The 226,732-nt window shown below is 29.2% G+C and carries 210 protein-coding genes, 1 other RNA gene and 2 pseudogenes; 116 read left to right on the top strand and 97 right to left on the bottom strand.

What is annotated here, in order from left to right:
- The first annotated feature begins 197 nt into the window (after window positions 1-197).
- Window positions 198-2,651: a primosomal protein N' gene (gene priA / locus SY27_RS15125; protein ID WP_045971804.1), complete on the top strand. Its 2,454-nt coding sequence runs from the start codon at window positions 198-200 to the stop codon at window positions 2,649-2,651.
- Here priA and SY27_RS15120 read toward each other — a convergent pair.
- A complete protein-coding gene (locus tag SY27_RS15120; protein WP_045971802.1) occupies window positions 2,648-3,343 on the bottom strand; it encodes a LytTR family DNA-binding domain-containing protein in 696 nt (231 codons plus the stop codon). The two genes, priA and SY27_RS15120, sit on opposite strands and share 4 nt — an antisense overlap.
- A 150-nt stretch (window positions 3,344-3,493) precedes the next feature.
- Between SY27_RS15120 and rpsF the strand changes: the two genes are divergently transcribed.
- The 6 genes from rpsF to SY27_RS15090 all read left to right on the top strand — a co-directional run bounded on the left by rpsF (window position 3,494) and on the right by SY27_RS15090 (window position 7,891).
- Window positions 3,494-3,835 (top strand): 30S ribosomal protein S6, encoded by a 342-nt coding sequence (gene rpsF / locus SY27_RS15115; protein ID WP_045971800.1) that lies wholly within the window; start codon window positions 3,494-3,496, stop codon window positions 3,833-3,835.
- A gap of 2 nt (window positions 3,836-3,837) precedes the next feature.
- Window positions 3,838-4,134 (top strand): 30S ribosomal protein S18, encoded by a 297-nt coding sequence (rpsR, locus tag SY27_RS15110; protein WP_045971798.1) that lies wholly within the window; start codon window positions 3,838-3,840, stop codon window positions 4,132-4,134.
- Between the two features lie 68 nt (window positions 4,135-4,202).
- Window positions 4,203-4,646, top strand: a complete 444-nt coding sequence (gene rplI, locus SY27_RS15105; RefSeq protein WP_045971796.1) for a 50S ribosomal protein L9 — start codon at window positions 4,203-4,205, stop codon at window positions 4,644-4,646.
- A gap of 63 nt (window positions 4,647-4,709) precedes the next feature.
- Complete coding sequence (locus SY27_RS15100; protein ID WP_045971794.1) at window positions 4,710-5,183, top strand: DUF6495 family protein; 474 nt, start codon at window positions 4,710-4,712, stop codon at window positions 5,181-5,183.
- A 7-nt stretch (window positions 5,184-5,190) separates the two neighbouring features.
- Window positions 5,191-7,191 carry an NAD-dependent DNA ligase LigA gene (ligA, locus tag SY27_RS15095; protein ID WP_045971792.1) on the top strand — a complete coding sequence of 667 codons (2,001 nt, stop codon included), beginning with the start codon at window positions 5,191-5,193 and terminating at the stop codon, window positions 7,189-7,191.
- The gene (locus tag SY27_RS15090) at window positions 7,184-7,891 is read left to right on the top strand and encodes a hypothetical protein (protein WP_045971790.1); all 708 of its coding nucleotides are present in this window, start codon (window positions 7,184-7,186) and stop codon (window positions 7,889-7,891) included. The genes ligA and SY27_RS15090 overlap by 8 nt, the downstream gene beginning before the upstream one ends.
- Before the next feature lie 75 nt (window positions 7,892-7,966).
- Here SY27_RS15090 and SY27_RS15085 read toward each other — a convergent pair whose 3' ends face one another.
- Together SY27_RS15085 and SY27_RS15080 are read right to left on the bottom strand one after the other, a co-directional pair.
- Window positions 7,967-8,881: a bifunctional UDP-sugar hydrolase/5'-nucleotidase gene (locus tag SY27_RS15085; protein WP_045971788.1), complete on the bottom strand. Its 915-nt coding sequence runs from the start codon at window positions 8,879-8,881 to the stop codon at window positions 7,967-7,969.
- A 12-nt stretch (window positions 8,882-8,893) separates the two neighbouring features.
- Window positions 8,894-9,676 (bottom strand): 5'-nucleotidase C-terminal domain-containing protein, encoded by a 783-nt coding sequence (locus SY27_RS15080; protein ID WP_045971786.1) that lies wholly within the window; start codon window positions 9,674-9,676, stop codon window positions 8,894-8,896.
- 49 nt (window positions 9,677-9,725) lie between these two features.
- On the opposite strand from SY27_RS15080, the gene SY27_RS15075 reads away from it, so the two are divergent.
- From SY27_RS15075 to SY27_RS15035, 9 genes are all read left to right on the top strand, one after another.
- Window positions 9,726-10,244 (top strand): hypothetical protein, encoded by a 519-nt coding sequence (locus tag SY27_RS15075; protein ID WP_045971784.1) that lies wholly within the window; start codon window positions 9,726-9,728, stop codon window positions 10,242-10,244.
- Between the two features lies 1 nt (window position 10,245).
- Window positions 10,246-11,124, top strand: coding sequence for a 4-hydroxy-tetrahydrodipicolinate synthase (dapA, locus tag SY27_RS15070; protein WP_045971782.1), 879 nt, complete (start codon window positions 10,246-10,248; stop codon window positions 11,122-11,124).
- Between the two features lie 96 nt (window positions 11,125-11,220).
- Entirely contained in the window at window positions 11,221-12,027 is an 807-nt protein-coding gene (locus tag SY27_RS15065) for an outer membrane protein assembly factor BamD (RefSeq protein WP_045971780.1), read from the top strand.
- An 8-nt stretch (window positions 12,028-12,035) separates the two neighbouring features.
- On the top strand, window positions 12,036-12,350 hold the full coding sequence (locus tag SY27_RS15060) for a DNA-directed RNA polymerase subunit omega (RefSeq protein WP_045971778.1): 315 nt from the start codon (window positions 12,036-12,038) through the stop codon (window positions 12,348-12,350).
- A 9-nt stretch (window positions 12,351-12,359) separates the two neighbouring features.
- Complete coding sequence (coaBC, locus tag SY27_RS15055; protein WP_045971776.1) at window positions 12,360-13,571, top strand: bifunctional phosphopantothenoylcysteine decarboxylase/phosphopantothenate--cysteine ligase CoaBC; 1,212 nt, start codon at window positions 12,360-12,362, stop codon at window positions 13,569-13,571.
- Window positions 13,561-14,454, top strand: coding sequence for a DUF4835 family protein (locus SY27_RS15050; protein WP_082084374.1), 894 nt, complete (start codon window positions 13,561-13,563; stop codon window positions 14,452-14,454). The genes coaBC and SY27_RS15050 overlap by 11 nt, the downstream gene beginning before the upstream one ends.
- 23 nt (window positions 14,455-14,477) lie before the next feature.
- Window positions 14,478-16,130 carry a DNA repair protein RecN gene (gene recN / locus SY27_RS15045; RefSeq protein WP_045971774.1) on the top strand — a complete coding sequence of 551 codons (1,653 nt, stop codon included), beginning with the start codon at window positions 14,478-14,480 and terminating at the stop codon, window positions 16,128-16,130.
- A gap of 86 nt (window positions 16,131-16,216) precedes the next feature.
- A complete protein-coding gene (fabV, locus tag SY27_RS15040; RefSeq protein WP_045971772.1) occupies window positions 16,217-17,407 on the top strand; it encodes an enoyl-ACP reductase FabV in 1,191 nt (396 codons plus the stop codon).
- A gap of 52 nt (window positions 17,408-17,459) precedes the next feature.
- A complete protein-coding gene (locus SY27_RS15035; RefSeq protein WP_045971769.1) occupies window positions 17,460-18,272 on the top strand; it encodes an enoyl-ACP reductase in 813 nt (270 codons plus the stop codon).
- Window positions 18,273-18,357: 85 nt separating this feature from the next.
- Here the strand turns inward: SY27_RS15035 and SY27_RS15030 are convergent, their stop codons facing one another.
- The 6 genes from SY27_RS15030 to SY27_RS15005 form a co-directional block, all read right to left on the bottom strand.
- The gene (locus SY27_RS15030) at window positions 18,358-18,768 is read right to left on the bottom strand and encodes a nuclear transport factor 2 family protein (RefSeq protein WP_045971767.1); all 411 of its coding nucleotides are present in this window, start codon (window positions 18,766-18,768) and stop codon (window positions 18,358-18,360) included.
- Between the two features lie 2 nt (window positions 18,769-18,770).
- A complete protein-coding gene (locus SY27_RS15025; RefSeq protein ID WP_045971765.1) occupies window positions 18,771-19,298 on the bottom strand; it encodes a TetR/AcrR family transcriptional regulator in 528 nt (175 codons plus the stop codon).
- A gap of 118 nt (window positions 19,299-19,416) precedes the next feature.
- Window positions 19,417-20,640, bottom strand: coding sequence for a DUF4272 domain-containing protein (locus tag SY27_RS15020; protein WP_045971763.1), 1,224 nt, complete (start codon window positions 20,638-20,640; stop codon window positions 19,417-19,419).
- A 75-nt stretch (window positions 20,641-20,715) separates the two neighbouring features.
- Window positions 20,716-21,342, bottom strand: a complete 627-nt coding sequence (locus SY27_RS15015; protein WP_045971761.1) for an SGNH/GDSL hydrolase family protein — start codon at window positions 21,340-21,342, stop codon at window positions 20,716-20,718.
- Window positions 21,343-21,431: 89 nt separating this feature from the next.
- Window positions 21,432-22,004 carry a pentapeptide repeat-containing protein gene (locus SY27_RS15010; RefSeq protein WP_045971758.1) on the bottom strand — a complete coding sequence of 191 codons (573 nt, stop codon included), beginning with the start codon at window positions 22,002-22,004 and terminating at the stop codon, window positions 21,432-21,434.
- 63 nt (window positions 22,005-22,067) lie between these two features.
- Window positions 22,068-23,417 carry a DEAD/DEAH box helicase gene (locus SY27_RS15005; protein ID WP_045971756.1) on the bottom strand — a complete coding sequence of 450 codons (1,350 nt, stop codon included), beginning with the start codon at window positions 23,415-23,417 and terminating at the stop codon, window positions 22,068-22,070.
- A 122-nt stretch (window positions 23,418-23,539) separates the two neighbouring features.
- Between SY27_RS15005 and trxA the strand changes: the two genes are divergently transcribed.
- The 3 genes from trxA (at window position 23,540) to SY27_RS14990 (ending at window position 24,574) form a co-directional block, all read left to right on the top strand.
- Window positions 23,540-23,842: a thioredoxin gene (gene trxA, locus SY27_RS15000; protein WP_045971754.1), complete on the top strand. Its 303-nt coding sequence runs from the start codon at window positions 23,540-23,542 to the stop codon at window positions 23,840-23,842.
- Window positions 23,843-23,944: 102 nt separating this feature from the next.
- Complete coding sequence (locus SY27_RS14995) at window positions 23,945-24,331, top strand: rhodanese-like domain-containing protein (RefSeq protein WP_045971752.1); 387 nt, start codon at window positions 23,945-23,947, stop codon at window positions 24,329-24,331.
- Window positions 24,332-24,349: 18 nt separating this feature from the next.
- Window positions 24,350-24,574, top strand: a complete 225-nt coding sequence (locus tag SY27_RS14990; protein ID WP_045971750.1) for a DUF2892 domain-containing protein — start codon at window positions 24,350-24,352, stop codon at window positions 24,572-24,574.
- Window positions 24,575-24,603: 29 nt separating this feature from the next.
- Here SY27_RS14990 and SY27_RS14985 read toward each other — a convergent pair whose 3' ends face one another.
- The 7 genes from SY27_RS14985 to SY27_RS14955 form a co-directional block, all read right to left on the bottom strand.
- Window positions 24,604-25,329, bottom strand: coding sequence for a TIGR00730 family Rossman fold protein (locus SY27_RS14985; RefSeq protein WP_045971747.1), 726 nt, complete (start codon window positions 25,327-25,329; stop codon window positions 24,604-24,606).
- A 34-nt stretch (window positions 25,330-25,363) separates the two neighbouring features.
- Window positions 25,364-28,195 carry an excinuclease ABC subunit UvrA gene (uvrA, locus tag SY27_RS14980; protein WP_045971745.1) on the bottom strand — a complete coding sequence of 944 codons (2,832 nt, stop codon included), beginning with the start codon at window positions 28,193-28,195 and terminating at the stop codon, window positions 25,364-25,366.
- Between the two features lie 290 nt (window positions 28,196-28,485).
- On the bottom strand, window positions 28,486-29,559 hold the full coding sequence (locus SY27_RS14975; protein WP_045971744.1) for an alanine/ornithine racemase family PLP-dependent enzyme: 1,074 nt from the start codon (window positions 29,557-29,559) through the stop codon (window positions 28,486-28,488).
- The gene (gene alr, locus SY27_RS14970) at window positions 29,559-30,710 is read right to left on the bottom strand and encodes an alanine racemase (RefSeq protein WP_045971743.1); all 1,152 of its coding nucleotides are present in this window, start codon (window positions 30,708-30,710) and stop codon (window positions 29,559-29,561) included. Before alr ends, SY27_RS14975 begins: the two co-directional genes overlap by 1 nt.
- Window positions 30,703-31,833, bottom strand: a complete 1,131-nt coding sequence (locus tag SY27_RS14965) for an amidohydrolase (RefSeq protein WP_045971742.1) — start codon at window positions 31,831-31,833, stop codon at window positions 30,703-30,705. The genes alr and SY27_RS14965 overlap by 8 nt, the downstream gene beginning before the upstream one ends.
- Before the next feature lie 6 nt (window positions 31,834-31,839).
- Window positions 31,840-32,274 (bottom strand): GNAT family N-acetyltransferase, encoded by a 435-nt coding sequence (locus tag SY27_RS14960; protein ID WP_045971740.1) that lies wholly within the window; start codon window positions 32,272-32,274, stop codon window positions 31,840-31,842.
- The gene (locus SY27_RS14955; protein WP_045971739.1) at window positions 32,264-33,721 is read right to left on the bottom strand and encodes a sodium:solute symporter; all 1,458 of its coding nucleotides are present in this window, start codon (window positions 33,719-33,721) and stop codon (window positions 32,264-32,266) included. The genes SY27_RS14960 and SY27_RS14955 overlap by 11 nt, the downstream gene beginning before the upstream one ends.
- A 680-nt stretch (window positions 33,722-34,401) precedes the next feature.
- Between SY27_RS14955 and SY27_RS14950 the strand changes: the two genes are divergently transcribed.
- Complete coding sequence (locus SY27_RS14950) at window positions 34,402-35,076, top strand: hypothetical protein (RefSeq protein WP_045971737.1); 675 nt, start codon at window positions 34,402-34,404, stop codon at window positions 35,074-35,076.
- Window positions 35,077-35,165: 89 nt separating this feature from the next.
- Entirely contained in the window at window positions 35,166-36,701 is a 1,536-nt protein-coding gene (locus SY27_RS14945; protein WP_045971735.1) for a YifB family Mg chelatase-like AAA ATPase, read from the top strand.
- Between the two features lie 10 nt (window positions 36,702-36,711).
- Here SY27_RS14945 and SY27_RS14940 read toward each other — a convergent pair whose 3' ends face one another.
- The 7 genes from SY27_RS14940 to thrA all read right to left on the bottom strand — a co-directional run bounded on the left by SY27_RS14940 (window position 36,712) and on the right by thrA (window position 44,718).
- Window positions 36,712-37,137 (bottom strand): SET domain-containing protein-lysine N-methyltransferase, encoded by a 426-nt coding sequence (locus SY27_RS14940; protein ID WP_045971733.1) that lies wholly within the window; start codon window positions 37,135-37,137, stop codon window positions 36,712-36,714.
- Window positions 37,138-37,146: 9 nt separating this feature from the next.
- The gene (locus tag SY27_RS14935; RefSeq protein WP_045971731.1) at window positions 37,147-37,854 is read right to left on the bottom strand and encodes a DUF6882 domain-containing protein; all 708 of its coding nucleotides are present in this window, start codon (window positions 37,852-37,854) and stop codon (window positions 37,147-37,149) included.
- A gap of 122 nt (window positions 37,855-37,976) precedes the next feature.
- Complete coding sequence (locus SY27_RS14930) at window positions 37,977-38,696, bottom strand: YebC/PmpR family DNA-binding transcriptional regulator (protein ID WP_045971730.1); 720 nt, start codon at window positions 38,694-38,696, stop codon at window positions 37,977-37,979.
- Between the two features lie 67 nt (window positions 38,697-38,763).
- Window positions 38,764-39,846: a glycine cleavage system aminomethyltransferase GcvT gene (gene gcvT, locus SY27_RS14925; RefSeq protein WP_045971729.1), complete on the bottom strand. Its 1,083-nt coding sequence runs from the start codon at window positions 39,844-39,846 to the stop codon at window positions 38,764-38,766.
- A gap of 117 nt (window positions 39,847-39,963) precedes the next feature.
- Window positions 39,964-41,256 carry a threonine synthase gene (thrC, locus tag SY27_RS14920; RefSeq protein ID WP_045971728.1) on the bottom strand — a complete coding sequence of 431 codons (1,293 nt, stop codon included), beginning with the start codon at window positions 41,254-41,256 and terminating at the stop codon, window positions 39,964-39,966.
- Window positions 41,257-41,271: 15 nt separating this feature from the next.
- Window positions 41,272-42,207, bottom strand: coding sequence for a homoserine kinase (locus SY27_RS14915; RefSeq protein WP_045971724.1), 936 nt, complete (start codon window positions 42,205-42,207; stop codon window positions 41,272-41,274).
- Between the two features lie 63 nt (window positions 42,208-42,270).
- A complete protein-coding gene (gene thrA, locus SY27_RS14910; protein ID WP_045971722.1) occupies window positions 42,271-44,718 on the bottom strand; it encodes a bifunctional aspartate kinase/homoserine dehydrogenase I in 2,448 nt (815 codons plus the stop codon).
- A 398-nt stretch (window positions 44,719-45,116) separates the two neighbouring features.
- Between thrA and hutH the strand changes: the two genes are divergently transcribed.
- Window positions 45,117-46,625, top strand: a complete 1,509-nt coding sequence (gene hutH, locus SY27_RS14900; protein ID WP_045971718.1) for a histidine ammonia-lyase — start codon at window positions 45,117-45,119, stop codon at window positions 46,623-46,625.
- Here the strand turns inward: hutH and SY27_RS14895 are convergent.
- The 3 genes from SY27_RS14895 to SY27_RS14885 all read right to left on the bottom strand — a co-directional run bounded on the left by SY27_RS14895 (window position 46,617) and on the right by SY27_RS14885 (window position 51,059).
- A complete protein-coding gene (locus SY27_RS14895; RefSeq protein WP_045971717.1) occupies window positions 46,617-46,991 on the bottom strand; it encodes a DUF1304 domain-containing protein in 375 nt (124 codons plus the stop codon). The two genes, hutH and SY27_RS14895, sit on opposite strands and share 9 nt — an antisense overlap.
- Window positions 46,992-47,074: 83 nt before the next feature.
- Window positions 47,075-48,442, bottom strand: a complete 1,368-nt coding sequence (rimK, locus tag SY27_RS14890) for a 30S ribosomal protein S6--L-glutamate ligase (protein ID WP_045971715.1) — start codon at window positions 48,440-48,442, stop codon at window positions 47,075-47,077.
- 70 nt (window positions 48,443-48,512) lie between these two features.
- Window positions 48,513-51,059, bottom strand: coding sequence for an ATP-dependent Clp protease ATP-binding subunit (locus SY27_RS14885; RefSeq protein ID WP_045971713.1), 2,547 nt, complete (start codon window positions 51,057-51,059; stop codon window positions 48,513-48,515).
- A 256-nt stretch (window positions 51,060-51,315) separates the two neighbouring features.
- Between SY27_RS14885 and gyrA the strand changes: the two genes are divergently transcribed.
- Window positions 51,316-53,856, top strand: coding sequence for a DNA gyrase subunit A (gyrA, locus tag SY27_RS14880; RefSeq protein WP_045971711.1), 2,541 nt, complete (start codon window positions 51,316-51,318; stop codon window positions 53,854-53,856).
- A gap of 58 nt (window positions 53,857-53,914) precedes the next feature.
- Window positions 53,915-55,021 carry a lipopolysaccharide assembly protein LapB gene (locus tag SY27_RS14875; protein ID WP_152640773.1) on the top strand — a complete coding sequence of 369 codons (1,107 nt, stop codon included), beginning with the start codon at window positions 53,915-53,917 and terminating at the stop codon, window positions 55,019-55,021.
- Window positions 55,022-55,210: 189 nt separating this feature from the next.
- Here SY27_RS14875 and SY27_RS14870 read toward each other — a convergent pair whose 3' ends face one another.
- The 5 genes from SY27_RS14870 to tsaD form a co-directional block, all read right to left on the bottom strand.
- Window positions 55,211-56,161 carry a zinc metalloprotease gene (locus SY27_RS14870; protein WP_045971707.1) on the bottom strand — a complete coding sequence of 317 codons (951 nt, stop codon included), beginning with the start codon at window positions 56,159-56,161 and terminating at the stop codon, window positions 55,211-55,213.
- 291 nt (window positions 56,162-56,452) lie between these two features.
- Window positions 56,453-57,403, bottom strand: coding sequence for a zinc metalloprotease (locus SY27_RS14865; protein ID WP_045971705.1), 951 nt, complete (start codon window positions 57,401-57,403; stop codon window positions 56,453-56,455).
- 232 nt (window positions 57,404-57,635) lie between these two features.
- On the bottom strand, window positions 57,636-58,277 hold the full coding sequence (locus tag SY27_RS14860) for a DUF4159 domain-containing protein (RefSeq protein WP_045971703.1): 642 nt from the start codon (window positions 58,275-58,277) through the stop codon (window positions 57,636-57,638).
- Window positions 58,278-58,281: 4 nt separating this feature from the next.
- Complete coding sequence (locus SY27_RS14855) at window positions 58,282-58,986, bottom strand: 16S rRNA (uracil(1498)-N(3))-methyltransferase (protein WP_045971701.1); 705 nt, start codon at window positions 58,984-58,986, stop codon at window positions 58,282-58,284.
- Window position 58,987: 1 nt separating this feature from the next.
- On the bottom strand, window positions 58,988-60,007 hold the full coding sequence (tsaD, locus tag SY27_RS14850) for a tRNA (adenosine(37)-N6)-threonylcarbamoyltransferase complex transferase subunit TsaD (protein ID WP_045971871.1): 1,020 nt from the start codon (window positions 60,005-60,007) through the stop codon (window positions 58,988-58,990).
- Window positions 60,008-60,186: 179 nt separating this feature from the next.
- On the opposite strand from tsaD, the gene SY27_RS14845 reads away from it, so the two are divergent.
- The 5 genes from SY27_RS14845 to SY27_RS14825 all read left to right on the top strand — a co-directional run bounded on the left by SY27_RS14845 (window position 60,187) and on the right by SY27_RS14825 (window position 68,227).
- Window positions 60,187-64,608, top strand: coding sequence for a translocation/assembly module TamB domain-containing protein (locus tag SY27_RS14845; protein ID WP_082084373.1), 4,422 nt, complete (start codon window positions 60,187-60,189; stop codon window positions 64,606-64,608).
- A gap of 134 nt (window positions 64,609-64,742) precedes the next feature.
- Complete coding sequence (pfkA, locus tag SY27_RS14840; RefSeq protein WP_045971698.1) at window positions 64,743-65,729, top strand: 6-phosphofructokinase; 987 nt, start codon at window positions 64,743-64,745, stop codon at window positions 65,727-65,729.
- Between the two features lie 36 nt (window positions 65,730-65,765).
- Window positions 65,766-66,776, top strand: coding sequence for a type I glyceraldehyde-3-phosphate dehydrogenase (gene gap, locus SY27_RS14835; RefSeq protein WP_045971696.1), 1,011 nt, complete (start codon window positions 65,766-65,768; stop codon window positions 66,774-66,776).
- Window positions 66,777-66,942: 166 nt separating this feature from the next.
- Window positions 66,943-67,794, top strand: coding sequence for an N-acetylglucosamine kinase (locus tag SY27_RS14830; protein ID WP_045971694.1), 852 nt, complete (start codon window positions 66,943-66,945; stop codon window positions 67,792-67,794).
- A 40-nt stretch (window positions 67,795-67,834) separates the two neighbouring features.
- Entirely contained in the window at window positions 67,835-68,227 is a 393-nt protein-coding gene (locus SY27_RS14825; RefSeq protein ID WP_045971691.1) for a methylglyoxal synthase, read from the top strand.
- A 258-nt stretch (window positions 68,228-68,485) separates the two neighbouring features.
- Here SY27_RS14825 and SY27_RS14820 read toward each other — a convergent pair whose 3' ends face one another.
- Complete coding sequence (locus SY27_RS14820; RefSeq protein ID WP_045971689.1) at window positions 68,486-69,007, bottom strand: GNAT family N-acetyltransferase; 522 nt, start codon at window positions 69,005-69,007, stop codon at window positions 68,486-68,488.
- Between the two features lie 115 nt (window positions 69,008-69,122).
- Here SY27_RS14820 and SY27_RS14815 point away from each other — a divergent pair, with 115 nt between their 5' ends.
- Window positions 69,123-69,584, top strand: coding sequence for an Lrp/AsnC family transcriptional regulator (locus SY27_RS14815; protein WP_045971687.1), 462 nt, complete (start codon window positions 69,123-69,125; stop codon window positions 69,582-69,584).
- Window positions 69,585-69,609: 25 nt separating this feature from the next.
- Here SY27_RS14815 and SY27_RS14810 read toward each other — a convergent pair whose 3' ends face one another.
- The 3 genes from SY27_RS14810 to SY27_RS14800 all read right to left on the bottom strand — a co-directional run bounded on the left by SY27_RS14810 (window position 69,610) and on the right by SY27_RS14800 (window position 73,309).
- Entirely contained in the window at window positions 69,610-70,056 is a 447-nt protein-coding gene (locus SY27_RS14810) for a cytochrome c oxidase assembly factor Coa1 family protein (protein ID WP_045971685.1), read from the bottom strand.
- An 82-nt stretch (window positions 70,057-70,138) separates the two neighbouring features.
- Complete coding sequence (locus SY27_RS14805; protein ID WP_045971684.1) at window positions 70,139-70,519, bottom strand: RidA family protein; 381 nt, start codon at window positions 70,517-70,519, stop codon at window positions 70,139-70,141.
- Between the two features lie 48 nt (window positions 70,520-70,567).
- The gene (locus tag SY27_RS14800; protein ID WP_235270996.1) at window positions 70,568-73,309 is read right to left on the bottom strand and encodes a putative LPS assembly protein LptD; all 2,742 of its coding nucleotides are present in this window, start codon (window positions 73,307-73,309) and stop codon (window positions 70,568-70,570) included.
- Window positions 73,310-73,373: 64 nt separating this feature from the next.
- Here SY27_RS14800 and SY27_RS14795 point away from each other — a divergent pair, with 64 nt between their 5' ends.
- The 11 genes from SY27_RS14795 to SY27_RS14745 all read left to right on the top strand — a co-directional run bounded on the left by SY27_RS14795 (window position 73,374) and on the right by SY27_RS14745 (window position 84,421).
- On the top strand, window positions 73,374-74,519 hold the full coding sequence (locus SY27_RS14795; protein ID WP_082084372.1) for an N-acetylmuramoyl-L-alanine amidase: 1,146 nt from the start codon (window positions 73,374-73,376) through the stop codon (window positions 74,517-74,519).
- Between the two features lie 34 nt (window positions 74,520-74,553).
- Window positions 74,554-75,519: an MlaD family protein gene (locus SY27_RS14790; RefSeq protein WP_045971682.1), complete on the top strand. Its 966-nt coding sequence runs from the start codon at window positions 74,554-74,556 to the stop codon at window positions 75,517-75,519.
- Window positions 75,520-75,525: 6 nt separating this feature from the next.
- The gene (locus tag SY27_RS14785; RefSeq protein WP_045971680.1) at window positions 75,526-76,857 is read left to right on the top strand and encodes a (Fe-S)-binding protein; all 1,332 of its coding nucleotides are present in this window, start codon (window positions 75,526-75,528) and stop codon (window positions 76,855-76,857) included.
- A gap of 3 nt (window positions 76,858-76,860) precedes the next feature.
- A complete protein-coding gene (locus SY27_RS14780; RefSeq protein WP_045971678.1) occupies window positions 76,861-77,307 on the top strand; it encodes a phosphoheptose isomerase in 447 nt (148 codons plus the stop codon).
- A 77-nt stretch (window positions 77,308-77,384) separates the two neighbouring features.
- On the top strand, window positions 77,385-78,176 hold the full coding sequence (locus tag SY27_RS14775) for a (Fe-S)-binding protein (RefSeq protein WP_045971675.1): 792 nt from the start codon (window positions 77,385-77,387) through the stop codon (window positions 78,174-78,176).
- A 1-nt stretch (window position 78,177) separates the two neighbouring features.
- Window positions 78,178-78,780, top strand: a complete 603-nt coding sequence (locus SY27_RS14770) for a hypothetical protein (protein ID WP_045971673.1) — start codon at window positions 78,178-78,180, stop codon at window positions 78,778-78,780.
- A gap of 1 nt (window position 78,781) precedes the next feature.
- The gene (locus tag SY27_RS14765; RefSeq protein WP_045971671.1) at window positions 78,782-79,264 is read left to right on the top strand and encodes a hypothetical protein; all 483 of its coding nucleotides are present in this window, start codon (window positions 78,782-78,784) and stop codon (window positions 79,262-79,264) included.
- A gap of 72 nt (window positions 79,265-79,336) precedes the next feature.
- Window positions 79,337-82,270, top strand: a complete 2,934-nt coding sequence (locus tag SY27_RS14760; RefSeq protein WP_045971669.1) for a glycoside hydrolase family 3 N-terminal domain-containing protein — start codon at window positions 79,337-79,339, stop codon at window positions 82,268-82,270.
- Between the two features lie 3 nt (window positions 82,271-82,273).
- Window positions 82,274-82,729 (top strand): DUF1801 domain-containing protein, encoded by a 456-nt coding sequence (locus SY27_RS14755; protein ID WP_045971667.1) that lies wholly within the window; start codon window positions 82,274-82,276, stop codon window positions 82,727-82,729.
- A 132-nt stretch (window positions 82,730-82,861) separates the two neighbouring features.
- Window positions 82,862-83,995: an N-acetyl-alpha-D-glucosaminyl L-malate synthase BshA gene (gene bshA / locus SY27_RS14750; RefSeq protein ID WP_045971666.1), complete on the top strand. Its 1,134-nt coding sequence runs from the start codon at window positions 82,862-82,864 to the stop codon at window positions 83,993-83,995.
- A complete protein-coding gene (locus SY27_RS14745; RefSeq protein ID WP_045971665.1) occupies window positions 83,996-84,421 on the top strand; it encodes a protease complex subunit PrcB family protein in 426 nt (141 codons plus the stop codon).
- Between the two features lie 38 nt (window positions 84,422-84,459).
- Here the strand turns inward: SY27_RS14745 and SY27_RS14740 are convergent, their stop codons facing one another.
- Complete coding sequence (locus SY27_RS14740) at window positions 84,460-84,960, bottom strand: hypothetical protein (protein WP_045971664.1); 501 nt, start codon at window positions 84,958-84,960, stop codon at window positions 84,460-84,462.
- A 317-nt stretch (window positions 84,961-85,277) separates the two neighbouring features.
- On the opposite strand from SY27_RS14740, the gene aroC reads away from it, so the two are divergent.
- On the top strand, window positions 85,278-86,339 hold the full coding sequence (aroC, locus tag SY27_RS14735) for a chorismate synthase (RefSeq protein WP_045971662.1): 1,062 nt from the start codon (window positions 85,278-85,280) through the stop codon (window positions 86,337-86,339).
- Window positions 86,340-86,529: 190 nt separating this feature from the next.
- Window positions 86,530-87,651: a cysteine desulfurase family protein gene (locus SY27_RS14730; protein WP_045971658.1), complete on the top strand. Its 1,122-nt coding sequence runs from the start codon at window positions 86,530-86,532 to the stop codon at window positions 87,649-87,651.
- An 81-nt stretch (window positions 87,652-87,732) separates the two neighbouring features.
- Here the strand turns inward: SY27_RS14730 and SY27_RS14725 are convergent, their stop codons facing one another.
- A complete protein-coding gene (locus SY27_RS14725; RefSeq protein ID WP_045971656.1) occupies window positions 87,733-90,138 on the bottom strand; it encodes a thiamine pyrophosphate-dependent enzyme in 2,406 nt (801 codons plus the stop codon).
- 178 nt (window positions 90,139-90,316) lie between these two features.
- Window positions 90,317-93,139, bottom strand: a complete 2,823-nt coding sequence (locus SY27_RS14720; protein WP_235270994.1) for an aminopeptidase — start codon at window positions 93,137-93,139, stop codon at window positions 90,317-90,319.
- A gap of 194 nt (window positions 93,140-93,333) precedes the next feature.
- Here SY27_RS14720 and SY27_RS14715 point away from each other — a divergent pair, with 194 nt between their 5' ends.
- The 33 genes from SY27_RS14715 (at window position 93,334) to SY27_RS18575 (ending at window position 126,950) form a co-directional block, all read left to right on the top strand.
- Entirely contained in the window at window positions 93,334-95,289 is a 1,956-nt protein-coding gene (locus SY27_RS14715; RefSeq protein ID WP_045971653.1) for an endonuclease, read from the top strand.
- A 786-nt stretch (window positions 95,290-96,075) separates the two neighbouring features.
- Complete coding sequence (locus SY27_RS14710; protein WP_045971651.1) at window positions 96,076-96,669, top strand: Crp/Fnr family transcriptional regulator; 594 nt, start codon at window positions 96,076-96,078, stop codon at window positions 96,667-96,669.
- A 1-nt stretch (window position 96,670) separates the two neighbouring features.
- Window positions 96,671-97,882, top strand: a complete 1,212-nt coding sequence (locus SY27_RS14705; protein WP_045971649.1) for a hypothetical protein — start codon at window positions 96,671-96,673, stop codon at window positions 97,880-97,882.
- A gap of 86 nt (window positions 97,883-97,968) precedes the next feature.
- A complete protein-coding gene (locus SY27_RS14700) occupies window positions 97,969-98,526 on the top strand; it encodes a fasciclin domain-containing protein (protein WP_045971647.1) in 558 nt (185 codons plus the stop codon).
- A 246-nt stretch (window positions 98,527-98,772) separates the two neighbouring features.
- Window positions 98,773-99,228 carry a cytochrome c gene (locus tag SY27_RS14695; RefSeq protein ID WP_045971645.1) on the top strand — a complete coding sequence of 152 codons (456 nt, stop codon included), beginning with the start codon at window positions 98,773-98,775 and terminating at the stop codon, window positions 99,226-99,228.
- 4 nt (window positions 99,229-99,232) lie between these two features.
- A complete protein-coding gene (locus tag SY27_RS14690) occupies window positions 99,233-100,567 on the top strand; it encodes a cbb3-type cytochrome c oxidase subunit I (protein WP_045971643.1) in 1,335 nt (444 codons plus the stop codon).
- 9 nt (window positions 100,568-100,576) lie between these two features.
- A complete protein-coding gene (gene nirK, locus SY27_RS14685) occupies window positions 100,577-102,022 on the top strand; it encodes a copper-containing nitrite reductase (RefSeq protein WP_045971641.1) in 1,446 nt (481 codons plus the stop codon).
- Window positions 102,023-102,082: 60 nt separating this feature from the next.
- Window positions 102,083-102,943: a formylglycine-generating enzyme family protein gene (locus tag SY27_RS14680; protein WP_235270993.1), complete on the top strand. Its 861-nt coding sequence runs from the start codon at window positions 102,083-102,085 to the stop codon at window positions 102,941-102,943.
- Window positions 102,940-103,524 carry an SCO family protein gene (locus SY27_RS14675; protein ID WP_045971639.1) on the top strand — a complete coding sequence of 195 codons (585 nt, stop codon included), beginning with the start codon at window positions 102,940-102,942 and terminating at the stop codon, window positions 103,522-103,524. Before SY27_RS14680 ends, SY27_RS14675 begins: the two co-directional genes overlap by 4 nt.
- 30 nt (window positions 103,525-103,554) lie before the next feature.
- On the top strand, window positions 103,555-104,334 hold the full coding sequence (locus tag SY27_RS14670; protein WP_045971637.1) for a CbbQ/NirQ/NorQ/GpvN family protein: 780 nt from the start codon (window positions 103,555-103,557) through the stop codon (window positions 104,332-104,334).
- A complete protein-coding gene (locus SY27_RS14665; RefSeq protein WP_045971635.1) occupies window positions 104,334-106,082 on the top strand; it encodes a nitric oxide reductase activation protein NorD in 1,749 nt (582 codons plus the stop codon). Before SY27_RS14670 ends, SY27_RS14665 begins: the two co-directional genes overlap by 1 nt.
- 3 nt (window positions 106,083-106,085) lie before the next feature.
- On the top strand, window positions 106,086-106,661 hold the full coding sequence (locus tag SY27_RS14660; protein ID WP_045971633.1) for a cytochrome c oxidase subunit 3: 576 nt from the start codon (window positions 106,086-106,088) through the stop codon (window positions 106,659-106,661).
- An 89-nt stretch (window positions 106,662-106,750) separates the two neighbouring features.
- Window positions 106,751-106,990: a cytochrome C oxidase subunit IV family protein gene (locus tag SY27_RS14655; RefSeq protein WP_045971631.1), complete on the top strand. Its 240-nt coding sequence runs from the start codon at window positions 106,751-106,753 to the stop codon at window positions 106,988-106,990.
- A gap of 77 nt (window positions 106,991-107,067) precedes the next feature.
- The gene (locus SY27_RS14650; RefSeq protein ID WP_045971630.1) at window positions 107,068-107,502 is read left to right on the top strand and encodes an OsmC family protein; all 435 of its coding nucleotides are present in this window, start codon (window positions 107,068-107,070) and stop codon (window positions 107,500-107,502) included.
- A 111-nt stretch (window positions 107,503-107,613) separates the two neighbouring features.
- The gene (locus SY27_RS14645) at window positions 107,614-109,407 is read left to right on the top strand and encodes a hypothetical protein (RefSeq protein ID WP_045971861.1); all 1,794 of its coding nucleotides are present in this window, start codon (window positions 107,614-107,616) and stop codon (window positions 109,405-109,407) included.
- A 1-nt stretch (window position 109,408) separates the two neighbouring features.
- The gene (locus SY27_RS14640; RefSeq protein WP_045971629.1) at window positions 109,409-110,638 is read left to right on the top strand and encodes a pyridoxal-dependent decarboxylase; all 1,230 of its coding nucleotides are present in this window, start codon (window positions 109,409-109,411) and stop codon (window positions 110,636-110,638) included.
- A gap of 168 nt (window positions 110,639-110,806) precedes the next feature.
- A complete protein-coding gene (locus SY27_RS14635; RefSeq protein WP_235270991.1) occupies window positions 110,807-112,090 on the top strand; it encodes an alginate export family protein in 1,284 nt (427 codons plus the stop codon).
- Between the two features lie 119 nt (window positions 112,091-112,209).
- Window positions 112,210-113,382, top strand: coding sequence for a gephyrin-like molybdotransferase Glp (gene glp / locus SY27_RS14630; RefSeq protein ID WP_045971628.1), 1,173 nt, complete (start codon window positions 112,210-112,212; stop codon window positions 113,380-113,382).
- Window positions 113,383-113,430: 48 nt separating this feature from the next.
- Window positions 113,431-113,763 (top strand): winged helix-turn-helix domain-containing protein, encoded by a 333-nt coding sequence (locus SY27_RS14625; protein ID WP_235270990.1) that lies wholly within the window; start codon window positions 113,431-113,433, stop codon window positions 113,761-113,763.
- Entirely contained in the window at window positions 113,757-114,503 is a 747-nt protein-coding gene (locus tag SY27_RS14620; protein WP_045971626.1) for a sulfite exporter TauE/SafE family protein, read from the top strand. Before SY27_RS14625 ends, SY27_RS14620 begins: the two co-directional genes overlap by 7 nt.
- Complete coding sequence (locus tag SY27_RS14615; protein ID WP_045971625.1) at window positions 114,503-115,069, top strand: molybdenum cofactor guanylyltransferase; 567 nt, start codon at window positions 114,503-114,505, stop codon at window positions 115,067-115,069. Before SY27_RS14620 ends, SY27_RS14615 begins: the two co-directional genes overlap by 1 nt.
- Window positions 115,066-115,308: a MoaD/ThiS family protein gene (locus SY27_RS14610; protein ID WP_045971624.1), complete on the top strand. Its 243-nt coding sequence runs from the start codon at window positions 115,066-115,068 to the stop codon at window positions 115,306-115,308. The genes SY27_RS14615 and SY27_RS14610 overlap by 4 nt, the downstream gene beginning before the upstream one ends.
- Window positions 115,309-115,314: 6 nt before the next feature.
- Entirely contained in the window at window positions 115,315-116,382 is a 1,068-nt protein-coding gene (locus SY27_RS14605) for a HesA/MoeB/ThiF family protein (protein WP_082084371.1), read from the top strand.
- A gap of 10 nt (window positions 116,383-116,392) precedes the next feature.
- Complete coding sequence (locus SY27_RS14600) at window positions 116,393-116,839, top strand: molybdenum cofactor biosynthesis protein MoaE (RefSeq protein ID WP_045971621.1); 447 nt, start codon at window positions 116,393-116,395, stop codon at window positions 116,837-116,839.
- Window positions 116,840-116,841: 2 nt separating this feature from the next.
- A complete protein-coding gene (moaCB, locus tag SY27_RS14595) occupies window positions 116,842-117,756 on the top strand; it encodes a bifunctional molybdenum cofactor biosynthesis protein MoaC/MoaB (protein ID WP_045971619.1) in 915 nt (304 codons plus the stop codon).
- Between the two features lie 81 nt (window positions 117,757-117,837).
- The gene (moaA, locus tag SY27_RS14590; RefSeq protein ID WP_045971618.1) at window positions 117,838-118,830 is read left to right on the top strand and encodes a GTP 3',8-cyclase MoaA; all 993 of its coding nucleotides are present in this window, start codon (window positions 117,838-117,840) and stop codon (window positions 118,828-118,830) included.
- A 90-nt stretch (window positions 118,831-118,920) separates the two neighbouring features.
- Window positions 118,921-120,393, top strand: coding sequence for a nitrate/nitrite transporter (locus tag SY27_RS14585; protein ID WP_045971616.1), 1,473 nt, complete (start codon window positions 118,921-118,923; stop codon window positions 120,391-120,393).
- A 48-nt stretch (window positions 120,394-120,441) separates the two neighbouring features.
- Window positions 120,442-122,070: an MFS transporter gene (locus SY27_RS14580; protein WP_045971614.1), complete on the top strand. Its 1,629-nt coding sequence runs from the start codon at window positions 120,442-120,444 to the stop codon at window positions 122,068-122,070.
- A 135-nt stretch (window positions 122,071-122,205) separates the two neighbouring features.
- The gene (locus SY27_RS14575; protein ID WP_045971856.1) at window positions 122,206-123,255 is read left to right on the top strand and encodes a hypothetical protein; all 1,050 of its coding nucleotides are present in this window, start codon (window positions 122,206-122,208) and stop codon (window positions 123,253-123,255) included.
- A gap of 112 nt (window positions 123,256-123,367) precedes the next feature.
- On the top strand, window positions 123,368-125,584 hold the full coding sequence (locus tag SY27_RS14570; protein ID WP_045971612.1) for a molybdopterin oxidoreductase family protein: 2,217 nt from the start codon (window positions 123,368-123,370) through the stop codon (window positions 125,582-125,584).
- A gap of 18 nt (window positions 125,585-125,602) precedes the next feature.
- Window positions 125,603-126,172, top strand: coding sequence for a 4Fe-4S dicluster domain-containing protein (locus SY27_RS14565; protein ID WP_045971610.1), 570 nt, complete (start codon window positions 125,603-125,605; stop codon window positions 126,170-126,172).
- Window positions 126,173-126,181: 9 nt separating this feature from the next.
- A complete protein-coding gene (locus SY27_RS14560; RefSeq protein WP_045971608.1) occupies window positions 126,182-126,688 on the top strand; it encodes a Rieske (2Fe-2S) protein in 507 nt (168 codons plus the stop codon).
- Between the two features lie 16 nt (window positions 126,689-126,704).
- Window positions 126,705-126,950, top strand: coding sequence for a DUF6755 family protein (locus SY27_RS18575; RefSeq protein WP_082084370.1), 246 nt, complete (start codon window positions 126,705-126,707; stop codon window positions 126,948-126,950).
- A 32-nt stretch (window positions 126,951-126,982) separates the two neighbouring features.
- Here the strand turns inward: SY27_RS18575 and SY27_RS14555 are convergent, their stop codons facing one another.
- From SY27_RS14555 to ric, 4 genes are read right to left on the bottom strand one after another with little or no spacing between them, the layout of a single operon-like run.
- Window positions 126,983-127,660: an anaerobic ribonucleoside-triphosphate reductase activating protein gene (locus tag SY27_RS14555; RefSeq protein ID WP_045971606.1), complete on the bottom strand. Its 678-nt coding sequence runs from the start codon at window positions 127,658-127,660 to the stop codon at window positions 126,983-126,985.
- Window positions 127,654-127,818: an anaerobic ribonucleoside-triphosphate reductase gene (gene nrdD / locus SY27_RS19215; protein ID WP_152640771.1), complete on the bottom strand. Its 165-nt coding sequence runs from the start codon at window positions 127,816-127,818 to the stop codon at window positions 127,654-127,656. Before nrdD ends, SY27_RS14555 begins: the two co-directional genes overlap by 7 nt.
- Entirely contained in the window at window positions 127,802-129,916 is a 2,115-nt protein-coding gene (locus tag SY27_RS14550) for a ribonucleoside triphosphate reductase (protein ID WP_045971603.1), read from the bottom strand. The genes nrdD and SY27_RS14550 overlap by 17 nt, the downstream gene beginning before the upstream one ends.
- A 34-nt stretch (window positions 129,917-129,950) precedes the next feature.
- Window positions 129,951-130,679, bottom strand: coding sequence for an iron-sulfur cluster repair di-iron protein (ric, locus tag SY27_RS14545; RefSeq protein ID WP_045971601.1), 729 nt, complete (start codon window positions 130,677-130,679; stop codon window positions 129,951-129,953).
- Between the two features lie 176 nt (window positions 130,680-130,855).
- Between ric and SY27_RS14540 the strand changes: the two genes are divergently transcribed.
- Genes SY27_RS14540 through nadB form a run of 3 tightly spaced genes read left to right on the top strand, consistent with a single transcriptional unit; the run spans window position 130,856 to window position 134,282 of the window.
- Complete coding sequence (locus tag SY27_RS14540; protein ID WP_045971854.1) at window positions 130,856-131,806, top strand: DUF438 domain-containing protein; 951 nt, start codon at window positions 130,856-130,858, stop codon at window positions 131,804-131,806.
- A 20-nt stretch (window positions 131,807-131,826) separates the two neighbouring features.
- Complete coding sequence (gene nadA / locus SY27_RS14535; protein WP_045971599.1) at window positions 131,827-132,759, top strand: quinolinate synthase NadA; 933 nt, start codon at window positions 131,827-131,829, stop codon at window positions 132,757-132,759.
- 2 nt (window positions 132,760-132,761) lie between these two features.
- Window positions 132,762-134,282: an L-aspartate oxidase gene (nadB, locus tag SY27_RS14530; RefSeq protein ID WP_045971597.1), complete on the top strand. Its 1,521-nt coding sequence runs from the start codon at window positions 132,762-132,764 to the stop codon at window positions 134,280-134,282.
- On the opposite strand, the gene SY27_RS14525 is transcribed toward nadB, so the two are convergent.
- From SY27_RS14525 to SY27_RS14495, 7 genes are all read right to left on the bottom strand, one after another.
- Window positions 134,279-134,650 carry a group III truncated hemoglobin gene (locus SY27_RS14525; RefSeq protein ID WP_045971595.1) on the bottom strand — a complete coding sequence of 124 codons (372 nt, stop codon included), beginning with the start codon at window positions 134,648-134,650 and terminating at the stop codon, window positions 134,279-134,281. The genes nadB and SY27_RS14525 overlap by 4 nt on opposite strands.
- Window positions 134,651-134,745: 95 nt before the next feature.
- Entirely contained in the window at window positions 134,746-135,513 is a 768-nt protein-coding gene (locus SY27_RS14520; RefSeq protein WP_045971593.1) for an ABC transporter permease, read from the bottom strand.
- Window positions 135,510-136,220 carry an ABC transporter ATP-binding protein gene (locus tag SY27_RS14515; protein ID WP_045971591.1) on the bottom strand — a complete coding sequence of 237 codons (711 nt, stop codon included), beginning with the start codon at window positions 136,218-136,220 and terminating at the stop codon, window positions 135,510-135,512. Before SY27_RS14515 ends, SY27_RS14520 begins: the two co-directional genes overlap by 4 nt.
- A gap of 149 nt (window positions 136,221-136,369) precedes the next feature.
- On the bottom strand, window positions 136,370-137,605 hold the full coding sequence (nosD, locus tag SY27_RS14510; RefSeq protein ID WP_045971589.1) for a nitrous oxide reductase family maturation protein NosD: 1,236 nt from the start codon (window positions 137,603-137,605) through the stop codon (window positions 136,370-136,372).
- 11 nt (window positions 137,606-137,616) lie between these two features.
- On the bottom strand, window positions 137,617-138,624 hold the full coding sequence (locus SY27_RS18570) for a nitrous oxide reductase accessory protein NosL (RefSeq protein WP_045971587.1): 1,008 nt from the start codon (window positions 138,622-138,624) through the stop codon (window positions 137,617-137,619).
- Window positions 138,625-138,684: 60 nt separating this feature from the next.
- Window positions 138,685-140,661: a Sec-dependent nitrous-oxide reductase gene (gene nosZ, locus SY27_RS14500; protein WP_045971585.1), complete on the bottom strand. Its 1,977-nt coding sequence runs from the start codon at window positions 140,659-140,661 to the stop codon at window positions 138,685-138,687.
- Between the two features lie 13 nt (window positions 140,662-140,674).
- The gene (locus tag SY27_RS14495) at window positions 140,675-141,160 is read right to left on the bottom strand and encodes a cytochrome c family protein (RefSeq protein WP_045971583.1); all 486 of its coding nucleotides are present in this window, start codon (window positions 141,158-141,160) and stop codon (window positions 140,675-140,677) included.
- 117 nt (window positions 141,161-141,277) lie between these two features.
- On the opposite strand from SY27_RS14495, the gene SY27_RS14490 reads away from it, so the two are divergent.
- The 3 genes from SY27_RS14490 (at window position 141,278) to SY27_RS14480 (ending at window position 144,679) form a co-directional block, all read left to right on the top strand.
- Window positions 141,278-141,646 carry a hypothetical protein gene (locus SY27_RS14490; protein ID WP_152640770.1) on the top strand — a complete coding sequence of 123 codons (369 nt, stop codon included), beginning with the start codon at window positions 141,278-141,280 and terminating at the stop codon, window positions 141,644-141,646.
- Between the two features lie 94 nt (window positions 141,647-141,740).
- Entirely contained in the window at window positions 141,741-142,586 is an 846-nt protein-coding gene (locus SY27_RS14485; RefSeq protein ID WP_045971850.1) for a hypothetical protein, read from the top strand.
- Window positions 142,587-142,690: 104 nt separating this feature from the next.
- On the top strand, window positions 142,691-144,679 hold the full coding sequence (locus tag SY27_RS14480; protein ID WP_045971581.1) for a TonB-dependent receptor domain-containing protein: 1,989 nt from the start codon (window positions 142,691-142,693) through the stop codon (window positions 144,677-144,679).
- 68 nt (window positions 144,680-144,747) lie between these two features.
- Here SY27_RS14480 and SY27_RS14475 read toward each other — a convergent pair whose 3' ends face one another.
- From SY27_RS14475 to ssrA, 12 genes are all read right to left on the bottom strand, one after another.
- Complete coding sequence (locus tag SY27_RS14475) at window positions 144,748-145,095, bottom strand: hypothetical protein (RefSeq protein ID WP_045971579.1); 348 nt, start codon at window positions 145,093-145,095, stop codon at window positions 144,748-144,750.
- A gap of 707 nt (window positions 145,096-145,802) precedes the next feature.
- Window positions 145,803-147,773: a hypothetical protein gene (locus tag SY27_RS14470; protein ID WP_045971577.1), complete on the bottom strand. Its 1,971-nt coding sequence runs from the start codon at window positions 147,771-147,773 to the stop codon at window positions 145,803-145,805.
- Window positions 147,774-147,794: 21 nt separating this feature from the next.
- Window positions 147,795-147,917, bottom strand: coding sequence for a hypothetical protein (locus SY27_RS19210; RefSeq protein ID WP_255350304.1), 123 nt, complete (start codon window positions 147,915-147,917; stop codon window positions 147,795-147,797).
- A gap of 52 nt (window positions 147,918-147,969) precedes the next feature.
- Window positions 147,970-149,133, bottom strand: coding sequence for a hypothetical protein (locus tag SY27_RS14465; protein WP_045971574.1), 1,164 nt, complete (start codon window positions 149,131-149,133; stop codon window positions 147,970-147,972).
- A 4-nt stretch (window positions 149,134-149,137) separates the two neighbouring features.
- Entirely contained in the window at window positions 149,138-150,457 is a 1,320-nt protein-coding gene (locus tag SY27_RS14460) for a hypothetical protein (RefSeq protein WP_045971572.1), read from the bottom strand.
- Window positions 150,458-150,623: 166 nt separating this feature from the next.
- Window positions 150,624-151,787, bottom strand: a complete 1,164-nt coding sequence (locus SY27_RS18315; RefSeq protein ID WP_052705361.1) for an SH3 domain-containing protein — start codon at window positions 151,785-151,787, stop codon at window positions 150,624-150,626.
- Complete coding sequence (locus tag SY27_RS18310) at window positions 151,787-156,067, bottom strand: PAAR-like protein (RefSeq protein WP_052705359.1); 4,281 nt, start codon at window positions 156,065-156,067, stop codon at window positions 151,787-151,789. Before SY27_RS18310 ends, SY27_RS18315 begins: the two co-directional genes overlap by 1 nt.
- A 2-nt stretch (window positions 156,068-156,069) precedes the next feature.
- The gene (locus SY27_RS14445; RefSeq protein ID WP_045971570.1) at window positions 156,070-156,855 is read right to left on the bottom strand and encodes a hypothetical protein; all 786 of its coding nucleotides are present in this window, start codon (window positions 156,853-156,855) and stop codon (window positions 156,070-156,072) included.
- Between the two features lie 24 nt (window positions 156,856-156,879).
- On the bottom strand, window positions 156,880-157,272 hold the full coding sequence (locus SY27_RS14440) for a hypothetical protein (protein ID WP_045971568.1): 393 nt from the start codon (window positions 157,270-157,272) through the stop codon (window positions 156,880-156,882).
- Between the two features lie 73 nt (window positions 157,273-157,345).
- Entirely contained in the window at window positions 157,346-158,245 is a 900-nt protein-coding gene (locus tag SY27_RS14435) for a DUF3289 family protein (RefSeq protein ID WP_045971566.1), read from the bottom strand.
- Between the two features lie 2 nt (window positions 158,246-158,247).
- Complete coding sequence (locus SY27_RS14430) at window positions 158,248-160,062, bottom strand: type VI secretion system Vgr family protein (RefSeq protein ID WP_045971563.1); 1,815 nt, start codon at window positions 160,060-160,062, stop codon at window positions 158,248-158,250.
- 590 nt (window positions 160,063-160,652) lie between these two features.
- Window positions 160,653-161,048, bottom strand: a transfer-messenger RNA (tmRNA) gene (ssrA, locus tag SY27_RS18420).
- A 151-nt stretch (window positions 161,049-161,199) separates the two neighbouring features.
- Here ssrA and SY27_RS14425 point away from each other — a divergent pair.
- The gene (locus SY27_RS14425; protein ID WP_045971561.1) at window positions 161,200-162,405 is read left to right on the top strand and encodes an NAD(P)-dependent oxidoreductase; all 1,206 of its coding nucleotides are present in this window, start codon (window positions 161,200-161,202) and stop codon (window positions 162,403-162,405) included.
- A gap of 56 nt (window positions 162,406-162,461) precedes the next feature.
- Here the strand turns inward: SY27_RS14425 and SY27_RS14420 are convergent, their stop codons facing one another.
- Genes SY27_RS14420 through SY27_RS14380 form a run of 9 tightly spaced genes read right to left on the bottom strand, consistent with a single transcriptional unit; the run spans window position 162,462 to window position 167,886 of the window.
- A complete protein-coding gene (locus tag SY27_RS14420) occupies window positions 162,462-162,776 on the bottom strand; it encodes a hypothetical protein (protein WP_045971559.1) in 315 nt (104 codons plus the stop codon).
- Between the two features lie 11 nt (window positions 162,777-162,787).
- The gene (creD, locus tag SY27_RS14415; RefSeq protein WP_045971557.1) at window positions 162,788-164,149 is read right to left on the bottom strand and encodes a cell envelope integrity protein CreD; all 1,362 of its coding nucleotides are present in this window, start codon (window positions 164,147-164,149) and stop codon (window positions 162,788-162,790) included.
- Between the two features lie 11 nt (window positions 164,150-164,160).
- Window positions 164,161-164,490, bottom strand: a complete 330-nt coding sequence (locus SY27_RS14410) for a hypothetical protein (protein WP_045971554.1) — start codon at window positions 164,488-164,490, stop codon at window positions 164,161-164,163.
- Window positions 164,477-165,130, bottom strand: coding sequence for a DUF1361 domain-containing protein (locus tag SY27_RS14405; RefSeq protein ID WP_045971552.1), 654 nt, complete (start codon window positions 165,128-165,130; stop codon window positions 164,477-164,479). The genes SY27_RS14410 and SY27_RS14405 overlap by 14 nt, the downstream gene beginning before the upstream one ends.
- 1 nt (window position 165,131) lies before the next feature.
- A complete protein-coding gene (locus SY27_RS14400) occupies window positions 165,132-165,587 on the bottom strand; it encodes a hypothetical protein (protein ID WP_045971550.1) in 456 nt (151 codons plus the stop codon).
- Between the two features lie 51 nt (window positions 165,588-165,638).
- Window positions 165,639-165,935 (bottom strand): transcriptional regulator, encoded by a 297-nt coding sequence (locus SY27_RS14395; RefSeq protein WP_045971548.1) that lies wholly within the window; start codon window positions 165,933-165,935, stop codon window positions 165,639-165,641.
- A 14-nt stretch (window positions 165,936-165,949) separates the two neighbouring features.
- A complete protein-coding gene (locus tag SY27_RS14390; protein ID WP_045971546.1) occupies window positions 165,950-166,600 on the bottom strand; it encodes a vancomycin high temperature exclusion protein in 651 nt (216 codons plus the stop codon).
- Between the two features lies 1 nt (window position 166,601).
- The gene (locus tag SY27_RS14385) at window positions 166,602-167,276 is read right to left on the bottom strand and encodes a YiiX family permuted papain-like enzyme (protein ID WP_045971845.1); all 675 of its coding nucleotides are present in this window, start codon (window positions 167,274-167,276) and stop codon (window positions 166,602-166,604) included.
- 1 nt (window position 167,277) lies between these two features.
- A complete protein-coding gene (locus tag SY27_RS14380; RefSeq protein ID WP_045971544.1) occupies window positions 167,278-167,886 on the bottom strand; it encodes a hypothetical protein in 609 nt (202 codons plus the stop codon).
- A gap of 150 nt (window positions 167,887-168,036) precedes the next feature.
- Between SY27_RS14380 and SY27_RS14375 the strand changes: the two genes are divergently transcribed.
- The 3 genes from SY27_RS14375 to SY27_RS14365 are packed head-to-tail and all read left to right on the top strand — an operon-like array spanning window position 168,037 to window position 170,038.
- The gene (locus tag SY27_RS14375) at window positions 168,037-169,407 is read left to right on the top strand and encodes a M28 family peptidase (protein ID WP_045971543.1); all 1,371 of its coding nucleotides are present in this window, start codon (window positions 168,037-168,039) and stop codon (window positions 169,405-169,407) included.
- A 20-nt stretch (window positions 169,408-169,427) separates the two neighbouring features.
- Window positions 169,428-169,685 (top strand): hypothetical protein, encoded by a 258-nt coding sequence (locus SY27_RS14370; RefSeq protein WP_045971541.1) that lies wholly within the window; start codon window positions 169,428-169,430, stop codon window positions 169,683-169,685.
- A gap of 2 nt (window positions 169,686-169,687) precedes the next feature.
- Entirely contained in the window at window positions 169,688-170,038 is a 351-nt protein-coding gene (locus SY27_RS14365) for a DUF1801 domain-containing protein (protein WP_045971539.1), read from the top strand.
- Between the two features lie 52 nt (window positions 170,039-170,090).
- On the opposite strand, the gene SY27_RS14360 is transcribed toward SY27_RS14365, so the two are convergent.
- From SY27_RS14360 to SY27_RS14345, 4 genes are all read right to left on the bottom strand, one after another.
- Window positions 170,091-170,939 carry a hypothetical protein gene (locus tag SY27_RS14360; RefSeq protein WP_045971537.1) on the bottom strand — a complete coding sequence of 283 codons (849 nt, stop codon included), beginning with the start codon at window positions 170,937-170,939 and terminating at the stop codon, window positions 170,091-170,093.
- A 21-nt stretch (window positions 170,940-170,960) separates the two neighbouring features.
- Entirely contained in the window at window positions 170,961-171,779 is an 819-nt protein-coding gene (kdsA, locus tag SY27_RS14355; RefSeq protein WP_045971535.1) for a 3-deoxy-8-phosphooctulonate synthase, read from the bottom strand.
- A gap of 98 nt (window positions 171,780-171,877) precedes the next feature.
- Window positions 171,878-172,327, bottom strand: coding sequence for a hypothetical protein (locus tag SY27_RS14350; RefSeq protein WP_045971533.1), 450 nt, complete (start codon window positions 172,325-172,327; stop codon window positions 171,878-171,880).
- Window positions 172,328-172,330: 3 nt separating this feature from the next.
- Complete coding sequence (locus tag SY27_RS14345; RefSeq protein ID WP_045971531.1) at window positions 172,331-172,810, bottom strand: DUF4199 domain-containing protein; 480 nt, start codon at window positions 172,808-172,810, stop codon at window positions 172,331-172,333.
- 84 nt (window positions 172,811-172,894) lie between these two features.
- Between SY27_RS14345 and SY27_RS14340 the strand changes: the two genes are divergently transcribed.
- Window positions 172,895-173,452: a YeeE/YedE family protein gene (locus SY27_RS14340; RefSeq protein ID WP_045971529.1), complete on the top strand. Its 558-nt coding sequence runs from the start codon at window positions 172,895-172,897 to the stop codon at window positions 173,450-173,452.
- A gap of 2 nt (window positions 173,453-173,454) precedes the next feature.
- On the top strand, window positions 173,455-173,868 hold the full coding sequence (locus SY27_RS14335; RefSeq protein ID WP_045971527.1) for a DUF6691 family protein: 414 nt from the start codon (window positions 173,455-173,457) through the stop codon (window positions 173,866-173,868).
- Window positions 173,869-173,914: 46 nt separating this feature from the next.
- On the opposite strand, the gene SY27_RS14330 is transcribed toward SY27_RS14335, so the two are convergent.
- Window positions 173,915-174,190 carry an ATP-dependent Clp protease adaptor ClpS gene (locus tag SY27_RS14330; RefSeq protein WP_045971525.1) on the bottom strand — a complete coding sequence of 92 codons (276 nt, stop codon included), beginning with the start codon at window positions 174,188-174,190 and terminating at the stop codon, window positions 173,915-173,917.
- Window positions 174,191-174,222: 32 nt separating this feature from the next.
- Window positions 174,223-175,059 carry a 50S ribosomal protein L11 methyltransferase gene (gene prmA / locus SY27_RS14325; RefSeq protein WP_045971523.1) on the bottom strand — a complete coding sequence of 279 codons (837 nt, stop codon included), beginning with the start codon at window positions 175,057-175,059 and terminating at the stop codon, window positions 174,223-174,225.
- A 92-nt stretch (window positions 175,060-175,151) separates the two neighbouring features.
- On the opposite strand from prmA, the gene SY27_RS14320 reads away from it, so the two are divergent.
- Both SY27_RS14320 and SY27_RS14315 read left to right on the top strand, forming a co-directional pair.
- Complete coding sequence (locus SY27_RS14320; protein WP_045971521.1) at window positions 175,152-176,369, top strand: porin; 1,218 nt, start codon at window positions 175,152-175,154, stop codon at window positions 176,367-176,369.
- A 47-nt stretch (window positions 176,370-176,416) separates the two neighbouring features.
- Complete coding sequence (locus SY27_RS14315; protein WP_045971519.1) at window positions 176,417-177,253, top strand: S1 RNA-binding domain-containing protein; 837 nt, start codon at window positions 176,417-176,419, stop codon at window positions 177,251-177,253.
- 63 nt (window positions 177,254-177,316) lie between these two features.
- Here SY27_RS14315 and SY27_RS19305 read toward each other — a convergent pair.
- From SY27_RS19305 to SY27_RS14260, 13 genes and pseudogenes are all read right to left on the bottom strand, one after another.
- Window positions 177,317-177,406 (bottom strand): annotated as a pseudogene (locus SY27_RS19305) (IS3 family transposase); the annotation flags it as partial.
- A pseudogene (locus SY27_RS19300) lies at window positions 177,384-177,554 on the bottom strand (IS3 family transposase); the annotation flags it as partial. The pseudogenes SY27_RS19305 and SY27_RS19300, both read right to left, overlap by 23 nt.
- Window positions 177,555-177,726: 172 nt before the next feature.
- Window positions 177,727-177,864: a hypothetical protein gene (locus SY27_RS19295; RefSeq protein ID WP_369793067.1), complete on the bottom strand. Its 138-nt coding sequence runs from the start codon at window positions 177,862-177,864 to the stop codon at window positions 177,727-177,729.
- A gap of 23 nt (window positions 177,865-177,887) precedes the next feature.
- Entirely contained in the window at window positions 177,888-178,064 is a 177-nt protein-coding gene (locus SY27_RS18900; protein ID WP_161794161.1) for a hypothetical protein, read from the bottom strand.
- A gap of 663 nt (window positions 178,065-178,727) precedes the next feature.
- A complete protein-coding gene (locus SY27_RS14300) occupies window positions 178,728-179,657 on the bottom strand; it encodes a hypothetical protein (protein WP_045971517.1) in 930 nt (309 codons plus the stop codon).
- 28 nt (window positions 179,658-179,685) lie between these two features.
- A complete protein-coding gene (locus SY27_RS14295; protein ID WP_045971515.1) occupies window positions 179,686-180,531 on the bottom strand; it encodes a substrate-binding domain-containing protein in 846 nt (281 codons plus the stop codon).
- 57 nt (window positions 180,532-180,588) lie between these two features.
- Window positions 180,589-181,122 (bottom strand): GNAT family N-acetyltransferase, encoded by a 534-nt coding sequence (locus SY27_RS14290; RefSeq protein ID WP_045971514.1) that lies wholly within the window; start codon window positions 181,120-181,122, stop codon window positions 180,589-180,591.
- Window positions 181,123-181,324: 202 nt separating this feature from the next.
- Complete coding sequence (locus tag SY27_RS14285) at window positions 181,325-181,858, bottom strand: GNAT family N-acetyltransferase (protein ID WP_045971512.1); 534 nt, start codon at window positions 181,856-181,858, stop codon at window positions 181,325-181,327.
- 9 nt (window positions 181,859-181,867) lie between these two features.
- The gene (locus SY27_RS14280; protein WP_045971509.1) at window positions 181,868-182,383 is read right to left on the bottom strand and encodes a GNAT family N-acetyltransferase; all 516 of its coding nucleotides are present in this window, start codon (window positions 182,381-182,383) and stop codon (window positions 181,868-181,870) included.
- A gap of 3 nt (window positions 182,384-182,386) precedes the next feature.
- Window positions 182,387-182,764 (bottom strand): VOC family protein, encoded by a 378-nt coding sequence (locus SY27_RS14275; protein ID WP_045971507.1) that lies wholly within the window; start codon window positions 182,762-182,764, stop codon window positions 182,387-182,389.
- 1 nt (window position 182,765) lies between these two features.
- The gene (locus tag SY27_RS14270) at window positions 182,766-183,632 is read right to left on the bottom strand and encodes a nucleoside phosphorylase (RefSeq protein ID WP_045971505.1); all 867 of its coding nucleotides are present in this window, start codon (window positions 183,630-183,632) and stop codon (window positions 182,766-182,768) included.
- A 53-nt stretch (window positions 183,633-183,685) separates the two neighbouring features.
- A complete protein-coding gene (locus SY27_RS14265) occupies window positions 183,686-184,018 on the bottom strand; it encodes a translation initiation factor (RefSeq protein WP_045971843.1) in 333 nt (110 codons plus the stop codon).
- A gap of 140 nt (window positions 184,019-184,158) precedes the next feature.
- A complete protein-coding gene (locus tag SY27_RS14260; RefSeq protein WP_045971503.1) occupies window positions 184,159-185,112 on the bottom strand; it encodes an isopenicillin N synthase family oxygenase in 954 nt (317 codons plus the stop codon).
- A 201-nt stretch (window positions 185,113-185,313) separates the two neighbouring features.
- Here SY27_RS14260 and SY27_RS14255 point away from each other — a divergent pair, with 201 nt between their 5' ends.
- Window positions 185,314-187,290 (top strand): thiamine pyrophosphate-dependent enzyme, encoded by a 1,977-nt coding sequence (locus tag SY27_RS14255; protein WP_045971501.1) that lies wholly within the window; start codon window positions 185,314-185,316, stop codon window positions 187,288-187,290.
- A 31-nt stretch (window positions 187,291-187,321) separates the two neighbouring features.
- On the opposite strand, the gene SY27_RS14250 is transcribed toward SY27_RS14255, so the two are convergent.
- Window positions 187,322-188,023, bottom strand: coding sequence for an RluA family pseudouridine synthase (locus SY27_RS14250; protein ID WP_045971499.1), 702 nt, complete (start codon window positions 188,021-188,023; stop codon window positions 187,322-187,324).
- A 39-nt stretch (window positions 188,024-188,062) separates the two neighbouring features.
- Window positions 188,063-188,881, bottom strand: coding sequence for a 3-methyl-2-oxobutanoate hydroxymethyltransferase (gene panB, locus SY27_RS14245; protein WP_045971497.1), 819 nt, complete (start codon window positions 188,879-188,881; stop codon window positions 188,063-188,065).
- Between the two features lie 194 nt (window positions 188,882-189,075).
- Here panB and SY27_RS14240 point away from each other — a divergent pair, with 194 nt between their 5' ends.
- From SY27_RS14240 to SY27_RS14220, 5 genes are all read left to right on the top strand, one after another.
- Entirely contained in the window at window positions 189,076-189,522 is a 447-nt protein-coding gene (locus SY27_RS14240) for a 3-methyl-2-oxobutanoate hydroxymethyltransferase (protein ID WP_045971495.1), read from the top strand.
- Window positions 189,523-189,609: 87 nt separating this feature from the next.
- Complete coding sequence (locus SY27_RS14235; protein ID WP_045971493.1) at window positions 189,610-190,680, top strand: ATP-binding protein; 1,071 nt, start codon at window positions 189,610-189,612, stop codon at window positions 190,678-190,680.
- Window positions 190,673-191,356: a response regulator transcription factor gene (locus SY27_RS14230; protein ID WP_045971841.1), complete on the top strand. Its 684-nt coding sequence runs from the start codon at window positions 190,673-190,675 to the stop codon at window positions 191,354-191,356. The genes SY27_RS14235 and SY27_RS14230 overlap by 8 nt, the downstream gene beginning before the upstream one ends.
- A gap of 14 nt (window positions 191,357-191,370) precedes the next feature.
- A complete protein-coding gene (locus SY27_RS14225) occupies window positions 191,371-191,640 on the top strand; it encodes a hypothetical protein (RefSeq protein WP_045971491.1) in 270 nt (89 codons plus the stop codon).
- On the top strand, window positions 191,633-192,982 hold the full coding sequence (locus tag SY27_RS14220) for a TrkH family potassium uptake protein (RefSeq protein ID WP_045971840.1): 1,350 nt from the start codon (window positions 191,633-191,635) through the stop codon (window positions 192,980-192,982). The genes SY27_RS14225 and SY27_RS14220 overlap by 8 nt, the downstream gene beginning before the upstream one ends.
- Before the next feature lie 78 nt (window positions 192,983-193,060).
- Here SY27_RS14220 and SY27_RS14215 read toward each other — a convergent pair whose 3' ends face one another.
- On the bottom strand, window positions 193,061-194,482 hold the full coding sequence (locus SY27_RS14215; RefSeq protein WP_045971489.1) for an L-serine ammonia-lyase: 1,422 nt from the start codon (window positions 194,480-194,482) through the stop codon (window positions 193,061-193,063).
- A 270-nt stretch (window positions 194,483-194,752) separates the two neighbouring features.
- Between SY27_RS14215 and SY27_RS14210 the strand changes: the two genes are divergently transcribed.
- A complete protein-coding gene (locus SY27_RS14210) occupies window positions 194,753-195,649 on the top strand; it encodes a metalloprotease (protein ID WP_045971487.1) in 897 nt (298 codons plus the stop codon).
- A 189-nt stretch (window positions 195,650-195,838) separates the two neighbouring features.
- On the top strand, window positions 195,839-197,731 hold the full coding sequence (dnaK, locus tag SY27_RS14205) for a molecular chaperone DnaK (RefSeq protein ID WP_045971485.1): 1,893 nt from the start codon (window positions 195,839-195,841) through the stop codon (window positions 197,729-197,731).
- A 77-nt stretch (window positions 197,732-197,808) separates the two neighbouring features.
- Here the strand turns inward: dnaK and SY27_RS14200 are convergent, their stop codons facing one another.
- Window positions 197,809-198,741 (bottom strand): hypothetical protein, encoded by a 933-nt coding sequence (locus SY27_RS14200; RefSeq protein WP_045971483.1) that lies wholly within the window; start codon window positions 198,739-198,741, stop codon window positions 197,809-197,811.
- A 182-nt stretch (window positions 198,742-198,923) separates the two neighbouring features.
- Between SY27_RS14200 and SY27_RS14195 the strand changes: the two genes are divergently transcribed.
- The 10 genes from SY27_RS14195 (at window position 198,924) to SY27_RS14150 (ending at window position 210,691) form a co-directional block, all read left to right on the top strand.
- Window positions 198,924-199,535 carry a hypothetical protein gene (locus SY27_RS14195; RefSeq protein ID WP_045971481.1) on the top strand — a complete coding sequence of 204 codons (612 nt, stop codon included), beginning with the start codon at window positions 198,924-198,926 and terminating at the stop codon, window positions 199,533-199,535.
- Window positions 199,536-199,559: 24 nt separating this feature from the next.
- Window positions 199,560-200,612 (top strand): YafY family protein, encoded by a 1,053-nt coding sequence (locus tag SY27_RS14190; protein WP_045971479.1) that lies wholly within the window; start codon window positions 199,560-199,562, stop codon window positions 200,610-200,612.
- A complete protein-coding gene (locus SY27_RS14185; RefSeq protein WP_045971477.1) occupies window positions 200,602-201,348 on the top strand; it encodes a nucleotidyltransferase domain-containing protein in 747 nt (248 codons plus the stop codon). The genes SY27_RS14190 and SY27_RS14185 overlap by 11 nt, the downstream gene beginning before the upstream one ends.
- A gap of 32 nt (window positions 201,349-201,380) precedes the next feature.
- Window positions 201,381-203,228 carry an ATP-dependent endonuclease gene (locus SY27_RS14180; protein WP_045971475.1) on the top strand — a complete coding sequence of 616 codons (1,848 nt, stop codon included), beginning with the start codon at window positions 201,381-201,383 and terminating at the stop codon, window positions 203,226-203,228.
- Window positions 203,218-205,269, top strand: coding sequence for a UvrD-helicase domain-containing protein (locus tag SY27_RS14175; protein ID WP_045971473.1), 2,052 nt, complete (start codon window positions 203,218-203,220; stop codon window positions 205,267-205,269). Before SY27_RS14180 ends, SY27_RS14175 begins: the two co-directional genes overlap by 11 nt.
- A 107-nt stretch (window positions 205,270-205,376) precedes the next feature.
- Window positions 205,377-206,087 carry a hypothetical protein gene (locus SY27_RS14170; protein WP_045971470.1) on the top strand — a complete coding sequence of 237 codons (711 nt, stop codon included), beginning with the start codon at window positions 205,377-205,379 and terminating at the stop codon, window positions 206,085-206,087.
- Window positions 206,088-206,197: 110 nt separating this feature from the next.
- Window positions 206,198-207,034, top strand: a complete 837-nt coding sequence (locus tag SY27_RS14165) for an SDR family NAD(P)-dependent oxidoreductase (protein WP_052705357.1) — start codon at window positions 206,198-206,200, stop codon at window positions 207,032-207,034.
- On the top strand, window positions 207,031-208,479 hold the full coding sequence (locus SY27_RS14160; protein WP_045971466.1) for a class I adenylate-forming enzyme family protein: 1,449 nt from the start codon (window positions 207,031-207,033) through the stop codon (window positions 208,477-208,479). Before SY27_RS14165 ends, SY27_RS14160 begins: the two co-directional genes overlap by 4 nt.
- A 190-nt stretch (window positions 208,480-208,669) precedes the next feature.
- The gene (locus SY27_RS14155; RefSeq protein WP_045971464.1) at window positions 208,670-209,602 is read left to right on the top strand and encodes a hypothetical protein; all 933 of its coding nucleotides are present in this window, start codon (window positions 208,670-208,672) and stop codon (window positions 209,600-209,602) included.
- Between the two features lie 144 nt (window positions 209,603-209,746).
- Complete coding sequence (locus SY27_RS14150; RefSeq protein ID WP_045971462.1) at window positions 209,747-210,691, top strand: peptidase; 945 nt, start codon at window positions 209,747-209,749, stop codon at window positions 210,689-210,691.
- Window positions 210,692-210,740: 49 nt separating this feature from the next.
- On the opposite strand, the gene SY27_RS14145 is transcribed toward SY27_RS14150, so the two are convergent.
- Both SY27_RS14145 and SY27_RS14140 read right to left on the bottom strand, forming a co-directional pair.
- Window positions 210,741-211,595, bottom strand: a complete 855-nt coding sequence (locus SY27_RS14145; protein ID WP_045971460.1) for a T9SS type A sorting domain-containing protein — start codon at window positions 211,593-211,595, stop codon at window positions 210,741-210,743.
- A 124-nt stretch (window positions 211,596-211,719) separates the two neighbouring features.
- The gene (locus SY27_RS14140; RefSeq protein WP_045971458.1) at window positions 211,720-212,250 is read right to left on the bottom strand and encodes a hypothetical protein; all 531 of its coding nucleotides are present in this window, start codon (window positions 212,248-212,250) and stop codon (window positions 211,720-211,722) included.
- A gap of 253 nt (window positions 212,251-212,503) precedes the next feature.
- On the opposite strand from SY27_RS14140, the gene SY27_RS14135 reads away from it, so the two are divergent.
- A complete protein-coding gene (locus SY27_RS14135; protein ID WP_045971456.1) occupies window positions 212,504-213,568 on the top strand; it encodes a DNA polymerase beta superfamily protein in 1,065 nt (354 codons plus the stop codon).
- A 212-nt stretch (window positions 213,569-213,780) separates the two neighbouring features.
- A complete protein-coding gene (locus tag SY27_RS14130) occupies window positions 213,781-213,978 on the top strand; it encodes a hypothetical protein (protein ID WP_045971454.1) in 198 nt (65 codons plus the stop codon).
- A 63-nt stretch (window positions 213,979-214,041) separates the two neighbouring features.
- Here SY27_RS14130 and SY27_RS19015 read toward each other — a convergent pair whose 3' ends face one another.
- Window positions 214,042-214,206, bottom strand: coding sequence for a hypothetical protein (locus SY27_RS19015; protein WP_200894155.1), 165 nt, complete (start codon window positions 214,204-214,206; stop codon window positions 214,042-214,044).
- 373 nt (window positions 214,207-214,579) lie between these two features.
- Between SY27_RS19015 and SY27_RS14125 the strand changes: the two genes are divergently transcribed.
- Together SY27_RS14125 and SY27_RS14120 are read left to right on the top strand one after the other, a co-directional pair.
- Window positions 214,580-215,014 (top strand): hypothetical protein, encoded by a 435-nt coding sequence (locus SY27_RS14125; protein ID WP_045971451.1) that lies wholly within the window; start codon window positions 214,580-214,582, stop codon window positions 215,012-215,014.
- A 46-nt stretch (window positions 215,015-215,060) separates the two neighbouring features.
- Window positions 215,061-220,133 (top strand): DUF4132 domain-containing protein, encoded by a 5,073-nt coding sequence (locus tag SY27_RS14120; protein ID WP_045971449.1) that lies wholly within the window; start codon window positions 215,061-215,063, stop codon window positions 220,131-220,133.
- A gap of 76 nt (window positions 220,134-220,209) precedes the next feature.
- On the opposite strand, the gene SY27_RS19010 is transcribed toward SY27_RS14120, so the two are convergent.
- Window positions 220,210-220,374: a hypothetical protein gene (locus tag SY27_RS19010; protein WP_200894154.1), complete on the bottom strand. Its 165-nt coding sequence runs from the start codon at window positions 220,372-220,374 to the stop codon at window positions 220,210-220,212.
- 552 nt (window positions 220,375-220,926) lie between these two features.
- On the opposite strand from SY27_RS19010, the gene cas12a reads away from it, so the two are divergent.
- Genes cas12a through cas2 form a run of 4 tightly spaced genes read left to right on the top strand, consistent with a single transcriptional unit; the run spans window position 220,927 to window position 226,579 of the window.
- Complete coding sequence (gene cas12a, locus SY27_RS14115; protein WP_045971446.1) at window positions 220,927-224,748, top strand: type V CRISPR-associated protein Cas12a/Cpf1; 3,822 nt, start codon at window positions 220,927-220,929, stop codon at window positions 224,746-224,748.
- A 25-nt stretch (window positions 224,749-224,773) separates the two neighbouring features.
- Complete coding sequence (cas4, locus tag SY27_RS14110; protein WP_082084366.1) at window positions 224,774-225,334, top strand: type V CRISPR-associated protein Cas4; 561 nt, start codon at window positions 224,774-224,776, stop codon at window positions 225,332-225,334.
- The gene (gene cas1 / locus SY27_RS14105; RefSeq protein WP_045971443.1) at window positions 225,328-226,302 is read left to right on the top strand and encodes a type V CRISPR-associated endonuclease Cas1; all 975 of its coding nucleotides are present in this window, start codon (window positions 225,328-225,330) and stop codon (window positions 226,300-226,302) included. Before cas4 ends, cas1 begins: the two co-directional genes overlap by 7 nt.
- A gap of 4 nt (window positions 226,303-226,306) precedes the next feature.
- Window positions 226,307-226,579, top strand: coding sequence for a CRISPR-associated endonuclease Cas2 (gene cas2, locus SY27_RS14100; protein ID WP_045971441.1), 273 nt, complete (start codon window positions 226,307-226,309; stop codon window positions 226,577-226,579).
- The last annotated feature ends 153 nt before the right edge of the window (window positions 226,580-226,732 follow it).

Here is a 226,732-nt window from a genome sequence, read left to right as displayed (position 1 = left end):
GTACTGCAATCCTGTGGGAGAGTATGTCGCCGCCTTTCTTTTAAAAACCCTAATCAGTACGATTAGGGTTTTTTTGTTTTTAAAATTTATTGGATATTCGCTATTTTTTAATTGATTACTAATATCTTAAGTAGGTAGTAGTGCTTATCCTTATTTATTGAATTGATTTATTACTATTTTAAAACTATATTTGTTTTATGCAGTATTTTATAGAAGTCATTTTACCATTAGCTCTCCCAAAGTCTTTTACTTATGAGGTTTCGGAAGCCGAATTTAAGTATATTAATATTGGAATGCGGGTTGCTATTCCTTTTGGTAAGAGTAAAATTTTTACAGGATTAGTAATTGATAGGCATCATGTTTTGCCAGAATTATATAAGCCAAAGGAGATTCATCAAATTTTAGATGATATTCCAATTGTTAATACATTTCAGATTGAACATTGGAAATGGATAGCTAATTATTATATGTGTACTATCGGTGAAGTTTTTAAATCTGCATTACCTTCTAATTATATGCTTGAGAGTGAAACTATTGTATCGATTAAGATATCAGATAATTTTATTGATAAGTTAAGTTTAGCAGATGATGAGTATTTAATTGTTGAAGCTTTACATAGTCAATCTTCAATTACTTTAAATGAAATAAGTAAGATTTTAGGAAAGAAAACGATCTTTCCTGTTATAAATAAATTATTAGATAAAGGATTTTTAATTTTACAAGAAGAAATTTCAGAAACTTATAAGCCTAAGGTTGCTAAGTATGTTAAAATTAAGGATGAATTTTTAATTGAAGATAAATTAGTTGAATTATTAAACAGTTTATCTAAAGCAAAAAAGCAACATGAACTTATCTTAAAATATTTCCAATTAAATGCGTATGAAAAGAAGCCAATTTTAATAAAAAAACTTGTCGATTTTTCAGGAGTAAGTACTTCTATAGTTAAAAGTTTGATAGATAAAGAAGTTTTTGAAGAATATTGTTTAAATGAAGATAGAGTGATATTTGAAAAGGATAATTCTTCTTCTTTTGATTTGAGTGATTTTCAGTTGAAAGCTTTTGAGTTAATTAAATTAAATGAAAAAAAACATGATGTTACACTTTTACATGGTGTTACTGCTTCTGGAAAGACAGAAATTTATATTAAGTTAATTGAAGATTATATAAAAGCAGATAAACAAGTTTTGTTTCTTCTTCCAGAGATAGCATTAACAACTCAATTAGTTCAAAGGTTAACGGCATATTTTGGTAATCAGGTTTCTGTTTTTCATTCTAAGTATACAAATAATGAGCGTGTTGAAGTTTGGAATAATGTTTTAATTAATTCAGATAAAGCTAGAGTTGTTATTGGTGTTAGGAGTGCTCTTTTTCTACCTTTTTCTAATTTAGGTCTTATTGTTATAGATGAAGAACATGAACAGACATTTAAACAACAAGATCCTGCACCACGATATCATGCTAGAGATGCAGCCATTGTTTTGGCAAAACAGCATAATGCAAAAGTATTGTTAGGAAGTGCTACGCCTAGTTTAGAATCATATTATAATGTTAAAATTGGAAAGTATGGTTTAGTAGAACTTAAAGAAAGATTTGGTAATGTAGTATTGCCAGATATTGAGTTAGTAGATATTAAGGATAAATATTTTAGAAAAAAGATGAATGGTCATTTTTCTGATGTATTATTAAATAAAATTCAAGAGACTTTGTCATTAGGAGAACAAGTTATTTTATTTCAAAATCGAAGAGGCTTTTCTCCATTTGTTGAATGTATGACCTGTGGTCATGTTCCACATTGTCCTAGTTGTGATGTAAGCTTAACATATTATAAGTATAAAAATCAGTTAAGGTGTCATTATTGTAGTTATACAATATCAAATCCAACGCATTGCCATAGTTGTCAGTCAGTAGATTTATCGACTAAAGGATTTGGAACAGAGCAGATAGAATTAGAGTTAAAATCAATTTTTCCAGATAATACTATTGGACGAATGGATCAAGATACAACAAGAGGTAAATTTGGTTACGAAAAGATTATTGATTCATTTAAGAATAGAGAGTATGATATTTTAGTAGGAACGCAAATGTTAGCTAAAGGGTTGGATTTTGATAACGTAACATTAGTTGGAATTCTAAATGCAGATAATTTATTAAATCAACCAAATTTTAGAGCCTATGAAAGAGCTTTTCAAATGATGATTCAAGTAGCAGGAAGAGCAGGACGAAAAGAGAAAAAAGGAAATGTAATTATACAAACATATAACCCATATCATAATACAATTCAGCAAGTTTTGTCTAATGATTATGCCTCTATGTATAACGAGCAAATATATGATAGACAAAATTTTAAATATCCACCATTTTTTAGATTAATTAGATTAACGTTAAAACATAAAGATTTTGAAAGATTAAAAGAAGGATCTTTATGGATGTACAATGTGTTAGTTCAACATTTACAAATTCCTGTTTTAGGACCGGAAGAACCTGCTATTAGTAGAATAAGAAATCAGTATATAAGAACGATTATAATAAAAATTCCATCAAATGCTAATCTAGGAAAAACAAAGAATACGATACAAAGTACTTTGAAGAGCTTTGAATCGATTGCTCAATATAGGTCTATTAAGGTATCAATAAATGTAGATTATTATTAGATAGCTTCAATGGCTTTACTAATTACATCTTTTTTATTTCTACTAATAGGGATTTTTTGTCCATCAATTTCTGCAAATTTGCTATTGAATTTTTCAACTCTATCTAAATTTACAATGTATGACTTATGAATTCGAATAAACTTTCCTTGAGGTAATTCATTTTCAAATGACTTCATTGTGGATAATACTAGATGGCTTTCTTCATCAGTAACAACTTTAATATAATCACCATAGGCTTCAATCCATTTTATTTTATGAGTAAAAACTTTTAATTTTTTTAAGTTACTCTTAATAATAATAGTTTCACCTAATTCTTCATGAGAATCATTTCTTAATTGATGTAATTCAATAGCCTTTTTAACAGCTCTTAAAAAACGCTCTTTTGAAATTGGTTTTTGCAAAAAGTCTGTTGCTTCATAATCGAATGCTTTTACAGCATAATCAGCTTTTGAAGTTATAAAGATTATTTGGGGTTTAACTTTTAGTCCATCTAATAGGTCAAAACCGCTTATTAGAGGCATCTCTATGTCTAAAAATATTAAATCAACAATATTATTATTTAAAGAATTTTTTGCTTCTAACGCATTAGCAAAATCACCAACTAAATTAAGATTTGGGGATTCATTAACAAGCTTTGTTATCGTCATTCTTTGTATTGCACTATCATCAACAACTATACAATTCAACTTCATATACCTATAATTTAATGATAAAAGTATAGCAAAAAAATTAATACAGCAAATAAAAGCGTAATTATTGTGTAAAAAATGAACTATAAATTGTTATTTAAAATAAATTGACTATTTTTGCACTCAATTTTAAACAAATTAATATAATTTATTATGAATCACTATGAAACTGTTTTCATCTTGAATCCCGTTTTATCTGAACAACAGATAAAGGAAACAGTAAGTAAATTTGAAAGTTTTCTTACTTCTAAAGGGGCTGAGATGGTATCGAAAGAAGATTGGGGCTTGAAAAAATTAGCTTACGAAATTCAACACAAAAAAAGCGGATTTTATCATTTATTTGAATTCAAAGCTCCAGGAGATATAATCATTGGATTTGAAACTGAATTCCGTCGTGACGAGCGTATTATGCGTTTCTTAACTGTAGCTTTAGATAAGCATGCAATTTCTTGGGCTGAAAGAAGAAGAGTAAAATTAAAATCTAAATCAAACTAATTATGTCAACTTTAGAGCAATCTGCAAAAGGGAAAAAAGAGGGAGATATTAGATATCTTACTCCTTTGAATATAGAAACTAACAAGCAAAAAAAATACTGTCGTTTCAAAAAATCAGGTATTAAATATATCGATTATAAAGATGCTGACTTCTTATTAAAGTTTGTTAACGAACAAGGTAAAATTTTACCAAGAAGATTAACAGGTACTTCATTAAAGTATCAAAGAAAAGTGTCTGTAGCTGTTAAAAGAGCTCGTCACTTAGCTTTAATGCCATATGTGGCTGATTTATTAAAATAATTAAAAATAACAGTTGTTGGTTTTCAGTTAAAATGAAACCTAACTTCTAAAAATATAAGGACAACAACATGGAACTTATTTTAAAACAAGACGTACAGAATTTAGGATTTAAAGATGATATTGTAACTGTAAAAAATGGTTATGGTCGTAATTATTTAATTCCACAAGGATTTGCAGCTTTAGCAACTCCATCAGCAAAAAAAGTTTTAGCTGAAAATTTAAAACAAAAAGCACATAAAGAGCAAAAAATTGTTGACGATGCTAAGAAAGTTGCAGAGTCATTAAGAGCTTTAGATATTAAAATTTCTGCAAAAGCAGGTGGTGATAAATTATTTGGTTCTGTTACTAATGCTAATATTGCTGAAATATTAGAGAAAAACGGTCAATCAATTGATAAAAAATTCATTACAAGTGGTGTAGTTAAGCGTGTTGGTAAATATACAGCTAGCGTTAGACTTCATAGAGATGTAATTGTAGAATTACCTTATGAAATTATTGCAGAAAAAGCATAATTTTATAAAAAAAATTATAGTTAGCCCTTCATTATTGGAGGGCTTTTTTTTTATATTTACACCATGAAGTACGCTAGACTAACAAAAGAACAATTAGAAGAACTTCACCCAGAATTTATTACTTTTTTAGCAACACAATCTATTGATAAAAAGGAATGGGATGAATTAAAAAAAAATAACTCAGAAATAGTATCGCAAGAAATTGATATTTTTTCAGATATGATATGGGATAGAGCTGTTTCTAATGTTAATTTTATAGACCACTTTTCTAAAAATTATATTTTTCTATTTAAATGTGTAGAAAATATAGTTTATTCTTATGTAATTAATACAAAAGAAGAATCTGTTGATTTCCTTTCAACAGATGGAATAAATTGGTTAAGTGAAAATATTTTTTCAGACGTAATTGAAATTCAAAAAGGAAGAAAAGACATTTCTGATGATCGAAATGGAGCTCTTTTTTCAATAATTAAACAAGGTGGAATTATTAGTAAAGGTGAACTTTTTACAAAATTAGAACATTTATTAAATCAATAATATTTTTATGGATATTTTGCAATCTATTCAGGTTTTAAGAGAAGAATTAAATCAGCATAATTATAATTATTATGTTTTAGATAAACCTACAATTTCCGATTTTGAATTTGATACGAAATTAAAAGAATTACAAGATTTAGAAGCAAAATATCCTGAATTTTATGATGAAAACTCACCAACAGTTAGAGTAGGAGGAGCTATTACAAAGAATTTTGATACTATTCAGCATGAATATAGAATGTATTCTTTAGATAATTCTTATTCGAAAGAAGATTTACTAGATTGGCAAACACGATGTCAAAAAATATTAGGTGATGTTGATTTAGAATTTACTTGTGAGTTGAAATATGATGGGGCTTCAATAAGTATTCAATATGAAAATGGTAAATTAAAGCGAGCAGTTACTCGTGGAGATGGTTTTCAAGGAGATGATGTTACAAATAATGTTAAAACAATAAAATCGGTTCCTATAAAATTAAAAAATGATTTTCCAGAGAAATTTGAAATTAGAGGAGAAATAATTCTTCCTTTTTTAGGCTTTGAGAAAATGAATCAAGAGTTAATTGAAATAGGAGAAACACCTTATTCAAACCCTAGAAATACTGCTTCAGGAAGTTTAAAATTGCAAAATAGTGCAGAAGTTGCTAAAAGACCATTAGACTGTTTGTTGTATACTTTGGTAGGGAATAATTTACCTATTAAATCTCAATTTGAAGGATTACAAAAAGCAAGAGATTGGGGTTTTAAAGTACCAAATGAATCTAAATTGGTAAAAAGTATAAATGAAGTTTTTGAATTTATTAATTATTGGGATACACACCGTCATGAATTACCTTATGAAACTGATGGAGTTGTAATTAAAATAAATCAAGTTCAATATCAGGAAGAGTTAGGTTATACAGCTAAATCACCACGATGGGCTATTGCTTATAAGTTTAAAGCAGAACAGGTTACAACAATTTTAAATTCTATATCTTATCAAGTAGGAAGAACAGGAGCAATAACACCAGTTGCTAATCTTGAACCAGTACAATTAGCAGGAACCATTGTAAAAAGAGCTTCTTTGCATAATGCGGATCAAATTGCAAAATTAGATATTAGAATAGGAGATAGTGTTTTTGTTGAAAAAGGAGGAGAAATTATTCCTAAAATTATTGGAGTTAATTTAGAGGAAAGAAAATTAGAAAATCAACCTACAACTTATATAACACATTGTCCAGAATGTAATACGGAATTAATTAGAATTGAAGGAGAAGCAAATCATTATTGTCCTAATTTTTATGGATGTCCACCTCAAATTATAGGAAGAATTCAACATTATATCTCTAGAAAAGCTATGGATATTGATGGTTTAGGAGGTGAAACGGTTGCTCTTTTATATAATGCAGGTTTAATAAAAAATTATGCAGATTTATATGAGTTAACTAAAGACCAAGTTATTCCACTTGAACGTATGGCAGAGAAGTCTGCTGAGAATTTAATTAACGGAATCGAAAAATCTAAAAACATTCCTTTTGATAGTGTTTTATATGCTTTAGGAATTAGATATGTAGGAGAAACTGTGGCTAAAAAGCTAGCGAAACATTATAAAAATATTGATGCAATAGCTTCTGCAAGTTTAATGGATTTAATTCTAGTTGATGAAATTGGAGAAAAAATTGCAAAAAGTGTAGTCTTGTTTTTTGAAAATGAAACAAACATTGAAATTATAGAAAGGCTTAAAAGTAATGGGATACAATTTGAATTAGATGAAAAATTAAATACGAATGTATCGGATAAATTATCAGGGAAAGTATTTGTTGTTTCTGGAGTTTTTGAAATTTATTCTAGAGACGATCTAAAAAAAGCAATTGAAGATAATGGAGGAAAAGTAGGAAGTTCAATATCCTCAAAAACAGATTATGTAATTGCGGGCGATAATATGGGACCAGCTAAATTAGAAAAAGCAAATAAGCTAGGAATACCAATTATTAATGAGCAAGAGTTTAATGTATTGATTAATGATTAAACTTAACGCTTCTCTTTATTTATATATTTGTTCAGCAGTTTTATATGTTTTGTCAATTATAATGCAATGTGAAATGCTTACGTTGATTACAAAACCAATATTTATACCCGCTATTATTTTTTATTATTTTACACAAGAAGAAAATGAATTCAATTATTTGTTTGTAAAATCATTAGTGTTTTTTTTTATTGGAGAAATGTTCTTTTTAATAAATTTTAAGGATTGTTTTTTTGCAGGTTTATCATTTTTATTGTTTCCAAACTTTATAATAATTTATTTTATTTATGAAGATTTTAGGATTTTAATGAAAACTAGAAATTTAAAACAATTAGATGTAACATTAATTATGTTATCTTCTATTCTGTTTTATTTGCTATTCAATATCTTTAATTTATTAGAATTTGATTCAATATATGAATTTTTGTACTTCATGATTTTTGGAACTTCACTCCTTGTTATGACGGTTTTAACAGCAATTTTATTTATTTATTCTAGCTATAGGAAAAATACATATTTAGTTTTTGCAGTATTCTCATTATTAATGGCGCATTTGTTTCTTGTGCTAGATATGCAATTTTTAAATTTATTAACTTTTAAATATTTAAATGCTTTTTCTCAAACAATTGCATATTTATTTTATACTAAATATTTTTTAGAAAGAAGTATTTTAGAAAACAGGTTGAAAACCATTGATGGTTAAAACTTAAATGCTATATAGTTCCTAAATGTAGAAACTATATAGCATTTAAAAGAGTATAGAATATTTTTATGAAACTTATAGAATAATATTTCTAGTAGTATTATCGTATTTTTTATTGTTAGACAAATAGAAGTCAATTCTACCAAGGTTAATTCCAAAACATCCAACTTGATTCACTAGTACTGCTTTTCCATCAACATTAGTTTCTATGACAGGTTTGTCTAAAAAAGTGTGACTATGACCTCCAATAATTAAATCAATATCTTTTGTTTGTTTTGCAAGTAATATATCGCAAACTTTATCAGGTTCGTTTCTGTAATTAAAACCAAGATGAGAAAGACAAATAACTAAATCACACTTTTTATCTTCTTTTAATATCCTAGTCATATCTTTTGCAACTTCAATAGGATTATTGTAGACTGTTTCTTTATATAGTTTTTTATCAACTAATCCGTCAAGCTCAACGCCTAATCCAAATATTCCAATTTTAATTCCGTCTTTTATAATTATTTTATAAGGTTTTACAATTCCATCTAATATAGTATTTGTAAAATCATAATTTGCTGAAACAAAGTCAAAGCTAGCATGTGGTAATTGTGCATGAAAACCATCAATTCCATTGTCAAAATCATGATTCCCCATTGTAGCTAAATCATATTTCATCATACTCATTAGTTTAAACTCTAATTCACCACCATAATAATTAAAATAAGGAGTTCCTTGAAAAATATCTCCAGCATCTAAAAGAAGAACATTTTTTTCTTCTTTTCTAATTTGTTCTATTACACTTGCTCTTCTTGCTGCTCCACCCATATTTGGATTTCTTGGATGATCCGCAGGAAATGGATCTATATGGCTATGAACATCATTAGTGTGTAGAATTATTATTTTTTTCTCCTCAATAGTTGAAAAACTACTTAATGATAATCCTCCAACTGTTAATAAAGCCGAACTGGCTGCTGTTTTTTGTAAAAAATCTCTTCTTTGCATAGTTTATAGGCTTTATTTTATGATAATTCTTTCTGTTGTTATATTAGGTAATGTATCTATTTTCTTAAAATAGTCAATAAATAAATTTCTTAACTTGTAATCAATATCATATTTTAATGAACTATCTCTAAAAAATGTCATGCTATCTCCACCACTAGCTAAATAATCAGAAGTTGCTACATAATATATTTTATTATCATCAATAGAGTGATTGTTTATTTTTATATCCATTACAGTATTTTCATCCTTATTTGTATAGATTGTTATACCTGCTAAAGGATGCGGTTTTTTTTCTTTTATAATATAATCAGCTAAAGCTCTTACTTCTTTACCTTTTAAACCAATAATCATAATACTATTTTCAAAAGGCATTATTTCGTAGGCAGTTCTAGACGTAACATTCCCTTTAGGAATAATAGCTCTTATTCCTCCATGGTTTAGTAAACAAAAATCAATATCTTTATTTTCTCTTTTAAGAAATATAGGCTTACTAAATGCTAAAGTTGTTTCTGCAAATAAGTTGCCAATATTAGTCTGCCATTTGCCTTTACTTTTTTCTTGATTTACAGGATTGTAAGCCAAAACACTGTCTAAATCTTTAGTAATGTGTTCTCTATAAGGTTGTATGAATTTTTCTATTTCAGTATTACTAGTATAAGATTCATTGATGTTAATTCTTTTACCTTCAACTTCATATATATTAGATTTAGAAGTTTTACAAGAGACTATAAATAGGAATGTTAATAATATAACAAAATAACTATATTTTACTCTTTTCTTTTTTACATTTACCATCCTTTAAATAGGTTTAAATATTTATTTTTGTCGAACACGTAAAATTACTATGTTTTCTAGAATAATTAAGAGGTTTTTCCTAAAAAAAATAATTAAGAAAAGGTTATCTAAGTATAACCTAGATGTAACTAATGATAAAATTAAAACAATAGGTGTTATTGTAGATACAACTTATTTTTTTGATAAAGAAAAGCTTATATCGGAAATTAAATCACACAGCAATCATTTTGAAGATATAAGAATGATAGCATATCGGGATAAAATAAAAAATAAAAGCGAAAATGAATCACTTTTTTTCTCCATGAAAGATATTACTATCACAGGAGGAATTGGTGCAAAGCATATTCAGGATTTTGTAGATTATCCTTTCGATTTGTTAATTAATTATTTTGATGAAGAAAAATTACCATTATTATTAATTGCAAAAAAATCAAAAGCAAAATTTAAAATGGGATTTTCAACAGTAGACAAAAGAATCCATCATTTTATGTTAGCCTTGGAAATGAAAAACTATAAAGAGTTTGTCTCTGAATTATTCAAATATTTAAAAATACTTAATAAAATATAACATGAAAAAGTTTGAAGGTACTGGTGTAGCACTAGTTACTCCATTTAAAGAAGATTTTTCAATAGATGTTGAAGCATTAAAAAGAATCGTAGATTTTGTAACCAAAGGCGGAGTAGAATATCTTGTTGTTTTAGGAACAACGGCAGAATCAGCAACTTTGTCTCAAGATGAAAAAGAATTAGTCATAAAGACTATTGTAGAAGCTAATGCAGGTAGATTACCATTAGTTTTAGGAGTAGGAGGAAATAATACACTGAAAGTAGTAGAAGAATTAAAATCAAGAGATTTGTCAAAATTTGATGCTATTTTATCTGTTTCACCATATTATAATAAACCAACGCAAGAAGGAATTTATCAGCATTTTAAAGCAGTTGCAGAAGCTTCATCAATTCCTGTTATTTTATACAATGTACCTGGAAGAACAGCAAGTAATGTATTGCCATCAACAATTATTCGTTTAGCAAATGATTTTAAAAATGTTATAGGTGTTAAAGAAGCAGCAGGAGACATTGTGCAAGCTATGCGATTGATTCAAAATAAACCAGAGAATTTTTTAATTATTTCTGGAGATGACATGATTACTCTTCCAATGGTTTTAGCAGGAGGTTCTGGAGTAATTTCAGTAATTGGTCAAGGTTTTCCAAAAGAATTTTCTGAAATGGTACGTCTTGGATTGCAAGAAAAAGGAAAAGAAGCTTATAAGTTGCATTATCTTTTAGCAGATTCAATCGATATGATTTTTGAACAAGGTAATCCAGCGGGAATTAAAGAAGTTTTTAAAACACTTGGTTTGTCAGAAAATACGGTTCGTTTACCATTAGTTAATGTAGATGAAAATTTAGCTAATAAACTAAAAAATTTTACGAAAAAAATAAGCTAAAAAAAGATTTCCATAGTATTTAAATTATGTCTAAATTTGCAGTTGCTTTTTTAGGTGTTAATTCATGTGTATTAAAAAAGTAAAAAAATAAAATCAATGAATAAATTTATCTGTTTCATCCTTATTATTATTTCACTTTCATCTTGTAGTGAATATCAAAAAGCTTTAAAAAGCGAAGATTTAGCACTCAAGAGTAAAACGGCAAATGATTTATATGAAAAAGGGAAATACACAAAAGCACTGCGTTTATATGAGCAGATAATACCAGCTTATAGAGGAAAGCCACAAGCAGAGCGTTTGTTTTATATGTTTTCAAAATCATATTATAATACTAAACAATATTATTTAGCAGGATATCAGTTTGAAAGTTTTGCATCAAGTTATCCTAAAAGTGAGAAAAGAGAAGAAGCTGCTTTTTTAGGAGCTGAATGTTTCTATAGATTATCACCTAGGTATAGTTTAGATCAAATTGATACAGAAAAAGCACTTTCTAAATTGCAAAAATTTATTGATACTTATCCTGATTCAGAATATTTACCAAAAGCAAATGAGTACGTTAAGGAATTAAGAGAAAAATTAGAAAAGAAAGCTTTTGAAATAGCGAAACAATATTATACTATTTCAGATCACCGATTAGAATATAATGCAGCATTGAAAGCTTTAGATAATTTTATTTCAGATTATCCAGGAACCCCTTTTAAAGAAGAAGCATTATTTTTAAAATTTAGCACGGCTTATAAATTAGCAATTAATAGTGTTGAATATAAAAAAGAAGATCGATTAAATCTTGCTAAAACAATGTACAATAGTTTTATTAAGTTTAATTCAGAATCACAATTTAAGCCAAAGGCTGACACAATGTTAGCAACAATTGACAAAGAATTACAACAATTTTCTAAATAAATTAAATCATGGATTTAAAAAAGACTACAGCTCCAGTTAACACAATCACTTATAATAAAAGTAAGATTGAAGAGCCAACAGGGAACGTTTATGAAGCTATAACAATTATGGCTAAGAGAGCAGGTCAAATTAATACCGAAATTAAAAAGGAATTAATTGAAAAATTAGAAGAATTTGCAACTTACAATGATAGTTTAGAAGAAATCTTTGAAAACAAAGAACAAATTGAAGTTTCAAAATTTTATGAAAAATTACCTAAACCTCACGCTTTAGCTGTTCAAGAATGGTTAGAAGGTAAAATTTATCATAGAGAAGCAAAATAATACATGAGTATGACTGTATTAAGTGGTAAAAAAATCTTGCTAGGAGTTTCAGGAGGAATTGCCGCTTATAAAACAGCACATCTTGTTAGACTTTTTATAAAAGCAGGTGCTCAAGTACAAGTTGTTATGACACCTGCTTCTAAAGATTTTGTTACACCTTTAACTTTATCTACACTTTCTAAAAATCCCGTTCATTCTAGTTTTTACAACGAAGATGATGAAAATGCAATATGGAATAATCATGTTGAGCTAGCTCTATGGGCAGATTATATGCTTATTGCACCAGCAACTGCAAATACAATGTCTAAAATGGCAAATGGCAATTGCGATAATCTTTTAATTGCTACGTATTTGTCTTCTAAATGTCCAGTATACTTTGCACCAGCAATGGATTTGGATATGTACAAACATCCTTCTACATTGGAAAGTTTTAATAAATTACAAAAGTTTGGTAATACTATTATTCCAGCAGAAAGCGGAGAACTAGCAAGTGGACTTTCTGGAGAAGGAAGAATGGCAGAACCAGAAAATATAATATCTTTTATAGAAAAGGATATTACTTCAAAACTACCTTTAAAAGGGAAGAGAATTTTAATTACCGCAGGACCTACTTATGAAGCCATTGATCCAGTACGTTTTATTGGAAATCATTCTTCAGGAAAAATGGGATTTGATATAGCAAGAATTGCAGCTCATAATGGAGCTGAAGTAATTTTAGTAGCTGGTCCAACTCATTTGAAAGTAGAGCATCCTTTTATACATTTAAGAAGAGTGCAATCAGCACAAGAAATGTATGACGTTTGTCATGAATATTTTGAAGAAGTAAATGTAACAATAGCAGCAGCAGCAGTTGCGGATTATAGACCAAAAAATGTTGCACTTCAGAAAATAAAAAAGAATGATCCTACGTTTATAATAGAGTTAGAGAAAACAAAAGACATCTTAGCTTCTTTAGGAGAAAAGAAAAAAAATCAGTTTTTAATTGGTTTTGCATTAGAAACAGAAAATGAAATTGAACATGCAAAGCTGAAAATTCAGAAAAAAAACTTAGATTTGATAGTTTTAAATTCTTTAAATGATAAAGGAGCTGGTTTTGGTCATGATACTAATAAAGTTACCTTTATAGATAAACAGTTTATTGTTGAACCAATGAACTTAAAAAGTAAAGAATCTGTAGCTCAGGATATTATAAATAAAATTATTCAACATTATGATGCGTAACTGGTTAACTATATTTATTGTTGTTATTTCATTCCAAATGAATTTTGCACAAGAACTGAATGCTTCAGTATCAGTAAATGCTGAGCGAATGACCGATGTTAACCCTCAAATATTTAAAAATTTAGAGAAACAAGTTTCAGAGTTTTTAAATACAACAAAATGGACAAATCGTGAATACGAGCAAAATGAAAAAATTGAATGTAATTTTTTTATAAATGTTTCAGAATTCAATTCAAATAATATTTCAGCTACATTACAAATTCAATCTTCAAGGCCAATTTTTAATTCAACATATAGTTCACCAATATTAAATTTGAATGATAAAGATTTTAGTTTCAGATTTATAGAATTTGAACAATTAATATTTGACCAGAATTCATTTAATTCAAACCTTACATCTGTTTTAGCGTTTTATGTTAATATAATACTAGGTTTAGATATGGATTCTTACAGTGAATTAGGAGGAACAAAATATTTAGGAGTTGCATCAAATATTATGAATGTTGCACAATCTAGTGGTTATAAAGGATGGTCACAATCTGAAGGCAATAATAATAATCGTTATTTTTTAATTTCAGATATGCTTTCAAACACATATTCACCTTATAGAACATCGTTGTATGAATACCATTTCAAAGGATTGGATCTTATGGCAGATGATTTGAAAAAAGGGAAAGAAGGTATTGCAAATTCAATTGAAACATTAGCTAAAATTCAAAAATCAAGACCAAATGCATTATTGACACGTACCTTTTTTGATGCAAAAACAGACGAAATTGTACAAATATTTACTGGTGGACCAATGACAAATAATGCAGCGTTACTAGAAACGCTTAATAGAATTTCTCCATTAAATTCTATTAAATGGAATAAAATTAGATAAAATCTTAAAATACACACAATACTATGCTCTTATCACTTTCGATAAAAAACTATGCATTGATAGAATCTTTAGAAATTGAATTTTCGAACCAATTTTCTATTATAACTGGTGAAACTGGAGCAGGAAAATCCATACTTTTAGGAGCATTAGGATTAGTTCTAGGAAATAGAGCCGACTTATCTGTATTGAAAGATAAAGAACAAAAATGTGTTATTGAAGCTGTTTTTTCTCTTTCAAATTATAATTTAGAACCTTTTTTTGTAGAAAAAGAATTAGATTATGAAGCGCAAACTATTATTAGAAGAGAGATTTTACCTTCTGGAAAATCGAGAGCATTTATAAACGATAGTCCAGTTAATTTAAATGAATTACAAGCTCTATCTGTTTTTTTAATTGATATTCATTCTCAACATGAAACACGTGAATTGTTAAATGAAGAATATCAATTCCAAATAGTTGATGCTGTAGCAAAAAATGAAAAGCGAATAATAAGTTATAGAAAAGGATTAAGCTTGTTAAACAAAACAAATAAAGAATTAACCAAACTTATAGCTGAAAAGGAGTCGCTTTCTAAAGAACAAGAATATAATAGCTTCCTTTTAGAAGAATTATTAGCAGCAAATCTAAAAGTAGAAGAACAAGCAGAATTAGAAGAAGAATTAGAGAAGTTAAGTAATGTTGAATTTATAAAAGAAAATATAGACAAAGCACTTAGCTTGGCTAATGAAGAGCAATTAGGAACAATTATTACCCTTAATGAAATTAAACAATCATTTCAGAAAATTGCAACATTTTCAAAAGAGTATAATGATTTTCATGAAAGAGTTACAAGTGTTTCTATAGAACTACAAGATATTATTGATGAATGTTACTCAAATTCAGAAAAAATAATTAATGATCCTGAACGTTTGGAACTTGTAAATACAAAATTACAAACGATTTATAGCTTACAAAAGAAACATCAAGTTACTACTGTTGAAGAGCTATTAAAGATTCAAAATGATTTAGATTCAAAAGTCCTTAGAGCAGATGATTTAGACACAGAAATAGAGAATAAGAAGGGTGAGTTAGAAGAAATTAAAGAAAAAGTAAATCTAGTAGCTGAACTTATTACAAAGGCAAGAAATGAAGCGGCTCCAATTTTAGCTAAAAAAATAGAAACCATTTTAGCATTATTAGGAATGCCTGATGCAAAAGTCTTTTTTGAAATAAAAGAAACAGAAAGCTTTACAAAATTCGGAAAAGATGTTATCAATTTATTATTTTCTGCAAATAAAGGACTTCAATTAGGCGCTATAAAGAAAATGGCATCAGGAGGAGAAATGTCTAGAATAATGCTTGCTGTAAAAGCTGTTTTAGCTAATTATTCTAAATTGCCAACCATTATTTTTGATGAAATAGATACAGGAGTTTCAGGAGAAATTGCAAATAAAATGGGTGAAATTATGAAAGAGATGAGTAAGAATATGCAAGTTTTTGCCATTACACATTTACCTCAAATTGCAGCCAAAGGAAATCAACATTATAAAGTGTTTAAATACAATGTAAAAGATGATACCCTTTCTGAATTAAAGTTATTAAATAATGAAGAAAGAATTGTTGAAATTGCTGAAATGTTGTCAGGAAAAGATATTTCAGATTCAGCCTTAAATCATGCAAAAGCTTTGTTGAACTAATTTATAAACTTTATATTTGTTTCTTCAAATTATAAGTAAATAGTAGCTATAAAAGATTACCTTAATAGGTATAAATACACAACGATATGATAATAGAACCAAGAATGAGAGGTTTCATTTGTTTAACATCGCACCCAAAAGGATGTGAACAAAATGTAAAAAATCAAATAGCATATATCAAATCAAAAGGAATTATTGACGGTGCTAAAAAAGTATTAGTTATTGGTGCTTCAACAGGATTTGGATTAGCATCAAGAATTACAAGTGCATTTGGTTCAAATGCTTCAACAATAGGTGTTTTCTTTGAAAAAGCACCAAGTGAAGGTAAAACAGCTTCTCCAGGATGGTATAATTCTGCTGCATTTGAAGATGAAGCAAAAAAAGCAGGTTTATATGCAAAAAGTATTAATGGAGATGCTTTTTCAAATGAAGTAAAACAGCAAACATTAGATTTAATAAAACAAGACTTAGGTCAGGTAGATTTAGTTATTTATAGTTTAGCTTCACCAGTTCGTTTACATCCAGTAACAGGTGTTTTACACCGTTCTACATTAAAGCCTATTGGAGGAACTTTTACAAATAAAACAGTTGATTTTCATACAGGAAAAGTGTCAGATGTTTCAATTGAACCAGCAAATGAAGACGATATTGAAAATACAGTGACTGTAATGGGAGGAGAAGATTGGGCAATGTGGATGAAAGCTTTGAAAGATGCTGACTTATTAGCAGATGGAGCGCAAACTATTGCATATTCTTATATAGGACCATCATTAACGGAAGCCGTTTATAGAAAAGGAACTATTGGGCGTGCTAAAGATCATTTAGAAGCAACTGCTTTTGAAATTGCAGACGAATTAAAATCGATTAACGGAAGAGCTTATGTTTCTGTAAATAAAGCTTTGGTTACACAAGCAAGTTCAGCTATTCCTGTAATACCTTTATATATATCATTATTATACAAAATAATGAAAGAAGAAGGAATTCATGAAGGTTGTATAGAACAAATTCAAAGATTATATGCCGATAGATTGTTTTCTGGGAAAGAATTGCCTTTAGATGATAAAGGAAGAATTCGTATTGATGATTGGGAAATGAGAGAAGATGTTCAGGCTAGAATTGTTAAACTTTGGGAAGAAGCAACAACAGAAAATTTAAGTGAAATAGGAGACTTAGCAGGTTATAAGCAAGATTTCTTAAATTTATTTGGATTTGGTTTTGATGGGGTTGACTATTTAGCCGAAGCAAACGAAATGGTGCAAGTGTCAAGTATTCAGTAAATAAGCACTTTATTGTTGAAATAATTTTAAGTAAAATATATAATTACAATTTATGTATAATTTATTAAAAGGAAAAAGAGGAATTATTTTTGGTGCATTAGACGAAAATTCTATTGCTTGGAAAACAGCAGAACGTGTACATGAAGAAGGTGGAACATTTGTATTGACTAATGCTCCAATTGCAATGCGCATGGGAACTATTAAAGATTTAGCAGAGAAAACAGGTTCACAAATTATTCCTGCTGATGCAACATCTGTAGAAGATATTGAAAATTTAGTAGACAAAGCTGTTGAAATTTTAGGAGGAAAGATTGATTTCGTTTTGCATTCAATAGGAATGTCAGTAAATGTTAGAAAAGGAAATCATTACACCAATCAAAATTATGATTACACTCAAAAAGGATGGGATGTATCTGCCGTTTCTTTTCATAAAGTAATGCAAGTATTGCATAAAAAAGAAGCCATGGCAGAATGGGGAAGCATTGTAGCTTTAACTTATATGGCTGCACAACGTGTTTTTCCAGATTATAATGACATGGCTGATAATAAAGCATATTTAGAGTCTATTGCTCGTAGCTTTGGATATTTCTTTGGAAGAGATAAAAAAGTACGAGTAAATACTATTTCTCAATCTCCAACACCTACAACAGCAGGACAAGGAGTAAAGGGGTTTGATGGATTTATTGCTTATGCTGATAAAATGTCTCCGTTAGGAAATGCAACAGCTTTAGATTGTGCAAACTATACAGTTTCTATGTTTTCTGATTTAACACGAATGGTTACATTGCAGAATTTATTTCATGATGGTGGTTTTTCTAATATGGGAGTAAGTCAAGCAGTAATTGATTATTTTGATAAAGAGTAATTTTTTTGAAAATAAGAATAAAAAAACTCCTAAACTTTAAAGTTTAGGAGTTTTTGCTTTTAGAACTTTAATTGATCATAATATATTATAATTTTCTATCTTTTTCTTCAATCTCTACATCATTTATACTCGCAAAACGTTTACTCATTAATCCGTTTTCGTCAAATTCCCAATTTTCGTTTCCATAAGCTCGATACCAGTTACCATCCTTTGTTTGATATTCATATTCAAACCTAACTGCTATTCTATTATCAGTATGAGCCCAATATTCTTTTTTTAGTTTATAATTTAACTCTGTCTGCCATTTTTTAGTAAGAAATGTGATAATTTCTTCTCTTCCATTAATGAATTGATTTCTATTTCTCCATTCGCTAGTTATGGTATAAGCATTTGCTATTTTTTTTGCATCTTGACTATTCCATGCATCTTCTGCCATTTGAATTTTTTCTTTCGCTGTTTCTAATGAAAAGGGCGGAAGAGGATATTTTTGTTCCATTTTTATTTGATTAATGTATTAATAATATTTTTAGATTGTTCTATTAGTTCATTTGATTTGAACATTTGACTTTCAATGATACTACTCTCGAAAAGTAAGTACACATGATCAGATACATATTTTTCTTTTAGTATTTCAAAAAAATAATGCCTTAAATCTTTTTTATGATTTTGAATGCAGGTTAATATTTTAGTGTTCTCAGGTTGTATTTCCGAAAGAATGTTAAGAAAGCTACAGCCTCTAAAGTCTTCTTTTTCATTCATGTAAATAAGAAAATTAAAGCTTGAAATTACTTTCTCTTTTGCGTTATTTTTTTTGGAAGTAAATTTTATTAATTCTTCAAACCAGAACTGATGACGAATTTTTAAAAATTCAAGACATAAATTTTCTTTAGAACTAAAATGTTGATAAAAACTAGCTTTTGCAACTTTAGCTTCTGCAATTATTTGATTTATACCTGTTGAATTATACCCTTGTTTATGGAATAACTCAAAAGTTGTATTTAATATTCTTTCTTTCGGTAAGAGCATAAATTAATTCTTTATTGCAAATATAAACATTTTTACTCTGTACAGACAAGTCTGTCTATTGTTTTTAAATAAAAAAATCTCAAAATTTAGAACTTGAGATTTTAGATGAATTTATTTATTATGTGTCACAACTAACGTTATCCCAATCTTGTCCCATATAGTTGATAAGCCAATTTAATGCATAATGACGTTCATATACAATACCTGGATGAATTGTTTCTATATTTTGTTGGTTAATTCTAGCATCAACACAAGCCCAATCATATCTATAGTATAAATCAGCCATATCCAATAAATCAGCTACAGAACGACTTTCGATTACATTGTTAATAAAATCATTAGGATCTTTATCTTGACCAACAGGATATTGCTCATAAGGAATTTGATTTAAATCACATAATTCATTTGGAAAGGCTAAAGTATCAAAGCTCTTTAAAGCCCACATTAAAGTATAAATAGCTTCACATTTCCATGTTTCATACATTTTCTTTTCTTCAGTTGGATCAGTTAAAAAGTCTTTTTCTTTAAGAGTAACAAATTCCCATAAATTGTATTCTTTTAGGTATTCTATTGCTTCTTCGCTTGAAATAGTATTAAAAGCTACCATATTTGTAACTGCCAAAACGCTAACTCTTCGTGCTATCTCTTTTATCGAACGAATAGTTGTTTCTTCTTCCGATTCAATACAAGGAAGATTTTTATTAATCTTAATATTATAATCGGTTAAAGTATTTTCATTTCTGTTTTTTCGTTCAAGTTGCTCGTCTGTAACAGTATTTTGTTCTTCATCAAAATAAATAGAGTTGATAGAAACATCTAATTTTTCAATTTCACAATTTCCTTCAGTGTCAATAATTAATTGTAAATTTTTATCTAAGAAATGCTGAGATGTTGATTTACTTATAATTGTATTTGGTTGAGTAAATATAACAGTATCAAATTTATTTGCAATTTCTTCAATTATAGACTTTAGTTGGTTAATTGTTCCTGCTATTTCTTCAACGGAAAACTCACTATTTAAGGTTAGTATTTTTTGAAGAAAAAAACCTTTTATTGCTTCGTTTCTTGTTGGTAATGAGCTTACATAACCATAAAGCCCTTTTAGGTTATCAGTTAATGAGCTATCACTAATTTGAGGAATTTGATAAGATGGTTCTTTTCTTTCTCTATAAGTAACCCTTATTTTTTTAGCTGGTTTTAAAAGATTTTCTTTTAATGTAATCTCTGCAATAGTAGATTCATTTTCTGTTTTTGTTTCTATTTTTGCTTTTGGAATTGTATTCTTTATTATTTCTAAAATAGTTTTAAAACCGATTTGATGTGAATAAAATGTGCAAATCATTTATGTAGTATTTTTTTTAAGTTTCAAAAATACTTAAAATGCTTTATTTAGATGAGGTTTAATAAAATAAAAAAATCATATTTTACTTAAATAATCTACTATTATATCCGCAGTAATTTGACTTCCTTCTAAAGAAGGGTGAAAACCATCTGAACTATAATAATTTAAATTTTTTGTTCTGTCAAAATGTTCTTTCCATATTTTCCCAACAGGAAGTAATATAGCATTATTTATTATTGCAGCATCACTATAATTTTTGATTACATTGTCAAATGAATGATAATAATTAAGAGAAGGCCAAACCATAAAATAGCATAATTTAGTATTGCTTTTTTTACATAAATCATTATATTTTTTTCCATAGTCTATTAATATTTCTCTTCCTTCTATTTGAGAAGAAGGACCTTGTTGGATAATGACATAGTCATGTTTATTCTGAGCAATATTTTCTTGAACTTTTTCATCATTCCAATGATCTGCAATCGAATAATTTGGGAAAGCAATCATTTGAGTTTTTATGATTAAATTTTTTTTCTTGCCAGTTTTCTTTATCAGTTTTGGAAGGTTATTAGTATAAGTAAGGCTATTTCCAATAAATAAAATACTAATTTCAGTTTTTGAATCAATATTGGGGTAATATGAATTTGATGAGCTAAAAATGATGCTCATAAAGAAAAATAATATAAGCTTTAATTTATTCATGTTTTAGAATATCTATAATAAAAATGTTTAGTTTTCTAACACAAAATCCTTGAAATAGATTAATTAAAAGACTTCTATGCTAAACAGTATTATTTTATAATAATATCATATTTTGACAATAAGCCTTGTAATCCTTCTAGTGAAAATTGTGCTTTTTTTATTTTATTTATTTCAGGATCAAGAGTGTAGTTGAAACTTGTTGTGAAATCAGCTTTGTTAAGTGTTGTTTCTATGAAAACGGTTCTGCGTAAGTCGCAATGATCAAAGATTGCTTCTGTTAAATCGGTTTTCATAAAATCGGCAGAAACAAGACTACAACCTGTAAATCTTATCTTTTTTAATTTTAAAGCATAAAATTTGGAATAATCTAAAAGGCAGTCTGTAAAATTAAAATCGTAAATAACTTGATCTGTCATGGCAAAATTTACATTTGTAAAGTCGCATTTAAAAAATTCTACACCACGTAAAGAAACATAATTAATTTTAGTATCATTAAAATTACATTCTGTAAATGTACAATCTATAAAATATACGCTAGTAAAATAGCAGTTTCTAAAATCACAATTGATAAATTGACAATTTTCAAATTCTTTATATTTAATATCATCTTCTTTGAAAATATTTCCTGAAAATTGTTGATCTTGAAAAAAATCGTTTGCCATTTTACGATATTTTGGATATTTGTTTTTATAATAGCATTTACAAAGTTGAATGTAGATGATGTGTTATTTCTTTTTCCGTTTAGCTGCTTTTTTTGCTTCAGCAGCTCTGTTTCTAGGCGCTGTTTTTCTAGGTTTTGTTTTTCCAGGTCCACCAAGATTTACTTTCTTATTTTTATCTTTCTTTTCATGGAAAGCAGCACCTCTTTCGTCAGTATTTATTTTTTTACCAATAGATTTAAATCTACGTTTGTCTTTTTCAAATTCAAGTTTTTTCTCTGAAATTTCAATAGAATCGGGCATTTCTAAAATATCAATTTCCATATTCATTAGCATTTCAACAGCTAATAATTTTTCGTCTTCATAAGGTGCCACAAAACTAATAGCAATACCTTCTTTGTCAGCACGACCTGTTCTACCAATTCTATGAATATATTGTTCTGGAATTTCAGAAAATTGTAAATTGAAAACATGAGTAATATTTGAAATATCTAAACCACGAGCCATTACATCGGTTGTGATGATTCCTCTTAGTTTTGCATTTTGAAAATTAGCCATTGTATTCAAACGGTAATTTTGAGATTTATTAGAGTGGATTACTCCAAACTGATCTGGGAAATCTTCATTTAATAATTCAAAAGCAACATCTACTAATTTTTTATTGTTTACGAAAATTAAAACACGCTCTGTTGTTTCATCTGTAGATAAAAGATGTTTAATTACGTTAACTTTCGTAAGGAAATTAGGTACATGATATAATTTTTGAGTAATTTGCTCTAATGGTGTTCCACTAGGAGCTAAAGATACTTCTTCTGGAAATTCAAAAAACTCATCTAAAACAGCATCTACATCTTCAGTCATAGTAGCAGAAAACAGAATATTTTGTCTTTTGCTTTTCATCATAGATAGGATAGATGTTAATTGAACGCGAAAACCAAGATTTAAGATTTCATCAAACTCATCAATAACTAATTTTTGTAAAGCATCGAAACGTAAAACTCCATCAAGAGCTAAATCCATTGTTCGTCCTGGAGTTCCTACTAAAATATCAACTCCTTCAGCTAAACTTTTACGTTGAGTATTGATATTAACGCCTCCATAAATACCAAGTGAACGAACAGACATAAATTGGGTTAGTTTCTCCACTTCTTCTACTACTTGAACTACAAGTTCGCGAGTAGGTACAAGGATAAGAACTCTAGGAGAATCTGTATTTTGAAATTTCCATTGTTTTAAAATAGGAACTAAATACGCAAATGTTTTACCCGTACCAGTTTGAGCAATTCCCATCATGTCTCTTCCTGATAAAACCACTGAAAATGATTTTTCCTGAATTGGAGTTGGATGAACAAAACCTAGTTCATCTATTGCTTTTTGAAGTGATTTAGGTAAGTCGAAATCTTGAAATGTTTTCATCAATGCTGTATTTTGGGCAAAGGTACGTAATCTTTTTGGGATTGAAGATGTTGCTTTATGTAACTTAGATTACATTTTTTGAGAATGTTTTTTTGTAATTTCGTAATATAAAAGAAATAGTTATGAATGAAAAATTTAATGCACTTATAGGACAGGAACAATTAACCTTGGTAGATTTTTATGCTGACTGGTGTGGACCGTGTAAAACAATGTCGCCTATATTACAAGAAACAAAATCGATATTGAAAGATGAGGTTAAAATTATTAAAATAAATGTTGATCAATATCAAGATTTAGCGAGTGAATTTATGGTAAGAGGTGTGCCGACTTTAATTTTATTTAAAGAAGGTAAAATGTTATGGAGACAATCAGGAGTTGTTTCATCAAGAGACTTAGTTTCAATTATTAAACAGCAATTGAATTAATTTTTTTGTATATTTAGACGTCAAAAAAGAATTGTTTTTAGATATAAATGGTTTAAAAAGATTCAAAAATTGACTTCTTAAATTATTTAAAATAAAATACGAATGAAATTTAGATTAGTAATTATTAGCTTTGTTTTCTTAGCAGCAACTGCTTGTTTAAAAGAAAAAACAGAAGGTATTACCGTTTCTGATGTTGTGTTTGAGCAGAGAATGAATGAGAAAGATGTGCAATTAGTTGATGTGAGAACTTCTGATGAGTTTTCTTCTGGGCATCTTATAAATGCTATGAATATTGATGTTAAAGCCGATGATTTTGATGTTAAAGTGACTAATCTAGATAAACAAAAACCAGTTTTAGTATATTGTAAATCAGGAGGAAGAAGTAGTAAAGCTGTTGAGAAACTTAAAAATCTAGGTTTTACTAATATTGTAGAGTTAGATGGAGGAATTACGAGTTGGAAAGCGAATGGAAAACCAATAGAAAATTAATTTAATATTATATATCTTATGAAAAAAAATATTGGGAATGGAGATCGTTTTCTTCGAATTATTATTGGTGTAATTGCATTGATATTAGGGCTTTCAGGTTCTATTGATGGTACACTAAAATGGATTGTATTAGTATTAGGTTTAGTAATGGTTGTTACATCTTCAATACAATTTTGCGGAATTTATGCACTTTTAGGTATAAATACTTGTAAAGTGAAGCATCATAAGAAAAATAAAAGATAAAAAAACCGACCATAAGGTCGGTTTGATATTTAAAAATTAGGAGACAGATTGTATTTTTTATAAAAATTATCAAGTGCTTCTAATACTTGGTCTTCATTGTCAACAATTGTAAATAAATCTAAATCGTGAGAGCTTACATTGTTGAATTTTTCTAAAAGTACTGTTTTTACCCAATCCATTAAACCGCTCCAGAACTCTGTTCCGACTAATATTATAGGGAATTTAGCAATTTTTTTAGTTTGAATTAGCGTAATTGCTTCAAATAATTCATCCAATGTTCCAAAACCACCTGGCATTACTACAAATCCTTGAGAATATTTTACAAACATTACTTTTCTTACGAAGAAATAATCAAAATTTAAGTTTTTATCTCTATCAATATAAGGGTTGAAATGTTGTTCAAAAGGTAAATCGATGTTTAAACCTACCGAAGTTCCACCACCATAATGAGCTCCTTTATTTCCAGCTTCCATAATACCAGGACCACCACCAGTAATAACACCATAACCACCTTTACTAATTTTATAGGCTATTTTTTCAGCTAATAAATAGTATTTGTCTTCTGGTTTTGTTCTTGCCGAACCAAATATAGATACACAAGGGCCAATTCTTCCCATTGCTTCATATCCATTAACAAATTCAGACATGATTTTAAAAATTGCCCAAGAATCGTTTGTTCTTATTTCGTTCCAAGTTTTTTGTTTGAATTTCTCTTGAATTCTGTAATCTTCGTTTTCGTATTGCTCTAATGCCATTTTTCTTTTCTTATTTTAAAATTAATCAAGCTTGCTAAGATAATTCTTTTTTTAAAAACTGGGCAGTATAACTTTTCTTATTTTTTATAATTTCTTCAGGTGTTCCTTTTGCTATTAATTGTCCACCACCTTTTCCGCCTTCATATCCAATATCAATAACATAATCGGCTAGTTTTACAACATCTAAGTTATGTTCAATAATTAATACAGTATTTCCTTTGTCTACTAATTTATTGATAACATCCATTAAAACACGAATATCTTCAAAATGTAGACCAGTTGTAGGTTCATCTAATATATAAAAAGTATTACCTGTATCTTTCTTTGAAAGTTCTGTTGCTAGTTTTACTCGTTGCGCTTCACCACCAGAAAGGGTTGTGCTTTGCTGTCCAAGAGTTATATAGCCTAATCCAACATCTTGGATGGTTTTTACTTTTCTATATATTTTTGGAATGTTTTCAAAGAAGTCTACTGCTTCATCAACAGTCATATTTAATATATCGGAAATAGATTTTCCTTTATATCTGATTTCTAAAGTTTCTCTATTAAAACGTTTACCTTGACATGTTTCACATTCTACATATACATCAGGTAGAAAACTCATTTCTATAGTACGAACACCAGAACCTTCGCAAGTTTCACAACGACCACCTTTTACATTAAAGCTGAAACGACCAGGTTTGTATCCTCTAATTTGAGCTTCTGGTGTTAGGGTAAATAGACTTCTTATTTCTGAGAAAACATCAGTATAAGTAGCAGGATTACTTCTTGGAGTTCTTCCTATTGGACTTTGATCTATGTCAATTACTTTGTCAATATGTTCTAGTCCTTCAATTTTTTTATATGGTTGTGGTTTTTTTACTGCATTAAAGAAGTGCGTATTTAAAATAGGGTAGAGTGTTTCGTTAATTAATGTAGATTTCCCACTTCCAGAAACACCTGTAACACAGATTAGTTTTCCTAATGGAAATTCTACAGTTACATTTTTTAAATTATTTCCTGTTGCACCAGTTAACTTTAGTGTTTTTCCATTTCCTTCTCTACGTGTTGTAGGAACTTCAATACTCATTTTTCCATTCATGTATTGAGCGGTAATAGTATTGTGCTTTAAAATTTCTTGTGGAGTTCCTTCGCTAATAATTTGACCACCGAAACGACCAGCTTTTGGTCCAATATCAATAACATGATCAGCTCTTTCAATCATGTCTTTATCATGTTCTACGACAATAACAGAATTTCCTAGATCGCGAAGGCTTTCTAAGGACTTTATTAAACGTTCATTATCTCTTTGATGTAAGCCAATACTAGGTTCGTCTAAAATATATAAAACGCCTACTAATTGTGATCCAATTTGTGTTGCTAAGCGAATACGTTGTGCTTCTCCACCAGATAATGTTTTAGAACCTCTATTTAAGGATAGATAATTTAAACCAACATCAAGTAAAAATTGAAGTCGAGCAATTATTTCTTTTAATATTTCAGTTGCAATAGTCGCTTGTTTTTCGGATAAATGCTTTGGTAAATTAGCAAACCATTCTGCTAATTCAGAAATATCCATTTGGACTAAATCTCCTATGTTTTTTTCATTTATTTTAAAATAAAGTGCTTCTTTTCTTAAACGTGTTCCATTACATTCAGGACAATCATTTTCGTCCATGAATTCTTTTGCCCAACGCTTTATGGAAGCTGAATTACTTTCTTCATATTGATTTTTGATAAAGTTTGAAATTCCTTCAAAATCAATTTTATAGTCTTTTGTAATTCCCATTACTTTAGAAACAACAGAGAATTTTTCATTTCCTCCATATAAAATCATTTCCATTGCTTCTTTTGGAAGTGTTTCAATAGGGTCTGTTATTTTGAATTCAAATTTTTGTGCAATTATTTCTAATTGTTTAAAAATCCATGAATTTTTATAATCTCCTAGAGGAATAAAACCACCGTTTTTTATAGATAGTTTTGGATTAGGTATAATTTTTCCAAGATTAATTTCGTGAACGGTTCCTAATCCGTTACAATTAGAACAAGCTCCTTTTGGAGAGTTGAAAGAAAAGTTATTAGGTTCAGGATTAGGATAAGATATTCCCGATGAAGGACACATTAATGTTCTACTATAATAGCGTGCTTCTTGACTTTCTTGTTCAATTACCATTAAAATATCATCTCCATGGTACATTGCCGTTTTAATACTTTCATTTAATCTTTTATCAGTATCTTCATCATCTTCAATGGCAAGTCTATCAATTACAATTTCGATATCATGTGTTTTATATCGATCTACTTTCATTCCAAATTCTAAATCCTTAATTTGTCCATCTACACGAACTTTTAAAAAACCTTGTTTTGAAATTTGTTCAAATAATTCTCTATAATGTCCTTTTCTAGAACGAATTACAGGCGCTAATATGTTAATTCTTTTGCCTTGAAAGTCTTCAATAATAAGTTTTTTTATTTGCTCATCTGAGTAAGAAACCATTTTCTCTCCTGTATTATAGCTATAAGCATCTGCTGCTCTGGCATATAAAAGACGGAGAAAGTCATATATTTCGGTTATTGTACCAACAGTTGAACGCGGACTTTTACTAGTTGTTTTTTGTTCAATTGCGATAACAGGTGAAAGACCATCAATTTTATCTACATCGGGTCTTTCTAATCCACCTAAAAATTGTCTGGCATAAGCTGAAAAGGTTTCAATATATCTACGCTGACCTTCTGCATAAATAGTATCAAATGCAAGGGAAGATTTTCCAGAACCCGATAATCCAGTTATAACAACTAGCTTTTCTCTGGGAATGGTAACATCTATATTTTTTAGGTTATGTGCTCTTGCACCTATGATTTCAATAGTATCGTCTGTGTTTAACATAATTTTTGGCAAAATGCAAAGATACTATTTTTAAGTAGATAAGTATTTTTGATTTTTAAATTAGATGGCTATTTTTTAATAAATTAAAATTATTTAGGAATAGGATTAAGAATAAAGCATAATGATTTTAGATTAGTTGTTATTACTAATGTTTCAACTATAAATAGGTAGAAAAAAATAATTCTATTATAGCACCAAGTACTCAAAACTTTTAAAAATAAAATAAATTGTTTAAAATAATAGTTTGAGTAAGTTAGTTGTAAATTTTAGAGTTATTACATTTTTGTTTTTTATTCCACTATTTTTTCAATATAATCAGAGTTTAAAAGATAAAGTGCACCCATATATTGCAATTTAAAAGAGATTAAATCACCTACTTTATAAATTTTTTCAGAATTTGAAATATCAACAACCATCATGTCGGAACTAGCATCTACGATAGTAATGTTTGGATTGTCGGTTTCTAAATATTGTGGTTGCATATCTAGTAATCCAATGTCTAGAATAGCACGCAATGAAGTAGTACTTAAATCAGTATCATCATTAATTTCGTATGTGTTTCCAGCTACATTTTCACCTAATTCACCAATAGGATTATCTGGTTTTTCAGTAATTTCAATAACTTCTGCATAGAGTTTGAAAACATCATTATGTAACCCTTCTATTGTTTCACCTGTAAATAAATCTTTTCCAAAAAACAATGCTTCTCCTATTCTAAAATGATTTACAGCCATAGGCCGTGCATTTTTAAGCATTAAAGGAACAGCAACAGAAGTTCCACCAGAAACCCAAGGTATTTTTACATTGAATTTAGCTTCAATCAATTGTTTGTATAAACTCAGTTGAATTAGTTTATCTTGAGTAGGCATTACACCACTTAAACAATTTAAATTAGTTCCAATTCCTCTAATTTCAATATTAGGTAAACTAAAGACTTGTTCGTAAAAATGAAGCAATTCTTCCCCTAAAACACCTTCACGCAAGTCACCCATTTCAATCATAATAATGATTCCGTGTTTTTTATTTTGTCGTTTCGCTTCTTCAGAAAGCATTTGAATAGTGTAAATTTCTGTATTAAAACTTACATCAGCATATTGAACAATTGTTGAAATATTTCGTTTTGAAGGTGGCTTTATATATGATGTTTTAATATTTGGATTTAATTTTTTAATCTTTTTTAAATTACTAATTCTTGAATCGTGCATTTCGGTTACACCTAATGAAATGATTTCTTTTAGGTATATAGTATTTCCACAAAGTAATTTTGTAACAACTCCCCATTCAATATTTCGTTCTTTAAACATGGTGTTTAAAAACGTATAATTTTCTTTTAGTTTTCTTCGATATAGTTTTATAAAAGCCATTATAGTGTAATTTTTCTTGGTATTGTTTTAGAAATACGGGTTAATAATTCATAATTTAATTGGTTGCTAAAATCACTAAATGAAGCGACTGAAACGGTAAGTTTTTCCTGTGTGCCAATTAGAACAACTTCATCACCTTTTTTTACATGTTCAATTTCAGAAACATCAATTGTTAGCATATTCATATTTACTGTACCAATTACCATGCAACGTTTTCCATTTATTAAAACACGTCCTTGATTACTTAATGAACGGCTATAACCATGTGAGTAACCCAATGGAATAGTTGCAATTTTCATCTTATTTTTTGCCATAAAACTTGTTCCATATCCAATAAATTCTCCTGATTTTACTCGTTTTACACTCATTACTTCACTTTTCCAAGTAATAACACGTTGTAAAGGATCTATTTTTTTCTTTTTAGAGTTTAAATAACTAACTAAAACTTCAGGACTAGGCCATAAACCATATTGTAATATACCAATTCGAACTAGATCCATTCTTGTTTCTGGAAACATCATAGCGGCAGCAGAACAAGCCGAATGTTTTATTTTAGGATGTAATTCAAATGTACTGAAAATTGAACTTGCTTCATTGAAAATAACAATTTGTTTTTGAACCCTATAATAATTTGCAATGCTTTCTGCTCCAGCAAAATGTGTACATAAGCCTTTGAAATAGAGGTTGTCTTTTTCTTTGATTAAGAATTGTGCTACTTTTGAAATTTCACTGATTTTAAAACCTGTTCGATTCATTCCAGTTTCAATTTCGATATGTAAAATAGCTTTTTGATTTAGCTTTTTTGCTATTTTTGATGCTTTTGCTAATCGGTAGCGTTCAAAAACAAAGAATTCAATTTGATGGCTAATTACCCAAGCCAAATCATCATCTGCAACAAATCCCATAATAAGAATGGTTACTTTATTTCCTAATGTATCAAATATTATTTTAGCTTCTTCGACATCAAAAACAGAAAAATGAGTTATGCCATTTGCAAATGCCATTGAAACAAATTCTTTCAAACCATGACCATAAGCGTTTCCTTTTACAACAGAAGAAAGAATTACTTTTTTACCAAAGGTTTTTTTTAGAAAATCAATATTGTTTTTATGAGCATTTTGATTAATTTCTATGATGGAATTCTTATGCATTTAAAATGTCTTTTGTAATTTGATGGAATAATTTTATTCCTGTTTCTATTATTTCATCAGGGAAATCATAATCTGGATTATGAAGTGAAGGCGTTTTTTCTCCTGAACCTAAACCTAGCATGGCTCCTTTAAATTTTTGTGTAAACAATCCGAAATCTTCACCAAAAGTAAAAGGTTCTTCTTTTTCAAGTATATCAAAACGATTCTTAGAAGCGGCTTCTCGAATTATATTTATAGCTTCAACATTGTTTTCATTAGCTTGAAAACTTTGTGTCCAGTCTATATTTAGTTCTAATTTATGTTTTGATGCAATTGATTGTATAATAGATTCTAAATGAGTTTCTATTGTTCTCATTTGAAGATTACTATTGCTTCTAATTGTAAAATGAATTTCACCATATCCAGCAGAAACACCATAAGCTTTTTCTCCCATGTTAATGTAAATAGGAGTAATTAAACAATAATCAGGTTGTGTTACATCATTTTTAATAATAGCATCAAAACGATTAATAATTTCTGAAATTGCTAAAGCAGGATTAATTCCGTTTTCTGGTTCGCCCGCATGAGATGTTTTTCCTCTTAATTTTATAATCATACTGTTTACAGCACAAGTAAAGGTATGCTCTTTTACAATAATTTGACGTTTTTTGAATCCAGGCAAATTATGTAATGCAAAAGCATAATCGGGTTTGATTTCTTTAAATTTTTTATCATTTGAAACTCTTCTGGCACCATTTCCGTCTTCTTCCGCAGGTTGAAAAAGTAATAGTACAGTTCCTTTTTCTATTGGATTTTGATATAATTCTTTAGCTAATCCACATAAAATTGCCATGTGACCATCATGTCCACATTTATGAGAAACATCTTCATAAACAGATTGATGACTGAATGAATTAATCTCATGAATAGGTAAAGCGTCTAGTTCACATCTGAATAATATTGTTTTTCCTTTTTCTTTTCCGTTGTAAGTTGCTAAAATTCCTTCTCCTCCAAGTTTTGTTATAATTGTATCAGGAGAATAATGGGAAAGAAATGTTAGAATACGTTTAGCTGTTTCTTTTTCGTTTCCAGATATTTCTGGGTATTGATGTAATTCTTTTCTAAGTTGAATAAGCTCTTTCAAAACTTTTTATTTAGTTAAACGCATTTCTAAGTATTTATTTGTAAATCCAAGTTTTTCATATAATTTTTTGGCAGGATTATCGGGTTCTACGTGTAATGCAATATTTCCATTTGCAGTTTCAATAGCTTTTTGCATTAATTGTTTCCCAAATCCTTTTCCTCTTTGACTATTATCAACTGCAATATAAACCAAAATATTTTCAGGAATAAAGCCTTCCATTCCAGTATTGTTTAAGATAACAGCACCTACAATCTTTTCATTGTCTAATCCTACAATTATAGTTCCTCCTTTAGAAGGATTCATAGCATAGTTAATACATTTTAAGATATCTTCCGTTTTGTCGCCATATTGTTCTAAATGTGTAAATAGAAATTCGGCAATTATTTGATGACTATATGTTTTGTGTTCTCCTGTTTCTGGAGTAATAATTTTAAATTCCATTGTTTATTTTTTTATAATGATAATTTGATAATAATATGAATGTTATTAAAGATACGCTAATTCCGAAGATATTTGCGTCTAAATGTTTTGGTAATGAGTAATTTAATGGTAATTTGTTGTTAGATAGAATTAGTCCGATAGTTGTTCCACCTCCTAAAAGCATACTCCAAAAAGCGGCTTTAGCATTGCTTTTTTTCCAAAATAATGCTCCTAGAACAGGGACAAATAAACCAGAAACCATAAAAGCGTAGGAGTAGAGCATAAGTTCTAATACGTTTTGCATTTGAGAAGCTAAAAGAATTGCAAATGCTCCAACAGAGAGTGTTACAATTTGTGAAATTTGAAGCATTTTCTTTTCTGAAAATTCTTTTTTAGAAAATTTAGAAATAATATCGGTTACAATATTTCCAGAAGCTGCCATTAAACAGCTATCAGCAGTGGAAAGAATTGCTGAAAAATAGGAAGAAAGCATTAATCCCATTAATCCAATAGGTAAAATTGTACTTAAAAGTATAGGTAATCCCATTTCACTGTCCATTGAAGCGGCATCTGTTATTCCGTCAAACATTCCTTGTGTGGCAGCAACTTTTGCAAGCATTCCTAGAATAACGCCCATAAAAGCCATTATAGGCCATTCAAATAGACCAGCAATAAACCATGCTTTTTTTGCTTCTTTTTCGTCTTTACAAGCATAAATTCTTTGGTATAGTGTCATTCCAATAAACCAAATAGGAATTATGGTTACAGACCAATTTAAGATTTGATGCCAAGAAACATTGGTTAATGATAAATATTCAGGGGCTAGAGTTGCTTTGATAACATCATAACCACCAACTGCATTATAAGCTATAGGAATACCTATAAAAACGAGCCCGACAATTAAGATGATCCATTGAATGGTATCAGTATAAATTACTGCTTTTAAGCCTCCTACAGCGGTGTAAACTACTGCTATAACCCCCATAATGATTAGAGCAGTTTGAAGGTTTAATCCTTCAATAGTTGCTGAGGCTAATTTGGCTCCAGCTAACACTTGTGAACTTGTAAAACCAATATAACCAATAGCTGATATGATTCCTGCTAATAATGCAACCTTGGCATTATAAAAATGATTGAAAATTTGTGGAAAAGTAAAAAACTTATGCAAATGACCTAGTTTACTTACTTTTGGAATTAAGAAAACAGCACTTAACCAAGCACCAATTAATCCTGTAAATAGCATCCAAGATCCTGAAATTCCCATAGTAAAGCCAAGGCCACCAAGACCAATTGAAAATCCACCACCAACATCGGTAGCTACTACGGATAGTCCAATGTGCCAGCTACTCATGTTTCTACCACTAACATAAAAATCTTCTGAAGATTTGTTTTTTTTGTAAAAATAAAAGCCTACACCAAGCATAGCTAGCATGTAAACAACAAAGATTAAATAATCTACTGCGTGCATTTTATTTGTTTTAAAATTATGTATTGCCTGTTAAGGAATTTTTCCAAAGGCTAGATGTAGCGAACTACAAATCGAATGATTAAAATGAAAGATTTTAGAATTAAAATCTTATAAATAATAGTTAGATAAACTATTGTATGAAATCAAATAACGAGGCGCAAAGGTAATAAAAATGATTTGGAATGCCTAATTGGGGTTGTTGGTTGATGGTTGCTGGTTGTTGGTTGTTGGTAGACAGGAGGCAGGTTTCTAATATAAGTTTATTGGAAAAGTACATTTATATGAAAACCAATTTAAATGTGGTCCACTTTACATAGAGATTGACATCGAAAAGCAGGTGTAGTTGGTAGTAAAATAGTGCGTTTGGAGTAGGTTGCAGGTGTAAACTGTTTGTTAGACTTTGTTTAAGAGGAGTATGGGCTTTGGTAGGTTGTTGTATTGCTTAAAGTTAGGAGACTATGCTTAGTTGGATTATAATTAATTGAATTTCAATGATTAATTGAAGTTATTTAGCATATAGTCTGAAAATGTTGGTGGATATTTAACTAATTTTCAAACACAAAAACTTAGTGCTATATTTGTATTAATACAGCTTCTATTAATATAAAAATCAAAATATTATAAGCAGTATTTATAATTTCTAAAGTTAACTTTTTCACCTTTATAAAAATTAAATAAAAATGAATAACAATTTATTAAAAGAAGCTTTCGAATGTTACAAAGAATTACATTATAATTCAAATCAAGAAGATCTTGCTAGTTATAATTATCCAAATTTCATTAGAATTGATTGCTCAAATGATGAATTTAAATCTAAAGATTTTCTATCACAATTTAAAAAATACGAATTAAAAGATTTTATAAGAGAGCCATTCCAAAATGAATATCCTATAAATTTATATTATGATGTAGAATGTGTACAAATAAAGAATGATGTTTTTAAATATAATCGCGAGTTTCGTCCGATTCTTTTCAATTTCATAATTACTTTAATTGAGAATGAAGTTAATAAAATTATTCATTATTTATACGATGATTATTTAACTATAGGTGGAGATAAAAAATTTAATATCTCAATAAAATTTTTAGATAATAAAAAAAATGATTCTGAAAATATAGTGTCAATTACTATAGCAAATGATAGTTTGACTAGATTAAATACTGAACTAGACAATAAGTTTGAAAATTATGATGTTATTTGGGAACTTTTATTTAGTAATTCATTCCAACATAATATCTATTTCGAACCCTATTGGCAACAAAAAGGTTTTTCGAGATTTAAAATTGATGAAATAAAGAGACTTATAGCGTACTGTAAAGAGAAATATAATTTCGATAATGTAATCAATAATTAAATAAGTAGCTATTCAATAAAATTTTATTCAACATTCAAAATCTTTTCTATATTTGTACTTATATAAGCCAATTTTTAAAAGTACAAGCCATGTTAGTAAAAGTATTCGGAAGTGCCGTTTTCGGTGTCGAAGCTACCACCATTACCGTAGAAGTAAATATAGATAAAGGAATAGGCTACCACTTGGTAGGATTACCAGATTCCGCGATTAAAGAGAGCAGTTATCGCATTGCTGCAGCGCTCAAAAACAATAATTATTCGTTACCTGGAAAGAAGATTACGATAAATATGGCTCCTGCCGATTTGCGTAAGGAAGGTTCTGCCTACGATTTAACGCTTGCTGTTGGAATTTTAGCAGCTTCTAATCAAATAAAAATAGATTTAGTAAATGATTATGTTATTATGGGTGAATTATCGCTTGATGGTGGTTTGCAACCCATAAAAGGAGCATTATCAATAGCTATAAAGGCCAAAGAAGAAGGTTTTAAAGGAGTGATTTTGCCTATTCAAAATGTTAAAGAAGCAGCTGTTGTAGATGGAATAGATGTTTATGGAGTAGAAAATGTATTACAAGTAATTGATTTTTTTAATGGAAAAGACGATTTGATTCCTACGGTTATTGATTGTCAAGAAGAATTTAATAAAACACTAGAATTTCCAGAATTTGATTTTTCTGATGTTAAAGGACAAGAATCTATAAAAAGATGTATGGAAATTGCTGCTGCCGGAGGTCATAATATAATTTTAATTGGACCACCTGGTTCTGGTAAAACAATGCTAGCAAAGCGTTTACCCAGTATTTTACCTCCTATGACCATGCAAGAAGCATTGGAAACAACTAAAATCCATTCTGTAGCAGGAAAAGTAAAAGAGGCTGGGTTATTGACACAAAGGCAATTTAGAAATCCTCATCATACTTCTTCGAGTGTAAGTTTAGTAGGAGGAGGAAGCTATCCACAACCAGGGGAAATTTCGTTAGCACATAATGGTGTTTTGTTTTTAGATGAATTACCTGAGTTTAAGCGAGAAGTATTGGAAGTAATGCGTCAACCATTAGAAGACAGAGAAGTTACCATTTCTAGAGCTAAATTTACAATTACATATCCTTCATCTTTCATGTTAGTGGCTAGTATGAATCCAAGCCCTGGAGGTTATTTTAATGATCCAAATGCTCCTGTATCAAGTTCGCCAATGGAAATGCAACGTTATTTGAGTAAAATTTCAGGTCCTTTATTAGATAGAATAGATATTCATATTGAAGTGACTCCTGTTCCTTTTGAAAAATTATCGGAAAAAAGAAAGGCAGAGAATAGTGCAGAAATTAGAAAACGAGTTACAAAAGCAAGAAATATTCAATCGTTGCGTTTTCAAAATATGAAGACTATTCATTATAATGCTCAGATGAGTAGTAAGTTAATTAGAGAATATTGTGCGTTAGATGATGAATCATTGCAATTATTGAAAACAGCAATGGAACGATTAAATTTATCAGCGAGAGCTTATGATAGAATTTTAAAAGTATCTCGAACAATAGCTGATTTAGAGGATTCAAGTGTTATTCAATCACATCATATTGCTGAAGCTATTCAATATCGTAGTTTGGATAGAGAAGGATGGTTAAGATGATGTATAGAAGTTAAAATTTCCTGTTTTTCCAATATTTTGCACCATAGCTACAGAAAATTTCTTCATTAGGTTTAATGTTTTTTGTAGCTATAATGCAAACATTGTTATTTTCATCTAAAGTAATTTTAGCATTATTTTTAAATTTAGAGCTAGAAGTACCTTTAGCATCATTTGCATATTTTGCAAAACAATCAACATTCATTGAATCTAATGTTTTGCCATCAATCATGTTAATGAAATATTGATCTTTTTTATTTGCAATACGTTTTTTTACTTGTTCGTCATTTAGAATTTCTCCTTTAAATATGGAGATAATTTCGTCTTGGTATATTTTAATAGCTGTAAATAATCCTTTACCAGCATTTATTAATTGAGAGGTTTCAATATATAAATAATCTGATTCTAAGGCTTCAATTGTGTTGTCAGAATATACCATAGGTTACTATTATTTTAATTCTCCATTTAATGAAGTAAGTCGATTAAGTTCATCAAAGTTAGCAATTATAATATTGTTATCTTTTTTTCCTTCGATAGAATTATTTGTTATCTTTAATGGTATTTCTCTGTCAATTAGGTAGTTTATAAAAGCATTTTTATGATTAACATCGAAACTACTTATTGCTTGTGGAAAATTGGTCATTACTTTTTCAAATTTGCTTTTATCAATTGCTGGAATTGCATCATCATCAATTGTAACTACAAGTGTTCCTTGGCCATAATTAGCACAATAATAGCTTTTTGAATTAAAGATTCCGCAAGCAATCATTCCTATTTTATGCTCAAAGTTTTCTTCTACATGAAAATGAGGATTTGTTAACTCTTCAATGTTTTTTTCTTCACCAATGGCTTTTAATTTATTTGATTGAATAAGTAAGTTTTCAGGAATTCCACTTTTGCTATTTGCCCAACCCCACATCCAAGAATTGTTATTGAAAGAAAGTGATCCTATGATTTGAATTGGTAATATAATATCTTCAAATGAAATTGTGCCTTCATTCATATCAAATTGCCAAGATTTAGAATCAATTATATCAGCAAGATTTCCTTGTTTTTCAAGAGATAAAGCAATATTTTGTTCTAACATTTCTAAAAAAGTATTACAATTTTGTTTTGTATAAGATTGAAATTCTGTTTGTTTATGATTGTCTTCCATTTTTAAATTTATTTATAATTACAAATGTAATAAAAATGATGTAAAATCTTACAAGATGTCTATTTATACAAAAAAACTCCAAGTATGTATATCTTGGAGTTTTTTGAATTTATTTTGAATAATTATTCTGCACTTTCTTGCATTGTGTGATATACATTCATGACATCATCATCTTCTTCAATTTTTTCTAATAACTTTTCTACATCAGCAACTTGCTCAGGAGTGAGTTCTTTTGTTACTTGTGGAATTCTTTCAAAACCAGAAGATAAGATTTCTAAATTTCTATTTTCTAATTCTTTTTGGATATTTCCAAAGCTTTCAAAAGGAGCATACATTAGAATACCATCTTCATCTGCAAAAATTTCTTCTACACCAAAATCAATCATTTCTAATTCTAATTCTTCTACATCTTGTCCTTCCGCTGGAATTCTAAAATTACAAGTATGATCAAACATGAATTCTACAGAACCTTGTGTTCCCATTGTTCCATTACATTTATTAAAATAACTTCTAATATTTGCAACAGTTCTATTGTTATTGTCTGTAGCTGTTTCAATAAGTATGGCTATTCCATGTGGAGCATAACCTTCAAAAAGAACTTCTTTGAAATTAGCAGTATCTTTATCGGAAGCTTTTTTAATAGCGCGTTCTACATTGTCTTTTGGCATGTTTGCTGCCTTTGCGTTTTGTATAACAGCTCTTAAACGAGAATTAGTGTCAGGGTTTGGTCCGCCTTCTTTAACGGCCATAACAATATCTTTACCTATTCTAGTGAACGTTTTTGCCATTGCTGACCAACGTTTCATTTTTCGTGCTTTTCTAAATTCAAATGCTCTTCCCATTTCTAATTGTTTTATCTCAGTATAATGTGCAAAAATAAGGTTTCTTTACAATTATTCAAATTGTTACTTATTTTTTATAAAATGGTAATTTAACCACTTTTGCTGCTACGTCTTTATTTCTAATTCGAATAAAAATTTCAGAATCAATACTTGATAATGCTGTAGGTACATATCCTAATCCAATGGCTTTTCCTAATGATGGAGATTGTGTTCCAGAAGTTACAATTCCAACTACATTTCCATTAGCATCTGCAATTTCATAATCGTGACGTGGAATTCCTCTATCAATTAATTCAAATGCAATTAATTTACGACTTACACCTTCTTCTTTTTGTTTTTTTAAATTTTCAGAGTTTGTAAATTCTTTTGTAAACTTTGTAATCCATCCTAATCCAGCTTCAAGTGGTGAAGTAGAATCGTTAATGTCATTTCCATATAAACAGAATCCCATTTCTAAACGTAGTGTATCACGTGCTGCTAAACCAATTGGTTTTATGCCATAAGAAGCACCAGCTTCAAACACTTTGTTCCAAATTTGTTCTACTTCAGAATTTTTACAGTAGATTTCAAATCCACCTGATCCTGTATATCCAGTTGCTGAAATAATTACATTCTCTATTCCTGCGAAATCTGCTACTTCAAAATGATAGTATTTGATTGTTGATAGGTCTACAGATGTTAAAGATTGCATAGCTTCAACAGCTTTAGGACCTTGAATTGCAAGTAATGAATAGTCTTCTGAAATATTTTTCATATCGACACCTAAATCATTTTGAGATGAAATCCAGTTCCAATCTTTTTCAATATTTGAAGCGTTTACAACTAATAAATATTGATCTTCTTTTATTTTGTATATAATTAAATCATCAATTATTCCTCCTTCATTATTTGGTAAACATGAATATTGTGCACGACCAATTTCTAAAACAGAAGCATCATTTGATGTTACTTTTTGTATTAAAGCTAATGCATTTTCACCTGTTAAAAGAAATTCACCCATGTGAGAGACATCAAAAACACCTACACCATTTCTTACGGTTTCATGTTCAGCATTTACACCTTCATATTGAACAGGCATATTGTAACCTGCAAAAGGAACCATTTTTGCTCCTAAGCTTTCATGAACGTGTGATAAAGTCGTATTTTTCATTATTTGTAGTTAAAAAATTAAAGTGGCTAATTTATTCAAAAAAACTCAATTAAAAGGCTTGAAAACTTATAAATTGTCGATATGTTTTTAACATTTTTCTTGTTTTTTGTAACAGCATTACTTTGTAAGTATTATTGTTTTTAAATGATCGTAATTTTTTATTTTAATGCTTTTCTTTTCTTTGCTAAGAACATTTTTTATTTGTTCAGGAATTTGAAGATTTATGTTTAATGTAGATTCAACAATATCTATAAATTTTACAGGATGTGCAGTTTCTAAGAAAAAACCTATTGCTTCGGGGTGATTTTTAAGTTCTTTTTTTAAACCTAAATAGCCAACTGCTCCATGTGGTTCTGCAATATAATTATATTGATTATAAATGTTTTTCATTACTTCTAATGTATCTTCATCTGTAAAAGTATAAGATGAAAAATCTTTTTTAAATTCAGACAAATCATTGTTATACATTTCTTGGATTCTAACAAAATTACTTGGATTTCCAACATCCATTGCGTTTGAAATTGTAGCAATTGATGGTTTTGGTTCATAAACTCCATTTGTTAAAAATCTAGGAATAGTGTCGTTTGCATTTGTTGTAGCTACAAAATGATGAATAGGTAAACCTAGTTTTTTTGCTAATATTCCAGCACAAATATTCCCGAAATTACCACTAGGACATGACGTGATTAATGATTTGTTGAATTTTTTAAGCGCTTTATATGCAAAGAAAAAGTAAAACATTTGAGGTAACCAACGTGCAATATTAATAGAATTTGCCGAGGTAAGATTTTGATGTCTTAATTCTTCGTCTAAAAAGGCCTTTTTTACCATATCTTGACAATCATCAAAATTACCTTCGACTTCTAATGCTGTGATATTTTGTCCTAAAGTAGTTAGTTGTCTTTCTTGAATATCGCTTACTTTTTTTGATGGATATAAAATAATTACTTCTACACCTTTTACTCCTAAAAAACCATTTGCAACAGCTCCTCCTGTGTCTCCTGAAGTAGCAACTAAAACGATATTTTTTTGGTCTTTGTTTTTGTTGAAATATGCTAGACAACGTGACATAAATCGAGCGCCAACATCTTTGAAAGCCATTGTTGGGCCATGAAATAGTTCTAATGAATAGATATTATTTTCTACTTTATTTAAAGGAAAATCAAAAGATATAGTTTCTTTAATAATTTGTTTTAATTCTTTTTCAGGAATTTCATTTTTTATAAAAGGTTTAATCACTTCAAAAGCAATCTCTTCATTTGATGTATTTTCAATGTTTTCAAAAAATGTTTTAGGTAATTCTGAAATTTTTGATGGGAAATATAATCCTTTATCTGGTGAAAGTCCGTTTATTACTGCTTCTTGAAAAGACACCGTATGATTTTTATTGTTTAAACTGTAATATTTCATTTTAAAATTGGTGTATTAAATTATTTTTACTCCTTCATCATTTACTTTTGAAATATGTATATCAAAAGGGATATTTGTTTTTAAATAGGTATTTTCCATTGCTTTTGCTACATTTTTAGCAATGCTACTTCCTTTGCATAATGCAAAAATTGAAGGTCCAGCTCCAGAAATTCCAGCTCCTAATGCTCCATTTTTTAAAGCACTATTTTTAACTTTATCAAAATTAGGAATTAATCCTTTTCTAAGCGGTTCTATGATTACATCTTCTAGAGATCTACTAATAATTTCATAATCTTTCATATATAAACCAGCTATTAGACCTCCTAAATTCCCCCATTGTTTAATTGCATTTTTTAAACTTATCATTGGTTCTAAAACGGCTCTAGCATCTGAAGTTTTAATTTCTATGTGAGGATGTAAAACGACTGCAAAAAGTTCATTTGGACTTTCAATTTTGATAATATCTAAAGGATCATAACCTCTTACTAAAGTGAAACCGCCAAGTAAGCAAGGTGCAACATTGTCTGCATGTTCAGATCCACTTGCAATAGCTTCTCCTTTCATAGCAAAATGTACTAATTCATTTTTTGAATATGGTTTCCCTAAAATTTCATTAACTCCAAAAACAGCTCCGGCTGCACTTGCCGCAGAACTACCAATTCCACTGCCAGTTTTAATTTTTTTATGAATTTCAATTTCGATACCAAATGATACTGGATTAAAATCTTTTTCATAGTTGTTTAATATAGCTAATGCAGCAACGCCTGCAACATTTTTATCGATTTCAAAAGGTAATTCTGCACCTGTTATTTTAGTGATTTTTATCCCTTTTGTTGGTGATTTTCTAAATATCATTTCATCACCTATAGTTTCTAAACATAGTCCCATTACATCAAATCCGCAATTAAGATTTGCAATTGTAGCAGGACAGAATATTTTTATATTACTCATTGTTTTTTATTTAGATTTTCTAGTTCGTAGATAATTAATTACTCTTAGAACTAGAAATAAGTTTTATACATTTCCAATTCTAATCATATCGGCAAAAATACCAGATGCTGTAACGGCTGCACCAGCTCCTGCACCTTTTATTAATAAAGGTTGATCTACATACCTATCAGTATAAAATTGTACAATATTATCTTTTCCTTCTAGGTTGTAAAATGGACTTTCTTTTGGAATAAATTCTAAACCAATGCTAGCTTTTCCGTTTTCAAAAGAAGTAACATATTTTAATTTACTGTTTTTTGTTTTAGCTTCTTTTAAAAGAGAATCAAAGTGTGATGCATATTTAGTTAATGAATTAAAAAAATCATCATTATTTGTTGTATTTAGACATTCTGCAGGAAGGAAGGAGTTGTTTTGAATGTCTTCTATTTCCATTTCATAACCACTTTCTCTAATTAGAATTAGAATTTTTCTAGCTACATCAATTCCGCTTAAATCTATTTTTGGGTTAGGTTCTGTGTATCCTTGAATTCCAGCTTCTTTTACAACATCATAAAAAGAAAAAGATTCACTAAAATTATTAAATATAAAGTTTAAACTTCCTGATAAAACAGCTTTGATTTTATGTATTTTATCACCAGATGCAATTAAATGTTTTAAAGTATCTATTATAGGTAATCCAGCACCAACATTAGTTTCAAATAAAAATGGTGCATTGTACTTTCTCGATAAGTTTTTTAAATGTTTATAGTTTTCAAATTTTGAAGAACAAGCAATTTTATTACATGTAACAACAGCTATGTTTTTTTCTAAAAATTTATCATAAATAGAAGCGATTTCAGCATTTGCAGTAATATCAACAAAAATACTATTACGAAGGTTTAACTTTTGTACCTGATGAATGAAATTTTTAATATTTGCTTTTTCACCATTATTCATCTTTGATTTCCAGTTGTTTAATGGTATTCCGTCTTCGTTAAAAATCATTTTTTGTGAGTTTGATAAGGCAATTACTCTCATATTGATTTTAAGATTATCTCTCAAATACTTTTTTTGTTGATGTATTTGATCAATAAATTTTTCTCCTACATTTCCAACTCCCATTACAAATAAATTAAGTTGTTTCGTATTGTCTTCAAAAAAACGTTCATGTAGTGAGTTTAATGCTTTCTTAACATCGTTTTTATCGATAACTACTGAAATATTTCGTTCTGAAGCTCCTTGAGCAATAGCACGAATGTTAACATTGTTTTTTCCCAATGTTCCAAACATTTTTCCACTTAATCCCTGATGATTCTTCATGTTTTCTCCTACTAATGCTACTATGCATAAATCTTTTTCTACAATGCAAGAATTGATTTTATTTTGATTTATTTCAATTTCAAAAGTATTATCAATAGCTAGTTTTGCTTTTTCAGCATCATTATTTGAAATTCCAATACAAATTGAATGTTCAGAAGATGCTTGTGTAATAAAAATGACATTTATATTATGAAGCGATAGTACTTCAAATAGTCGTTTTGAAGAGCCTGTTATTCCTATCATTCCAGAACCTTCTATAGTAACTAACGAAATGTCTTCAATATGTGAAATACCTTTTACAGGATTTCCGTTTGAAACAGATTCATTAAAAATTAAAGTTCCTTCTTCGTTAGGTTCAAATGTGTTTTTAATCCAAACAGGAATATTTGAATTTAAGACAGGTTGAATAGTAGGAGGATAAAGTACTTTGGCTCCAAAATGAGATAATTCCATAGCTTCTTGATATGATAAAGAAACGATAGGTTTTGCTTGCTTTACTATTTTCGGATTAGCAGTAAACATTCCATTAACATCTGTCCAAATTTCTAAAGAAGATGCGTGTAAGCAATATGCTAGAATGGAAGCTGTATAATCTGAACCTCCTCTTCCTAAAGTAGTTGTGTTTCCGTCATCGGTAGATGCTATAAATCCTGGGAATAGTGAAATTTGATTATTGTTTTTTGAAAAATAATCAGTTAATAATATTTTTGTTTTGTTAAAATCGACTATTGCTTTGCCAAAAAAAGCATTTGTTTTTATGAAATTTCTACTGTCAACAAAGGAACTATTTATATTTACTTTTTTTAAAGCGGAGGCAATAATCTGAGAAGATAATAATTCTCCAAAACTTAAAATGCGGTCTAATGTTTTAGGTGTAAGTTCTCCAAGAAGATAACAACCATCTAATAGTATTTTTAGTTGGGCTATTTCTTTATTAATGAGGTTAACTAATGTATTTTGCTCATCTGGAAGAATTAATTTTTGTATTGTTTCAATGTGTTTTGTTTCAATCTTTAAAATAATATCAAGATATGTTTTGTCTTTTTTTATAGCTGTGCTTCCTGCTAAATGAAGTAAATCAGTTACTCCACTTAGAGCAGAAACAACAACAATTAAATTATTTTGTTTAGATTTTTTAGTTACTATATCAATTACTTTTGAAATATTTTGAGCGTTGGCTACAGATGTGCCTCCAAATTTTAATACAATCATTTTGATGTTTTTTGAAAATAAAATATAATAAGAAGTATATCTTTCAAATGAAAAATATATAATACGGGATTATATGAAATGATTTACCCCTTAAGGGGTAGTAATGATTGTAGAAGTTGTTGTAATAGCAAAAGATACAATCAAATTTTTGATTGTATTTATTGAAGAATATGTTCTTTTGTTATTAAACATCAATCAAATATATGACAAATTATGCTTATTGAGAATTTTTTGTTATTTTTTTTTGATTTTATTATCTTTTAAACTTTACTTACTTGTTAAAATGCGTTTTTTGTAAAATTCTAAATATCAGATTAATAATAATGCATTAAAATAGTAGTTAAAAATGTTGTTTCTTAACAATTGTTTACGGAATTTTGGACTTTAAAATTTTTGAAATGGAAACAGTACACTATATAAGTTCAGATTTATTATCAATAGAAAAGATTAATGAAATTATTTCGTATGATTTAAAATTAGAATTATCAGAAGAAGCAAGAGCAAATATCGTTAAATGTAGATCATATTTAGATGATAAGCTTAAATTGAATGACAACCCTATTTATGGAATAAATACAGGATTTGGTTCATTATGTAATGTGAAAATTTCAAATGAGAATTTATCAAAATTACAAGAAAACTTAGTAAAATCTCATGCTTGTGGTACAGGTGAAGAAGTTCCACAAGAAATAGTAAAAATAATGTTATTGTTAAAAATACAATCATTAAGTTATGGACATTCAGGTGTTCAACTTGAAACAGTTGAGCGATTGATAGGTTTTTATAATAATGATATATTACCAGTAATTTATACGCAAGGTTCTTTAGGAGCAAGTGGAGATTTGGCACCTTTAGCACATTTATCTTTACCTTTAATTGGGGAAGGAGAAGTTTATAAAGATGGATTTAGACAACCAGCATCTAAGATTCTTGAAAATATGAATTGGAAGCCAATAGTTCTTCAGTCAAAAGAAGGATTAGCTTTATTAAATGGGACTCAATTTATGGCCGCTTATGGTGTTCATATTCTTATAAAGGCTAGTAAGTTATCTTATTTAGCAGATATTATAGGAGCTGTTTCCTTAGAAGGGTTTGATGGAAGGATAGAACCATTTAATGAATTAATTCATATGGTTAGACCTCATAAAGGTCAAATAGTTACAGCCGAAAGAATGCGAGATTTACTGGAAGATAGTGAAATTATTGCACAAGTAAAGAAACATGTGCAAGATCCATATTCTTTTAGATGTATTCCACAAGTTCATGGAGCAAGTAAAGATACAATTGATTATGTGAAAAAAGTTTTTCGTACAGAGATTAATTCGGTAACAGATAACCCAAATATTTTTGTAGGAGAAGATCAAATTATTTCAGGAGGTAATTTTCATGGGCAACCTTTAGCGTTGGCATTAGATTTTCTAGGAATTGCTTTGGCAGAGCTAGGAAGTATTTCAGAAAGAAGAACATATCAATTGATATCTGGTTTAAGAGAGTTACCAGCATTTTTAGTTAGTGATCCAGGATTAAATTCAGGATTTATGATTCCTCAATATACAGCAGCTAGTATTGTAAGTCAAAATAAGCAGTTAGCTACGCCAGCAAGTATTGATAGTATTGTTTCAAGTAATGGTCAGGAAGATCATGTTAGTATGGGGGCAAATGCAGCGACAAAAACATTAAGAATTATTGAAAACTTAGAGCGTATTTTAGCAATAGAGTTATTAAATGCATCACAAGCAATAGAGTTTAGAAGACCTTTAAAATCGAGTGAGTTTATTGAAATGTTTATAAAAGCATATCGTGATGAGGTTTCATTTGTTAGTGAAGATAGAATTTTACATTATGATATTGAAAAATCAATTGCTTTTTTGATGAGTTTTCAAATAGACAGTGAGGTTTTACAATAATCCTTTTAAAAATAAAATACTAATTAGCCCTAAAATAGCTGGAATACCTTGAACGTAGAAGATCTTTTTTGAAACTGATATGGCACCATATATTCCAGCTATTAAAACACAACTTAAAAAGAAAATTGCAATTTTCTGACTCCATATAGGGTTTTTTATTGTTAATGACCAAAGTAATCCTGCGGCAAGAAAACCATTATATAGTCCTTGATTTGCAGCCATAGTTTTTGTTTTTCCAAATAAATCTTTTGGAAAATTTCGGAATACTTTTGGAGCTTTTGTTGTCCAAGCAAACATTTCTAACCATAAAAAATAGAAATGGAGTAGTGCTACAAAAGCAATAATAATTTGTGAAATAAGATTCATAATTTTTAGTTTAAAATATATAGGTGTGTTTAAATTATTAGAACCCAAAATAATAGTTCTTATAATTGGGTTCTAGTAATTTTTTATTTCCATTTAAAATTTTTCTCAATTGCTTTAATCATTTCTCCTGCAATATCTTTTTGTGTTGCACCTTCGATTCCTTCAAGTCCAGGAGATGAATTAACTTCTAATAATAAAGGACCTTTAGATGAACGAATAATGTCGACACCAGCAACTTTTAAATCCATAGCTTTTGCAGCTTTTATCGCAATTTTCTTTTCTTCAGAAGTTACTTTTACAACAGATGCAGTTCCTCCCATGTGAATATTTGCCCTAAATTCACCTGGAGCAGCTTCTCTTTGCATTGCTGCTACAACTTTTCCATCTACAACAAATAATCGTAAATCTTTCCCGTTTGCTTCTTTAATAAATTCTTGTACTAATATATTAGCATTTAAGCTTTTAAAGGCATTTATTACAGATTCAGCTGCTTTTTTTGTTTCTGCTAATACTACTCCTTTACCTTGTGTTCCTTCAAGTAATTTTACAATTAATGGAGAACCACCAACCATTTTAATTAAGTCATCAGTATCTAATGGAGAGTTTGCAAATCCAGTTGTTGGAATATCAACACCATTATTTAATAATAATTGAAGTGAAAATAGTTTATCTCTTGATTGTGTAATTGCGGCTGCGTTATTTAATGCAAAAACTTTTAAAGCCTCAAATTGTCGAGTTAAAGCGCAACCATAATAAGTCATGCTAGGTCTAATTCTAGGAATTACAGCATCAAAATCATTTAAAACTTTTCCACCTCGATAATGAATTTCAGGTGTGTCTGCATCTAATTTCATGTAGCAGTATTTTAAATTTAAGAAGTGCATCTCATGTCCACGCATTTCACCTGCTTCAATAATTCTTTTGTTACTATATAATTCTGGATTACTTGCAAGAAGACCTATTCTAAGTCCTTGTTTGATGTTTGAATTGTCATAATAAAATTCTTTTAGTTTTTCATTTGACGGTTGTCCTAATACATATTTTTTTTCAGGATCAACTAATATCCTTCCAGACATTGCTTCTCTTCCTAAAAGCATTCGGAATCCCATTGAATCTCTATTAGTAAGAGTAAGTTCAATATCCCATTTTTTTCCACCAATTTCAAGATGGGTTTTTATTACATGTCTTTTTTCACGATATCCACTTGAGCTTTTTACAATTCTTTGATCTACTAATTTAGCTTCACAATGAATTACTGTTTTTGCATTGTTTTGAATAGGGTTTATATCGAACTTCACCCAAGCTTCACTGTCTTTTTGAAATGTTTTAATATTTGTTGCGTGTAAAGCAGATGTTTTAGCTCCTGAATCTACACGTGCTTTTATTGTTGGAATACCTAATGTAGGAAGGGAACACCATTCTTCGCTTCCAACGATTACTTTATCTTGCATTTTATATTGTAAAATTTATTTCTAATGTAATACTTTTTTTTAAATATTTAGTAAAGAAAAGAAAAACCTACTAATTAGTAGGTTTTTCAGATTTTTTTATTTCTATAGTGAGCTCGTTTGTTGTCTCATTTAAATCCATAAAAATTTCGTCGCCTTCATGAATTTTAGAAGTTATAATTTCTTCTGCTAAGGCATCTTCAACATACTTTTGAATAGCTCTTTTTAGTGGTCGAGCTCCAAATTGTTTATCAAATCCTTTATCAGCAATATAGTCTTTAGCTTTTTCAGAAAGTTTTAAATCATATCCTAAGTCTTTTACTCTTAAATACAGTTTATCCATTTCAATATCAATTATTAAATCAATATCTTCTTTTTCAAGAGCATTAAATACTATTACATCATCAATTCTATTTAAGAATTCAGGAGCGAATGCTTTTTTTAATGCATTTTCAATAATTCCTTTAGAGTTATCTCCAGCTTGAGAAATTTTTGAAGCAGTACCAAATCCTACTCCTTGACCAAAATCTTTTAATTGACGAGCACCAACATTTGATGTCATGATAATGATAGTATTTCTAAAGTCAATTTTTCGACCCAAACTGTCGGTTAAATGTCCGTCGTCTAAAACTTGAAGCATCATATTAAACACATCTGGATGTGCTTTTTCAATTTCATCAAGAAGCACTACACAATAAGGTTTTCTACGTACTTTTTCTGTTAATTGTCCTCCTTCTTCATAACCAACATATCCTGGAGGAGCACCAACTAATCGAGAAATAGCAAATTTCTCCATGTATTCACTCATATCAACACGAACAAGTGCATCTTCAGAATCGAATAATTCTTTAGCAAGAACTTTCGCTAATTGAGTTTTTCCAACACCTGTTTGTCCTAAGAAAATGAAAGAACCAATAGGTTTGTTAGGATCTTTTAATCCAGCTCTATTACGCTGAATTGCTTTTGCAATTTTTTCAACAGCATCATTTTGCCCAATTACTTTTCCTTTTATTAATTCTGGAAGTTTTGCTAATTTATTACTTTCGGTTTGAGCAATTCTGTTGACAGGAATTCCTGTCATCATTGAGACAACGTCTGCCACATTGTCTTCTGTGACAGTTACTCGATTGTTTTTTGCATCTTCTTCCCATTGTTCTTGCGCAATTGCTAATTCTTTTTCGATGCGTTTTTCATCATCTCTAAGTTTAGCGGCTTCTTCATATTTTTGCTTTTTTACAACTGTGTTTTTAAGTTCTCTAACTTCTTCTAACTGACGTTCCAATTCTAAAATTTGCTTTGGAACATCAATATTTGTAATGTGAACTCTTGAACCAGCTTCGTCTAGAGCATCAATAGCTTTGTCTGGTAAAAACCTTTCAGTCATATATCTATTTGTAAGCTTAACACATGCTTCTATAGCTTCATCTGTGTATGTTACATTGTGATGGTCTTCATATTTACTTTTAATATTGTTTAATATTGTAATTGTTTCTTCAACAGAAGTTGGTTCTATAATTACTTTTTGAAAACGTCTTTCTAATGCACCATCTTTTTCTATATATTGACGATATTCATCTAGGGTAGTAGCTCCAACACATTGTATTTCTCCTCTAGCTAAAGCAGGTTTAAACATGTTAGAAGCATCCAAAGATCCTGTCGCGCCTCCAGCTCCTACAATTGTATGAATTTCATCTATGAAAAGAATAATGTCATCATTTTTTTCTAATTCATTCATTACAGCTTTCATTCTCTCTTCAAATTGCCCACGATATTTTGTACCAGCAACTAAGCTAGCCAAATCTAATGTTACAACACGTTTATTGAAAAGAATTCTTGAAACTTTCTTCTTTATAATTCTTAAAGCTAAACCTTCTGCAATAGCTGATTTTCCTACTCCTGGTTCACCAATAAGAAGAGGATTGTTTTTCTTTCTTCGACTTAAAATTTGTGAAACACGTTCGATTTCTTTTTCACGACCAACTACAGGATCTAATTTTCCTTCTTCAGCTAATTCAGTTAAATCTCTTCCAAAATTATCTAAAACTGGTGTTTTTGATTTTTTATTTGTCTTATTTCCTGAAGGTGGATTATTAAATCCGCCTTCACGAGTACCTTCTTCCTGACCTGCATCATCATTAAATTCAGCCTTAGGAAGGTTTTCTATATAATCATTTTCGTTTGTTATCATTGCTGTATATTGGTCTTTAACAGATTCGTAATCTATTTTTAATTTGTTTAACAATTTTGTAGTAGGGTCGTTTTCATTTCTTAATATGCATAATAATAAATGTGCCGTACTTATTGTAGAGCTGTTATATAATTTGGCTTCTAAAAAAGTAGTTTTTAAAGCCCTTTCTGCTTGTCGAGTAAGGTGTAAATTCTTTTTGTCATTATTTTGAATTCCTATTGAATTTGCTGGACTTAAGACTTCAACTTTTTTTCTTAAATGATCAAAATCTACAGTTAAATTGTTTAAAATAGCCATAGCTTTACCTTGACCTTCTCTAAGAAGTCCTAGCATTAAATGTTCTGTTCCAATGAAATCATGACCTAAACGTAAAGCTTCTTCTTTACTATAGGAAATAACATCCTTTACTCTTGGTGAAAAATTATCGTCCATTTTAATCAAAATTGTAGGTGTAAATATACTAAGATATGAGAGAATAAGCAAAAAATATGCCCTTTTCAGTTTCTATTGCTAATTGACAAAAAAAAAATGACAAAAAAAAATACTGTGGAAAACTTTTAAAATCATTTTTCAAGAGAAGATTGTTAATAAATCATTCAAATTTATCTTGAAAAATTAAATAGAAAATTATAAAAAGCTGTATCTTGGCACGTTTAACAAAATGAATATAATTTTAATTTAAATACTTATGTCTGAAGGAGAAAAGTTAATCCCTATTAACATTGAAGATGAAATGAAATCAGCTTACATTGATTATTCAATGTCGGTTATTGTATCTAGAGCGCTTCCAGATGTTAGAGACGGGTTAAAACCAGTACATCGAAGAGTATTATTTGGAATGCATGAGTTAGGAATTCGTTCTAATAGTGCTTATAAAAAATCAGCAAGGATTGTTGGAGAAGTATTAGGTAAGTACCATCCACATGGAGATACATCAGTATATGATGCAATGGTTCGTATGGCTCAAGAGTGGAGTTTACGATATTTAATGGTTGATGGTCAAGGTAACTTTGGATCAGTTGATGGCGATAGTCCAGCAGCAATGCGTTATACCGAAGCAAGAATGCGAAAGATATCGGAAGATATGTTGGCGGATATAGAAAAAGAAACGGTTGATTTTCAATTGAATTTTGATGACTCTTTGGAAGAGCCAAAAGTATTACCTACAAAGGTTCCAACTTTGTTAATTAACGGTGCATCTGGTATTGCAGTAGGTATGGCAACAAATATGCCTCCTCATAATATATCAGAAGTAATAGATGGAACATTAGCTTATATTGATAACAATGATATTGAAATTGATGAGTTAATGCAACATGTAAAAGCACCCGACTTTCCTACAGGAGGTGTTATTTATGGATATGAAGGAGTAAGAGAAGCTTTTAAAACTGGTAGAGGACGTATTGTTATGCGAGCTAAAGCAGGTTTTGAAGAATCAAATAATAGAGAAGCTATTATTGTAACTGAAATTCCATATCAAGTTAATAAAGCCGACATGATTAAAAAAACGGCTGACTTGGTTAATGAGAAAAAAATTGAAGGTATTGCAACTATTCGTGATGAATCGGATAGAAATGGGATGCGAATTGTTTATGAATTAAAAAGAGATGCGGTTCCAAATGTAGTTTTAAATACATTATACAAATATACTCAATTACAATCTTCGTTTAGTGTGAATAATATTGCACTTGTAAATGGAAGACCAGAAATGTTGAATCTTAAAGATTTAATTCATCATTTCGTTGAACATCGTCATGAAGTTGTAATTCGTAGAGCACAATATGAATTAAGAAAAGCAGAAGAAAGAGCACACATATTAGAAGGTTTAATCATTGCTTCTGATAATATTGATGAAGTAATTGCATTAATTCGTTCTTCTAAAGATGGGGAAGAAGCAAGAAATAAATTAATTGAACGATTTAAATTATCGGAAATTCAAGCTCGTGCCATCGTAGAAATGCGTTTACGTCAATTAACAGGACTAGAGCAAGATAAACTTCGTGCTGAATACGATGAGATAATGAAATTAATTACAGGATTGAAAGAATTATTAGCAAGTAAAGAATTGCGAATGGAACTTATCAAAACTGAATTAGCAGAAATTAAAGAGAAGTATGGAGATGAAAGACGTTCAATAATAGAATATGCTGGAGGAGATGTAAGTATTGAAGATCTAATTGCAGATGAACAAGTTGTAGTTACTATATCACATGCAGGTTATATTAAACGTACATCATTGACAGAATATAAAACTCAAAATAGAGGTGGAGTTGGGCAAAAAAGTGCTGCAACAAGAGATCAAGATTTCTTAGAACATTTATTTGTAGCAACAAATCATCAATACTTAATGTATTTTACCCAAAAAGGAAAATGCTATTGGATGAGAGTGTTTGAAATTCCTGAAGGAACAAAAGCAAGCAAAGGAAGAGCTATCCAAAATTTGATTAATATAGAGAAAGATGATAAAGTAAAAGCATTTATCTGTACTAAAGATTTAAAAGATGAAGAATATATTAATAGTCACTATGTGATTATGGCAACTAAACAAGGTCAAGTTAAGAAAACTTCTTTAGAGCAATATTCTCGTCCACGTCAAAATGGAATTAATGCAATTACAATTAAAGAAGACGACGAATTATTAGAAGCAAAATTAACTACAGGAAATAGCCATGTTTTATTAGCAGTAAAATCAGGTAAATTAGTTCGTTTTGAAGAAAGTAAGACGCGTCCAATGGGAAGAACTGCTTCTGGAGTTCGTGGAATCACTTTAGCAGATGAAAAAGATGAAGTGATAGGAATGGTATCAATTGATGAAAAAGATATTAATGATTCTCAAATTTTAGTAGTTACCGAAAATGGTTATGGTAAACGTACAAAATTAGAAGAAGATGGAGAACCAGTTTATAGAGTTACAAATCGTGGTGGAAAAGGTGTTAAAACACTTAATTTAACCGAGAAAACAGGAGCTTTAATTGCTATTAATGCTGTAACAGATGAAGATGATTTAATGATTATTAACAAGTCTGGATTAACTATTAGAATGGAAATTTCAGATTTAAGAGTTATGGGAAGAGCAACTCAAGGAGTTCGCTTAATTAATATTAAAGGGAAAGATTCTATTGCAGCTGTAACGAAAGTTCTTAGAGAAGAAGATGCAGAAGTTGTAGATGCAGAAGAAATTACCAATATAGAGCTTGATTCAACAGAAAACACAGAAACAAATGAATAATTATTTAAAGCCCAAAATGATTAGTTTTGGGCTTTAAAATTAAAAACTATCAAACGAAATGAAATCATTATTTTTAACAGTAGTGTTGTTTGTATCAATGACTACTTTTGCTCAAAAAGATGAGTTAAAAACACTTAAGAAAATTTATTCAAAAGATAAAATCTCTGAAAAAGATTTAGAAAAATATAATGTAGCAATGATATCATTAGAATATCTTGCAAAAGAGAATGCGGATAAAGTATATGCTAAATTTTATAAAATTGCTTATCCTTCTGTAGAATTAACTTTTAAAGGAGAGAAATCAACTATACAGGATAAGATAAATGTGTTTAATCCTGAGTTTATAAAAGAATATGGACAAGCAATAAGTAAAGTTATTGATATTGAAGAAAAATCTGAGGATAAAGAGTTTTATAATAATTTGATTGAACGAAAAAAAGCATTTGCTAATTCAATTAGTGATATTGCATTTAATTATAATGAATTAAATAATTTTAAAGAAGCAAGTGAAATGTTTTATTCTTTGTATCAATTTGATAAAAAGAATAAAGGTAGAGCTCTTGAAAATTCAGCAATTACTTCGTTTCAATCTGGAGATTATAAATATGCAGAAAAAAGATATGAAGAGTTTGTAAATAGTGATTATCTTGAAAATGGAGTTGAACGTTTTGCAACTAGTGTTGCTAATGGAGAAGAGTATTTTTTTGAAACGAAAGAAGAAAGATTAAAATCGATAGCTACAAAACTATATGAAAAGCCTAGGGATGTAAATATGTCTTTGAAAAAAAGTCAAGTATATAAAACATACGCTGCTTTAGTTTTAGAAAATGGAAACACTGAAAAAGCAAAATCTGTTTATGCTAAAGCGAGGAAATTGTTTCCAAATGATGAAGATTTAAAAAGCGATGAATTGAAATTGTATTTTAACCTTGGTTATAATGCTTTAGCTAATGATAAGGATATAGTTGATGAAATTAATTCAAACTTAGATGATAAAGAAAAGTATGATGAATTAATGCAGAAAAGAAAAGAAATGTATAAAGGAGCATTACCTTTTTTTGAAAAGGCTTATGGAATTATGCCGTCTGATGGAGATACTAAAAAAATGCTTGTTTTGTGTTATGAAACATTAGAGATGAAGGATAAAGCAGCGGCTTTAAAATAATAATAATAATAGAATTTATATTTAGATTAGAACTGTGGAGCTAGATTTGGCTTCACAGTTTTTTGTAATAATATGTAGATCTTTTAGTTATGAGTTAATCGTTGATTTTTTATAAAATAAATTAAATCTAAAAAAGTCGTCTAAAAAACTGTTTTAGACGACTTTTAATATTAAGTTGTTTAAACTTTCTTATCTAAATGAAGCTCTTGGTCCTGTAGGAGAAAAAACAGCTAACATTCTGTTTTTTTGTCCATTAGAAAACATATACATTCCTCTGTCATCAGTATAATCCATATAATTCATATACATTTCTAAAGGCGTTCCAGARCATGTACTTCTATGTCCTACAGCAGGAACACCATAATTTGCAGTATTATGTACTGGAGTGTCGCTCACTAAGTCATTTCCACAAGTTGTATCACCCCAAATATGACGTAAATTCATCCAATGTCCYACTTCGTGAGTTCCTGTTCTACCTAAGTTAAAWGGRTAAGTTGCAGTTCCTGTAGTTCCAGTGTATCTAGAATCAGCTACAACACCATCAGTTGCTGATGATCCGCCGGGAAATTGTGCATATCCTAAAATTCCACCACCTATTGTACATATCCAATAGTTTAATTTTGTAGTAGGAGAAGTAGGAGCAATACCACCTGTACTTGTTTTTTTCATRGCATYATTTGTTCCCCAAGATGTTTTAGTAGTAGATTTTCTAATRACTCTATCTAAAACAAARCGRATTCCTACATTAGCTCTTACRCTRCTATATGGRTTRTTWGSAGTRTTATAATCTGAATTTTGAGCATTAAAATCTTTGTTTAATACATCAATTTGAGATTGTAATTGCGCTTGCGAAATATTTTCTGCTGAAGTTCTATAAAGAACATTAAATACAACAGGAATTTCYAATACACCATTTACTATTCTACCTTGAGTAATAGCATCATTAATTTTTGATTCAATTTCTGCCATTCTGCCTGCTAAAGAAGGATCTTCTTCTAGTTGTTTTTCAAGAACATCATGAGAAGCACAACCTCTATGAGTAATTGTATTTGCTTCTGGTGTGTCTGTAATTGCGTTCTCTTCATTGTTACATGAAATCATAAGCAATAAAGCTGCTGCTGATAATAAAACTTTTTTCATAATAACTTGTTTAAATGTTTGTAAATTGTTTGATATTTAGTTGATAACTATACAATATTACTGTTTTTGTGTTTTAAAATCAAAAAAACTGTTAATTTGTTGAAAAAAGTATATTTTTTATGTAATTATTTGAATTTAAAATGATTAAAATGCTTGTTTTATTGTTTTTAATTTATTTTTATAAAGTGAATTTTCAATAAAACTTGTGACAATGAAAGATAGTTTAAAAATTTAAAAGCCATCTAAAAAATGTTTTAGATGGCCTTTGGTTTAATTTGTTATTTTAAATATTTATCTGAATGAAGCCCTTGGTCCTGAAGGAGAAAAAACAGCTAGCATTCTGTCTTTTTGGTCATTAGAAAACATATACATTCCTCTGTCATCAGTATAATCCATATAATTCATATACATTTCTAAAGGAGTTCCAGAACACGTACTTCTATGTCCTACAGCTGGAACACCGTAATTTGCAGTATTATGAGTTGGAGTGTCATTTACTAAATCATTTCCGCAAGTTGTATCACCCCAAATATGACGTAAATTCATCCAGTGACCTACTTCGTGCGTTGCAGTTCTACCTAAGTTAAAAGGATAAGTTGCAGTTCCAGTAGTTCCAGTATATTTTGAATCTAATACAACACCATCAGTTGCTGATGAACCTCCTGGGAATTGTGCATACCCTAATATACCACCTCCAATTGTACAAACCCAAATATTCAATTTTGTAGTAGGAGATGTAGGGTCTATTCCACCTCTTTTTGATTTTTTCATTACGTCTCTAGTTCCCCAAGATGATTTGTTTGTAGATTTTCTATTTACAGCATCAAGTACAAAACGAATCCCTACATTGGCTCTTACATCACTATACGGATTATTTGCAGTGTTGAAATCTGAGTTTTGAGCATTAAAATCTTTATTTAAAACGTCAATTTGAGATTGTAATTGAGCATCTGAAATGTTTTCTGAAGAAGTTCTGTATAAAACATTGAATACAACTGGAATTTCAAGTACTCCATTCACTATTCTTCCTTGTGTTATAGCGTTTTTTGTTTTAAGTTCAATTTCAGCCATTCTACCTGATAAAGTAGGATCTTCTTTTAGTTGTCTGTCAAGAACGTCATGTGAAGCGCATCCTCTATGAGCAATCGCATTTGCTTCTGGAGAATCTGTAACTGTGTTTTCTTCATTGTTACATGAAACCATGAGTAATAAAATTGTAGTTGATAATAAAAAATTTTTCATAATGGTTAATTGTTTTTGATTACTGATGCAATTTTATAACAAAAAAACGTATTATGTTTATTTTTTATGTAAAAATATTAAATAAAAGTTAATTTTTTAATATTTAACATGTAATTTCTGTTTTTTATTAAGATTGTCGGGTAAATTAAGAACTTGTGTGCTTAATTTAAAGAGGGTGGAATGATAAATATCTTAAAAAAAAACCGTTTCAAAACGGTCTCTTTTTTTAAGGTTAATTTTTGAAAGCATAATTTAGAATATTTGCTCCCATTTTTAATGCTTTTTCTCTTACTGAAATAGGATCATTGTGAACTTCTTCATCTTCCCAACCGTCTCCTAAATCTGATTCAAAAGTATAAAGCAATACTAATCTGTTTTCTATAAAGAGACCAAAAGCTTGAGGTTTCTTATTATTGTGTTCATGAATTTTTGGAAGACCATTAGGGAAATTATATGGTGCTTTAAAAATTTCATGACTATTTGGTAATTCAACTAGATTGTTGTTTGGAAATAATTTTTGAATTTCTTTTCTAATAAATTCATCCATTCCATAGTTGTCATCAATATGTAGAAAACCACCAGAAGTTAAATAGTTTTTTAGATTTTCTAAGTCATTTGGACTAAAAACAACATTGCCATGTCCAGTCATGTGAATAAAAGGATATGAAAAAATATCACTACTTCCTGCTTCAACAGTTGCAATTTTATTGTTAATATTTGTATTGATGTTTTGATTACAAAATGTAGCTAAATTAGGTAATGAAGTAGGGTTTGAATACCAGTCTCCACCACCAGAATATTTTAAAACAGCAATTTCCTGTGAGAATCCTATGTTTAAAAAAAATAGAATACTAATAAAAAATATTTTATTCATTGTTTTATTCGTTTATTAAGGCTACTGTATGGCAAGCAACTAATGCAGCGGTTTCTGTTCTTAATCTAGTTTTTCCTAATGTTACAGGTGTAAAATTTTTATGAAGTGCAAGTTGAATTTCTTTTAAAGAAAAATCGCCTTCAGGACCAATTAAAATTACTATTTTTTCATTTGTTTTAATAATATTTTTAAAAGACTTCCTGTCTTGTTCTTCACAATGAGCAATATATTTTATACCTTCAAAATCTTTTTCTAAAAAATCATTAAAGCGGATAGGTTCATTTACTTTTGGAAGATAATATTGTAAAGATTGTTTCATAGCAGACTGTATGATTTTTTCGGCTCTGTCAATCTTGTATACTTTTCTTTCAGAATGTTCACAAATAATAGGAGTGATTTCATGAATTCCAATTTCAGTTGCTTTTTCTAAAAACCATTCAAATCGATCATTTATTTTGGTTGGAGCAACTGCAATATGTAATTGATAATTTGTAGGATTAAAAAATTGAGTTTCAATTATTTTTACTTCACATTTTTTATCAGAAGCAATCGTTATTTCTGAAATGAATAAATAACCTAATCCGTTTGAAATGTGAATAATATCACTTTCTTTTTTTCTTAATACTTTGACAATATGTTTACTCTCTTCTTTGTCGAAAATAAAGTGTTTGTCTTCTTTTTTTATATATGGGTTGTAAAATAATTGCATATTAAAATTCTATTCGAGCTTTAGAAACTGTAGTATTTTTGCTGAAATTATTTTCAAGGAAATTATAATAACCTACAATTCCTATCATGGCAGCATTATCAGTTGTATATTCAAATTTTGGAATATAGGTTTTCCAACCGTATTTTTTTTCAGTTTCTTTTAGTGTTTTTCTTATCCCAGAATTAGCAGAAACACCACCTCCAATTGTTACTTGATTTATTCCTGTTTCTTTTACTGCAATTTTTAGTTTATCCATTAAAATGTCAATTATAGTGTCTTGTATTGAAGCACAAATATCATTTCTATTTTCCTCTATAAAGTTAGGATTAATTGCAGTATTTTTTTGTATAAAATATAAAATTTGTGTTTTTAATCCGCTAAAACTAAAATTTAAACCCTCTACTTTTGGTTTAGTAAATTTAAAAGCTTTTGGGTTTCCTTCTTGTGCATATTTGTCTATTAAAGGTCCACCAGGATAGGGAAGACCTAATATTTTTGCAGACTTATCAAAAGCTTCACCAACAGCATCATCAGTAGTTTCTCCAATAATTTTTAAATCAAAAAAACTGTTTACTTGTACAATTTGAGTATGTCCTCCACTTATTGTAAGTGCTATAAAAGGAAAAGTGGGTTTATCAAATCCTTCTTCATCAATAAAATGGGCTAAAATATGTGCTTTCATGTGGTTTACTGCAATCAAAGGAATGTTTAAAGCCATGCTCATTGATTTTGCGAAAGAGCCTCCTACTAGTAATGAACCCATTAATCCAGGTCCTTGAGTAAAAGAAATACAATTTAGTTCTTCTTTTGAAATTCCTGCTTTTTTTATTGCAACATCTACAACAGGGACAATGTTTTGTTGATGAGCTCTTGAAGCTAACTCAGGAACAACACCTCCATATTCTTTGTGTATAGCTTGTTGAGCTACAATATTTGAGAGAACTTTATCATTACATAATACTGCTGCGGAAGTATCATCGCATGAGCTTTCAATAGCAAGAGTGTATATTTTTTTTTTCATTATTAAAAAAGGCATGAAATTTGAGTTAACGCTATTGTAATTGTCTTACAAAAATGCTTATTTTTGTTGTTAATCCATCAAGTAGCAGTCAACCACGCAAATTTAAACCTTTTTAGAGTATCAAAAAATTAAAAAAAATATTCTTTCGAACATTATTGTTTTTATTGCTTCTTCTTCTAGTGTCGGGCATACTCTTGTCATTACCTCCTGTTCAAACATTTATAGGTAGATATGTAACTGAAAAACTGAATGAAGATTTTGGAACCAATATTAGTATCGATAGAATTGCAATTACGCCTTTTGGTACAGTAAAATTAAGAGAAGTTCTAGTAAGAGACCATCATAAAGATACTTTGTTCTTTATTAAAAGAGTTAATACATCTATTTTAAGTGTAAAAAGTTTATATAATGATGGACATCCATATTTGGGAGATGTTATTTTAGATGGTCTTAATTGCAAAATTACTCAGTATAAGGGAGAAGATTATACCAATATAGATAAGTTTATTGAAGCTTTTGATGATGGTTCTCCTTCATCTGGAAAGTTTAGAATGAAAACTAGTTTAATGGTTGTTCATAATAGTAGATTTAGATATACAAATCAAAATTTAGAAACACCAAAAATTTTAGATTTTCAAAATCTTAATGGACAAATTAAAAAGTTTTTCATTAAAGGTCCAGATGTAACAACTTATATTAAGACACTTTCGTTTAAAGATTATAGAGGATTATCTGTAGAAAACCTTACATCAAATTTTACTTATACTAAAAAAAACATATTATTAGATAATTTAGATTTAACTACGGCAGAATCTGTAATGAAAGGGAAGGTTGAATTAAAATATAAAAGAAAAGATTTTTCAGATTTTAATAATAAAGTGATTTTTGATGTTCAGATGGATAAAGCACATATTTCATCTAATGACTTAAATTATTTTTATAACGAATTTGGAAAAGATAATGTTTTCAATATTGATACGCATCTTTTAGGAACTTTAAATAATTTTACAACACATAAATTAAAGTTAAGTGATAAAAATCATTCTGAAATAAATGGAACTATTAATTTTAAAAATTTGTTTAATAAAAACGAATCTTTTTATATAAATGGAGAGTTTACCAAAATAACATCAGATTATGAAGATTTAAAAGCGATTTTGCCTAATATATTAGGCAAAAGTTTACCTACTTCACTTTCAAAATTAGGAAAAGTTTCACTAAATGGAAATGTAGAATTGACAGATAGCTATATAAATTCAGATGTCTTTATTACGTCTGTTCTAGGAAATATTCAAAGTAATCTTTCAATTCAAGATATGGGAAATATCGATAATGCAACCTATCAAGGAAATGTTATTTTCGATAATTTTAATTTAGGTAAATTTTTAAATGAGAGTGAAATAGGAGAAGTTACGCTTAATTTAGATGTAGATGGAAAAGGATTTAATAAGCAATATTTAAATACTAAAGTAAAAGGTAAAATAGATAAATTTTATTATAATAAATATAATTATCAAAACATTACAGTTGATGGTAAGATGAAAATGCCATACTTTGAGGGTTACTTTAATAGTAATGATCCAAATTTAAAAATGGATTTTGATGGACTTGTTGATTTAGGTTCAAAAGTTAAAAATTATAATTTCAAAGCGCATATTGATTATGTGGATTTACACGCACTACACTTTTCTAAAATTGACACAATTTCTATCTTTAAAGGAAATATATTCTTTTTAGCAAAAGGAAACACATTAGACGATTTAGATGGATCACTAAGAGTTACAAATGTTTCATATCAGAATAATTTAGATAGCTACTTTTTTGATGATTTTGAATTGAATTCAAGTTTTGACTCCGAAAGAATTAGAACTATAACAATTAATTCACCTGATATTATTACAGGTAAAGTAGTAGGGAAATATAAAATTAATCAAGTAAGAAAAATAATAGAAAATGCAGTAGGAAGTTTATATGCAAATTATTCTCCAAACAAATTACAAAAAGGACAGTTTTTAGATTTTAACTTTACAATTTATAATAAAATAGTAGAAATATTCATTCCACAAATTTCGATTTCCGAAAACACGAAAATTAAAGGTAAAATTAATGCCGATTTAGGAAAATTTGACTTTGATTTTAGTTCGCCAAATGTAATAGCTTTCGAAAATAATTTTACAAATATTAAAGTTGATATAGATAATAAAAATCCGTTATATAACACTTATATAGAAATGGATAGTATTCGATCTAAATATTATAAGATATCAAATTTTAATTTGATTAACTTAACAATGAATGATACACTGTTTGTTAGAACAGAGTTTAAAGGAGGAAACAATAATAATGATGATTTCTCTTTGAACTTATATCATACAATAGATGAAAATAAAGAATCTGTAATCGGATTTAAAAAATCTGAGGTTAAGTTTAAGGACTATTTATGGTTTATAAATGAAAAAGAGAATAATGACAATAAAATAGTTTTCGATAAAAGCTTTAAGAATTTTAAATTTCAAAAATTTAGATTATCTCATGAAAATCAGAATATGGATTTCCATGGAGAAATGAGAGATTCAACATATAAAAATTTTAATTTAACATTTAACGATGTCGATTTAAATAAAATAACACCTTCATTAGATAGTATTAGTATTGATGGAAGACTAAATGGATTTGCTAAGTATGAACAAGATAATAATTTTCATAAACCATTGTCAGATATAAGAATTGATAGTCTTAAAATTAATAAATATCCTGTTGGCGATTTATATGTTCTTGTTGAAGGAAATGAAAATTTAAATAGATTTGGAGTAGATTCTTATATTGTTCAAAGAGGAGATGAAAGATTCTATTTAAACGGAAATATAGAATATAACGATAAAAAATCAGTGTTAAATATGGATGCAGGTTTTAATGCTTTTGATTTAGCACCATTTGGTTCATTGATAGGAAATGTCCTCACAGATATAAGAGGAGATGCAACAGGTAATGCCACAATTAGAGGATTGATTACAAAACCAGAGATTGATGGAAGATTGTATTTAAATAATGCAGGACTAAATGCACCTTATCTAAATGTTGATTATAATTTTGAAAAAAATGCTATTGTAGATGTAACAGAACGTGAATTTCTATTTAGAAGTATTGCTATTACAGATACAAAATTTAATACGCAAGGAATTTTAAATGGTTATGTAAAGCATAATGCTTTTTCAGATTGGGAATTAAACCTTGAATTAAAATCAGATAATATTTTAGGATTAAATACAAAAGATTCTGAAGATGCATATTATTATGGAACTGCTTTTATGAAAGGAAAAGCAAACATAAGCGGACCAGTAGAATCATTATTAGTAAAAGTTGTTGGAGAATCAGAGAAAGGAACATCTATAAAAATACCAGTGAGTAATTCAGAAGATGTAGGACAAAAAGCGTATATGACTTTTATAAGAGAAGAAGATTTAAATAAAACATCAATTGATAAATTAAGAAAAAACAAATACAATGGTATTGAATTAGATTTAGATTTTGATATTGATACAGATGCAGAAATCGAAGTAATCCTAGATAGAGAATCAGGGCATGCTATGAAAGGCAGAGGATATGGATCTATGAAAATGGAAATAAATACTCTAGGTAAGTTTTTAATGTATGGAGATTTCCAAGTTCAAGAAGGAGAATATAATTTTAAAAAAGCAGGACTATTTGATAAAAAATTCTATGTTAAAAAAGGAAGTACTATAAGATGGGAAGGAGATCCATTAGGAGCAATTTTAAATCTTGAAGCGATCTATGAAACTCAAGCAAATCCATCTGTGTTAATTGAAAGCTCATCTTTTAATACTAATAGAAAATTACCTACAGAAGTATCTATTATAATTAATGGAAGTTTAAGTAATCCTGAACCAGATTTTAATATTAATTTTCCAACAGTAAGTAGTGTTCTTAAAAGTGAAATAGATTATCGATTGCAGAATAAAGATGTACGTCAAAATCAAGCATTTGCTTTATTAGCATTTGGATCTTTTACAACTCCTGAAAATGCTGGAAATGTAGCTTATGGATCATTATTTGAAACAGCAAGTTCATTATTTAATGATATCTTCTCGGATCAAGATGCAAAATTACAAGTAGGTGTAGATTATAGCCAAGGAGACAGAATTAATCAAATATCAGATAGAGTAGGACTTACATTGAGTACACAAATTAATGATAAAATTTCTATAAATGGAAAAGTAGGAGTTCCAGTAGGTGGTGTAACAGAATCAGTACTAGTTGGAGACGTAGAAATTCAAATGCAATTAAATGAAGATGGTTCATTGAGAGCAAGAGTATTTAATAGAGAAAATGATATTAATTATATAGGAGAAGGAATTGGTTACACACAAGGAATTGGTTTAAATTATTCCGTAGATTTCGATACATTTAAAGAATTGATTAGAGAGATTTTTAAAAAAAATAAAAAGAAAAAAACAGAAAATAATTCTTCAAACGATTTTCCAGATTCTGATATAGATCCAGAATTTTTAGAATCAATTAATAACAGAAGAAATAAAATTCAAAAAGCTCCAGAAGATCAAAAAGTTCCAGAAATAGATTAATTTACTGTTTTTTATATTAAAAACTAAAAAGTTATTAACGAAAACGATTGAATTTTAGTATTAAATTCAATAACTGTTAAAAATAGTTACAAATTCCATTTTCCTTTTCTAAATTTACAATAAATAAATAATAAATGACATCAAACATTAAAAAGATAGGTGTCCTCACATCTGGAGGAGATTCACCAGGAATGAATGCAGCAATACGCTCAGTTGTAAGAACCTGTGCGTTTCACAATATAGAATGTTTAGGTATATATAGAGGCTATCAAGGTATGATTGAAGGCGATTTTAAAGAATTAGGACCTAGATCTGTTAATAATATAATTAACAAAGGAGGAACCATTTTAAAATCAGCTAGATCAAAAGAATTCATGACAGTTGAAGGAAGGAAAAAAGCCCATGAGAGCCTTATTAAAGCAGGAGTAAATGCATTAGTAGTAATTGGTGGAGATGGATCATTTACAGGAGCAGAAGTATTTAATAGTGAATATAATTTTCCTGTAATGGGAATTCCAGGAACCATTGATAATGATATTTTTGGTACAAGTCATACATTAGGATATGATACAGCATTAAACACAGTAGTAGAAGTAATAGATAAAATTAGAGATACTGCCAGTTCACATAACCGTTTATTTTTTGTTGAGGTAATGGGAAGAGATGCAGGACATATTGCTTTAAATACAGGAATTGGAGCTGGAGCAGAAGAAATTCTTATTCCTGAAGAAGATTTAGGACTAGAAAGACTATTAGAATCATTAAAAAGAAGTAAAGAATCAGGTAAATCTTCAAGTATTGTTGTCGTAGCCGAAGGAGACAAAATAGGAAAGAATGTATTCGAACTAAAAGATTATGTAGAAGAAAATTTACCAGAATATGATGTTAGAGTATCTGTTTTAGGTCACATGCAAAGAGGAGGATCACCATCATGTTTTGATAGAGTATTAGCTTCAAGATTAGGCGTAAAAGCAGTCGAATCTATATTAGATGGAAAATCTAATTTCATGGTTGGATTATTAAACGATAAAGTAGCCCTAACACCATTAGAGCAAGCTATAAAAGGCCATACGGCAATAGATACAGAATTATTAAGAGTGTCAGATATAATGACAACATAAAAAATCACATAAAAAGTACAAAATAAATATATAAATATGTCAAAAATAAAATTAGGAATAAACGGATTCGGAAGAATTGGAAGAATAGTATTTAGAGAATCAATAAATAGAGATAATATAGAAGTAGTAGCTATTAACGATTTATTAAATGTAGATCATTTAGCTTATTTATTAAAATATGATTCAGTTCATGGTCGTTTTAATGGTAAAGTAGAAGTTAAAGACGGACAATTATATGTTAATGATAAATATATTCGAGTAACAGCCGAAAAAGATCCAGCACAATTAAAATGGGATGACGCAAATATAGATGTAGACGTAGTTGCAGAATGTACAGGAATTTTCACAACACTTGAAAAAGCACAATTACATATAGATGGTGGAGCAAAAAAAGTAGTCATTTCAGCACCATCTGCCGATGCTCCTATGTTTGTAATTGGAGTTAATCATGATAAAGTAAAAGCGTCAGATAAAATAGTCTCAAATGCATCATGTACAACGAATTGTTTAGCTCCTTTAGCAAAAGTAATTAATGATAATTTTGGAATTGTAGAAGCATTAATGACAACGGTTCACGCAACAACAGCAACACAATTAACAGTAGATGGACCTTCTAAAAAAGATTTTCGTGGAGGAAGAGCAGCTTTATTAAACATTATTCCAGCTTCAACAGGAGCAGCAAAAGCAGTAGGAAAAGTAATTCCAGAATTAAACGGAAAATTAACAGGAATGTCAATGCGTGTGCCAACAGCAGATGTCTCATGTGTAGATTTAACAGTTAAAGTGGCAAAAGAAACAACTTATGATGAAATAATGGCTGTTTTCAAAAAAGCATCAGAAAATGAATTAAAAGGAATCATAGGATATACAGAAGATTTAGTAGTTTCACAAGACTTTGTTTCAGATTCACGTACATCAATTATTGATGCAAACGCAGGAATCGGATTAAATTCTACATTCTTTAAAATAGTATCATGGTATGATAATGAATATGGATATTCATCAAAATTATTAGATTTAGCAGCACATGTAATGGCTGTAAAATAAAATGAATACAACAAAAATCTTACTTAATCCTTATATTTAAGTAAGATTTTTTATTTAAAGCAATTTCCTGCTTTCGCCAGTCGCTTTTTATTTTTAACTTTCAGCCAAAATAAAAGAGCTCCAACAATGGCTCTATCAGGGCTAATTACATAATAAAACTAAAAAAATGAAACTACTTGTAGATAGTGGCTCCACAAAAGCCGATTGGATAGCTATTGACGATAATGGAAAAGTTATTTTTACCACGCAATCTTTAGGGCTAAATCCAGAAGTATTAACTAAAGAAGAAGTTATCGCTAGATTAGAGAATAAATTTGATATTTCTCATAATAAATTAAAAGCAACTCATTTATACTTTTATGGAGCAGGCTGTGGAACAGATAGAATGAAAAACTTTTTAGCAACAGTTTTTGAGGACTATTTTTCAAATGCAATAGTTTCTGTACATGAAGATACTTATGCAGCCGTTTATGCTACTACACCTAAAAACGAAAAAGCAATTGTTTGTATATTAGGAACAGGATCAAATTGTAGTTATTTTGACGGACAAGTACTGCATCAAAAAGTACAATCATTAGGTTACATTGCAATGGATGATTGTAGTGGAAATCGTTTTGGAAGACACTTAATAAGAGGTTATTATTTTAATAACATGCCATTAGAAATGGCAAAAGAATTTGAAAAAGAGTTTAATGTAGATCCAGACTTTATCAAAGCTAACTTATATAAAGAACCAAATCCAAATGCTTATTTGGCAACATTTGCAAAATTTTTAATAAAACATAAAGATACAGATTTTTGTAAAAAATTTATAAAAGAAGAATTACAAGAATTTATAGAAAATTATATCATGCAATTTGAAAATTGCAAAGAAATTCCAGTTCATTTTGTAGGCTCAATCGCTTTTTATTTAAAAGATGAACTTACTGAAATGCTGAAAAAATATGGAATTAGTATAGGTAATGTATTAAGAAGACCTATTGACGGTTTAATAGCATATCACATTTTAAATAAATAAATTTTACCACGTATAAACGTGGTTTTTTTACCTTTGAATTATGGGAAAACAATTTGAAATAGCAGTTATTGCTCACGATGGGAAAAAAGCCGACATGGTACAATTTCTAAACAAGAATAAAAATATCTTATTAGCTGAAAATATAAAACTAATAGCAACAGGAACTACAGGCGGCAGAGTAGAAAGCGTAGGAATTAAAGTAAAAAAAATGCTTTCAGGTCCATTAGGAGGAGATGCTCAAATTGCGGCTAGAGTAGCAGAAGGTAAAACTAAAATGGTTCTATTTTTTAAAGACCCAAACTCAAGTCATGCACATGAACCCGATATTTCTATGTTAATTCGTATTTGCGATGTCCACAATATTCCATTAGCAACAAATGAAGCGACAGCTCAACTTTTGTTATTAGGATTAGATGAAATAAAAAATAGATAATAAATTTAAAATAAAATCTACTCAGCATTCTTTATTTTTTGCATTTTATTCAATCTATAGCTATGTAATAATACCGCAAATAATAGAACCAATTAATAATAGGAAGTGTACCTAAAAGTATGTCATAAATAATATATGCAGTACTGGCTAATAAAAAATCTTAATCTTTTTCTCCATTAAGTGGAAACATAGATAATAGATTTATTATTAATCCAGACCTAATTAAGTCAGTAAAAAATAATGTCATATTATTGCTTACTATAAAAAGGCTGTATCTAATGTTATTTCAAATAAACAAATAGGCACATTATGATAATGAGTTGGTAATTTTTCAGAATTTCCAATTTCAGTTATATCTATAAACTTAAAACCATTTTTCACATACATTGTTATTAATCCAGGATTTATTCCAGCAGTATCTAAACGTAATTTGCTTTTTTTATTTTGAACTCCAAATTCTTTAGCCCAATTAATAACCTTAGAAATAACGTTTTGTCCTCTAAATTTTGGATTTGTAGCTATTCTATGAAGATAAACGCTAGGAGTAAGATTTTTTTCTCCCCATATTTCTGGATCAGAAAAAGTAGTTACCCAAACACAAGCAATTTCATTATCAATAACTAATTTCCATTGTCTGTTTTCTATAATTTCCATTTCAATAATTTCTTTTGCTAAAATTTGCCATGGTAAACCTTTTTTGTTTTTTTGATAAGCTATTGCTTCATCATATAATCTTCTGATATCTTCAATGTCATTTACAGTACTATTTTGTATTTTCATTATATTTCTAAATTATTTATAACGCAAAATTATAGGTTTAATATTGATTATTTTGCGCAAAATATGTACTATATCACAATAAAAAATGTAATTTTAAAAGCTAAATGATTAAATTATGCGTTTATTGGATGAGTATGATAAAAAAATATTAAGTTTTCTTCAAAAAAACAATAAAATCACAACAGAAGAACTTAGCCATAAAATCAATTTGAGCCAAAGTGCTATTCAAAGAAGAATAACAAAAATGCGTAATGAAAATGTTATTCAAGCTGATATTTCTATAATTTCTCCTGAAGCAATAGGTATTGGAATAACATGTATCATTGATGTTATATTATATGAAGGAAATTCAAAAGCAATAGATGAGTTTAAAATTGCGATGAAAAGTTGCAAAGAAGTTTCACAATGTTATTATGTAACAGGAACGTATGATTTTGTATTAATCACTCACACAAAAGATATGCGACATTTTGAAGAGTTTCAAAAAATACACCTTATGGATAACAAAAATCTAAAGCATTTTTACACTCATGTGGTAATGGATAATGTGAAAATGGATTATGGTGTAATAGTATAAAATTAAAAAATTTGGAATTATAATATTAATGTACTTCAATAGAATCTTTTAAAATTTGAATTTCTTCTTTAGGATTTTTAATTCTAATGTTAATTTTTTTATACTCCCATTTTGTTCCATTTTTATCAGCAATAATGTCTATTTTCCCTTTTCTTTTACTGCCTTCTATTCTTAGCGATAGTGCTACCGAACTATTGTTGTTGGAATAAATAGCATCTCCTTCAATAAAGGCTAGTTTATCAATTGGTTTAATATCTCCAATTATTTCTAAAACTCTTTCATTTGATCTAGCTTTTTCAATTGCTTTTTCATAAAGAGAATTATCAGAATACGCTTGAGCAATATCAGTTGCATTTCCATCAATACTCAATGCTAAGAAGAGTCCAGTTAAAATAGAGAAAAGTAGTGTTGGTAAAAACCATTTCCAATTTCTTTTCCACCAGTTTTGTTCAATAATTAATTGATTATTCATTACTACTTTTTTTAAATTATTACTATAAAAAAATCCTATCAATTTTTATGATAGGATTCAATTTTATATTCTTATTCCATGATTATTTAATTGCTAACATTGAAATTTCAACATTAACATTTTTTGGTAAGCATGCTACTTGTACTGTTTCTCTTGCTGGCGCTGTTTTCTCATCAAAATAACGACCATAAATACCATTTATTTTAGCAAAATCATTCATATCACTAATAAAAATAGTCGATTTTACTACATTTTCAAATGTCATTTCAGCAGCTTCTAAAACAGCTTTCATATTTTCCATTACTTGTTTAGTTTCAGTTTCAATATTATCTAAAACTAATTCACCATTTGCGGGATTAATAGCAATTTGCCCTGAAGTATATAGTGTGTTTCCTACTAAAACAGCTTGATTGTATGGGCCAATAGGAGCTGGAGCTTTGTCTGTAAAAATTATTTTTTTCATAAGAATACTTTTTATAAATAAATATTGTTCATTTTTAAGTATGGAAAATTACCTAAAAACTCTATCTGGTAATTGACGTTTTTCCCATTTAATGTCACTAAGAACAGAAGAACTTATTCCGATAAAGAAACCCCAATAACTATTTGTTCCATAAGGAACCCAGTTAAAACTCATTCTCCAACTTTCCAAATCTCTTTCAAAACGTAGTTGTGTAAAAGTGACTCCTTTTTGTTTAAAATCATATCCAGAAGAGAATCCAACTTTCCATCTAGGAGCCATTTCAATATTTCCAGACATCATTAAAGAATGTGATCCAATCTCATTTTCTCTATTTCGATTATTATATGTAACAGAATACGCTAAGTTTAAATCCCAAGGCAGTTTGGTATTATACCATTCATCGCTTGTGTCTTCATCTTCATCTTCGTCATCTTTGTTAAAAAGACTTTCTCTATTATCATTTAGATTTGAACCAATACCAAATAGATCGTCTTGTCTACCACCATTTTGAGCGGTCTGATTAGAAGCGTTAGTATTACCTTTATTATTAAAATCAGTACTTGAAAAAGCATAATTAACCGTCATGTTTGCACTGGTCATTCTGAATAAACTTCCACCATTATCAATATTAAAACGCTCAATTCTTGTTCCTGAGTTATCAATTGCATACGGATCTAGAGTAGTAGCAAAATTGACATTCATTTTTTGTTTGAATAATAATGTACCACCACTTACTCTTAATGGAGCTAAAGCTAAAGAATCGGCTGCTAAATTATATGTTGTTGCAATGTTTAAACTATTTAAAAGCATTACTTTTTTAGGCTTTCCGGTGGTGCTTTCATCATCTCTAACTTTTGCTTCAAAGGAATTGCTAAGAGAGAAACCAACACTACTTGCATAAACTTTCCCTGGAGCTCCAAAAAGTCCACCTTCAAAACGAGTATAATCACTCATTGTATTTCCAGTTGCATCTATAGCATAAGTGTCATAGTATTTTTCAAAACTTGGAGCATAACTATAAGATATATTTGGTCTCATGACATGTCTTATGGCTTGAATTTTTTTATCTTCCCCAAAGTCAAATGTTCCATAAATGGTAGTTCCTAAATTAGCACTGAAATTATAAGTTCTAAATGCATCAAACCCTTTAACATCTTCAGTAATTATTTTGTTTTCAGAAGAACTAAAAGACTTTTCTACAGTATTTAAAGTCCATACTTCATTGTAATTTGCACTAGTTGTAACACTAAAATGGTTGAGCAATTTAAAGTTTGTACTAATTGGAATAGAGTGTTGAAAACCTGTTTTAGCATCTCTAAACATTTGAGGTTTAAAGAAAAGAGAATCTGCGGTTGTAATTCTATTTTCTCCTCTTAAATTGTATTGGAAATTAATATTCTTAAAAAAACCTTTCTTAATTCCGTCTTTTGGAGCAAAAGGAAAAATACGATCAACACTAGCTTGTAGAGTTGGTAAAGTCATATTAATTAATTCTGTATTTGTGTTTTGATTATGTGTTGCAGATAATGAAAAGTTAATTTGTGGTATCGTTTGGAATGTTTTTGAATAAGATATAGACGAACTTAAGTTGTTATTTAAACTAGAACCAACATTAGCTAAATTAACAGATTGTCTAAAATATTGACTACTTCCAAGGTTTACAGATGCTGAAAAACGAGAATTTGCAGCAGCTTTTGCATCTTGGCTATGCGACCACTGAATGTTGTATTGAGATGATCTTAGATAATCAGGTAATCCTTTCTCGCTCTGAATATTGTTTTCAAGTCTAAAATTAACGCGTCCATTATATTTATAACGTTTAGCATAGCTACTTTCAAAACGCAAACCATAACTACCATTTGTGTAATAATCACCTAAAATTGCTAAGTCATAATAATCACTAAGTGCAAAATAATAACCACCATTTTGTAGAAAATAACCTTGTTGATTAGATTGACCAGGAGTTGGAACAATAAAACCAGAAGTACTTTCTTCTGTCATAGGAAAATAAGAAAAAGGCAAGAATAAAGGAGTTGGAACATCTGCTATATACAAATTAGTAAATCCAGCTACTACTTTTTTCTTTGGAACAAATTTTACCTTTCTAACTAAAAAATAATATTCAGGATCAAGAACATTTTTAGAAGTAGTTATTCTTGCATTCTTTAAAAAGTAAACAGAATCATTCTCTCTTTTAGACTTTTCAGCTAAAATATTCATTTCTCCTTGCTTTGTTTTAGAATTCCAAACTAAAGCTTTTTTTGTTTTAAAATTAAATCGAATAGAATCAGGTTCAATAATGTTTTCTCCTTGTTTAAAAACAGGATACTGAGTGTAATTTCCTAAACTATCTTTTATTCTACCAGCATAAACCTCATTCTTTTCATAATTTAGAATAATTATCCCAGCTTTTAATTCAATATCAGTATAGTATAACTCGGCCTCATTATAAAGTGTAAGTTCTTTTGTTTTTTGATTAGCCTTTTCATAATCTTTTGCTTTTCGCTTAACAATTCCTTCAAGTAAAGGTTTCTTTTTAATACTGTCATTTTTTATAGTAATCTCTTCAGGATTATTATTGGTCGTTTTTTTAACGGAATCATTAACAATGATTGCTCCACTTTCATTTAACTGAACAGTTTTTTTCCCAGATTCAAAAGTTTTTTTTGTCTTTATTTCTTGAGAATAGATAGTCGTTTTTCCAGTTATTAGAAAAAGGACTAAAAAAACGATATAAAATAACTTTGTATGCAACACTAATAATAGTATTTTTGTATAAATTTGGCTCACTTTTTGAAGTGTCAAACTTACATATATTTTTTTGCAAAAATAAGTTTTTAATAAAATTATAACGATGCTAAACAAAACAAGTTGTTTTCTAAAAATAAAAAATAAATTTAAAGTACTAGTAATTATTGTATTAGTACTTCAAAGTATGATGGTTTTTTCTCAATCAAAATCAAAATTTAAAGTAGTTTTAGATGCTGGTCATGGAGGAAAAGATTATGGAAATGTACATCATGGATTTGTTGAAAAAAAGATTGCTTTAGCAGTGACATTAAAAGTTGGTGAGTATTTAAGTAAAGATTCAGATTTCGACTTTGTATATTCAAGGAAAACAGATGTTTTTGTTGAATTAAAAGATAGAGCAATTAACGCCAATAAAGAAGATGCAGATTTATTTGTATCAATTCATTGTAACGCAGCAAAAAACTATTCAGCATTTGGAACAGAAACTTTCGTTATGGGATTAAGTAGAAGTACAACAAACTTAGAAGTAGCAAAAAATGAAAATTCTGTAATTCTTTTAGAAGATGATTACAAAGAAAATTATAAAGGATTTGACCCAAATAGACCAGAATCTTTAATTGGACTTAAAATTTTACAAGAAGAATATTTAAATCAAAGTATTGAATTAGCTGCTTTTGTTGAAGATAATTTTAAAAATGGATTAAGTAAGAAAAGTAGAGGAGTAAAGCAAGCACCTTTATGGGTTTTAGACGCATCTTATATGCCTGGTGTCTTAATTGAAATAGGTTTTTTGTCAAATAAAGTAGAAGGGACTTATTTAAATACAGAAACAGGTCAGAATGAAATTGCAAAAGCCATTGCAGATGCAATTCTATCTTATAAAAAAGATTACTTTAAAGTTTCATCAACAGGTAATGTTCCTAAAACCGTACAAACAGAGGTTAAAAAAGTGGAAGGGAATACATCAGCTGCTAGTGAAATAAAAGAAATAAAATCTAAAATTGAATTTAAAGTTCAAATATCAGCAAGTAATTCAAATATAAAAACAGTCCCTTCAAACTTTAAAGGATTGAAAGATATTAGTGTGGAACATGTAGGAAAACTATATAAATATTTTTACGGAAATGAATCATCTTATGATGAAGCTAAAAAAAGAGTAGAAGAAGCAAAAGCAAAAGGCTATAAATCTGCTTTTGTTGTTGCTTATAAAGATGGAGTAAAAATTAACCTATCTGATGCGATTAAATAAAATAAAGTTTTATTTTTGTTAAAAATAATTTATTTTGAAACTGACACGAGAAATTAAAACCGCAATTTTAGTTATTTCCTCAATTTTACTTTTTATATGGGGATATCAATTTTTAAAAGGTAAAAACTTATTTGATGCAAGTAAAAAGATATATGTTATTTACGACTCTGTAGAAGGATTAGAACCTTCTTCATCTGTGAAAATAAAAGGAGTTACAGTAGGAAGAGTAAATAAATATGATTTTTTAGAAAATAGAAAAGTATTGGTAGAATTATCAATTACTTCAGATTATCCTATATCAAAATCAAGTATTGCAGAATTAACAGGTTCATCGCCATTAGGAGGAAAAGAAATTATTATTATTCCAAATGATGATGATTCAAATTTGATAGCGTCTGGTGAATATCTTAAAGCAACATCGAAGTTAGGATTAACAGATGCTTTTGCAAAACAGATAGTACCTTTAAAAGATAAAGTTAATCTATTATTAGAAAATGCAAATGTGTTATTTTCAAACTTTAATGAAATACTAGATAAAAAAGCAAAAGCAGATTTAAAAAACAGTTTATCAGAGCTAAATAAAACATTAACAGAGTTTAGTAGTGTTTCTAAAAACTTGAATAATTTATTAGCTAATAATAAAAATAAATTAGATGCTTCATTTACAAATCTAGACAAAACAACAGCAAATTTTGCAGTAATGTCTGATTCCTTAGCAAAAGCAAATCTAGGTGAAACAGTTAAGAATTTAGAAAAAACATTAGCTAATGTAGATAAAATAATGACCGATATTGAAGCAGGAAAGGGAACAATGGGGAAACTAATGAAAGATGAAGCCATGTACACAAACTTTACTAATGCTTCTAAAGAATTAGAATTGTTGTTGCAAGATTTAAGACTACATCCTACTCGCTATGTAAATGTCTCGGTTTTTGGAAAGAAAAACAAACCTTATGTTGCACCAGAAATTAATGATAAAAACGAACAGATAAAAGACTAATTTACTATGAATATTTTACCAAACATTTTATTTGCCATTCTTTTAATAGCAGGAATAGGATATTTTGCTCGAAATGTAAAAAAATTAATTCGAAATATTAAATTAGGTCAAAACGTAAATAGAAAAGATAATCCTTCAGCTCGTTGGAAAAACATGGCAATGATTGCTCTTGGGCAATCCAAAATGGTGAAAAGACCTGTTGCCGGAATATTGCATATTATTGTTTATTTAGGATTTATAATTATAAACTTAGAAGTACTTGAAATTATCATTGATGGTCTTTTTGGAACACATAGAGTTTTTAGATTTTTAGGAGGATTTTATGATATACTTATAGGTTCATTCGAAATCTTAGCATTTTTAGTATTAATAGCTATTATTATTTTCTGGGTAAGAAGAAACGTTATAAAACTAAAACGATTTTGGAAACCAGAAATGAAAGGATATCCAAAAAATGATGCTAATTACATTTTGTATTTTGAATTAGTGTTGATGTCATTATTCTTATTAATGAATGCTGCTGATTTACATTTGCAATTTGTTGAAGGCGGATTTGGTCATTACCATCAAGCAGGTTCATTTCCAATTTCACAATTTATAGCTCCAATTTTTAATGGTATTGATAATAATGTTGTGGCTCTAATTGAAAGAGCAGCATGGTGGCTACATATTTCAGGAATCTTAGTGTTCTTAAACTATTTATATTTTTCTAAGCATTTGCATATCCTATTAGCTTTTCCAAATACTTATTTTGCAGATTTAAATGCAAAAGGAAAAATTGATAATTTAGAAAGTGTTACTAACGAAGTAAAATTAATGATGGACCCATCGGTTGATCCGTTTGCAGCTCCTGCAAATCCAGATGCTGTGCCTGCAAAATTTGGAGCTTCTGATGTGCAAGACTTAAATTGGGTTCAGTTGTTAAATGCTTATACTTGTACAGAGTGCGGACGTTGTACTTCTTCTTGTCCTGCAAATCAAACAGGGAAAAAGCTTTCTCCTAGAAAAATCATGATGGATACACGTGATAGACTAGAACAAGTAGGAAAAAATATTGATGCAAATAAAGGAACTTTTGTTGAAGACGGAAAGTCTTTATTAAATGATTTTATTACGCCAGAAGAGCTTTGGGCATGTACTTCTTGTAACGCTTGTGTTGAAGAATGTCCTGTAAATATTAGTCCTTTATCTATTATTATGGATATGAGACGTTATTTAGTAATGGAACAAAGTGCAGCTCCAATGGAGTTGAATAATATGATGACAAACATTGAAAACAATGGAGCGCCTTGGCAATATAATCAAATGGATAGGTTAAACTGGAAAAACGAAGATTAAAAAATGAAGAAAGAAGAAATAGAAGGGAAATTACAAACCTTAACAATTAATGGAGAACATTTAAGTCCAATTTTACCCGAAGGAATTAAAAATTACCTTATAGATATTGACGGAACAATTTGTGATGATATTCCTAATGAAGAGCCAGAACGAATGGCTACTGCGGAAGTATATCCAGATGCTTTGGCTACTTTGAATAAATGGTATGACGAAGGACATATAATTTTCTTTTTCACTTCAAGGACAGAAGCACATAGAGAAGTTACTGAAACTTGGTTGAAAAAGTATGGATTTAAATATCATGGAATGTTGATGGGGAAACCACGTGGAGGAAATTACCATTGGATAGATAATCACTTAGTAAAAGCAACTCGTTATAGAGGTAAATTTACAGATTTAGTAGATAAAGAAGTTACCATTCAAGTTTTTGATGACGAACATCACGAATAAATAATTAAAAATAAAAAATTTGAAGTTTGTATTATTTCATCTTAAAATATAAACTTTAAACTTTAAACATAAAATGTATGTCTGAAAATATTATAGTGCCTACAATGGCTGAAATGATGGCAGAAGGCAAACAACCTGAAGTTCTATTCTGGGTTGGTTGTGCTGGAAGTTTTGATGATAGAGCAAAAAAAATTACAAAAGCATTTGTGAAAATATTAAATAGAGCAAATGTCCCTTTTGCAGTTTTAGGTACTGAAGAAAGCTGTACAGGTGATCCAGCTAAACGTTCTGGAAATGAATTTTTATTCCAAATGCAAGCCATGACAAATATTGAAGTCATGAATGCTTATGAAGTAAAAAAAATCGTTACTGCTTGTCCACACTGTTTTAATACATTAAAAAATGAATATCCAGAATTAGGAGGTCAATACGAAGTGGTTCATCATACACAATTTTTAAAATCATTATTAGATGATGGTCGTTTAACAATTGAAGGTGGACAATTTAAAGGTAAGAAAATTACATTTCATGATCCATGTTATTTAGGAAGAGCAAACAATGTATACGAAGCACCTAGAGATTTGATTCAAAAATTAGATGCTGAACTAGTTGAAATGAAGCGATCTAGAGCAAATGGATTGTGTTGTGGAGCAGGTGGAGCACAAATGTTTAAAGAACCAGAAAAAGGAGATAAAGACATTAATGTTGAAAGAACAGAAGATGCAATTGAGACAAAAGCAGATATTATAGCTGCTGGTTGTCCATTTTGTAACACTATGATGACAGATGGAGTTAAATTTAAAGAAAAAGAAAGTACAGTCAAAGTACTTGATATAGCAGAATTAATTGCAAACGCACAAGATTTATAATATGAAAAAAATAATCGTCCTTTTATTGATTACGCAATCAATTTTTGCGCAAAAGCTTTCGAAAGAAGAGCTAATAAAGAAAATTTCAGATCAAACATGTCAATGTTCGCAGGAAAAAAACATTAATAAAGATAATCTAGATATAACTTTAGGGTTATGTATTATTGAATCGATTAATAAATTTGAAAAAGATGTTGAAAAACATTTCGGAAAAGATATTCTTGGAAATGAAGAAAAGATGACAGAAATTGCAGAAAGCGTAGGTATGCAATTAGCTTTTAATTGTCCAAGTTTTTTAAAACTGATAAGTGAAATGGAAGAAGAAAATATTGGTTCTGATGATTTTCAAGATGATTTATCAATTTCAGGAAAAATTATTGCAACAAAATCTGAACAGTTTTTAACATTTACACTTAAAGAAGATTCAGGTAAAACAAATTCATTTTTAATATTAGAAAATTTCGAAAATTTATTTTTATTAAAAGATGCAGTTGTGAAACCAACAGATAATGTGAAAGTGCTTTATTATGAAGCAAATTTATATGATGCAAAAAGTAACAAAGTTGTTCCTTTTAAAGTTGTATTAGATATTATAAAACAATAAAATGTATATACCATTTGACACACTACCATTGCATTCTAGAATCTGGATTTATCAATCTAATAGAAAGTTTACAGATGAAGAAATCGCTCAAATAGAGGAGGAAACTAAAACTTTTATTGAAAGCTGGTCTGCACATGGTCAAAGTTTAGAGGCTTCTTTTAAATTAGAATACAATCGATTTATAATAATCGCAGTAAATCAAGATATTCAAGCAGCTACAGGATGTTCAATTGATGCATCTGTACAATTTATTCAAAGCCTTGAACAGAAGTTTAACGTTGATTTACTTGATAAAATGAATGTTACTTTTAAACTAGGCGAACATATAGCACACAAACCACTAATTGAGTTTAAAAAAATGGCCAAAGAAAAAGCTGTTTCTGCTAACACGATAGTTTTTAATAATTTAGTAAATACAATAGAAGAGTGGCAAGATTTTTGGGAAGTTCCAGCTAGTGATAGTTGGCACAATCGATTTTTTTAAACTTTTTTTTTACTATATTTGAAAATCATCATTAGACCAACTTAATGATGATTTTTTTTAAATAAAATTCAGATGTTAAAATATTCAACTTTCATATTTCTATCAATATTTTCACTAATAATTAAACCGAAAAGATTAATTACAAATCTACATCATTCTAATGCTAAAGTAGATAGCACACTTTATTTTCAGCAAAAATGGGTAGATAGTGTATATAATAAGTTAGATTTTGAAGAAAAAGTGGGTCAGTTGTTTATGGTAGCTGCTTATTCTAATAAAAATGAAGAGCATTATAAAGATATTGATGATTTAGTAACACAACATAAAATAGGTGGAGTTATATTCTTTCAAGGAGGACCAATAAGACAAGCCCAATTAACAAATAGATATCAATCTAAATCAAAAATTCCATTATTTGTTGGAATTGATGCAGAATGGGGATTGAGTATGCGTTTAGACTCAACGTATAGATATCCATGGAATATGACTCTTGGAGCTATTCAAGATCATAATTTGATACGAAAAATGGGGAAGCAAATGGCAGAACAATCGAAAAGAATGGGAATTCATTTCAATTTTGCTCCAGTTGTTGATATAAATACAAATCCCAAAAATCCTATTATTGGAAATCGATCTTTTGGAGAAGATAAAATTAATGTAACCAATGCAGCTATTGCTTTAATGGATGGATTACAGAGTGAAGGCGTTCTTGCAACAGCAAAACATTTTCCAGGACATGGAGATACAGAAGCAGACTCACATCATACATTACCACTTGTAAAACACAGTAAACAGAGACTAGATTCTATTGAATTGTATCCATATAGAGAAATGATAAGAAAAGGATTGGCAAGTGTTATGGTTGCACATTTAGATGTTCCAAGTATAGAATCTAGAAAAGGATACCCTACATCTATTTCTTATAATGTTATTACTAATATTTTAAAGAATGAATTAAAGTTTAATGGATTGGTAATTACTGACGCTTTAAATATGAAAGGAGCTAGTAATTTTAAACAACCAGGAGACATAGATTTAGAAGCTTTTTTAGCAGGGAACGATATTTTACTTTTTCCAGAAAATGTACCTGTTGCTATTCAAAAAATAAAAGAAGCATTTGATGATAAAAAAATTACCGAAGAAAGATTAGCTGCTTCTGTAAAAAAGATTCTAAAATATAAATATCAAGTAGGTTTAAATAATTATAAACCAATAAAAATTGAAAATCTTTATGAAGATTTGAATAAATCAGAATATGATGCAATGAACTATACATTGTATGAAAATGCTATAACAACTCTTAAAAATAAAGATAAAATTATTCCAATTAAAAATTTAGAAGAAGAAAAAATTGCCTACTTAAAATTAGGGGATGATACTTCTGAAACATTTTTAAATGTACTTAATAAGTATGCGCGAGTTGACGAGATTACAACTAAAGGTTTAAATGAAACACTACTTGAATTAAAAAAGTATTCTAAAGTTATTATAGGATATCATAGAGCAGATGGAGCATGGAAAAATCATAATTTAAATCAAGAAGATGTAAATTGGCTTAATAAAATAGCAAAACAAAATAAAGTAATTGTTACTTTTTTTACAAAACCATATTCATTGTTAAGAATAGCTAATTTTGATAGTTTTGAGGGGTTAATTTTAGCTTATCAAAATAACGATTTTTCTCAAACAGTTGCAGCAGAAGCTATTTTTGGAGCCATTGGAACAAAAGGAAAAATTCCAGTTTCAATAAATAATGATTTTTATACTAATGATGGAATTAATACAAATAATATTGGAAGATTAGGATTTGAATCTCCTGAAAATGTAGGACTTAATTCTAATGTTTTATCAAAAATTGATTCTATTGCAAATTATGCAATCAATGAAAAAATGACGCCAGGAGCACAAATAATTGTTGCAAGAAGAGGGAAAGTAGTATATCAAAAATCATTTGGTTATCACACGTATGATAAAAATATAAATGTTAAAAATACAGATTTATACGATGTAGCTTCATTAACTAAAATCTTATCAACTTTACCTAATTTAATGATTCAGTTTGATAAAGAAAAAGTAAAATTAGATACTAAATTAAGTACAATGTTGCCTGTTTTTAAAGGAACAAATAAAGCAAATGCAACATTATTAGATATGTTAACACATCAAGCAAGATTTAAAGCATGGCTTCCTTTTTATAAAGAAACTTTGGATAAAACAACAGGAAAACCAAGTGAAAAGTATTACAGAAAAGCATATTCAAAAGAATTTCCTATTCAAGTTTCTGAAAATTTATATTTAAGAAAAGATTATAATGATTCTATAATAAAAGCTATTGCGGATAGTGATTTGTTACCAAAAGTAAAATATAAGTATAGCGATTTTTCATTTATTTTAATGAAAGAGTATTTAGAAAGATCTACTGGTAAAAAATTAGATGTTTTGGCGAATGAGAACTATTATTCTAAATTAGGAGCTACAAGCACAATGTATAATCCTTTGCAGAAATTCGATATGAATGATATAATTCCTACAGAAATAGATAATTATTATAGATACGAAGCAATACAAGGATATGTTCATGATATGGGAGCTGCAATGCAAGGAGGAGTTTCAGGTCATGCAGGATTATTTTCAAATGCCTTAGACGTTGCAAAAATAATGCAAATGTTTATGCAGAAAGGAAATTATGGAGGAGATCAGTTTTTCTCTGAGAAAACATTTAACGCTTTTAATACGTGTTATTATTGTAAAGATAAAAACAGAAGAGGATTAGGATTTGATAAACCTCAATTAGGAGAATCAGGACCTACATGTGGTTGTGTTTCAATGACTAGTTTTGGTCATACAGGTTTTACAGGAACAATGGCTTGGGCAGATCCAGAAAAAGAAATAGTATATGTTTTCTTATCAAATAGAACATATCCAGAAGCAACAACGAATGTATTGTCAAGGGAGAATATTAGAGAAAATATTCAGAAAGTAATTTACGAAGCAATAATGGACTAAGTTATGGTATCAACTGCAAAAACTCCTGAAGAATATATAAAAGAAGCACCTGAGGAAAGAAAAGGTACACTTTTAAAACTTCGAGAAGTAATTTTAAAAAATCTTCCAAAAGGATTTGAAGAAAGAATGAGTTATGGTATGATTGGATATATTGTCCCGCATGAAATTTATCCTTCTGGTTATCATTGCGATCCAAAATTACCTTTACCGTTTATGAGTTTTGCTTCTCAAAAAAATAGTATTAACTTTTATCATATGGGTATATATGCAAATAAAGAACTCTATAATTGGTTTGCTTCTGAATACCCAAAGTACTCTAAGAAAAAATTAGATATGGGAAAAAGTTGTATAAGATTTAAAAAAGCAGAAGATATTCCTTTTCAATTAATAGGCGAATTAACCTCAAAAATTACAGTTCAAAATTGGATTAATACTTATGAAACAACTATAAAGAAGTAAGTTTCTAATCTGGTTTTTAGTCACAATCTATATTTTTAATCTGTATTTTTATAGAATTAATGTAATAATTTAACGAATATTTAAAAATCAAGATAATAAAATTATGGTACTTTTAACGTTTAAAAAAAATCAATGAAAATAGCTATAGTTTGTTATCCTACTTTTGGCGGAAGTGGAGTAGTTGCAACAGAGTTAGGACTTGAGTTAGCAAGAAAAGGACACGAAATCCATTTTATTACATATAGTCAGCCTGTTCGATTAGCCTTATTAAGTCAAAATATTTATTATCACGAAGTACACGTTCCAGAATATCCTTTATTTCATTATCAGCCATACGAGTTAGCTTTATCAAGTAAGTTAGTTGATATGGTAAAATTGTATGGAATAGAAGTTTTACATGTGCATTATGCAATTCCACATGCGTATGCTGGTTACATGGCAAAACAAATGCTTGAGGAAGAAGGAATAAAAATTCCAATGGTAACAACATTACATGGAACAGATATTACTTTAGTAGGAAATCATCCATTTTATAAACCAGCAGTAAGTTTTAGTATTAATAAATCAGATATTGTTACAAGTGTTTCACAAAGTCTAAAAGATGATACTTACAGATTGTTTGATATTACAAATGATATCAAAGTAATTCCTAATTTTATTGAAATTAATAAAGAAAGAATGGATGAAAATACTCCATGTCATCGATCTTTAATGGCAACCGAAGAAGAAAAAGTAGTTACTCATATCTCCAATTTTAGAAAAGTAAAAAGAATAGAAGATGTTGTTAGAATCTTTTATGAAATCCAAAAGAAGATACCTGCAAAATTAATGATGGTTGGAGATGGTCCAGAGAAAGAAGGAGCAGAAAATTTATGCGTTCAGTTAGGAATTCATAACAAAGTAATTTTCTTTGGAAATAGTAATGAAATAGATAAAATTTTATGTTATACCGATTTATTCTTATTGCCATCAGAAACAGAAAGTTTTGGGTTAGCAGCTTTGGAAGCAATGGCATGTGGAGTACCTGTAATTTCTAGTAACTCTGGAGGTTTGCCAGAAGTAAACATAAACGGAGTAACAGGATATTTAAGTGATGTAGGTGATATAGAAGATATGAGTAAAAACGCAATTACAATTCTTCAAGATGATCAAAAAATAAATACATTCAAGAAAAATGCTTTAAAAAGAGCAAGTGAGTTTGATATTAAAAAAATATTACCACTTTATGAAGAAGTATATCAAAGTGCAATTAATCTATATAAGTAAATGAAAACAATTTTATTCACAACACTATTACTACTTACAATGTCTTGTAGTTCAAGTAAAAAAGATATTACCATGGATTTTAACACAATTTACAGTGCTTCTTACGGTGGAAATGAAGAAAAAGGATATCTTATAATAGATAATAAAGATGATTTTATTAAAGAGTTAGAAAGACTTGAAATTACAGAATTTGTACCAAATATCTCAGAGATTAATTTTAATAAAAATAATATTATAATATTACATTTAGGACAAAAAAGTACAGGAGGATTTTCAATAGATATTGATAAGATAGAGTTACTTGAAAATGAGTTGGTTGTTTATTCAAAGATTATTACATCAAAAGAAAAATATGTAACAATGGCACTAACAAATCCATATTGTATATCAATCATTCCAAAAGTCGAAAAATACAATGTAAAATAAAAAATAAAAAAGAGGAACTATTAGTTCCTCTTTTTTTATTAAAATCTATATCTAATACCTAAAGCGATATCTGGACCGAAGTTATCTTCTCTAAAATCATCAGAATTAAAATAAATTTCTGGTCTAAAGTCTAATGATAATTGTAAAGGAAAATCAAATAAATATTCAATTCCTATATCTCCAGCAGCAAAAAAGTAAGCACCGTTATCTTTATATTTATAACCATTTTGGTTATAATTATAACTCCAGCTACCTAATCCACCACCAACTCCAGCATACCAATTAAATCCACCGTCAATATTCCAAACCCATTGGTATAAACCAGCCAATTTAATAGCATCAACATGATTACTATTTCTCCAGCCAAGATCTAATTCTAAACGATTGTTGTCAGATAAACCTCTTTGATAAGAAATTTCACCACCAAAACCATCATTGTCTCCTAATCTTAGCCCTAATGCGTTTTTAGAAATTTCTTGAGCTTGTGTGCTTAGTGCTAATCCTATTAGCATAAAAACCGATAAAATTATTTTTCTCATTTTATTTATTTTAATTGTTTTAAGCAAAATTAAACCTTTTAACGATATTTTGATTACAATATTGCATAAAAAGGTGTAAAATACTCAAATTTTAAAACGTTACAAATGCAATCAATTGATAATCAAGTAATTGTGTTTTTTATAAATAACTATAAATCTTTAAGTAATAATTTATTAAAATAATAATTAAATTTGTTGTTTAAATTAAAGAAGCCAAACTATTGGTATTTTTTAAATGTATGTCCCGCTGTACGCTTTTACAAGGTAATCACTTCCATCGGGGCTATTAATCAAACACTTGGAGTAAAATTATAATTATGGCAGGAAATTCATTTGGAACACTATTTAGACTTTCAACATTTGGAGAATCGCATGGAGAAGCATTAGGAGGAATTATTGACGGTTGTCCGGCTGGTATTGAATTAGATGTTGAGGCTATAACAAAAGAAATGCAAAGAAGAAAGCCAGGTCAATCTAGTATAGTTACTCAAAGAAAAGAGGAAGATGAAGTTCAATTTTTATCAGGTATTTTTGAAGGAGTTACTACAGGTACACCAATAGGCTTTATAATTCCTAATACTAATCAAAAATCAAATGATTATTCTCATATTAAAGATACATATAGACCAAGTCATGCAGACTATGTTTATGAAAAAAAATATGGAATTCGCGATTACAGAGGAGGAGGAAGAAGTTCAGCAAGAGAAACAGCAAGTAGGGTTGTAGCAGGAGCAGTTGCAAAACAAATCATTCCTCAAATAAAAATTAATGCATTTGTATCTGCTGTTGGAGAAATAACATTAGATAAACCATATCAAGAAATAGATTTTTCAAAAATAGAAAGCAATGCTGTTCGTTGTCCAGATTTGGAATTGGCTATAAAAATGGAAGAACACATTAAAGAAATAAAAAAACAAGGCGATACAGTTGGAGGAGTTGTAACATGTGTAATTCAAAATGTTCCTATCGGTTTAGGAGAACCTGTTTTTGATAAACTTCATGCGGAATTAGGTAAAGCAATGTTGTCTATAAATGCAGTAAAAGGATTTGAATTTGGAAGTGGATTTAATGGAGCAAAAATGAAAGGAAGTGAGCATAATGACTCCTTTAATGAAGATGGAACAACAAAAACAAATTTATCGGGAGGAATTCAAGGAGGAATAAGCAATGGAATGGATATTTATTTTAAAGTAGCATTTAAACCTGTTGCCACACTTTTACAGAAACAAGAAGTATTAGATAATAAAGGTAATTTGATAGAGCAACAAGGAAAAGGAAGGCATGATCCATGTGTAGTTCCTAGAGCAGTTCCTATTGTAGAAGCAATGGCAGCATTAGTTTTAGCTGACTTTTATTTATTATCTAAAACATATTTATAAAAAGTTACGTTTTGTTTAATATTTTTTTAATACTCTTGATGGAAACATCATTAAGAAGTTTGTTAAGAATTAATTTTTAGATATTAATCTATATTGAAACAGTTGTGTAAATCTTTATACAACTGTTTTTTTGTTTTAAATAAATAGTTATACAAGCTCACTTTTATATCTTTGTATTAATATTGTTTTTATGAAAAAGATATATTTAGATAATGCTGCTACAACACCATTAAGGAAAGAGATTGTGCAAACGATGACAACTATTTTGTTAGAGAATTATGGAAATCCATCGTCGTCTCATAGTTTTGGAAGAGAAACAAAAACAATATTAGAATCTGCGAGAAAGAGTATTGCAAAACTAATGAATACTCAAGCTTCTGAAATTATTTTTACGTCAAGTGCAACTGAAGCTACAAATTGGATTTTGCGTAGTGCAGTGAAAAATTTAGGAGTAAAGAGAATTATTACATCAAAAATTGAACATCATGCTACTTTACATACTATTATGGTATTAGAACAGGAGTTTGGTGTTGAAATTGTATATCTTCCTGTTCTTTCTGATGGAGTTATTGATATTACTGGTTTAGAGAGTCTTTTTGAAGACGAGGTTTCTACTTTAGTTTCTTTAATTCATGTGAATAATGAATCGGGAGAAATTTTGGATATAGAAGAAGTAGGGAAATTGTGTCAATCGAATAAAGTACTTTTTCATTGTGATATGGTGCAATCAGTAGGTAAGATTAAGATAGATTTACAACAACTTCCTGTTGATTTTATAGTAGGAAGTGCGCATAAATTTCATGGTCCTAAGGGTGTTGGTTTCGCTTTTATTAGAAAAAATATTGTATTGCAACCACTAATTTATGGAGGAGAACAAGAAAAAGGTTTTCGTGCTGGAACTGAAGCAGTGCATCAAATAGCTGGTATGGCGAAAGCTTTAGAGTTGTCTTATGACTATTTAGAAAAAGAACGAAAATATATTACTGACTTGAAAGAATACTGTATCTCGCAATTACAATTAACTTTTCCAGATATTAAAATTATAGGAAAACAGGTGTTTTATAATATAGTTAATGTGATTTTGCCTTTTGAAAGTAGTAAAATAGGAATGTTATTATTTTTATTAGATATGAAAGGTGTGGCAGTTTCAAGAGGAAGTGCGTGCCAAAGTGGAAGTAGTAAGCCATCTCATGTTTTGGCTGAGTTTTTATCCTTAGAAGATCAACAAAAACCTAATATTAGAATTTCATTTAGTCATTTCAATACAAAAGAAGATATTGATGGTTTGATTGAAGCGCTAAAAACAATATAAAAGTGTTTTGAAATATTTAAATTTAATAAAAAAACAAAAAAGAGGCTCTATAAGCCTCTTTTTTAATATAGTATTGAAATCTTAATATAAACTTGGATATTTAGTTGGATTGGATTCATGCATAATTGCATATACTTTTTCAAAAATATCTTCAGCACTTGGTTTAGAGAAATAATCCCCATCTGTTCCATAAGCAGGTCTATGTGCTTGTGAAGCTAATGTTTGTGGTTCGCTATCTAAGTGTTTGTAACCTTTTTGATTTTCGATAATTTCCTGTAGGATATAAGCACTAGCTCCACCAGGAACATCTTCATCAATAACTAAAAGACGATTTGTCTTGGCAAGACTTTTTACAATATCATGATTGATATCAAAAGGTAAAAGAGATTGAACATCTATAATTTCTGCATCAATACCAATTTCTAGTAATTCTTTAGCTGCTTGTTCAATTAAACGTAAAGTAGAACCATAAGATACTAATGTAATATCATTTCCTTCCTTTATAGTCTCAACAACACCAATAGGTGTTTTAAATTCAGCTAAATTGGTAGGCATTTTTTCTTTTAATCGATATCCGTTTAAACATTCAATTACTAAAGCAGGTTCGTCAGTTTCTAATAAAGTATTGTAAAATCCTGCTGCTTTTGTCATGTTTCTAGGAACAAGTACATGAATTCCTCTAATAGCATTGATAATCATTCCCATAGGAGAACCAGAATGCCAAACACCTTCTAAACGATGACCTCGAGTTCTTATTATTAGTGGTGCTTTTTGTCTTCCTTTGGTTCTGTATTGTAAAGTTGCTAAATCATCACTCATTATTTGAATGGCATATAATAAGTAATCTAAATATTGAATTTCAGCAATAGGGCGTAATCCTCTCATTGCCATTCCAATTCCTTGCCCTAAAATAGTTGCTTCACGAATACCAGCATCTGCAACACGGAATTCACCATATTTTTCTTGCATGCCTTCTAATCCTTGATTTACATCTCCAATATTTCCTGAATCTTCTCCAAAAATTAAGGTTTCAGGATATTTTGAAAATATAGCATCAAAATTATCACGTAAAACTAAACGTGCATCTACATCTTCAGCCGTTTCATCATAAGTAGGTTTTACTTCTTTTACTGAAAATATATTTTTATCAGATTGAGAAAATAAATGTGAGCTAAATTTAGGTTGGGTTTTTTCTTGATAAGTAGTTATCCAATTTCCTAAAGTTGTTTTTCCACTTTCATTAATTAGTAAACGTAAGGCTTTACGAGCAGTAGTTAAGACATCTTTTCGAATAGGTTCTTTTAAAACAGCTAAATCATTAATATGTTTTTCTATAAAAACTTTATTTGTACTTGTTTCAGCAATTGATTTTAGCAAGGTAATAAGCTCTTCTTGTTCAGTTTTGATAGGTGAAGTAAATGCAGTCCATGCTGCTTTTTTTCCTTCTAAAACGGCTTTTTTTGCTGTTAAATTGATATCTGTTAGTTCTTCTTCAGTTGCAATATTGTTTGCAATTATCCAAAGTTTCATTTGTGCTAAACAGTCAAATTCTGTTTCCCATTCAAGGCGTTCAGTACTTTTATATCTTTCATGACTTCCAGATGTTGAATGTCCTTGAGGTTGTGTTAATTCATTTACGTGAATTAAAACAGGAATGTGTTCTTTTCTTGCTATTTGAGATGCTTTTTGATAAGTTTCCACTAAAGCTGGGTAATCCCATCCTTTTACACGTAGAATTTCATAACCATTATTATCTTCATCTCGTTGAAAACCTTTTAAAATTTCCGAAATATTCTCTTTTGTAGTTTGATATTTTGCATGTACCGAAATTCCATATTCATCATCCCAAACACTCATAACCATTGGAACTTGTAATACACCTGCTGCATTAATGGTTTCAAAAAATAATCCTTCAGATGTAGAAGCATTTCCTATTGTTCCCCAAGCAATTTCATCACCTTGATTAGAAAAATGGGTTTTATTTTCTAATCCTTTTACATTTCTATATATTTTCGATGCTTGTGCTAATCCTAAAAGACGAGGCATTTGACCTGCGGTAGGAGAAATATCAGCACTAGAATTTTTTTGAGCAGTTAAATTATTCCAATTTCCATTTTCATCTAAACTGTGTGTTGCAAAGTGTCCACCCATTTGACGACCAGCGCTCATAGGATCATGATTGATATCTGTATGACCATATAATCCAGCGAAGAATTGTTCAATATTCATTGCGCCAATTGCCATCATGAAGGTTTGGTCTCTGTAATATCCTGAACGGAAATCACCATTTTTAAATGCTTTTGCTAATGCTAATTGAGGTACTTCTTTTCCATCACCAAAAATACCAAATTTAGCTTTACCAGTAAGAACTTCTCTACGTCCTAAAAGACTACATTCTCTACTTGTTACAGCTATTTTATAATCATTGATAACTTCGGTTTTGAAATCTTGAAAAGACAAAGTTTCTTTAGCGACAGAATTACTCATAATGTAAATGTTGTTATTGCAACAAATGTAATTAAATAGGAGTTAAAATGCAATAGAGAAAGACTTATCTTTTTGAAAATTATTATTAATATCGTATTTTTTATAGAAATATAACATTAAATAGAGGATTATGTGGTTTTTTGTTGATGATAATTCAATAAAAAATCATATTCAATGATTAAAACCATTTTCTAGTAAATAATGAAATAAGTGTTTTTGGACTTAACGTTACAATAAATCGGATTTTTTGCCCATAATTTTTATCATTTAATTCAAAACCATTTGAAGAGTAAACAGGTAAGAATAATTCGAAATAATCAGGAACTAAATTTAAATGTATTCCAGAATCATATACAAATTCTGCGGGTATAAATTTGTTTTTTAGTACTCCAATATCGCCATATACTTGTACCCAATTCCATATATTAAACGAAGCGTTTACAGTTGTCATCCATTGATTTGCATAGCGAGTATCAAGGATAGATTTAAAACCACCTTCTGCATTGACAAACTGCTGGCTAAATAGGCCTGTTGATTCACTTCTACCTAATAAATTTGTTTGAAATGTATAATCAGCAGGTTTGTCTAATCCAAATGTAAATAAATCAGACTTTGTACTTCTATAGATGAAGTTTCCAGCAAAAAATCTTAAACTTAATTGTCTATTGTTTTCAAATAATTTTCTATAATTTATTTCACTTGTGATATTTCCAAAAGAATTTGAGATTTGTACTTGATTATAAAAACTAAATAGTTTAGTACTTTCAGATTGACTATTTAAATGGGAAACACTAAAAACAGAATATTTCGATTCGGCTTTGTTTATTGTTGTATTTGGCGCTGATTCTCTATCAATAAATAATTGTCTAATTTGAATAACTTCTTTCTTGTTTGATCTAAAATTAGGATCTCTAAAAACAAATTGAATAGATGGAATAACGCGTGTGTATTTGGCATTTGGTGCATAATGAGACTGATTACCGCTTATAGAGTAAATGATCCTGTATAATTTCCCATCATCTCGTATATAATCATCAACGTTAGCAGAAAAATTACCAATTATTTTTCCAGTATTTGTAGAGTAAAAAGGAGCAATGCTAAATGAGAAAGGTTTATTGAGTAATGATTTATTATTGAATCGTACTCCAAAAGCAATTCCGTCGTATAAATTAAATTCAAATTCAGGAACATAAAATAACTGATTATAATATGGGTCTTCTAAGTCTTTATAAAAATTAAGTTTTAAAGGTCTATGGTTAAATAAGAAACCTCTCAATGATTTCCAATTATTTCTTAAATTGTATTCTGGAACTTCATTATTATAATTTAGAACTAATTTATCTACATCATTTCTAGGTAAAATAAATGTTGTGTCTGTTTTTATGTTTTCAAGCCAAGTTTTTGAAATAATACTATCGTTTTTTAGTTGATAGAGTGAAATAGGTACATTTGTCTTAGTTTTATTTTTAATTTTAACCGTTACCTCATTCTCTGTTTTTTTAATTTTACCAAATTTAAAATCAATTAAATCTCTACTTTCAATTATAGTTTTGAAAAACCAATTGATATCTTTTGTTGTTTTACTTTTTAAAATTGTTTCAAAATCGGTTTTATTTGTTTGATAGGTTTCATTTAATTCTAAGAATTCTTTAATAGAACTTAGAACAATTTCATTTTCTAAATAGCTATCTAAATATTTGAAACTTAAACCAGCTCTATATTTATTAGCAATTTGTTCATTAAATTTTATTAGCCTATTTTTTGGTTCATTTAGAGGTTGATCTAAGTTTTTTCTAGCCATCAACATGTATAAATAGTTATACTGTTCGTTAAAATCGATATTAATGAAGTGATAAGATTTTAATAGTTTTAGATTGGCTAAATTTCCAGTCATTTTCACATTAGAATGATATTCATCAATATATTGCATCATTAAAAAAACTTGAATTCCGTCATAAATCCATTGGTCTTTTCTAGGTGTTAGTTGTAATGTTAACTTTAAATAATTATTTAGATATGTTTTTAAAAACATTAATTCAAACATTAACTCATCTGAAAAAGGACTTAAAAATGTGGGTAATTGATTTAATCCATAAAATGGTTGACGATTGTAATCTTCTTGAGATACTATAATTTTTTCTATTTGACTTTTGCCAATTTTGTCATTAATAAAATGTGTTATTTTATCAATTATTATTGCTTTTTGTACATTTTCTAATTTTGTATTTAAATTTGAACTTACCTCAATAATTTCATTTTTGTAGTTTATAAATTTTTCTTCTGTAGAAATAATTGCTGTGACATCAGATTTGTTTTTTCCAGTAAATTTATAAGTATTATACTCTTTGTTTGTTACTTCAATCTCATTATCCGTGTTTAAATCACAAGTAATAAAATAGTTCTTTGGAATCTCAAATATAATTTCATAGTCAGAAAGAGCATTTGAAATATCATCTAAGTTCTCATTACTTTGAATAATAAATTGTTTATCTTCAAAACGGGCAGGAGCAAGGAACCAATTTTTTAAGTATAATCTTCCATCATTATTAAACCCATATCTAGTAAATCGATCATTCGGAATTTTAACAGTATATGAAAGCGTTATTTTTTGATTTGAAAAAGGAGTGATTGGTTTTGATAATTTTACATGGACAATATCAACATGTTTTTCATTTCGATGCCAACTTAATGGTTGAAAATTAATGTCTAATATCGTATTTATTGTGGTAGCACCTCTATCATTATCTTTTGCTAAATGAAAAGCTCTGATGTATTCATCTGAAAATCGCTTAGCTAATGCCGAATTTTTTGAAGAAAAAGCATTGTTCCAATCATTTAAAGCAATACTATATATAGTATCATTCGTATTATTTACATAATTTAACTCTTGTTTTATTAGCAATGTATTTTCATTAGTGTTTGCCCTAACATTAAGAAAGGAAGTGTGCTGAGCAAAACCAAATGAACTTATTATAAATAGAATTAAACTTTTGATTTTCAAAATGATGTTTTATTTAGGATTGTAATTTTAACAAAAAGTTGCGTTAAATTATATCATAATTTCCAGATAAAAAAAGAAAATTGTAAAATTAGTTTGACAATTTTCTTTTTTTTGAAGATTTGTTGATAAAACAACTTAATTGAGCTATTCTTTGAATGATAAATGAACTACCTTTGAAGTTAAAGGTAATTATTATGACTCAAAAAGTACTTTTTTTTCTTTTTCTTTTTAATTTTTCTTTCTCACAAATTGTGATTAATGAAATAGATGCTGATACAGCAGGTTCAGATCAACTTGAATTTATAGAATTAAAATCAACAAATCCTAATTTTCCTTTGGACGGATATGTATTAGTTTTTTTTAATGAGACCAATGTTTCAAGCTATTTTACTATCGATTTAGATGGTTATACTACTGATATTAATGGAATAATACATTTTGGAAATAGTATGGTTAATCCTTCTCCAATAGGTACAATTCCTAATAATACAATTCAAAATGGTCCTGATATAGTTGCCTTATATCAAGGAAGTTCTGATGATTTTCCTTACAATGCTTCTACATCAACAGGAACCTTAGCTACAACTACAAATTTAATTGATGCTTTAGCTTATTCTAATAGTACAAGTCAACCTACAAATTTAATGTCCATTTTAAATGTAACTATTTGTACAAGAGAAAATACTACACAGTCTGTTCAAAGAAAAAATGACGGAACTTACGAAGCAAAAACGCCTACACCTGGTATTAATAATGATGGTTCAGGAGTTGTAATTAATTATCTAACTATTTCAACTAGCCAAAATAGTTATATTGAGGGAGAAAATTTCAACATTGTTTTTACAACAGATACACCTGTAACTGATCAAGATTTGGAAATCAATATTACACTTACTAATGGAAATTTTATGGTAAATGATTATATTGGATCAGGTAGTTTAACCGTTTTAATACCAGTTGGAGAAACAACAACTCAAACGAATATTAATATTTTTGACGATACTACAGATGAAGGAGATGAAGAAATGCTTATTGATGTGCAATCATTACCTTTTGGTTATGCTTCTGCAAATGATAATATCATAATAAGAATATATGATAACGATTATATTGTTCAATCTTATGGAACACCGCTTAATCCTACATACGGATTAGTTGCACCAACAATTCCTGCAGGTTATTATGATTCATTAGAAGGTTTGTCTGGTGATGCATTAAGACAAGCTTTACAAGATATTATTGCAGATCCGAATACAGTTCATGCTCATAATTATGGAGATATTGAATATATTTTAAAAGAATCTGATAAAAATCCAAAAAATTCAAATGAAGTTTGGCAAATGTATGTTGAAAGTCCAAAACCAATTTTAGATTATCAAACAGGTTCAAGTAATATTGGAGTTTGGAATAGGGAACATATTTTTCCACAATCTAGAGGTGGCTTTTCTGGAGGAACAGATTCTACTCCAGATGGAATCAATGTATGGTTGCCTACAAATGCAGATGATATCCAATCAGGTCATGGAGATGCACATCATATTAGAGCAGAAGATGGTGCAGAAAATTCAAGTAGAAGTAATAAAGATTATGGATTAGATTATAATGGTCCTTCTGGAAGTCAGGGAAGTTGGCATGGTGATGTTGCAAGAGCTTTGTTTTATATGGCAGTTCGTTATAATGGTTTGGAATTAGTAAACGGAAATCCTCCAGATAATACAGCAAATCAATTAGGAGATTTAGCTTCATTGTTAACTTGGAACACACAAGATCCAGCAGATGACTTTGAAATGAATCGTAACAATTATATTTATACTTGGCAAGTAAATCGTAATCCATTTATAGACTATCCAGAATTAGCAGATTATATTTTTGGAGCAAATTATGGAGACACATGGTCATTTACTTTATCTAATCAAAACTTTACAGAAAATAAGATTAAAGTTTATCCAAATCCTACAACTGATTATTTAATAATTTCTGGATTAGAAGATGAATCAAAAGTTCAATTATATACTCTTACAGGACAATTAGTTTTAGAAAAGGTATTTAATAAAGAAACTAATTTAGATTTAGATTTAACATCAGGAATGTACTTAGTTAAAGTCACTAATGGAAATAAAACGGATTATAGGAGAATAATAGTAAGGTAAAAAAGGATAAATTATAGAATAATAATACATTTATCTAATAAAAAACCCTGTAAAATTAATACTTTACAGGGTTTCTTGTGGAGTTGGAGAGAAACAGTCTACTCTAATTGATCCATATTTTATAATACTTTACAATGTTTTTTTAGGGTAACCAATTTTATTACCTCATTATAGTATTCAAATTGACTTAAATTATATGGGATAAATTGACGAATTATATTAGAGAATTGAAAGTAAATTGTTTAATTTTTAAACTAGCTTTTTTATATAATATACGGTTCTACATGTTTTACTTTTAAACCAATATACTTACAGAACTCTATAAATACTAATAACCTATACTTTTCAATTGGTTTTTAATGGTTATAAGTTCGTTTATTAATTATTCTTAGGGCTTATAATGACATTTATTTTATTGGGTGACATCTGAGTAGGTGCTTAATTTTTGCTTCTAATTTCATCTTAATTTTGCTTTATAATCAATCGGAAATTTTGCAATATGGATTATGATTAAGGGATTTATTTATTAAATTTTTCGATGTTATAACTAGACAAAAAGGCATAATTAAATTGAAAGGTACTATCGAGGATATTATTTTTTACAAAACCCAAGATGGTCATTTGGCTCGTAAGAAAGGAGGTATTGATACTAGTAGAATTGTTATTTACTCCTTTTATTGCTTCTATTTAACATATTTTTCTTATTTGAGACATTAGATATGATAAATATCATTTTTTATTTTAAGAAGGAAAATAATATTTGTATTGACAAAAAAATGTTTAGTAATGCAAATAGATTTAGATTTACTATTTACATGGGGAGCAGTTTCCAAAAAATATCAAAAAGATGAAGTTATCTTTTATGAGGAAGATTTAGCATTATTTTATTACCAAATTATTCAAGGTACGGTAAAGATGTTTAATACAAATGAAGATGGTAAAGAGTTTACTCAAGGTCTTTTCTATAAAGGAAATAGTTTTGGTGAACCACCACTTTTAATAAATGAAGTATATCCTTGCACAGCAATTGCTATCGAAGATTGTGTTGTTATTAAAATTTCAAAAGACAAATTTCTAACGATTATTCATGAATATCCAGCAATTAATCAGAAAATATTAGAGCTTTTAGCATTTAAAGCCTACAGAAAAGCAGTTACGAGTAGACAGATTATTAATCAAAAGCCTGAATTTAGAATAAATGCATTTTTAGACAATTATAAAAAAAGCTGTACAACTCCAACTGTTAAAGTGCAAATTCCTTTTACTCGACAAGAGATTGCAGATTTTACAGGCTTAAGAGTAGAAACAGTAATCCGAACATTAACAAAGATGAAGAAAGATAAAAAAGTAGAGATAACTAATCATAAATTATTTTATTGATATGAATTTTCGAATTTCAAATTGGATTAAATTTTCATTATTAAATTTATTGTTAGTTGCAATTTTAGGACTCTTAATGCGATATAAAATAGTTTTTGAATTGCCTTTTATACATCAAAAAAATATACAACATTCTCATTCTCATTTTGCTTTTTCAGGTTGGGTTACTCAAACATTGTTTGTATTGATGGTACATTTTCTATCAAAAATCAGTGTCGATTTTGATAGTAATAAATATAATAAAGTTTTAATATCCAATTTGGTATGTTCTTATATTATGCTTTTTAGTTTTATCTTTAATGGATATAACTTTATTTCAATTGCATTTTCTACACTATCTCTTTTCGTTTCTTTTTGGTTTGCCTATTTATTTTTAAAAGATTTAAAATTAATAAAGAAGTCAACATTAAGTAAAGATTGGTTTAAGGCTTCGTTATTTTTTAATATTATTTCTTCTTTTGGAACTTTTGCATTGGCATTCATGATGGCAACTAAAAATATTCAACAAGATTATTATTTGTCTTCCATATATTTTTATTTACACTTTCAATATAATGGATGGTTTTGGTTTGCATGTATAGGTCTTTTTGTGGGACAATTAGTTCCTGATCTTCAACTTGAAAAAGCAAATAGAACAACATTTAATTGGTTTTTCATTAGTTGTATTCCAGCTTTCTTACTGTCTATTCTTTGGATAAAACTTCCATTTTGGGTTTATTTAATTGCAATATTTGCTGCAATATTACAAATTGTAGCATTTATAAAATTTTATAAAATAATTGTTAATTCATTTAATTCGAAGTTTTCACATTCTTCTCTTTTTAAATATATATATGTAGGCATCTTATTATGTGTGTTTATTAAACTGTTTCTTCAATTGGGCTCAACTGTTCCATTAATAGGAAAGTTAGCATTCGGATTTAGACCAATAGTTATTGCCTATTTACACCTAGTTTTATTAGCAATTATCTCATCATTCTTATTAGTCTATATATATACAAACAAATTATTAGTATTAAATCGTTTCACAAGAAATGGATTAGCAATTTTTATAATTGGAATTTTTTTGAACGAATTTGTTTTAGCAATTCAAGGTATAACCTCGTTTAGTTATATAATACTTTCTTATGTAAATGAAGTATTATTATGCATTGCATTTATATTGTTTATAGGTATTTTGGCAATAGTTAGTTTTAATCGTAAAGAAAAATAAAATTCTTATTTTCTTATGATTTGACTCATAAAATATGTAGTCTTTATGTTGGTACTTTGTACAGTAAAATTTAAAGTTCTACTATTATGAAAAAAACATTTTCCTTTTTAGCACTAGCATTTATATTTCTTTCTTCTAGTTGTAAAGAAAATATTGAAACTCCACAAGAAGCTCCATCTTCAGAAAATGCAGTCGATCTAAGTATTGGTCAAGAAGGAGTGCAAGATGATGTTTCTAATCCAAATATTGTTCAAGTTGCTTCAGGAAGTAAGGATCATACAACATTGGTTGCAGCCGTAAAAGCTGCGGATTTGGTAACTTCATTAAGTAATGCTGGTCCATTTACAGTTTTTGCACCAACTAATGCAGCATTTGAAAAATTGCCTGCAGGAACAGTTGAAGGACTTTTAAAACCAGAGAAAAAAAGTGATTTGGAAAACATTTTAGGTTATCATACTTATGTAGGGAATTTAAAAACAGAATACATGCAAGACGGTCAAGAGTATGATATGGTCTATGGAGGAAAAGTAAAAATCACAAAACAAGGAGAGAAAACATTCGTAAATGGTTCAGAAGTTGTAGCAACAATTGAAACTTCAAACGGTTTAATCCATGTAATTGGAGATGTTCTATTACCTAAATAAAAAAGTTAATTATTAATTCATACAATTCTTCTTTTTTAGTTGAAAAGCATAGATTGTCGTAGTCTATGCTTTTTTTCATTTTAGCTTCACGACCATAAAAATAAATTTCATAAAATCAATTTTTGTACCTGTTTTTTCTGTTACTATGATTCTAATCATATTTTTTAATGAATAAAATAGGGAAATTTGATTATATAAAAGACAGATAAGTCCTTTATATAAAATACTAACTAAAACTATAAATCTATGCTTTCAAAATCTCAAGCAAGAGCGTTTTTTTTAGGCGGAACAGTAGTTACTTTTCTAATATTTATTGGATTGACTATTTATTCTTTTATGCCTAGAAATGACCAAACCAACTACAAAGACATTGATAAAAATGTTGTTAAGGGGAAAGAAATATGGGAATCCAATAACTGTATGGGTTGTCATAGTATAATGGGAGAAGGTGGCTATTATGCTCCTGAATTAACTAAAGTAATTGAACGGAGGGGAGAAGGTTACATAAAAGCAGTCCTAATGTCTCCAATACCTTGGGCTCCAAAAGGTAGAAAAATGGTTGCATACAAAATGAGCGCTGAAGATGCAGATGCAATGGTAGCTTATTTTAAATGGATAGGCAATATTGATTTAAATGGATTCGACAGAATTGTTTCTCCATTAGCAAAAGATAAAATGAAAGATCAACATAAAATAAAATAAGAATATGAAATATAAATCACAAAAAGTAGCCTATTGGTTTTTTGCATTATGCATGCTCTTGTTTTCGTTGCAAATTATTTATGGCTTTATAATGGGCTTTGATCGAATAGGATTACAAGGCTTACACGATATAATTCCATTCAATACAGCAAGAGCTGTTCATACAAATTTGCTTGTAGTATGGCTTTTAACTGGATTTATGGGTGCAGCATATTATATAATTCCAGAAGAAGCGCAACGCGAATTAATAAGTATAAAATGGGCGTATATTCAATTGATTTCTCTTGCAGTTGTAGGTGTAATTGCAATAGCAGGATTTCATTTTAATCATTGGGAAGGAAGGAAATTTTTAGAAATTCCAAGAGAACTAGATTTCTTAGTAGTTGTTAACGTATTAGTTTTCTTAGGATTAATTTTAGGAACTTTATTTAAAGGAAAACGAAAAACAACTACTGCTTTAGTACTAACAATGGGATTAGTATTTGCAGCTTTACTTTACATTCCAGGAATGATTTGGTTCGATAGTCAAGTAATGGATTCATTCTTTAGATGGTGGGTTGTTCATTTATGGGTTGAAGGTGTATGGGAGTTAATTATGGGAGGTATTTTATCTTACTTATTAATTAAACTTACTGGTGTAGATAGAGAGGTTATTGAAAAATGGTTATATGTAATTATCGGATTAACTTTCTTATCTGGAGTATTAGGTACGGGTCACCATTATTACTACATTGGTGTAAACAAAATTTGGTTAATTGTTGGCGGTATATTTTCTGCATTAGAACCTTTAGCTTTCTTAGCCATGGCATTATTTGCAGTAAATATGTATCGTAAAGGAGAAAAAAGTCATCCAAATAAATTAGCATTATTCTGGACAATAGGTGCAGCAATTGTATCTTTTATAGGTGCAGGTTTATTAGGTTTTGCACATACTTTACCACAAACTAATTTATACACACATGGTACTTTAGTAACAGCAATGCATGGTCATTATGCTTTCTGGGGAGCTTATGCAATGATAGTTTTAGCTATTATTAGTTATGCATTACCAAACTTAACTGGTCGTAAACGCTATAACAATACAACAGGACAAATGGCATTTTGGATTTCCAATATTGGTATACTTGGAATGACTGTAGCTTTTGGTGTAGCTGGAGTTGCACAAGTGTATATGGAAAGAAAATTAAAAATGGATTTCATGGATGTTCAAAATGAGATTGCAATTCACTTTGTAGTTTTATTAATCTGTGCAACAATGTTTACTGTAGGTATAGGAATGTATATCTACGAATTTATAAAATACGGCTTACCAACAGACGAAGCTTTAGAAACTAATTAAAATTTATATATGAAAAGCATGAAATTAATACTTGCTATTACAGTAATTACCTTATTAGCAAGTTGTAAATCAAATGAGAAGAACGAAGTAGTCATTGATCCTTCAAGTATAAAAACAGAAGGAGCACCAATTATTGCAGAATTAACTTCTCCGCCATTTGTTCCAAAACCTGTAGGGGATAGACCAGCTAAAAAATTAATTGTCAATTTAGAAATATTAGAACAAGAAGGCGAAATGGCCGATGGTGTTAAGTATATGTATTGGACATTTGGAGGTACTGTTCCAGGAAGTTTTATTAGAACTAGAGTTGGTGATGAAGTTGAATTTCATTTAAAAAATCACCCAGACAATAAATTACCTCATAATATTGATTTACATGCAGTAACAGGACCAGGTGGTGGTGCAGCATCTTCATTTGTTGCTCCAGGGCACGAAGTTACTTTTTCTTTTAAAGTTTTAAATGAAGGTCTATTTGTGTATCATTGTGCTACTGCTCCAGTAGGAATGCATATTGCTAATGGTATGTACGGTTTAATTTTGGTTGAACCAGCAGGTGGACTTCCAAAAGTAGACAAAGAGTACTACGTTATGCAAGGAGATTTCTATACAAAAGGTGCTTATGGCGAAAAAGGATTACAACCTTTCGATATGGCAAAAGCAATTAAAGAAGAACCCGATTATGTAGTTTTCAACGGAAAAACAGGATCACTAACAGGAGATAATGAAATAACAGCAAAAGTTGGAGAAACTGTACGTTTGTATGTAGGTAATGGAGGTCCAAACTTAGTGTCTTCATTCCATGTTATTGGTGAAATTTTCGACAATGTACATATAGAAGGAGGATCCATGATTAATAAAAATGTGCAAACTACTTTAGTTCCTGCAGGAGGAGCAGTAATTGTAGACTTTAAAGTAGATGTGCCTGGATCATTAGTAATTGTAGATCATTCTATTTTTAGAACATTTAACAAAGGTAGTTTAGGAATTTTAAAAGTAACTGGAGATGAAAATAAAACTATTTATTCTGGAACACAATCAGATAATGTGTATTTACCAGAAGGAGGAACAATTCAAACAATGCCAGGAAATAAATCTGCTTCTCCTACAATAGCTGTCACTTTACCTGAAAGAATTGCAGAAGGGAAATCAATTTACTCAACAACTTGTTTTGCATGTCATCAACCAAATGGAGAAGGTTTACCAAATGCTTTTCCACCTCTTGCTAAATCAGATTATTTAAATGCAGATGTAAATCGAGCAATTGAAATAGTGCTTAGAGGTAAAACTGGAGAAATGACAGTTAATGGTAAAAAATACAATAGTGTTATGACGGCACAAACATTAACAGATGAGGAAATTGCAAACGTTTTAACGTATGTATATAGTACTTGGGATAACAGTAAAAAAGAAGTTACTAAAGAAATGGTAGCTAAAATAAGACAAGAGAATAAATAGTTAGTACTATTATTAACCATGATAGTACTTGATTGTGACTATCATGGTTATTTTTTAATAATGAAAAAACATAAATTAATGTATAGAATAGTATTCATATTAATCTTCACACTTATCGTTTCTTGTCAAAAAAGTAAAGAACAAACAACTACTGAAATTAATCCTATTTCAAATGTAATTATAGAACAAGAACAATATAGCTCTTTTAAAGTTACAACTGAAATGGTTTTAGTAAAAGGTGGAAGTTATGTTCCTTTATATGGGAAAAATCAAGAGCAAGTAATTGTAAATGATTTATTTATGGATATATATCCTGTTACAAATGAAGAATTTCTTGATTTTGTAAAGAAAAATAAAAAATGGCAAAAATCAAAAGTTAAAAAAATATTTGCAGATGGAAATTATCTTGTAAAATGGAAAAATGATACTTTGTTAAGTACAGATTCAAAACCAAATAGTCCTGTTACAAACGTATCTTGGTATGCAGCAAATGCCTATTGCGATTGCCAAGGTAAACGATTAGCAACAGTAGATGAATGGGAATATGTAGCAATGGCAAACGAAACAAAGGCAGATGCAAGAGAAATTGAATCCTATAACCAAAATATTTTAGATTGGTACGAAAAACCAAAAACCTACCAAAATGAAGTTGGTCATACCTTCAAAAATTATTATGGAATTTATGATTTGCATGGTTTGGTTTGGGAATGGACTTCCGATTTCAACTCTATTTTAATTACAGGCGAATCTAGAAGTGATTCAGCAGAAAACAATAATCTATTCTGTGGAAGTGGTTCTTTAAATGCTACTGATTTAATGAACTATGCTGCTTTTATGAGATATGCTTTTAGAGGAAGTATTAAGGCAAATTATTCGATACAAAATTTAGGTTTTAGATGTGTAAAAGATATTGAAAAATGAAAAAATATAGAATAGTACTCGTAATTACAAGTTTACTTCTATTAGGTTGTAAACAAGAAGAAAAGGAAGTTAAAGAAGCACCAATTTCTGAAGAGTCAATCTTTAATTTATCTAGTAAATGGAAAACCCAAGACGACAAAACTGTTGAAATAAAAGATTTCAGAGGAAAAGTTTCGGTAATGGTTATGATTTATACTAGTTGTAAAGCTGCTTGCCCGAGATTAGTAGCTGATATGCGTGATATTGAATCTAAAATTCCTAAAGAACAATTAAAAGATTTAAACTTCATTTTAGTCAGTATAGATCCAATAACCGATACACCAAAAAGATTAAAAGTGTTTGCAAAAGATAATTTTATGGATGATAAACACTGGACATTCTTACAAGGAACACCAGCTACAGTTCAAGAATTTGCTAACGTTTTAGCTGTAAAATATAAAAAAATTACTCCTATAGATTTTTCACATTCCAATATTATAAGTGTGTTTAATAGAGAAGGAGAATTGATTCATCAACAAGAAGGTTTAGGTGTAAATAATAAAGAAACGATAGATAAAATATTAGAAACCGTTAAAAAGTAACTAAATCCATTTTATCCAAAAAAGAACAAAATGAGCGTAAATATTCCATTTTATCATCCAATAGACAAAGAAGTTGAGGTTTTTGAAAATGTATACCAAAACAAGATTCCGTTTTTATTAAAAGGTCCTACAGGAACTGGAAAGTCGCGATTTGTAGAATACATGGCACATAAATTAGATAAAAAGTTAATTACAATAAGTTGCCACGAAGAAACATCTTCAACAGATTTAATAGGACGATTTATCATTAAAGGTGCTGAAACTATTTGGATAGACGGACCATTAACAAAAGCAGTAAAAGAAGGTTCTATTTTATATTTAGATGAAATTGCAGAAGCACGCCCAGATGTTATTGTTGCCATTCACTCCTTAACCGATCATAGAAGAGAAATTTATATTGATAAACTAGGAGAAACCATAAAAGCGCACGAAGATTTTATGTTGGTTGCTTCTTTTAATCCAGGATACCAAAGAGGATTTAAAGAGCTAAAACCTTCTACAAAACAGCGATTTACTGCTTTGTCTTTTGCTTATCCAGAAGCTTCTCAGGAAATTGAAATTCTTATTCAGGAAACAAATATTGACCCAGATATTGCTAAAAAACTAGTTAAAATTGGTAATAAAATTAGAAATCTTACCGAATTAGGTTTAGCAGAAACCGTTTCTACGCGTTTATTAGTAGACGCAGCAAAATTAATACATACCGATTTGCCTAAAAGACTAGCTGTAAAAGTAGCTATCGTAGAACCTTTAACAGACGATTTGGAAATAGCAGAAGCCTTAACCGATTTGTGTAACTTGATGATTTAATGGAACTTGACGAAATAGTATATAGCAAGGTTTTGCAATTCTTTAAAAAGAATAAAAAGGTTGATGCTGATTTAGTTAATCGTACGGTTCATTTAGAAGATATAAAATCACGTTTAACCATTTTAGCAAGAGCCATTACTGCGGATGTAATTGAAATATTTCCCGCAGAACGCGAAGGCGGTTATAAAAATAATAACTTTTTTTTTCCTATTTCATTCGGAGATTTTCCTACTTACGAAGCAAACCTTTCTTTTTACTTTTTTAGACTTTTGTACTTAACGGAACAAAGAAAGTTAGGATTTAATTGGAAGGAAAACAAAGATGAAACGCTTGATAATTCGCAACTTAAAGCTTTAGAATGTTCTGAAATTGTTTTAAAAAGTTTATTTGAAGAATTCCCAATTACAAATTCTCTTCACAATGATTTTTATACTTTTTATGCTGCAAAAGAAGAAATTGATTATAGTTGGTTGTATGGAAAATGGATGCGAAATAGTACAGAAGTTGAAGTAGATAAAACATTAAATAATTTTTCTGATCTAACAAAAAAGGCAACGGGTGAAAAAGAACCAACCGTTTTAAAAGCAAATCCGGTTGAAGAAATAAAAAGTCTTACAATTGATAAAAAACAACAAGAAGATTACGTATTGCTACATAGTTTCGAAAAAGTAGAAACAGCTGAAGAATTTAATGGTAATTGGAGAGATTTTGATGGTTCAGATGAATTAGAAAAACACCAAGAAGCTTTAGAAGAACTAAATATGAAATTTACAGTTCGTGTAAATGATACTACACATTCTGTTTATCAAGCTGATTTCATTGAAAATACAACCATTTCTGAAAGTGCAGAAAGAGATGAGAAAGGTTATCATATAAAATACAATGAATGGGATTATTCTTCAAAAGCATATAAAGACTCCTTTTGTAAAGTATATCCAATTTCACAAGTAAAAACGGATGTTAACTATTATAAAAAAACAATCACAGAGAAGGCTTCTGTTTTAAATGGCTTGCGTAAAATGTTGACCAATGTTAATAATAAAATGCAACAACATCATAGGCAATCACAAGGTGATGTATTTGATATTGATGCAACTACTGATATGATTATCGATGTGTTATCAAAAAGAACACCTTCTGAAAACATCTATTTATCTAACCGAAAAAAAGAAAAAGACATTTCTATTTTATTGCTTTTAGACATTAGTCTTTCAAGTGACTCTTATGCTGCTGGAAATAAAATTATTGATGTAGAAAAACAGGTTTCTATTCTATTTGGGGAAATCTTAAATGAATTTGATATTGATTTTTCTATCAATTGCTTTTACTCTAAAACAAGGAATTATGCTTCTTATTTAACCTTAAAAGATTTTGATGAAGATTGGCAAAAAGCCAAAAATAAAATTGGTGCTGCAGAACCGCAAGGTTATACAAGAATTGGAGCTGCGCTTCGTCACTCTAGTGCTTTGTTAGAGAAAAGAGATTCTAAAAATAAATGGATTATTTTTCTTTCAGATGGTAAACCAAACGATTATGATAAATACGAAGGAAAGTATGGTATTCACGATGTAAAACAAGCGCTAAAAGAATTAAAACAAAAGCAAATAAACACGTATGCTTTAGCTATAGAAGCACAAGCAAAATATTATTTGCCTTTAATGTTTGGACAAAATCATTATCAAATATTAACACATCCAGAAGATTTATTAAAATCATTAGTAAAACTTTACGAAAAAATTAAACATTAAATAATGAATAAAACAGCAATTGATTATAAAAATATTTATTATCCTCCTGGAGGAATTTTAATGTGGATAATCATCTTTTTAGAGCTAATTACTTTTGGAATGGCACTTATTGCATTTGTACATTATGGTACACAAGAACCAGAAGTTTTTCATCAATCAAAATTACAACTTAACACAACTATTGGAGCAATTAACACCTTATTTTTACTTACTAGCGGTCTGTTTATTGCAAATGCTGTAAGTTTTTATAAAGATGGGAATACTAAGAAAACGAATTTGTTTTTTAAACTTGCTATGTTAGGAGGCGTATTGTTTTTATTACTTAAAAGCTTTGAATACTATACAAAAATTGAAAACGGAATTACTTTAGAAACAAATACTTTTTTCTTTTTTTATTGGTTGCTAACAGGTTTTCATATTATTCATCTTTTAATAGGACTTATAATTCTTTTTATAACAGGGAAAAGTATTCGTAAAAACAATGCAAAACTTGAAGATGTGGAAGCTTCAGCTACATTTTGGCATATGTGCGATATCATTTGGTTATTGCTTTTTCCTATCCTTTATTTAATCTTTTAGTAATGAAATAAGCATGTACGTTTTTGGTCATAAACACAAAAGAAGACTTGTAAATTGCATATGACCAATAAAAAAATAAATATTTACATATGAAAAAACAATTAACAAAAGTATATATAGTACTTATCATTCTTACAGTACTTACTGCTTTTTTATCCAATAATAATACCTCTAAAATTATAACAATTGCAATTTTACTAATTTCAAGTATCAAGTTTTTAGTTGTAACTTTTCAGTTTATGGAATTAAAAAAGGCAAACTCAGCTTGGAAAGTAAGTTTAAGTCTGTTTTTATTCGTTTTGATTGGAATTATAACATTAATAATTTAATATTTTGTGATTTAAATCATAATCAAAAAAAATACTAATTCGTTCATTTGTGTTATTCAAAAATTAACACATATAAAATGGAAAAGCATAGCTATAATGTAAATTTAAAATGGAATTCAGATAGAAAAGGAACTTTATCATCAAACGAATTACCAACTATAATAGAAGTCGCAACTCCACCAGAATTTGACAAAGGAATTCCAAATATTTGGTCACCAGAGCATTTATACACAGCGTCCATTTTAAGTTGTTTTATGACTACTTTTTTGGCTATTGCCGAATTTTCAAAATTTGACTTTATAGATTTTGAATGTAGTTCAGACGGAATTTTAGAGAAAGTAGAAGGCAAATATTTAATGACACAAGTTATTATTAAGCCAGTACTTACAATTAGCGATCCAAACGATACTGAAAAAGCAGAACGCATATTGCAAAAATCTGAAAAAGCTTGTTTGATTTCAAACTCTATTAAAACAGAAGTTTTAGTACATCCTACCTTTAAATTTGAATAGAAATCTAGAAAATAATATAAGTTATTCTCTTTTGCGCAGTAAGTATGATAATTATCATTCTTTACTCCAATGATTTTTACAACTTTCGTAGCTTCAAAATTGAACAATTATATGAAAATACAAAACAATCATACTTTCCATATTCCAGTAATGGGCTTGGCGTATACAATAGACAGTCCAATTAGAATTGCACATTTCGGTATCTCTTCTGTTGTCTCTATAACTGACGATGATTTAATAGAAAAAATGCGTGCCTTTTATAGCAAAAAATTCAGCCTTCCTTATCAAGAAATTACGCAAAAATTTCATGATTATCGTGCTGAAAGAATTACCCATTATCTAAATTTAATGGATACTATTGTAAATGATAAATTTGAAAAATTTAAAACCGAATTAACAGAAAGTAAATCAGCTTTAGAAAACTACATTGCTTTGCTTCCTAATAAATCAGACGTAAAAAAAACGTTGCAAAAATTTATAGATGAAGGTATCTGTTTTAAAGATGCCTTAAGGAAGTTTTTAGAAAAAAATAGTTCATTAGGTGAAATAGATGTCAATATCATGACAAAAGTTGATAAAGACAATTATGAAGGAAAAGAAAAATTACCAACAGAATTTAATGATGCACATGCTGCTCTACGTGGTTTTGCTAACAGTAATTTAAGATCTTCAGTTGTACTTTCAGCTGGAATGAATCCTAGATTATATAGTTATTTTGAAAATTTCCCAGATTTCTTTCCAAATAAAAATGCATTTCTTAAGAAAAAAATAATTTTAAAAGTAAGTGATTATCGTTCGGCTTTAATCCAAGGTAGTTTTTTAGCTAAAAAAGGACTTTGGGTTTCTGAATATCGAATTGAATCTGGTTTAAATTGTGGCGGACATGCATTTGCTACGGATGGCTTATTATTAGGACCAATTTTAGAAGAGTTTAAAACAAAAAAAAACGAATTAATTAATGCTACTCACGATTTATTTGTAAAAGCATTAGAAATAAAACAAATGCCAATTCCAAAAGAACCTTTGCCTTTAAAAATTACTGCTCAAGGTGGAGTTGGAACGGCTGAAGAACACGAGTTTTTATTAGAAAATTACAATTTAGAATCGGTGGGTTGGGGTTCTCCTTTTCTTTTAGTTCCAGAAGCTACTTCAGTAGATACAGAAACTCGAAAATTGTTAGCAAATGCAAAAGAAGATGATTTTTATTTGAGTAATATTTCTCCGCTTGGTGTTCCATTTAATTCTATTAAAGGCGTTTCTAATGATTTTTGGAAAGAAAAAAGAATTAGCGATAATAAAGCAGGAAGCTCTTGTCCGAAGAAGTTCTTAGCCCTAAACAAACAATATGATGACGTTGGACTTTGTACTGCTTCCAAAAAATACCAAGACATTAAGTTAAAAGAACTAGAAGAAAACAAAAAGAAATTATCATTGAATGAGTTTATAAATCAAAAATCGTTGATTACCGATAAAGCCTGTCTTTGTGTTGGCTTAGCCAATGCTTCCTATTTGGAAAATGGTATGGATATAAAAGGGCAACAACAAGGAGTAGTTATCTGTCCAGGACCAAATTTGGCCTATTTTAACAAAGAAGTTTCACTAAAAGAGATGGTGCAACATATTTACGGTAACGCGAATATAATGCTTCAATCAGATAGACCTAATTTGTTCATCAAAGAATTAAAAATGTATGTAGATTATTTGAGAAATGAAGTTAATACTTTAACTAATGATGTAACAGCAAGTCAAATAAAGAAATGGAATTTATACAGAAATAACATTAATCAAGGTATAGAATATTATCAAAATTTATTCAAAAACACTTCTTTTTTGAAAAATAATCAAGACACAATTAATCAGCAGTTAAATCTTTATAAAACAGAAATTAACTCAATATCTTATTAATATGAGCAACTGGCATAAATCCACACAAAACGATAGATTAGAACGTATTACTAAAGCTTTAAATGAAAATATTAACTTTTCAAAAGATGTCTCCTTAGGTTACCCAGCTTCAAAATTAGATGGAAAAGTATTTTATGATGATGCTTCTTTTTTAAAAGACGCTCCCGTTTTAATGACCTATGTAGCGAATCCAAACAATATTGGCTGTCATACTATCGGTATTTCCGAAAAAGCTTTTAAAGGAACACAAGAAATTGAACGAGAAGTTCTCGAAATTCTTGCAGTTGATATTTTTAATGCCACAACTGATGATTATGATGGTTATATTGCAACTGGTGGAACAGAAGCAAATATCGAAGCTTTATGGATTTATAGAAATTATTTCATGAATACCTATCAAGCAAAATTATCAGAAATCAGTATTTTAGCTTCAGAGGACACTCATTATTCAATTGCAAAAGGTGCTAACTTGCTAATGATTGACTGGTTAAGAGTTGAAGTTAACTTTGAGGATAGAACTATTGATGAAATTAAATTAGAGACACTATTACAAGAAGCGATTTCAAAAGGTAAAAAATATTTTATAATAGTCGCAAACATGGGTACAACCATGTTTGGTTCAGTAGACAATCCCGATATATATACCAATCTCTTAGCAAAATACAACCAACTTTTCAAACTTCATATTGATGCTGCTTATGGTGGTTTTGTATATCCATTTTTGACTCCTAAAAATCATTTAGATTTTACTAATCAACATGTTTCCTCGATAACCATTGATGCACATAAAATGCTTCAAGCTCCTTATGGAACAGGAATATTTATATGTAGAAAAAATTTGATTGAAAATGTGTTAACCAAAGAAGCGGCATACGTTGAAGGCATGGATTTAACATTAAGTGGTAGCCGTTCTGGAGCAAACGCTGTTGCTGTTTGGATGATTTTAAAAACCTATGGTAAAAATGGTTGGTTTGAAAAAGTAAAGATTCTGGAATTGAGAACCGATTGGCTGTGCAAGCAACTAGACCATTTGAACATAACCTATTTTAGAGAACCTTTTATGAATATTGTTACTATAAAATCTGAATTTATTTCAACAGATATAGCATCTAAATTTGGTTTGGTTCCCGAATCGCATAATAACGATAACAAATGGTATAAAATTGTGTTAATGGAACATGTAGAGGTTGATAGTTTAAATGAATTTATATCAAGCTTAGGAACTATTTAAACAAGTTTTATTTTAATATTTAAAAGTAAAAAACTCTTTTTTTAAAATAATATAAATCAGCATTTTATGAAAAAAAATAAAATATCCTAATGCCTGATAAATGTCATCAAATAGCATAATTCTTAGCTTTAATTTTGTCTTAGGAATTAAAATAATAAATAATCACATATGAAAACAAGTTATATAAAAAAGGTTTCATTATCTATATTTGTCTTAATGGGTGTAACATCATTTGCGCAAGAAATTGATGTAAATTTACAAATGAGACCACGTTACGAATATAGAAATGGTTTTAAAGGGTTAATGCTAGATAATGAATTACCAACTTCATTTATTTCGCAAAGAACTCGATTAAATTTTAATTTTAAACAAGAAAAAATATCTGCAAAACTTACATTACAAAACGTTAGAACTTGGGGAGATGTTAAAACAACGGCAACTAATGACAAAAATGGTGTAATGCTATTTGAAGCTTGGGGACAATATAGCTTCAATGATTCTTGGAATGCTCGTTTAGGTAGACAAGTTATATCCTACGATAATCAAAGAATTTTCGGAGAAATTGATTGGATCCAACAAGGACAAAGTCATGATGCGCTAGTTGTGTCTTATAAAAAAGATAAAAATCAATTAGACTTAGGAGCTGCTTTAAATGCCGATACAGAAGGTTTATATCGTGATTTATATGTTACTAATTATAAAAATATGCAATATGCTTGGTACCATACAAATTTTAATGAATTGCAAATGAGTTTGTTAGCATTAAATACTGGGTTTCAATATGAAGAGCCTATCACTACCGATTTGAAAGTAGATTATATGCAAACTTTTGGAACATTTTTAAAATACAAAAAAAATAAATTAGATGCCGATTTAGGTATTTATGCACAAACAGGTAAAAGCAGATTAGCTACAAATAATACTTCTGTAAGTGCTTATAATATTGGGTTAAATGTAAATTATGCCTTCACAGAAAAGGTAAAAGCAGGTCTTGGTTACGAATTATTATCGGGTAAAGATCAAACGGATACTGATGATAAAATTAAATCATTCAATCCTATTTTTGGAACAAACCACGCTTTCAATGGTTTAATGGATTACTTCTATGTTGGAAATCATAAAAATACGGTTGGTTTACAAGATTTTTTCTTAAAATTTAATTATGTTTCAGATAAATGGAAATTTAGTGTAACACCTCATATGTTTATGACCGCAGCAGATGTAATTGATCCATCCTATATTACAAGAACAATGGATAGTTATTTAGGGACAGAGATTGATTTAGTTGCTTCTTATGAATTACATAAAAATATCGGAATTTCAGCAGGATACTCACAAATGTTTGGTTCAGAAACTTTAGAAGTTTTAAAAGCTGGAAATAAAGGATTAGATAATAATTGGGTTTTTGTTATGATTAATATCAATCCAAGAATATTTAATTCTTCAAAATAGTTAATTGGTTGTTAGAGATAAAAGACTATGTCATTCATAAGGCATAGTCTTTTTTCGATTTATAACTTTTTCAATTTTGTCCTCATTTTATCTTAAATTTGAAATTCAAAACCACCATTATGATTTCTGTACATCAAGCTAGAACAATATTAAATAATGCTATTCCTAATTCTAAAGAAGTTGAACTTCCTTTGCTAAAAGCCTTAAATTATTATTTAGCAAATGATGTGTATTCTTCCATAAATATGCCACCATTTAGACAATCTGCGATGGATGGATATGCTTTAAATTTATGCGATTCTCTATCGTATCGTTTAATAGGAGAAATTAAAGCTGGAGATGCACATAAAATGGTTTTAAAACCAGGTGAAGCTATTAAAATATTTACTGGTGCTGCAGTTCCAGATTCTGCAAATGCAGTTATTCAGATTGAAAAAACTACTTGTACAAAGGAAACAGTTCTTTTAAACGAACGTGTTGCTTTACATACTAATATTCGACCTATTGGTGAACAGATTAAAGAAAATGAAATAGCGCTTACAAAAGGTACAATTTTAAATGCAGCAGCAATTGGTTTTTTAGCTGGATTAGGAATTACAACAGTTACCGTATTTAAAAAACCAAGTATTGGAATTCTAGTAACAGGAAATGAATTAATTAAACCAGGAAATGTGTTAGAACACGGTAAAGTTTTTGAGAGTAATTCAATAATGTTACAAGCTGCTTTATTGAATGCTAATTTTGATGAAATTAACACTTACGAAGTAAATGATGATTTCTCAAATACAAAAAATAGTATTGAAAAAGCACTTAATGAAAATGATATAGTATTAATTTCTGGTGGAATTTCTGTTGGTGATTATGATTTTGTTAAAAGCGCTTTGGAAGAGTTAAAGGTGGAAACATTATTTTATAAAGTTAATCAAAAGCCAGGAAAACCTTTATTAGCAGGTAGAATAGAGAATAAGTTGATTTTTGCTTTACCAGGAAATCCGGCTGCAAGTTTAACTTGTTATTATATATATGTAGAACCTATTTTACACAGTATTACAGGAAAGACAAATCCTAAAAACAATCTTGTTCAAAAAGAATTGACGCATAATTTAGCAGTAAATAATACGCGAAGTCAATTTTTAAAAGCTATTTTTTCAGATAATGATGTCTCAGTATTATCGCACCAGCAATCCTCTATGTTAAATACTTTTGCGCTTTCAAATTGTCTAATTCATCTTCCAGAAGGAAATTACGAATTAGAAAAAGGTTCAAAAGTTGATATTTATCATATTTTATGATGTTCTCATTTCGTTATCTTTGTAAAAGTATAACGAAAGAAGTTTATTTTGCGAATCAAGAGTAAAATTTGGATAGAATCTAATAACGGAATTCTTTTAAGTGAAGGTCGCGTGCAATTACTTAAAATGATTGATGAAACAGGTTCTCTTAATAAAGCGTCTAAGACTTTAAAAATTTCGTACCAAAAAGCTTGGCGTTTAATTGATGAAGTAAGTAAAACCACAAAGAAACCTATTATTGAAACCAAGATCGGTGGAGTAAAAGGAGGTGGAACTTCATTAACACCTTATGGAAAATCTTTAATTATTATTTTCGAAACGATAAATAAAGATTGCTGGCAGTTTCTAGATGAACAATTAAAAAAACATTCTTTATGTTAGTAACCGAAATTTTAAATGCACCATCATTATTAATACTATTGCCAATAGTTGCCTTTTTATATGCAAGTGTTGGACACGGTGGAGCAAGTGGTTATTTAGCTTTAATGAGTTTGTTTGCTTTGCCAATATCATTCATGAAACCAACAGCTTTAATTTTGAATATTTTAGTTTCAGGAATTTCATTTTACTTCTATTACAGAGAGAAAAATTTTAAATGGAACTTATTCTATCCGTTTGCTATTACATCTATACCATTCTCTTTTTTAGGTGGATTTTTAACTGTTGATTCTAAAATTTACAAAATCATATTAGGAACTTTATTGCTATTTGCTGTTTTTCGATTATTAGGTTTCCTCGGAAAAGAAAAAGCTGATTTGAAAGAAATAAACATAAAATACGCATTATTAATTGGAGCAATAATAGGATTTTTATCTGGCTTAATTGGTATTGGTGGTGGAATTGTCTTAAGTCCTGTACTACTATTATTGGGTTGGGCAAACATGAAACAAACTGCTGCAGTTTCTGCATTATTCATATTTGTAAATTCAATTTCAGGAATCTTTGGGTTTCTATCAAAAGGAGGCGAAATACCAAGTTCATCAACTCTATTAATTGGAATTGTTTTCATCGGTGGATTATTGGGAGCATATTACGGAAGTAAAAAATTCAACAATATTGTATTGCGAAATGTCTTGGCTTTCGTTTTAGGAATAGCAATTATTAAACTCTACACTATTTAATGGCGACTATATCAGCATACATAATAGCAGGTGGAAAAAGTTCTAGAATGGGTTCTGATAAAGGTATGCTACTTTTAAACGAAACTGTATTTATTGCACATATTGTAAAAGCATTACAAGAAGCCACTATTCAAAATATAACGATTGTTTCAACCAATTCAGATTATGATTTTTTAAACTGTAATCGAATCGAAGATATTTATCCTGATAAAGGACCAGTTGGTGGAATCTTTACAGCTTTATCGCATTCACAAACAGAACAAAATATAATTTTGAGTGTTGATGTTCCATTAATTTCAGCAGAAATTATTACTTGGCTGATTAATAATATAGATAACGAAAAACTAATTACACAAGTAAAAATCGCAGATAAAACAAGTCCGCTAATTGCGGTTTATAATCGAAAAGCAGTAACTGTTTTTGAAGAACATTTAAAAAGTGAGCAATTAAGATTACGAATGGTTGTTGAAGCAATTCCACATAAAACAATTGAAGTTCCTGATAAGTGGTGTGCTTTATTACAAAATATAAATACCAAAGAGGACTATCAAAATTTAATAAAATGACGATAACACTAAAATATTTTGGCTTAATAGCTGATATCACAAACACAAACGAAGAGTTGTATAGTCTTGAAAAATCAGATTTTACAACAAACGATTTGATAAAAGAATTAAATAAAAGATATATAGGTTTACAGAATATTTCTTTTGCTATTGCGGTGAATAAATCAATTACAACAACAGCAATTAATTTAAACAATAACGACATAATAGCATTATTACCTCCTTTTGCAGGTGGTTAAAAAACAATGATGGAACATTCAAAACGATATACACGACAAATGGCTCTTCCAGAAATAGGAAGTCTAGGTCAGCAAAAATTACTAAACGCAAAAGTGTTGGTCATTGGTGCTGGTGGTTTAGGTTGTCCTGTTTTACAAATGTTGGCAGCTTCTGGAGTTGGAACACTTGGAATTGTGGATGGTGATGTTGTGGATGAAACGAATTTACACCGTCAATTGCTTTATACAACTAATGATTGTGGGAAAAATAAAGTGGATGTAGCAGCTAATGCAATTCAAAAAATAAATTCAGATGTAAAAGTAAATGTTTATCCAGAATTTATTTCCGAAAGTAATATTGCAATTATTTCAAAAGATTATGAAATATTGGTAGATTGTACCGATACTATTGCAACGCGATATCTTATTAACGATATAGGCATTCATTTGGGTAAGCCAATGATTTATGCTTCTATACATAAATTTGAAGGACAAATAAGTGTTTTTAATTACCAAAGTGGACCAAGTTATCGATGTTTGTTTCCTGAGAAAAACACTCAAGAAGTTCCAAATTGTGTAACTACAGGTGTTTTAGGTGTTTTACCTAATACTTTAGGAATGCTTCAAGCAACGGAAATATTGAAAATTATCTTAGGAATTGGAAAAGTTCTTTCAGGAAAACTACTTATTTATAACGCTTTGAATCTTTCTTTTAACGAATTAGAATTTAGTAGAAATGAAGAACAAATTCGTATTGGAACTAAAAAAGGTATCGAATTAGAAAGTTCAAAAAAGCAGAATCATGAAATTGGTAAAGAGGCTTTTTTAGATCTTTGTTCGAATGAAAACTATACGATTATCGATTTACGTGAAGCACATGAAACACCAAAATTAAAGAATGAAAGCGTCATCAATATTTCATTTTTTGAAATAGAAAAACATATTAATAAATTTAATAAAGATCAACCTATTGTTCTTTTTTGCCAGAGTGGAATTCGCAGTAAAAAAGCGTTAGACTTATTTTTAGAAAACGGATTTATAAATATAGCACATTTACAAAAAGGCATTCAAAACATACAATTAGAAGTTATTTAAACAAAGAAAAATGGAAACATCAAAACCTAAAAAAAAATCATTTGTTCAAGGACCAATTTCAGCAGAATTTATTGGTAACTCAATTGCTAAGCACCAAACTAAAACTTCTATTGGAGCACATAATATTTTTTTAGGTCAAGTTCGTGCTGATGAAATAGATGGAAAAACAGTTGTAGCAATTGATTATTCAGCTTATGAAGAAATGGCAGAGCAAAATTTTTATGAAATTCGTGAAGCTGCTTTTGAAAAGTACGATCTAACATGTTTACATATTTACCATAGTTTAGGTCTCGTAAAAGCTGGTGAAATTTGCCTGTTTGTATTTGTTTCGGCTCCAAGAAGAAAAGTAGTATATGAAGCATTGAACTATTTGGTAGAAGAAATTAAAGAGAAAGTAGCCATTTTTGGTAAAGAAATATTGGAAGACGAAACCTATACTTGGAAAAAAAATAACTAATCATGGTCGATATTACGCATAAAATAATCACGCAAAGAACTGCAACGGCTCAAGCAATTGTGAAAGTTGGAAGTGCAGCAACTATAGAAGCAATCAAAAATAAAACCGTTCCAAAAGGAGATGTTTTAGAAGTGGCAAGAACTGCTGGCTTATTTGCGGTGAAAAATACTTCAAACGCTATTCCAGATTGTCATCCATTACCTATTGAATACACAGCAATTGCTTATGATATTCAAGAAATGGAAATTCATATTGAAATTACAGTTAAAACGATTTATAAAACAGGAGTTGAAGTAGAAGCCATGCATGGAGCAAGTATTGTTGCTTTAACAATGTACGACATGCTGAAACCTATCGATAAAAATGTAGAAATTTCAACGGTTAAATTACTGCATAAAAAAGGTGGAAAATCTGACTTTAATGATGCTAAAAGTTTAAACTTAGATGTAGCTGTAATTGTCTGTTCCGATAGTGTTTCTAATGGGAGAAAAGAAGACAAAGCAGGGAAAGTAATCACTTCTAAATTGAATACATTGGGTTTAAAAGTTTCAAATTATAGTATCATTCCTGATGAAATTACAGATATTCAAAAAACAGTAAACACATTAAAAGACGGTAAAACGGATTTAGTTATTTTGACTGGAGGAACTGGTTTATCGAACAGAGATGTAACTCCTGAAGCACTAATTCCATTATTAGACAGAAGAATTCCTGGTATTGAAGAAGCAATTCGTTCGTATGGACAAGAAAGAACACCTTATGCAATGTTATCTCGAAGTGTGGTTGGATTCATTGGAACTACTTTAGTAATTGCTTTACCAGGCTCTACAAATGGAGCAAGCGAATCGATTGACGCTATTTTCCCATCTGTATTGCATTTATTCAAAATAATTAATGGTTTTAACCACGGAAAATAATATGTTGAAATTACCTTGATTGCATATCATAAAAAATAATTAATATAAGCGATTCCATGTGACCATTAAAAAAAAACATACATGAAAATAGAAGATTTACAAGGTCGAGTGCATGATTATTTGCGAATTTCAATTACTGAAAATTGTAACCTTCGTTGTACTTATTGTATGCCTGCTGAAGGAATAAACTTAACTCCAAAAGCACATATAATGACGGCTGATGAAATTGAAACTATTGCCACAACATTTGTGTCACTTGGTGTAAAAAAAATTCGTTTAACTGGAGGAGAACCATTAGTTAGAAAAGATGCTCGAGATATTATTGAACGTCTTGGAAAATTAAATATTGATTTAAATATTACTACTAACGGACTTTTAGTTCATGAATATATAGATACGTTTAAAGAAGCAGGAATTACATCTTTAAACATAAGTTTAGATACTTTACAAAAAGAAAAATACAAACAAATTACCAGACGCGATCATTTTGAGGTACTTTGGAAAAATATCAAATTGCTTTTAGAAAATAATTTCATAGTAAAACTAAATGTTGTTTTAATAAAAGGTTTTAATGATTGTGAAATTATTGACTTTATAAACCTTACCAAAGTCTTAAATATCCAAATTCGTTTTATAGAATTTATGCCTTTTAACGGAAACCAATGGGACAAATCGAAATTGGTAACTTATGCAGAAATTTTAGAAAAAGTAGATAATCATTTTGAAGAGAAAACTATTCTCCGAATAAATGATAAAATAAATGACACAGCTCGAAATCATAAAATAGAGTCCTTTAAAGGAAGTTTTTCCGTAATTAGCTCTGTTTCTAATCCGTTTTGTAGCACTTGTAATAGAATTCGCTTAACTGCGGATGGAAAATTAAAAAACTGTTTGTTTTCCAATACTGAAAATTCTCTTTTAGATGCTTTACGAAATGGAGAAAGCATACTTCCTATTATAGAAGAAAATATTAAATCTAAATTTCCAGTAAGAGGTGGAATGGAAAATGATACTGAATTTCAGAACCCGAAGCTTTTTTCTAAAAACAGAAGCATGATAAAAATAGGAGGTTAAGAAAAAATTAACATTTACTGATAATTGTCATAAAATTTACAGCTCTAGAGTACTAATTTTACACAAAGTTAATTATTTAAGGGTAATGGTATGAGTAATTTATCACAATCACACAAGATATTATTTATAAACACTCTCGCGTTTACAATGTGTTTTGCTTGTTGGACACTAAACGGTGTTTTAGTAACCTATTTAATAGACAAAGGAATTTTCAATTGGACTGTTATTGAAGCAGGTTGGTTAATGGGAATTCCTATTTTATCTGGAGCTTTAACAAGATTACCAATAGGTATTTTAACTGATAAATATGGTGGTAAAAAAGTATTTACATGGTTGTTGTTTTTATGTGCCATTCCTTTATTTTTAATTCCATTTGCAGATTCATTTTGGGGATTTGCCATTTTAAGTTTACTGTTTGGAGTTGTTGGAGCTAGTTTTGCTGTTGGAATTGGATATACTTCTATTTGGTACCCAAAAGAATGGCAAGGAAGAGCTTTAGGTATTTTTGGAATGGGAAATGCAGGTGCAGCATTAACTACTTTTTTAGCTCCTTCTTTATTAAATTATTTTTCAGAAAGTGACCCAGAAAATGGTTGGAAACTTTTACCAATTACTTACGGTATTGTACTTGTAGTTATAGGTTTCTTATTTGTTTTCTTGACAAAAGAAAAAATTGTTCAAGGAGAAACAAAAAATATCAAAACCCTTTTACAGCCTCTAAAATCGATGAGAGTTTGGAGATTTGGAATGTACTACTTCCTCGTTTTTGGATGTTTTGTAGCTTACTCGCAATGGTTATTACCAAACTTCATGAACGTTTACCATACTACTTTAGTTATGGGAGGCGTATTTGCAACCTTATTCAGTTTACCATCGGGTATTATTAGAGCATTTGGAGGCTATTTATCAGATAAGTTTGGGGCAAGAAAAGTAATGTATTGGGTTTTAGGAACTTCAATGGTTATCAGCTTCCTATTAATGTTTCCTAAAATGGAAGTTTTTACTGCTGGTCCTGGAGTTTTAGCAGGAAATAATGGTATTGTTACCAATGTTTCTTCAGAGAAATTAATGGTTAATGATAAAGAATATGTTATTACTCCAAAAACAGAAAAACAAATAACAAATAAACCAATTTTTCCTGTAAAATCATCTTGGCAAGAAGTAATTGTTGCAGAAAACCAAACAGTTAAAAAGAAAGAATTATTAGCAAAAGGTGTTACTCATATTCAATTTGAAGCAAACATGTGGGTGTATTTAGTTTTAGTTGTCCTTATTGGTGTATGTTGGGGAATTGGTAAAGCTGCTGTTTACAAACATATTCCTGAATATTTTCCAAATGAAATTGGTGTTGTTGGAGGAATGGTTGGACTTATAGGTGGACTTGGTGGATTTTTCGGACCAATTGTTTTTGGTTACTTGTTAACTTCCACAGGATTCTGGACAAGTTCTTGGTTCTTCATTTTTGCAGTATCAACAATCTGTTTAATATGGATGCATAAAACCATTATTAAAGCAATTCGTAAAAACAACCCTGAATTTACAACGCAAATCGAACAAAAATAATAGTACAATTAATGCTACCTAATTAGTTATAAATTTAATAATAATTTTATGTCAGTAAATATTAAAGATTGGAACGTAGATGACGAAGGCTTTTGGAAGTCTACAGGGAAAAAGATAGCCGATAAAAATCTATGGACTTCTATTCCTGCATTATTACTTGCATTCTCTGTATGGATTATGTGGGGCGTACTTATTAAGTACATGAAAGAATTTGGTTTCAATTTCGGAATGACCGATGGACTTGTGGTAGGAACTGAAGCCTATGTAAACGCATTAAAAGAAGTAAATAATCTTTACTATACGTTACCAGCAATTGCAGGTTTAGCAGGAGCAACTTTGCGATTACCTAACTCTTTTTTGATTTCATTAGGTGGTGGTAGAAATGTAGTTTTTATAACAACCGCATTATTACTTATTCCAGCAGTAGGAACAGGAATAGCCTTGTCTGATGTAAATTCACCATATTTATTCTTTGCTATTATGGCCTTATTATCTGGACTTGGTGGTGGTAATTTCTCTTCTTCAATGAGTAATATCTCATTCTTTTTCCCTAAAAAAGCACAAGGATATGCATTAGGTATGAATGCAGGACTAGGTAACTTGGGAGTTGCAGTGATGCAAAAAACAATTCCGTTTATTGTAACATTCTCTTTATTTGGTGGAACAGCTGGTGCAATTGCAACAGCGAAAGGAGCTCCTTTTGAAGGGATGCAAAATGCAGCATGGATTTGGGTTCCGCTTATTATATTAGCTTCTTTAGCTGCATTTTTCGGAATGAATAATGTATCTACAGGAACTCCAAGTATGCCAAATACTGCAAAAGGAATTTCAAAAACATTATATATGATAATGTTAGGTTTAATAGCAGCTGGTATTGGTGCTTTTATGTTAGTTGGAATTCCTTGGGAATCATTTGGAATGAAAGATTCTGCAATGTGGATAGTACTTCCCATAGTAATTGTTCTTACTGTTTTATTAATGAAATATGGAACTCCTGCTGATATAAAAGAGAATCTTAATAAACAATTTTCAATATTGGGTGACAAACACAATTGGATAATGACAATTATTTATACCATGACTTTCGGTTCATTTATTGGGTTTTCAATGGTATTTCCAAAATTAGCGCAAGATATATTTGTGTATTCAAATCCAGTTGATCCAGAATGGGTAAACCCTAATGCTCCTAACATTATGCTTTGGGCATTCTTAGGACCACTCTTTGGCGCTTTAGTTAGACCAATTGGAGGAATTCTTTCTGATAAAGTGAATAGTGGAGCAAAAATTACAATGTGGAGTACTATTTTTCAAATTATAGCTGCATTAACAGTTGCTTATTATGTTGTACAAGCAAGAGGTTCTGAAACTCCAGAATCATATTGGTGGCCATTTTTCGGTGCATTTATGGTTTTATTCTTAACAACTGGTATTGGAAACGGATCTACTTTTAGAAGTATTCCTTATATTTTTAGTAAAGAAAAAGCAGGTCCTGTATTAGGCTGGACAGCCGCAATTGCTGCTTATGGAGCATTTATTATTCCTAATGTATTTGGACAACAAGTAACTGCTGGAACGCCTGAATATGCGTTATATGGTTTTGCAGTTTATTATTTAATTTGCTTAATTCTGAACTGGTGGTATTATCAAGGACCTAAAAGAGAAGTGGATAATCCATAAACAATTATAATTCTTTTCATAACAGAAGTGTTTGTGAAAGAATAAGTTATAAATTTTTATTATATTTAAATGATGGTAAAATTTGTCTTTTTTGAAGATAAATTTTATCTCACTAAAACAAATTATAGTATACAAATGAAGAACAAAACATTTAATACAAAAGCATTGCTCATAGCTACAGCTTTATCTGTTTTTATGATTTCTTTGGTGTTTTTCGGATCTAGAAATTTACAAAACTTCGATGCTGCATTAATTACCTATTTATTTGGGACACTATTTGCTTTTTTTGGTATTGTATATCGCTATTCTGTTTGGTTACAAAGACCACCAACATGGATATATTTTAAAAGAGGAATTAGTTACTTAGTAACAGGAAAAGTGTTTTCTCATCTTTGGTTTGTTTCTAAAGAATCGATTGAAAATATTGCTTTCCAAAAATTCATTTATCCTAGAGGAAAGTACCGTTGGATTGCCCATTTTATGATAGCTGTTGGTTGTACTTCTGCTTTTTTAATTACAATTCCTTTGACTTTTGGATGGATTCATTTTACGTTGGCTCCAGGAGGAATTGATATTTATGAAGCTCATTTTTTTGGGTTCCACATAATGTCATTTAAGTTGGGTTCAGTTATTGCGTTTTTAACATTCCATGCTTTAAATTGGTCTTCTTGGTTGGTAATTTTAGGTTCTCTTTATTATTTGAGAAGACGTCTTACAAACCCTGGTTTAATTGCAACACAAACTTTTGAAGGAGATTTACTTCCTTTAATTTTATTAATTGCAATCTCAGTAACAGGTTTGGGATTAACCTATTCATACCAATTTATGAAAGGTTTTGCCTTTGATTTTCTTGCAGTTACGCATGCGGTTACCGTAATTATGTTTCTTATTTGGATTCCGTTTGGAAAATTCTTTCATATTATTCAAAGACCAGCACAAATTGGTGCTCATATTTACAAGAAAGAAGGAATGAAGCAAGGAATGGCAATTTGTGAACATACTGGTAAAGAGTTTACAACAAATCTTCATGTTAATGACTTAAAAATTGTTACAAAAGAATTAGGTTTCAATTTCGATAGAGAAGATGGGAGTTCACATTTAGATTTAAGCCCAGAAGGAAAAAGATCGCGTTTAGCTCAAGCACATTTGAAAGCTAGACAAGAGGGTGGAAAATTATTTGGATAGTTTATAAGTAATCAGTGTTCAGTTTTTAATGTTCAGACACAGTTTGTGAATATAGTTTACAGTTGAGATTTAATCATAACACTAAAAAAACAAGAACAGAAAATATAAAGACATGGCAAAATTACCTGTTTCAGCAGAAAAAATTATAGAAGAATTTGGACCTCATTTAAATTATTCACCAAAAGATGGATATGAAGGAAGGGACGAACCAGATAAAGTGGTTGAAACGCATTGTTGCTTTTGTGGTATGCAATGCGGAATAAAATTATTAGTAAAAACCAATAAAGTAGTAGGTTTTGAACCATGGATGGAATTTCCTTTTAACGAAGGAAGACTGTGTCCAAAAGGTGTGCAACGTTACTTACAAAATAATCATCCAGACAGACTTTTAAGTCCTATAAAACGAGTAGAAGGTAAAGGTTTTGAACCAATTTCTTGGGATGAAGCTATGGATAAAACGGTTTCAGAAATTAAACGTATTCAAGAAAAATACGGAAATGATGCTTTTTCTATGTTATCTGGAGTTTCTTTAACTAATGAAAAAAGTTATTTGGTTGGTAAATTTGCTCGTATAGCACTTAAAACAAAAAATCTAGATTATAACGGTCGTTTGTGTATGGTAAGTGCTGGTGCTGGAAACAAAAAAGCTTTTGGTTTAGACCGAGCTTCTAATACGTATGCAGATTTAGAATATGCTGAAGTTATTATTGTTGCTGGTGCAAATATTAGTGAAACTTTCCCAACATTAACACATTGGATATGGAAAGCACGTGATAGAGGTGCAAAACTTATTGTTGTTGATCCTCGTGTTATTCCGTTAGCAAGAACTGCTGATGTGCATTTAAATGTAAAACCTGGAACAGATTCAGCTTTATATGGGGCAATGTTAAAATATTTGGTTGATAACGATATGTTAGACCATGATTTTATTGATAATTACACTTCAGGATTTGATATGACTATTGATGCTGTAAAAGATTACACATTAGAATGGGCAGAAGAAATTACAGGAATTAAAAAAGAAAAAATTAAAGAAGCTGCTGAACTTTGGGGTAAAGCCAAAACAAGTTTCTTATTACATGCAAGAGGAATTGAACATCATTCTAAAGGAGTTGATAATGTTTTAGGTTGTATCAATTTAGTATTAGCAACTGGTAGAATTGGAAGACCTTATTGTGGTTATGGAACCATTACTGGTCAAGGAAATGGTCAAGGTGGTAGAGAACACGGACACAAATGTGATCAATTACCTGGAAATAGAGATATTGAAAACCCAGAACACAGAAAATATATTTCTGAAGTTTGGGGTATAGATGAAAAAGATTTGCCTGGAAAAGGATTATCTGCTTATGAAATTATTGAAGCCATTCATAGAGGTGAAATAAAAGGTTTAATTTCTTTATGTTTTAACCCATTGGTTTCTTTACCAAATAGTAATTACGTTCGTGAAGCTTTAGAAAAATTAGAATATTATGTATGTATCGACTTTTTCTTAAACGAAACGGCTCGTCATGCTGACATTGTTTTAGCAGGTTCATTACAGGAAGAAGAAGAAGGAACAACAACTTCTGCCGAAGGTAGAGTAATTAGAATTCGTCAAGCAGTAACTCCACCAGGAGATGCAAGAACAGATACTTCTATTTTATTAGAATTAGCAGAAAGATTAGGTGTAAAAGATAAGTTTACTTATAATGATAATGAAGCTATTTTTAATGAATTAAGAGTTGCTTCTAAAGGAGGTACTGCCGATTATAACGGAATTACGTATAAAAGAATTGAAGATAATATGGGAATGTTTTGGCCATGTCCTACGGAAGATCATCCAGGAACTCCAAGACTTTGGGAAGATAAAAAGTTTAAAACACCAGATGGTAAAGCACACTTTAACCCAGCTCCTTATAAATTACCAGGTGAAGTTACAGATGAAAATTATCCAGTAACATTAACAACTGGTCGTGTAGTTTCACAATATTTAAGTGGAACACAGACACGTAGAATTGGAAAATTAGTGGATCAATATCCAGAACCATTATTAGAAATTCATCCAGAATTGGCTGCAAAATATGGTATTCAACAAAATGAATTAATTAAAGTAAGTACTCGAAGAGGTGAAGCTATATTTCCTGCAAATATTGTAGAAACTATTCGTAAAGACACGGTATTTATTCCTTACCATTGGTCTGGATTAAAATCGGCTAATTTATTAACACCTGGAACTTTGGATCCTATTTCAAAAATTCCAGAATTTAAAGTCTCTGCTTGTAAACTAGAACCTTTAAGACAACAAGCAAGACCATCAAGTGAAACGAAAGCATACGCTAGTATTTAATCTATAAAAAATTAAAATATGAATTATACCAATTTTAATAAAAATGAAGAATTTTTTGTAGATATGCAACGTTGCATTGGTTGTAAAGCTTGTGAAATGGCTTGTGCGGAATGTGAAACAAATGGACAAGATTCTATGATTCATGTCAATTATGTGGAACGTTCTGAAACGATTCAAACAACAGTGCAAGTTTGTATGCATTGCGATGATCCTGTTTGTGCAAGTGTTTGTCCTGCGGATGCTATTTCTAAAGATGAATTCGGAATTGTACATACTGCAAATACAGAAAGATGTATTGGTTGTTCCAACTGTGTAATTGCTTGTCCGTTTGGAGTACCAAAAAAAGTAGAAGAATATGACTTAATGATGAAGTGTACTATGTGTTACGATAGAACGAGTGTTGGTAAAAAACCAATGTGTGCTACCGTTTGTCCAAGTGGTGCTTTATTTTATGGTACAAGAGAAGAAATTCAAGAAATGCGTCCAAACAGTTCTCCAGTAAACACTTTTGTTTTTGGAAAAGAAGTTGTCAATACAAAAGTAAATATCATGATGCCGAAAGGTAGTAATGAATTAATAATATATTAAACTTAAGTTATGCCTGATAAAAATAATCATGAAAATTGGAAAAAAGATTTTCCTATTCATAAACAAGATGCAACACAAGTTAGCCGTCGTGATTTTGCTAAATTTTTAACATTAGTATCTGGTGGTTTAATGGTTGGAAGTGGTTTAGTAGCTGCAAAAGCCTATTTAGACCCTAAAGAAAAAGTAGCAGGGGAACATTATGTATGTGAAAAAGAGGAAATACCTGTTGGAGGAACTAGAGGTTTTGTTATTGAAGGAAGCACAGTTCCCTATATTCTTATTCATTTAGAAAATGGCGAATTTAGAGCGTACGAACAAAAATGTACACATTTATCTTGTTCTGTGTTTTATGAACCTGGTTCTGGAAAAATTGAATGTCCTTGTCATAAAGGTTATTTTGATGCTATGACAGGAGAAGTTCTACAAGGTCCGCCGCCAAGAGCTTTACCAAGATTAGAAGTATTTTTTAAAGAAACGGGTGTTTTTGTAAAATCATTCCAAGAAGCGATAAGCTAATTTAAAAAGTAAAACTATGAGTAATTTCAGAACAAGTCAGAACAAAGCGAATCCAAATAAGTTGAATACCATATTATCAACATTAATATTTATATTAATACTGAATGTTACTTTGCAAATTTGGCTGCTTTATACAGCGTTAAACAATGCTTTAGATGATAATAGGGAAATATTAATACCTGCCTTTATAGCATCACTAGTGTTGTTTTTAATAGGGTTTAGTTGGTTGTATTATTTACCAAAAGGAAATAGAAGTGCATAAAAAAATACCGAAACATTGTTTTCGGTATTTTTTTATCTAATTATAATTTTTGAATTTTGAATAGAAGCTGAATCTTTCTTTTTTAAGTTGACTGATCTAGGCAAAGGAGAAAGTGTTTCGCTTCCGTTACTAAAATTTTGGACATAGAAATTACCTGTATATCCTTTGTTATTAAGATAATTTTGCATTTCAATTAAATCAGCATTGGTACAAAGTTCAGAATGGTAAGTTGTTCGTATTTCGTATGGAATTTTAGAAGCTTTTAAGAGTTCAAATGACGCTTCAAATTCGGCAAACAAGTTGGATTTTGTAATTGTTTTGAATTTATTGGGTAAGGCTTTATAATCTAAGGCTACATAATCTATTACATTAGCGTCTAATAGTTTCTTTAAAACCTTTGGACTACTTCCATTTGTGTCTATTTTGACAAGAAAACCCATTTTTTTAACTAGTTCAATATGTTCTAGTATATTTTTATGAATAAGACATTCTCCACCACTAAAAACAACAGCATTTAGCAATCCGATTCTTGTTTTTAAAAATGAAATTACTTCGGTAAAAGAAATAGTTCCTTTACCTAAAACTATTTCAGGATTGTAACAATACAAACATCTCATATTACAGCCTGCATACCACAATATACAAGCTGATTTATGTGGATAGTCTAAAAGAGTAAAAGGTGTTATATTTGAAATGGATTTTGCTAACACGCATTTTCTTTAAAATGAACACGTTGTTTGTGCTCGCCTTTTTTTCCAATATTGAAACTCTCTACAGGTCTGTGATATCCCATTACTCTAGTATAAACCAAGCATTTTGTTCTTAAATGTTGATTTTGTTCTAGTACTTCGTTAGTTTTTGTGTTCATAAGTTGTGTTATTAAGGTTCTCAATTAAAATTTCATCGCATTTCGGACAATATTCGTGTTCGCCATTTAAATAACCATGAGTTGGACAAACACTAAATACGGGTGTGACTGTTATATAAGGTAATTTGAAGTTTGTTATTACTGTTTTTACAAAGTTTTTACAAGCTTCTGAAGAGCTTATTCGTTCATTCATGTATAAATGCAGTACGGTTCCTCCAGTGTATTTACATTGCAATTCATCTTGCATTAGTAAAGCTTCAAATGGGTCTTGAGTAAAATCGACAGGTATTTGTGAACTATTCGTATAATAAATATTGTCTTCCATTCCTGCTTGTAAAATTTCAGGAAAACGTTTTTTATCTTCTTTTGCAAATCGATAGGTAGTTCCTTCGGCAGGTGTTGCTTCCAAATTATACAAATTACCTGTTTCTTTTTGGTATTCTTTCATTCTGTTTCGGATATAATCTAAAACGTCTAAACAAAAATCATTGCCATAACCAGAAGTTAAATCGTACATACCATCGGTAAAATTTAAAACCATTTCGTTCATTCCATTTACGCCAATTGTAGAAAAATGGTTTCTAAAGTGGGGTAAATAACGTTTGGTATAAGGAAACAAACCTCTTTCGTACATATCTTGAATAAAGACACGTTTTTTCTCTAAAGTAGATTTAGCAATTTCTAATAATTTATCTAATTGTTGATATAAGCCTTCTTTATTGTTTTTGTACAGATAACCGAGTCTAGCCATATTAATAGTAACTACACCAATACTTCCTGTCATTTCGGCACTTCCAAAAAGACCGTTTCCACGTTTTAATAATTCACGTAAATCGAGTTGCAAACGACAGCACATACTTCGCACAGCATTTGGTTTATAAGCACTTTCGTTTTCAATCTTTTCTCCATTTTCATTTAAAATGTATTGACTTCCTATGAAGTTTTGAAAATAAGATGAACCAATTTTAGCAGTATTCTCGAAAAGGATTTCAGTGTTCTCTCCATCCCAATCAAAATCTTCTGTGATATTTACTGTTGGAATAGGAAAAGTAAACGGTTGCCCATTTGCATCGCCTTCGGTCATAACCGTATAATAAGCTTTATTGATGAGGTTCATTTCTTTTTGAAAATGTTCGTAACGCATTTCTTCTAAGTTAGAGATACCTCTTTCTTTTGCCTTTTCTAATAAAACTTGTTTGTTAATTCCTCTAAATAGATGAATGTCATTTTTAGTTGGAACTTGTTCTTTCAAGTCAGACGGAACTACCCAATCTAAGGTAATATTCGTAAAAGGAGATTGTCCCCAACGAGCTGGAACATTTAAATTATAAACGAAACTTCTAACTGCTTTTAAAACTTCATCAAAAGATAAATTATCTTTGAAAACATAAGGAGCCAAATAGGTGTCAAATGAGCTGAAAGCTTGTGCGCCTGCCCATTCACTTTGTAATATTCCTAAGAAGTTAGCCATTTGTCCGAGTGCTTCTCTAAAATGAGAAGGAGGCTTGCTTTCTACACGACCTCTAACGCCATTAAAACCTTCATTTAATAGCACTCTCAAACTCCAACCTGCACAATAACCAGTTAGACAATCTAAATCATGAATGTGAATATCTCCATTTCTATGTGCGTAGCCTTCTTCTTTAGTATAAACTTTGTCTAACCAATAATTAGCTATTATTTTACCCGCAGTATTGTTTACCAATCCTGCATTTGAATAGGAAGTATTTGCATTTGCATTTATGCGCCAATCAGTTTGAAAAATGTATTCTTCAATAGTTTGTGTACTATCTACATAAGTAGTGTCATCGTTTAAACCATCTATATGTTCTCTTTGTAGTTTTCGAGTATGACGAAATAACATAAAAGAACGCATTACATCAAAATATCCTTTTTCAAACAGCGTTTTTTCAATGCAATCTTGAATATCTTCAACCGCCCAAACTTCTTTTTGTTCAATTTGGTTTATTACTGTTTTATAAATACTTTCATCATACGGAACAGTTACACTATTAAAGCTCTTCTCGATTGCATCTTTTATTTTATAACTTTCATAAAGTTTATAATCGCCGTTTCTTTTAATAACATATATTTCCATTTATATATTTCTTTAGATTTTTTGTTGTTCTATTTTATGAAGCGAAAAGTTTTTTTTCCATTTCAATTGCTTTAATAAATAGAATGTTATTTTCTAAATGAATATGTTTGTGTAAATCTTGTTCGAATTCTTGTAACATTAAAAACGTAACTTTATAGGTATTACAAGCATCTGTTGGAGGTGTATAATTATTAGTCAATTCAGAAATTCTAACAAAGCGATCACCTTCATTTTCATGTTCATCTTTCATCATAGCGATTGGGTTTTCTACTTTTCCAAAATGAGGAGGTTCTAAACTAAAATTACCACGAATTGCATTCGACATTTTCTCGATGAATGGAAACAAAATTAATTCTTCTTTTTTCATGTGTTGTGCCAATTCACCTGCGCTACTTTTGAATAATTCATTGATCAACAATAATTCTGGATGTGCGCTTCCATGAACCTTACATAGTTTATCTAAATAAGCTAATAGAGTAGGTGTTTTTTCTTCAATATAACGGTGGTGATTTTTTTTAATATAATCAATTAGGAAATCGATTGGCCAAGATTGAAAGTCTGTGTGATTACTATTTTTGGATTTTACTATTTTGTCAATTTCTTTTTGAATTAGTTCAGCATCCAATCCTTTTTTACTACAAGCTTCTTCAATAGTTCTATTGCCTTTACAGCAAAAATCAATGCCATATTTAGAAAATACAGAAGCTGTTCTAAAATCGTTTGCAACATATTCTCCGATGGTTTGTTTTTCTAATATATTCATAATTTCTATGTTTTATTCGTTTTTGTAACTTGATTTTTAAATTATAATCTGTAACAATATTACAATCAAAAGCATATTAGTTTTTATGATTGAAGTCATAACCAGAACTAAATATTCACTTTTATTTTGCAGAAGAAAAATGATGTATTAAAAAAGACAAATAAATGGAAGAAAAAATAATTTCTACTTTAGAAAAAGGACATCCAGTTAGTATTTATTTTCAAGAGAATGATTTAATAAATGATTTAATAAATGAACTAGTAGAATCAGATCCTGAAGATGATTTTCAAAAGTTCTTTAATGTTTTTAATCAATTAGAAACAATTGAAAAACGTTTTGTTCGAAAAGAGAATCAACTATTTCCTTTTTTAGAAAAATACAATTGGAATGGTCCATCTAAAGGAATGTGGTCTTTTCATGATACTTTAAGAGAGCAATTTCGATTATTAAGAGGTTATGTAGTAACAAAAAACTTTGAAAAATTAAAAATAAATTTAGAATATCTTTTAAATGGTATTTATCGATTAATGGAAATAGAAGAAACAATGTTATTTCCAATGGCGTTAAACCTTTTAAAAGAAGAAGATTGGATTACAATGCGAAAAGGAGAAGAAGAGATTGGTTGGATGCTAAAAGAAACTCCTCCAAATTATCCAGAAAATCAATACATACATCCTTCAGAAGATTTAACGGAACGGAATTTGGATTTTACTTCGAAAGAGGCTTCTCATTTTGATGAAGGATACATGACAGTGGAGCAAGTTAATTTGCTTTTTAGAACCATGCCTTTAGATATTACTTATGTAGATGAGAATGATAAGGTAATTTTTTATAATCGTGGAGAAGAAAGAGTTTTTCCAAGAAGTGCTGGAATTATTGGTAGAGAAGTAAAATTTTGTCATCCACCAAAAAGTGTAGATACCGTTTTAAAAATTTTAGAAGAATTTAAAAAAGGAAATAAAAATGAAGCTTCGTTTTGGATAAATTATAAGGAACGATTGATTTACATACGCTATTTTGCGGTTAGAGATAACGATAAAAAATACAGAGGTGTAATTGAAATGTCGCAAGATATTACCGATATTAAAAAAATAGAAGGGGAACAACGATTATTAGATTGGCATTAAATTTTTAATACAAGAAGAAAATGAATACGGATATATTAAAAGAAAAGATTCTTCAATTAAAAAAGGAGAAAAACGCGGTAATTTTAGCGCATTATTACCAGGAAGAGGCCATACAAGAAATTGCTGATTATGTAGGTGATAGTTTAGGTTTATCTCAAGAAGCAGTAAATGTTGATGCTGACATTATTTTGTTTGCAGGAGTTCATTTTATGGCTGAGACAGCTAAAATTTTGAATCCGAATAAAAAAGTTATTCTACCTGATTTAAAAGCAGGTTGCTCGTTAGCCGATTCTTGTCCGCCTGATTTATTCAAGACATTTAAAGAAGAACATCCTAATCATATTGTAATAACCTATGTGAATTGTTCGGCTGAGATTAAAGCACTGTCAGATATTGTTTGTACGTCTTCCAATGCGTTAAAAATTGTGAATTCAGTTCCTAAAGAAACACTAATAATATTTGCACCCGATAAAAACTTAGGCAAGTACATTATGGAACAAACAGGAAGAGAAATGGTGTTGTGGGATGGTTCTTGTATTGTGCACGAAGCTTTTTCAATAGAAAAGCTGTTAGATTTATGCAAACTACATCCAGATGCTGAAATTATAGCACATCCAGAATCGGAAACACATATTTTAAGAACTGCAAAATACATTGGTTCAACCGCTGGAATGATAAATTATGTAAAAGAATCTTCTTCAAATAAGTTTATTGTTGCCACCGAAGCTGGAATTCTATACAAAATGCAACAGCAAGTACCGCATAAAATACTTATTCCTGCTCCTTCACACGAAGATAATACTTGTGCTTGCAGTGAATGCGCTTTTATGAAAATGAACACCTTACAAAAGGTCTATGATTGTTTATTGAATGAATCTCCTGAAATTAAAGTACCATTAGAAATTCAAGAAAAAGCACTATTACCAATTAATCGAATGCTCGAATTATCGTAAATATGAGAAAAACCAATTATTTAGTTCTAGGTTCTGGCGTTGCTGGATTAACTTTTGCAATTAAAATTGCAGAACATTTTCCAAATAAGAAGGTTACAATAGTTACGAAAGCCAACGAAGAAGAATCGAATACAAAATATGCACAAGGTGGCATTGCAGTTGTTATGAATCAAATTGAAGATAATTTTCAAAAACATATTGAAGATACTTTAATTTGTGGAGATGGTTTATGTAATGAAGAAGTTGTAAAAATTGTAGTAACTGAAGGTCCAAAACGTGTGCAAGAATTAATAGATTGGGGAACGCAATTTGATAGAAACAGAGAAGGGTCTTTTGATTTGGGTAGGGAAGGCGGACATACAAGCAATCGTGTAATGCATCATAAAGACCAAACGGGTTATGAAATTGAACGTGCTATTTTAGCAAAAGCGCATCTTCAAAAAAATATAGAAATATTTGATTATCATTTTGGTACAGATTTAATTATTAAAGACAATATTTGTTTTGGGGCAAGGGTTTTAGATGAAAAAACAAATGAGTTACTCTCTTTTCAAGCTGATTTTACTTTATTAGCAACAGGAGGAATTGGTCAGGTTTACGGACATACAACTAATCCAGTAATTGCTACAGGAGATGGAATTGCAATGGCAAAAAGAGCAAATGCTTCAATAAAAGATATGGAATTTATTCAATTTCATCCAACAGCTTTATTCAATAACGATTTAAGTTCTACTTTTTTAATTTCGGAGGCAGTTAGAGGTTTTGGAGCTTATTTGCGTAATAAAGACGGACATCGATTTATGTTAGATTATGATAAACGTGGTGAATTAGCATCACGTGATATTGTATCGCAATGTATTGAGCAAGAATTAAAAAAATCGAGTAATGAATGTGTGTATTTAGATTGTACCCATTTAGATATAATAGAGTTTAAAAAGCATTTTCCAATGATTTATGATCGTTGTAAATCTATTGGAATTGTTATTGAAAACGATTGGATTCCGGTTATTCCTGCGCAACATTATGTTTGTGGTGGAGTAGTAGTAGACACAAATGGTAAAACTTCTGTTGAAAATTTATTTGCTTGTGGTGAATGTTCACAAACAGGCTTACATGGTGCTAATAGATTAGCATCTAATTCATTACTAGAAGCAATAGTGTACTCGGATAGAATTTTTAATTATTTAAAAGAAAACACCATTACAAATTCAATTTCAATTGAAGTTTATTCAATAGAGAAAGATCAAAATAAACAATATTTTAATAAAAATTGGATTGTTTCAACGAGAAAAGAATTGCAAATTATGATGCAAAAAAATGTGGGTATTGTTAGAAATAACCTTGATTTAGAAATAACTAAAAACCAGTTGAATTTATGGAAAAATACAATTGATAGTTTAAAATTAAATCATAAAGTTACTAAGGAAATATACGAATTAGAAAACATGATAGATGTTTCCCTTTTAGTAGTTTCTCATTCTTTAAAGCGAACAGAAAACAAAGGTGGATTTATAAAAAATTAATCTACCGCTTTTTGCATCATCATTTGCGAAATATTCATAGCACGATTTTTAATTTCATCTGCTTTTTCTCCTTTAAAAAGTATATCAACCGTAGCATTAAATAATTTATTCCAATGATTGAAATGATCTTCACTTAATTTGCTTTTTTGATTTAATTCCTTGTGTTTTATCATTGGATTTCCTTCAAAATTTCCTGTACTAAATAATATGTTTTCCCAAAAATCATACATTTTAGGTAGGTGCAAATTCCAATTTACTTTAGCTACATCAGTAAACAAATAACCAATAACGTCATCAGCAATTACAGTATCGTAAAAAGTATTTACCAAGAGAATTATGTCGTTTCTGTTTTGAATATCATTTTTCATATATAGATAATATTTAAATTTTGGAAATATGTATCACCATGAAAATCTTTATTAGTGTTCGTGTTATAGAATCATGGCGATTTCATAATGAAATATTATAAATCTTTATTTTTAAATTTCCAAAGGGATATAAAGTAAGGAATTATAGCCCACATGCAAAGTAACAAAAAGGATAGAAATAATCCGAGTGAAGTACCAAAGAAATCTTTAAAAATTGCTCCAGTATAACCCATCATTGCAGACACGTCTAATTGTAATAATATTTGAATGCGTGCCAAATCTATTGGACTAAATGCAGTAATACCAACCATAGCATTTTCAATTGGATACTCTGAAAATTGAAATAATAAGAATAAAACTATTCCATCAAAAAGCAAGGCAAAATAAAGCCAAGTCATAATGGAGATACCAATTCCTTTTGCCTTATCACGCGTTATAATAGAACTTAAAAAAGCTAACGCTACAAAGACAATTGATATTAAACTTCCTACTAAAACCATCATTAAACCTATAGCAGTTGGTGCAAATATTAGTAACGGAATTCCTGCTCCTACAAAAAAAGAAATAACCATAGATGAGGAAAGTCCAATAAATAAACTCATCCAAATTTTTACTCTTTTTATGGGTTGACTCAGTAAAAGTTCAATAAATTCTGAACTATTATATAAATAAATGGTTGCAAATAGTATAGAAACTAAAGGAATTGTAAATAATATTACATTTAAAATAGTTAAAATTCCTTTGGACGAGTTATCTTCTAAACTAAAGGATCCCCAAGATAGTATGGCTAAAATTAAAGTGTATGCCAATACAATTTTGTTTTTTAGAATATCAGAAAGTATGATTTTTATAATTCTGTTCATTTTTTATTTTGCTTTAAAATTTGTGCAATGGCTTTAGAGATTTTAGTTTCATTAGTCTCTTCTAAAAGTGAAGCAATTTTTTTATGGAAATATACTTCTCCATCTTGCATAAATATTATTTCGGTAATTAAATCGTCTAATTCGCTTAATAAGTGTGAAGTAATTACTATTAATTTTCCTTTTTCCTTTTCCTTAATTATTTTCTCTTTTAAAATTTCTGAAGCTAAAGGATCTAAACCCGCTGTTGGTTCGTCTAAAATAAGTACATCTGGATTAAACAAGAAAGCTAAAGTAGCACTCACTTTTTGAGTAGTTCCACCAGAAAGCGTTCGCATTTGTTTGTCGAACATTTTTTCCAGTTCAAATGCCTGAATTAATTCTTCATCTAAAATTGCATTTGAGTTTCTAATGGTTTTAATCATTTCAATGATTTGACCTATTGTCATCGTATCTGGATAACGTCCTATTTGTGGCATATATCCTATTTTATCTCGATATTGAAATTCTTTTTTTATGGATTTTTCGTTAAACTCAATTGCTCCATTATCTGGTAAAACCATACCAAGAATAGACTTTATTAAAGTTGTTTTTCCACATCCATTTGGTCCTATAAGTGCAATACATTCCCCTTGTTTAAAAGAAATGTTAATGTTTTTTAATACTTCTAGTTTACCAAATTTCTTGTTTATATTTTTTATTTCTATCATTATTCCAGTTTCGAGTTAAAGGTTTTAAGTTACAGGTTTTTGATTGAACTTATTGACTTTCAATCCATAATGCGTTGTGGGTTTCGTGTTGTTGAAAGTAAGATTACGATAAATCTCTTAAAATTTTAACCCCATGAATTAGCAACTTTTCAACCTGGAATCATTTTCATCAGAGGCTTATTATCAATAAAATTATCAGGAGTTATACTTGGTAAAATTTTTTCTGATTTGTCTAAAAGAGTAATCATAAAACTTCGATACAACAACATGGTTGAAGGAGTATTTTCGGAGAGAACTGCAAATAAACTTAACGGATGATAAGGTACATCTCCAATTCCGTTTTTATCTAAATCATAGCCTTCGTATTTGTCCCAATAATTTTCATTAAAAGAATTGAGAACAAGACTACCATTAGTACCCATATCAAAAGTGTTTCCTACAAAATTATTTCTGGTAATTTCATTATCACCACAACTTGCTTGAACTTTCATTGCCCAACCGTTTTCTTGAAATAAGTTCTTTTCAAATTTAATTCGGTTAGAACCTTCCATGTGTACAGCAACTGTATTTTTAGTAAATTTATTTCCTAAAATATAGCTATCATTTATTTCTTTTAATAACAAAGCATAAGCGGATTGACCCCAATTTTGATCGAATAAATTGTTCATCATTTTAACTTCTTTGCTATACATTACTGCAACTCCTGCACCGTTATTTCTAAATGTGTTGGTTATATAGGAATCGTTATGCGAAAACATAAAATGCAAACCATAACGAATATTATTCTGGCTGATATTTCTCCAAATAACGGAATCAAATACAAATTCAAAATAAATACCATCTCTATGACCTTGAATATTGTTTGCAATTATTTGAATGTCATTGCTTTTCCAACAGTGAATTCCGTTTCCTAATTTTTGCTCTTCTTTACCGTAAGCTCTAATTTTATTATTTTTTATAAGACAATTTGTTCCGTTTTGAATGTATATCCCAAAAAAATTATCATCTAAAATATTATTTTCAATAGTTATAAAATTACTACTATATACTTTTACAGCCGCAGGATCTTCCATTGAAGCATAAGACGACCTGATGAATTTTAAACCTTTTATAATTATGCTATCTGTTTTAATAGAAAGTATTTCATGTTTTTTTTCACCATCTAGTACTGGATAATCTTTACCTAGAAGTATAATTTTTTTATCAATTATTATATTTCCTTCTCTATAAGTTCCTTTATGTACTAGAATAGTATCGCCAGCTTTTGCTAAAGCTATTGCTTTTTTAATACTTTTTATCTCTTTTTTTGGTCCGACTTCAATAATTTGAGAATGTACTGAAATTGATAAAAAGAGTATAAGAAGTAAGTGTATTTTATTTTTCATTGAAAAATATTTTACGGATTTAGAACATCATTCCAAGTTATAGATTTTGAATCTAGTTTATTCATATAATCGGTTGCTATTTTTTCTGAAGCAAAAGCAGCTGTGTTTCCTCTCATTGGGCTTGAAATTTGTGTACCATTAATGTAATAGGCTGTTTCTGCTGGAATTAATGTGTTTTCTGTAGCATAATCATGTACGTAAAATTTTTCTGCATCAACAGTATTTTCATGTACATAATTAGACAAACAAGCAACATCATCAAATTTATAGACTCTACCTTTTTTAGTTATAATTTCAGCACCAAATCGACCATCTGAGATACTCATTTTACAAAAACTACATTGGTCTACATTTAATTTAATTGATTCTGGTTCAGTGCTTCCACAAGAAGACATAAATCCCATACTTAGTAGTACTAGAGCAATTTTATTTTTTTTAAACCTTTTCAATAAGTTAAACTCTTTCACTAAAATAATGCCTAATAATAATCCAACTGTTATTAACATCCATCCTCCAATATCTGGAATAGAGTAGGCTCCAAAATTCAATAATTGTTTGTATCCAATAAGTGGTGGTTGATAAGCCATTCCTGGAACTATAATTGCTGCACTAGGATCTAAATTGTGTCCATATTCATAATTCCATCTATAGAAATCGACTCCTGCTAAAATTCCGAAAAGAATAAATGTAACAAATAATAGTAAGACACCTTTTCTCTTTGCCACAAATACCATTAGTAAAGACATAAAGCTAAAAAATAGCATGATATATGGAAGTATCTTAAACTCAATAAAGTCTTCTGTGTGCAATGTTTTCATCCCTATATAATGGTTTAATCCATTTATAATTTCAACATCACCTCCAATTTTGTCTGCATGTAATTTTAAAATTAGGCCTTCAGGATATTGTGGAGCTTCTAATTCTATTTGCCACATTGGAAAAGAAAGAGAGAAAATGAATAATCCGCTTATTAGTACAAGGATTATTCTTGAGAAGACTGTTATTTTAGAGGTATTCATAATTACTATATTTAAAAAGGGAACAATGAACACACTGTTCCCTTTATTTTTAAATTTATTTTATTTAGTTGCTGGAAAGTTTGTACCAACACTATAAGTAATTGGAGTTGTACTTCCTTTAGGAGAAACTCTAACATAACCTTGCATTTCTTGGTGTAGCGCACTACAAAAATCGGTACAATAGAATGGTACTGTTCCAACTTGTTCTGGAATCCATTTTAAAGTGCTTGTTTCACCTGGCATGATTAACAATTCAGCTGTTTTAGCTCCTTTTATAGAGAATCCATGAGGTACATCCCAATCTTGTTCTAAATTAGTAACATGAAAATAGACTTCATCACCAACTTTTATGCCTTCAATATTATCTGGAGCAAAATGAGATCGTGTGCTTGTCATGTAAACATGAACCGTATTACCATCACGAACTACTTTTGATTCCTTTTCACCTTTTGTAGCATAGGGATGGTTGTTTTCTTCTATTTTATAGAATTTGTATTGTCCATTATTACGAATTAAATCTGCGGGTGCTGCTTGTGCATAATGAGGTTCTCCAATGGTTGGAAAATCTAATATTAGCTGCATTTTATCTCCAGTAATATCATATAACTGTGCAGATTGTGTTAATTCTGGTCCAGTAGGTAAATATCTGTCTTTCGTAATTTTATTATAAGCTACCATATATTTACCAAAAGGTTTTTTACTATCACCACCTGGAATCATTAAGTGACCAACAGAGTAATAAGTAGGTACTCTATCTAATACTTTTAGTGTTGCAATATCCCATTTCACAATTTCAGAGGAAACAAACATTGTCGAATAGGCACTTCCTTTTCCATCAAATTCTGTATGTAAAGGACCTAAACCTGGTTTTTGAACTTCACCATGAAGTACCGCATCATATTTAAGAACAGGAATACCATTATAGTCTCCTTCATATGTTTTTTTGTCAATAGCAGCTAACATTTTTGTATAACTAAATACAGGTATTAAAGCCGCTAGTTTTCCAGAACCTACAATGTATTCTCCAGAAGGATCAACATCACAACCATGAGGCGATTTTGGGCAAGGAATCATGTAACAAATGTCTTTTAATGCCATTGCATCCAACACTAATACATCTTCTTTAATTTCAGAAATTGCTGTATGCGTTTTTTCATCCCAATAATTATGAGCATATCTTGCTTTTTCTCTTTTCCCTTTTCCTGCTTTGATATATTCTTCTGCTTTCTTCCAGTTTACTGCCATGATAAAATCTTTATCCTTTTGCGAAGCATTAACTTCTAAAAGCGTGTTAGCTTGTTCTGAATTATAACAAGAAAAGAAGAACCAACCATGTGATTTACCTTTACCAGCATGACTTAAATCAAAATTTACAGCAGGTAAACGTAATTGAAACGCGATATCCATTTCACCTGCAGCACCTACTTTTACAAAACTGATATGTGCTTTGTAATTCTCTTTATAAGTGTTAATAGGCACATTTCCATCTTCATAATCTCCTGGTACTCCAAAACGTGTTCCAGCAACCACATACTCCGTATTTTCTGTAATGAAAGGAGAGGAGTGATTCCCTGCACTATTAGGTAACTCAATAATTTCAGCTGTTTTAAAACGTTTTAAATCTATACGGGCAATACGTGGGGTATTGTTTCCGTTAATGAATACCCAACGACCGTCTACTTCACCATTGGTTTGAGACATTTCTGGATGATGGGCATCATCCCAAGGAATAAAACCATGTGAAGTGTTTAACATTGGTTTTGTTTCTTCACTAAATCCCCAACCACTTTCTGGATCAACAGAAAATACAGGTATTACTTTTAACATTCTACCACTTGGCAATCCATAAACACTCATTTGTCCACTAAAACCACCCGAAACAAAGTTGTAAAACTCGTCATATTTACCAGGGGCAACATAGGCTTTTTGAGCAGCATCACCACTTACAGCATCGTTTGTGTTTTTTGGTTTACAAGAACCAAAGAAAGAAGCAATAAGAACAGCAATAAAACTTGTTTTTAAAAATCTATTTTTCATATTAAAATTAGTTTTAATTTACGCCATCATTTTTACGCATATACTCAAGAATCTGTCTTGCTTCGTCATCGTTTATGGATTGATTAGGCATACGTACTAAACACAATTCTAATTGCGCTTGTAGTTCTGGATCTTTATCAATCATTGGATCCGGATTAGTAATGAAGTTTAATATCCATTCTGGTGTTCTACGTTCTGTTACACCTTTCCATCCTGGTCCTACTAAACGTTCGTCTGTCATTTTATGACATGAAGTACATTTAACTCCTGCAACATTTTCACCCGCTGCAGCTAGTTCCTTATCTAAGGAAGCACCTAAATCTACATTTTCATATTTTCCTTCCCCTCTTTTAGGATCATAAGAAGATGCATCTGTTGTTTGTTCCGTTGTTTGTTCTGTTGTTGAAGAAGGCATGAAATCTTCACCCTCTTCTTTTTTACTTTTTCCACATGAAATTGTCAAAGCAAAAACCGCTAATAATAAAGTTAGTTTAGTCATAAATTCATTTTTTAATTTATACTACAAATTTCAGGATGATTTACTTTTATATTTATGATTGTAATCATATTGAAATTCATTTTTCGCTATTAGTTTTGTGGAATTAAATTTTATAAGTTGAAAAAAATCGCATACATATTAATGGTTATAATATTGTTTAAACCTGGTTTTCCAATTTTAGATTATATTATTAATTATGATTTTATAGCAACTGAATTATGTGAAAATACGAGTAGGCCAGAATTAGGATGTAATGGTAAATGTCACCTTAAAAGTGAATTGGCTAATGAAGCTAAAAAAGATACGACTGATTCCAATAAAAAAAAGTATACAACCTTATCATTAGAAATATTGTTTTTTCAAAATAGCATTCAAAATGGTTTGAGAACTATAAAACAGCTTAATAAAAAGGTATTAAATCAATATAATTGCATATACTTTCGAATAAATATTACTTCAATATTTCATCCTCCAATTTTAGTATAGACTATAAAAAACAACATTGATATTTTTATCAATCTATTGGTTATTTTATAACTGATACTAACTTCTTATGTCTAAAAATAAATTAAAATTAAAGATGAAAAATCTAAAATATGCATTGCTTTTTGTACTTGTAACTATAATTTCTTGCTCGTCTGATGATGAAAATATTACAGCGACAACTGTAACTGAATTAAGTGGTCTAAATAAAATTCAAGAAATAACAAATGATACACATGTTATTGAATTATATAATGCCAATGGAGCATTAGAACAAGGTTATAATGCGATTTCACTTCGTATAAAAAATAAAACGACTGGAAGATATGAAAAAAATGCAACCCTTAGTTGGAGTCCAGTAATGCATATGACATCGATGATGCATTCGTGTCCGAAATCAGGAATTGTTAAAACAGCATCCAAAGAAACTCTATATAATGGATATATTGTTTTTCAAATGGCTCAGAATAGTGCTGAATATTGGGATTTAAAAATCAATTATTCGATAGATGGAATTAACTACACTGTAACTGCATTAATTGATGTACCCGCTTCTACTAAACAAAGAGTAACTTCTTTTATGGGTGCTGATGGGACACGTTATATTATTGCACTGATTGATCCAAAACTACCTAAAGTTGCTATTAATGATGCTACTTTCGGATTATTTAAAATGGAAAGCATGATGAATTTTCCAATTGTAGATGATTATACAATAAAAATAGACCCAAGAATGCCTAGTATGGGAAATCATGGTTCACCCAATAATGTCGATCTAATTCAAGGAACTGACGCATTGTATCATGGAAAATTATCGTTAACCATGACTGGTTATTGGAAAATAAATCTTCAACTTTTAAACTCTACTAATACAGTATTAAAAGGGGAAAGTGTTACTGAAACGAACCTTGCTAGTAGCCTTTATTTAGAATTAGAATTCTAAAAAATCTTTTTAATTAACAAAGGTTAGGAATTACCACTTAACCTTTTTAATTCTTCAATTTTTACTGTTTTTGACAGTAAAACAGAAACTCTTATTCTCAAAAGATGAAAAAATTATATTATTTAGTTTTACTATTATTTTGGCTAACCAACTTATTTGCCCAAGAAAAGGACACTCTTTCTTCTGTGCAATTAAAAGAGATACTCCTTATTGGGAAAAAAGCAACATTAGAACAAAAGCAATTTAAAGCATTGGCTACACTAGATGAATATTTGCAGCAAAGTGGTGCTGTGGAAATGATAAAAAGAGGCGGCTATGCTTGGGAACCCAATATTAATAACATGAGTTCAGAACGTACTGTGATAACTATAGACGGTATGAGAATATTTGGAGCTTGTACCGATAAAATGGATCCAATTACTTCCTACGTTGAGATTTCCAACCTTTCTGAAGCTGCAATTTCTTCGGGGCAGAGTGGAAGTTGTCATGGTCCAACTATTGGAGGTTCAATTGATTTAAAAAGAAGTAAAAGTGAGTTTGGAGAAAAAGGAATAAACGGTTATGTTCATTCTGGATATGAATTTAATAACCAACAAAAGATACTCGGAGCAGCATTGAATTATACAGATAGTTTGTTTTTTATAGACAACAATGTTATGTTTAGAACAGCAGAAAACTATATATCTGGTAACAAAAACGAGGTACTGTTCTCACAATTTAGAAAACTAAATATTTCAAATACAATTGGCTATCAATTTAATAAAAATAAATACATTGAAACGGCTGTTATTTATGATAAAGCTACAGATGTAGGTTATCCTGCGCTACCTATGGATGTGTCTTTGGCAGAAGCTTTAATTACATCATTAAAATTTGAATATAATCCGTTAGATTCATTTATAAACAAACTAGAAACAAAAGTCTACTACAATACTATTACACATACAATGGATGATACTAAGCGTCCTAATGTGCCTATTCATATGGATATGCCGGGTTGGAGTGATACGTATGGTATGTATTTAAATTTGAATGGAAAAGTAAAAAAGAATACCTTTTCTGCCACTTTTAATTCGTTTTACAATCGTTCTAAAGCAGAAATGACAATGTACCCAAGTGATCCAAATGAAAACATAATGTTCATGCTTACTTGGCCCGATGTTGTTACTTTTTATAATGGAATTTATTTGGATAATACCTACGAGCTTAACTGTCATTCATCTCTAAAAATTTCAGGAAGTTTAGGCAATCACTTTAATGAAGTTAAAAGCACATTTGGATTAGAAAGTTTGCGAATTTTTTATCCAAACATGAATGCTGCTAAAAGCAGAATCTTAAAAAGCTTTGCTTCAAATTACAATTGGAAAAAAGAGAGGCTTGCATTTAATTTAGGGTTAGCTTATGGAGAAAGAGCTCCATCAGTTTCAGAAGGATATGGCTTCTATTTGTTTAACAGTTTTGATCAATTTGATTATGTAGGAAATCCAGATTTAAAAAACGAACAATCTATTGAAGGCTCATTTGCTATTCGTTATAAGTCATCAAAACTGAAAACGTCATTATCAACTTCATATTTTCATATTTCAAATTACATTATAGGAACAACAGCTGTCACAATTTTACCTATGACAATTGGAGCAAGTGGTGTGAAAATGTATAATGCTCTAGATTATGCCACTTTAATAAAATCGGTTTTTGATTATGAAATGTATCTTACAAATGATTTAAAATGGATCAATCAAATTGTATATAGTTATGGAAAGGGGAGCGATAATGAAAACCTACCATTTATAAGTCCTTTAGCCTATACGAGTAAAATGCAATTTAAGAAAAGAAAATTTAGTTCAGAGTTAGGTGTTCAAGGGAACCTGATGCATACCCATTATGCACCAAATTATGGAGAAATTAAAAAGCCTGATTATGCCATTTTGAATTTTGGATCTCATTATACTTTTACTTTTAATAGTTATAGATTCAACTTAAAAATGGGAATTGAAAATATATTAGATAGTGAGTATACCACTTTTGCAGATTGGAATACTATACCAAGAATGGGAAGAAATGTATTTGCAAATATCCTTTTCTCTTTTTGATGCTATTTTTCTATAATCGCTTTATGATGTATTTTTACTTGCTCTTCTTCGTAATCCAAATTTACCTATTACACTTTTACCTTTAAGTTTTTCTTTATGTAGTTTAATTCTATTAATTTAAAATCAAATTTACTAAAATCATTTTTAAACTCAATTTCTTCTGTATGATAAATTGTAATTACAGAATCTTCTTTACAAATAAAAATTATAGGTTCATGTAACTCTAAACCTTCAGCAAAATTATTTTTTTTAAAATTTAATATTGAAGTTTTTTCTGTTCCATTTTGACCAATAATAGAAGTGATATTTAAAATTTCAGCTCTGTTTTCTTTTTCTGAACTATAATGATTCTTAATAAATAATTTTTTATTTTCAAATGAATAATTGAATATATATTCCAAGCCAAAATTTAGCATAGATAAAAATAGTTATCTTATGGGAAACCGTATTCGAGGGTATTTTTTTTCTAATTCAAAGTTGAAAAGTTCAAAGCATTCAGTTTTCATTAAAATCGATAACACTATTTTGAGGCGTTTCTAACTCTTAATTCCTAATTTTCACTATCACTAATCGCTATTTTTTTAGGTTTGGTAGCAGTTTGGTAGCAGTTTCGTTCGGAGATTGTTGCGAAAAAGTGCCTGTTTAGTACTACTCGTCCGCAGCGCTTCCGAACAACTTCCGAACAAAACCCTTATTTAACCGCTTTTAATACATCAGTATACGTCATAACCGGTCAAATCAAGTCAAAACCAGTCAAAACCGGTCAAAAAAAGGTTTTTATTAGTTTTTGGTATGCCTTTTGAGATAGTAGAATAAGGCTAATTGTTGATGGTGAATTATTAATGTTCAATAATTTTGTTTGTGGAATTTGTTGAGGGTTAAGTCCGTTGTTTGGATAACGAGTTTGAGGATGTTTTTTTAGTTATTAGTTTTGGGAGTCATTTTTGGGTAGGAGGGATGTAGGTGAAAAAAATCTAGTGGACTAGATTGGTGTTCTTTTAGTTTAGTCAGTAATTCGGGAATGGGATAGCGTTTTTTGTTGTGAGTTTAGGATTTCTAAACCTTTTGTAAGATATGTTAAAAGCCAAGGTTAACAGTTTGGCATATAAGTTATAAAGTTTTTTTATTCCATTTCTCCTGGTAAAGTTATACCATCTCCTTCTAATTTTGCTTCTTTCCATTGTTTTTCGAAGTCTGGAATGTTATAATAATTTTTAGCTTTGAACTCTTTGCTGTAGGTATTGTCATAATCATAATGTTCTGCAAAAGTTCCCATAAATTCATAGGTTCTGTAGTCATTCATGTTACTATAAATAAAACTATGCATACGGGCAATAATTTCTGCTTTTTGAGAAAAAGTGAGTTCAAGGGTGTTTTTTGGATTTAAAAGCCAATCAAAATAATACCATTTCAAAAAGTTGAATTTTTCAGTTGCTTTCTCCTCATCTTCTGAAATAATTTGAAAGAAAGTATAATTAAAGCCGATTTTTCCATCGCATTTTTTATTGTAAATGATTTCGTTTAGTGGTTCTAAGTTTTGAGCATCCATTTTGGTGTTTTCGACTACCCATTCTACTAATGCGGTATCGTCATAATAGCCAAAAGTAGTTACTAGGCTTCGCATGAAGTATTGATCGTTCAAGATAAGCCATTTAAAATGGGCTTTACTATCGTTAAATAGATACATGTTGCGGGCTACAAGAGTTTGGATGTTATTATTGCGGTCATATTCTAGGCTTTTATTATCTTTCCATAAATTTTTAGAAACGATCTCTCCTTTTTCGTCTTTATAATATTGATCTAAACTATTTTCTTTTATTGATAAGTCATTAAACTCTTTTTGATAATCAATTATTTGAGGGATTGCGTAACTATCTGTAATGAAATTTTCGTTTTTAATTATAAAATTCCCAAAGTAGTCAATGATGTTGTTTGGAAAATATACAGGTGTTCTGTTGCATTTTTCGATAAAGTTTACATATAGATATTTTGAACTTGAATTTAAATCAATTGTTCTACCAAAAATTGTTTTTATTCTCTCTTTGAACTCTAAATCATTTAAAAATTTAAAACCGTTAGAAGCTAATATTTTTTTGACTTCTGGCTGTATGACTTCAAAATCTTGCGAAGTATATTTATAGGGATTATCAAAACTTGGCTGACCATATTCTAATTGTTTTTCGAGGATGTTTTCTAGAAAAAGAATGGGTTCTTTTTCAATAGTTTCTTTTTGATTTAATTCTTCTTCAGTATAATAGACTATTTTGCTTTCGTAAACATATTTTCTTTTATTTTCTTCATAAGTAGTAATTTTAATTAAACTACCAAATGAATCGTATTCAAAAGTACTGTTCGTGGTTGATTTTTTGCCTTTATTTGAGTTATTAGAATATTGTAAAGTAGTTAGATTATTGTTTTTATCTTTTGTTCTTATGTAGTTTATTCTCGTATAGGAACCATAATCTATATCATTTAAAATAATGCTAGAGACATCCCCATTAATATCATACAAATTTTCAGTAGTATTTCCTGTTTTTCCACTGGGATTGATATATTTTATTAATGAAATGTTGCCTTTTTTATTGTAGTAATATAATGTATTTGTCTTATTTGCGATATCTGAAACTTTATTAATAAAACCATTAGTATCATAAGAAAAAGTTCCTTCATTTACTATATCATTTTTATCTTCTTGATAGTAAACTATTTTATTTAACCTACTTTGTTTATCATAAATATAATTTCTTCTCCTAAAACCACTAACACTATCTAACCTAATATCTGTGTAGTAATAATTCGAGATGGATTTATCGTTTGGATTATCAGAACTGTATGTTTCTTCTTTTGTTAAAAGTCCTTTTTTAGAGAAAAACTTTACATAATATGATACAATTTTACTTTTTGATCCATCTTTTTTATTAAATGTATAAGATGTGTTTATTACTTTCTTTGGACTTCCTTTTAAATTATAATCTTTTGCAGTTAAATAACCACGGATATATACATCTTGTTTTAAAAATGTATTATCTTTTAAAGATTGAGAAAAACTACTTATTGTAGTTAGGAAGAATAAAAAACCGAATATTTTGATCATTTTGAATTAATTAAATTATTATTACTCCCCAGGAAGTGGTACTCCATCGCCTTCTTGTTTGGCTTCTTTCCATTGTTTTTCGAAGTCAGGAATGTTATAATAGTTTTTGGTATGTCTTGTGTTTAGGCTACTTTTAAAGCTCATTGTTCGTAGTTAATGAATTTCTTCTCTGAATAATTTATTTCATAAATTGCTATTACCCTCCATTTTCATCTACAAGTGCATCTTGATATTCTTCTGATTTTTTATAAAGATTTTGATAATTAGGTAAGTTGTAATAGTTATTTTTAATTATTTCTTTTTTAATATCACCTTTTATGTCATATAATTCTATGCGCTGCATAAAGTAGCTTTTATCGTTAAAATTGCTATCGTAACGGTATTGTTCTCCAAAATATACAAGATGTGCCAAAAGTTTTGCTCTGTCTTTAAGCGAAAGTTCGTTTCTTTTTTCTTCATCTAGCAAATACATTACATACATTTTTAAAGCTTCCAAATAATTAACATCTTTTGGCGTTATGATTTCTTTTAATACGGGGAAAATTTCTAAATTTAACTTTACTGTTCCATCACATTTCTTATTCCAAAAAAGTTGATCTAATGCTTCTGGGTTGTCATCATCAAATTTTACATTACCTTCAATAACCCAATTTAATAATTTCACATCGTCATAATACCCAAATTTAGTAACTAAACTTTCAAGAAAATAAGCATCATTCAAAATAAGCCATTTGAAATGTGCTTTACTATCATTGAACAAATACATGTTACGAGCGACTAAGGTTTGGATGTTTTTTTTGCGCTGTTGGTCTAGATCTGAAATGTCTTTCCAATGGGGTATTATAATTTGATTACCTAAATCTGGTTCATTTCGATATATTATCTCATCTTCTATTTTTTTTAAATCAGGATATTTTTTTTGGTAATCTATTAATTCTGGGATAGCATATAATTTTGTGATAAAACATTTTTCTTTAATTATAAATATATTGTTAAAAATTTCTAATCTTGAATAAATAGGATTCCTATTGCATTTGTCAAAAAAATCTACGGATAGGAACTTAGTTTGTGTGTTATTATCAATTATTCTCCCAAAAATTTTCTTTATTTTTTCATTAAATTCTGTATTGGTAATTGTCTTATAGCCATTATTCTCAAGTTCTTTAGTAATTATATTAAAAGTGGCATAAACATCTTTTTCCGAAAATTTATAAGATTCAAACTCATCTCCTCCAGTATATTTACCTGCTTTTAATTGTTGTATTACTATTTCTTTTTCGTTTATTTTATTTTCTTGTGAAAAGCCAAGTAAACAGAAAATAAGAGTACAGATGTGTAAAATAAAAATATAAAACTTCATTTTATCATTGATTACTTCTACTTTTACTTAAATAATCTTCATAATCAGGCTCTCCCATTAAGCTATCATCATCTTGGAAGATGTTTTTTTCTTTTAAAGCAAGTTCATACCATTTTTTTAAATTGGGTAAATCGTAGTAATTATTTTTTTTGAATTCTGTAATAAATTCTTTTTTGTAATCTAAATAGTAAATAAAACGACCTAAAAATAGCTGATTATAATCATATTCTTTATTGTATTTGTACTGCTCTCCAAATTCTAGTAAATGTGCTAATATTTTTGCTCTATCTTTAAAAGGAATTTCAGAAAAAGAGGAGACTGTGTTTGTCATATAAACTAACTCTTGTGCTATTTGGAATACATTAATTATTCTATCATTCTTTTCTGGTGTACTTAGTTCTTTTATAATAGTTAGTAGATTGATATTAATGCTATAATTATTGTCACATTTTTTATTCCAAAATATTTTACTTAACTCATCAAATTTACTTTTACTATCACCGTCTTTGAATACTGGAGTGTTTTCCAAAACCCACTTTAGTAATTCTTTATCGTCATAATAGCCAAAAGTAGTTACTAGGCTTCGCATGAAGTATTCATCGTTTAAAATAAGCCATTTGAAATGGGCTTTACTATCATTGAACAAATACATGTTACGAGCTACTAAGGTTTCAATGTTTTTTTTACGTTGTTGGTCTAGGTCTGGAATGTCTTTCCAAGGGGTTGTCTTACCATTGTATTTATTAGAAACAATTAAACTACTTTCTATTTTTGCAATATCTTTAAAATCTGTTTTATAATTTAGAATCTCTGGTGTTAATAACAAAGGGAATATTAGTTTGTCTTGAAAACTAATAAAAATATAATATTCTTTAAAATCATAAACTTCAATATCAAATCTATCAATAAAATATGTTTTATTTTCACATATTTTATCTAGTAGATTAAAGTAAATAATTTTTTGTTTTGAATTATCTCCGAAAACATTATAAATTCTTTTATTAAAATTTTCTGTATTAGGAACTTTGTATTGGTTTTCATTCAAAATGGTTAATATAATTGAACTTGTAGTTTTTAAATCATCTTTTGTCATAATGTAACCTGTTGGTACATCGGTTACTTCGTTTTCCGCATATGCTCCAAAACTCAATTGTTTTTTTAGTAAATCAATAACCATTTTAGAAATTTCTGTTTTATTTTTATTGATTACAATATCTTCTTTGATATTGGATTTATCATCTTTAGTTTCATTATTTTTTTGACATGAAATACTTAATAGATTGATTAATAATATACAAAATATGACTTTAATGAGCTTTTGCATAATCTGTTATTTCTTTTTTGTTAAATTTTAATTATAATAAAGATGTTTTTTTATTATTTGAAGTTTAATTGTTTGGTTTTATAAATTCAAATTATATTTTATACATTTTTTAGTATAGTATCTATACTTTTTTTCCCTTTCTATTGAACTTAAAATCAATGGTAAATTAATAAGCCTTTAATTTACTTTTATGAATATAACCTTTATTTTTTCCTCTATAAGTTTTTACAAACCACCAATCACCTGATTTATCTAATACACCAACATATTCACCTGTTTTTATTTTTTCTAATATTTTTGAGGATGTATTCTTCTCTTCTCTTAAATTAGTATATCCATCAGTATCGTTGACAATATAATCTACGAGAACGTCATCGTGTTCTGTTGTAAAGATTACTGTCGCATAATATTTTAACTTTTCTAATCCATAATAATTGTTTTCTTTTAATCTCTCTAAATATTCTGGGTGTTCTCTGAAATAATCATCTATTAAACCATTTACTCCAAACTCTCCAATATATACACCTTCATCATCATATTTACAATTTATTAATGAATTATAAATATAAGCACGAGCTTTATCATCAGCTTCTTTTGTAAGATTATATTTTGAAAAACTTGAAACCCTAAAATTACTCATCAGTCCTGGTTTTAATTTTTCTATTTTTTCTAACATATCAAACCTAAATGGGCCTTTTGGTATGACATTACCTTGTAGAGTATAACCTAAAAGAAGTTCTTCTAAGCCTTTTGATTTTTCTTCAAGAGAATAATTTTGAAAATAACCCAGTACTTTCATTAAAAATTTATCATTTCCAGTATAACCAGTCCCAGCTATATAAGAATATATATTACACCCTTGATCGAAATTTTCTAATAACATTACAGCGGTCATTTGTTCATAAATTACCATGTTGTTATAATTTATTATATGGTCAATATACTGGTCATCAACTTTTGCATAGTTCTCAATATCAACGGGCAATAAAATATTCAAATCTCGGATTACTTTTGCTAATGTTTGGTATTTACCAAAATCTGGATCATCATATTCTTCTTTTGTTATATCAACTCCTGAAACATCTAAGATTTTTTTTCTAAAAAAATCAGTAGATGGTATTTTGTAACCTTTACTTTTTAATCCTTTAATAATATCTGTTCTCATTTTGTATAAATCTTTATATCTATAATTTGGTGTAATACTATCTGTCTTTGTAATATTTTCTGATGTATAATTAATAACTTCAGTATTGTTTTTTAATTCTTCTTTGTTTTCTTGTTTTTTACAAGAAAGATTAATTATTAATAGAAATAAAATTATTTTTTTCATTATTGAGTTTTTTGTTTATTTTTTTCTTTTATTTTGGGTTCTTTCGGGTCACGTTCTATATCGTAAAATTCATAGACTTTATTAATGTCGTCTACTTCTTCTACATACACTTTAATTTCTTTTGTTTCTTTATAGTGTGAATATTTTTTTACTAAAGTTTCTATATCTGCATTATAAACCCTCAAACAGCCAAAAGTAACCATTAAATGACCTTTATCATTAATAAAATCGCCATATCCGACTGTATGTCCTGCATGAATGGCAATTCCAGCTCTACCTTTATTAGTAGCTGTTAATGCATCTCCTTCTATTCCAGTCATGTGAATAAGTCCATGATTACCATAACTTGTTTCACCAATATGGGTTTTTGTATACCAAGTGCTCCATAATCCATTTGGTGTTGCCCCATTGCCTTCCGCTTTTAACTTATCTGAGCCTGTTCCGTAGGCTAAAACATAACTGCTAAATAAAGTACCAGTATTGTCAAAAAAGACTAATAGCCCTTGATACTTTCTATCTTTTGGTACAATTACATTTATAAAAGCTGTTTTAGAATCTGCTTTATGTTTTTTATCGTATGTTTGTGTAATATTTGTTGCTAAATTTAAACCTGGTTTGCAATCGTTTACTTTTAAAATGTTTATTGCTTTTTTAAAATAACGTTGTCTTTCTTTAAGTCCTTCTTTTTTAGAATTTATTATGCGAGTTACATTTTCGACATTATCGTCAGTACTTCCATTAGTAACAGCATTTATGTTTTTCATACCCCAAAATGCCAATGCAGAAGTAATAGCATCTTTTGGATTTTCTTTTAACTTGTATGGATTATCGTTATCTAACCAAATTACGTCTGGTTCGTTATCAATTTTCATGTTTTTATTGAAATAATTTTGAATCTTTCTATAATTATCTTTCCATGTAATTTGTTTGAATCCTTTTCCACTATACCTCCAACCATCATTAGCTTCCGTATGCTCTTTTCCATATATATGAGTGCTTCCATATATTGCATTAGCTACTTCTTGTGCATTTGAACTATCTAATGATAAATCGGATAATCTTTTAGCTTCTGCTTGCTGTTCTGCTAATGTACCAAAAGTTGAAAAATAAGAATTAAAAATTCCTCGCATCCTTTCAGAATCTCTATATATGAAACCTTCTTGTAACATATAAAACTTAGTTTCTTGTGAAATTTGAGCTAAAAAATGTGCTTTTCTTACACAAGTATTTATGCCTATTTTTTTTCGATACTTATTTAAGTATGGTAGTGCACTAGTAATCATATCTGTATTTTCTATCAAACATTTATCATTGCTATCTACACAAATACTCTTTATTTCTTCTAATGTTATATCTTTATCACAGTTTGGGCATAATTTCTTTTTCTCTTGTTCTTCTATCTCAGCCGATTCTATTTCTACAAAAACATTATTGTTTTGAACGGCTTCTGGTGTGGCTTGTGTGTGTGCTACTTTTAAAGCTCCTTGTTCGTAGTTGATGAATTTTTTGCGAAGGGTTAGCATTTCTTCTGGAGTGAAAGGTGTACCATCAGCTTTTTTTGCTTTAATACCCATTTTTTCCATTTCTGTATCATGGGTTAAACTGGCTGGCAAGGAATCGTTTACTATTACTTGGCTTTTGAGTAGTTGGTAGGATTCTTTGCTAGGGTCGGCTGCATCTTTTACTTTTTTAGAAACTTGTGCTATATAATAATCATAGGTTTGGCCTTCTATCTTGCAATCTTCGTTTAATGTGAAACTTACTTCTAGTAAACCGTCTGGGCCTACTTTTTCTGCGTTGTAAGTCTCTATGGCTTCATGGGTAACAATGATTCCTGCTGCATCTTCGTTCATGTTTTCTTTAGGAACTTCTCTCAAAACGTCTATTTTGAGTTCCTCATCGATCATGTTAACAGTATGCGCCCATATTTTGTGCGTTTTCCCATAATAGGTTAGGGTTTGCTGCACATTTTTACCATCTTCTGTGGCAAAAACAATCGATTTTACTTTTTGTTCGTTAGTAACTTGCAATACTTCGTTGGGCTCTAAAACGCTGTACATTTTTGTCCCCACAATTAAATTGGCATGTGTTATTTCTAGGTTTTCGGCTAAAGTTGTGGCACCTGAGCTATTTTCGGGTAGCTCGATGGTGAAAATTAGGCTATAAGTAGGAGTAGGGTTCTCTGTAGTTGCAGGAATTGCCGCTTCCATTTTTTTCTTATACTCGTCGTTTGTGGCTATTTTAAAATAGCCTTTTCCTTGGTCGTTTAATGCAAGTGTTTTTTCTTCTAGCATATATTTTTCGGGTTCTGCCAAGTAGGTATCATAGTCTCCTTTGAGCCATATTTTGGCTTTCAGTGACACATTGGATAATCCTTCTATTTCTACAAAACCATAGGATTCTTCTTTGAAACCTGTTTCGGTGCGTTTGTATCCTGTTTTATAGGACCATAAAGCTCTTTTTAATAGGGGCGTGGTCACTTTTACGGAGGTGCTTACTTTTGTAGCTGTTGTATAGGCTCCTTCAAGTGCGGCTTCAATTTTAAACTCACCATTTTTTGTGAATGTTAGCGAACCATCGTTATTATTGGTAACTCCTTCTGGCAATTGAAGCGTTAATTGCTCGTTGTTACTAAGAGGCATTATTCGAGCGTTAGCTTCGTATTTTACTTTAGAGCCTTTGGGCACATGTGATGGCAAACTAATTTTATCTGCAGCGTTTTTAATTACTTCAAATGAAAAGGCATCTGCTCCTTTAAAACTTGGACTTTTACCTGCTTCTAAGGCTTTTCCGTAGGCCTCTATCACATATTTACCAAAATAATTATTACCTGCTTTGGCATCTATATTGACTATTTCATCTATTCTTTTATTGATGTTAGGTTTTTTTGCAATAGCGGCAGTTTCAAATTGCTGCAATCGCACTCCGTCTTTTTGCAGATACCATTGTACTTTGGCATTGGTTGGAAGTAGTTCAACAGAATATTTTGCTACACTCACGCTTAGCATATCATTATAGCGTAGGAGTCCGCTGCCTTTGTGAGAAATGGAGTTAACACCGTAGGAGTCTTTCACTTCTATAGAAACAGTGTGACGGTTTGTACCTTGCACATCGGTATAGGCTTCTATAGTATATTTACCAGCATTTTTAAAAGTCATTATTGCCACTGGGGTAGTTCTAACACTTTCGTTTGCTATTCTTACATTTAATAAGCTTGTGTCTTTTGTGCTATGACTATTGTATAGCACAGCACCTTCTTTTAGCACTCGCCAACTCACAACAGGAGAAGTATCTACTAACTTGTTGTTGTTCAAAATTTTTGAAAAATTACTAAATGAATCTGCTTTGAAGGAAATATTTATGGGAACAGTTATGTTTTTAACTGTAGATTTACCTGCTACTGTTATCCCTTTGATATGATCTTTGACATATTCTATGATAATGGCACATTTCTCATCACCAGGTTTTCTTCCATAGGCTTCTATACGGTATTTTCCTTCTTCTAGGTCTTTGAAGAGTGTGTTTAAATTGCAATTAAAAGTAGTACCTAGCCCTATAAAAGTTTTAATTTTATCTTTTATACCCGTTCCTTTAAACAACACCCATGAAATTTTTGAAGCATCTCCAGAAGCACAAGCCTCTAAATGAATCATGCTATCATTTTGAATGTTATTTTGCCAAAACATTTGTAATGGTTCGGGTTCTTTTATGAAATAATAGGTGTTTTTAGTTCCTTTAGGTTTTTCTCTAAAGGGTTTTATGATTTCAATATTGCTAACAGAGGTTTTGGTTGAAGATGAGGAAGCCGTTTCCCATATAGCAGAAGTATTGGCAATAGCAAATGCATCAGCTTCATTAACATCTATTTGTGAGACACTTCCTTTTTGTCCGCTATCGGCAAATTGAATGGTTCCTGGAACACCATAACCAGGACAAGTGCCTGTAGAAACATCTAAAAGTACTTTCATACTTTTATTGAAATCTACATTTTCATAATAATCTTTATACTTTATATTGCATTTTGCTTTGCATGGTGAATATCCAGTAGAATTATTTTTAGGATCTTGACACATCACAAAACCTTGACCGTTATTAAAGTTTTCGGCTTTGTCATCTAGATAAGTAGCAATGGGTTTGTCTTGTGCAAAATATTTGTTTTTCCCCAATTTATTCTTCTGACTAGTAACTTTGATGGGTACGGCTGTTCCTTTGTTTTTAATTACCTGTGCACTAGAACAAAATGCTTTTGCTCCTTCTATTATTATTTTCCCTTTTGCCATACTTATTGCTTTAACGTTATGGTAATTTCTTCTTTATAGGTAAACCCATTTTTCATTGCAAGATGGAAATTTGCCTTTTTTTTCTTTATTTTTTTTTCAATGGTGTCAAAATAAGATTCGGTTACTAATTTTATTTTCACTTCTTCTTGTTCTGTTCCTTTTTTATTTGCTTTTCCTCTTATTTTTTCTAGAATATTTTTTTCTATTTCTTGATTAGATTCAAAAGAAACAATAATTTCTTTAGAAGCTGGATTTAGTATTTTGGTTCTTCCAATACAAGCTTGAGAGCCAATAGATTTAATGTTCCATACTAGAGTTGTGCCTATATCGGGTTTATTTTTATCATCTATAGAAGGATTAAAAAAAAACAAATTCCAATAGGGTTCTTTTAATTTACTTTTTGTGAAAGCAGCTTCATTTTTTATGATGTCATAATATTGATTTCTAATATTTTTCACGTTTTCTGAATCTTCAAATTCGTTTATTATACACTCTGAGTTTTTTTGCCATTCCTGCAACCAATTGTCAAATTCAAAGAAATTTTTGAAATTTCCATTACTGTCAGTTTCAATTTTTAAAGGATAGGTGAGTGCTTCTAATGTTGCCAATACCTCTAAAAAAACATTCTCTTTTATATTTTCTTTTTTTTCTATTAACTTATTTACCAGATATACTTTGCCTTGTTCTGTGTTTTGTTGTATTGAAAAATCAATGTTAAATTTCTTTTCTATCTTTTGTACTAAATTGTTAATGGTACAGTCTATTCTTTCTACTATTTCAAAAATCATATAAATAATTTTCCTTAAAAAAAATTATTGTTCAAATTCAAAATTAGTTTCTTGGTTTTTTATTAAATCAAAAACAACATTTCCTTCTTCTAGTATATAGAAGATATCTAGTTCATTATTATTAAATCGAACATAAGCTATTATCTCATTATTAAGACCATCAAATGAACTTTTATCACCTTTGTATGCATTGTTTAATTCTTTTGTTTCTTTGTATATGTAAACAGAATTATAAGCATATTTTTTAGTATTAGTTTTACTATAATTAGTAATAAAATCGTGTAATTCCTTTTTTAAATTATCATTAACTTGAAAATCTCCTTTTAAGAAAAAGTAATCAATTTTGTCTAGGTTATTCTCACTATCTTTAAATTCGTAATGATAGGGACTTAAAGGTTCTATTTTGATATTTTGCATTTTTTTATTTGTGTTACAAGAAAACAATAGTAAAGCAAATACTGTTATTATATTTATCTTTGTCTTCATGTTCTTAGTTTGTTATTTTTATTTTTTTAATCATTTCGGTAATAAATGGCTTTGCATTTCTATAATGTTGAAGAATATACCATGCCTTAAAACAATCTCCTGTATGATATTGAGGTATTCTATCTGAACCATGTTTTACAATATCATCCCAATCTAAGCCAAAATGGTCATAAAAAGTATAGATTAAATCACATTCCCATTTTCCATTTGATTCAGTATAAACATAGTTTTGAATTTCTGCTTTTACACTCCAAACTTGATGTATAGTTATTCCTAACCCAGACACTTTATCCCAAAATGAAGAAAAATTGAGTAAATCCATAGGTATTATTTCCATTTGATTTGGGTCATATTTTGCAATGCTCAATTCTGCTTTAAAAAGGTTTACAAAATTGTCATGAAATTTTAAAGTGGCAGTGTTATTTTCTATTTCCTTATTTAACGTATCACTTTTGTATGTTCCACCAGTACCACTTTTAAAAAGAGATGACATTTCTAAAGCAACAGTTTCCATGCTTCCTATTGAGAGCGATTGCATTAACTGATCTAAATATGCTCCTAAAGTTGTATTATTGTGTGTAAACATAGCATCGTTCATAATGCTTGCAGATTTAGGAGGTTTATCTCCGCTCATCATATCTTCTGCGGGTGTCTTATCAAAATTATAGCCTGGGTCTCTTCGTGCTTTACCAATAAGTTTTGAATTGACTCTTATTGTTTTTTGCTCTTCTTCACTTTGCGCTACAAAATCACCAAATTTTTTACCACCTTCTTTACCATTAAAACGGACTTCATCTGGTGAAGTAAATTCTAAGTTCTCTTTTGTCGCTCTTATTGTTATTGTTTCGGCTTCTTTGTGCGATGTTCCGAAAGTGGTTCGAACAATGTTTCCTCCTTCATTCATGGCTATTTCATATTAACTTTTTTGCCACTATTCACATTGACTTCTTTTGCACTTTCCACATGAATGGCTTCTTTACTGCTAACAACTGTTCCTTTTTCCATATTTTCAGTAATGGATTTTGCTTTGGAACTTCGTCCCATTTGGGCGGTTTCAAATATATTGCTAGCGGTTAAGCTATAGTCTTCATTGGCTAATTCGGTTATGCTTTCTCCTGCAATGGTATTTACATTTTTTTGAGCACTAGAAACGATATTTCCTCCAGCATTATAGATGATGTTCTCTCCAGCATTTACAGTAAAGTTTTTTGGTGCATTAAAGTTAATGTTTCCGTTACCGTCCATGAGTACGGTATTGCCACTTGGGTCTTCTAAAAAGATGGAACTAGCAGCATCATCTATGATGATTTTACAACCACTTCTGGTTTGTATTACTTTTTTATCATTACCTGAGGTTGCATAACTACTAGCTGCATTGCCATTATACATGGCTCCTAGTACAAATGGTTTTTCGGCATTTCCTGCTTCAAAACCTACTAATACTTCTTCACCAATTTCGGGAATGAAATACATTCCTTTTCCGCCTCCTGCATGTGGGTTCACCATGCGAATCCAAGGAGTGTTTCCCTCTTGCCAAGCAAACTTTACTTGCACACGACCTAATCCTGATGGGTCATTATTGTCTGTAACAACTGCGGGTTGCGTATCTGCTGTTGGATGATTGTGTACGTTTCCATAAGGTGGTGCTAAAACTGTATCTGGAACGGCTTGAAAAGTGTTGTGATAGGAGCCCGATTCTTCACAAACATGAGTAATATCTGTAATGATATAGCTTCCGAAATTTTGTTCTTGTAAACCATCTAATAGATTACCTGTCATTGAAAAAGCAGGTTCTTGAATAGAAACAACATCTCCAATTCGCAATCCTGTTTCATCACTATCGCCTTTTGCGGTGACTAAATCGGCTGCTCGAGATTGTAATTGTGTGGTTACTCTATTTATTAAATGTGTTCGTGCACTTCCTTCTTCAATAGGGTGTGTATAAAGCATCGTTGAATCGTCTGGAAAAAGCTTTTTTGAACTCTCATACATTGCTTTAGAATAGCCTTCTGGTTGATAATTTACTTCTGTAGCATTCGCTTTTTGTGTTTCTCCATTACTAGAATCATATCCTAAATATTCAAAACCTAGTGGTTTTGTTCGCATTTCGATATTGAAACTGTGTAACGATCGACTATATTCTAATACGAAATTTTTAGATTTTGGTTGACCAAATATTAATTCTTCTCCATTATAATAGAACCATTGTCCTCTTTTTTGTGCCATTCTACAAGCAAAGCCAAAATCGCTTTCTCTGTATTGCACTACATAAGGCAAACTTGTATCGCTTTTTATATCAACTGTCGGTTGCAGCTCTCTTTGAGGATAGCTGCCTGTGATTTTTTTTATGATATCTGATAAAGAATCGTCTGAAAAAGATTGTGTTTTTGGTGTTCCTTCCATTACAATGGTTGGACTATAGCCATTGATTATGATTCCTCCTGTTGCTCCCGAAGTACGAATCATTTGTGCTTCTGTTATTATCCCATTAAACAAAAGTGGTGATGATGTTCTTAAACTTGAAGGTTGTATCTCAATTTTTATGGTTTGACCAATATAGCTTTGTGATTTATCTATTGCTTGACTCACAAATTCTTTTGGTAAAGGTTGTAATAATGAAAAAGTGTGATGTGTATGTATTTTTTGATGTATCACTAACTTAGAAAATCGTGTAAGAGATTCGCCTCCAATTTGGATGCGTATAGTAGTGCTTATTGCCATGATGTATTTATTTGTTTTGTTGTACCCAAATATACAAAAGTGTTTTAATTTATTTGTAATTTTGGTTTCACTTTTTTAGCAAAATAGATAGTATGTTTTTATTCTTATATCTAAATACTGATAAAAGTATTAAATATCACTAAAAATATATAAATAACCCCTTTAAAGGGTATTCTATCTTTTGTTAAATGTGAATATTGATTAATAAGCGTTGCTTTTTATTCTTCTAAAAGGAATGTGTGAGTGCAAACTTATTTGTTTTATGTATTAAAAATACAAACTTATTTTTTTGTGTTTCTAGCACTACTAAAAGTATTGGGAAAGCTTTTAGTATGTCAATTTTAGCCTGAAAATGGTCTTGGGACAGCTTCTTACGGTCTTCTGATCCTACGAATGCTCTTCTGAAAGGTGAGTTTAGTCTTTTAATACCTTCTCTTTGTAGTTAACTGAGGGGAGAAAAGGAGTTTTTTGATGTTTATGTCGTTTTTTATTTAAAAGAATAATGTTATTGATTTCAATAGATTTTAGTTAATGATTTTTTAGAGGAAGAGAATAAAAAAACCTGTAAAATAAGTGTTTTACAGGTTTTTTTGTGGAGTCGGAGAGAATCGAACTCTCGTCCAAACAAGCAATCGAAGAGCTTTCTACGCGTTTAGTTTTTGTTTAAATTTTCGACAAAAAGCAAGACCAAAAACAGCCACTTTTTGCTTAGCTTTACATTTTCAAAACGGATTTAAAGCATTACCGTTTCTAGGTTTACTTTTACGGTTCACCTAAATCAAACTCCATAAACCAAGGATTTCGAGGTGAATCTAGCTTCCCAACCTGGTTGGGACTAGGCAAATCTTACTATAATTCAGATTAAGCAGCTAAAGCGTAATTATTTTCGCCGTTTAAAAGTTTAGAACCATTTATTAACGAGAATTGTTCCAGTTCTCGACGTGCTTACTTCTCAATTCCACTCGCTGTCAAAACCAGTCGACCCCAAGTTTAATTTAAAAAAATCTATAATAATAAAGATGATTTTAAAGTTACGCAAAAGTACATTGTTTTTTTTGAAAAAACAATCTTGTTTTTAGAGATTCATAAAGTTATATTTGTAACATTATTAATATAATCTTGATATAAAATTAACAAATGAAATTCGGAATTATTAAAGAACGTAAAAATCCACCAGATAGACGTGTCGTATTTTCACCAGATGAGTTGTCTAATTTTATTACTCAATTTCCAAAAGCTGAAATAATTGTTGAATCTTCTGACATTAGAGTGTTTTCTGATGCTAAATATAAAGAAAAAGGTTTTAATGTTTCAGAAAATTTAGAGGATTGTGATGTATTATTAGGAGTAAAAGAAGTGCCAATAGAATCATTAATCCCAAATAAAAAATACTTTTTCTTCTCGCATACTATAAAAAAGCAGCCTTATAACAGGAAATTATTAAGAGCAGTTTTAGAAAAGAATATTGAATTATATGATCATGAAACCATTGTAGATAAAGATAATGGTAGGTTAATAGGTTTCGGTCGTTATGCGGGAATTGTAGGAGCTTATAACGGTATTAGAGCTTTTGGAATGAAATATGAATTATTTAATTTAGCAAAAGCAGAAGATTTGCCAGATCAAAAAGCTCTGATTGAACGTTTAAAAAGAAATCATTTACCTAATATAAAAATTGTATTGACAGGAAACGGGAAAGTAGCCCATGGAGCAAAGGAAATGCTTGATGCAATGAAAATTAAACAAGTAGCAGTAGAGCATTACTTAACTAAAACATATACAGAACCAGTATATACTTTTATTGATGTTTTAGATTATAACAAGAGAAAAGACGGGCAAATTTTAGATAAAAAAGATTTTTATATTAATTCATCTGAATATGAATCTAATTTTGAGCGTTTTGCTGAAGTTTCAGATATGTTTATCGCTGGACATTTTTATGGAAATGATGCTCCTGTTATTTTATCAAACCAAATGCTACGATCATCAAAATGTAAATTAAAGGTTGTAGCCGATATTTCTTGTGATATTGATGGACCAATTGCATGTACTATTAAACCTAGTACAATAGCAAATCCAGTTTATGGGTATTTACCAAGTGAACATAAAGAAGTAGCTTTGACTCATCCAGCAGCTATATGGGTAATGGCAGTTGACAATCTTCCATGTGAATTACCTAAAGATGCTAGTGAAGGATTTGGAGTTATGTTCTTAAAACATGTCATTCCAGCTTTTTACAATGAAGATGCTGATGGTGTTTTGGCAAGAGCCAAAGTAACTGAGAATGGTAAATTAACACCACGATTTGCTTATTTACAAGATTTTGTAGACGATAAAGAATAATTTCTTTTATAAATTAAATATAAAATCCTGATTACGTTGTAGTAATCAGGATTTTTTTAATTCCAAAGGGTACCATCTAAACCTAAAACTGTTCCAATCCAGAGAAAGAAGAAGAGTACCAAAACACTACTTAAAAATATAAGTAAATTCAAAAGTCTGGATTGGGTCTTCTTAGTATTTATAAAATAGAAGCACACACCGCCAATAGAAGTAATAAAGGGTGTAATAAGTAAAGGTTTTATGTACCAATATTTGCCCCATTCAGGATTTGGATTTGGTACTGTAAAAACTAATATTGAAATTAAAACTAATGCTAAAACTGCTCCAGCGATAGCAAATTTTAAGGCATTCGAAAAATGTAGTGTATTCATATGATTTGTTTTTAATTAGTATTCCAATCTATTTTTCTTGAGAAATACATAACTGCTCCAAGAATAAAGAATAAGCCAATACTTCCTACTAGTAGAGCATAATTTTCTAATTGAATTATTACAAATATGAAACTATACAAAATTAAAAGAGATATGCTAATGAAGAATGGAAATTTTTTCTCTTTTAAAACAGAAAAAGAATAGAGTAGAAGCATGATAATAACAGCACTTGAAGCTATAATATAAGCTATTGTGAAACTAGAATGTTCTGTGATAGAGATTAATAAAGTATAAAACATGATTAAAGCCAAACCTATCATAGTGTATTGGAAAATATGAATACTTTTTTTGCTAATAGTTTGAATTAAAAAGAAAATAAGAAAAGTTAGCCCAATAACTAAAAAGCCATACTTTGAAGCACGTTCATTTTGTTGATATTCATCTACTGGCTCAATCAACTTAACACCATAAGAATACCCTTTTAAATTAGGAATTTTTTCAGTGTATTGTTGAGAAAATGGTCTGTTAATGTGCAATATTTTCCAATCAGCATGAAAATTTTTAGTTGTCACTTTCTTAGTTGTGTCGCTTGCAGCAAAATTACCAATGAAACTAGGTGAATCCCAATTTGCATCGATTGATGTAGTTGTCGTTTTTCCCACAGGAATAAACTGTAAACTATTACTTCCATTATAATTCATTTCAAATGAAAAAGTAAGTTTTTCATTTGATTTATAAACAAACGAATTTGTTTCTAATGTACCAAAATAATTGTCTTCGTCACTTTTTGACTCTAAACTATAATCATTTGTATTAATATTTATTTTTAAATCACTTTTAATGCTTTTTAGGTTAGTGGTTTTAATTAATATAGTTGCTTTGTCCCAAAGAACATCTTCTTCATTAACCGAAATTTTATCAAATGAAACATCTTGAAAAGTACCATTAAACTTTATATTAGCCTTAAAAACAATAGGATTATATAAGCTTCTTTTTAATTGATCGACTTTTTCAATATTCGTTTTATTATTTAATTCGCTAGGAAAGAAATAGGCATATTCTAAATGTGCTTGTTTTTGAATAGTTGTCACTTTTGTTTTATCATCTACAACCGCAGTTTCAGAATATGTTTTGTATGGAACTTTAAGAATAGGACCATAGAATAGAATATCGTTTCCCCATAATTGAGTAATTTCTTTCGTTACCTCATTTTTTCGTTGAGAACGCTCTCTAATAAGACTTTGAACTAAATTTAACGGAATTAATAAAAATAAAGAAAGTATTCCTACCATTATCATTTTGGCAGTATTACTTTGAAAAAAAGAGAATTTTGAAACAGAGTTCGGATTTTGTGATGGTGTTTGATTTTCCATGATTATTGTTTTTAAAAGTTAAATAATTGATTCGTAAACGATTTGAATACTGAATACAGATAAAAAAGAGCTATTGGAATATTAATTAAGAGTAATAAAATGTGTTTTAATAGAAAAAGTTGCATTGTTTTATAAACTATTAAATCGTAAACTAAATTTACAAATAGAATGAAATTGAAAAAGAGTGCAGCTATTACATAGTAAAACCCTATAACTATAAAAGTTTCATGCTTTGTAATTTTAAACAATGCTAGAATAAGAGTTCCAATGCTAAAAGAAAGAATGAATACTATTTTAGCTAAATTTCCATCTGAAATTACTTTTTGATTATAGTCTTCCATTGTAAGTATCTTGAATTAAGAAGGTAATATAAATAAGACTTCCAAACAGAGCCGAAAAGAATAATGCTTCAGATGTGAATAACGTTTGAAAAGCTTCTAGAATAAGAGAAAAAGGATTGGTAAGAATGTGCCAACTGTTAAATCGTAGAAATCTACCTAGGTAAACTCCAAAACCACTTAAAAAACAAATAGTAGGTATTATAATGAGCAATATTTTTTTAGAATAAAAGAGCGAAAAATAATTTTTAAATTCTTTTAATGAAAGTAAGCCAAATAAAAAACCAAGAACAGCAAAAGAAAAAAGTAAAACCAAATCAAACCAAAATAATTCAGGTTTTCCTTTTTTTAAATGAACAAAATCGGTTAAAATGTAAAAAGAATTAGGTAAAAATAATAACCAAGATGTAAATAATATAAACCTAGTTTTTACATTTTCTAATATTTGAATTTTTTGTTTGGCAAATTGTAAAATCAAATAAGGAATTGCAGCTAAAAATAAATTCCAAATTAAGAAAAAATAGAATATAGACTGCGTAATTTTTGCTCTAAAAAGAAGTAAGATAGCGCAATATAGAGAAAGAAAAAGTAAAAATAAGTTTTGTTTTTTATTAGTAGAATAGATGTTAGATAACGTTTTCATTTTATATAATATTAAAAGATTCTCGAATAGTATTAACAGGAATAGAAAGCATTTTTTGGAAATCTAAATGATAAAATTGATGTGCCTTTTTACCTTTATCATATTGATTTAAGAAATAATGACTTTGTCTAGGATAGAAAAGAAAACCAGTTGTAATAACCATAAATAAATACAAACTTCTTTTACCATTACCTAATAAATAGTATTGCATACCAATTTCATCTACTACAGAAATTCCTGTGTTCGTTAATACATGAATCACATCGTGATCTTCCAATTTTTCCTGAATTTCAAAATTGTAACGCATTAAGAAATGGCCTAATTGAAAACCTAATGTTTGTTTAGGTAACGCAATTAGTTCTTCACGAGTTGTTTTCCAAGGGTCATTTTTTTTAAACCATTTTTGATATGGTTTTTTACTGATTTCGTACATTTTTTCGATTATTTTATCTTTCATAATTAATGTAAAGTACTTTGAATTTCAAAGTTGTTGAGTAAAAAAATAGTCTTAACTGTTTGATATTAATTTTTCAAGTGCTTCAATATGCTCTTGAAAAGCTTTTTTTCCTTCTTTTGTGGCAATATATTTTGTGTTTGGTTTTCTACCAATAAATTGTTTTTCAACTGTAATATAGTTTTCATTTTCTAATGCTTTAGCATGACTCGCTAAATTACCATCGGTTACGCCTAATAATTCTTTTAAAGTTGAAAAATCAGCGTTTTCATTTACCATTAAAACCGACATGATTCCTAAACGAATTCGGTGATCAAAGGCTTTATTAATATTTTGAATGATGTTTTTCACTACTTTATATTTAATTATTTTATTTCAATTTTTGAACCAAGAAATTTTGGTTTTACTTTAAAAAATATATCAAGAAATACTTTAGTTCGAGCAAAATATTCTCTAATTTTTACTTTTATTCCATATCGTTTTGAGACATCTTTTGCATTATAAGCAATTGCATTAATTCCGTTTTTGTTAGCCAAATAAAGTGCTCTCTCATTATGAAATTGCTGCGAAATTATAGTAAATTGATCTAATCCAAAAATAAGTTTTGCTCTTAATATCGAATCTAAGGTTCTAAAACCGGCATAATCTAAAAATATCTTATTAGCAGGAACTCCTTCACTTATTAATTCATTCTTAAAATCAGTTGGTTCATCATATTTTTCATTTCCATTATCTCCACTAATTAATATAAAATCAATTTTATTGTTTTTGTATAATTCAATAGTAGCATCAATTCGATATTTAAAATATAAATTTAAAGCACCACTTTTTAAATATTTACTTGTTCCTAGTACTAATCCAACTTTATTTTTTTGTATTGAATTAATATTTGAATATGTTTTATTTTTTGCATTCTTTTGAATAGTATAATTAGAAATACTAATTACAATTAATAACAGAACAAATAGTGATAAAAGAGATTTTTTGTATTTTTTAATGGTGATGAGGTATTTCATTTTAGTAATTATCAAATACTGTTATTAATAAATTAGAATCATATAATTGAGATGGAGCAATAACAATTTCATTATAAGGTATTTTTGTTCCATAACGCTGTTTCAGAATAGTTTGTACTACTGGATGTTTTAAATTAAAATCACTTAGTTTTTTAGTTTTACACAATTCAATATTTGCTCCTTCTTTATATATTTTCCAAACTAATTCTGAACAATATATCTTTTCATCTGACCATTCAAAATACAAATCATAATCTTTATCATTTAATGTTTTTCCGTATGATTTCATTTTTTTTAAAATAGATTCGGTAAGTATTTTGTCAGCATTTTCTAATCGTTTTACTACATATCTATTGTTTTTTCCATTGTTAATCCATTCATTCAAAAGAGTCATTTTAACAGGTTGAACAGCTTCATAAACGTATGTTTTCCCATTTTCAATAAAAATAATTCCGCAATGAGAAAATTTTGAATTAGTCGCTATTTTTACAGCTTCACATTGTTCAGATTCTGACGTTTGAAAAATAATATCTCCATTTATATAAGTATTCTGACTCTTTTTGTTTATTATCTCAAAAGCAGTTTCAACTTCATTAGATAATTTTTTTAGACTAATTATAGCACCAATTATAAAGAAACCAATAAGTATAAAAGTTATTTTTTTTAATGTTTTCATTCTATTTTCTATCGTATTTAAAATGCATAATACTTCCATACAGAATGTGACAAAAGCCAAAGCCAATTACCCAAAAATACAAGCCATAACCTGAAAATTCCACCGCAATTAAGCCAAGAATAATTTGAGTAATACCCAAGTAGCGAACATCTCTTAATGTATATTTACTAGCATTTAAACAAGCTAATCCATAAAATAATAATGTTACAGGAGCAATTAATCCGTAATGTTTATTTTTTAATAATAATAAAGCAAATATTCCACCAGTTAGTAAAGGAAGAGCAAAATTAATTAAAACTCGTTTTGAAGCAGGATTCCAAACTTTTTCACCTAGTTTTTTTGCCTTTTTTGCAGTTAAAATATAAGCAGTACTTAATGACAAAACCAATACAATAAAAGCGGTTAAAAGAATTAATTTAAAAGTTTTACTTTCCAAAGTAATATAACGACCATAATGAGTGTTAATAAGATAATTTACATAAGCAGCACCAATTAAGGCATAGACTCCTGCTAAAATACCAGATAAACCACTTAAAGAAATGAATTGAGTAGATTTACTCATCATTTCTTTAATATCTTGTATGTCTTTTAAATATTTACTTGCTTCCATTTTAAAGTACTTTGAAATACAAAGTAAAGTAATATTTGTAAAAAAAACAAATTTTATTTCTAATTTGTTAAATATGTTAGATTTTGAATTTAATATGAAATAATTATAATATTTTTAACCTAAATACTAGTAATCCATTAAAGAATTAAAATGAAGAAGATAACCCTTTTATTATTGCTTTGTAGTTTAGCAATATACGGACAATCTGAAGATGAAGTAATGTTGAAAAATATTTACGAATCAACTTTAACAAACTCTAAGTGTTATGATTGGTTAGATTATTTATCAAATACCATTGGTTCAAGGTTATCAGGTTCAAAATCTGCTGATGAAGCTGTAAACTATACAAAATTAGAATTAGAAAAATTAGGATTAGATCGTGTTTATCTACAAGAAGTTATAGTTCCTAAATGGGTTAGAGGAGAAAAAGAACGAGCTTATATAGAAAATAAAGGCAAAAAAATAAATGTTCCTATTTGTGCATTAGGAAGTTCTATAGCAACACCAAAAAAAGGATTAAAAGCTTCGGTTATAGAGGTAAGAGGTATTGAAGAAATGAATGAACTAGGTTCTGAAAAAGTGAAAGGGAAAATAGTGTTTTTTAATAGACCCATGACACCTATTCATATTGAAACTTTTAAAGCTTATGGTGGATGTGTAGATCAACGTTCTTCTGGAGCAAGAGAAGCAGCAAAGTTAGGAGCTGTAGGTGTTATTGTAAGATCCATGACTTTGCGTATAGATGATTATCCGCATACAGGAAATACAAATTATGGAGATTTGCCTAAAGATATGTATATTCCGGCAGCAGCAATAAGTACAAATGGAGCTAATTTATTAAGTGATTTATTAAAAGAAAACCAAAACCTACAGTTTTATTTTAAACAATCTTGTGAAACTCACGAAGACGTATTGTCTTATAATGTGGTTGGAGAAATAAAAGGATCTGTAAATCCAGATAAAATAATGGTTGTAGGAGGACATTTAGATTCTTGGGATTTAGGAGACGGATCTCATGATGATGGTGCTGGTTGTGTGCAAAGTATGGAAGCTTTATTCACTTTTAAAAAATTAGGATATAAACCAAAGAATACAATTCGTGTGGTGTTGTTTATGAATGAAGAAAATGGAAATAGAGGAGGACTTAAATATGAAGAATTATCGAATAAGAACAATGAAAACCATATTTTTGCATTAGAAAGTGATGCAGGAGGATTTACTCCTAGAGGATTTTCAATTGATGCAAATGAAGCCGATTTTGAAAAAATAACGAAATGGAAATATTTATTTGAACCTTATTTGGTACACCGTTTTGTTATAGGTCATGCAGGAGTTGATATTGGGCCTTTAAAATCAAAACATATCATTAAGGCAGGATTAAAACCTGATTCACAACGTTATTTTGATCATCATCATGCTGCTACAGATACTTTTGATGCTATTAATAAAAGAGAATTAGAACTAGGAGCTGCTACAATGACTTCATTGCTTTACTTGGTAGATAAATATGGTATTGATTAACGAAGTTTTAAATTTAAAGAATGAAAATATTTTTAGGTTATCTTATTAGAGTTATAAGTGTATTTCTATTTTTAATGCTGATTTTGAGTGTGATTAATAGTTTATTTTATGAAAGACATGAAGAAAACGGTTTAGCTTATTTCATAGGATATTATTTAGGTGTATTTCTAGGTTTTCTTTTCTTTTTTTGGTTGCTTTATAAATTTTATAAATTTGGAAGCACATTAATTTCAAGATCAAAAAATAAAAGTAAAATTACAGAAATAGGAACAGAATAAATATGAAACCAGCAGAAGCTTATATATTTAAACAACCTGATTTATATAAAGAAATTTTATTTCACATTATTGCAGTAATAGAACAAGAACTACCAGAGATAGAATTATTTTTCAAATGGGGAATTCCTTATTTCTATTATAACAAGAAACCATTTTGTTATTTAGCGCCAAATCATAAAAGAAAATTTGTAGATGTAGGTTTTGCTAAAGGATTCCAATTAAAAGAAAATCAAGAATTTTTAGTTGATGAAAATAGAAACACAGTAAAATCATTACGGTATTTTAAATTAGAAGAAATTGATAATACTATTTTAATATCAGTGTTAAAAGAAGCTAAATTACTTTATGTTTAAAAATAGAAAAGCACTCTTATAGAGTGCTTTTTGCTTAATATTTTGGAAAGGTTTAAATTCTAAATATTCCACCAATAGTGAATACACTTTGTAAAAACCAAAAATCTTGTGAAGCACTATCTGCTTTATCTTTGGTAGTTCTTATGTTATTCATATTAATATAACCACCTTTTACCTCAGTTTGAATAAAGAAATGTTTAAAAAACGTAAAATTCAATCCTGCTTTTGCAGATAAGCCATAACCAGATATATGAAATTCATCATATCGATCTTTTCCAAGTAAGGTTGTATTTGTTTTTGGAAAAATGAAACCACCACCTAAACCTTCAGTAACATTAACTTGAAATTTATCAGTATTAGGTAATCCAAACCAACTTGAAATGTCGTCTACTCTAGAAAACTCAGTATTTACATAGTTTAATCCATCAGTATGTTCAAACAAAAGAAAATCCTCAGTTAGTGTTAATTGATCATTAATAGGGTTTTCATAATAGTCTCCAGGATTAGGATAATAGCCAGAATAATTGACTCTTCTGTCATTATACATTACATATTTCATGTGATCAAATCCAATAGAAATATTGTAATGGTCAGAAATGAAATATCCTATTCTAAAATTAGTTTGAGGAATAGTCATTCTCGCTGGATTGATATAATCCATGTGCCATCCTTTAGGCTTATCATGTGCTTGAACATCATATAAAGTGAAATCATAATCTGCACCTTTAAAATGAATATCCGATTTAGAGAAAGTTTCTCTATTTCCACCCCAATAGATATAGATTTTCCCCTTATTATGCGCTGTGTATTTTTCAGGTTTTTCAACTGTTTCTTGTGAAAAGGCGTACTGTGAAAAAACACAAAAAGTTAGTACAACCATTAAAAATGATTGTTTTTTCATTAGTAATAAAATGATTGAGAATTAAAATTGGTTAATAGTTTGTCTAATGGCAACAAGTTTTTTCATTAAGCTTTCAAAGTAGTCTAAATGTAGCATATTTGCACCATCACTTTTAGCATTTGCTGGATCAAAATGAGTTTCAATAAAAAGACCATCAACACCAACAGCAATTCCTGCTTTTGCAATAGTTTCTATCATATCTGGTCGACCACCTGTAACTCCAATAGTTTGATTAGGCTGTTGTAATGAATGAGTAACATCTAATACAGTAGAAGCATATTGTTTCATAGTAGGAATCCCTCTAAAATCCACAATCATGTCTTGATAGCCAAACATAGTTCCTCTATCGGTTACCATTACATTTTCATTTTTGCAATCTAAAACTTTTTGTACTGCATGTTTCATGCTTTCAGGACTCATAAATTGTCCTTTCTTTAAGTTTACAGTTTTGCCAGTTGCAGCCGCTGCCATAACTAAATCAGTTTGACGTACTAAAAAAGCAGGAATTTGTAAGATATCTACATATTCTGCTGCCATTGCTGCATCTTCATTAGTATGAATGTCTGTTACCGTTGGAACACCAAACTCTTTTGAAACTTTTTCTAATATTTTTAACGCTTTCTCGTCTCCAATACCTGTAAAACTATCAATTCGAGAACGATTAGCTTTCTTAAAAGAACCTTTAAATACGTATGGAATTTCTAATTGGTCTGTTATTGTAACAATTTTTTCTGCGATTCGCATAGCCATTTCTTCACCTTCTATGGCGCAAGGACCGGCTAAAAGGAAAAAATTACCACTTTTTGTATGTTTTATTTGAGGAATATTTTCTAAATTCATTATGTATTGATTTTGAAGTGCAAAGATAAAAATAAAAACCTTCTAAACTTAGGTTTAGAAGGTCACTTATGTTACTTTAAGAATAAATTAATTATATATTACTGTTCTTGTTTAATAGTAAAGCCTTTAGGACATACTATTTTACCTTTTTCATATATATTAAAATAAAGTATTACTTTTTTATCACTTTCTTCAAATTGAACTTCGTATATAGACAATGTTCCAGCTCCTATATTGTTTGTGTCAGTAGGAAATGGACAACATGTATCTGTTTTTGAATAATTTATTTTTTCCCCATTCGGTCCTTCAAGTCCATTAAAATAATATTTTATATTTAGCTCTTCAAGTCTGTCAGAAAGAGGACCAATATTAATAGGATAATCTGCGTCATAGCCATATTGAGAGTCTAAAGCATATTCAGTAATTTCAAAAGCACCATTAGATATTTTTGGTTTTATAGCTGTATTATCAACATTTTTAATCGTAGATTTAGTACTAATGCACGACGAGAAAATAATGGTTAATGTAAAGATTAAAAAGATTCTCATAAATTAATTTTTTTTAGTTCTAATAAAATAGCTAATAGTAGCAGAAATGACAACTCCAAAAGATAATTTTTCAAAGACACTGTTTGAAATAGCAGTGTTTATGTTAAAATGTGCTTTTGCTTTTTCTAAAGTAAAAGTATCTGAAATAGAAGCATTAATTGCATTATCAAAAAAATCAGGAGAAATAAAATTATGTGTTATATATAAAACGGCTGGATTTAAAACTGTAATTAAAACAGAAAGAATAATTCCAGAAATACTTCCTTGTTTCCAATCAATTTCATTTTTATAATAATTTCTTTTTTTATCAATTAGTGCCAATGTAAATAAGAATACGCTAACAGGTGTAAATAATAGATTGTAAACAGGTTGATAAAGAATACTTTCATTATGCCAACCTAATAGTTTTTCAATATACATCCAAATTATATATACTAAACTATAAATAATAGCCCATTTAATTTCGATTTCAAACTTTTTCATTAATTTAAATTTTGTTCAAATTTATGTAACCCAAGTTACATATAAAAATAAATGAATAGCTACTTTTGTGTAAAAATATTGAGTATGGAATTTTTATATGGAACATGGCATTGGGCAATCTCTGGTTTTTTAATCGGATTAATGATGCTTGTATTAATTTATTTTGGAAAATCATTTGGGATGTCATCTAATTTGCGAACCTTATGTACAATAGCAGGAGCAGGTAAACATTCTGATTTTTTTAAATTTGATTGGCGCGAACAAAAATGGAATTTAGCAGTAGTTCTTGGTGCTATTCTAGGAGGATTTGTTGCATATCATTTTTTAAGTAATGGAACAGGAGTGGAATTAAATCCAAAAACAATTGAACAATTAGTAACAATGAATATTGATGCTCCAAATGGGAAGTTAGTTCCTGACGCTATTTTTGGAATGGACATTTTACAAACACCAAAAGGATTTTTAATACTTCTATTAGGTGGAATTTTAATAGGATTTGGGACACGTTATGCAGGAGGTTGTACATCAGGTCATGCTATTTCAGGATTAAGTAATTTGCAATTACCATCGTTAATTGCGGTAATAGGCTTTTTTATAGGAGGATTAGTTATGGCACATATTATTTTACCTTTAATTTTTTAAGTATGAAATTTTTAAAATTTATATTAGCTGGTTTTATTTTCGGAATTGTTTTAACTAAAGCAGAAGCAGTTTCGTGGTATCGTATATATGAAATGTTTATGTTTCAATCCTTTCATATGTATGGTGTTATTATGGTTGCTATTACAACAGGAGTTGTTGGAATACAGATAATCAAAAGAAATAAGATAAAAGATTTTAAAGGACTACCTATTGAAATCGTTCCAAAGGAAAAAGGATTTGTTCGTTATATAGTAGGAGGAATTCTTTTTGGATTAGGTTGGGGACTTGTTGGATGTTGCCCAGGACCTATTTTTATCCTATTAGGAGCAGGAATATATGGTGTAGCAGTAGTCTTTATAGGAGCTTTGTTAGGAACATATTTCTATGGTCTTTTAAAAAATAAATTACCTCATTAGAAGGAATAAAAAAAATCCCGATTTTTATAAATCGGGATTTTTTGTTTTATTGAATTTCTGCACTTAAACCAGCCTCAAGTAAACTTGAACAATAAGGTATGAGTTCTTCATAATTTCCAGTTTTTACGGCACATTGACCTTTATAATGTACTAATAAAGCACATTGTTCAGCTTGTAATGCTTCATGATTACATACTCTTACTAAAGTATTAATAACATGGTCAAAAGTATTTACATCATCATTATATAAAATGATTTCATTATTTATACCTATTAACTCTTCAACCAAAAGTTCTTCTTTTACTTTTTCTATCGTACTCATTTTTAGTTAATTAAAAATTAGTCCAAAATTAATTATTGTTTTACATATTTCAAAGCAACCCAGTTGTTTCTTTCGAATTTTTTAACATAATTTAGTCCTTTTTCTATACATGAAGCATTAATTATAGAAATATCTTCAGTATAAAAACCACTTAAAAATAATATACCGCCTTGATTTAAACAATCAACATATTGTTGCATATCATTTAAAAGGATATTTCGATTAATATTTGCAATTATAACATCGTATTTTTTACCTTCTAATAAAGTAGCATCACCTTCATATACTGTTATATGTTTACAATTATTGCGTTCCGCGTTTTCAATTGAATTTAAATAACACCAATTATCAATATCAATAGCATCTATTGGTTGTGCGCCTTTCATTTCAGCAAGAATAGCTAAGATGGCAGTTCCGCAACCCATGTCAAGTGTTTTTTTATTAGTTACATCAGTTTCTAATAAATGTTGAATCATCATGTGAGTTGTTTCATGATGTCCTGTTCCAAAACTCATTTTAGGTTCTATTACAATATCAAATTCTGCATTTGTTTTTTCATGGAAAGGAGCACGAACATGACATTTTCCATCTACATCAATTGGTTCAAAGTTTTTTTCCCATTCTTCATTCCAATTTACTTGATCTATTTCTTCAAAAGTATATGAAATTTTAAATTCTTCGTTTTTAAGAATGTAAATATCATTTAATATATTTTCATTCCAAAATTCTTTTTGAACATAAGCTGAAAGACCATTTTCATTTTCAACAAAACTTTCAAAAGCAGTTTCTCCTAGTTCTGCTAATAATATTTCAGAGCCTAATTCTACGGGTTCTATTGTAAAATGATATCCTATATATATGTTTGACATAGTGTAATTTTTTGCAAAGGTAATTAAAGCTGTATATATTATATAAATTATTTTAAATTTGCACCCAACAATAACACACTAACATACAAAAAATGAAATTTTTAATTACTACACTATTCTTTATTTTATCCATTTTAGGGTTTTCGCAAGAAAAAAAAGATTCAATAAAAAATAACGATTTAAAGTTGGCAGCATTGCCCTATTATAGCTATGGAAAAGGACTTGGGATTACTTCTCCTGATAGTTTATTTCAATTGAATATTCGCTTTAGAATGCAAAATAGAGTTACTTATTTTGATGAAGAGGATAAAGATAACAGATATGAAGCTCATATAAGAAGATTGCGTTTACGATTAGATGGTTATGTTGGTAATCCAAAGTTTCTATATGTAATCCAGCTATCATTTGCACCAGGAGATGTAGGTGTTGTTGAAGAAGGAAGTAATGTGAACATTATTCGTGATGCGGCTTTTTATTATAGACCAAATAAAAAATGGAATTTTGTTTTTGGACAAACAAAATTACCAGGAAATAGACAACGTGTTAATTCTTCAGGAGCTTTACAATTAACGGATAGAACAATTAATAATGCAAGATTTACAATTGATAGGGATTTTGGTGTTCAAGCATATTACTTGAATGAAAAGAAAGATGTTTTTTCATATAATATTAAAACAGCTATTTCAACAGGTGAAGGAAGAAACTGGACAAAAACATCTGATGATGGTGTTGCTTTAACAGGAAAAGTAGAGTTGTTTCCTTTTGGATCATTTAAAAAGAATGGAAGTTTTTTTGAAGGAGATATTTTAAGAGAGGAAACACCTAAATTAATGTTTTCAGGTGTTTATCATCAAAATAATAGAGCTGTAAGAACTCAAGGTCAATTGGGTAATGAACTTTTTGCTCCTAAAACTATGCGCTCACTTTTTGTAGATGCTCTATTAAAATATAACGGATGGAGTTTTATGAGTACTTATATGCAACGCGATGCAAAAGATTTAATCACATATAATCCAAATGATATTACTGATTTCAATTATGTTTTTGCAGGAGAAGGAATGGATTATCAATTAAGTTATGTGTTTCCAAGTAATTACGAAATTGTAGGGCGTTTTTCTACTCAAAATGTAAAAAATGAAATAAAAGCACTTACACCTGATACAAAACAATTTAGTTTAGGTCTTACACGTTATTTGTGGGAACACGCATTTAAATTACAAGCAGAAGTAACGTATAGTCAATTAGATTATTTAAACAATGTGACAAAGAATAATTGGTACACTAGAATTCAACTTGAAATAGGTATTTAATTTATTAAAATCAATTAACTACCTTTGTAAACAATTTAGAAAAAATTATGTTAGCAATAGGTCAATACAATACATTAAAAATACTTAGGGATACAAAAGTAGGACTTTTTTTAGGTGATGGAGAGAACGAAGAAAATGATGTTTTATTACCTAATAAATATGTTCCAAAGGAATTTCATATTGGTGATGATATTACTGTGTTTGTATATTTAGATCATGAAGAAAGACCTGTAGCAACAACGTTAAAACCGTATGTTAAACTAAATGAATTTGCACACTTAAAGGTAAATTATATTAATAAATTTGGAGCTTTCTTAAATTGGGGATTAGAAAAAGACTTGTTTGTGCCTTTTAAAGAACAAGCCAGGCCAATGGAAGAAGGTAAACGGTATTTAATTTACTGTTTTATGGATGAAAAAACCAATAGAATGGTTGCTTCAAGTAAAACACAACAGTTTTTAAACAATGATGAAATTACAGTTGAAAATGGAGAAGAAGTTGATTTAATTGTGTCTCATATTACTGATGCAGGAGTTAATGTAATTATAAATGAAAAGCATAGAGGGTTAGCTTATAAAAATGAAGTATACGAGGATATAAAGCCTGGTATGAGAGTAAAAGGATATATTAAGAATGTTAGACCAGATGGAAAAATTGATGTTTCACTTCGAAAGTTGGGCGTTGAGGCAATTGAACCGTCATCACAAATTATTCTTGATGAATTGAAATCAAATAGAGGTTATTTAGGATTAAATGATAATTCACATCCAGAAGATATTAGAACTGTTTTAAAAATGAGTAAGAAAGTTTTTAAAAAAGCAGTAGGTAATTTATATAGGCAAAAACTTATTGAAATTAAAGATGATGGAATTTATTTAATATAATATTATTTTCATTTTTAATCCAAATTATAAAAAAATAACAATTGTTAAACTACACCTAAAAGTTTAGATAAATTTAATTCTTTCGTTATTGTAATAGCTTATATATTTTATTATCTCCTTTTTTAATTCTTCAATAGATTTGTGTTTTTTTAGATAAAAACAGCTCTGATTTTAATATTCCAAAGAGGTTTTCAATAATTACATTATCTAAACAGTTTCCTTTTCTAGACATACTTTGTGTAATTTCTTTTTGTTTCAATAAATATTGATAGTACTTCATTTGGTATTGCCAACCTTGATCAGAGTGTAAAGTTAAAAAGGTATTATTTTATATTTTTTTAAAAGCTTTTTTAAGCATCATAATTACTTGATTAAACACTGGGCGTTCATTATTTCGTAATTAATTATTTTTTGATTAAACAAGTTAATTATAGGTGATAAATACAATTTATTTCCAGATAGATTAAATTCCGTTATATCGGTAACTTATTTTTATTTGGAACTATTTTACCATTTTTACCTCTGTAAGACTTATATTTTTTTACTTTAAATAATGCTTTTAATCCAAGTAATTTCATTAATCTAAAAACTGTTTTGTGATTGATAATCATAACTCTATTTTGGATTTCATCAGTTATTTTCTATAACCATAGCCTTCTTTATGTCTTTTATAAATGGTTTTAATTAACTCTTTAATTTCTTTGTATATATCGGGTAATTTATTCTGTTTTTGATAATAATAAAAACTACTATGTGCTTTTTTTGTTAGATATAGAAGTAATTCTAAATCAAATTTATAACTTAGCCCCATTATGGCTTGGAATTTCTCTAGGTTTAAATTAAGACTTGTAACTTTTTTAGCAGTTCATTTTCACAATGAAATCTTTTTTTTCTTTAAGCAGTTTTCTGATTTACGTTTTTTACCTTTGTAATTACTCATAGACATTGGTCTGCCTTTAGATTTTGACTGTAATCCTACAATACCAAAGTTAGTAAAATATTTTTCCATTTTGAAATTATAGAAATATTGAGAATATTAAAGCTTATGCCTATTTCTATTAATAAAACAGATTCTTTTCTATGGTTTTGAATCCTTTTAATTTAAATTCGGCCGAATAACTTTGATTTATTCTTGGTAATAAACCTATTTCACTATAAGTCTTATAAAAAACTAACCTACTTACAAATATTCCATCTTGGAATCTGTTTCAATTTTGAAAGATATCCATCTGAATAATGTTTCTTTTAAAACCAGTTCTATATATTCGAGTTTAAATGTGTAATCATGCTTAACTTTTCTTTCCATAAAAATATGCCCCAAATAGTGTCTAAACTTTTGGGTGCAGTTTAATTATTTCAGGTTTTTTATGTAGAGTTTGTTTGATATGTATAAAATATTGAAATTTAAGCTTTTATGATAAAAAGTATTGTTTTAAGTAAAACTTTTAATTCCATTTATAAAAATATTTGTAAATTAATTAAAAGTCAATTCCCCTAAAATTTCTTCTTTCATGAATGGTCCACCAGGATAATTAGCCGTATAATCTAAATTTAACCAAGTTTGACCTCTTTCGTCAATATGATAATGGATTTGTTGGTTTTTACTTTCTTTTTTAAACAAAACCTCTTTTATTAAATAGATTGCGGTTTCTAAATCATTTTTATTTCCAATTAGCATTTCAGGATACATGTGTCCACCTGTGTGTATAATTCTTGGAGTTCCTCCAATTGCTTTTATAGAAGCAGCCATTAAAATGGCATGATCATCACAATCTCCAGAAAAATGTTGTAAACTTTCAGAAGCATAAGCAATATATTCTCTTCCTTTCGGATCGTTTACATAATTCCAGTTATTTTTAATTTCTTTAAAAACCGCAAAGCATTGAATTAAGGTTCTATTATTAGATTTTTTTATTTCTTTAAAATGTTTTGTAGTGGCATATAATGCGAAATTTCTAACTTTTGGGTTTGTGAAATCAACAGCATCAATTATTTTAGATTTGTTTGGAAAAGGCAATAATTTTGAAATAATTAAATCTTGTGGTTTAGGATTCTCACTCATAGCATAAATCATATAGCGATAATCCTCATAAACTCTTTGAAAGCCATAATTACCAAAGAGTGTTCCATATATAAGTGTTAAGATATATATGAAAATACATAGTATGATAATTGTTTTTAATAGTTGAAGTATAAGTTGTATTATTCCTAAAATTAAAATAAAAAGAATAATTCTATCTAAGTTGTAAACCCAATTTAATTCTATTAAATTTTGATGCGCAATTAAAAATGCTGGAACTGTTATAAGAATATTTAATAAAAAAATGATAATAGTATCCCATGGCTTAGGTAAGGAAAGCTTTTCTTTTAATTTTGAGAAAGAAATGGGTTTTATAGTTATCATTTAGGTTTAAAACGATAAAATTAAGTAATTATTTAGCTATCATTTCATAAGGAACGGTTTTTTCAATAATATTTAACGTATGAAGCTGATTTTGTACTTTTTCTATTGTTTTTTTGTCTAACTGTTTTTGAGACCATTGTGTCAAAGATAACCATTCTTGAATATCTTCTAATTTTTGGTTATATTTCGATGCCAATGTTCTATCTATACTTGGAATTTGTTTAAATTCTTCTGTAGTTGCATTTATAATTTCTAAAATTTGTTCAATAATCTGTGGGTGATTTTCTAAAACTTCATTTCGAACAGCAATTACAAAACAAGGCCATGGAGTAGGGCAATCGGTTATTTTTCTAAAAACACCGCTGTCTACTAATGGTTTTGTCATAAAACGTTCCCACATAAAATAGTCTGCTTTTTCAGATGTTAATGCTTCAACAGCACCATCTATGGTATTTACGATTTCAAATTGTAAGTTACTTGTATCCCAATTATTATTTTGAGCATTCACATAACTCATTAAGTGTGAACCTGAACCAAAACGTGAAATAGCAGCTTTTTTATTTTCTAAATCATTAATTGAGTTAAATGTAGAATTTGTAGCAACATGAATCCCCCATATTAAAGGACTTTTAACATATACTTGAACAATTTTACTAGGATTTTCAGCAATGATATCTTTAATGATACCTTCAGTAAGGATTACAGCAATGTCAGTTTCTCCATTTCTTAGCATTTGACACATTTTACCAGTTCCTTCTGGCACGTCTGTCCATTGTAAATCAATTCCTGCTTCTTCAAATTCACCATTCTCTATGCATAAATGCCATGGCAAATTAAAATGTTCTGGTACACCAGCTATTTTTATTGTCTTCATTTGTTATGATTTTAAAGGTATTTGATTTCAAAGAATTTTTAGCTCAATTTTTTAGTACTATTTATTAAACTGTTCTTTTGTGATTTCATATCGAACGCAAGGAATATTATTCCAATTATATTCTGTTTTTTGTTTCATTCCAAGTCTTTCTAATATTCTTTTAGAATTTTTGTTTTCAGTATGTGTCGAAGCATAAATATTAAATTTTTTCATTTTGTTAAATCCATATTGAAGCCATGCTTCTGCTGCTTCTTTTGCATATCCATTTCCCCAATGTTCTTCTTGTAAACGATATTCAATATCGTAGAAATTTACTAAATTATTTTCAGATTCTGTCACAAATTTGATTCCTGCCCAACCTATAACTTCGTTTGTTTTTTTTAATACAACTGCAAAACGACCAATTCTATTTTTTATGTATTGATTTCTGATTTCGCCAATGTAATCTGTAACATTATCAATGTCATTTGCAGGATTACTGCTTAAATAAGTGTGCACATTTGGATTTTTATCCATCTTAAATAGTGCTTCAGCATCAGAAAATAGAAGTTCTCTTAAAATTAATCGATCTGTTTGTAATGTTAAATTCATAGGTTTTTTTAAATTTTTAAAATATAATTCGTTGACTATCTGAATATAAATGAGATAATCTTATTTGAATTTTTTGATATGATTTCTTGTGGAAATTTTGGGATTATTTTTTGGCTAAGGTATAGATTATTTAAGCAGAAAATGAAATTATTTTGCTTAGAAAACACAAAAAATGATTAGTATCCTTTTTGTAGAGTAAAAATTAATTATTTGGATTTATCATTTGCCACCATTTCCATTGAATTCCATCTTCAGCTTTATATTGTTCTATAAACTCCATTCCACATTTTTGAAGAATATGGTTTGAAGCTCCATTTTCAGCATGTGTATAGGCATTCATTTTTTTAATATTCATTTTGTTAAAGCCATAATTTAACCAAAATTGCGTGGCTTCTGTAGCAAATCCTTTATTCCAAAAAGGTTCATTTAAGCGATAACCATAATCAAAAAAGTTGGTATTTCCATTTTCAACATGATCATTAACAAATTTAATTCCTGTCCAACCAATAAACTCTTCTGTTTCTTTTAAAATAGTAGCAAAACGTCCAATATTGTTTTCTTTATATTGATTTTGTACATATTCAATAACTTTTATAGATTCTTCAATGGATTGAGCAGGTTTGTTCCAAAGGTATTTATGAACATTAGGATTTGCATCCATTGCGAACATAGCTTCTGCATCATTAAAATTTAATGGTCTAAGAAGAAGTCGTTCTGTTTCTAGTTTTAAATTCATATTGGAATTTTAATTTGATGCATACCAAACGCATGGAATCTTTTCATTCCAAACGTATTTGTTTTTTAAGTTTAGCCCAATTTTTTCAAGAATTTTCCTAGAACCTATATTTTCAATATGAGCAGAAGCATATAACACATCTACTTTTAATTCATTAAAGGCATAATCATACCAAGCTTTTGCAGATTCGTAAGCAAATCCTTTTCCCCAAAATTCTTCACGGAAACGATATCCTATTTCATAAAAATCGATATGATTGTTTTCTTCTTCTGTTATATATTTCAATCCACTCCAGCCAATAAATTCATTTGTTTCTTTTAAAATTACAGCAAATCGTCCTATACCATGTGCCAGATATTGATTTCTAATATTTTCAATGTAAACAATACTTTCTTCTATAGATTTCAATGGATTATTTCCCAAATATTTATGAACATTTGGATTACTATCTAGTAAAAACATACCTTCAGAATCGTTATATTCAATTGGGCGAAGAAGTAAATGGTCAGTTTCAATTGTAAACATTATTCATTTTATTTTTAAATTAGAAATTATAATTCTATAGCCATCAGGATCTAAAATCATTCTCCCATTTTCATTCCAATAAGGATTTTTTGATGTAACAAAAGGAATGTTTTCAAGTCTTATTTTGAAAATTAGACGCTCATATTCCTCAATAGTTTCAGGATAGAATACTAAAGCATCATCTTCGTCAAAAATATGAATTGCTTGTTCATTGGATTGTGTAAATTCTAAATGCCAGTTTAAATTAGGTTTCCCTATAAAAATACCATTATAATTATCATGATTCTCAAAACTACCTAAAACTTCAAAACCTAATATATTTGTATAAAAGGTTTTGAGTTTAGCTAAATCATTAGTATGTCTGGCAAATCTAAAATTCATATTATTTTACTAATCTTTCTAAAGTATAATCGATTAAACTTTCAACGGTTTGATATGGATTTGAACTAAAATCTCCAGTTGCTCTATTGGCAATAATTGCATTTAAAGATAAACAATTATGACCTAAAAGTTTACCTAATCCGTATATTGCAGCGGTTTCCATTTCAAGATTTGTCATACGAGTTCCATTAAAATTGAAATTATCCATTTTGGTATTCAATTCTGGATCTTGAATGTCTAATCGTAATACGCGACCTTGTGGACCATAAAATCCACCAGCCGTTCCAGTAAATCCTTTGTGCATTTTATTACTAAAAATTTTATCTACTAAAGATTCACTACATTTAATTACATAAGGACGACCTTTTTGTAAATCCCAATTTGTTTGTTCTATAAAAGCATTTTCAATATCTTTTTCAGAAACCTTGTCAATTAAGTAGGAGCGAAGCATATTGTCTAACCCAATAGCATATTCGCTCATGACAAAGCTGTCAACAGGAATATCCTTTTGTAAGGAACCAGATGTTCCAATGCGAACAATATTTAAAGCGGTAAGTTTCTCTTTGGGTTTGCGAGTTTCTAAATCAATATTAACTAAAGCATCTAATTCATTTAAAACAATATCAATATTATCAGGACCAATTCCTGTAGAAATAACAGTTAATCTTTTTCCTTTGAATATACCAGTTTGTGTTTTAAATTCACGTTTTTGAGTTGTAAATTCTATAGAATCAAAGCGATTTGTAATTTTTTCTACTCTTTCTTGATCTCCAACAAAAATAATATCGTGAGCAATGTTTTCGGGTTTTAAATTGATGTGATATAAACTCCCATCTGGATTTAATATAAGTTCTGAATTTTGTATCATTTTTTTAGTTTAAATGGTTAAAGTGTTTTAAAACGGATGGTTGAATGCATTTTTTAGCCTCCAACACGTTTAGTTTTGAAACCTTTTTCTTGAAGATATTTCATAATTTTATCTCGATAATCTCCTTGAATTATAATTTCTCCATCTTTAAAACTTCCACCAACAGCAAATTTGTTTTTGATTTCTTTTGCTAATAGTTTAAAATCTTCATCTTCTCCTTCATAACCTGCAATAATTGTTGTTGGTTTTCCTTTTCTTTTTTCATATTTACAAATCATAGGTTCTTTTTGAACAAATAATTCGTGTTTTGTTTCCTCAACCATTTCAGGTTCGTTAGAAACTTGATGATCAGGAAATAGTTTTTTTAGTTGGTCTTCTAAGCTCATAGTATGAAATTTAAGAAACACAAAAGAGATTCTTATATAATTTTTGTTAAGTTTCTCAATATTTTGTGTTGCTGTAAAATAAAAACAAAAAGACATTAAGATTAAACTCAATGCCTTTTTGTAAAAATATAAATTTACAATTATTTTTTAATCAAGCCTAATTCTACTAGTCTTTCATGTAAAAATTCTCCCGCTGTTATATCTTCATATAATTTTGGATTGTTATCATCAATACATTCAGATAAGCAATTTAATTTCATGTCACTAACGGGGTGCATAAAAAATGGAATTGAGTAACGAGAAGTTCCCCATAATTCTCTAGGAGGATTAACAACCTGATGAATTGTAGACTTTAATTTATTGTTTGTATGTCTTGATAACATATCACCTACATTTATCATTAATTCATCTGGTTCAGCCATTGCATCAATCCAGTCTCCATTATGATTTTGAACTTGTAATCCTTTTCCTTGTGCACCCATTAATAATGTAATCAAATTGATATCACCATGAGCGGCCGCTCTAACAGCATCATCTTTTGGCTCATCTGTAATAGGTGGATAATGGATAGGACGTAAAATACTATTTCCATCTTTGATGTATTTATCAAAATAGAACTCATCAAGACCAATGTATAAAGCTAATGCTCTTAAAACATAAATTCCTGTTTTTTCAAGCATTTGATATGCTTCTTTACCAATTGTATTAAAATTTGGTAATTCTTTTACTTCAACATTATCAGGGTATTCTCCAGCATATTTTGAATTAGTATCTACATACTGACCAAAATGCCAAAACTCTTTTAAATCTCCAGCAGAACGACCTTTTGCATGCTCTTTTCCGAAAGAAACATAACCTCTTTGTCCTCCAATTCCTGGAATTTCATAACTCTTTTTAGTCTCTAAAGGAAGTGAAAAAAAGTTTCTAACTTCTCCATATAAACCTTCAACTAATTTGTCATCTAAAAAGTGACCTTTTAATGCTACGAAGCCAATATCTTCGTAGGCTTTTCCGATTTCATTTACAAATTTTTGTTTACGTGCCGGATCATCCGACAGGAAATCACGTAAGTCAACACTTGGAATTTTTTGCATTATATTACATTTTGTTAATAACTTACAATAGGCTTAACACCTACATAAAACAAATGTAAATAAATATTTTTAATTCAATTTAGGAAAGTTATTAACATTTATATGAATAGCTTAAATTATTTAAAAATATTTTTTTGTAACAATCTATTTTAAAAATGTTATTTTTTATACTTTTGAAAGAAATTAATAGACAACGTTTGTATGAATTTTGATAGAAAAAATTTAAGTAATAAAGAACTTTTAGATTTATATAAGAAGCTTTTAAAACCTAGAATGATAGAAGAAAAAATGTTAATTCTTTTACGTCAAGGTAAAGTATCAAAATGGTTTTCTGGAATAGGTCAGGAAGCTATTTCGGTAGGTATAACATCCGTTTTAGATAAAGATGAGTATATATTACCGATGCATAGAAATTTAGGTGTTTTTACTACTAGAGAAATTCCATTACATCGTTTGTTTTCACAATGGCAAGGTAAAAAAACAGGATTTACAAAAGGGAGAGATAGAAGTTTTCATTTTGGAACACAAGAATATAAAATTATAGGGATGATTTCTCATCTTGGCCCGCAAATGGGTGTTGCAGACGGAATTGCTTTGGCAAATAAATTAAAGAAGAATGGTAAGGTTACAGCCGTTTTTACAGGTGAAGGAGCTACATCAGAAGGAGATTTTCATGAAGCTTTAAATATTGCTTCAGTATGGGATTTACCAGTTTTATTTGTAATTGAGAATAATGGATATGGTCTTTCTACTCCTACAAATGAACAATATCGTTGTGAAAACTTAGCAGATAAAGGTGTTGGTTATGGAATGGAAAGCTATGTTGTGGATGGAAATAATATACTTGAAGTTGTAAATTTAGTTTCTGAATTAAAAGCATCAATGTTAGAAAATCCAAGACCTGTTTTATTAGAATTTAAAACTTTTAGAATGCGTGGTCATGAAGAAGCAAGTGGAACAAAATATGTACCGCAGGAATTGATGGATATGTGGGCAGAGAAAGACCCGATTTCTAATTTTAAAGATTATTTAATTAGAACTTATGTAATAAATGAAGAGGATGATGCTCAAATAAAATCGAGTATTAAAGCTGAAATTGATGAGCATTGGGCTTTAACTCAAACAGAACCAGATGTAGTTGCTAATTTGGAAGAAGAATTAAATGATATGTATAAACCTTATACTTTTGAAGTTTTTGAAGCCTCTGGAGAAAAGGAGAATATTCGTCTTATTGATGCTATTTCTAATGGATTACGTCAATCAATGGCACGACATGAAAATTTGGTTATAATGGGGCAAGATATTGCAGAATATGGTGGAGCGTTTAAAATTACTGATGGTTTTGTTGATGCATTTGGTAAAGAAAGAGTTCGAAATACACCAATCTGTGAAAGTGCAGTAGTTTCTACTGCAAATGGGCTTTCTATTAATGGGTATAAAGCTGTTATGGAAATGCAATTTGCTGATTTTGTTTCTACTGGCTTCAACCCAATTGTAAATTTACTAGCAAAACAACATTATCGATGGAATGAAAAGGCCGATGTTGTTGTGAGAATGCCTTGTGGTGGAGGAACACAAGCAGGACCATTTCATTCACAAACTAATGAAGCTTGGTTTACCAAAACACCTGGATTAAAAGTAGTATATCCTGCTTTTCCTTATGATGCAAAAGGATTATTAAACACAGCAATTAATGACCCTAATCCAGTTATGTTTTTTGAACATAAACAATTATATAGAAGTATTTATCAAGATGTTCCTGTTGATTATTATACTATTCCGCTTGGAAAAGCTACACTATTAAAAGAAGGAACTGCTGTGACTATTATTTCTTTTGGAGCAGGTGTACATTGGGCATTAGAGACATTATCTAATAACTCAAATATATCTGCTGATTTAATTGACTTGAGAAGTTTACAACCTTTAGATTGGGAAACGATTTACACTTCTGTGAAGAAAACAAATAGAGTGATTATTTTACAAGAAGATACTTTATTTGGAGGAATTTCAAGTGATATTTCTGCAATGATAATGGAAAACTGTTTTGAATATTTAGATGCTCCAGTAAAACGAGTAGCAAGTATTGAAAGTGCTATTCCTTTTGTGAAAGCTTTAGAAGATCAATATTTACCAAAAGCACGTTTTGAAGCAGAATTAAAAGCTTTGCTAGAGTATTAATTTAAATATGAAAATCCTTTCAAAAGATATTTTAAGAAGAAATAGCATTCCAAATTACATCTTTCGGTGTAGGAGCTATAATTTTTAAAATATCTTTTGTTACAGGATGAGTTAAGACTAATTGTCTGGCATGTAAATGAATACCTCCATCAGGATTACTTCTATCAAATCCATATTTTAAATCTCCTTTTATAGGGCAACCAATTGCAGATAGTTGTGCTCTAATTTGGTGGTGTCTTCCAGTATGAAGTTGGATTTCTAATCCAATATAATGATCTAATTTTTTAATGATTGTATATGCTAAACTTGCTTTTTTACTCTCTGGGACTTCTTTAATATGTGCTTTCGAAGTATTGTTTTTTGGATTTCTTTTTAAATAATGAATTAAAACATCATTGTTTTTTGGAGGGCTATTTTTTACAACAGCCCAGTATGTCTTCTGTGTTTCTCTATTTTTGAAACTATCATTTAATCGTGTTAATGCTTTTGATGTTTTTGCAAATACTACAATACCAGTAGTTGGTCTGTCTAAACGATGAATGACACCTAAAAAAACTTCTCCAGGTTTATTATATTTTTCTTTTATATATTCTTTTACAACTTCAGATAATGGTTTGTCTCCTGTTTTATCACCTTGAACAATATCTCCAACGCGTTTATTAATTACAATAATATGATTGTCTTCATGAAGAATCTGAAGATTATCTTTAGTAGAAATTATTTTTTCTGCCATTATTTAAAAGTAAAAATCTTTAAAAAGTATAATAAAGAATTAATATTGTTCATTTTCGTTTGGAAAATCAACAGATTTAACATCCGTAACATATTGACCAATGGCTGTAGTCATTTCTTCATATAAATTCATATAACGTCTCAAGAATCGAGGACTAAATTCATGTGTCATACCAATCATATCATGAAGCACAAGAACTTGTCCGTCAACACCATTTCCTGCTCCAATTCCGATTACAGGAATAGAGATGCTTTCGGCAACTTTTTTTGCTAATGCAGCAGGGATTTTTTCTAATACTATAGCAAAACAACCTACTCTTTCAAGCATTTTAGCATCTTCAATTAACTTATCGGCTTCCTCTTCTTCTTTAGCTCTTACAGTATAAGTTCCAAATTTATAAATAGATTGAGGAGTTAGTCCTAAGTGTCCCATTACAGGAATCCCAGCATTTAAAATACGTTTTATACTATCCTTTATTTCGCTTCCACCTTCTAGTTTTACAGCGTGTCCGCCACTTTCTTTCATGATTCTAATAGCTGACCTCAATGCTTCTTTTGGATCTGATTGATAAGAACCGAAAGGTAAATCAACAACGATTAAAGCTCTTTCTGCCGCTCTAACTACAGATGATGCATGATATATCATTTGGTCAAGAGTAATTGGTAATGTAGTTTCATGACCAGCCATTACATTACTAGCAGAATCACCTACAAGAATTACATCTACTCCTGCTGAATCTACAATTTTTGCCATTGTAAAGTCATAAGCAGTTAACATGGAGATCTTTTCTCCATTATCTTTCATTTCAACTAGTGTTTTTGTAGTAATTCTTTTATAATCTTTTTTAGCTACTGACATTTTATATCGATTGTATGTTATGAAATTTTAAATTAGAAATTTAATCTAAAATTTACTTATGATTCGTTGTTTTATTCTAGGCAAATGTAATAAATCAAAATAGGATACAAATTAACCAAATAAAATAAATTTGAAATTATCATGAATAATGTAACATTTTTTGTAAAATAACAACCAATTAATTAAAAACGAATATGAAAAAGTCTCTCTTTTTACTAGTTAGTCTATTTGCCATTTCATCTTCTTTCTCTCAAGAAAATGAAGTTAGAAAATGTATTGATGATTTTTTTATTGCCTTTCATTTAAAAGACACTACACAATTGAAGAAAATGTGTCATGAAGAAATAATTATGTGTACAGTAAGTACTAAAAACAAAGGAACAAAATTAAAGAATGATGGTTTTGATGTTTTTTTAAAATCGATAGCTTCAATTCCTTCTAATGTTATCTTTTTAGAAAAACTTTTAGATTATAGAATAGAGATTGATGGTGATTTAGCTCATGTTTGGACTCCTTATGAATTTTTTGTAAATGAAAAGTTAAGTCATCAAGGAGTTAACTCTTTTACACTTATCAAAGAGTATGATAATTTATGGAAAATTGTCTATATAATTGATACAAGAAAAATGAAATCTTTATAAAATCTTTATACTTACAGAGGATTATTTTATATATTATTTATGAAACCCAACTTATCTTTGCTGTGTTAAACAATAAAGAAATTAAGTGTGTTAAATAGAAGTACAAATACAAACAAGCAATATTTTTTTAGCATTCTTTTTGTAATACTAATATCATTTATTTGTTTTGTATTTAAAGATTTGATAGGCTATAAAGTAATAGCATTTATTCTTTTAGTTACAGTTTCTTTCTTAGCGATGTTTTATCGTATTATTCCAACATTAATTGGAGCTATTTTAAGTGCTTTAATTTGGAATTTCTTTTTTATAAAACCTTATTTTACTTTTCATATAGAAAATACAGAAGATGTATTAATGTTTTTTATGTATTTCGTTATTGCACTAATAAATGCGGTTTTAACATTTAAAATCAGACAAATAGAACATATAGCTAATAAAAAAGACGCTAAACTTAAATCGATAAAGCTATATAATACACTTTTAGATAGTTTATCGCATGAATTGAAAACTCCAATATCAGCAATCATTGGTTCAACAGACGCACTTCAGAATAATAAAACGATAAACGATAATCAAAAAGAAAAACTCTTAGAAGAAATATCAATTGCTACATTAAGATTGAATAATCAAGTTGAAAACTTGTTAAATATGTCAAGATTAGAGTCAGGTGTTATTGTGCCAAAAATGGATTGGGTTGATGTTAAAGAAATCATTTATGGAGCTATCAGAACATTAAATACAAAGTTATATTCCCAGAAGATTATAGTAAATTGTTCTGAAGATTTTCCTTTATTTAAATTAGATTATGGTTTAACAGAGCATATTATTTATAATTTATTAAATAATGCAATTATTTATACATCTGAACATAGTACAATTTTGATCAATTTAAAGAATAATGGAAATGTTTTACTGATAGAAATTTTAGATGAAGGAAAAGGTTTTCCTAAAGATGAAATTGATTATGTTTTTGATAAATTTTATAGGCTTAAAAACTCAAGACCTGGTGGTTCAGGTTTAGGTTTGTCTATTGTTAAAGGCTTTGTTGAAGCTCAAAATGGAGAAATAGCATTAGAAAATAGAGTTGAAGGAGGAGCAAAATTTACTATTAAAATTGAAACTAAAATGTCAAAATTTAATATTGTTGAAAATGAATAAGCGCCAAATATTAGTAATCGATGATGAAGTTCAAATTAGAAAACTTTTAGATATAACTTTAAGTAGTAATGATTTTGAAGTCAAATTTGCAGAAAATGGTTTAGAAGGGATTCGATTTGCAGCAGCGTTTCAACCAGATTTAATTATGCTAGATTTAGGTTTGCCAGATATTGATGGTCAAAAAGTATTGGAACAATTACGAGAATGGTATTCTAATCCTATTATGATTTTATCTGTTAAAAGTGAAGAAATTGAGATAGTTAAAGCCCTAGATAATGGTGCTAACGATTATTTAATAAAACCATTTAGAACACAAGAATTATTGGCAAGAGTTCGTTCACATTTACGACATCATATTAAAGAAATTTCTGAGCCTATTATAAGTTCTTCTAGTTTTTCAATTGATTTAGTTTCAAGAGTTGTAAAAGTTAATAATGAAGATCTGAAATTAACACAAACGGAATTTAACTTATTAGCCACTTTAGTTAAAAATGAAGGAAGAGTATTAACTCATCAATATTTATTAAAAGAAGTATGGGGAAAAAGTTATAGTGATCAGACTCAATACTTAAGAGTTTTTATAGCTCAACTTAGAAAAAAAATAGAAAAAGACGCAAATCATCCAGAAATGATACTTACTGAGAGTGGAATTGGATATCGATTTACCTTAATCTAAAAAAAGCATTTTACATGAAAAAATTAATCCGCAACACAGCTAATGTGCCAAGCAATACTACATGTTTGTCTATTAACGAAATAATTAATCCTAATCAAAGTGATGTAGAATCAAGGTTATGGTTTCATGAATTCATGAAAATTAATCAATGTCCACAACGAGAAGATCCTTTAGAAAATCAATTGAAAGATTTGTGTTTGGTAGCTGAAAAACTAGGATTAATTTATGCTTCCCACTTTGTTAAAAATTATTATAAATTTAAAATTGAAAATAAAAATGCCTAAAACCTTATTTCAAACAGCAAGACGTCAATATTTAAAATTTCACTTGCGATTAACACCTCAACAGAGTATTTTTTTTGGATTTTTTATGTATATGATTTTAGGATGGATTTTTCTCTCTTTGCCATTTGCACAAAAAATGCCTACCTCTTTTATTGATACATTATTTACTTCTACTTCTGCACTTTCTACAACAGGTTTGGCAACAGTTAGTACATTTGATAATTATACTTTTTTTGGACAATTAATTCTTCTAATTTTAATTCAAATAGGAGGGATTGGTTATATGACTTTTACAACTTACATTTTATTATCTACAACCAAGCAAATTACACATTGGCATAAAAAAATACTACATAATGAATTTACTATGCCAAGAGAATTTAAAGTTCAAGATTTTTTAAAATCAGTTATTGTTTTTACATTTACCATAGAAATAATCGGAGCTATTCTCTTTTATTGTGTTTTTAGGGTAGAGCATTCGGATTCTTTTTTTACTATCTGGACAAGTGTTTTTCATAGTGTTTCCTCATTTTGTACCGCAGGATTTAGTTTATATAATGATAGTTTTGAAGGATATGCTACAAACTCTTTGTTAAATGCAATTGTATTTTTTTTAACAATTTCGGGTGCTTTAGGTTTTATTGTCGTTACAGATTTATGGTATTTTTTTACTAAAAAGACTAAAGAAATCTCTTTTACAACAAAAATGATTACGTACTCATTTTTTTCTGTTTTATTTTTAGCAACAATAATTAACTATTTTGAACCATCATTTAAAAACAGGACTCATTTTGAACAATTACAAATAGCTCTATTTACATCTGTAAATTCAATGACAACTGCCGGATTTAATTCCGTTAACATTGGGACATACTCGTTAGGTTTTCTTTTAGTTATTATTTTTTTAATGTATGTAGGAGCTGCTCCATCAAGCACTGCTGGTGGTATGAAAATAACTACATTAACCGCTATTGTTGCTATTGTGAAAAGTAAATTAAGAAATCAATCAAAAGTTACATATTTTGGAAAAACTATTCCAATTGATAGACTCGAAATGGCTATTTCAATATTTATATTTTATACTGCAATATTGTTTTTAAGTGTTTTTCTGCTCTCTTTTACAGAAAATTATGCTTTTGAAGCGCTACTATTTGAAGTCACTTCTGCCATTGGAACGGTTGGTTTAAGTACAGGAATAACAGGAGACTTATCTGTATTTGGTAAAATAATATTGATATGTATAATGTTTATAGGTAGATTAGGAGTTATAACATTTGGATTAGCTATACTTTCAAGAAAAAGAAATGATAAAATAGTAGATGAATCAGATTTAGCCACATAAATAGAATCATTTATAGAAGGAGATTATTCAAATAAAAAAGAGAGATCAACTAATCTCTCTTTTTTATAATATTATAGATTAACAATCAGCAAGATTAACTCCAATGGCTAATCCTCCTTCAGAAGTTTCTTTATACTTAGTATTCATATCTTTTGCTGTTTCCCACATTGTATTTACAACTTTATCTAATGGAACTTTAGCATTTTTTGCATCTGTCTCTAATGCTAATTCAGCAGCATTTATCGCTTTTATCGCTCCCATTGTATTACGTTCAATACATGGAATTTGAACTAATCCACCTATTGGATCGCAAGTTAGCCCTAAGTGATGTTCCATAGCAATTTCTGCCGCTACAAGTACTTGTTCAGGAGTTCCTCCCATTACTTCGCATAATGCTGCTGCTGCCATAGCACTTGAAACTCCAATTTCTGCTTGACAACCACCCATGGCAGCAGAAATAGTAGCTCCTTTTTTAAAGATACTGCCTATCTCTCCAGCGGTCATTAAAAATTGTTTTATTTGCTCTTCATTTGCATCGTGATTCTCAATAACTAAATAATACATTAAAACAGAAGGAATAACACCAGCACTACCATTTGTAGGAGCTGTTACAACTCTGCCTAGTGAAGCATTTACTTCATTTACAGCTAAAGCAAAACAACTTACCCATTTTAATATTTGTCTAAACTTTACTTCAGTTTGACGAATAATCTGCATCCAAGAATATGGATTATCATAAGGTAAAACACCAATTAAGTTTTTATGCATGTCATAAGCTCTTCTTCTTACATTTAAGCCTCCAGGTAAAGTCCCTTCAGTATGACATCCAATATACATACATTCTAGCATTGTGTCCCAAATTCGCATTAGTTCAGAATGGATATTTTCTTCCGTACGCATAGATTTTTCATTCTCATATACAATTTCCCAAACTTTCTTGTTTTCCTTTTTACAATATTCTAATAATTCAGAAGCCTTATCAACGGGAAATGGAAATGCACATTTTAATTCTTCATTAATAGTAGAATTTATTCTTTCTTCTACAACAACAAATCCTCCACCTATAGAATAATACGTTTTTTCATATTCTGAATTATCAGTATAAGCAGTAAATTTTATTCCGTTTGAATGAAAAGGTAAAAAGTCTCTATTAAAAACAATATCATCATTAATATTAAAAGGAATAATGATTTCGTTACCAAGGAAAATTTCTTTTTTGTTTTTTATAGCTGTAATTATAACGTCAATACTTTCAACAGGAATATATTCAGGATCAGCACCACTTAATCCAAGCATGACAGCTAAATCCGTTGCATGACCTTTACCTGTAAGTGAAAGAGAACCATATAAATCTACTTTAATTCTATTTATAGAGTCAATTAGGTTTTCATTTCGCAAATCTTCCAAAAAACGCTCTGCAGCTCTCCATGGACCTAATGTGTGGGAACTCGATGGTCCTACACCAATTTTTAACATATCAAAAACAGAAATACATTCCATAACAATTATATACTTATACTTAATAAATGCAAATATAGGCTACAAAGAAATACAAAAGGATTAATAAACACATTTTGTTATTTTTAGCAATTATTCATTATTTTTTGTTAAAAACTAAGATGATAATTGTAGTTCTGGCGTTAAAACGTCAATTTAATAGTTGAAATATAAATAATTAAATATTTTAACAAATTATATAATTTTAATGTAAAATAAGTGTTATTATTTTTTATAATATTGCTTCATTAATAATTTATAACTATAATTTTAATGAAAACAAATTTTAAAAATGCATTTCTATTTTTGAGTGCAATTGTATTAACTACAACATCTTGTAGTAAAGACGAAGAAACTGTTTCAAATAACCAAGAGGAAATTTTATCTATAGTAGATGAACAACCAAACCATTTAGAAGGGGATTGTGGTTATGTAGATGGAAACTGGAGTCCAACAGCAGTATTAAGTACTACAATAGGAACTTCTGCTGAAACTAATTTTATGAATACACAAAATTCAAAAATTGCAGCCGTTTGGGGAAGACCGGCTGTGCCTTTACGTTTTGTAAAAGATCCAAGTAATCCAAGTTCTACATTTAACGCTATATCTTATGGTAGTGGTAAAATTTACTATGGAGAAGCAATCTATAATGCTGCAAAAGCTCAATCAAGTGATAATATTGTAAATGCTATGATTTTAGCTCATGAGTTTGGTCATCAATTACAATATACTTATGGTTTACCTTCTCAAAATGAATCTACTGCTCGTGCTGCGGAATTAGAAGCAGACGGTATGGCTGGTTATTATTTAAGAAGACCTACAGGATTTAATAAAACTTCTTTTTCTCAAATTGCAGCAGCTTATGAATTTGCAGCTTCAATTGGAGATAATTGTACAACTTGTCCTGGACATCATGGTTTAAGTTATCAAAGACGTTCAGCAGTACGTTTAGGATTTTTATTAGGAGCATATGCTTTAAACGGACCTAATTTTGATTATAACTTCTTCTATTATTATTCAGGAGTTTTAAGTGGTTCATACAAGCAAAATGCTGCTAGTTCAGAATATTTTAATCCTGAAATTGATGCTTACATTCGCTCACATGCTGAAGAATTAAGAAGAATTCAATCAGGTGAAATGTCAGATGAAGAATACTTTAATTTAAATTAATATTTATTAAATTGGTTGAATAGCCGCCCTATGGGTGGCTATTTTTTTATAATGACATCTTGTCATTGTTTTTTGTGTTATATGACAAAATATAACCTTTTTTATAGTTGGCATAATCATTGAAATGTAAAAAAGCAAGTTTTAAAAATGAAATAAATACACACAATAAATAAATTAAGATTAAAAGTTATGAGTAAAATTATTGGAATTGATTTAGGTACAACAAATTCTTGTGTTGCCGTTATGGAAGGTGGAGAACCAGTCGTAATTGCTAATGCAGAAGGGAAAAGAACAACACCTTCAGTAATTGCTTTTGTAGAAGGAGGAGAGATTAAAGTTGGTGATCCTGCTAAAAGACAAGCTGTAACTAATCCTACAAAAACGATTGCTTCTGTTAAGCGTTTTATGGGAAATAAATATTCTGAAAGCGCTAAAGAAGCTTCAACAGTTGCCTATAAAGTAGTAAAAGGAGATAATGACACACCAAGAGTTGATATTGACGGAAGATTATATACTCCACAAGAATTATCAGCAATGACTCTTCAAAAAATGAAGAAAACAGCTGAAGATTATTTAGGAACAACAGTTACTAAAGCTGTAATTACAGTTCCTGCATACTTTAATGATGCGCAACGTCAGGCTACTAAAGAAGCAGGACAAATTGCAGGATTAGAAGTAATGCGTATTATTAATGAGCCTACTGCTGCAGCATTAGCTTATGGTTTAGATAAACAAGGTAAAGATCAAAAAATTGCAGTATATGACTTAGGTGGAGGTACTTTTGATATTTCTATCCTTGAATTAGGAGATGGCGTTTTTGAAGTATTATCTACAAATGGAGATACACACTTAGGAGGAGATGATTTTGATCAAGTGATTATCGATTGGTTAGCGAATGATTTTAACAGTGCTGAAGGAATTGATTTACGTAAAGACCCAATGGCTCTGCAACGTTTAAAAGAAGCAGCAGAAAAAGCAAAAATTGAGTTATCATCTTCTGCTCAAACAGAAATTAACTTACCTTATGTTACTGCTACAGCTTCAGGACCTAAGCATTTAGTACAAACATTAACGCGTGCAAAATTTGAACAATTAGCTGATGCTTTAGTAAAACGTTCAATGGAGCCAGTTGCAAAAGCATTAAAAGATGCAGGTTTGTCAACATCAGATATTGATGAAGTAATTTTAGTAGGAGGTTCTACTCGTATTCCTGTTATTCAAGAGCAAGTAGAAAAATTCTTTGGTAAAAAACCATCAAAAGGAGTTAACCCAGATGAAGTTGTTGCAATTGGAGCAGCTATTCAAGGTGGAGTATTAACAGGAGACGTTAAAGACGTATTATTATTAGATGTAACGCCACTTTCATTAGGTATTGAAACTATGGGTGGTGTAATGACTAAATTGATAGAGTCTAACACAACTATTCCAACGAAGAAATCACAAGTTTTCTCTACAGCAGCAGATAACCAACCATCAGTTGAAATCCACGTTATACAAGGAGAAAGACCAATGGCAACAGATAATAAAACTATTGGACGTTTCCATTTAGATGGAATTCCACCTGCACAAAGAGGTGTTCCGCAAATTGAAGTAACTTTCGATATTGATGCTAATGGTATCATTAAAGTATCAGCTACAGATAAAGGAACTGGAAAATCACATGATATTCGTATTGAAGCTTCTTCAGGATTAACACCAGAAGAAATTGAAAAAATGCGTAAAGAAGCTGAAATGAATGCCGATGCAGACAAAGCAGCTATGGAAAAAGTTTCAAAATTAAATGAAGCTGACAGTATGATTTTCCAAACGGAAAAACAATTATCTGAATTTGGAGATAAATTATCTGAAGGTAACAAAACAGCTATTCAAGGAGCATTAGAAGAATTGAAAAAAGCTTATGAAACTAAAGACGTTGATACAATTGCTCCAGCTTTAGATAAAATCAACGAAGCTTGGAAAAATGCTTCTGAAGAAATGTACAAAGCGCAAGCAGAAGGACAAGGAGCTCCACAAGATGCTCAACCACAAGGTAATGCTTCTGAAGATCAAACTCAAGATGTAGACTTTGAAGAAGTGAAGTAATATATTATTTATTAAAGAAAAACCCTGAATTTAGTATGAATTCAGGGTTTTCTTTTTATGTTCAATCCATCTTATTATTAATAAGGACTATTAGCTTCTATTTCCGCCCAAGTAGAAAATGAAGTAGTATAACTTGTTGTAGATCCAGACTCAAAACGAATTCTACCTTTTAAATGGTAGCCATTTAATCGTTTAGTAGATTTGTAAACAGGAAGCGTTTTTTCATAACCATAGTGTCCAGGACTACTATACCAAGGTAATGAAGAAGGTCCTGATGCAGAACTACATTTTGCTTTTGTCCATGTGTTTTCAGTTTGTATATAGGCTCTTTCAGTACTACTAAAAGTAGCGTTAGAATACATATAATAATGTGCAGAACAATAAATTCCAGATTTTTCATAAATGCTATAAAGCGTAACTAATCGTCCTCCAATTTGTAATCCTACACCTTGATTACGCCCTCCAGCAGCATCTTCACTACAAGCTTTGTTTGAAATAGCTTCTTCATCATTAGAAATTAAACCTAATACATCATCATCTGTAGAATAAATTTGAATGTGTGAGTTTGAAAGATTTTCTTGAATTAAATCTAGATACTCATTTGCATATTTTGCTTCTAATACAAGCACCGTTTCGTTTTTTTTATTAATTTTAAATATATGAGAACCAATTTGAATACAATTATCTTTATTAATTAATTGTGAAAAATAAGGACTAATGTAAGTGTTAATTGTATTAATATCTAATGTTGTAATAGGATTCACTTCAGCATAAGTTAGGTGTCCCATTTTAGCAATTTCACTTAAAACTTCATTTTGTAAAGCTTCAGATGGATTGTTTACTACTTTTTCATAATCTTCAATGTTTTTAAAAATTAATAGTTTGCCATCTGATTTCATCCCTAATGAATTGAAATCATTGTTTGTTAAAGAAGTTGTTTCTTCATCATTAGAACAGGAGAAGAATGATACAAACACAAGTAATAAAGCTGTTTTTTTGATTAATTTCATAATTTGTTATGTTAATTTCCTTACTCTTTTTATTATGGCTTTTCAGGTTACACCATTTGATCAATCACTTACAAGTGTTAAAACCTTTTTTTTATTACCCATTTTTTGGTTATATTTTAAATAGATATTTTTTTCTCTGTTTAGCACTTTAAAAAAATTGTATTTTTGAGGAAAGAACTTACATGAATTTGAAAGAAATATACTTCAAGCTATTATTACAAATAGGATTTCATCAAAATGATATTCAAGTACATTGGCTAACATTACAAAAAGCATATTCTCAGAAAAACAGATATTATCACAATTTGACGCACTTAGAAAACATGATACTAAGCTTTAATAAGTATCATTCTGAAATTCAAAGTCCTAATGAGACACTTTATGCTATATTTTATCATGATATCGTATACAATGCGAAGAAAACAGATAACGAATTAAAAAGTGCCGAATTCGCTTTAAGTATCTTACCTAAAGAAATTACCATTAATAGAACCTTAGTTTTTGATATGATTGTTGCCACAAAACAACATGAACATAATAAGAACGAAGACACCAATTGGTTAATTGATTTTGATTTAGAAATTCTAGCCAAAGATTGGGAAGATTATCAAAATTATTACGAACAAATTAGAAAAGAATACAAAATCTATCCTGATTTTCTATATAAACCAGGGCGTAAAAAAGCCTTGCAACACTTTTTAGAAAGTACAAACCTATTTCAAACGGAAACCTACAGAATGCTTTATGAAACCAAAGCAAGAGAAAACATCCAAAAAGAAATAGCTCAACTATAAAAACACCATTTAATTTTTTAAACAATGGCTCAAAATAAAAACGCACTCATACGATATAAAACCATCGATAAATGTTTACAGAATAATTACCGACAATGGACATTAGACGATCTAATTGAAGCTTGTTCTAATGCTTTGTTTGAATATGAAGGCAAGGAAAATAATATTAGTAAACGTACCATTCAATTGGATATTCAAATGATGCGTAGTGAAAAATTAGGCTATAACGCACCCATTGTAGTCTATGACAAAAAGTATTATAAATATGAAGATGAAGAATTTTCAATTACTGATATTCCACTAACGGAAACCGATATTAATGTATTAACCGAAACAGTTTCTATGTTGAAACAGTTTAAAGATTTCTCGCTGTTTAACGATGTATCTGATATTTTACAACGATTGGAAGATAAAATCTATGCCGAAAAGTCACATACAAAACCAGTAATTCATCTTGATAAAAATGAGAAACTAAAAGGCTTGCATTTTTTAGACGAATTGTATCAGGCAATTATAAAGAAAATCGTTTTAAAAATAAGTTACAAATCATTTAAATCCAGAGAAGCAAACGAATTCTTTTTTCATCCTTTTATTCTTAAAGAATTCAATAATAGATGGTTTTTGGTAGGCAAGAAAGGAAACAAGGAAGGCGATAGCATCGTTACGAATTTAGCTTTAGATCGAATTGTTTCTATTGATTTCGATTTTTCATTAGACTATCACGATACTAATTTTGATGCCGACGAATACTATAAAAATGTAGTAGGAGTAACGGTTAATAGTGGTTTAGATCCTCGAAAAATTAGAATCTATGTAGATGCTGCCAACGCGCCCTATGTAATAACGAAACCCTTTCATAGTTCGCAAAGAGTAATACAAGAAAATGAAGACGGAAGCGTAATTATTACGTTGTATTTAATTATAAATTACGAATTAGAACGTTTATTATTAGGCTTTGGAAACGGAGTTGAAATTATTAAACCTGCATTTCTTCGCAACAGAATTAGAAATATTATAGAACAAACTTCAGAAAAATACCGACTTTCTGATGAGAAAATAGTAAACAATGAAAGATAAAATACTAGCCAAACTACAAGAAATTGCAAAAGAAAAAAACGTAGAACTATTATTCGCGGTCGAATCGGGAAGTAGAGCTTGGGGTTTTGCTTCTCCAGATAGTGATTATGACATTCGTTTTATCTACAAACACGATTTGGACTATTACCTTTCTATTTTCGAAAAACCCGATGTTATCGAATTCATGACTGCTGACGATTTAGATGGATCAGGTTGGGATTTGAGGAAAACCGTACGATTATTAGCAAAATCCAACGCATCTTTGTTAGAGTGGCTGCATTCACCCATTGTGTATTATGAAAACGAAGTTTTTGCAAAGGAGATAAAAACCATTGCCAAAGCCTGTTTTTCGCCTATTGCATGTTTGCACCATTATTTAGGAACAACCAAGAATTTCATGGACGTTTGCGAACAAGAAGAGGTAAAACTAAAAAGTTATTTCTATGCCTTACGAACGGCTTTAGCCGGAAAATGGATTATAGAAAACAATACCTTTCCACCAGTGGATTTTATGGAATTGTTACCTATTGCACCGCAAAACATACAAGAAAAAGTAAAAGAACTAATGGACATAAAAGCCAACCAAAACGAAACCTATTTACACCCAAAAGAAGCTCTAATAACCAACTTCTTGCAGGAAACGGTAGCTTTTAACCAAGAAAAGGCAAAGGGTTTAAAAAATGGTCAGTCTGTTAATGAAGAATTGGATAGGGTTTTTAGGGTCTTAGTAAGATAAACAAACAAACTAAAAGAAATAGATAAATAAAAATGTATATATCTGAATTAAAACTTTGGAATTTTAGAAAATATGGTAATGCGTCTAATGATTTAGACTTAGAAGCCCCAAGTTTAACTGTGCCTTTTGAAAAAGGAATGAATATTTTAATTGGTGAAAATGACTCAGGAAAAACCGCAATTATTGATGCAATTAAATTAGTTCTAAAAACGCACGCTTATGAGTGGATAAAAATTGAAAAATCTGATTTTAATTCAATTACTGAAAAATTAAGAATTGAAATTCATTTTAAAGGAATAACTGATGATGAAGCTAAACATTTTATAGAATGGTTAGGTTGGGATGATGAAAAAAAACCAAAACTGATTTTAATTTATCAAGCAGAATACAGAGATAACCGAATTATTCCATCTGATGTTAAAGCAGGTATGGATGGAACAGGATTCCTTTTAAATGCTGAGGCTAGAGAATATTTAAAATGTACTTATTTAAAAGCTTTACGTGATGCAGATAGTGAATTAATGGCTAAAAAGAATTCTCGACTTTCTCAAATTTTACAAGAACATAAATTATTTAAAAAAAGAAAGGGAGATAATAGTAAACATGAATTAGAACATATTTTTGAAGATGCAAATGGTTTAATTAAAAACTATTTTAATAATGATAAAGAAAAGGATGATGGTCAAAAAAGTAATAAAAAACAAATTGCCGAACCTATTAATACATTTTTAAAAGATTTTATAGATGATAACTATATTTCAAAATTTGATATAACTGAAGCAGAAATTAAAAGTATCCTAGAAAAGATTTCTTTAGGGATTGACGGTAAAGATAATTTAGGATTAGGGACGATGAACCGATTGTTTATGGCGGCAGAATTATTGCATTTGAAAAAAGATAACTATGATGGCCTAAAGTTATGTATGATTGAAGAACTGGAAGCTCATTTACATCCTCAAGCTCAAATGAAGATTATTGAAACCTTGGATAGAGAGTCAAAAAATGGTATCCAATTTATACTTACAACTCATAGTCCTAATATCGCATCAAAAGTAGATTTAAAGTCTTTGATAATTTGTAAAAACAATAATGTTTTTCCATTGGGGGAAGATTATACTTATTTGGGTGAAAAAACGAAGGAAAGTAAATATGAAAATAGTTATAAATACCTTAAACGATTTTTAGATGTTACCAAATCAAATCTATTTTTTGCAAAAGGTGTGATTTTAGTGGAAGGTTGGTCAGAGGAATTATTAATACCAGAAATTGCAAAAAAATTAGATTGTGATTTAACAAAGAAAGAAATTTCTATTGTAAACGTAGGTTCTACAGCATATCTTGATTTTGCAAAGGTCTTTTTGAGAAAAGATGGCAACAATGAGTTAAATATTCCAGTTTCAATAATAACTGATTTAGATGAGCGAGAATATGAAAGGGAAGCTATTACTGAAGTAGGAAAACAAAAAAAGATTTCCGGCAAAAAACAATACACGTTTATAAAGCAAAATATAAGTAACCACGATAAATTAGTAAAAGATAAAGAAAATCAGATTTTAGATAAGAAAAGTGACTATGTCAAACCATTTGTCTCTAAAAAGTGGACTTTTGAATGGTGTTTATTAAAATCATATATTTTGGGAGATTCATTCAAAGAGGTTTTAAAAACAGTACATTCTGATACATTTAATAACATAGATTCAGAGGATGGATACGAAAAAGGTTTAGCAAAATTACTTTTAAGTAAAAGTCTTAACAAGACAGAACTTGCTTACCAACTAAGTGAAAAAATTAAAGAATTCAATTCATTCGATTTCAATGGAGATGATACCTTTTACTATGTAGTTGATGCTATAAAACACGCTTGTAAAGATGGAAATTGAAAAATATATACCTCAAGCTGAAAAAATCTTTTTAGGAGAAGGTACTTTTAAAGATGACAGAAATGAGCGAATAGATTTTATTAAAAATCTCAAAACTTGTGATTTATTAGCAGTTCCTGGAAGTGGAAAAACTACTGCTTTGATAGCCAAATTATATTGTATCGCTCAAAATATGCCTTTTGAAGATGGTTCTGGTATTTTGGTATTAGCTCATACTAATAATGCTGTTGACGAAATAGAAAAGAAACTAAAAAGACATTGTCCTCAACTTTTTGAATATCCAAACTTTGTGGGTACTATTCAGAGTTTTGTAAATAAATTTTTAGCTATTCCTAACTATATATCACATTTTAAACAAAGACCCATAACTTTTGATGTTAAAAGATATGAACATCAAATAAATAAATTTTACCTTAATATTAAAAATCAAAATTTGAAGAATTGGTTGGATAAAAAGCAGAATCCAATAAAGTTTTTATTCAATTTAAGATTTGACAATGATTATAACCTTATTAATGGGTTAAATTCTAATAAAGAAGATTTTGAATTGAAAGACCAATCAAAACCAACATATAAAGGTTTAAAATCATTTAAAGAAAATTTAATTAAAAATGGTTACTTGCATTTTGATGATGGCTATTTTCTTGCGAATAAGTATTTATTAAAATTTGAAACAATAAAATTGATTCTTCAAAAGCGCTTTAAATATGTTTTTATTGACGAAATGCAAGATTTGGAAGAGTATCAAATTAATATAATTGATGATATATTTTTTTCAAAAGATTCTAAAACTGTAATCCAAAGAATTGGTGATAAAAACCAGTCAATTTACAATATAGTAAAAGAAAATTGTGATTGGAAAACTCGTCAAGAATACGATTCAAAATATACAGATTTGAGTTTTCAAAACTCCTTACGTTTGAATTCTAATGTTGCAAATCTAGTAGATAAATTAGTCTTGGAAAGACCTAAAAATTATAAAGTTGTTGGAGCTTTTAACGGCTCAGAATTAAACCCTCATTTAATCGTTATTAATAATAAGACTACAGGAATTCAAATACAAAATCGATTCATTGAATTAATTAAAAAGTATAATCTACATCATTGTGATAAAAATGTAAAAAACGGCTTTAAAATTATAAGTTGGAATACGGTTTGGAATAATGACGAAGAAAATATTGATAAAAAAACAAATCTTAAAAAATTGCGCTTAATTGATTTTTATGAGAATTATGAAAAAGAAAGCATCAATAGGAAAGACGATCATAGTAACTTAAAGGATTATTTATATCACTATGATAAAGAAAAGAAAACGTTAGAAGCTATTAGAAAATCAATTCTAAATAGTTTTACAAGAATTTTAGATTTAGAAGAAATAAAAGACGAAAATGGAAGAAGATATCGTAAATCTACTTTAATGCAATTTATTAAAAATCAAAGTGAAGAATATTACAATGATTTTAAAGCTAAATTGTATTCGTGGTGTTTTAGAATTGTGGTACATCAACAAAATGAAAAAGTTTATAAAGAAATTGTATCGTTCGTAAAAAGTAATGACTTTATAGGTTTAAATTGGCACAATATAGAAAACTACCAACCGAAGAATATTTCAAAATCAAACCAGTTTATAATTTCTAGTGATTTTCAATTAAAAAAAGAACCGAAAGAAGGTTTAAAGAAAAAAGAAGAAATACAAATTGATTTAGCATCGGTTCATGCAGTTAAAGGACAAACTCATTGTGCCACTATGTATATTGAAACTGCATATAGGTTACCAATTTATGAAACTCAAAAAATTATAATATCAAAAGGAAAGGATAAATCTAATCCTTTATTACTTGAAGATCATAAATGTAGCGGTACGAATGGTAAACAAGCACTTAAAATGATGTATGTTGGTTTTTCAAGACCTACGCATTTATTGTGTTTTGTGGTTTTAGAAGAAAATGTTAAAGACTATTTGGATAGTTTGTGTCATACCAAAGGTGGTTCATGGGAAATTGATAAAAAGTTAATTCAAGTCAAAGCTTTAAATCTATGATTGGAATCATTTTATTAAAAAAATAAGACTTTTTAAAACTAAAGGGAATCAAATAAAGCAAAAATACTCTAAAAATTAATAAAAAGTTATCTTAGCGAAAAAAGTACATGAACTACAAAATAATCATAAACGAAGAAAAGCTAAAACAATTTGTTAATTGGTTACCTGATTTGTTGCCCAACGAACAATATTATATTACACTTTTAGCGCGTAAGAAATACTATCCAGAATCGGGTTTAAAAGCAGATAAAGGTCAATTAAAACGTGTTACGAGTACAAAAGAAAGGATTATTGATAAAATAAGACAACTACAAATAGAAGAAGGAGCCTATTTCTCTGATGGAGTAGCAGTTTGTCAAGAAAATTTAGCGGTTTACATTACTCCAAATCCAAGAGATTTATATCTAGCAGGTTTAAAAACCATCAAAGACATTACCGATAAAGTAATGAAAAGTGATTTGCAATACAATCCGCAAAGTGTTGCGTTAAATGCTATTCAAACTACAACCTCTAGAAAATTGTTTTTCGATTTGGATATCGATTTTAATACCAATGACTTTGAAACCAATATAGCAAAATTTAAAACAGATATATGTAATGTTTTAAACCGTGATTGTTTAACTTTTGTTAGAACAAATGGAGGTTTGCATTGTTTAATCAATTTACAAGACATTCATTCGGATTACATCAAGAATTGGTATCAAAACGTTGTGAAATTAGCTTGTGATGAATATGAAGTAACGATGAATGGTGATAATGTTTTGCCAGTTGTAGGTTGTGTGCAAGGAAAAGATTTCTCACCTTATTTTATAGAGTAATTAAGAATGAAAGAACAAAACCTAAAACAATCAACCGTTTATGAAGTACTATTAGCGTTGCAACAAGATAAATTACCATTAGCTACGTCATTAAAATAAGAAAACATACATTGAAAAAAATATTAGAATACTTACTTTTTCCTACTGTTACAATTAATTCAAAAACATTGTCTAAAGAAGTAAGTACTAAAACCATTGTAATAACAGGAGCAAGTTATGGCATAGGAGAAGCGTTGAGTTTGCTTTTTTCTAACTACAAGGTACACCTAGTACTGATAGCCAGAACAAAAGAAAAACTAGAGGAAGTCGCAAAAAAAGTAATACAAAACGGATCGAAATGCACTATAATTACAGCCGATTTGTACCAAGAAACTGAAGTCGAAAAAACCATTCAATCTTTAAAGGAATTACCCAACGGAATAGATATCTTTATCTCTAATGCAGGGAAATCAATAACACGTTCTTTAGAAAAATCACTAGATCGTTATCATGATTTTACAAGAACGAATGCATTAAATTATCTTGCTCCAGTACAATTATTATTGGCAATAACACCAGTATTAAAAAAGAACAAAGGAAAGATTATCAATGTGTCAGCTATTAATGTGTTGCTTTTACCAGCTCCAAAATGGGCAGCATATCAAGCGTCAAAAACAGCATTTGACCAATGGTTTCGAACCAATCTTTTAGAATGGAAACACATGGGAATTAAAGGGAAAACAATATATTTACCATTGGTAAGAACAAAAATGATTCTTCCAAATGAAAACTATACAAATTATCCAGCCATGCTACCGCAACAAGCAGCAATACGAATAGCAAACCTTATTTGTTCAACAAAAAATCATACATCAAGTTGGTGGAGTATTTTCCCAAGAACGGGTAGTTTTTTCGGGAGATACTTTTGGGAAAACGTAGATTTTATACATCCTAAAAATAACTCATGAAGTTTCGTTTATTCATGAAAATCGTAGGAGTTAAAAACGTGTTTAGATTAGTGGTATCCATCAACAAACACGGTTTTAATTTACTGTCTTTGTTAGACTTTGTAAAGAATTCATCCTTTTTAGAAGCTTATCTTGAAGACGATTATGTTAAAATATCGTATCAAAAATTATATCAAGAATCCATTGCTTTAGCCTATCATTTAGAAGTAAAACATAGTATAAAGACTAAAAGTAAAGTGGTTATCATTAGTAATAATTCAGTGGCAATGATTAAAACATTGTTTGCTGTTTCTAGTTTAGGAGCCGATATTATTTTACTAAACCCAAATCAGAAAAAAGACTATTATAAATCTATTTTTGAAAATAACACAATCCATTTACTTGTAGGGAAAAATAGGAAAGAGTTTTTAGATTTTAATATTCCTTTTTTTGAAGAAAATGAAACTATAACTTCTTCGCCTTTAAAAAGAAATGCTAAAAGAAAGAATGGTAATATTATTATTCTTTCAAGTGGAACAAAAGGAAAGCCGAAAAATGAAAAAAGAAGATTATCAGCCATAAAATATATAAATCCGGTAATCGACATTATTCAAAAGTTGAACTTAATAGAAAACAAGTCGGTATTTATTTCTGTACCTGTTTTCCATGGGTATGGTTTGGCAGCTCTATTTTTATCTATTTTTTTAAAGAAAAAAATCCGCTTGACTAGAAAATTCGATGCAAAAGAAACGCTTCAAATTTTAGAGCAAGAAAATATTAACTGTTGGATAGTAGTTCCGTTAATGATTCAGAAAGTATATGCTATTCGAGATCTTCAAACAAGTGCTTTGAAAAGCATTATTTCTGGTGGCGACATTTTGCCTGCTAAGGTTATTGAAAACATTCATAAAACATCAAATGTAGCAATGTATAATATGTATGGAACATCGGAAACAGGAGTATGTATCATTGCAACGAATGATGATTTAAAGAAATACCCTAACACAATAGGAAAAAGTATTTTAGGTGTAAAAATGAAAGTGAAGAATACTAAAGGAAAATCAATACATAATGAAGATATTGGACAATTAGTTGTAAAATGCGAATGGGCATCAGACGATAAAAAGGATGATTTTTACACTACAGGAGATTTGGTGTCTAAAAATGAAGAAGGCTATTACTTTTACAAAGGTAGAATGGATGATTTAATAGTACTTGGCGGAGAAAATATTTATCCTAACGAAATAGAATCGATGATTTACAGGAATTCAAAAGTGAAATGGGTAAAAGCAAGGGGTAGCAAAGAAAATGGAGTGGTTGGTATTCATTTGGATTTATTAGTGGAAGATAGGATTAGCTTTAATGAAATGGAGTTTCAAAACTGGATGACACAAGAAATGCCAAAATATATGCTTCCAAAATCGATAAAGGTTTTAGATTATGAACCTGTTTTGAAATTAATGTAATTGAGATAATAAATTAATAAAATCGTTTTATAGTTTAATTCTAATTTGTGTTAAAACTAGGTATAGTAAAAATGTATAAAATCATAAAATATGAACTAAAACTAATATTTTGGTGATGGAGTGTTTTTTGTTAATGAAATTTATTGTTAAATTTAAGTGCTGATATACAGTGTTTTAAAACAAACAAATTATGAAAAAACTAAATTTAAACTTGCTATTAGTAGCAGGTATTTTGTCAATGACTCTATGGTCGTGTCAAAAATCAGAAGAAGTGAATGATTCCAACATGAACATGTTAAACGAAGAACAAGATGCAGCATTATCAAAAGCGCCAGCAGCACCATGTCCAAGTATTTATGCATTAGTATTAACTAGTGGTACAGGAACTCCAGTCCCAGGAGGATTTAACTCTTATATATATAGCGTAGATCTATGTGCAGCACCAGTAGGTTATACTTATACATCGGCTATACAAATAGGAGGAACACCAGTAACAAGTGTTACAGGTTTATGTGATATGCCAGGCGTTCCAGATTTTGCATGGGCAGTTACAGGAAGAAATTCTAATTTTCCACAATCGTTACTTAAAGTACAAATTTCAACAGGGCTTGCAACAGTTGCAACAAGAACACGTTTTCCGTTGCAAGATATAGAGAATTATGGAACAGCAAACTTCTTTTGTGCAATACAAGAGGGTACTTCTCAAATTATGAGAGTAGATGTAAGTACAGGAGTTTGTACTCCTTTTGCACCAGTTGGTCCAGTACAACAATATAATGGACTAACATTTGTAGGGAACAGACTTCAGGTAATATCTGGCTTAACAAATTTGGTATGCCCTCCTAATAGTGGTGATATTTTTGAATATAATTTATCAGGAGGACCATATATTGCGAAATACTCCTATAAAAACTTACCTTCAAACTCAAATTATACAATGAAAGAATTAGGATTCTATTTCGATAATTGTTGTGGAAAAAGATGGGTAGTGGGAAGCTCGTCAGGTATTATTTCTCATAATTTGAATATTAATACTTGTGTGCCACCAAATCCAAATTTTTTACTTAATACAACTACTGTAGGAAATCTATATGCTATTTATGATTTCATGTATAAATTATAGAAATTTATATATAAAACCATAGAAAAGACTGTCAATAAAAGGCAGTCTTTTTTCTTTTGTAAGAGGTTTATAGTTTTGTATGATTTTTTTTATAAAATAATAATATTATTTTTACTCCCAATAAAAATATCACATAGTATTGTAATGATATTACCAGAAGTTAAAAGTAAAATAGGAGAAGATATTTCTATTGTAATATACTTAGATAATTGTAAGTGGAATTACATAGTTGATTGTGGAGAAGCAAGTATGCTATCTGTAAAAGATTGCATGAATACACGTGCTATATTTATTTCTCATACACATATAGATCATTTTATTAATTTTGATCAGATTATGCGTCATCAAGTAGGTTGTAAAGAGAGAGTTATAATTTGTGGTCCTAAAAATATAGCCTTACAAGTTCAGGCAAAATTAAGATCATTCACATGGAATCTTGTAGAAGAAGACGCTATACTGTATGAAATTAGAGAAATTATTTCCGAAAACAAGATAAAAGTATATGAAATGAAACCTGCTCAGTGGGAATTGACTCCATTAGAAGATAGGGATTCTCTTTATCAAGATGAACGGTTACTTGTAAATTACACCATTTTAGACCATAAAACAGACGTAATTGCATATCATTTTAAAGACAATGATAAAATAAATATAGCAATTTCAGAGACTTCATATAAACCAGGAAAATGGATAAATGAATTAAAAAATGCTTATATAAATAAGGATAGAAATTGTGAAATAGAGATTGATCAAGTAAAATATTCAGCTCAAAGTCTTTTTTATTTGTTGCAAGTAGAAAAAGGAAATACTTTAGGAGTTATTTTAGATCATGCAGCACACGAAGAGAATCATAATAAAATTAGAAATTTATTTAATGATTGTGATACCGTTTTAATAGAAACATTTTATAAGGATGAAGATAAAGAAAAAGCAATACTTAATTTTCATAGTTATGCATCACAATCAGGAGAAGTAATGCGTAAATCAAATGTAAAAAAAGCCATTCCTATACATTTTTCAAGAAAATATATTGAAGAAGAAATAGCACAAATTGAAATAGAATTTTATAAGGCTTTTGAAAGAAAATAAAAACAAGCTATCAAGAATTAAGATAGCTTGTTTTCATTAAAGAATAGTTTTATCTTTTTATTATTTTTTTAGTAGCAATACCTTCTTGACTATCAATTCTTAAAATATAAATACCAGAATTTAAATTACTAGTATTAATTTCAAAATTTGCTAAGTCCATATTATTATATTTGATATTTTCTATAGTTCGTCCATTTAAATCAGATATAGTGATTGAGTTTATAACATTATTATTTAAATTGTTTATAGACAAATTTGAACTTACAGGATTTGGATAAGATATGAAATTTGAAGTAAAAAAAGTATTACTAGATAAATTACCATCTACAACTATATCATCAATAGATACAGCATCAGCATCATTACCCGTATATTGGAATTTAACTTTAAGATTTGATTGACCAAGATATGATGTCATATCAATGGTTACAGCAACAGTATTATAAAGGTCAGAATCCGGATTATTATCATTATCATCTGTAAAACCTGTTTCAGTATCTTCACTCCACACTTGCGTCCAAGTTGTTCCTCCGTCGTTAGAAACCTTAGCGACTAAGTCTCCTAAATCCTGATTAATCATATATGACCAACCAACTATCACGTTAAAGTTAAAATTAGCACTTGAGTATCCTACTAAACTAAAGGTTGGAGAAATTAAATTAGCATCATTATTAGCAGCAATCCAATCAATTGCGGCTGATGTTCCATTAATATTATAGGTGTTTTGTAAGTTTGCATCACCATCAAATATTGTGGTTGTTAAACCCCAAGGACGAGATGGATTAGTATTGTCAGTTGTCCAACCAGTTGGAGGGAAAACACCCCCTTCAAAGTCTTCATTTAAGACTTGAGCATTAGAAATTGATAAATAATTGATCATTAATAAAAGTAATAGTTTTCTCATAATTTTTTAAATGTTTAATTTTTGTAAAATTAGCTTTTTATTTTATTTATTTTCTATTTTTTAGTTAAAAAATATAATTATAATTTATTATTGTATGTTTGTGTAGGTGTAGACTACCACTTTTTTAATAAAATTTATCAAAAAATAATTTTCCATATTCAATAGCCTTTTCAGGTTCATTAACATCATAAGAAAAATAGATAATTAACTCGTGTATAGAATTTAAAATATAAAAACCTACTTCTTCATTTTGTGCAATAGTAATACTCTTTAAAAGAATATTTTTAATCTTATCGGTTTCTTTATTAACCCTATAGATAGAAACTAAATCCTTTATAGTATTAATATATAATCCCCAATTCTTAATTTCATAAAATTCATCTAGTGCTTTTATATAATATTCTTCCGAATTTTTATAATCAAAAATAGAATAATAATAATGAGCAATATAAAAGTTAGAAAGTGCAAGTTTATTAATATCTCCAATTTCAGGTTGCCTTTTTATTAATTCGAAAATGATAGAAGGATCAATATCATTATCAAATTCTCTATAAACAAATTCTTCGGATGCTATCAATAGACTATCAATGTTCTTGTTTTGTGAAAAAGAACTTAATGTAATTAATGAAGCAAAAAAGAAAAATATTTTTTTCATTCGTAATTATCTTAAAATCAAATATAAATAAACCACATGCGACAGAGGTACCTTTTTCAAAATAAAGGCGAAAATAAAACGCTATTTACTATGACTCGGAGTAAAAAAACAGTTACAGCTTTATAACGGTTATAGTAAAACTGAAAATGTAATTTACTAAAGAATTTTGAGTTTTTAGCAAAAAACAAATAATAATTGAAACTAAAAAGAAGTAAAAAACTTAATTTCGAAGCATTAAATAATTAAAGCCTTTATGACGATTCAAGAATTAAAAACAAAAAACCTCATTCTCTTTGAAGTTATTTCAGGAAGCAAATCGTTTGGATTAAATACATCTACATCAGATACAGATATAAAAGGAGTGTATTATTTACCTAAAGAAGCATTTTTCGGATTAGAATATATTCCACAAATTAGTAATGAAACAAACGATGAGGTTTACTATGAAATAGGACGTTTTATAGAATTATTATTAAAAAATAATCCTAACATATTAGAAATATTAGCCACACCCGAAGATTGTATTTTATACAAACATCCAATTATGAATCTTTTACAAATAGAAGATTTTTTATCTAAGCTTAGCAAAGACAGTTTTGCAGGGTATGCCATCACTCAAATTAAAAAAGCAAGAGGATTAAAAAAGAAAATAGTTAACCCTATTCCAAAAGAGCGAAAAAGTCTATTAGATTTCTGCTATGTATTTGGTGTGAATAATGAAGAATCAATCTCATTAGAAAAATGGTTAAATAAGCAAGATTGCAAACAGGAAAATTGCGGATTAATGAAAGTATCAAATGCGAAAGGAATCTTTGCATTATTTTATGATAAAAATAAAAATTTAGGATATAAAGGCATCATTAAAAATAAAGCATCTAACGAAGTTTCATTGTCCTCTGTACCAAAAGAAGAAAAACAAATAGCTTATTTGTCATGTAATTTAGAAGGATATTCAATGTATTGTAAAGAATATGCAGAATATTGGGATTGGATAGCAAAAAGAAATGAAGATCGTTACAATACAAACCAAAAACACGGAAAACAGTATGATTCAAAAAACATGATGCATACAATACGATTACTACAATCTGCAAAGCAAATAATAACAACAGGTAAACTAAATATTAGAGTAACAAATAGAGAAGAATTATTAACAATAAAAGCAGGAGCAATGGATTATGATGATTTGCTTGAAATAGCAGATCATTTAATCGAAACTATTGAAATGGAATATGAAAAATGCAACCTTCCAGAAATGCCTATAAAAGAAAAAGCGATAACTAATCTAATTAAAATTAGAGAAGAAATGTATCAATAGGATCAAATGTTTTAAAATAAAAACATACTCATGGTTAATTTGTTCAAATTAGAAATAAAAAATGTCATAAAATTCTGTTAATTTATTTTTAATTAGATAGAAACATAGTATTTTCATCTTCTATTAAACAAAAAATAGAATAGTATTGCAATAATGGTCAAAAACTTCAATTGACCTAAAAAAAGTTGAAGAAATAAACAAAATTATTAATTATGAAGAAATCAATTTTAAGTTTAAAAGGAACACAAACGTTATCAAGAAACGAACAAAAAGTAGTTAATGGAGGAAGAGGTGGCTGTAATTGTAGTACTTATGGAGGACCAGTAGTAGCTCCATCATGTCAGTTTTATTATGATCTTCCAGAAGAACATAAATGTTGTGTGTTTTTAGATTTTAGCTGGAATTGCTAGATTTTAAAAACAAAATATTAAAAACCTAGACTTTTGGTCTAGGTTTTTTTATAAAAAAGCTTTTTAATCAAGTGGTCCCCAAACGCATTCTAATTCCGCGCAAAATCGACCATATTTGATACAGTTTCCATAATCATCAGTGCATTTTGCTCTTCCTCCTTGGATTCCTCTTTGCTCTTTTCTTTCCAATTTTTTAATCCCATCTAACGTTAAAATGTTGTCTAACATATGCTATATAATTTATTTGATTTGTAATAGAATAAAATTAATAAAAAAATAACTGGATATCTTAAAAACTATCATTTATATTGATTAATAGCATTAAATTTAACTGTAATTATATTAAATATATATTTTTTTAACTATATGTGTGTTGAAATTTTTGTAGTTCCTTTTTTTAGGAATCTGTTTTATTCTGCATTATAATAAAAATATATGTAATAAATATCTTATAAAAATACAAGAATGAATACTTTTTATATTGTAAAAATTATTAAATTAGAGCCTTGTAAAACATAATATATTATATGCTATAAAACAGTTAGGCACTATAGAATGAAAGTGAATAATAATAGTATAATATAATGGTAAAATAACATTTATGGAATTAACTATTTCAGTAAAACAATTAGGAAAAAAACATCCTATATTACAAAATAATACAATTAGTTTAGCACTTTCTAGCTCAATAGTAACTTTAAAAGACCTACTTGAAGCTGTTGTAGAAAGTCAGGTTGAAAAATTTAAAACTTCCTCTTTTGAATGGGACGATCAAGATACCATTCATTTACCCAAAGAAAACTATTTACCTATTTTAACAGACACAGGAAAAGTAGGCTTTGGAGCACTTTATAACCATAATACAATCGATTTACAAAAAGCAAAAGAAACAGCTCTTTTAGCTTATGAAGACGGATTGTTTGCTGTCTTTTATGGCGATGATGAGCTTCAAACACTTTCTGATACTATAGAGCTATCTGAAAACAAAGCGCTTACCTTTATAAGACTTACCTTCTTATCAGGAAGTTATTGGTAACAAACAACAAGAAAAAAATCAATACTATATAAAAAACAATAATACTATGTCAATTGAACTTGCATTAGCGAAAAATGTAATAGAGAATCCTCTTGCTCGCTATAAAAGAGAGTTAGAAGAATGTATAAATAATGATTTTATACTAAAACAAATACAAAATAATAAACTAGAAAAAGTAGTTGCAGAATTTGGATGTCAATTAGTAACCATAAAAAACAACTATAGTTATTACATTTCTCTAGGATCAGAAGAATCAACTCTTTTTGAGAAATGGGTTACTAATGATATGTGGGACAATCCAAAATATTATGATTTATTACTTTACTTCTTTGGAGAAACCAATGCCAAATATGTAAAAGAGGCTTGGAATAAGCTCCCTTATAAAGCCTATCAAACAGGATATGCAAGACGTTCATTTAGAGCTCCAAATCACAATAAAATTTTATTAGTAAACCAAGTCAACTTTCTAAGAACATTACTTTTAGGATCTTATTTGTATCAATATAGAAATAATATCTATTACAATTTAACCATAGAAGAACAAATAAAATATGATACAGAAATAACCAATCCTCAAAACCAGTTTATGATTTGGTCAGCAGCAATAGACGCTGGAGATCAAAAAGTATATCAATTAATTGAAGATATTATTTTTAATAAAGAAACAGTAGGAAAAGTATCAAAAAACATAATTAAGGCCTTACTAAATAGTGAAAAGAAAAGCTCTTGGGAACTAGTAGAAAAACTATTACTTGCTGCACAACGACAAGAAGGATTGCGTCAAACAGTTCTAGAATCGTTAGACGAAACAAGTATAGAAGCCTTAGAATACATGATAAACGTTATTATTGAAAATAAATTAACTCGTTTTTCATCAGTAGTAAGAGCAATAGATACCTGGACAGGACTAGGTTGGGAAGCAGAAAAAGAAACCACAGTGCGTAACATTCTTCAATTTGCATCGCACTATTTTGCAAATCAAGATAGTATACCAGCAGGCATTCAAAGCAAAAACAATAACGAAGTTTACATGGCATTATGGGTACAAGGCGTTTTAGATATTCAAAAAACAGTACCTTATTTGCATGATTTATTAGAAAATGGATCCATAGAAAAAAAATGTTTAGCCATACGATTTACAGGTGAAACAAACGATCCTTACATAGAAATGCCTATTTATTACAAAGCATTAGAAACAGACAACCTTCAAATACTAGCTTTTGTATCGTATAGATTAAAAGCCTTGTTAGAAGCAAACACAAAAGGAAAATACTATATAAATAACCCAGATTATCCCAACTTTTTTCAAAAAGTATACGATTTAACACAATCTATAACTGTAAAAGAAAAAACATTTGAAGGAAAAGTATTCTCTTGGTCTACTGTTAAATTTGAACGCGATACGCTATATGCTTCAGCAATGGCACTAGTAGGAGAAAATCAAGAATATTTACAACTTATATTAGACGATTTTGACAACCTATCAATTCATTTAAGAGAAAAAATAACCCGAGAAATATTAGGAAAATACTACTGTTATTCTTTTTATGCTTTAAAAAATAATACGACTGCTTTAAAAGAAAAACCAACAGAATTTCAAAGAGAGTTTGCCTCAAAAGTAATAAAAGATAGAGGAGAAGCTATAATGGCTTCCGCTATTTGTACATTGAGTGCTGTAGAATTAAATAAAACAGAATTAGACCTTTTTGAAGACTTACTAAAACGTAAAAATTCTACTCTGAAGAAAAATATAATTGAAATGCTAATAAAACAAGACGATAGCATTTTAATCTCTTTTGTAGAAGGAATTATAGAAAAAGGAAATGTTGAACAACGAATGAGTGCTTTAGACCTTATTTTACAACTTCAAAAAGCAGAAAAATTACCTGAAAAAATAAAAGAATGGATAAAAGCATTTTCAGAAAAAAGCAACCTTTCCGAAAGAGAATCTAAGTTTTTAGAACAAATAAATCCATCTAATGATATAGAAGTATTATCACAAGAAAATGGCTATGGTTTTTATGATCCAAATGCAATTTCTACTTATGCTTTACCCGAAATAGCAAAAGACTCCTTCTACACACAAGTAACCCAAAAAAACAAATATGGTTTTTCAAAACCATATGAAACAATCAAAGAAGCATTAGATAGATTATACAATCTTTTTGAAGCTAATAAAGATTACGAATATGAAATAGAATATTATGATAATACTAGAGAAAAAGTACTATTAGGAAACAACTTTAGTGAACAAAAAAGATTAACAGACAAAGTAACACCAGAAGAGCGTTTTGTGAATTACCCATTACATACAGTTTGGGAAAATTGGTATCTTACTGAAGAATTACAGCCTATAGATTTATTCTTATTGAGTTTTGCAACCGCTTGCGATAGAAAAGTATGGAGAGATATATTAGAAGAATATGTATTCTACTATCATAATGAAATCCCAAATCCTAAGAAAGATAAATACTATTGGTCAAACCCTTTGTTTAAAATTATAAATGCATTAAAACTAAAATTCCCTTTCAAAGAAAAACAAGAGTACCTTATAGATGCCTGTTCAAAACTCTTTAGTAATTTACCTCAATCAGTTTTAGAATATGAATATAAGCCCGAAAAAAACAATTATTATAGAAGTTCAGACAGAGGTAATGGTTTTCAAAGCGAATCTTATTTTGGCGTATTCTTAGAAGCAATTTCACTAAATAAATTAACAACAGAACAGCAACATAAAGTTTGGAATCTATATAGATGGTATCAATTATCTGGCCTAAAAGAAAATTATTCCTTTATCAAACCACCTTTGTACATGTATTGTGTGGCTTACGAAAACAAATATATAACCGAAGGAGAACTATATGAAGGCATTTTAGATGGTAACAGATTATCTTTATTAACAGGAGATAAAAACAACCGTAGAGAACATGATAGCGCTAACCTAAAGAAAAACTTTCCTTTCTTATTGCCAATGATAGATAAAATAAGAAAAGCATTCTTAGATATTGAAGTCAAACGAGGAGATGCCAATACATCCGTAACCCATTTAGTACAACGTTTAGAAAAAATATACGGAGCCAATCGCTTTGTAGAACTTCTAGAAAACGTAGGAAAAGCCAATATATACAAAGGCTATATCTATTCATGGGGTTATAACGAAATGAGTAAGCAAAAACTATTTAGCTTCTTATTAAAAAGATGTTTCCCATTACAAACAGATACCCAAGAAACATTTAACACATTAATACAAAAAAGTAAACTCACAGAAGAACGTCTGGTTCAGGCAGCTATCTACGCACCACAATGGCAAAAACTAATTAGCAATTACCTAGACTGGAAAGGACTAGATGAAGGTATTTGGTGGTTACATGCCCACACTAAAACATCAAGTTATAGCGATGTTAATTCCGAATTAGAAAGCGAAGTAGCCAAATATTCTGCAATAGACCTACAAGACTTTAAAAACGGAGCTGTTGATAAAGACTGGTTTATATCATCATACAAACAATTAGGAAAAGCCAAATGGGAAATATTATATGATGCAGCCAAATTCATAACCGATGGAAACGGACATCGTAGAGCACGCTTATATTCTGATACCCTAACCGGAAGTTTAAAAATTAGAGAAGTAACCGCAAAAGTAAAAGACAAACGCGATCAAGATTATTTGCGTGTTTATGGATTAGTACCACTTAGTAAAACCAATCCAGAAAAAGACGTTTTACAGCGCTATGAATACTTACAACAATTTAAAAAAGAAAGCAAAGAGTTTGGCTCCATGAAACAAACCAGTGAAGCTTTGGCTCTTAGTGTTGCTATGGAAAACTTAGCCCGAAATGCAGGCTATGTAGACCCAATGCGATTAACATGGGCAATGGAAACCAAACAAGTACAGCAAATATTATCAAAAGATACTGCCATTACTTTCGATGATGTAACCATTAGCTTAGTTATAAACCAAGAAGGTAAAGCCGATTTAGAAGTAACCAAAGGCGATAAAAAATTAAAAGCCATACCTGCCAAACTAAAAAAAGAAAAGGAACTAATAGAACTAACCAGTTATAGAAAAACCATGCGAGAGCAATGGTCACGTTCAAGAAAAGGACTCGAAGAAGCTATGGTAAGAGGAGATGCTTTCACATTAGACGAAATGACAAACCTATTTGAACATCCAGTAATTTCAAAACATTTAGAAAAATTAGTATTTGTAGCCAATGATACACAAGTAGGTTTCTTTTCTTCCGGTAATTTAGTAGCAGCTACAGGAGAAATTATTCCATTAGATCAAAACCCAACATTTAGAATAGCACATTGTTATGATTTGCATGCCAATGCTGTTTGGACAGATTTCCAATCGTATTGTTTTGATAACAAGTTAGTACAGCCATTCAAACAAGTGTTTAGAGAGTTATATGTACCTACACCAGACGAGTTAGTCGAAAGAGCAATTTCTCGTAGATATGCAGGACATCAAGTACATCCAAAACAAACCTTAGCACTTTTAAAAAACAAAGGTTGGAAAGTAGATTATGAAGAAGGCTTACAAAAAGTATTCCATGCAGCAGGTTTCCAAGTAAAACTATATGCCATGGCCGATTGGTTTTCACCAGCAGATGTAGAAAGCCCAACACTAGAAACCATAGAGTTCCATTCATTAAAAGACTATAAAAACATTCCTTTTGAAGACATTAACCCAAGAATATTTTCAGAAGTAATGCGCGACATAGACCTCGTAGTAAGCGTAGCCCACGTTGGAGGAGTAGATCCAGAAGCCAGTCATTCTTCTATTGAAATGAGAGCCGTATTACTAAGAGAGACACTGCGATTATTCAAAATTAATAATGTTGAGGTAAAAGAATCACATGCCTTAATTACAGGAACTATGGCAAACTATAGCGTTCATTTAGGGAGTGCAGTTGTACATCAAACACCAGGAAAATACTTATCAATCCTACCTATTCATTCACAACACAGAGGAAGACTATTCATCCCTTTTGCCGATGATGATCCAAAATCAGCAGAAGTAATGTCGAAAGTACTCCTGTTTGCCAAAGACAATGAAATACAAGACCCAACTATCCTTACACAAATAGATAAAAAGATAGCGGTAACAGAATAACAAACAAAACCAATTAGCAAAACAAAAAACCTAGACTATTTAGCCTAGGTTTTTTGCTTTAAAAAGAAAAAAATTCTTAAAGAGGAGGTAATTGGCATACACGTTCAGCACATATAAGACCATATTGTGTGCATAATCCTGTAGCTGGGTCAATACACATTTTTTTTCCACCTTGAACTGTTCTCAATTCTTTTCTTTCTAGTTTTTTAACCTCTGTAAGTTCTAAAATGCTTTTTAACATGATGTTTCTTTTTTAGTTGATCATAAAAATACCTATTTTTTACACCTTAACCTTTATAAATGAGAACTTTAACTTTGGTTATAGAAAAAATGTAATAGTAGTAAAAATAGATAAACCTTACATAATCACTAACCATAATCTTGTCATGCTGTAAGCATCCCATAAGAGATTCCGTAAACAAAACCATCAACTATCACTAATCACAATCTTGTCATGCTGTAAGCATCCTATTAGAGATTCCGTAAACTAAAACCATCAATAATTAATTATTAACCATTAAAAAACAACGGATTAAAATCGCATTGCTAGAAAATACATTGTTCTTCTGGAGCTTACATGTTTTTGTGTTATTTTAAATCTTAGGTCTAAAAACTAAGAATAACCTCAATGCGAAAAACCGTAAGTTATTATAAAAGGAAAATTTTAGTTTAGCAAACTGGTGGTGAAATGCTTTCTATGTATTATTTTTAGTAATTAATAGAAACATTGAGATTATCTAATTTAGAAAGACAATTAAAAAAACAAATAGTATAGCAAACGAATTAAATAATTATGAAAAACTTTAGCAACCTTTACCAAGTAAGTAAAACAGTTCGTTTTGAGTTAAAACCAATTGGTAATACCTTAGAAAATATTAAAAACAAAAGTTTATTAAAAAATGATAGCATTAGAGCCGAAAGTTATCAGAAAATGAAAAAGACCATCGATGAGTTTCATAAATATTTTATCGATTTAGCTTTAAACAACAAAAAATTAAGTTATTTAAATGAATATATAGCATTATATACCCAAAGTGCAGAAGCAAAAAAGGAGGATAAATTTAAAGCAGATTTTAAGAAAGTTCAAGATAATTTGCGAAAAGAAATTGTTTCTTCTTTTACAGAAGGAGAAGCTAAAGCTATTTTTTCAGTTTTAGATAAAAAAGAACTTATTACTATTGAATTAGAAAAATGGAAAAACGAAAATAACTTAGCAGTTTATTTAGATGAAAGTTTCAAATCTTTTACTACCTATTTTACTGGTTTTCATCAAAACAGAAAAAATATGTATTCGGCAGAGGCTAATTCTACCGCTATTGCCTATCGTTTAATACATGAAAATTTACCAAAATTTATAGAAAACAGTAAAGCATTTGAAAAGAGTAGTCAAATAGCAGAATTGCAACCAAAAATTGAAAAGCTATATAAAGAATTTGAAGCCTATTTGAATGTGAACAGTATAAGTGAACTGTTTGAAATAGATTATTTTAATGAAGTGCTTACTCAAAAAGGAATTACTGTATATAACAACATTATAGGTGGTAGAACAGCAACAGAAGGCAAACAGAAAATTCAAGGGTTAAATGAAATTATTAATTTGTATAACCAAACCAAACCTAAAAATGAACGATTACCAAAACTAAAACAACTATACAAACAAATTTTGAGTGATCGCATTTCATTATCTTTTTTACCAGATGCTTTTACCGAAGGGAAACAAGTTTTAAAAGCCGTTTTCGAGTTTTATAAAATTAATCTGTTGAGCTATAAACAAGATGGAGTAGAAGAGAGTCAAAACCTTTTAGAATTGATACAGCAAGTTGTAAAAAATTTGGGTAATCAGGATGTAAACAAAATTTATCTTAAAAACGATACCAGTTTAACCACGATTGCACAACAATTATTTGGTGATTTTTCGGTTTTTTCTGCTGCTTTGCAATACCGTTATGAAACGGTTGTAAACCCAAAATATACAGCAGAATATCAAAAAGCAAACGAAGCTAAACAAGAAAAATTAGACAAAGAGAAAATCAAGTTTGTAAAACAAGACTATTTTTCTATTGCTTTTTTACAAGAAGTTGTTGCCGATTATGTTAAAACCTTAGATGAAAATTTAGATTGGAAACAAAAATATACACCTTCTTGTATTGCCGACTATTTTACTACCCATTTTATAGCAAAGAAAGAAAATGAAGCAGACAAAACTTTTAATTTTATTGCTAATATAAAAGCAAAATACCAGTGCATTCAAGGAATATTAGAACAAGCAGACGATTATGAAGACGAATTGAAACAAGACCAAAAACTTATTGATAATATAAAATTTTTTCTAGATGCTATTTTGGAAGTAGTACACTTCATCAAACCGTTGCACTTAAAATCGGAAAGTATTACCGAAAAAGACAATGCTTTCTATGATGTTTTTGAAAACTATTATGAGGCTTTAAATGTAGTGACTCCGCTTTATAATATGGTTCGTAATTATGTGACTCAAAAACCGTATAGTACAGAAAAAATTAAATTGAATTTTGAAAATGCACAATTGCTAAATGGTTGGGATGCGAACAAAGAAAAAGATTATTTAACAACTATTCTTAAGAGAGATGGGAACTATTTTTTAGCTATTATGGATAAAAAACATAATAAAACATTTCAGCAATTTACAGAAGATGATGAAAACTATGAAAAAATAGTTTACAAACTATTACCAGGCGTAAACAAAATGTTACCAAAAGTTTTCTTTTCTAATAAGAATATAGCTTTCTTTAATCCTTCAAAAGAAATTTTAGACAATTATAAAAACAATACACATAAAAAAGGAGCAACATTTAATCTTAAAGATTGTCATGCATTAATAGATTTTTTTAAAGATTCGTTAAATAAACATGAAGATTGGAAATATTTCGATTTTCAATTTTCGGAAACCAAAACCTATCAAGATTTAAGTGGATTTTATAAAGAAGTAGAACATCAAGGCTATAAAATAAATTTTAAAAAGGTGAGTGTTTCACAAATAGATACGCTAATAGAGGAGGGGAAAATGTATCTATTTCAAATTTATAATAAAGATTTTTCTCCCTATGCTAAAGGAAAACCGAATATGCACACGCTGTATTGGAAAGCTCTTTTTGAAACACAAAATTTAGAAAATGTGATTTACAAATTGAACGGTCAGGCTGAAATATTTTTTAGAAAAGCCTCTATTAAAAAGAAAAATATTATTACTCATAAAGCCCATCAACCCATTGCTGCAAAGAACCCTTTAACTCCAACGGCAAAAAATACTTTTGCTTATGATTTAATAAAAGACAAACGTTACACAGTAGATAAGTTTCAGTTTCATGTGCCTATAACCATGAATTTTAAAGCCACAGGAAACAGTTATATTAACCAAGATGTTTTAGCTTATTTAAAAGACAATCCAGAGGTTAACATTATTGGTCTGGATCGTGGAGAACGTCATTTGGTCTATTTAACGTTAATCGATCAAAAAGGAACTATTCTTTTGCAAGAAAGTTTAAATGTAATACAAGACGAAAAAACACACACACCCTATCATACTTTGCTCGATAATAAAGAAATAGCGAGAGACAAGGCTCGAAAAAATTGGGGCAGTATAGAAAGCATTAAGGAACTAAAAGAAGGCTATATTAGTCAAGTAGTGCACAAGATTACAAAAATGATGATCGAGCATAATGCTATAGTAGTAATGGAAGATTTAAATTTCGGTTTTAAAAGAGGGCGTTTTAAAGTGGAAAAACAAATCTATCAAAAACTAGAAAAAATGTTGATTGATAAACTGAATTATTTAGTATTAAAAGACAAACAACCGCATGAACTAGGCGGACTATACAACGCTTTGCAATTGACCAATAAGTTTGAAAGTTTTCAGAAAATGGGTAAACAATCGGGATTTTTATTCTATGTTCCTGCTTGGAACACCAGTAAAATAGATCCTACTACAGGGTTTGTGAATTACTTTTATACCAAATATGAAAATGTAGAAAAAGCAAAGACTTTCTTTAGTAAGTTTGATAGTATTCTATATAATAAGACCAAAGGGTATTTTGAATTTGTGGTTAAAAACTATAGTGATTTTAACCCAAAAGCAGCCGATACAAGACAAGAATGGACAATTTGTACGCATGGAGAAAGAATTGAAACCAAACGACAAAAAGAGCAAAACAATAACTTTGTAAGCACAACAATACAACTAACAGAGCAGTTTGTAAACTTTTTTGAAAAAGTAGGTTTAGACCTTTCAAAAGAATTGAAAACCCAGCTAATAGCGCAAAATGAAAAGTCCTTTTTTGAAGAATTATTCCATTTGTTAAAATTAACCTTGCAAATGCGAAATAGCGAAAGCCACACCGAAATAGATTATCTCATTTCTCCAGTAGCCAATGAAAAAGGAATCTTCTATGATAGTAGAAAAGCAACAGCAAGCTTACCAATAGATGCCGATGCAAACGGAGCCTATCATATTGCCAAAAAAGGATTGTGGATTATGGAGCAAATTAACAAAACCAATTCGGAAGACGATTTAAAGAAAGTGAAATTGGCTATTTCTAATAGAGAATGGTTGCAATATGTGCAACAAGTACAAAAAAAATAGCGAACAAATAAACAGTCATTGAATTATGGAAAATTATTTGCCGATCTCCTATATCAACGATTTTATTTTTTGTCCTCGTTCTATATACAATCATCAAATGTATCAGAACCGAGATGAAATTATATATCAGGGTGAAAAACAAACAGAAGGTAAAGCTGCACATGATAAGATAGATAATAAAGAATATTCAACAAAGAAGAATATACTTCAAAGTTTTGAAGTGTATTCTTCTAAATATCAATTGTTTGGAAAACTAGATCTTTTTGATGTAGATAAAGGACTGTTAACGGAACGTAAAAATAATATTAAAACCATCTATGATGGATATGTTTTTCAGTTGTATGCACAATATTTTGGTTTAAAAGAAATGGGATACATTGTTACAAAAATGGCTTTGTATGATTTTTCAAAAAATAAAATGTACCCAATTGCTTTGCCCGAAGAAAACAAAATGATGCAACAAAAGTTTGAAATTACTTTGAATAAAATTAGAACTTTTTCACTACTAAGCAAAAATTTTGTCGCTAATAAATTTAAATGTGAAAAATGTATTTATAACCTTTTATGTGATGCTTCCTTATGTTAAGTTTTCCCGATTTTGAAAAGAAAAGAATAGTAGTTGTTTTTACCACCGAAAAACAAAAGTTTGCCATTAAAAATGATAATTTGGTGGTGAAAGATGAAAACGAAAAAATAATTTTGCAAGATACCTGTTATCGTATATTATCACTTTGGGTAATAGGTAATTGTTCCATTACAAGTGTTTTACTCAAAAAAAGCAAACGACACGGCTTTCCTATTTTTCATTTAGGGGCAAATTTTAGATTAATTGGTACTTGGCATTCTGCAACAGAGGGCAATTTTTTATTACGATATAAGCAATACCATTTTAGTAGTAAAGATATTGCAAAAAGAGTTGTTGTAAATAAAATAACCAATCAGTTGGAGCTAGTAAAAGATATTAGAAAAAAAGGAGCTTTAGAAAAAAATGCGATAGCACAATTGACAAACCATCTTCAAAAAATTGATGGTTTGCAAGAGTGGAAAGAAATTCTAGGAGTTGAAGGAATTGCTAGTAAAGTATTTTTTTCAATCTATTTTAAAGATATGGATTGGAAAGGGCGGCAACCTAGAGCAAAGATTAATCCAATTAATGTTTTAATGGATATAGGCTATACTTTTTTGTTCTATTGGGTAGAAAGTATGCTTAGTTTGTATGGTTTTGATTTATATAAAGGAGTGTATCACCAAAATTTCTACCAGCGAAAAAGTTTGGTTTGCGATATAATAGAACCTTTTCGATGTATTATAGACAGGCAAATAAGAAAAGCTTATAATTTAGGTCAAGTAAAAGAAGAAGATTTTACACTACTTCGCAATCAGTACCAATTGAAGTATGAAAAAACAAAAGAGTATACTCGGTGGTTATTGTTGGCTATAATTAGCCATAAAGAAGCTATTTATTATTATTGTAGAGATTATTATCGTGCATTTATAAGTGAAAAACCAATAGAGCAATATCCTTTTTTTCAAATACCAATTTCAAATAAATAAAGTTATGTTACTAGTATCCTATGACATAAGTAATAATAAAACAAGAACCTTATTTTCAAAATTTCTAAGCAAATTTGGGCATCGATTACAATATTCCTTGTTTGAAATTAATAATAGTAAACGTATCTTAAACTTAATACAAATTGAAATTAAAACTAAATATGTAAAACGTTTTGAAGAGACCGATAGCATTATGATTTTTCAAATGAGTGCCAGTTGTGTTATAACAAAATATGGTTATGCAAAACATCAAGATGAAGATTTGGTATTGTTTTAAAAAACACTATCTTTGGTAAGCATTATATATTACAATTGTAAGAAATGCAAACCTTAGTCTTATTTTTTTTTTATACTAAAAGTAGCATTAAATGTCAGTAAATTTTTCTTTTAAAGAAACATTATACTCAAAAAACAAAGTGATTTTTGATTT

Origin of the sequence: Flavobacterium sp. 316 (genome assembly GCF_000967805.1) — a bacterium.
Lineage (GTDB): Bacteria > Bacteroidota > Bacteroidia > Flavobacteriales > Flavobacteriaceae > Flavobacterium > Flavobacterium sediminilitoris.
Note: the sequence above shows the minus strand (reverse complement) of the source record. Positions and strands in the feature narration are given on the sequence as shown.

What these genes read in the sequence shown, in the direction of transcription:
- priA (WP_045971804.1), top strand. Translation starts at nt 198, where the DNA reads ATGCAGTATTTTATAGAAGTCATTTTACCATTAGCTCTCCCAAAGTCT.
- SY27_RS15120 (WP_045971802.1), bottom strand. Translation starts at nt 3,343, where the DNA reads ATGAAGTTGAATTGTATAGTTGTTGATGATAGTGCAATACAAAGAATG.
- rpsF (WP_045971800.1), top strand. Translation starts at nt 3,494, where the DNA reads ATGAATCACTATGAAACTGTTTTCATCTTGAATCCCGTTTTATCTGAA.
- rpsR (WP_045971798.1), top strand. Translation starts at nt 3,838, where the DNA reads ATGTCAACTTTAGAGCAATCTGCAAAAGGGAAAAAAGAGGGAGATATT.
- rplI (WP_045971796.1), top strand. Translation starts at nt 4,203, where the DNA reads ATGGAACTTATTTTAAAACAAGACGTACAGAATTTAGGATTTAAAGAT.
- SY27_RS15100 (WP_045971794.1), top strand. Translation starts at nt 4,710, where the DNA reads ATGAAGTACGCTAGACTAACAAAAGAACAATTAGAAGAACTTCACCCA.
- ligA (WP_045971792.1), top strand. Translation starts at nt 5,191, where the DNA reads ATGGATATTTTGCAATCTATTCAGGTTTTAAGAGAAGAATTAAATCAG.
- SY27_RS15090 (WP_045971790.1), top strand. Translation starts at nt 7,184, where the DNA reads ATGATTAAACTTAACGCTTCTCTTTATTTATATATTTGTTCAGCAGTT.
- SY27_RS15085 (WP_045971788.1), bottom strand. Translation starts at nt 8,881, where the DNA reads ATGCAAAGAAGAGATTTTTTACAAAAAACAGCAGCCAGTTCGGCTTTA.
- SY27_RS15080 (WP_045971786.1), bottom strand. Translation starts at nt 9,676, where the DNA reads ATGGTAAATGTAAAAAAGAAAAGAGTAAAATATAGTTATTTTGTTATA.
- SY27_RS15075 (WP_045971784.1), top strand. Translation starts at nt 9,726, where the DNA reads ATGTTTTCTAGAATAATTAAGAGGTTTTTCCTAAAAAAAATAATTAAG.
- dapA (WP_045971782.1), top strand. Translation starts at nt 10,246, where the DNA reads ATGAAAAAGTTTGAAGGTACTGGTGTAGCACTAGTTACTCCATTTAAA.
- SY27_RS15065 (WP_045971780.1), top strand. Translation starts at nt 11,221, where the DNA reads ATGAATAAATTTATCTGTTTCATCCTTATTATTATTTCACTTTCATCT.
- SY27_RS15060 (WP_045971778.1), top strand. Translation starts at nt 12,036, where the DNA reads ATGGATTTAAAAAAGACTACAGCTCCAGTTAACACAATCACTTATAAT.
- coaBC (WP_045971776.1), top strand. Translation starts at nt 12,360, where the DNA reads ATGACTGTATTAAGTGGTAAAAAAATCTTGCTAGGAGTTTCAGGAGGA.
- SY27_RS15050 (WP_082084374.1), top strand. Translation starts at nt 13,561, where the DNA reads ATGATGCGTAACTGGTTAACTATATTTATTGTTGTTATTTCATTCCAA.
- recN (WP_045971774.1), top strand. Translation starts at nt 14,478, where the DNA reads ATGCTCTTATCACTTTCGATAAAAAACTATGCATTGATAGAATCTTTA.
- fabV (WP_045971772.1), top strand. Translation starts at nt 16,217, where the DNA reads ATGATAATAGAACCAAGAATGAGAGGTTTCATTTGTTTAACATCGCAC.
- SY27_RS15035 (WP_045971769.1), top strand. Translation starts at nt 17,460, where the DNA reads ATGTATAATTTATTAAAAGGAAAAAGAGGAATTATTTTTGGTGCATTA.
- SY27_RS15030 (WP_045971767.1), bottom strand. Translation starts at nt 18,768, where the DNA reads ATGGAACAAAAATATCCTCTTCCGCCCTTTTCATTAGAAACAGCGAAA.
- SY27_RS15025 (WP_045971765.1), bottom strand. Translation starts at nt 19,298, where the DNA reads ATGCTCTTACCGAAAGAAAGAATATTAAATACAACTTTTGAGTTATTC.
- SY27_RS15020 (WP_045971763.1), bottom strand. Translation starts at nt 20,640, where the DNA reads ATGATTTGCACATTTTATTCACATCAAATCGGTTTTAAAACTATTTTA.
- SY27_RS15015 (WP_045971761.1), bottom strand. Translation starts at nt 21,342, where the DNA reads ATGAATAAATTAAAGCTTATATTATTTTTCTTTATGAGCATCATTTTT.
- SY27_RS15010 (WP_045971758.1), bottom strand. Translation starts at nt 22,004, where the DNA reads ATGGCAAACGATTTTTTTCAAGATCAACAATTTTCAGGAAATATTTTC.
- SY27_RS15005 (WP_045971756.1), bottom strand. Translation starts at nt 23,417, where the DNA reads ATGAAAACATTTCAAGATTTCGACTTACCTAAATCACTTCAAAAAGCA.
- trxA (WP_045971754.1), top strand. Translation starts at nt 23,540, where the DNA reads ATGAATGAAAAATTTAATGCACTTATAGGACAGGAACAATTAACCTTG.
- SY27_RS14995 (WP_045971752.1), top strand. Translation starts at nt 23,945, where the DNA reads ATGAAATTTAGATTAGTAATTATTAGCTTTGTTTTCTTAGCAGCAACT.
- SY27_RS14990 (WP_045971750.1), top strand. Translation starts at nt 24,350, where the DNA reads ATGAAAAAAAATATTGGGAATGGAGATCGTTTTCTTCGAATTATTATT.
- SY27_RS14985 (WP_045971747.1), bottom strand. Translation starts at nt 25,329, where the DNA reads ATGGCATTAGAGCAATACGAAAACGAAGATTACAGAATTCAAGAGAAA.
- uvrA (WP_045971745.1), bottom strand. Translation starts at nt 28,195, where the DNA reads ATGTTAAACACAGACGATACTATTGAAATCATAGGTGCAAGAGCACAT.
- SY27_RS14975 (WP_045971744.1), bottom strand. Translation starts at nt 29,559, where the DNA reads ATGGCTTTTATAAAACTATATCGAAGAAAACTAAAAGAAAATTATACG.
- alr (WP_045971743.1), bottom strand. Translation starts at nt 30,710, where the DNA reads ATGCATAAGAATTCCATCATAGAAATTAATCAAAATGCTCATAAAAAC.
- SY27_RS14960 (WP_045971740.1), bottom strand. Translation starts at nt 32,274, where the DNA reads ATGGAATTTAAAATTATTACTCCAGAAACAGGAGAACACAAAACATAT.
- SY27_RS14955 (WP_045971739.1), bottom strand. Translation starts at nt 33,721, where the DNA reads ATGCACGCAGTAGATTATTTAATCTTTGTTGTTTACATGCTAGCTATG.
- SY27_RS14950 (WP_045971737.1), top strand. Translation starts at nt 34,402, where the DNA reads ATGAATAACAATTTATTAAAAGAAGCTTTCGAATGTTACAAAGAATTA.
- SY27_RS14945 (WP_045971735.1), top strand. Translation starts at nt 35,166, where the DNA reads ATGTTAGTAAAAGTATTCGGAAGTGCCGTTTTCGGTGTCGAAGCTACC.
- SY27_RS14940 (WP_045971733.1), bottom strand. Translation starts at nt 37,137, where the DNA reads ATGGTATATTCTGACAACACAATTGAAGCCTTAGAATCAGATTATTTA.
- SY27_RS14935 (WP_045971731.1), bottom strand. Translation starts at nt 37,854, where the DNA reads ATGGAAGACAATCATAAACAAACAGAATTTCAATCTTATACAAAACAA.
- SY27_RS14930 (WP_045971730.1), bottom strand. Translation starts at nt 38,696, where the DNA reads ATGGGAAGAGCATTTGAATTTAGAAAAGCACGAAAAATGAAACGTTGG.
- gcvT (WP_045971729.1), bottom strand. Translation starts at nt 39,846, where the DNA reads ATGAAAAATACGACTTTATCACACGTTCATGAAAGCTTAGGAGCAAAA.
- thrC (WP_045971728.1), bottom strand. Translation starts at nt 41,256, where the DNA reads ATGAAATATTACAGTTTAAACAATAAAAATCATACGGTGTCTTTTCAA.
- SY27_RS14915 (WP_045971724.1), bottom strand. Translation starts at nt 42,207, where the DNA reads ATGAGTAATATAAAAATATTCTGTCCTGCTACAATTGCAAATCTTAAT.
- thrA (WP_045971722.1), bottom strand. Translation starts at nt 44,718, where the DNA reads ATGATTGTATTAAAATTTGGAGGCACATCTGTAGCCAACGCTCAAAAT.
- hutH (WP_045971718.1), top strand. Translation starts at nt 45,117, where the DNA reads ATGGAAACAGTACACTATATAAGTTCAGATTTATTATCAATAGAAAAG.
- SY27_RS14895 (WP_045971717.1), bottom strand. Translation starts at nt 46,991, where the DNA reads ATGAATCTTATTTCACAAATTATTATTGCTTTTGTAGCACTACTCCAT.
- rimK (WP_045971715.1), bottom strand. Translation starts at nt 48,442, where the DNA reads ATGCAAGATAAAGTAATCGTTGGAAGCGAAGAATGGTGTTCCCTTCCT.
- SY27_RS14885 (WP_045971713.1), bottom strand. Translation starts at nt 51,059, where the DNA reads ATGGACGATAATTTTTCACCAAGAGTAAAGGATGTTATTTCCTATAGT.
- gyrA (WP_045971711.1), top strand. Translation starts at nt 51,316, where the DNA reads ATGTCTGAAGGAGAAAAGTTAATCCCTATTAACATTGAAGATGAAATG.
- SY27_RS14875 (WP_152640773.1), top strand. Translation starts at nt 53,915, where the DNA reads ATGAAATCATTATTTTTAACAGTAGTGTTGTTTGTATCAATGACTACT.
- SY27_RS14865 (WP_045971705.1), bottom strand. Translation starts at nt 57,403, where the DNA reads ATGAAAAATTTTTTATTATCAACTACAATTTTATTACTCATGGTTTCA.
- SY27_RS14860 (WP_045971703.1), bottom strand. Translation starts at nt 58,277, where the DNA reads ATGAATAAAATATTTTTTATTAGTATTCTATTTTTTTTAAACATAGGA.
- SY27_RS14855 (WP_045971701.1), bottom strand. Translation starts at nt 58,986, where the DNA reads ATGCAATTATTTTACAACCCATATATAAAAAAAGAAGACAAACACTTT.
- tsaD (WP_045971871.1), bottom strand. Translation starts at nt 60,007, where the DNA reads ATGAAAAAAAAAATATACACTCTTGCTATTGAAAGCTCATGCGATGAT.
- pfkA (WP_045971698.1), top strand. Translation starts at nt 64,743, where the DNA reads ATGACATCAAACATTAAAAAGATAGGTGTCCTCACATCTGGAGGAGAT.
- gap (WP_045971696.1), top strand. Translation starts at nt 65,766, where the DNA reads ATGTCAAAAATAAAATTAGGAATAAACGGATTCGGAAGAATTGGAAGA.
- SY27_RS14830 (WP_045971694.1), top strand. Translation starts at nt 66,943, where the DNA reads ATGAAACTACTTGTAGATAGTGGCTCCACAAAAGCCGATTGGATAGCT.
- SY27_RS14825 (WP_045971691.1), top strand. Translation starts at nt 67,835, where the DNA reads ATGGGAAAACAATTTGAAATAGCAGTTATTGCTCACGATGGGAAAAAA.
- SY27_RS14820 (WP_045971689.1), bottom strand. Translation starts at nt 69,007, where the DNA reads ATGAAAATACAAAATAGTACTGTAAATGACATTGAAGATATCAGAAGA.
- SY27_RS14815 (WP_045971687.1), top strand. Translation starts at nt 69,123, where the DNA reads ATGCGTTTATTGGATGAGTATGATAAAAAAATATTAAGTTTTCTTCAA.
- SY27_RS14810 (WP_045971685.1), bottom strand. Translation starts at nt 70,056, where the DNA reads ATGAATAATCAATTAATTATTGAACAAAACTGGTGGAAAAGAAATTGG.
- SY27_RS14805 (WP_045971684.1), bottom strand. Translation starts at nt 70,519, where the DNA reads ATGAAAAAAATAATTTTTACAGACAAAGCTCCAGCTCCTATTGGCCCA.
- SY27_RS14795 (WP_082084372.1), top strand. Translation starts at nt 73,374, where the DNA reads ATGCTAAACAAAACAAGTTGTTTTCTAAAAATAAAAAATAAATTTAAA.
- SY27_RS14785 (WP_045971680.1), top strand. Translation starts at nt 75,526, where the DNA reads ATGAATATTTTACCAAACATTTTATTTGCCATTCTTTTAATAGCAGGA.
- SY27_RS14780 (WP_045971678.1), top strand. Translation starts at nt 76,861, where the DNA reads ATGAAGAAAGAAGAAATAGAAGGGAAATTACAAACCTTAACAATTAAT.
- SY27_RS14775 (WP_045971675.1), top strand. Translation starts at nt 77,385, where the DNA reads ATGTCTGAAAATATTATAGTGCCTACAATGGCTGAAATGATGGCAGAA.
- SY27_RS14770 (WP_045971673.1), top strand. Translation starts at nt 78,178, where the DNA reads ATGAAAAAAATAATCGTCCTTTTATTGATTACGCAATCAATTTTTGCG.
- SY27_RS14765 (WP_045971671.1), top strand. Translation starts at nt 78,782, where the DNA reads ATGTATATACCATTTGACACACTACCATTGCATTCTAGAATCTGGATT.
- SY27_RS14760 (WP_045971669.1), top strand. Translation starts at nt 79,337, where the DNA reads ATGTTAAAATATTCAACTTTCATATTTCTATCAATATTTTCACTAATA.
- SY27_RS14755 (WP_045971667.1), top strand. Translation starts at nt 82,274, where the DNA reads ATGGTATCAACTGCAAAAACTCCTGAAGAATATATAAAAGAAGCACCT.
- bshA (WP_045971666.1), top strand. Translation starts at nt 82,862, where the DNA reads ATGAAAATAGCTATAGTTTGTTATCCTACTTTTGGCGGAAGTGGAGTA.
- SY27_RS14745 (WP_045971665.1), top strand. Translation starts at nt 83,996, where the DNA reads ATGAAAACAATTTTATTCACAACACTATTACTACTTACAATGTCTTGT.
- SY27_RS14740 (WP_045971664.1), bottom strand. Translation starts at nt 84,960, where the DNA reads ATGAGAAAAATAATTTTATCGGTTTTTATGCTAATAGGATTAGCACTA.
- aroC (WP_045971662.1), top strand. Translation starts at nt 85,278, where the DNA reads ATGGCAGGAAATTCATTTGGAACACTATTTAGACTTTCAACATTTGGA.
- SY27_RS14730 (WP_045971658.1), top strand. Translation starts at nt 86,530, where the DNA reads ATGAAAAAGATATATTTAGATAATGCTGCTACAACACCATTAAGGAAA.
- SY27_RS14725 (WP_045971656.1), bottom strand. Translation starts at nt 90,138, where the DNA reads ATGAGTAATTCTGTCGCTAAAGAAACTTTGTCTTTTCAAGATTTCAAA.
- SY27_RS14715 (WP_045971653.1), top strand. Translation starts at nt 93,334, where the DNA reads ATGACTCAAAAAGTACTTTTTTTTCTTTTTCTTTTTAATTTTTCTTTC.
- SY27_RS14710 (WP_045971651.1), top strand. Translation starts at nt 96,076, where the DNA reads ATGCAAATAGATTTAGATTTACTATTTACATGGGGAGCAGTTTCCAAA.
- SY27_RS14705 (WP_045971649.1), top strand. Translation starts at nt 96,671, where the DNA reads ATGAATTTTCGAATTTCAAATTGGATTAAATTTTCATTATTAAATTTA.
- SY27_RS14700 (WP_045971647.1), top strand. Translation starts at nt 97,969, where the DNA reads ATGAAAAAAACATTTTCCTTTTTAGCACTAGCATTTATATTTCTTTCT.
- SY27_RS14695 (WP_045971645.1), top strand. Translation starts at nt 98,773, where the DNA reads ATGCTTTCAAAATCTCAAGCAAGAGCGTTTTTTTTAGGCGGAACAGTA.
- SY27_RS14690 (WP_045971643.1), top strand. Translation starts at nt 99,233, where the DNA reads ATGAAATATAAATCACAAAAAGTAGCCTATTGGTTTTTTGCATTATGC.
- nirK (WP_045971641.1), top strand. Translation starts at nt 100,577, where the DNA reads ATGAAAAGCATGAAATTAATACTTGCTATTACAGTAATTACCTTATTA.
- SY27_RS14680 (WP_235270993.1), top strand. Translation starts at nt 102,083, where the DNA reads ATGAAAAAACATAAATTAATGTATAGAATAGTATTCATATTAATCTTC.
- SY27_RS14675 (WP_045971639.1), top strand. Translation starts at nt 102,940, where the DNA reads ATGAAAAAATATAGAATAGTACTCGTAATTACAAGTTTACTTCTATTA.
- SY27_RS14670 (WP_045971637.1), top strand. Translation starts at nt 103,555, where the DNA reads ATGAGCGTAAATATTCCATTTTATCATCCAATAGACAAAGAAGTTGAG.
- SY27_RS14665 (WP_045971635.1), top strand. Translation starts at nt 104,334, where the DNA reads ATGGAACTTGACGAAATAGTATATAGCAAGGTTTTGCAATTCTTTAAA.
- SY27_RS14660 (WP_045971633.1), top strand. Translation starts at nt 106,086, where the DNA reads ATGAATAAAACAGCAATTGATTATAAAAATATTTATTATCCTCCTGGA.
- SY27_RS14655 (WP_045971631.1), top strand. Translation starts at nt 106,751, where the DNA reads ATGAAAAAACAATTAACAAAAGTATATATAGTACTTATCATTCTTACA.
- SY27_RS14650 (WP_045971630.1), top strand. Translation starts at nt 107,068, where the DNA reads ATGGAAAAGCATAGCTATAATGTAAATTTAAAATGGAATTCAGATAGA.
- SY27_RS14645 (WP_045971861.1), top strand. Translation starts at nt 107,614, where the DNA reads ATGAAAATACAAAACAATCATACTTTCCATATTCCAGTAATGGGCTTG.
- SY27_RS14640 (WP_045971629.1), top strand. Translation starts at nt 109,409, where the DNA reads ATGAGCAACTGGCATAAATCCACACAAAACGATAGATTAGAACGTATT.
- SY27_RS14635 (WP_235270991.1), top strand. Translation starts at nt 110,807, where the DNA reads ATGAAAACAAGTTATATAAAAAAGGTTTCATTATCTATATTTGTCTTA.
- glp (WP_045971628.1), top strand. Translation starts at nt 112,210, where the DNA reads ATGATTTCTGTACATCAAGCTAGAACAATATTAAATAATGCTATTCCT.
- SY27_RS14620 (WP_045971626.1), top strand. Translation starts at nt 113,757, where the DNA reads ATGTTAGTAACCGAAATTTTAAATGCACCATCATTATTAATACTATTG.
- SY27_RS14615 (WP_045971625.1), top strand. Translation starts at nt 114,503, where the DNA reads ATGGCGACTATATCAGCATACATAATAGCAGGTGGAAAAAGTTCTAGA.
- SY27_RS14610 (WP_045971624.1), top strand. Translation starts at nt 115,066, where the DNA reads ATGACGATAACACTAAAATATTTTGGCTTAATAGCTGATATCACAAAC.
- SY27_RS14605 (WP_082084371.1), top strand. Translation starts at nt 115,315, where the DNA reads ATGATGGAACATTCAAAACGATATACACGACAAATGGCTCTTCCAGAA.
- SY27_RS14600 (WP_045971621.1), top strand. Translation starts at nt 116,393, where the DNA reads ATGGAAACATCAAAACCTAAAAAAAAATCATTTGTTCAAGGACCAATT.
- moaCB (WP_045971619.1), top strand. Translation starts at nt 116,842, where the DNA reads ATGGTCGATATTACGCATAAAATAATCACGCAAAGAACTGCAACGGCT.
- moaA (WP_045971618.1), top strand. Translation starts at nt 117,838, where the DNA reads ATGAAAATAGAAGATTTACAAGGTCGAGTGCATGATTATTTGCGAATT.
- SY27_RS14585 (WP_045971616.1), top strand. Translation starts at nt 118,921, where the DNA reads ATGAGTAATTTATCACAATCACACAAGATATTATTTATAAACACTCTC.
- SY27_RS14580 (WP_045971614.1), top strand. Translation starts at nt 120,442, where the DNA reads ATGTCAGTAAATATTAAAGATTGGAACGTAGATGACGAAGGCTTTTGG.
- SY27_RS14575 (WP_045971856.1), top strand. Translation starts at nt 122,206, where the DNA reads ATGAAGAACAAAACATTTAATACAAAAGCATTGCTCATAGCTACAGCT.
- SY27_RS14570 (WP_045971612.1), top strand. Translation starts at nt 123,368, where the DNA reads ATGGCAAAATTACCTGTTTCAGCAGAAAAAATTATAGAAGAATTTGGA.
- SY27_RS14565 (WP_045971610.1), top strand. Translation starts at nt 125,603, where the DNA reads ATGAATTATACCAATTTTAATAAAAATGAAGAATTTTTTGTAGATATG.
- SY27_RS14560 (WP_045971608.1), top strand. Translation starts at nt 126,182, where the DNA reads ATGCCTGATAAAAATAATCATGAAAATTGGAAAAAAGATTTTCCTATT.
- SY27_RS18575 (WP_082084370.1), top strand. Translation starts at nt 126,705, where the DNA reads ATGAGTAATTTCAGAACAAGTCAGAACAAAGCGAATCCAAATAAGTTG.
- nrdD (WP_152640771.1), bottom strand. Translation starts at nt 127,818, where the DNA reads ATGAACACAAAAACTAACGAAGTACTAGAACAAAATCAACATTTAAGA.
- SY27_RS14550 (WP_045971603.1), bottom strand. Translation starts at nt 129,916, where the DNA reads ATGGAAATATATGTTATTAAAAGAAACGGCGATTATAAACTTTATGAA.
- ric (WP_045971601.1), bottom strand. Translation starts at nt 130,679, where the DNA reads ATGAATATATTAGAAAAACAAACCATCGGAGAATATGTTGCAAACGAT.
- nadA (WP_045971599.1), top strand. Translation starts at nt 131,827, where the DNA reads ATGAATACGGATATATTAAAAGAAAAGATTCTTCAATTAAAAAAGGAG.
- nadB (WP_045971597.1), top strand. Translation starts at nt 132,762, where the DNA reads ATGAGAAAAACCAATTATTTAGTTCTAGGTTCTGGCGTTGCTGGATTA.
- SY27_RS14525 (WP_045971595.1), bottom strand. Translation starts at nt 134,650, where the DNA reads ATGAAAAATGATATTCAAAACAGAAACGACATAATTCTCTTGGTAAAT.
- SY27_RS14520 (WP_045971593.1), bottom strand. Translation starts at nt 135,513, where the DNA reads ATGAACAGAATTATAAAAATCATACTTTCTGATATTCTAAAAAACAAA.
- SY27_RS14515 (WP_045971591.1), bottom strand. Translation starts at nt 136,220, where the DNA reads ATGATAGAAATAAAAAATATAAACAAGAAATTTGGTAAACTAGAAGTA.
- nosD (WP_045971589.1), bottom strand. Translation starts at nt 137,605, where the DNA reads ATGAAAAATAAAATACACTTACTTCTTATACTCTTTTTATCAATTTCA.
- SY27_RS18570 (WP_045971587.1), bottom strand. Translation starts at nt 138,624, where the DNA reads ATGAATACCTCTAAAATAACAGTCTTCTCAAGAATAATCCTTGTACTA.
- nosZ (WP_045971585.1), bottom strand. Translation starts at nt 140,661, where the DNA reads ATGAAAAATAGATTTTTAAAAACAAGTTTTATTGCTGTTCTTATTGCT.
- SY27_RS14495 (WP_045971583.1), bottom strand. Translation starts at nt 141,160, where the DNA reads ATGACTAAACTAACTTTATTATTAGCGGTTTTTGCTTTGACAATTTCA.
- SY27_RS14485 (WP_045971850.1), top strand. Translation starts at nt 141,741, where the DNA reads ATGAAAAATCTAAAATATGCATTGCTTTTTGTACTTGTAACTATAATT.
- SY27_RS14480 (WP_045971581.1), top strand. Translation starts at nt 142,691, where the DNA reads ATGAAAAAATTATATTATTTAGTTTTACTATTATTTTGGCTAACCAAC.
- SY27_RS14475 (WP_045971579.1), bottom strand. Translation starts at nt 145,095, where the DNA reads ATGCTAAATTTTGGCTTGGAATATATATTCAATTATTCATTTGAAAAT.
- SY27_RS14470 (WP_045971577.1), bottom strand. Translation starts at nt 147,773, where the DNA reads ATGATCAAAATATTCGGTTTTTTATTCTTCCTAACTACAATAAGTAGT.
- SY27_RS19210 (WP_255350304.1), bottom strand. Translation starts at nt 147,917, where the DNA reads ATGAGCTTTAAAAGTAGCCTAAACACAAGACATACCAAAAACTATTAT.
- SY27_RS14465 (WP_045971574.1), bottom strand. Translation starts at nt 149,133, where the DNA reads ATGAAGTTTTATATTTTTATTTTACACATCTGTACTCTTATTTTCTGT.
- SY27_RS14460 (WP_045971572.1), bottom strand. Translation starts at nt 150,457, where the DNA reads ATGCAAAAGCTCATTAAAGTCATATTTTGTATATTATTAATCAATCTA.
- SY27_RS18315 (WP_052705361.1), bottom strand. Translation starts at nt 151,787, where the DNA reads ATGAAAAAAATAATTTTATTTCTATTAATAATTAATCTTTCTTGTAAA.
- SY27_RS18310 (WP_052705359.1), bottom strand. Translation starts at nt 156,067, where the DNA reads ATGGCAAAAGGGAAAATAATAATAGAAGGAGCAAAAGCATTTTGTTCT.
- SY27_RS14445 (WP_045971570.1), bottom strand. Translation starts at nt 156,855, where the DNA reads ATGATTTTTGAAATAGTAGAAAGAATAGACTGTACCATTAACAATTTA.
- SY27_RS14440 (WP_045971568.1), bottom strand. Translation starts at nt 157,272, where the DNA reads ATGCAAAATATCAAAATAGAACCTTTAAGTCCCTATCATTACGAATTT.
- SY27_RS14435 (WP_045971566.1), bottom strand. Translation starts at nt 158,245, where the DNA reads ATGAATGAAGGAGGAAACATTGTTCGAACCACTTTCGGAACATCGCAC.
- SY27_RS14430 (WP_045971563.1), bottom strand. Translation starts at nt 160,062, where the DNA reads ATGGCAATAAGCACTACTATACGCATCCAAATTGGAGGCGAATCTCTT.
- SY27_RS14425 (WP_045971561.1), top strand. Translation starts at nt 161,200, where the DNA reads ATGAAATTCGGAATTATTAAAGAACGTAAAAATCCACCAGATAGACGT.
- SY27_RS14420 (WP_045971559.1), bottom strand. Translation starts at nt 162,776, where the DNA reads ATGAATACACTACATTTTTCGAATGCCTTAAAATTTGCTATCGCTGGA.
- creD (WP_045971557.1), bottom strand. Translation starts at nt 164,149, where the DNA reads ATGGAAAATCAAACACCATCACAAAATCCGAACTCTGTTTCAAAATTC.
- SY27_RS14410 (WP_045971554.1), bottom strand. Translation starts at nt 164,490, where the DNA reads ATGGAAGACTATAATCAAAAAGTAATTTCAGATGGAAATTTAGCTAAA.
- SY27_RS14405 (WP_045971552.1), bottom strand. Translation starts at nt 165,130, where the DNA reads ATGAAAACGTTATCTAACATCTATTCTACTAATAAAAAACAAAACTTA.
- SY27_RS14400 (WP_045971550.1), bottom strand. Translation starts at nt 165,587, where the DNA reads ATGAAAGATAAAATAATCGAAAAAATGTACGAAATCAGTAAAAAACCA.
- SY27_RS14390 (WP_045971546.1), bottom strand. Translation starts at nt 166,600, where the DNA reads ATGAAATACCTCATCACCATTAAAAAATACAAAAAATCTCTTTTATCA.
- SY27_RS14385 (WP_045971845.1), bottom strand. Translation starts at nt 167,276, where the DNA reads ATGAAAACATTAAAAAAAATAACTTTTATACTTATTGGTTTCTTTATA.
- SY27_RS14380 (WP_045971544.1), bottom strand. Translation starts at nt 167,886, where the DNA reads ATGGAAGCAAGTAAATATTTAAAAGACATACAAGATATTAAAGAAATG.
- SY27_RS14375 (WP_045971543.1), top strand. Translation starts at nt 168,037, where the DNA reads ATGAAGAAGATAACCCTTTTATTATTGCTTTGTAGTTTAGCAATATAC.
- SY27_RS14370 (WP_045971541.1), top strand. Translation starts at nt 169,428, where the DNA reads ATGAAAATATTTTTAGGTTATCTTATTAGAGTTATAAGTGTATTTCTA.
- SY27_RS14365 (WP_045971539.1), top strand. Translation starts at nt 169,688, where the DNA reads ATGAAACCAGCAGAAGCTTATATATTTAAACAACCTGATTTATATAAA.
- SY27_RS14360 (WP_045971537.1), bottom strand. Translation starts at nt 170,939, where the DNA reads ATGAAAAAACAATCATTTTTAATGGTTGTACTAACTTTTTGTGTTTTT.
- kdsA (WP_045971535.1), bottom strand. Translation starts at nt 171,779, where the DNA reads ATGAATTTAGAAAATATTCCTCAAATAAAACATACAAAAAGTGGTAAT.
- SY27_RS14350 (WP_045971533.1), bottom strand. Translation starts at nt 172,327, where the DNA reads ATGAGAATCTTTTTAATCTTTACATTAACCATTATTTTCTCGTCGTGC.
- SY27_RS14345 (WP_045971531.1), bottom strand. Translation starts at nt 172,810, where the DNA reads ATGAAAAAGTTTGAAATCGAAATTAAATGGGCTATTATTTATAGTTTA.
- SY27_RS14340 (WP_045971529.1), top strand. Translation starts at nt 172,895, where the DNA reads ATGGAATTTTTATATGGAACATGGCATTGGGCAATCTCTGGTTTTTTA.
- SY27_RS14335 (WP_045971527.1), top strand. Translation starts at nt 173,455, where the DNA reads ATGAAATTTTTAAAATTTATATTAGCTGGTTTTATTTTCGGAATTGTT.
- SY27_RS14330 (WP_045971525.1), bottom strand. Translation starts at nt 174,190, where the DNA reads ATGAGTACGATAGAAAAAGTAAAAGAAGAACTTTTGGTTGAAGAGTTA.
- prmA (WP_045971523.1), bottom strand. Translation starts at nt 175,059, where the DNA reads ATGTCAAACATATATATAGGATATCATTTTACAATAGAACCCGTAGAA.
- SY27_RS14320 (WP_045971521.1), top strand. Translation starts at nt 175,152, where the DNA reads ATGAAATTTTTAATTACTACACTATTCTTTATTTTATCCATTTTAGGG.
- SY27_RS14315 (WP_045971519.1), top strand. Translation starts at nt 176,417, where the DNA reads ATGTTAGCAATAGGTCAATACAATACATTAAAAATACTTAGGGATACA.
- SY27_RS19295 (WP_369793067.1), bottom strand. Translation starts at nt 177,864, where the DNA reads ATGATTATCAATCACAAAACAGTTTTTAGATTAATGAAATTACTTGGA.
- SY27_RS18900 (WP_161794161.1), bottom strand. Translation starts at nt 178,064, where the DNA reads ATGGGGCTAAGTTATAAATTTGATTTAGAATTACTTCTATATCTAACA.
- SY27_RS14300 (WP_045971517.1), bottom strand. Translation starts at nt 179,657, where the DNA reads ATGATAACTATAAAACCCATTTCTTTCTCAAAATTAAAAGAAAAGCTT.
- SY27_RS14295 (WP_045971515.1), bottom strand. Translation starts at nt 180,531, where the DNA reads ATGAAGACAATAAAAATAGCTGGTGTACCAGAACATTTTAATTTGCCA.
- SY27_RS14290 (WP_045971514.1), bottom strand. Translation starts at nt 181,122, where the DNA reads ATGAATTTAACATTACAAACAGATCGATTAATTTTAAGAGAACTTCTA.
- SY27_RS14285 (WP_045971512.1), bottom strand. Translation starts at nt 181,858, where the DNA reads ATGAATTTAAAACTAGAAACAGAACGACTTCTTCTTAGACCATTAAAT.
- SY27_RS14280 (WP_045971509.1), bottom strand. Translation starts at nt 182,383, where the DNA reads ATGTTTACAATTGAAACTGACCATTTACTTCTTCGCCCAATTGAATAT.
- SY27_RS14275 (WP_045971507.1), bottom strand. Translation starts at nt 182,764, where the DNA reads ATGAATTTTAGATTTGCCAGACATACTAATGATTTAGCTAAACTCAAA.
- SY27_RS14270 (WP_045971505.1), bottom strand. Translation starts at nt 183,632, where the DNA reads ATGATACAAAATTCAGAACTTATATTAAATCCAGATGGGAGTTTATAT.
- SY27_RS14265 (WP_045971843.1), bottom strand. Translation starts at nt 184,018, where the DNA reads ATGAGCTTAGAAGACCAACTAAAAAAACTATTTCCTGATCATCAAGTT.
- SY27_RS14260 (WP_045971503.1), bottom strand. Translation starts at nt 185,112, where the DNA reads ATGCAAAAAATTCCAAGTGTTGACTTACGTGATTTCCTGTCGGATGAT.
- SY27_RS14255 (WP_045971501.1), top strand. Translation starts at nt 185,314, where the DNA reads ATGAATTTTGATAGAAAAAATTTAAGTAATAAAGAACTTTTAGATTTA.
- SY27_RS14250 (WP_045971499.1), bottom strand. Translation starts at nt 188,023, where the DNA reads ATGGCAGAAAAAATAATTTCTACTAAAGATAATCTTCAGATTCTTCAT.
- panB (WP_045971497.1), bottom strand. Translation starts at nt 188,881, where the DNA reads ATGTCAGTAGCTAAAAAAGATTATAAAAGAATTACTACAAAAACACTA.
- SY27_RS14240 (WP_045971495.1), top strand. Translation starts at nt 189,076, where the DNA reads ATGAAAAAGTCTCTCTTTTTACTAGTTAGTCTATTTGCCATTTCATCT.
- SY27_RS14230 (WP_045971841.1), top strand. Translation starts at nt 190,673, where the DNA reads ATGAATAAGCGCCAAATATTAGTAATCGATGATGAAGTTCAAATTAGA.
- SY27_RS14225 (WP_045971491.1), top strand. Translation starts at nt 191,371, where the DNA reads ATGAAAAAATTAATCCGCAACACAGCTAATGTGCCAAGCAATACTACA.
- SY27_RS14220 (WP_045971840.1), top strand. Translation starts at nt 191,633, where the DNA reads ATGCCTAAAACCTTATTTCAAACAGCAAGACGTCAATATTTAAAATTT.
- SY27_RS14215 (WP_045971489.1), bottom strand. Translation starts at nt 194,482, where the DNA reads ATGGAATGTATTTCTGTTTTTGATATGTTAAAAATTGGTGTAGGACCA.
- SY27_RS14210 (WP_045971487.1), top strand. Translation starts at nt 194,753, where the DNA reads ATGAAAACAAATTTTAAAAATGCATTTCTATTTTTGAGTGCAATTGTA.
- dnaK (WP_045971485.1), top strand. Translation starts at nt 195,839, where the DNA reads ATGAGTAAAATTATTGGAATTGATTTAGGTACAACAAATTCTTGTGTT.
- SY27_RS14200 (WP_045971483.1), bottom strand. Translation starts at nt 198,741, where the DNA reads ATGAAATTAATCAAAAAAACAGCTTTATTACTTGTGTTTGTATCATTC.
- SY27_RS14195 (WP_045971481.1), top strand. Translation starts at nt 198,924, where the DNA reads ATGAATTTGAAAGAAATATACTTCAAGCTATTATTACAAATAGGATTT.
- SY27_RS14190 (WP_045971479.1), top strand. Translation starts at nt 199,560, where the DNA reads ATGGCTCAAAATAAAAACGCACTCATACGATATAAAACCATCGATAAA.
- SY27_RS14185 (WP_045971477.1), top strand. Translation starts at nt 200,602, where the DNA reads ATGAAAGATAAAATACTAGCCAAACTACAAGAAATTGCAAAAGAAAAA.
- SY27_RS14180 (WP_045971475.1), top strand. Translation starts at nt 201,381, where the DNA reads ATGTATATATCTGAATTAAAACTTTGGAATTTTAGAAAATATGGTAAT.
- SY27_RS14175 (WP_045971473.1), top strand. Translation starts at nt 203,218, where the DNA reads ATGGAAATTGAAAAATATATACCTCAAGCTGAAAAAATCTTTTTAGGA.
- SY27_RS14170 (WP_045971470.1), top strand. Translation starts at nt 205,377, where the DNA reads ATGAACTACAAAATAATCATAAACGAAGAAAAGCTAAAACAATTTGTT.
- SY27_RS14160 (WP_045971466.1), top strand. Translation starts at nt 207,031, where the DNA reads ATGAAGTTTCGTTTATTCATGAAAATCGTAGGAGTTAAAAACGTGTTT.
- SY27_RS14155 (WP_045971464.1), top strand. Translation starts at nt 208,670, where the DNA reads ATGAAAAAACTAAATTTAAACTTGCTATTAGTAGCAGGTATTTTGTCA.
- SY27_RS14150 (WP_045971462.1), top strand. Translation starts at nt 209,747, where the DNA reads ATGATATTACCAGAAGTTAAAAGTAAAATAGGAGAAGATATTTCTATT.
- SY27_RS14145 (WP_045971460.1), bottom strand. Translation starts at nt 211,595, where the DNA reads ATGAGAAAACTATTACTTTTATTAATGATCAATTATTTATCAATTTCT.
- SY27_RS14140 (WP_045971458.1), bottom strand. Translation starts at nt 212,250, where the DNA reads ATGAAAAAAATATTTTTCTTTTTTGCTTCATTAATTACATTAAGTTCT.
- SY27_RS14135 (WP_045971456.1), top strand. Translation starts at nt 212,504, where the DNA reads ATGACGATTCAAGAATTAAAAACAAAAAACCTCATTCTCTTTGAAGTT.
- SY27_RS14130 (WP_045971454.1), top strand. Translation starts at nt 213,781, where the DNA reads ATGAAGAAATCAATTTTAAGTTTAAAAGGAACACAAACGTTATCAAGA.
- SY27_RS19015 (WP_200894155.1), bottom strand. Translation starts at nt 214,206, where the DNA reads ATGTTAGACAACATTTTAACGTTAGATGGGATTAAAAAATTGGAAAGA.
- SY27_RS14125 (WP_045971451.1), top strand. Translation starts at nt 214,580, where the DNA reads ATGGAATTAACTATTTCAGTAAAACAATTAGGAAAAAAACATCCTATA.
- SY27_RS14120 (WP_045971449.1), top strand. Translation starts at nt 215,061, where the DNA reads ATGTCAATTGAACTTGCATTAGCGAAAAATGTAATAGAGAATCCTCTT.
- SY27_RS19010 (WP_200894154.1), bottom strand. Translation starts at nt 220,374, where the DNA reads ATGTTAAAAAGCATTTTAGAACTTACAGAGGTTAAAAAACTAGAAAGA.
- cas12a (WP_045971446.1), top strand. Translation starts at nt 220,927, where the DNA reads ATGAAAAACTTTAGCAACCTTTACCAAGTAAGTAAAACAGTTCGTTTT.
- cas4 (WP_082084366.1), top strand. Translation starts at nt 224,774, where the DNA reads ATGGAAAATTATTTGCCGATCTCCTATATCAACGATTTTATTTTTTGT.
- cas1 (WP_045971443.1), top strand. Translation starts at nt 225,328, where the DNA reads ATGTTAAGTTTTCCCGATTTTGAAAAGAAAAGAATAGTAGTTGTTTTT.
- cas2 (WP_045971441.1), top strand. Translation starts at nt 226,307, where the DNA reads ATGTTACTAGTATCCTATGACATAAGTAATAATAAAACAAGAACCTTA.